This window comes from Streptomyces sp. NPDC087845 (assembly GCF_044742755.1).
Taxonomy (GTDB): domain Bacteria; phylum Actinomycetota; class Actinomycetes; order Streptomycetales; family Streptomycetaceae; genus Streptomyces.
The window spans coordinates 412914-639741 of the sequence record NZ_JBIUVC010000001.1; the positions used below are offsets into that span (position 1 = coordinate 412914).

The 226828-nt window shown below is 70.5% G+C and carries 200 protein-coding genes and 4 pseudogenes (1 of these 204 running past the window's edge); 76 read left to right on the forward strand and 128 right to left on the reverse strand.

What is annotated here, in order from left to right:
* A partial coding sequence (locus ACIOMQ_RS01880) for a tectonin domain-containing protein (protein WP_402187575.1) occupies window positions 1-374 on the reverse strand: 374 nt, incomplete at its 3' end.
* A 428-nt stretch (window positions 375-802) separates the two neighbouring features.
* On the opposite strand from ACIOMQ_RS01880, the pseudogene ACIOMQ_RS01885 reads away from it, so the two are divergent.
* A pseudogene (locus tag ACIOMQ_RS01885) lies at window positions 803-1788 on the forward strand (helix-turn-helix domain-containing protein).
* A gap of 84 nt (window positions 1789-1872) precedes the next feature.
* Here the strand turns inward: ACIOMQ_RS01885 and ACIOMQ_RS01890 are convergent.
* Window positions 1873-2826 carry a LysR family transcriptional regulator gene (locus tag ACIOMQ_RS01890; protein ID WP_401261529.1) on the reverse strand — a complete coding sequence of 318 codons (954 nt, stop codon included), beginning with the start codon at window positions 2824-2826 and terminating at the stop codon, window positions 1873-1875.
* Window positions 2827-2888: 62 nt separating this feature from the next.
* Between ACIOMQ_RS01890 and ACIOMQ_RS01895 the strand changes: the two genes are divergently transcribed.
* From ACIOMQ_RS01895 to ACIOMQ_RS01905, 3 genes are all read left to right on the forward strand, one after another.
* On the forward strand, window positions 2889-4196 hold the full coding sequence (locus ACIOMQ_RS01895) for an MFS transporter (protein ID WP_401261531.1): 1308 nt from the start codon (window positions 2889-2891) through the stop codon (window positions 4194-4196).
* Window positions 4197-4281: 85 nt separating this feature from the next.
* Window positions 4282-5001, forward strand: a complete 720-nt coding sequence (locus tag ACIOMQ_RS01900; protein ID WP_362209800.1) for a L,D-transpeptidase family protein — start codon at window positions 4282-4284, stop codon at window positions 4999-5001.
* Window positions 5002-5199: 198 nt separating this feature from the next.
* Window positions 5200-6195, forward strand: a complete 996-nt coding sequence (locus ACIOMQ_RS01905; RefSeq protein ID WP_402187577.1) for a sigma-70 family RNA polymerase sigma factor — start codon at window positions 5200-5202, stop codon at window positions 6193-6195.
* A 110-nt stretch (window positions 6196-6305) separates the two neighbouring features.
* On the opposite strand, the gene ACIOMQ_RS01910 is transcribed toward ACIOMQ_RS01905, so the two are convergent.
* On the reverse strand, window positions 6306-6698 hold the full coding sequence (locus ACIOMQ_RS01910) for an STAS domain-containing protein (protein ID WP_401261536.1): 393 nt from the start codon (window positions 6696-6698) through the stop codon (window positions 6306-6308).
* Window positions 6699-7016: 318 nt separating this feature from the next.
* Between ACIOMQ_RS01910 and ACIOMQ_RS01915 the strand changes: the two genes are divergently transcribed.
* The gene (locus ACIOMQ_RS01915; protein ID WP_402187921.1) at window positions 7017-10292 is read left to right on the forward strand and encodes a S8 family peptidase; all 3276 of its coding nucleotides are present in this window, start codon (window positions 7017-7019) and stop codon (window positions 10290-10292) included.
* Between the two features lie 140 nt (window positions 10293-10432).
* On the opposite strand, the gene ACIOMQ_RS01920 is transcribed toward ACIOMQ_RS01915, so the two are convergent.
* The 8 genes from ACIOMQ_RS01920 to ACIOMQ_RS01955 form a co-directional block, all read right to left on the reverse strand.
* Entirely contained in the window at window positions 10433-11710 is a 1278-nt protein-coding gene (locus tag ACIOMQ_RS01920) for a thymidine phosphorylase (RefSeq protein ID WP_362209809.1), read from the reverse strand.
* A 128-nt stretch (window positions 11711-11838) separates the two neighbouring features.
* Window positions 11839-12237, reverse strand: a complete 399-nt coding sequence (locus tag ACIOMQ_RS01925; protein ID WP_362209811.1) for a cytidine deaminase — start codon at window positions 12235-12237, stop codon at window positions 11839-11841.
* On the reverse strand, window positions 12234-13523 hold the full coding sequence (locus ACIOMQ_RS01930) for an ABC transporter permease (RefSeq protein WP_402187580.1): 1290 nt from the start codon (window positions 13521-13523) through the stop codon (window positions 12234-12236). The genes ACIOMQ_RS01925 and ACIOMQ_RS01930 overlap by 4 nt, the downstream gene beginning before the upstream one ends.
* Entirely contained in the window at window positions 13520-14635 is a 1116-nt protein-coding gene (locus ACIOMQ_RS01935) for an ABC transporter permease (RefSeq protein WP_362209817.1), read from the reverse strand. The genes ACIOMQ_RS01930 and ACIOMQ_RS01935 overlap by 4 nt, the downstream gene beginning before the upstream one ends.
* Window positions 14632-16248, reverse strand: coding sequence for an ABC transporter ATP-binding protein (locus tag ACIOMQ_RS01940; protein ID WP_362209820.1), 1617 nt, complete (start codon window positions 16246-16248; stop codon window positions 14632-14634). Before ACIOMQ_RS01940 ends, ACIOMQ_RS01935 begins: the two co-directional genes overlap by 4 nt.
* Before the next feature lie 278 nt (window positions 16249-16526).
* Window positions 16527-17567, reverse strand: coding sequence for a BMP family ABC transporter substrate-binding protein (locus ACIOMQ_RS01945; protein ID WP_362209823.1), 1041 nt, complete (start codon window positions 17565-17567; stop codon window positions 16527-16529).
* 138 nt (window positions 17568-17705) lie between these two features.
* Window positions 17706-18932: an amidohydrolase gene (locus ACIOMQ_RS01950; RefSeq protein ID WP_362209877.1), complete on the reverse strand. Its 1227-nt coding sequence runs from the start codon at window positions 18930-18932 to the stop codon at window positions 17706-17708.
* Between the two features lie 183 nt (window positions 18933-19115).
* On the reverse strand, window positions 19116-19688 hold the full coding sequence (locus ACIOMQ_RS01955; protein ID WP_401261544.1) for a hypothetical protein: 573 nt from the start codon (window positions 19686-19688) through the stop codon (window positions 19116-19118).
* A 283-nt stretch (window positions 19689-19971) separates the two neighbouring features.
* Between ACIOMQ_RS01955 and ACIOMQ_RS01960 the strand changes: the two are divergent.
* Window positions 19972-21032: pseudogene (locus ACIOMQ_RS01960) on the forward strand (tyrosine-type recombinase/integrase).
* 166 nt (window positions 21033-21198) lie between these two features.
* On the opposite strand, the gene ACIOMQ_RS01965 reads toward ACIOMQ_RS01960, so the two are convergent.
* Window positions 21199-21648 (reverse strand): hypothetical protein, encoded by a 450-nt coding sequence (locus ACIOMQ_RS01965; RefSeq protein ID WP_362209829.1) that lies wholly within the window; start codon window positions 21646-21648, stop codon window positions 21199-21201.
* Between the two features lie 292 nt (window positions 21649-21940).
* On the opposite strand from ACIOMQ_RS01965, the gene ACIOMQ_RS01970 reads away from it, so the two are divergent.
* Together ACIOMQ_RS01970 and ACIOMQ_RS01975 are read left to right on the forward strand one after the other, a co-directional pair.
* Entirely contained in the window at window positions 21941-22378 is a 438-nt protein-coding gene (locus ACIOMQ_RS01970; protein ID WP_402187583.1) for a hypothetical protein, read from the forward strand.
* A gap of 12 nt (window positions 22379-22390) precedes the next feature.
* Complete coding sequence (locus ACIOMQ_RS01975) at window positions 22391-23158, forward strand: IS5 family transposase (protein ID WP_362207660.1); 768 nt, start codon at window positions 22391-22393, stop codon at window positions 23156-23158.
* A 419-nt stretch (window positions 23159-23577) separates the two neighbouring features.
* Here ACIOMQ_RS01975 and ACIOMQ_RS01980 read toward each other — a convergent pair whose 3' ends face one another.
* The 5 genes from ACIOMQ_RS01980 to ACIOMQ_RS02000 all read right to left on the reverse strand — a co-directional run bounded on the left by ACIOMQ_RS01980 (window position 23578) and on the right by ACIOMQ_RS02000 (window position 33543).
* A complete protein-coding gene (locus ACIOMQ_RS01980) occupies window positions 23578-23871 on the reverse strand; it encodes a hypothetical protein (RefSeq protein WP_402187585.1) in 294 nt (97 codons plus the stop codon).
* Complete coding sequence (locus tag ACIOMQ_RS01985; protein WP_402187587.1) at window positions 23864-24232, reverse strand: hypothetical protein; 369 nt, start codon at window positions 24230-24232, stop codon at window positions 23864-23866. Before ACIOMQ_RS01985 ends, ACIOMQ_RS01980 begins: the two co-directional genes overlap by 8 nt.
* A 125-nt stretch (window positions 24233-24357) precedes the next feature.
* A complete protein-coding gene (locus tag ACIOMQ_RS01990; RefSeq protein WP_402187589.1) occupies window positions 24358-25605 on the reverse strand; it encodes a helix-turn-helix domain-containing protein in 1248 nt (415 codons plus the stop codon).
* 949 nt (window positions 25606-26554) lie between these two features.
* The gene (locus ACIOMQ_RS01995; protein WP_401937474.1) at window positions 26555-26965 is read right to left on the reverse strand and encodes a hypothetical protein; all 411 of its coding nucleotides are present in this window, start codon (window positions 26963-26965) and stop codon (window positions 26555-26557) included.
* A gap of 5 nt (window positions 26966-26970) precedes the next feature.
* The gene (locus ACIOMQ_RS02000; protein WP_402187591.1) at window positions 26971-33543 is read right to left on the reverse strand and encodes a polymorphic toxin-type HINT domain-containing protein; all 6573 of its coding nucleotides are present in this window, start codon (window positions 33541-33543) and stop codon (window positions 26971-26973) included.
* An 822-nt stretch (window positions 33544-34365) separates the two neighbouring features.
* Between ACIOMQ_RS02000 and ACIOMQ_RS02005 the strand changes: the two genes are divergently transcribed.
* The gene (locus ACIOMQ_RS02005) at window positions 34366-38445 is read left to right on the forward strand and encodes an FG-GAP-like repeat-containing protein (protein WP_402187594.1); all 4080 of its coding nucleotides are present in this window, start codon (window positions 34366-34368) and stop codon (window positions 38443-38445) included.
* A 584-nt stretch (window positions 38446-39029) separates the two neighbouring features.
* Here the strand turns inward: ACIOMQ_RS02005 and ACIOMQ_RS02010 are convergent.
* From ACIOMQ_RS02010 to ACIOMQ_RS02030, 5 genes are all read right to left on the reverse strand, one after another.
* Window positions 39030-39353 (reverse strand): hypothetical protein, encoded by a 324-nt coding sequence (locus ACIOMQ_RS02010; RefSeq protein ID WP_362208169.1) that lies wholly within the window; start codon window positions 39351-39353, stop codon window positions 39030-39032.
* A 695-nt stretch (window positions 39354-40048) separates the two neighbouring features.
* Window positions 40049-41104: a hypothetical protein gene (locus tag ACIOMQ_RS02015; RefSeq protein ID WP_362208166.1), complete on the reverse strand. Its 1056-nt coding sequence runs from the start codon at window positions 41102-41104 to the stop codon at window positions 40049-40051.
* A gap of 11 nt (window positions 41105-41115) precedes the next feature.
* Window positions 41116-42051: an N-acetylneuraminate synthase family protein gene (locus ACIOMQ_RS02020; protein ID WP_362208163.1), complete on the reverse strand. Its 936-nt coding sequence runs from the start codon at window positions 42049-42051 to the stop codon at window positions 41116-41118.
* A gap of 81 nt (window positions 42052-42132) precedes the next feature.
* Window positions 42133-43368 (reverse strand): cytidylyltransferase domain-containing protein, encoded by a 1236-nt coding sequence (locus ACIOMQ_RS02025; RefSeq protein ID WP_402187599.1) that lies wholly within the window; start codon window positions 43366-43368, stop codon window positions 42133-42135.
* Between the two features lie 20 nt (window positions 43369-43388).
* Window positions 43389-44738, reverse strand: coding sequence for a DUF6716 putative glycosyltransferase (locus tag ACIOMQ_RS02030; RefSeq protein WP_362208158.1), 1350 nt, complete (start codon window positions 44736-44738; stop codon window positions 43389-43391).
* A gap of 209 nt (window positions 44739-44947) precedes the next feature.
* Between ACIOMQ_RS02030 and ACIOMQ_RS02035 the strand changes: the two genes are divergently transcribed.
* The 3 genes from ACIOMQ_RS02035 (at window position 44948) to ACIOMQ_RS02045 (ending at window position 48623) form a co-directional block, all read left to right on the forward strand.
* Complete coding sequence (locus ACIOMQ_RS02035) at window positions 44948-45925, forward strand: glycosyltransferase family 2 protein (RefSeq protein WP_362208155.1); 978 nt, start codon at window positions 44948-44950, stop codon at window positions 45923-45925.
* Window positions 45925-47307, forward strand: coding sequence for a polysialyltransferase family glycosyltransferase (locus ACIOMQ_RS02040; RefSeq protein ID WP_362208153.1), 1383 nt, complete (start codon window positions 45925-45927; stop codon window positions 47305-47307). Before ACIOMQ_RS02035 ends, ACIOMQ_RS02040 begins: the two co-directional genes overlap by 1 nt.
* Window positions 47308-47696: 389 nt before the next feature.
* Window positions 47697-48623, forward strand: coding sequence for a class I SAM-dependent methyltransferase (locus tag ACIOMQ_RS02045; protein ID WP_401937460.1), 927 nt, complete (start codon window positions 47697-47699; stop codon window positions 48621-48623).
* 61 nt (window positions 48624-48684) lie between these two features.
* Here ACIOMQ_RS02045 and ACIOMQ_RS02050 read toward each other — a convergent pair whose 3' ends face one another.
* Window positions 48685-49329, reverse strand: coding sequence for a TetR/AcrR family transcriptional regulator C-terminal domain-containing protein (locus tag ACIOMQ_RS02050; RefSeq protein ID WP_362208145.1), 645 nt, complete (start codon window positions 49327-49329; stop codon window positions 48685-48687).
* A 38-nt stretch (window positions 49330-49367) separates the two neighbouring features.
* On the opposite strand from ACIOMQ_RS02050, the gene ACIOMQ_RS02055 reads away from it, so the two are divergent.
* Window positions 49368-50834, forward strand: a complete 1467-nt coding sequence (locus ACIOMQ_RS02055) for an FAD-dependent monooxygenase (protein ID WP_402187601.1) — start codon at window positions 49368-49370, stop codon at window positions 50832-50834.
* Here the strand turns inward: ACIOMQ_RS02055 and leuE are convergent.
* From leuE to ACIOMQ_RS02070, 3 genes and pseudogenes are all read right to left on the reverse strand, one after another.
* Window positions 50821-51486 (reverse strand): leucine efflux protein LeuE, encoded by a 666-nt coding sequence (leuE, locus tag ACIOMQ_RS02060; protein ID WP_362208139.1) that lies wholly within the window; start codon window positions 51484-51486, stop codon window positions 50821-50823. The genes ACIOMQ_RS02055 and leuE overlap by 14 nt on opposite strands.
* A 106-nt stretch (window positions 51487-51592) precedes the next feature.
* A pseudogene (locus ACIOMQ_RS02065) lies at window positions 51593-51958 on the reverse strand (Uma2 family endonuclease); the annotation flags it as partial.
* Entirely contained in the window at window positions 51909-53489 is a 1581-nt protein-coding gene (locus ACIOMQ_RS02070) for a methylmalonyl-CoA mutase (protein ID WP_401753488.1), read from the reverse strand. The pseudogene ACIOMQ_RS02065 and the gene ACIOMQ_RS02070, both read right to left, overlap by 50 nt.
* A 241-nt stretch (window positions 53490-53730) precedes the next feature.
* Between ACIOMQ_RS02070 and ACIOMQ_RS02075 the strand changes: the two genes are divergently transcribed.
* On the forward strand, window positions 53731-54657 hold the full coding sequence (locus ACIOMQ_RS02075) for a L,D-transpeptidase family protein (RefSeq protein WP_402187603.1): 927 nt from the start codon (window positions 53731-53733) through the stop codon (window positions 54655-54657).
* Between the two features lie 290 nt (window positions 54658-54947).
* Here ACIOMQ_RS02075 and ACIOMQ_RS02080 read toward each other — a convergent pair whose 3' ends face one another.
* From ACIOMQ_RS02080 to ACIOMQ_RS02090, 3 genes are all read right to left on the reverse strand, one after another.
* On the reverse strand, window positions 54948-56081 hold the full coding sequence (locus ACIOMQ_RS02080) for a hypothetical protein (protein ID WP_402187605.1): 1134 nt from the start codon (window positions 56079-56081) through the stop codon (window positions 54948-54950).
* Window positions 56081-56890 (reverse strand): RNA polymerase sigma factor, encoded by an 810-nt coding sequence (locus ACIOMQ_RS02085; protein WP_362208185.1) that lies wholly within the window; start codon window positions 56888-56890, stop codon window positions 56081-56083. Before ACIOMQ_RS02085 ends, ACIOMQ_RS02080 begins: the two co-directional genes overlap by 1 nt.
* Window positions 56891-57505: 615 nt before the next feature.
* The gene (locus tag ACIOMQ_RS02090; RefSeq protein ID WP_362208126.1) at window positions 57506-59110 is read right to left on the reverse strand and encodes a glycoside hydrolase family 20 protein; all 1605 of its coding nucleotides are present in this window, start codon (window positions 59108-59110) and stop codon (window positions 57506-57508) included.
* A gap of 401 nt (window positions 59111-59511) precedes the next feature.
* Here ACIOMQ_RS02090 and ACIOMQ_RS02095 point away from each other — a divergent pair, with 401 nt between their 5' ends.
* The 6 genes from ACIOMQ_RS02095 (at window position 59512) to ACIOMQ_RS02120 (ending at window position 64456) form a co-directional block, all read left to right on the forward strand.
* Window positions 59512-60042: a 2-oxo-4-hydroxy-4-carboxy-5-ureidoimidazoline decarboxylase gene (locus tag ACIOMQ_RS02095; RefSeq protein ID WP_362208182.1), complete on the forward strand. Its 531-nt coding sequence runs from the start codon at window positions 59512-59514 to the stop codon at window positions 60040-60042.
* 207 nt (window positions 60043-60249) lie between these two features.
* Window positions 60250-60630 (forward strand): succinate dehydrogenase, cytochrome b556 subunit, encoded by a 381-nt coding sequence (gene sdhC / locus ACIOMQ_RS02100; protein WP_093900148.1) that lies wholly within the window; start codon window positions 60250-60252, stop codon window positions 60628-60630.
* A gap of 5 nt (window positions 60631-60635) precedes the next feature.
* Window positions 60636-61112 (forward strand): succinate dehydrogenase hydrophobic membrane anchor subunit, encoded by a 477-nt coding sequence (locus tag ACIOMQ_RS02105; RefSeq protein WP_362208122.1) that lies wholly within the window; start codon window positions 60636-60638, stop codon window positions 61110-61112.
* A 29-nt stretch (window positions 61113-61141) separates the two neighbouring features.
* A complete protein-coding gene (gene sdhA, locus ACIOMQ_RS02110; protein ID WP_362208119.1) occupies window positions 61142-62896 on the forward strand; it encodes a succinate dehydrogenase flavoprotein subunit in 1755 nt (584 codons plus the stop codon).
* Window positions 62896-63663, forward strand: coding sequence for a succinate dehydrogenase iron-sulfur subunit (locus tag ACIOMQ_RS02115; RefSeq protein ID WP_362208116.1), 768 nt, complete (start codon window positions 62896-62898; stop codon window positions 63661-63663). The genes sdhA and ACIOMQ_RS02115 overlap by 1 nt, the downstream gene beginning before the upstream one ends.
* A gap of 190 nt (window positions 63664-63853) precedes the next feature.
* Window positions 63854-64456, forward strand: a complete 603-nt coding sequence (locus ACIOMQ_RS02120; protein WP_362208114.1) for a hypothetical protein — start codon at window positions 63854-63856, stop codon at window positions 64454-64456.
* Between the two features lie 320 nt (window positions 64457-64776).
* On the opposite strand, the gene ACIOMQ_RS02125 is transcribed toward ACIOMQ_RS02120, so the two are convergent.
* Window positions 64777-65286 (reverse strand): MarR family winged helix-turn-helix transcriptional regulator, encoded by a 510-nt coding sequence (locus ACIOMQ_RS02125; RefSeq protein ID WP_401263364.1) that lies wholly within the window; start codon window positions 65284-65286, stop codon window positions 64777-64779.
* Between the two features lie 87 nt (window positions 65287-65373).
* On the opposite strand from ACIOMQ_RS02125, the gene ACIOMQ_RS02130 reads away from it, so the two are divergent.
* The 4 genes from ACIOMQ_RS02130 to ACIOMQ_RS02145 all read left to right on the forward strand — a co-directional run bounded on the left by ACIOMQ_RS02130 (window position 65374) and on the right by ACIOMQ_RS02145 (window position 68275).
* On the forward strand, window positions 65374-66600 hold the full coding sequence (locus tag ACIOMQ_RS02130) for an MFS transporter (RefSeq protein ID WP_362208109.1): 1227 nt from the start codon (window positions 65374-65376) through the stop codon (window positions 66598-66600).
* A gap of 67 nt (window positions 66601-66667) precedes the next feature.
* The gene (locus tag ACIOMQ_RS02135) at window positions 66668-67099 is read left to right on the forward strand and encodes a hypothetical protein (protein WP_362208106.1); all 432 of its coding nucleotides are present in this window, start codon (window positions 66668-66670) and stop codon (window positions 67097-67099) included.
* A gap of 7 nt (window positions 67100-67106) precedes the next feature.
* Window positions 67107-67541 carry a thiol-disulfide oxidoreductase DCC family protein gene (locus tag ACIOMQ_RS02140; protein ID WP_402187609.1) on the forward strand — a complete coding sequence of 145 codons (435 nt, stop codon included), beginning with the start codon at window positions 67107-67109 and terminating at the stop codon, window positions 67539-67541.
* Between the two features lie 23 nt (window positions 67542-67564).
* Complete coding sequence (locus tag ACIOMQ_RS02145; RefSeq protein WP_402127510.1) at window positions 67565-68275, forward strand: TetR family transcriptional regulator; 711 nt, start codon at window positions 67565-67567, stop codon at window positions 68273-68275.
* 145 nt (window positions 68276-68420) lie between these two features.
* Here the strand turns inward: ACIOMQ_RS02145 and ACIOMQ_RS02150 are convergent, their stop codons facing one another.
* The 3 genes from ACIOMQ_RS02150 to ACIOMQ_RS02160 form a co-directional block, all read right to left on the reverse strand.
* Window positions 68421-69977, reverse strand: coding sequence for an ABC transporter substrate-binding protein (locus tag ACIOMQ_RS02150; RefSeq protein WP_401263359.1), 1557 nt, complete (start codon window positions 69975-69977; stop codon window positions 68421-68423).
* Window positions 69978-70163: 186 nt separating this feature from the next.
* Window positions 70164-71558 carry a metallophosphoesterase gene (locus tag ACIOMQ_RS02155; protein ID WP_402187612.1) on the reverse strand — a complete coding sequence of 465 codons (1395 nt, stop codon included), beginning with the start codon at window positions 71556-71558 and terminating at the stop codon, window positions 70164-70166.
* A 30-nt stretch (window positions 71559-71588) separates the two neighbouring features.
* A complete protein-coding gene (locus ACIOMQ_RS02160; RefSeq protein ID WP_093549020.1) occupies window positions 71589-71834 on the reverse strand; it encodes an SCO4848 family membrane protein in 246 nt (81 codons plus the stop codon).
* 121 nt (window positions 71835-71955) lie between these two features.
* Here ACIOMQ_RS02160 and ACIOMQ_RS02165 point away from each other — a divergent pair, with 121 nt between their 5' ends.
* Window positions 71956-73218, forward strand: coding sequence for a D-alanyl-D-alanine carboxypeptidase (locus ACIOMQ_RS02165; RefSeq protein WP_362208091.1), 1263 nt, complete (start codon window positions 71956-71958; stop codon window positions 73216-73218).
* On the opposite strand, the gene ACIOMQ_RS02170 is transcribed toward ACIOMQ_RS02165, so the two are convergent.
* Window positions 73166-74095, reverse strand: a complete 930-nt coding sequence (locus ACIOMQ_RS02170; protein ID WP_401263354.1) for a YihY/virulence factor BrkB family protein — start codon at window positions 74093-74095, stop codon at window positions 73166-73168. The two genes, ACIOMQ_RS02165 and ACIOMQ_RS02170, sit on opposite strands and share 53 nt — an antisense overlap.
* Before the next feature lie 140 nt (window positions 74096-74235).
* Between ACIOMQ_RS02170 and ACIOMQ_RS02175 the strand changes: the two genes are divergently transcribed.
* Both ACIOMQ_RS02175 and ACIOMQ_RS02180 read left to right on the forward strand, forming a co-directional pair.
* Window positions 74236-75585, forward strand: a complete 1350-nt coding sequence (locus ACIOMQ_RS02175) for an FAD-binding oxidoreductase (protein WP_362208086.1) — start codon at window positions 74236-74238, stop codon at window positions 75583-75585.
* Window positions 75586-75690: 105 nt separating this feature from the next.
* A complete protein-coding gene (locus ACIOMQ_RS02180) occupies window positions 75691-76524 on the forward strand; it encodes a decaprenylphospho-beta-D-erythro-pentofuranosid-2-ulose 2-reductase (protein WP_402187615.1) in 834 nt (277 codons plus the stop codon).
* A gap of 65 nt (window positions 76525-76589) precedes the next feature.
* On the opposite strand, the gene ACIOMQ_RS02185 is transcribed toward ACIOMQ_RS02180, so the two are convergent.
* Both ACIOMQ_RS02185 and trpS read right to left on the reverse strand, forming a co-directional pair.
* Window positions 76590-77180 carry a 2'-5' RNA ligase family protein gene (locus ACIOMQ_RS02185; RefSeq protein WP_362208081.1) on the reverse strand — a complete coding sequence of 197 codons (591 nt, stop codon included), beginning with the start codon at window positions 77178-77180 and terminating at the stop codon, window positions 76590-76592.
* A gap of 130 nt (window positions 77181-77310) precedes the next feature.
* Window positions 77311-78324, reverse strand: coding sequence for a tryptophan--tRNA ligase (gene trpS / locus ACIOMQ_RS02190; protein ID WP_401753505.1), 1014 nt, complete (start codon window positions 78322-78324; stop codon window positions 77311-77313).
* A 297-nt stretch (window positions 78325-78621) separates the two neighbouring features.
* Here trpS and rocD point away from each other — a divergent pair, with 297 nt between their 5' ends.
* Complete coding sequence (rocD, locus tag ACIOMQ_RS02195) at window positions 78622-79827, forward strand: ornithine--oxo-acid transaminase (RefSeq protein ID WP_362208074.1); 1206 nt, start codon at window positions 78622-78624, stop codon at window positions 79825-79827.
* Between the two features lie 32 nt (window positions 79828-79859).
* On the opposite strand, the pseudogene ACIOMQ_RS02200 reads toward rocD, so the two are convergent.
* Window positions 79860-79943 (reverse strand): annotated as a pseudogene (locus ACIOMQ_RS02200) (glutathionylspermidine synthase family protein); the annotation flags it as partial.
* Window positions 79944-80394: 451 nt separating this feature from the next.
* Here ACIOMQ_RS02200 and ACIOMQ_RS02205 point away from each other — a divergent pair.
* Entirely contained in the window at window positions 80395-81234 is an 840-nt protein-coding gene (locus ACIOMQ_RS02205) for a hypothetical protein (RefSeq protein ID WP_362208179.1), read from the forward strand.
* A gap of 257 nt (window positions 81235-81491) precedes the next feature.
* On the opposite strand, the gene ACIOMQ_RS02210 is transcribed toward ACIOMQ_RS02205, so the two are convergent.
* Genes ACIOMQ_RS02210 through ACIOMQ_RS02220 form a run of 3 tightly spaced genes read right to left on the reverse strand, consistent with a single transcriptional unit; the run spans window position 81492 to window position 84455 of the window.
* Complete coding sequence (locus ACIOMQ_RS02210; RefSeq protein ID WP_401263347.1) at window positions 81492-82937, reverse strand: MFS transporter; 1446 nt, start codon at window positions 82935-82937, stop codon at window positions 81492-81494.
* A complete protein-coding gene (locus ACIOMQ_RS02215; protein WP_402187617.1) occupies window positions 82927-83619 on the reverse strand; it encodes an SDR family oxidoreductase in 693 nt (230 codons plus the stop codon). Before ACIOMQ_RS02215 ends, ACIOMQ_RS02210 begins: the two co-directional genes overlap by 11 nt.
* Window positions 83616-84455, reverse strand: coding sequence for an acyl-CoA thioesterase (locus ACIOMQ_RS02220; protein WP_402187621.1), 840 nt, complete (start codon window positions 84453-84455; stop codon window positions 83616-83618). Before ACIOMQ_RS02220 ends, ACIOMQ_RS02215 begins: the two co-directional genes overlap by 4 nt.
* Window positions 84456-84891: 436 nt before the next feature.
* Here ACIOMQ_RS02220 and ACIOMQ_RS02225 point away from each other — a divergent pair, with 436 nt between their 5' ends.
* Complete coding sequence (locus ACIOMQ_RS02225; protein WP_401753513.1) at window positions 84892-85380, forward strand: winged helix-turn-helix transcriptional regulator; 489 nt, start codon at window positions 84892-84894, stop codon at window positions 85378-85380.
* 225 nt (window positions 85381-85605) lie between these two features.
* On the opposite strand, the gene ACIOMQ_RS02230 is transcribed toward ACIOMQ_RS02225, so the two are convergent.
* Window positions 85606-86814, reverse strand: coding sequence for a trans-sulfuration enzyme family protein (locus ACIOMQ_RS02230; protein WP_402187624.1), 1209 nt, complete (start codon window positions 86812-86814; stop codon window positions 85606-85608).
* A gap of 63 nt (window positions 86815-86877) precedes the next feature.
* On the opposite strand from ACIOMQ_RS02230, the gene ACIOMQ_RS02235 reads away from it, so the two are divergent.
* The gene (locus tag ACIOMQ_RS02235) at window positions 86878-88302 is read left to right on the forward strand and encodes a PLP-dependent aminotransferase family protein (RefSeq protein ID WP_401985815.1); all 1425 of its coding nucleotides are present in this window, start codon (window positions 86878-86880) and stop codon (window positions 88300-88302) included.
* Between the two features lie 196 nt (window positions 88303-88498).
* Here the strand turns inward: ACIOMQ_RS02235 and ACIOMQ_RS02240 are convergent, their stop codons facing one another.
* Together ACIOMQ_RS02240 and ACIOMQ_RS02245 are read right to left on the reverse strand one after the other, a co-directional pair.
* Entirely contained in the window at window positions 88499-88705 is a 207-nt protein-coding gene (locus ACIOMQ_RS02240) for a DUF397 domain-containing protein (protein WP_402187628.1), read from the reverse strand.
* On the reverse strand, window positions 88702-89541 hold the full coding sequence (locus ACIOMQ_RS02245; RefSeq protein WP_402187630.1) for a helix-turn-helix domain-containing protein: 840 nt from the start codon (window positions 89539-89541) through the stop codon (window positions 88702-88704). Before ACIOMQ_RS02245 ends, ACIOMQ_RS02240 begins: the two co-directional genes overlap by 4 nt.
* Before the next feature lie 105 nt (window positions 89542-89646).
* Between ACIOMQ_RS02245 and ACIOMQ_RS02250 the strand changes: the two genes are divergently transcribed.
* The 5 genes from ACIOMQ_RS02250 to ACIOMQ_RS02270 all read left to right on the forward strand — a co-directional run bounded on the left by ACIOMQ_RS02250 (window position 89647) and on the right by ACIOMQ_RS02270 (window position 92787).
* A complete protein-coding gene (locus tag ACIOMQ_RS02250; protein ID WP_362208053.1) occupies window positions 89647-89907 on the forward strand; it encodes a hypothetical protein in 261 nt (86 codons plus the stop codon).
* Window positions 89904-90317: a hypothetical protein gene (locus tag ACIOMQ_RS02255; RefSeq protein ID WP_401753521.1), complete on the forward strand. Its 414-nt coding sequence runs from the start codon at window positions 89904-89906 to the stop codon at window positions 90315-90317. Before ACIOMQ_RS02250 ends, ACIOMQ_RS02255 begins: the two co-directional genes overlap by 4 nt.
* 89 nt (window positions 90318-90406) lie before the next feature.
* Complete coding sequence (locus ACIOMQ_RS02260) at window positions 90407-91093, forward strand: hypothetical protein (RefSeq protein ID WP_402187633.1); 687 nt, start codon at window positions 90407-90409, stop codon at window positions 91091-91093.
* A gap of 293 nt (window positions 91094-91386) precedes the next feature.
* Complete coding sequence (locus ACIOMQ_RS02265; protein ID WP_362208046.1) at window positions 91387-91893, forward strand: SigE family RNA polymerase sigma factor; 507 nt, start codon at window positions 91387-91389, stop codon at window positions 91891-91893.
* Window positions 91894-91959: 66 nt separating this feature from the next.
* Entirely contained in the window at window positions 91960-92787 is an 828-nt protein-coding gene (locus ACIOMQ_RS02270; RefSeq protein WP_362208044.1) for a hypothetical protein, read from the forward strand.
* Between the two features lie 89 nt (window positions 92788-92876).
* Here the strand turns inward: ACIOMQ_RS02270 and ACIOMQ_RS02275 are convergent, their stop codons facing one another.
* Window positions 92877-94280 (reverse strand): PLP-dependent aminotransferase family protein, encoded by a 1404-nt coding sequence (locus tag ACIOMQ_RS02275; RefSeq protein ID WP_362208041.1) that lies wholly within the window; start codon window positions 94278-94280, stop codon window positions 92877-92879.
* Window positions 94281-94327: 47 nt separating this feature from the next.
* Here ACIOMQ_RS02275 and ACIOMQ_RS02280 point away from each other — a divergent pair, with 47 nt between their 5' ends.
* Window positions 94328-94843, forward strand: coding sequence for a carboxymuconolactone decarboxylase family protein (locus ACIOMQ_RS02280; RefSeq protein WP_362208037.1), 516 nt, complete (start codon window positions 94328-94330; stop codon window positions 94841-94843).
* 98 nt (window positions 94844-94941) lie between these two features.
* Window positions 94942-95676, forward strand: coding sequence for an isocitrate lyase/phosphoenolpyruvate mutase family protein (locus ACIOMQ_RS02285; RefSeq protein WP_362208034.1), 735 nt, complete (start codon window positions 94942-94944; stop codon window positions 95674-95676).
* Between the two features lie 215 nt (window positions 95677-95891).
* Here ACIOMQ_RS02285 and ACIOMQ_RS02290 read toward each other — a convergent pair whose 3' ends face one another.
* The 3 genes from ACIOMQ_RS02290 to ACIOMQ_RS02300 all read right to left on the reverse strand — a co-directional run bounded on the left by ACIOMQ_RS02290 (window position 95892) and on the right by ACIOMQ_RS02300 (window position 99538).
* Entirely contained in the window at window positions 95892-96881 is a 990-nt protein-coding gene (locus ACIOMQ_RS02290) for a malate dehydrogenase (RefSeq protein ID WP_362208031.1), read from the reverse strand.
* A gap of 1005 nt (window positions 96882-97886) precedes the next feature.
* A complete protein-coding gene (locus tag ACIOMQ_RS02295; RefSeq protein WP_402187635.1) occupies window positions 97887-98645 on the reverse strand; it encodes a DUF3017 domain-containing protein in 759 nt (252 codons plus the stop codon).
* A gap of 29 nt (window positions 98646-98674) precedes the next feature.
* On the reverse strand, window positions 98675-99538 hold the full coding sequence (locus ACIOMQ_RS02300; protein ID WP_402127495.1) for a bifunctional methylenetetrahydrofolate dehydrogenase/methenyltetrahydrofolate cyclohydrolase: 864 nt from the start codon (window positions 99536-99538) through the stop codon (window positions 98675-98677).
* 236 nt (window positions 99539-99774) lie between these two features.
* On the opposite strand from ACIOMQ_RS02300, the gene ACIOMQ_RS02305 reads away from it, so the two are divergent.
* Window positions 99775-100362 (forward strand): hypothetical protein, encoded by a 588-nt coding sequence (locus tag ACIOMQ_RS02305; RefSeq protein WP_401985806.1) that lies wholly within the window; start codon window positions 99775-99777, stop codon window positions 100360-100362.
* A 107-nt stretch (window positions 100363-100469) separates the two neighbouring features.
* Here the strand turns inward: ACIOMQ_RS02305 and purH are convergent, their stop codons facing one another.
* Window positions 100470-102023, reverse strand: coding sequence for a bifunctional phosphoribosylaminoimidazolecarboxamide formyltransferase/IMP cyclohydrolase (purH, locus tag ACIOMQ_RS02310; RefSeq protein ID WP_362208023.1), 1554 nt, complete (start codon window positions 102021-102023; stop codon window positions 100470-100472).
* A complete protein-coding gene (gene purN / locus ACIOMQ_RS02315) occupies window positions 102010-102666 on the reverse strand; it encodes a phosphoribosylglycinamide formyltransferase (RefSeq protein WP_362208020.1) in 657 nt (218 codons plus the stop codon). Before purN ends, purH begins: the two co-directional genes overlap by 14 nt.
* A 455-nt stretch (window positions 102667-103121) precedes the next feature.
* Between purN and ACIOMQ_RS02320 the strand changes: the two genes are divergently transcribed.
* Window positions 103122-104120 carry a hypothetical protein gene (locus ACIOMQ_RS02320; RefSeq protein WP_362208017.1) on the forward strand — a complete coding sequence of 333 codons (999 nt, stop codon included), beginning with the start codon at window positions 103122-103124 and terminating at the stop codon, window positions 104118-104120.
* A 4-nt stretch (window positions 104121-104124) separates the two neighbouring features.
* On the opposite strand, the gene ACIOMQ_RS02325 is transcribed toward ACIOMQ_RS02320, so the two are convergent.
* On the reverse strand, window positions 104125-105828 hold the full coding sequence (locus ACIOMQ_RS02325; protein WP_402187923.1) for a DUF6350 family protein: 1704 nt from the start codon (window positions 105826-105828) through the stop codon (window positions 104125-104127).
* A gap of 125 nt (window positions 105829-105953) precedes the next feature.
* On the opposite strand from ACIOMQ_RS02325, the gene ACIOMQ_RS02330 reads away from it, so the two are divergent.
* Window positions 105954-107414, forward strand: a complete 1461-nt coding sequence (locus ACIOMQ_RS02330) for a helix-turn-helix domain-containing protein (protein ID WP_402187638.1) — start codon at window positions 105954-105956, stop codon at window positions 107412-107414.
* Window positions 107415-107645: 231 nt separating this feature from the next.
* On the opposite strand, the gene sucD is transcribed toward ACIOMQ_RS02330, so the two are convergent.
* The 6 genes from sucD to ACIOMQ_RS02360 all read right to left on the reverse strand — a co-directional run bounded on the left by sucD (window position 107646) and on the right by ACIOMQ_RS02360 (window position 115655).
* Window positions 107646-108530 carry a succinate--CoA ligase subunit alpha gene (gene sucD / locus ACIOMQ_RS02335; protein WP_362207996.1) on the reverse strand — a complete coding sequence of 295 codons (885 nt, stop codon included), beginning with the start codon at window positions 108528-108530 and terminating at the stop codon, window positions 107646-107648.
* Window positions 108531-108551: 21 nt separating this feature from the next.
* The gene (gene sucC, locus ACIOMQ_RS02340; protein ID WP_362207993.1) at window positions 108552-109733 is read right to left on the reverse strand and encodes an ADP-forming succinate--CoA ligase subunit beta; all 1182 of its coding nucleotides are present in this window, start codon (window positions 109731-109733) and stop codon (window positions 108552-108554) included.
* A 329-nt stretch (window positions 109734-110062) separates the two neighbouring features.
* A complete protein-coding gene (locus ACIOMQ_RS02345) occupies window positions 110063-111385 on the reverse strand; it encodes a VWA domain-containing protein (protein ID WP_402187640.1) in 1323 nt (440 codons plus the stop codon).
* Window positions 111382-113979 (reverse strand): DUF5682 family protein, encoded by a 2598-nt coding sequence (locus tag ACIOMQ_RS02350; RefSeq protein ID WP_402187642.1) that lies wholly within the window; start codon window positions 113977-113979, stop codon window positions 111382-111384. The genes ACIOMQ_RS02345 and ACIOMQ_RS02350 overlap by 4 nt, the downstream gene beginning before the upstream one ends.
* The gene (locus tag ACIOMQ_RS02355) at window positions 113976-115088 is read right to left on the reverse strand and encodes an AAA family ATPase (RefSeq protein ID WP_362207987.1); all 1113 of its coding nucleotides are present in this window, start codon (window positions 115086-115088) and stop codon (window positions 113976-113978) included. Before ACIOMQ_RS02355 ends, ACIOMQ_RS02350 begins: the two co-directional genes overlap by 4 nt.
* A 111-nt stretch (window positions 115089-115199) precedes the next feature.
* Window positions 115200-115655, reverse strand: a complete 456-nt coding sequence (locus tag ACIOMQ_RS02360) for a hypothetical protein (protein WP_362207984.1) — start codon at window positions 115653-115655, stop codon at window positions 115200-115202.
* A gap of 133 nt (window positions 115656-115788) precedes the next feature.
* On the opposite strand from ACIOMQ_RS02360, the gene ACIOMQ_RS02365 reads away from it, so the two are divergent.
* A complete protein-coding gene (locus ACIOMQ_RS02365) occupies window positions 115789-117225 on the forward strand; it encodes an SWIM zinc finger family protein (protein WP_402187645.1) in 1437 nt (478 codons plus the stop codon).
* Window positions 117226-117299: 74 nt separating this feature from the next.
* Window positions 117300-118913, forward strand: a complete 1614-nt coding sequence (locus ACIOMQ_RS02370; protein WP_401753537.1) for a DUF5691 domain-containing protein — start codon at window positions 117300-117302, stop codon at window positions 118911-118913.
* Between the two features lie 476 nt (window positions 118914-119389).
* Here ACIOMQ_RS02370 and ACIOMQ_RS02375 read toward each other — a convergent pair whose 3' ends face one another.
* The gene (locus ACIOMQ_RS02375) at window positions 119390-119803 is read right to left on the reverse strand and encodes a cobalamin B12-binding domain-containing protein (protein ID WP_266415302.1); all 414 of its coding nucleotides are present in this window, start codon (window positions 119801-119803) and stop codon (window positions 119390-119392) included.
* 465 nt (window positions 119804-120268) lie between these two features.
* On the opposite strand from ACIOMQ_RS02375, the gene ACIOMQ_RS02380 reads away from it, so the two are divergent.
* Both ACIOMQ_RS02380 and ACIOMQ_RS02385 read left to right on the forward strand, forming a co-directional pair.
* On the forward strand, window positions 120269-121216 hold the full coding sequence (locus tag ACIOMQ_RS02380) for an esterase/lipase family protein (RefSeq protein WP_401263307.1): 948 nt from the start codon (window positions 120269-120271) through the stop codon (window positions 121214-121216).
* Window positions 121217-121543: 327 nt separating this feature from the next.
* Complete coding sequence (locus ACIOMQ_RS02385) at window positions 121544-123124, forward strand: M23 family metallopeptidase (RefSeq protein ID WP_402187648.1); 1581 nt, start codon at window positions 121544-121546, stop codon at window positions 123122-123124.
* A 270-nt stretch (window positions 123125-123394) separates the two neighbouring features.
* Here the strand turns inward: ACIOMQ_RS02385 and pcrA are convergent, their stop codons facing one another.
* A complete protein-coding gene (gene pcrA / locus ACIOMQ_RS02390) occupies window positions 123395-125839 on the reverse strand; it encodes a DNA helicase PcrA (RefSeq protein ID WP_401937350.1) in 2445 nt (814 codons plus the stop codon).
* A 654-nt stretch (window positions 125840-126493) separates the two neighbouring features.
* Between pcrA and ACIOMQ_RS02395 the strand changes: the two genes are divergently transcribed.
* Window positions 126494-127639: an NlpC/P60 family protein gene (locus ACIOMQ_RS02395; protein WP_401937348.1), complete on the forward strand. Its 1146-nt coding sequence runs from the start codon at window positions 126494-126496 to the stop codon at window positions 127637-127639.
* 193 nt (window positions 127640-127832) lie between these two features.
* Here the strand turns inward: ACIOMQ_RS02395 and ACIOMQ_RS02400 are convergent, their stop codons facing one another.
* A complete protein-coding gene (locus ACIOMQ_RS02400; RefSeq protein ID WP_362207966.1) occupies window positions 127833-128186 on the reverse strand; it encodes a hypothetical protein in 354 nt (117 codons plus the stop codon).
* Window positions 128187-128542: 356 nt separating this feature from the next.
* Between ACIOMQ_RS02400 and ACIOMQ_RS02405 the strand changes: the two genes are divergently transcribed.
* Both ACIOMQ_RS02405 and ACIOMQ_RS02410 read left to right on the forward strand, forming a co-directional pair.
* A complete protein-coding gene (locus ACIOMQ_RS02405) occupies window positions 128543-129589 on the forward strand; it encodes an NlpC/P60 family protein (RefSeq protein WP_401263301.1) in 1047 nt (348 codons plus the stop codon).
* A gap of 40 nt (window positions 129590-129629) precedes the next feature.
* Entirely contained in the window at window positions 129630-130406 is a 777-nt protein-coding gene (locus tag ACIOMQ_RS02410) for a GNAT family N-acetyltransferase (protein WP_402187650.1), read from the forward strand.
* Between the two features lies 1 nt (window position 130407).
* Here ACIOMQ_RS02410 and ACIOMQ_RS02415 read toward each other — a convergent pair whose 3' ends face one another.
* Together ACIOMQ_RS02415 and ACIOMQ_RS02420 are read right to left on the reverse strand one after the other, a co-directional pair.
* Window positions 130408-131103 (reverse strand): response regulator transcription factor, encoded by a 696-nt coding sequence (locus ACIOMQ_RS02415; RefSeq protein ID WP_328887513.1) that lies wholly within the window; start codon window positions 131101-131103, stop codon window positions 130408-130410.
* Window positions 131087-132457 carry a PspC domain-containing protein gene (locus ACIOMQ_RS02420; protein WP_402187652.1) on the reverse strand — a complete coding sequence of 457 codons (1371 nt, stop codon included), beginning with the start codon at window positions 132455-132457 and terminating at the stop codon, window positions 131087-131089. Before ACIOMQ_RS02420 ends, ACIOMQ_RS02415 begins: the two co-directional genes overlap by 17 nt.
* 180 nt (window positions 132458-132637) lie before the next feature.
* On the opposite strand from ACIOMQ_RS02420, the gene ACIOMQ_RS02425 reads away from it, so the two are divergent.
* Window positions 132638-133978: a PspC domain-containing protein gene (locus tag ACIOMQ_RS02425; RefSeq protein ID WP_401263296.1), complete on the forward strand. Its 1341-nt coding sequence runs from the start codon at window positions 132638-132640 to the stop codon at window positions 133976-133978.
* Window positions 133965-134228: a hypothetical protein gene (locus tag ACIOMQ_RS02430; protein ID WP_362207950.1), complete on the forward strand. Its 264-nt coding sequence runs from the start codon at window positions 133965-133967 to the stop codon at window positions 134226-134228. The genes ACIOMQ_RS02425 and ACIOMQ_RS02430 overlap by 14 nt, the downstream gene beginning before the upstream one ends.
* Here ACIOMQ_RS02430 and ACIOMQ_RS02435 read toward each other — a convergent pair.
* The 4 genes from ACIOMQ_RS02435 to guaA all read right to left on the reverse strand — a co-directional run bounded on the left by ACIOMQ_RS02435 (window position 134135) and on the right by guaA (window position 138744).
* Complete coding sequence (locus ACIOMQ_RS02435; protein ID WP_362208008.1) at window positions 134135-134644, reverse strand: DoxX family protein; 510 nt, start codon at window positions 134642-134644, stop codon at window positions 134135-134137. The genes ACIOMQ_RS02430 and ACIOMQ_RS02435 overlap by 94 nt on opposite strands.
* A 128-nt stretch (window positions 134645-134772) precedes the next feature.
* Window positions 134773-136041: a hypothetical protein gene (locus tag ACIOMQ_RS02440; protein ID WP_401937338.1), complete on the reverse strand. Its 1269-nt coding sequence runs from the start codon at window positions 136039-136041 to the stop codon at window positions 134773-134775.
* Between the two features lie 113 nt (window positions 136042-136154).
* Entirely contained in the window at window positions 136155-136955 is an 801-nt protein-coding gene (locus ACIOMQ_RS02445) for a class II aldolase/adducin family protein (protein WP_401937331.1), read from the reverse strand.
* Between the two features lie 193 nt (window positions 136956-137148).
* Entirely contained in the window at window positions 137149-138744 is a 1596-nt protein-coding gene (gene guaA, locus ACIOMQ_RS02450) for a glutamine-hydrolyzing GMP synthase (RefSeq protein ID WP_401263291.1), read from the reverse strand.
* Window positions 138745-139107: 363 nt separating this feature from the next.
* Here guaA and ACIOMQ_RS02455 point away from each other — a divergent pair, with 363 nt between their 5' ends.
* Window positions 139108-139440 carry a chorismate mutase gene (locus ACIOMQ_RS02455; RefSeq protein WP_362207940.1) on the forward strand — a complete coding sequence of 111 codons (333 nt, stop codon included), beginning with the start codon at window positions 139108-139110 and terminating at the stop codon, window positions 139438-139440.
* Window positions 139441-140229: 789 nt separating this feature from the next.
* On the opposite strand, the gene ACIOMQ_RS02460 is transcribed toward ACIOMQ_RS02455, so the two are convergent.
* The 5 genes from ACIOMQ_RS02460 to ACIOMQ_RS02480 all read right to left on the reverse strand — a co-directional run bounded on the left by ACIOMQ_RS02460 (window position 140230) and on the right by ACIOMQ_RS02480 (window position 150778).
* Window positions 140230-142059 (reverse strand): GMC family oxidoreductase, encoded by a 1830-nt coding sequence (locus ACIOMQ_RS02460; protein WP_362207938.1) that lies wholly within the window; start codon window positions 142057-142059, stop codon window positions 140230-140232.
* A 49-nt stretch (window positions 142060-142108) separates the two neighbouring features.
* Complete coding sequence (locus ACIOMQ_RS02465) at window positions 142109-143737, reverse strand: succinic semialdehyde dehydrogenase (RefSeq protein ID WP_362207935.1); 1629 nt, start codon at window positions 143735-143737, stop codon at window positions 142109-142111.
* Between the two features lie 141 nt (window positions 143738-143878).
* Entirely contained in the window at window positions 143879-145609 is a 1731-nt protein-coding gene (locus tag ACIOMQ_RS02470; RefSeq protein ID WP_401263288.1) for a serine/threonine-protein kinase, read from the reverse strand.
* Between the two features lie 130 nt (window positions 145610-145739).
* Window positions 145740-148607, reverse strand: coding sequence for a serine/threonine protein kinase (locus tag ACIOMQ_RS02475; RefSeq protein ID WP_402187654.1), 2868 nt, complete (start codon window positions 148605-148607; stop codon window positions 145740-145742).
* Between the two features lie 182 nt (window positions 148608-148789).
* Entirely contained in the window at window positions 148790-150778 is a 1989-nt protein-coding gene (locus ACIOMQ_RS02480) for a serine/threonine-protein kinase (RefSeq protein WP_402187656.1), read from the reverse strand.
* Window positions 150779-150898: 120 nt separating this feature from the next.
* On the opposite strand from ACIOMQ_RS02480, the gene ACIOMQ_RS02485 reads away from it, so the two are divergent.
* A complete protein-coding gene (locus ACIOMQ_RS02485; RefSeq protein WP_362207922.1) occupies window positions 150899-151981 on the forward strand; it encodes a serine hydrolase domain-containing protein in 1083 nt (360 codons plus the stop codon).
* Window positions 151982-152117: 136 nt separating this feature from the next.
* Here ACIOMQ_RS02485 and ACIOMQ_RS02490 read toward each other — a convergent pair whose 3' ends face one another.
* Window positions 152118-153824, reverse strand: coding sequence for a glycerol-3-phosphate dehydrogenase/oxidase (locus ACIOMQ_RS02490; RefSeq protein WP_362207919.1), 1707 nt, complete (start codon window positions 153822-153824; stop codon window positions 152118-152120).
* 301 nt (window positions 153825-154125) lie between these two features.
* Between ACIOMQ_RS02490 and ACIOMQ_RS02495 the strand changes: the two genes are divergently transcribed.
* Window positions 154126-155388 (forward strand): nucleotide sugar dehydrogenase, encoded by a 1263-nt coding sequence (locus ACIOMQ_RS02495; protein WP_362207916.1) that lies wholly within the window; start codon window positions 154126-154128, stop codon window positions 155386-155388.
* A gap of 130 nt (window positions 155389-155518) precedes the next feature.
* Window positions 155519-156112, forward strand: coding sequence for a hypothetical protein (locus ACIOMQ_RS02500; RefSeq protein ID WP_362207913.1), 594 nt, complete (start codon window positions 155519-155521; stop codon window positions 156110-156112).
* Window positions 156113-156197: 85 nt separating this feature from the next.
* Here ACIOMQ_RS02500 and ACIOMQ_RS02505 read toward each other — a convergent pair whose 3' ends face one another.
* The 4 genes from ACIOMQ_RS02505 to ACIOMQ_RS02520 all read right to left on the reverse strand — a co-directional run bounded on the left by ACIOMQ_RS02505 (window position 156198) and on the right by ACIOMQ_RS02520 (window position 160583).
* The gene (locus tag ACIOMQ_RS02505) at window positions 156198-157322 is read right to left on the reverse strand and encodes a GuaB3 family IMP dehydrogenase-related protein (RefSeq protein WP_362207909.1); all 1125 of its coding nucleotides are present in this window, start codon (window positions 157320-157322) and stop codon (window positions 156198-156200) included.
* 107 nt (window positions 157323-157429) lie between these two features.
* On the reverse strand, window positions 157430-158935 hold the full coding sequence (gene guaB / locus ACIOMQ_RS02510; RefSeq protein ID WP_402187658.1) for an IMP dehydrogenase: 1506 nt from the start codon (window positions 158933-158935) through the stop codon (window positions 157430-157432).
* Window positions 158936-159098: 163 nt separating this feature from the next.
* Complete coding sequence (locus ACIOMQ_RS02515) at window positions 159099-159674, reverse strand: sigma-70 family RNA polymerase sigma factor (RefSeq protein WP_072486721.1); 576 nt, start codon at window positions 159672-159674, stop codon at window positions 159099-159101.
* Window positions 159675-159971: 297 nt separating this feature from the next.
* Window positions 159972-160583, reverse strand: coding sequence for a response regulator transcription factor (locus ACIOMQ_RS02520; protein WP_003948568.1), 612 nt, complete (start codon window positions 160581-160583; stop codon window positions 159972-159974).
* Between the two features lie 411 nt (window positions 160584-160994).
* Here ACIOMQ_RS02520 and ACIOMQ_RS02525 point away from each other — a divergent pair, with 411 nt between their 5' ends.
* A complete protein-coding gene (locus tag ACIOMQ_RS02525; RefSeq protein ID WP_362207903.1) occupies window positions 160995-161330 on the forward strand; it encodes a WhiB family transcriptional regulator in 336 nt (111 codons plus the stop codon).
* Window positions 161331-161415: 85 nt separating this feature from the next.
* Here the strand turns inward: ACIOMQ_RS02525 and ACIOMQ_RS02530 are convergent, their stop codons facing one another.
* The gene (locus tag ACIOMQ_RS02530) at window positions 161416-162306 is read right to left on the reverse strand and encodes a LysR family transcriptional regulator (protein ID WP_362207900.1); all 891 of its coding nucleotides are present in this window, start codon (window positions 162304-162306) and stop codon (window positions 161416-161418) included.
* Between the two features lie 144 nt (window positions 162307-162450).
* On the opposite strand from ACIOMQ_RS02530, the gene ACIOMQ_RS02535 reads away from it, so the two are divergent.
* Both ACIOMQ_RS02535 and ACIOMQ_RS02540 read left to right on the forward strand, forming a co-directional pair.
* Entirely contained in the window at window positions 162451-163125 is a 675-nt protein-coding gene (locus ACIOMQ_RS02535) for an MOSC domain-containing protein (RefSeq protein ID WP_362208005.1), read from the forward strand.
* A gap of 69 nt (window positions 163126-163194) precedes the next feature.
* On the forward strand, window positions 163195-163968 hold the full coding sequence (locus tag ACIOMQ_RS02540) for an SDR family oxidoreductase (RefSeq protein WP_362207898.1): 774 nt from the start codon (window positions 163195-163197) through the stop codon (window positions 163966-163968).
* Window positions 163969-164006: 38 nt separating this feature from the next.
* On the opposite strand, the gene ACIOMQ_RS02545 is transcribed toward ACIOMQ_RS02540, so the two are convergent.
* On the reverse strand, window positions 164007-165539 hold the full coding sequence (locus ACIOMQ_RS02545) for a right-handed parallel beta-helix repeat-containing protein (RefSeq protein ID WP_402127488.1): 1533 nt from the start codon (window positions 165537-165539) through the stop codon (window positions 164007-164009).
* A 200-nt stretch (window positions 165540-165739) separates the two neighbouring features.
* Between ACIOMQ_RS02545 and ACIOMQ_RS02550 the strand changes: the two genes are divergently transcribed.
* The 5 genes from ACIOMQ_RS02550 (at window position 165740) to ACIOMQ_RS02570 (ending at window position 171141) form a co-directional block, all read left to right on the forward strand.
* Window positions 165740-166822 carry a substrate-binding domain-containing protein gene (locus tag ACIOMQ_RS02550; protein WP_362207893.1) on the forward strand — a complete coding sequence of 361 codons (1083 nt, stop codon included), beginning with the start codon at window positions 165740-165742 and terminating at the stop codon, window positions 166820-166822.
* Between the two features lie 182 nt (window positions 166823-167004).
* A complete protein-coding gene (locus tag ACIOMQ_RS02555) occupies window positions 167005-168333 on the forward strand; it encodes an ABC transporter substrate-binding protein (RefSeq protein ID WP_401263272.1) in 1329 nt (442 codons plus the stop codon).
* Window positions 168333-169226 carry a sugar ABC transporter permease gene (locus ACIOMQ_RS02560; protein ID WP_362207887.1) on the forward strand — a complete coding sequence of 298 codons (894 nt, stop codon included), beginning with the start codon at window positions 168333-168335 and terminating at the stop codon, window positions 169224-169226. The genes ACIOMQ_RS02555 and ACIOMQ_RS02560 overlap by 1 nt, the downstream gene beginning before the upstream one ends.
* Window positions 169223-170077 (forward strand): carbohydrate ABC transporter permease, encoded by an 855-nt coding sequence (locus tag ACIOMQ_RS02565; RefSeq protein WP_362207885.1) that lies wholly within the window; start codon window positions 169223-169225, stop codon window positions 170075-170077. The genes ACIOMQ_RS02560 and ACIOMQ_RS02565 overlap by 4 nt, the downstream gene beginning before the upstream one ends.
* Before the next feature lie 35 nt (window positions 170078-170112).
* A complete protein-coding gene (locus ACIOMQ_RS02570) occupies window positions 170113-171141 on the forward strand; it encodes a hydroxyacid dehydrogenase (RefSeq protein WP_362207882.1) in 1029 nt (342 codons plus the stop codon).
* 266 nt (window positions 171142-171407) lie between these two features.
* Here the strand turns inward: ACIOMQ_RS02570 and groL are convergent, their stop codons facing one another.
* Both groL and groES read right to left on the reverse strand, forming a co-directional pair.
* The gene (groL, locus tag ACIOMQ_RS02575) at window positions 171408-173033 is read right to left on the reverse strand and encodes a chaperonin GroEL (protein WP_362207879.1); all 1626 of its coding nucleotides are present in this window, start codon (window positions 173031-173033) and stop codon (window positions 171408-171410) included.
* A gap of 97 nt (window positions 173034-173130) precedes the next feature.
* Window positions 173131-173439, reverse strand: coding sequence for a co-chaperone GroES (groES, locus tag ACIOMQ_RS02580; protein ID WP_093540722.1), 309 nt, complete (start codon window positions 173437-173439; stop codon window positions 173131-173133).
* Window positions 173440-173748: 309 nt separating this feature from the next.
* Here groES and ACIOMQ_RS02585 point away from each other — a divergent pair, with 309 nt between their 5' ends.
* A complete protein-coding gene (locus ACIOMQ_RS02585; RefSeq protein WP_402187662.1) occupies window positions 173749-174234 on the forward strand; it encodes a DUF6234 family protein in 486 nt (161 codons plus the stop codon).
* A gap of 262 nt (window positions 174235-174496) precedes the next feature.
* Here ACIOMQ_RS02585 and ACIOMQ_RS02590 read toward each other — a convergent pair whose 3' ends face one another.
* Window positions 174497-175489: a polysaccharide deacetylase family protein gene (locus ACIOMQ_RS02590; protein ID WP_402187664.1), complete on the reverse strand. Its 993-nt coding sequence runs from the start codon at window positions 175487-175489 to the stop codon at window positions 174497-174499.
* Between the two features lie 115 nt (window positions 175490-175604).
* On the opposite strand from ACIOMQ_RS02590, the gene ACIOMQ_RS02595 reads away from it, so the two are divergent.
* The gene (locus ACIOMQ_RS02595) at window positions 175605-176900 is read left to right on the forward strand and encodes a methyltransferase domain-containing protein (RefSeq protein ID WP_401985867.1); all 1296 of its coding nucleotides are present in this window, start codon (window positions 175605-175607) and stop codon (window positions 176898-176900) included.
* On the opposite strand, the gene ACIOMQ_RS02600 is transcribed toward ACIOMQ_RS02595, so the two are convergent.
* Complete coding sequence (locus tag ACIOMQ_RS02600) at window positions 176897-177262, reverse strand: hypothetical protein (protein WP_362207871.1); 366 nt, start codon at window positions 177260-177262, stop codon at window positions 176897-176899. The two genes, ACIOMQ_RS02595 and ACIOMQ_RS02600, sit on opposite strands and share 4 nt — an antisense overlap.
* A gap of 53 nt (window positions 177263-177315) precedes the next feature.
* On the reverse strand, window positions 177316-177981 hold the full coding sequence (locus tag ACIOMQ_RS02605) for a hypothetical protein (RefSeq protein WP_401263265.1): 666 nt from the start codon (window positions 177979-177981) through the stop codon (window positions 177316-177318).
* Window positions 177982-178082: 101 nt separating this feature from the next.
* Here ACIOMQ_RS02605 and ACIOMQ_RS02610 point away from each other — a divergent pair, with 101 nt between their 5' ends.
* Window positions 178083-178703 (forward strand): methyltransferase domain-containing protein, encoded by a 621-nt coding sequence (locus tag ACIOMQ_RS02610; RefSeq protein WP_362207866.1) that lies wholly within the window; start codon window positions 178083-178085, stop codon window positions 178701-178703.
* Window positions 178704-178813: 110 nt separating this feature from the next.
* On the opposite strand, the gene ACIOMQ_RS02615 is transcribed toward ACIOMQ_RS02610, so the two are convergent.
* A complete protein-coding gene (locus ACIOMQ_RS02615; RefSeq protein ID WP_402187925.1) occupies window positions 178814-180184 on the reverse strand; it encodes an MFS transporter in 1371 nt (456 codons plus the stop codon).
* 151 nt (window positions 180185-180335) lie between these two features.
* Between ACIOMQ_RS02615 and ACIOMQ_RS02620 the strand changes: the two genes are divergently transcribed.
* Window positions 180336-181061, forward strand: coding sequence for a TetR/AcrR family transcriptional regulator (locus ACIOMQ_RS02620; RefSeq protein ID WP_401985772.1), 726 nt, complete (start codon window positions 180336-180338; stop codon window positions 181059-181061).
* A 71-nt stretch (window positions 181062-181132) separates the two neighbouring features.
* Here the strand turns inward: ACIOMQ_RS02620 and ACIOMQ_RS02625 are convergent, their stop codons facing one another.
* The 4 genes from ACIOMQ_RS02625 to tsaB are packed head-to-tail and all read right to left on the reverse strand — an operon-like array spanning window position 181133 to window position 183703.
* Window positions 181133-181417 (reverse strand): hypothetical protein, encoded by a 285-nt coding sequence (locus tag ACIOMQ_RS02625; RefSeq protein ID WP_401263263.1) that lies wholly within the window; start codon window positions 181415-181417, stop codon window positions 181133-181135.
* Window positions 181414-182550: a tRNA (adenosine(37)-N6)-threonylcarbamoyltransferase complex transferase subunit TsaD gene (gene tsaD / locus ACIOMQ_RS02630; protein WP_402187666.1), complete on the reverse strand. Its 1137-nt coding sequence runs from the start codon at window positions 182548-182550 to the stop codon at window positions 181414-181416. The genes ACIOMQ_RS02625 and tsaD overlap by 4 nt, the downstream gene beginning before the upstream one ends.
* Entirely contained in the window at window positions 182550-183053 is a 504-nt protein-coding gene (gene rimI, locus ACIOMQ_RS02635; protein ID WP_362207854.1) for a ribosomal protein S18-alanine N-acetyltransferase, read from the reverse strand. The genes tsaD and rimI overlap by 1 nt, the downstream gene beginning before the upstream one ends.
* Window positions 183050-183703 carry a tRNA (adenosine(37)-N6)-threonylcarbamoyltransferase complex dimerization subunit type 1 TsaB gene (tsaB, locus tag ACIOMQ_RS02640; protein ID WP_402187669.1) on the reverse strand — a complete coding sequence of 218 codons (654 nt, stop codon included), beginning with the start codon at window positions 183701-183703 and terminating at the stop codon, window positions 183050-183052. The genes rimI and tsaB overlap by 4 nt, the downstream gene beginning before the upstream one ends.
* Before the next feature lie 153 nt (window positions 183704-183856).
* On the opposite strand from tsaB, the gene ACIOMQ_RS02645 reads away from it, so the two are divergent.
* On the forward strand, window positions 183857-184423 hold the full coding sequence (locus ACIOMQ_RS02645) for a hypothetical protein (RefSeq protein WP_401263260.1): 567 nt from the start codon (window positions 183857-183859) through the stop codon (window positions 184421-184423).
* Between the two features lie 90 nt (window positions 184424-184513).
* Here ACIOMQ_RS02645 and ACIOMQ_RS02650 read toward each other — a convergent pair whose 3' ends face one another.
* The 10 genes from ACIOMQ_RS02650 to ACIOMQ_RS02695 form a co-directional block, all read right to left on the reverse strand.
* Window positions 184514-184681, reverse strand: coding sequence for a hypothetical protein (locus ACIOMQ_RS02650; RefSeq protein WP_401263259.1), 168 nt, complete (start codon window positions 184679-184681; stop codon window positions 184514-184516).
* 258 nt (window positions 184682-184939) lie between these two features.
* On the reverse strand, window positions 184940-185491 hold the full coding sequence (gene tsaE, locus ACIOMQ_RS02655; RefSeq protein ID WP_401263257.1) for a tRNA (adenosine(37)-N6)-threonylcarbamoyltransferase complex ATPase subunit type 1 TsaE: 552 nt from the start codon (window positions 185489-185491) through the stop codon (window positions 184940-184942).
* Complete coding sequence (locus ACIOMQ_RS02660; RefSeq protein WP_401263255.1) at window positions 185460-186737, reverse strand: alpha/beta fold hydrolase; 1278 nt, start codon at window positions 186735-186737, stop codon at window positions 185460-185462. Before ACIOMQ_RS02660 ends, tsaE begins: the two co-directional genes overlap by 32 nt.
* A 93-nt stretch (window positions 186738-186830) precedes the next feature.
* Window positions 186831-187985 carry an alanine racemase gene (alr, locus tag ACIOMQ_RS02665; RefSeq protein WP_402187671.1) on the reverse strand — a complete coding sequence of 385 codons (1155 nt, stop codon included), beginning with the start codon at window positions 187983-187985 and terminating at the stop codon, window positions 186831-186833.
* A 111-nt stretch (window positions 187986-188096) separates the two neighbouring features.
* On the reverse strand, window positions 188097-188495 hold the full coding sequence (locus tag ACIOMQ_RS02670; protein ID WP_362207833.1) for a DUF488 family protein: 399 nt from the start codon (window positions 188493-188495) through the stop codon (window positions 188097-188099).
* 162 nt (window positions 188496-188657) lie between these two features.
* Window positions 188658-190187, reverse strand: coding sequence for an NAD(P)H-hydrate dehydratase (locus ACIOMQ_RS02675; RefSeq protein ID WP_401263252.1), 1530 nt, complete (start codon window positions 190185-190187; stop codon window positions 188658-188660).
* Window positions 190188-190191: 4 nt separating this feature from the next.
* Complete coding sequence (locus ACIOMQ_RS02680; RefSeq protein ID WP_362207828.1) at window positions 190192-190560, reverse strand: holo-ACP synthase; 369 nt, start codon at window positions 190558-190560, stop codon at window positions 190192-190194.
* A 20-nt stretch (window positions 190561-190580) separates the two neighbouring features.
* The gene (gene glmS, locus ACIOMQ_RS02685) at window positions 190581-192428 is read right to left on the reverse strand and encodes a glutamine--fructose-6-phosphate transaminase (isomerizing) (protein WP_401937193.1); all 1848 of its coding nucleotides are present in this window, start codon (window positions 192426-192428) and stop codon (window positions 190581-190583) included.
* 69 nt (window positions 192429-192497) lie between these two features.
* Window positions 192498-193484, reverse strand: coding sequence for a GlxA family transcriptional regulator (locus tag ACIOMQ_RS02690; RefSeq protein WP_401263249.1), 987 nt, complete (start codon window positions 193482-193484; stop codon window positions 192498-192500).
* A gap of 178 nt (window positions 193485-193662) precedes the next feature.
* On the reverse strand, window positions 193663-194553 hold the full coding sequence (locus tag ACIOMQ_RS02695; protein ID WP_402187675.1) for a S1 family peptidase: 891 nt from the start codon (window positions 194551-194553) through the stop codon (window positions 193663-193665).
* A gap of 141 nt (window positions 194554-194694) precedes the next feature.
* Here ACIOMQ_RS02695 and ACIOMQ_RS02700 point away from each other — a divergent pair, with 141 nt between their 5' ends.
* Complete coding sequence (locus ACIOMQ_RS02700; protein WP_401753569.1) at window positions 194695-195696, forward strand: GlxA family transcriptional regulator; 1002 nt, start codon at window positions 194695-194697, stop codon at window positions 195694-195696.
* Between the two features lie 66 nt (window positions 195697-195762).
* Here ACIOMQ_RS02700 and ACIOMQ_RS02705 read toward each other — a convergent pair whose 3' ends face one another.
* The 5 genes from ACIOMQ_RS02705 to ACIOMQ_RS02725 all read right to left on the reverse strand — a co-directional run bounded on the left by ACIOMQ_RS02705 (window position 195763) and on the right by ACIOMQ_RS02725 (window position 199319).
* Window positions 195763-196590: an alpha/beta fold hydrolase gene (locus ACIOMQ_RS02705; RefSeq protein ID WP_401263243.1), complete on the reverse strand. Its 828-nt coding sequence runs from the start codon at window positions 196588-196590 to the stop codon at window positions 195763-195765.
* Window positions 196591-197129: 539 nt separating this feature from the next.
* Complete coding sequence (locus tag ACIOMQ_RS02710) at window positions 197130-197591, reverse strand: GNAT family N-acetyltransferase (protein WP_401753571.1); 462 nt, start codon at window positions 197589-197591, stop codon at window positions 197130-197132.
* A 378-nt stretch (window positions 197592-197969) separates the two neighbouring features.
* Window positions 197970-198170 carry a class I SAM-dependent methyltransferase gene (locus ACIOMQ_RS02715; protein ID WP_362196009.1) on the reverse strand — a complete coding sequence of 67 codons (201 nt, stop codon included), beginning with the start codon at window positions 198168-198170 and terminating at the stop codon, window positions 197970-197972.
* A 220-nt stretch (window positions 198171-198390) separates the two neighbouring features.
* Complete coding sequence (locus tag ACIOMQ_RS02720; protein WP_362196006.1) at window positions 198391-198753, reverse strand: hypothetical protein; 363 nt, start codon at window positions 198751-198753, stop codon at window positions 198391-198393.
* A 389-nt stretch (window positions 198754-199142) separates the two neighbouring features.
* Window positions 199143-199319, reverse strand: a complete 177-nt coding sequence (locus tag ACIOMQ_RS02725; RefSeq protein WP_401263480.1) for a DUF397 domain-containing protein — start codon at window positions 199317-199319, stop codon at window positions 199143-199145.
* On the opposite strand from ACIOMQ_RS02725, the gene ACIOMQ_RS02730 reads away from it, so the two are divergent.
* The 6 genes from ACIOMQ_RS02730 to ACIOMQ_RS02755 all read left to right on the forward strand — a co-directional run bounded on the left by ACIOMQ_RS02730 (window position 199300) and on the right by ACIOMQ_RS02755 (window position 206135).
* Window positions 199300-199704, forward strand: a complete 405-nt coding sequence (locus tag ACIOMQ_RS02730) for an ATP-binding protein (RefSeq protein WP_401753573.1) — start codon at window positions 199300-199302, stop codon at window positions 199702-199704. The two genes, ACIOMQ_RS02725 and ACIOMQ_RS02730, sit on opposite strands and share 20 nt — an antisense overlap.
* Before the next feature lie 302 nt (window positions 199705-200006).
* Window positions 200007-201029: a helix-turn-helix domain-containing protein gene (locus ACIOMQ_RS02735; protein WP_402187927.1), complete on the forward strand. Its 1023-nt coding sequence runs from the start codon at window positions 200007-200009 to the stop codon at window positions 201027-201029.
* Window positions 201030-201218: 189 nt separating this feature from the next.
* On the forward strand, window positions 201219-202166 hold the full coding sequence (locus tag ACIOMQ_RS02740; protein ID WP_362195994.1) for a hypothetical protein: 948 nt from the start codon (window positions 201219-201221) through the stop codon (window positions 202164-202166).
* Between the two features lie 4 nt (window positions 202167-202170).
* A complete protein-coding gene (locus ACIOMQ_RS02745) occupies window positions 202171-203919 on the forward strand; it encodes a M16 family metallopeptidase (protein WP_402187679.1) in 1749 nt (582 codons plus the stop codon).
* 233 nt (window positions 203920-204152) lie between these two features.
* Window positions 204153-205151, forward strand: a complete 999-nt coding sequence (coaA, locus tag ACIOMQ_RS02750; RefSeq protein ID WP_362195988.1) for a type I pantothenate kinase — start codon at window positions 204153-204155, stop codon at window positions 205149-205151.
* 27 nt (window positions 205152-205178) lie between these two features.
* Window positions 205179-206135 carry a DUF389 domain-containing protein gene (locus ACIOMQ_RS02755; protein ID WP_362195985.1) on the forward strand — a complete coding sequence of 319 codons (957 nt, stop codon included), beginning with the start codon at window positions 205179-205181 and terminating at the stop codon, window positions 206133-206135.
* Between the two features lie 188 nt (window positions 206136-206323).
* On the opposite strand, the gene glmM is transcribed toward ACIOMQ_RS02755, so the two are convergent.
* The 4 genes from glmM to ACIOMQ_RS02775 form a co-directional block, all read right to left on the reverse strand.
* Entirely contained in the window at window positions 206324-207682 is a 1359-nt protein-coding gene (gene glmM, locus ACIOMQ_RS02760; protein WP_362195982.1) for a phosphoglucosamine mutase, read from the reverse strand.
* Window positions 207683-207952: 270 nt separating this feature from the next.
* Complete coding sequence (gene rpsI, locus ACIOMQ_RS02765; protein WP_362195979.1) at window positions 207953-208480, reverse strand: 30S ribosomal protein S9; 528 nt, start codon at window positions 208478-208480, stop codon at window positions 207953-207955.
* 44 nt (window positions 208481-208524) lie between these two features.
* Window positions 208525-208968 carry a 50S ribosomal protein L13 gene (rplM, locus tag ACIOMQ_RS02770; RefSeq protein ID WP_072486702.1) on the reverse strand — a complete coding sequence of 148 codons (444 nt, stop codon included), beginning with the start codon at window positions 208966-208968 and terminating at the stop codon, window positions 208525-208527.
* Window positions 208969-209235: 267 nt separating this feature from the next.
* Window positions 209236-210864 carry an ABC-F family ATP-binding cassette domain-containing protein gene (locus ACIOMQ_RS02775; protein ID WP_401753753.1) on the reverse strand — a complete coding sequence of 543 codons (1629 nt, stop codon included), beginning with the start codon at window positions 210862-210864 and terminating at the stop codon, window positions 209236-209238.
* Window positions 210865-210945: 81 nt separating this feature from the next.
* Here ACIOMQ_RS02775 and ACIOMQ_RS02780 point away from each other — a divergent pair, with 81 nt between their 5' ends.
* On the forward strand, window positions 210946-211797 hold the full coding sequence (locus ACIOMQ_RS02780; protein ID WP_401263233.1) for a hypothetical protein: 852 nt from the start codon (window positions 210946-210948) through the stop codon (window positions 211795-211797).
* Between the two features lie 50 nt (window positions 211798-211847).
* The gene (locus ACIOMQ_RS02785; RefSeq protein ID WP_402187681.1) at window positions 211848-213767 is read left to right on the forward strand and encodes a hypothetical protein; all 1920 of its coding nucleotides are present in this window, start codon (window positions 211848-211850) and stop codon (window positions 213765-213767) included.
* Window positions 213768-213792: 25 nt separating this feature from the next.
* Here the strand turns inward: ACIOMQ_RS02785 and truA are convergent, their stop codons facing one another.
* The 22 genes from truA to rpsQ form a co-directional block, all read right to left on the reverse strand.
* On the reverse strand, window positions 213793-214647 hold the full coding sequence (truA, locus tag ACIOMQ_RS02790; RefSeq protein ID WP_362195970.1) for a tRNA pseudouridine(38-40) synthase TruA: 855 nt from the start codon (window positions 214645-214647) through the stop codon (window positions 213793-213795).
* Between the two features lie 87 nt (window positions 214648-214734).
* On the reverse strand, window positions 214735-215238 hold the full coding sequence (gene rplQ / locus ACIOMQ_RS02795; RefSeq protein ID WP_362195967.1) for a 50S ribosomal protein L17: 504 nt from the start codon (window positions 215236-215238) through the stop codon (window positions 214735-214737).
* Window positions 215239-215478: 240 nt separating this feature from the next.
* On the reverse strand, window positions 215479-216501 hold the full coding sequence (locus tag ACIOMQ_RS02800) for a DNA-directed RNA polymerase subunit alpha (RefSeq protein ID WP_003966937.1): 1023 nt from the start codon (window positions 216499-216501) through the stop codon (window positions 215479-215481).
* A gap of 106 nt (window positions 216502-216607) precedes the next feature.
* Window positions 216608-217234, reverse strand: coding sequence for a 30S ribosomal protein S4 (rpsD, locus tag ACIOMQ_RS02805; RefSeq protein WP_093897256.1), 627 nt, complete (start codon window positions 217232-217234; stop codon window positions 216608-216610).
* Window positions 217235-217264: 30 nt separating this feature from the next.
* Complete coding sequence (rpsK, locus tag ACIOMQ_RS02810) at window positions 217265-217669, reverse strand: 30S ribosomal protein S11 (protein WP_003956432.1); 405 nt, start codon at window positions 217667-217669, stop codon at window positions 217265-217267.
* A 105-nt stretch (window positions 217670-217774) separates the two neighbouring features.
* A complete protein-coding gene (gene rpsM / locus ACIOMQ_RS02815) occupies window positions 217775-218155 on the reverse strand; it encodes a 30S ribosomal protein S13 (RefSeq protein WP_018519286.1) in 381 nt (126 codons plus the stop codon).
* Between the two features lie 194 nt (window positions 218156-218349).
* Entirely contained in the window at window positions 218350-218463 is a 114-nt protein-coding gene (rpmJ, locus tag ACIOMQ_RS02820; RefSeq protein ID WP_003956441.1) for a 50S ribosomal protein L36, read from the reverse strand.
* Window positions 218464-218523: 60 nt separating this feature from the next.
* Window positions 218524-218745 (reverse strand): translation initiation factor IF-1, encoded by a 222-nt coding sequence (gene infA, locus ACIOMQ_RS02825; protein WP_003956442.1) that lies wholly within the window; start codon window positions 218743-218745, stop codon window positions 218524-218526.
* A 235-nt stretch (window positions 218746-218980) separates the two neighbouring features.
* Window positions 218981-219817 carry a type I methionyl aminopeptidase gene (gene map, locus ACIOMQ_RS02830; protein ID WP_362195962.1) on the reverse strand — a complete coding sequence of 279 codons (837 nt, stop codon included), beginning with the start codon at window positions 219815-219817 and terminating at the stop codon, window positions 218981-218983.
* Window positions 219818-219947: 130 nt separating this feature from the next.
* Window positions 219948-220604, reverse strand: coding sequence for an adenylate kinase (locus ACIOMQ_RS02835; RefSeq protein ID WP_362195959.1), 657 nt, complete (start codon window positions 220602-220604; stop codon window positions 219948-219950).
* Window positions 220604-221923 carry a preprotein translocase subunit SecY gene (secY, locus tag ACIOMQ_RS02840; protein ID WP_093540755.1) on the reverse strand — a complete coding sequence of 440 codons (1320 nt, stop codon included), beginning with the start codon at window positions 221921-221923 and terminating at the stop codon, window positions 220604-220606. The genes ACIOMQ_RS02835 and secY overlap by 1 nt, the downstream gene beginning before the upstream one ends.
* Before the next feature lie 215 nt (window positions 221924-222138).
* Complete coding sequence (gene rplO / locus ACIOMQ_RS02845) at window positions 222139-222594, reverse strand: 50S ribosomal protein L15 (RefSeq protein WP_018550610.1); 456 nt, start codon at window positions 222592-222594, stop codon at window positions 222139-222141.
* Between the two features lies 1 nt (window position 222595).
* Complete coding sequence (rpmD, locus tag ACIOMQ_RS02850) at window positions 222596-222778, reverse strand: 50S ribosomal protein L30 (RefSeq protein WP_018550611.1); 183 nt, start codon at window positions 222776-222778, stop codon at window positions 222596-222598.
* Window positions 222778-223383, reverse strand: a complete 606-nt coding sequence (rpsE, locus tag ACIOMQ_RS02855) for a 30S ribosomal protein S5 (protein WP_030914151.1) — start codon at window positions 223381-223383, stop codon at window positions 222778-222780. The genes rpmD and rpsE overlap by 1 nt, the downstream gene beginning before the upstream one ends.
* 47 nt (window positions 223384-223430) lie before the next feature.
* Window positions 223431-223814, reverse strand: coding sequence for a 50S ribosomal protein L18 (rplR, locus tag ACIOMQ_RS02860; protein ID WP_093540756.1), 384 nt, complete (start codon window positions 223812-223814; stop codon window positions 223431-223433).
* Window positions 223815-223816: 2 nt separating this feature from the next.
* A complete protein-coding gene (rplF, locus tag ACIOMQ_RS02865; RefSeq protein WP_030914145.1) occupies window positions 223817-224356 on the reverse strand; it encodes a 50S ribosomal protein L6 in 540 nt (179 codons plus the stop codon).
* 21 nt (window positions 224357-224377) lie between these two features.
* Window positions 224378-224776, reverse strand: coding sequence for a 30S ribosomal protein S8 (gene rpsH, locus ACIOMQ_RS02870; RefSeq protein ID WP_037688013.1), 399 nt, complete (start codon window positions 224774-224776; stop codon window positions 224378-224380).
* Window positions 224777-225000: 224 nt separating this feature from the next.
* Window positions 225001-225186 carry a type Z 30S ribosomal protein S14 gene (locus ACIOMQ_RS02875; RefSeq protein WP_003948630.1) on the reverse strand — a complete coding sequence of 62 codons (186 nt, stop codon included), beginning with the start codon at window positions 225184-225186 and terminating at the stop codon, window positions 225001-225003.
* 2 nt (window positions 225187-225188) lie between these two features.
* Window positions 225189-225746, reverse strand: a complete 558-nt coding sequence (gene rplE, locus ACIOMQ_RS02880) for a 50S ribosomal protein L5 (protein WP_037688009.1) — start codon at window positions 225744-225746, stop codon at window positions 225189-225191.
* The gene (gene rplX / locus ACIOMQ_RS02885; protein ID WP_003966949.1) at window positions 225746-226069 is read right to left on the reverse strand and encodes a 50S ribosomal protein L24; all 324 of its coding nucleotides are present in this window, start codon (window positions 226067-226069) and stop codon (window positions 225746-225748) included. Before rplX ends, rplE begins: the two co-directional genes overlap by 1 nt.
* Window positions 226070-226071: 2 nt before the next feature.
* Window positions 226072-226440 carry a 50S ribosomal protein L14 gene (gene rplN / locus ACIOMQ_RS02890; RefSeq protein ID WP_003966950.1) on the reverse strand — a complete coding sequence of 123 codons (369 nt, stop codon included), beginning with the start codon at window positions 226438-226440 and terminating at the stop codon, window positions 226072-226074.
* Window positions 226441-226547: 107 nt separating this feature from the next.
* Window positions 226548-226828, reverse strand: partial view of a 30S ribosomal protein S17 gene (gene rpsQ / locus ACIOMQ_RS02895; RefSeq protein ID WP_030977953.1) — the 3' portion only. The gene runs 4 nt beyond the window's last position; 281 of the gene's 285 nt are visible here — the last part of the coding sequence; its start codon lies beyond the right edge, outside the window — the gene reads right to left on this strand; it ends in the stop codon at window positions 226548-226550.

Sequence of the window (226828 nt, forward strand, 5' to 3'; positions counted from 1 at the left end):
GAACCGGGGATGTTCACCCACGGGTTCGCATCGTCATTGGTGTACCGGTAGATCCCACCACCGGAGTTGACACCCCACACGTTCGTCCTGGACCCGACCGAGATCCGGGACAGGCCACCCGCGATCTTCACCCAGCGCGTCGAACCCTGATCCCCGGTGTACCGGAAGATCTCACCCCCGGCATTGACACCCCACACAGTGCCGTCGGCCCCGGCGCCGATGTCACTCAGGGAACCGGGGATGTTCACCCACGGGTTCGCATCGTCATTGGTGTACCGGTAGATCCCACCACCGGAGTTGACACCCCACACGTTCGTCCTGGACCCGGCGGAGATCGCCTTGAGCGAACCGGAGATTTGCTTCCATCCAGCCATGTCGAATCCGTTCCTTCGTCGCGGACCTTGCAGCTGGGTAATCGGCGGGCGAGAGGCAACCCAAACAGCTCAATATCATGATTGATCGCTCACATCATCCAAAAAACGACGTTTGGCGTCTCTGGGCGCCTGTGCAGGCAGGGCGCGCGGGCCGGTGGCCCGGGAGGCACATGTCCGGAACGCCGTACCACCTGCGAGGGATCGACGGGAGAACCATCCTGTGCACCCATGCCGTCCGGCCGTGCCTACGCGTACGGGGCCGGAGTCGACGGCGTCCCCACGGATGCTCCTGGGACGAGGTGCTACCGGGGAATCCCTGGACCCGCCGCTGGGAGCAATGGTCAGCAACTCCGTGGCGTGGAACCATCAGCGGCAGTCATCCCCCGGTGAGCATTTGACCTGCGGTTTCAGGAACGGTGAAACGACAGTTGTTGGACGAGATGGTGTTCCGCAGCGAAGACGTGTCGGCGGCGGACCGGTTCAACTACTGGACCGAGCTCGTGGGCCGTACCCATGCGCCCATGGAGCTGCGCAGCGACCACACCGGCGACTTCCAGGCCTCCCAGCGCGTGCTGGACCTCGGTGCCGTCACCGTGTGGTCTGCCACGTTCCAGCCGCTGGTGTTCCGGCGCACACCGAAGCTGATCCGGCAGTCCGACCCCGAGGCGTACCACCTGTCACTCGTCGTGCGCGGGAGCGGGGCGGGCGTGTGGCGGCACCGGGAGACCGAGTACAAGCCGTACGACCTGTTCATCAACTCGTCGTCGCTGCCGAACGAGGTCTACAGCACCGGGGACCTGGTCCAGAACATGGCGCTGGAGGTTCCCAAGGCCCTGCTGCCACTGCCTCGCGACATGGCCGGCCGGATCGTCGGAGCGCCGGTGTCGGCCCGGGAAGGCATGGGTGCCCTGCTGGCACAGTTCCTCACCCGGTTGATCGCGGACCCGGCCGCGTACCAGCCCTCCGACCGGCCGCGTACCAGCCCTCCGACCGGTCGCGGCTGGCCTCCATCGCGACCCCGCTGGTCGCCGCGCTCTTCGCCCATCTGCTCGAAGCCGGCGACTGCCTGCCCCCGGAGACGCACCAGCGGGCCCTCACCTTTCGCATCCAGTCGTTCATCCGAGAGCACCTGCACGACCCGCATCTCACCCCGGGCACCATTGCCGCCGCGCACCACATCTCCACCAGCTACCTGCACCGCCTCTTCCAGGACGCGGACGCCACAGTCGCCGCGTGGATACGGCGCCTGCGCCTGGAAGCGGCCCGCCGCGACCTCACCGACCCCGCGCTCCGCACCACCCCCATCCACACCATCGCCGCCCGCCGGGGATTCCCCCGCGCAGCCGACTTCAGCCGCGCTTACCGCGCGGCCTACGGCACCACGCACATCTCCAGGACCGCCCCCAATGTGTGACCTGAACACGCGCCTCCGACGGCCCGCCGGGAAACCCGGCGGGCCGTCGCGTTCCCGGGGACGGTGTACAGCGCCCCGCCCCGTTCAGTCCGGCAGCAGATGGCCCCGCCTCGACAGCAGGAAGCGTTTGAAGGCGGCCACCGGCGGGGTGTCCGGGTGGCCGTCCAGCCAGGCGACGCCGATCTCGCGGGCCGCCCTCGGGGCCGTGACGGTGAGTTCGACGACGCCGGGGCGGGCCACGGCGGGCGGCGGCAGCAGGGCGACGCCGAGGCCGGCCGCGACCAGGCCGCGCAGGGTCTCCGCCTCCTCGCCCTCGAAGGCGACACGTGGCGCGAAGCCCGCCTCCGCGCACAGGTCGTCGGTGATCCGTCGCAGGCCGTACCCGGGTTCGAGGGTGACGAACTTCTCGTCGGCGGCCTCCGCCAGGCGGATGCGGCGGCGCGAGGCGAGGCGGTGGTCCTCGGGGACGACCAGGCGCAGCCGCTGTTCGTCGAGGCGGCGGGCGACCAGGTCGGGGGCGTCCGGGACGGGTGAGGTGAGGCAGAGGTCGAGGCCGCCGGCCCGGAGCCGTTCGATCATGGCCTCGCCGTAGTTCTGCACGAGCTGGAAGCGGACCCGGGGGTGGTCGGCGCGGAAGGCCCGGATCAGGGCGGGCACGGTCTCGGAGCCCATGGTGTGCAGGAAGCCGAAGGCGACCTTGCCGGTGGCGGGGTCGGCGTCGGCCCGAACCGAGTCGGCGGCCTTCTCGACCTCGGCGAGGGCCCGCTCGGCGGAGCCCAGGAAGGTGCGGCCCGCCGGGGTGAGGGTGAGGTTGCGGCCCTTGCGGGCGAACAGGGCGACGCCCAGGTCCTGTTCCAGCCTGACCATCGCCCGCGAGAGCGTCGACTGCGGGACGCCGAGCTCGTGCGCGGCACGGGTGACGTGCTCGTGGCGGGCCACCGCCTCGAAGTGGGCCAGTCGCGGCGCGAGGACGGCACGAATGTCTTCTTCGTAACTACTGGGTGACAGCCGGGGCTGTGAGCTGCGTTCATGCACCATGGGATTGATTATCGCCAGTTCGTGCATTGGACGCATGAAACCGGGGCGCCTACGTTCGAAGCATGCCTCCTGCCAGTACCGGGGCGTCCACCCTCACCGTGGCCGCCTCGCCCCAGCCGTCCCCCGTCGCCGCCGCTCCTGCCGAGCCGGACCGTCTCGAACCCGGCCGCCCCGGCTACCGCCGGATGAGTTTCGCGCTCTTCGCCGCCGGTGTCGCGACCTTCGCACTCCTCTACTCCACGCAGGCCCTGCTGCCCGCCGTCTCCGCCTCCCTCGGCGCCACGGCCGGACAGGCCAGCTGGACGGTCTCCGCCGCGACGGGCGCACTGGCGCTGTGCGTACTGCCGATGAGCGCGCTCTCCGAGCGGTTCGGGCGGCGGCAGATGATGACGGCGTCGCTGACGGTCGCCGTACTGGTCGGGCTGCTCGTGCCCTTCGCCCCCTCGCTGGGCTGGCTGATCGCGCTGCGCGCCGTCCAGGGCGCGGCGCTGGCCGGGCTGCCCGCCTCCGCGATGGCGTACCTGGCGGAGGAGGTGCGGCCGAAGGCGCTGGTCGCCGCGATCGGGCTGTTCGTGGCGGGCAACAGCATCGGCGGGATGAGCGGCCGTATCCTCACCGGCTGGATCGCTCAGCTGTGGGGCTGGCGGGCGGCGCTCGGCGCGGTCGGGCTGCTCGCCGCCGGCTGCGCGGTCGTCTTCCACTTCATGATCCCCAGGGCCCGGCACTTCACCCCCGGCTCGCTCAACCCGAAGGCCCTCGCCAAGACCGTGGGCGGGCACCTGGCCGATCCGCTGCTGCGCCGGCTGTACGCGATCGGCGCGCTGTTCATGACGGTGTTCGGCGCGGTCTACACCGTGATCGGCTACCGCCTGGTGGAGGCGCCGTTCAACCTCCCGCAGGGCATCGTCGGCTCGATCTTCCTGGTCTATCTCGTCGGTACGGTCTCCTCCGCCGCGGCCGGCCGGCTGGTCGCCCGGCTCGGCCGCCGGGGCGCGCTGTACCTGGCCGTCTCCACCACGGCCGCCGGTCTGCTGCTCTCGCTCGCCGACCAGCTGGCCGCCGTACTCCTCGGGCTGGTCCTGATCACGGCGGGCTTCTTCGCCGGGCATGCGGTCGCCTCCTCGTCCGTGAGCCGTACGGCGACGAAGGGCCGGGCCCAGGCGTCGGCGCTCTACCAGTCCGCGTACTACCTGGGCTCCAGCGCGGGCGGCACGCTCGGCGCGGTCGCCTTCCACGCCGGAGGCTGGGCCGGGACCGTGTCGCTGGGGCTGCTCGCGGTCCTCGGCGTGGTCTCGATCACGCTGTACGGCTCGCGGGCCGCACGCGCCGAGCGCCGCCGGCTGGTGCCGGTGGCGTCTGTACCGAACTGAGACATACGGCGCACAACCATCCACTCCCCGGCGCGCGTCTAGCAGGCGGAATCACCTCACGACGCGCGAAGGAGAGTTGGCGTACATGGGAATCGCAGGGAACATACGGGGGGTCCGGGCGCGGCGCGCGCTCGCGCTGTCCGCCGCCGCTCTGACGGCGGCGCCCGCCCTCGTCCTGGGCACCGGCGGATCCGCGCAGGCGGCGGCATCCTGCACGACATCCACCGGGCCGTACCAGAAGCAGGTCGAGAAGTACCTGCACCGGCCGGTCGACGGCAAGCAGTCGGCCGCCGACTGCAAGGCGATCCGGTCGTTCCAGCGCACCTACGGGGTCACCCCCGACGTCGGTTACGCGGGGCCGGTCACCTGGCGCACGATGAAGACGCTCACGGACCAGAAGGCGGCCGGCAAGAACCCGAACAAGGCCAAGAAGTGCCCCACCAACAAGGGGCGCATCGCATGCGTGGACCTGACCCGGCAGCTGAGCTGGATCCAGGACGGCAGCAAGCTGAAGTTCGGTCCGGTGCCGGTGCGGACCGGCCGGGACAAGTACGAGACCCGCACCGGGTCGAAGAAGATCTACATGCGGCACATCAACCACTGGTCGACGCTCTACCACGTGCAGATGCCGTACGCCCAGTTCTTCGACGGCGGGCAGGCGTTCCACTCGGTGGGCCTGAAGATGTGGAACCCGCCGGGGTCGCACGGTTGCGTCAACATGCGGCCCGGCGACGCGAAGTCCTACTGGAATCTGCTGAAGAACGGCGACGACGTCTACGTGTACGGGCGCAAGCCCGGAACGTGACCTGAAGGTGCGCCGCTCCGGCACTTCCCGCCGCCTGTGCTCCGCGGGCGTTCACGCGCAGCCGGACGCCCGGCGCAAGGCGCTGTGCCCGGGGGTTCGCTTCACCACCTGGCCGAAGAGTCCGATGCGCCGCGCATGGGCCTGGTAGCTTCCGAAGTGCTGAAGTGAGCGGCGTCACAGCGCAACAGGGGTGGAGCGATGAGTGATCTGACAGCGGCGGCGGACATCGACAGCCGTCTGGAGGGACACCGGGTCGAGCTGACCGGCTACTGCTACCGGATGCTCGGCTCGGCCTTCGAGGCGGAGGACGCGGTACAGGACACGCTGGTGCGTGCCTGGCGCAACTTCGAGAAGTTCGAGGGGCGTTCCTCGCTGCGGTCCTGGCTGTACCGCATCGCCACCAACGTCTGTCTGGACATGCTGAACGCGGGCAGGAAGCGGGCCCGTCCGGTCGATCTGACGGGCCCGACACCGCTCGCCCGGGCGGCGCTCAACCCACTGCCGGACAACACCTGGCTGGAGCCGATGCCCGACGGGCGGATCCTGCCCACCGCGGCCGACCCGGCGGAGGCCGCGGTGGCGCGGGAGTCGGTGCGGCTCGCGTTCGTGGCCGCGCTCCAGCACCTGCCGCCCAAGCAGCGGGCCGTGCTGATCCTGCGCGAAGTGCTGGCCTGGAAGGCGAGCGAGGTCGCCGAACTGCTCGACACCTCGGTCGCGTCGGTCAACAGCGCCCTCCAGCGGGCGCGGGCCACCCTCACGGAACACGAGGGCAAGGCCGTCGACACCGCGAACCCGCTCGACGAGGAGCAGCGCAAGCTCCTCGAACGGTACGTCGCGGCCTTCGAGGGGTACGACATGGCGGCGCTGACCGCGCTGCTCCATGAGGACGCCGTGATGACCATGCCGCCGTTCGACCTCTGGCTCCAGGGGCACGACGACATCACCGGCTTCATGCTCTCCATCGGCGCGAGCTGCGCGGGCTCCCGGCTGGTGGCCACCGCGGCGAACGGCACCCCCGCCTTCGCGCACTACAAGCCGAATCCGGACGGGCCGGGGTTCGTGCCGTGGGCGGTGCAGGTCATCGACATCTCGGAGGGTTCCATCACCGGTATGCACTGCTTCCTGGACACGCCGCGCTGGTTCCCGCTGTTCGGCCTGCCGGACCATCTCGACGCCGACACCGACGCGACGTGAGGCGCGGCGTGAGGCGCGGCGTGAAGCGCGACGTACGGAACGGGCTGGTGGTGGCGGGCTGACGGGGCGGTGGCCGGCGGGGGGCGGGTCGGCGGTGCGCGCAGGCGCCCTCAGCTCCCGCTTCCCCCGGCCTCGGCCTCCGCCCCGCTCCCGGGCCCGCAGCGCACGTCCACCACGTCGGCCAGCCCCACCAGGTCCAGCAGGCTCCGCAGCTCGGGCGGCACATTGCGCAGCCGTAGCCGGTTGCCGTCCGCCCGGCGTGCGACGAGCCCCAGCCGCGCTATCGCCTCGACCAGGGCCAGATCCGCGTGTACGACCCCGCCCACATCGCAGTCCACCCCGGCGTCCGGGGCGCGGGCGGCGCCCTCGGGGCCGTACAGCAGCGACTCCAGCTCGGCACAGAGCCCCGGCACCATGGCCCGCGTGACGCGGCCGGTGACGACGAGGACCTTCGGGGTCATGGATTCCACACCAGGAAGACCGGTTCGACGGCCGAAACTCATCGCTGACCGGTTCCGCGGTTTCCCGGTGCACGCCCCATCGCCCCCGCTGCACAGCGACCCCTCGGCCGCCACTGGCCCCGCCGGCCCACCGGTGAAACTCCTTCAACTCCGGCCATCTGTGCGTTTCTTGTGAACCCTCTCGCTCAATTCCCCCTCTAGGAACGTGAACCGGTCCGCACCGGCATCCCATCGGTGCCGACTGACCAGTGGCCCCTCAGCGGGCCGCCTGATTCTCCAGGGGGAGAGTTGCGCAGACACGTGAGAAGCGCGTGTGTTTCGACCATCGCCGCGGCGGCCGCCGTGGCGCTCGCAGCCGGGATGACCACGCCGGCCGTGGCACAGCCCGACGCCACCCACCCGGCGGACACCAAGTCCGTGACACAGCACCGGCTGACGCTCATCACGGGCGACCGCGTCTCGGTGGACGCCAAGGGCCGGGTCGTGCACTTCCAGCCCGCCAGGGGCCGCGAGCACATACCCGTGCAGCGGCAGATACGCGACGGCCACACCCTGCTCGTCCCGGCCGACGCACACCGGCTGATCAGCTCCGGAAAGCTCGACCGCCGACTGTTCGACGTCACCGAGCTGAACCGTGCGGAGAACCGCAGGGCCCAGAAGGCGGGCCTGAAGCTGATCGTCGCCTACCGGGGCACCCGGGCGGCGGCCGCGAAGGCGGAGGTCCGCGACGCGGGTGCCACCCGGGTCGACCGGGCCCTGAAGTCGCTGAACGCCGAGTCCGTGACCACGCCGGAACGCGACGCCCAGGACATCTGGCAGGCGCTCACCAGCAAGCCCTCGCACGGCGCCCAGCGCACCACGGCCGCCGGCATCGACCGGGTCTGGCTGGACGGCGTACGCAGGGTGAGCCTCGACAAGAGCGTGCCGCAGATCGGTGCGCCGACCGCCTGGAAGGCCGGGTACACCGGAAAGGGCGTCAAGATCGCCGTTCTGGACACCGGTGTGGACGCCACCCACCCGGACCTTCAGGGCCAGATCCTCACGTCCAAGAACTTCACCCCGTCGCCCGACACCCAGGACCGGGTCGGCCACGGCACGCACGTGTCCTCGATCGCGGCCGGTACCGGCGCCAAGTCGGGCGGGAAGTTCAAGGGCGTCGCGCCGGACGCCAAGCTGCTGGAAGGCAAGGTGCTCGACGACGACGGCTTCGGCGACGACTCCGGCATCCTGGCCGGCATGGAGTGGGCGGTCGCGCAGGGCGCCGACATCATCAACCTGAGCCTGGGCGGCGGCGACACCCCCGAGATCGACCCGCTCGAAGCGGCGGTCAACAAGCTGTCGGCCGACAAGGGCGTCCTGTTCGCCATCGCGGCGGGCAACGAGGGCGACGGCGCCGGCACGGTCGACTCCCCGGGCAGCGCGGACGCCGCGCTGACCGTCGGCGCGGTCGACGACAACGACAGGCTGGCCGAGTTCTCCAGCCGCGGCCCGCGCATCGGCGACGGCGCGATCAAGCCCGATGTGACCGCACCCGGTGTGGACATCACGGCGGCGGCCGCACCCGGCTCCGCCATCGACCAGGAGGTCGGCCAGAACCCGCCGGGCTACCTGTCGATCTCCGGTACGTCGATGGCGACCCCGCACGTCGCGGGTGCCGCGGCGCTCCTCAAGCAGCAGCACCCGCAGTGGCAGTACGCCGAACTCAAGGGCGCGCTCACGGCCTCGACGAAGCCGGGCGCGTACACCCCGTTCGAGCAGGGCTCCGGCCGGATCGCCGTCGACCGGGCGATCGCCCAGACCGTCGTCGCGGACCCGGTCTCGGTGAGCTTCGGTGTGCAGCAGTGGCCGCACACCGATGACACCCCGGTCACCAAGAAGGTGACGTACCGCAACCTCGGCACGGCGGACGTCACCCTCGACCTCGCGGTCACGGCCACCGGGCCGAAGGGCAAGCCCGTCCCGGCCGGCTTCTTCACCGTCGGCGCCGACAAGGTGACCGTCCCCGCGGGCGGCACCGCCGACGTGCCGCTGACCGTGAACACCAAGCTCGGCGGCACCGCCGACGGCTCCTACTCCGCGTACGTCGTCGCCACCGGCGGCGGCCAGACCGTCCGCACCGCGGCCGCGGTCGAGCGCGAGATCGAGTCGTACGACCTCACGGTCAAGACCGTCGGACGCGACGGCAGGCCCGCCGTGTTCTACGACTCCGCCCTCTACGGGCTGTCCGGCGCGGCGAGCGGCGTGTGGCTGACCCCGACGGGCCCCGACGGCACGGCGAAGGTCCGCGTTCCCAAGGGTGGTTACGCGCTGAACTCGGCCGTCTACGTGGATCCGGAGGACGGCTCGAAGGGCACCGACTGGCTCTCCCAGCCGAACCTGGACGTCACCAAGAACACCACCGTGACCTTCGACGCGCGCAAGGCGAAGCCGGTGGGCTTCACCCTGCCCGCCACCGGCACGAAGTCCCAACTGGCCTCGGCCGACCTCCAGTTCGACGGCAAGGACGGTGGCTACGGCTACGGCTGGATCCTCGACTCGTTCCAGGGGTTCCGCACCGCGCACATCGGCCCGAAGGTGACCGACGGCTCGCTCTCCCAGCACTGGCTCGGCAGCTGGACGAAGGGAGCCTCGACCCGCTACGACATCGCGGTCGGCGGCCCGGTGACCCAGGCCGCGACCGGCTACAGCCGGAAGTTCACCAGCGGTCAGATGGCCAAGGTCCGGACCACTCTCGGCTCGTCCGTCAAGGGCAAGACCGGTGGCTTCGCGGCCTGGGGCTCGCTCCCCGGTTCGTCCAGCGGCTGGACGGCCTGGTCCAGCCAGAAGCTCCCCGGTACCAACACCGCGTACGTCTCCACCGCCGACAAGGTGCAGTGGAACTTCGACTTCAGCCAGGAGGGCGCGCTCGACGAGGACGGCTACCCGGCGACCGACGCGCAGTACTCCCTCGGTGACCCGCAGACTCTCAAGGCGGGCAAGACCTACACGAAGAACGTCAACACCGCGGTGTTCGGCCCCGCGCTCGGCACCGGCTACGGGATCTTCCGCGACGGCGGCGACATCATCGGCTCACTGCCGCTCGTGGCCGACGGACGCGGCAACATGGGCTGGTCCACGTACAGCTCGGTCAAGACCGTCCTGTACCGCAACGGCGTCAGGCTCGCGCAGAACACCGACCCGCTGGAGGGCGGCACCCCCATCGCCGTGCCGTCCGCCGCCGCCGACTACAAGCTGACGACCTCGGTGCGGCGCAGCACCAAGGTCTCGGCCGTCTCCACCCGGATCGACGCGAGCTGGACCTTCCGGTCCAAGAAGAGCGCCGGTCCGACCCCGCTGCCGGTCTCCACGGTCCGCTTCACGCCCCATGTGACACCGGACGGCAGGGTGACGGCCGGCAGGACCGCTTCGGTGCCGGTGACGGTGCAGGGCGCGGCCGCGGGAAAGAACCTCAAGTCGCTGACGGTGTACGTCAGTTACGACGCCGGAAAGACCTGGAAGAAGTCCGCGGTCAAGTCGGGCAAGCTCTCCGTGAAGAACCCGGCCAGGGGGAAGTCACTCTCCTACAGGGCCGAGGTCACGGACAAGAAGGGCAACAAGTCCTCGGTGTCGATCTACAACGCGTACTTCGGCAAGTAGGCGAGCACGCAGGTGGGCGGGGAGTGAGCGCGTAGCCGCACCGCCCGCATGAGAGCGGCCCGTCGGAACGGATTCCTCCGCCCGACGGGCCGTTCGCGTACCCGTACCCGTGCTCGTGCTCGTCCCGTTCCCGGGAGGCGTTACGCGATGCGCTCGCGCACCACCGGCGTCGGGGTGAACTCCGTGCCCTGCGGGGCGATGTCGTACGAGGAGGGCAGGGCCTTCAGCGCGTAGTCGAACTTCTCCGGGGTGTCGGTGTGCAGCGTCAGCAGCGGCTGTCCGGCGGTGACCGTGTCGCCGGGCCTGGCGTGCAGTTCGACGCCCGCGCCCGCCTGCACCGGGTCCTCCTTCCGGGCCCGGCCCGCGCCGAGGCGCCAGGCGGCGACGCCGATGTCGTACGCGTCCAGGCGGGTCAGTACGCCGGTGGACGGGGCCGTCACGACGTGCTGCTCACGGGCGACCGGGAGCGCGGCGTCCGGGTCGCCGCCCTGGGCGGAGATCATCCGGCGCCAGACGTCCATCGCGGAGCCGTCGGCGAGGGCCTTCTCCGGGTCGGCGTCCTTGAGCCCGGCCGCGTCCAGCATCTCGCGGGCGAGGGCCAGGGTCAGGTCGACGACGTCCTTCGGGCCGCCGCCGGCGAGCACCTCGACCGACTCGCGCACCTCCAGGGCGTTGCCCGCTGTCAGGCCGAGCGGGGTGGCCATGTCGGTGAGCAGCGCGACCGTCCGCACTCCGCTGTCGGTGCCCAGCGCGACCATGGTGGAGGCCAGTTCGCGGGCGTCCTCGATGGTCTTCATGAAGGCGCCCGAGCCGACCTTGACGTCCAGGACGAGCGCGCCGGTGCCCTCGGCGATCTTCTTGGACATGATCGAGCTGGCGATCAGCGGGATGGCCTCGACGGTGCCGGTGACGTCGCGCAGCGCGTACAGCTTCTTGTCGGCGGGAGCGAGTCCGTCACCGGCGGCGCAGATCACCGCGCCGGTGGTGTCCAGGACGCTCAGCATCTCCTCGTTCGAGAGGTGGGCGCGCCAGCCGGGGATGGACTCCAGCTTGTCGAGCGTGCCGCCGGTGTGGCCGAGTCCCCGTCCGCTGAGCTGCGGCACGGCGGCGCCGCACGCGGCGACCAGCGGGGCGAGCGGCAGGGTGATCTTGTCGCCGACGCCGCCGGTGGAGTGCTTGTCGGTGGTGGGCCGGGAGAGCGACGCGAAGTCCATGCGCTCCCCGGAGGCGATCATCGCGGCGGTCCAGCGGGCGATCTCGGTGCGGTTCATGCCGTTCAGCAGGATCGCCATGGCCAGCGCGGACATCTGCTCGTCGGCGACCTCGCCGCGGGTGTACGCGTCGATGACCCAGTCGATCTGCTCGGGGGTCAGCTCGCCTCGGTCCCGCTTGGTGCGGATGACGGAGATGGCGTCCATGTCCTGGGAATCCTTCCGGCCGGTACGTACGCAAGAGTCCCGAATGACTCTACGCGCATAGAGGGTGGAGAGAGGGGTGGCCCTCCCGGCGGGCGGGAGGGCCACGGTGGTGCTGTCGCGGGTGATCGCTACTTCAGGTGGTCCGGTCCGAACGCCTGCGGCAGCATCTCGGCGAGCGTGCGCAGCCCGTCCGGCGTCTCCAGGACCAGCTCCGGCCCGCCGAACTCGTACAGCAACTGCCTGCACCTGCCGCACGGCACCAGGATCTCGCCCGCCCCGTCCACGCAGGTGAAGTGGGTCAGCCGCCCGCCGCCGGTGGCGTGGAGCTGGGAGACCAGACCGCACTCGGCGCACAGCCCGATGCCGTACGAGGCGTTCTCGACGTTGCAGCCGGACACCGTACGCCCGTCGTCGACGCGGGCCGCGGCGCCGACGGGGTAGTGCGAGTAGGGGACGTACGCACGCGTCATGACGGACCGTGCGGCGCTCCGCAGCGCCGCCCAGTCGACCTCTGCGGCGGCCGTCACTTGCCCTGGCCCTTCCGGTAGCGCATGCCGTCCGCCTTCGGCATCCGCAGCCGCTGGGCGGAGAGCGAGAGGACGAGCAGCGTGACGATGTACGGGGTCGCGCTGACGAACTCGGTGGGCACCGTGTCCGTACCGAGGTACCAGACCAGCACCGCGGCGGCGACGACCGCGCTGACCACGCCCTGGACGAAGCTCTTGCGGTAGAGCTTCCAGGCCGCGAGCACGGCCAGCACGACCACGAGCAGCAGGAGCAGCGCGTGGACGGACTCGCCGCCGTTGCGCAGCTGGAGCGCGTCGGCGAAGCCGAACAGGCCCGCGCCCATGGCGAGGCCGCCGGGACGCCAGTTGCCGAAGATCATCGCGGCGAGACCGATGTATCCGCGGCCACCGGTCTGGCCCTCGTTGTAGATGTGCGAGGTGACCAGGGAGAGGAAGGCACCGCCGAGGCCGGCCATGCCGCCGGAGACGATCACCGCGATGTACTTGTAGCGGTAGACGTTCACGCCGAGCGACTCGGCGGCGACCGGGTTCTCGCCGCAGGAGCGCAGCCGCAGTCCGAACGAGGTCTTCCACAGCACGAAGAACGTGAGGGCGAAGAGGACCACGGCCAGGATCGTCAGCAGCGACACGTTGGTGACCAGGCCGCCGATGACGCCTGCCAGGTCGGAGACGAAGAACCAGTGGTGCTTCTCGATGGAGTGCAGCCAGTCGGAGAGGCCCGGGACCGTCACCGAGGTGATGTCGTCGGCCGGCGGGGACTGCTTCGGGCTGCCGCCCTTGGCCGCCGCCTCGCCCGAGTTGAACCAGAGCTTGGCGAAGTAGGTGGTGAAGCCGAGCGCCAGGATGTTGATGGCGATACCGGAGATGATGTGGTCGACGCCGAAGGTGACGGTCGCGACGGCGTGCAGCAGCCCGCCGAGCATGCCGCCGACGACCCCGGCCAGTACGCCGAGCCAGGGGTTGGTCTGCCAGCCGGCCCAGGCGCCGAAGAACGTGCCCAGGATCATCATGCCTTCGAGGCCGATGTTGACCACACCGGCCCGCTCGGCCCAGAGGCCGCCGAGACCGGCGAGCCCGATCGGCACGGCCATCGCCAGCGCCGCGCTGATCTGTCCCGCCGAGGTGACGTCCTCGGCTCCGGTGATGGCGCGTACGGCGGACAGCGCGAGCAGCACGCCCGCGATGATCAGCAGGACGACGGGGAAGGAGAGGCGGGTGCGGCCGCCCTTGCCGCCGGCGACCTTGGGGGCCGCGGGGGGCGGGGTGGAAGTCGCCGTGACGGTCACGCCGACACCTCCTGCTGGTCGGAGTTACGGGCGGCCTGTGCGGCGAGTTCCGCGCCGACCTTGCTCTGCTGGCGCTTGAGTCCGTAGCGGCGGACGACTTCGTAGGCGATGACCACGCACAGGACGATGACGCCCTGGATCACGCCGACGATCTCCTTGTCGTACCCCTCGAATTCGAGCTTGCCGGTGCCGCGCTCCAGGAAGCCCCAGAGCAGCGCGCCGAGCGCGATGCCGACGGGGTGGTTGCGGCCGAGGAGGGCGATGGCGATGCCGGTGAAGCCGATGCCGACCGGGAAGTCGCCGCTGTACTCGAAGCTGTCGTTGAGGAGCGTCGGCATGCCGATCAGACCGGCCACGGCACCGGAGATCAGCATCGAGGTGACGATCATCTTCTTGACGTCGACACCGCTGGCCTCGGCCGCGGAGCCGGACTGGCCGACGGTGCGCAGGTCGAAGCCGAACCGGGTGCGCGAGAGCGTGAACCAGTAGGCGATGCCCGCGACGACCGCGACGACGATGAAGCCCCAGACGGGTGCCGGGGCGGTCGGGAACTCGAAGAAGTGCGAGGACTCCGGGAGCGGCTTGGTGGAGATCTTCGTGCCGGCCTTGTCGAGGTGGCCGAGGCGGCCCTGCTGGAGCAGGTAGCCGATGACCGCGGTCGCGATGGCGTTCAGCATGATCGTCGAGACGACCTCGCTGACACCCCGGGTGACCTTGAGGACACCGGCGATGCCGGCCCACATCGCGCCGACGATCATCGCGGTGAGGATGATCAGCGGGATCTGCAGGGCGCCGGGCAGGGTCAGCGCGCCGCCGACCGCGGCGGCGAAGAAGGCGGCGAGGCGGTACTGGCCGTCGACACCGATGTTGAAGAGGTTCATCCGGAAGCCGACGGCCACCGCGAGACCCGCGAGGTAGTACGTCGTCGCCTTGTTCAGGATGTAGACCTGGCTGTCCGACTTCAGCCCGTAGTCGAACATGATGCCGAAGGCGCTGAACGGCTCCTTGCCGGTGGCGGCCAGCACCAGTGCGGTCACCAGGAAGGCGACCACGATCGCGAGTACGGGGGCCGCGATCCCCAGGAGCAGCCGCTCCTTGTCGATCTTCTTCATCGGTCCTCTCCCCCGTTCCGGGGGTCGGTGTCGGTGCTTTCGGCACCCGAGTCGTCCGGTGCTTCACCTGAGTCGTCCGGCGCTTCGCCCGAGTCGTCCGGTGCTTCGAGGTGGCCGGTGGCCGCGCCCGTCATCGCCGAGCCGAGCTCCTCCGGGGTGATGGTGGCCGGGTCGGCGTCCGCGACCAGCCGGCCGCGGTACATGACGCGCAGGGTGTCGGAGAGCCCGATCAGCTCGTCCAGGTCGGCGGAGATCAGCAGCACCGCCAGTCCCTCGCGGCGTGCCTCGCGGATCTGGTCCCAGATCTGCGCCTGGGCGCCGACGTCCACGCCGCGGGTGGGGTGCGCGGCGATCAGGAGCTTGGGGGCGTGGCTCATCTCGCGGCCGACGATCAGCTTCTGCTGGTTGCCGCCGGAGAGGGAGGCCGCGGTCACCTCGATACCGGGGGTGCGGACGTCGTACTCGCGCACGATCCGCTCGGTGTCGGCGCGGGCGCCCTTGAGGTCGAGGAACGCACCCTTGCTGTTGGGGCTTTCGGTGACGTGCCCGAGGATGCGGTTCTCCCAGAGGGGGGCCTCCAGCAGCAGTCCGTGCCGGTGGCGGTCCTCGGGGATGACGCCCATGCCGTTCTCGCGGCGCTTGCGGGTCGGCGTCCGGGAGATGTCGGCGCCGTCCAGGGTGAGTACGCCGCCGTCGAGCTGGCGCATGCCCATGATGGCGTCGACCAGCTCGGACTGCCCGTTGCCCTCGACGCCCGCGATGCCGAGGACCTCGCCCTTGTGGATGGTGAAGCCGATGCCGTCGAGCACCGAGCGCACCACGCCGTCCGGGTCGGTGGCGCTCAGCCGCAGCCCCTCGACGGTCAGCATCGGGACGTCGGTGACGGTCGACTCGCGGGTCTCCGGAGAGGGGAGCTCGCTGCCGACCATCAGCTCGGCGAGCTGCTTGGTCGTGGTGTGCTTCGGGTCGGCGGTGCCCACCGTCGTACCGCGCCGGATGACGGTGATCTCGTCGGCGACCGACAGCACCTCGCCCAGCTTGTGCGAGATGAAGATGACGGTCAGGCCCTCGGCCTTGAGCTCGCGCAGGTTGTCGAAGAGCGCGTCGACCTCCTGCGGTACGAGGACGGCGGTGGGCTCGTCGAGGATCAGGGTGCGGGCGCCGCGGTAGAGGACCTTGAGGATCTCCACGCGCTGCCGGTCGGCGACTCCGAGGTCCTCGACCATGGCGTCCGGGCGGACACCGAGACCGTAGGCGTCGGAGATCTCCTTGATCTTGGCGCGGGCCCGGTCGCCGATCCCGTACAGCTTCTCGGAGCCGAGGACGACGTTCTCCAGGACGGTGAGGTAGTCGGCGAGCATGAAGTGCTGGTGCACCATGCCGATACCGCGGTCGATGGCGTCGCCGGGGTTGTGGAAGGAGACCTGCTCGCCGTCCACCGCGATGGTGCCCTCGTCCGGCTTCTGCATGCCGTACAGGATCTTCATCAGAGTGGACTTGCCGGCGCCGTTCTCGCCGACGAGAGCGTGGACGGTGCCGCGGCGCACGGTGATGTCGATGTCGTGGTTGGCCACGACCCCGGGGAACCGCTTGGTGATGCCGCGGAGCTCCACGGCATGAGGACTGCTGGACGCGTTGATGGCGCACTCTCCTTGGCAGGAGCGGAGGGCGGAGGCGGGGGGACGGAGGCGGTGGGACGGAGGCGGTGGAAGCGTGAAAGGTACCGTGCCCGATGGGCGCTACGCGCGTAGCGCCACCGAATCGTTGGCCACCTGATGAGCAGGTGGCGGACGGTGTGCGTACGGCTACGGCGAGAGCGGGGAAGCCGTACGTGAATCGGGGCCCGCGCCGAGCCGAAACGGCTCAGCCGGGCCCCGATCGACGGGCCTGATCAGGTCGTGGACTTGACCGTGATGGTGCCGTCGACGATCTTCTTCTTCGCCGCGTCGAGCTGGGTCTGGATGTCCTTGAGGTGGTCACCCGTGGTGGTCAGGCTGACGCCGCCCTTGGCCAGGGAGTACGTCTGCGTGCCGGCCAGCGGCTTGCCGTCCTTGACGGACTTGATCAGGTCGTAGACACCGCCGTCGACGTTCTTGACGACGGAGGTCATGATCGTGTCCTTGTACTTCGCCAGCGACGGGTCGAGGGCCTGGTCGGAGTCGACGCCGATGGACCAGGCGCCCTTCTTGCCCGCGACGGCCTCGATCGAACCGGCACCCGAGCCGCCCGCGGCGGCGAAGATGACGTCCGCGCCCTTGTCGAGCATGCCCTTGGCGGCGTACGCGCCCTTGTCGGGGCTGCCGAAGCCGGACAGGTCCGAACCGGTGGACAGGTACTGGATCTGCACCTTGGCCTTCGGCTTGGTGTCCAGGACACCCTGCTGGAAGCCCGCGGCGAACTTCTTGATCAGCGGAAGGTCCACGCCGCCGATGAAGCCGACCTGGCCGTTCTTCGACTTCGTCGCGGCCGCGACGCCGGCGAGGTAGGAGCCCTGCTCCTCGGTGAAGACGATGCTGTCGACGTTCTTCACGTCGGAGACCGAGTCGACCAGACCGAAGTTGACCTTCGGGTACTTGGCGGCGATCTTGTCGACCGCGTCCTTGTACGCGAAGCCGATCGCGACGACCGGGTTGTAGCCGCCCTCGGCGAGGGATTCGAGGCGCTGCTCGCGGTCGGCGGGGGTCTCACCGGTCTTGGCGGTGAGCTCCTTCGTCTCGGCACCGAGCTCGGACTTGGCCTTGTCCAGACCACGCGCGGCGGAGTCGTTGAACGAGTTGTCACCACGGCCGCCCACGTCGTAGGCCATGCCGATCTTCATCTTGCCCTTGTCGGAGCCGGAGCTCTCGGTGGACGACTCGCCACACGCGGTGGCGGTGAGCGCGAGGGCCGCGGTGACAGCACACGCAGCGGTGATCTTGGATACCCGGCGCAAGGGAAGGCTCCTTCAAACCTGACCGAAGCGCCTCTTCCGGCGCTGGTTTCGCGGCGATCGTAACGCGCGTAGATGTCAGATAAAGCCCTGTACGGAAGCCGTTATCGGATCGTCGCGAACCGGGGGTGACCTGTCCCGTTACGGATGGTTGCCATCGAGCAACGCGGAGGCGGTGAAGAGCTCCACCGCCACCGTGATCGCCTCCTCGTCGGCGTCGAAATCGCCACGGTGCAGGTCGAGCCGGGCGGTGTCACCGGGGGTGCGGACTCCGAGCCGGGCCATGGCTCCCGGGACGTGTTCCAAGTACCAGGAGAAGTCCTCGCCGCCGAGGCTCTGTTCGGTGTCCTCGATCGCGTACGAGCCGCGGCGTGCGGTCATCGCTCCGGCGAGCAGGTCGATCACGGCGGCGTCGTTCACGACGGGCGGGACACCCCGGACGTAGTCGATCACGGTCTTGGCGCCGTGCATCGCCGCCACCTCGTCGATCGCCGCGTGCACCAGGTCCGGCGCCTCCCGCCAGGCCGCCAGTTCCAGGCAGCGCACGGTGCCGGAGAGCTCGGCGTGCTGCGGAATCACGTTGCAGGCGTGCCCGGTCTCCAGCCGCCCCCAGGTGACGGCGAGCCCGGCCCGTGCGTCGATCCGGCGGGCCAGCAGTGCGGGCACCTCGGTGGCGACCTTGGCCGCGGCGGTGACGAGGTCGGTGGTCAGATGCGGCCGCGCGGTGTGCCCGCCGGGGCCGTCGAGGCTGACCTCCAGCCGGTCGCAGGCCGAGGTGATCGCCCCGACCCGCAGCCCGATCCGCCCCACGTCCACCTTCGGGTCGCAGTGCACCCCGATGATCCGCCCGACACCCTCCAGTGCCCCGGAAGCGATCGTGTCGGGCGCCCCGCCGGGCAGCACCTCCTCGGCCGGCTGGAAGATCAGCCGCACCGGCCGGGGCAGCAGCCCCTGCCGGTCCAGCTCGGCGAGCACGAGCCCGGCGCCGAGGACCGCGGTGGTGTGGATGTCGTGCCCGCAGGCATGTGCCCGGTCGGGAACGGTGGACCGGTACGGGACGCCGCTCTTGGTGTCCGGAATGGGCAGGGCGTCGATGTCCGCACGCAGGGCGAGCATGGGCCGTGCGTCGCCTTCCCGACGGCCCACGTCGCACAGGAGCCCGGTCCCGGTGTCGAGTACCCGTGGTTCGAGGCCCGCCTTCTCCAGCCGGGCCTTGATGGCCGCAGTGGTACGGAACTCCTGGTTGCCCAGCTCGGGATGCATGTGCAGATCGCGGCGGAAGGCGATCAGTTCGGCACGCAGGGCCTCGGGCAGGGTGCCGGGCAGCGCCTCGTCCCCGGACGGTCGGACATCGGAATCACGGGACATCAACTGGTTCACCTGGTGAAGGGTAAGGCCCTTCCCCCGTCAACTGACCATGAAACAAGAAAAGTTCAGCCACATAGACGAATAAATGACTGCGTCGTGGCGTGTGAGGCGATGGTGAGGTGGGTAAACTCGCCCATTTCGCGCCCACCACCACCCGCACGGCCTCCTCCCCGAGGGACTCCGTCAGCCGGGGAGCCCCCGGCGTACCGGAAACAGCGCCGACCCGATGCACAGGGCTCCGACCGGCAGCAGGTCCAGGCTCATGGCCATCAGCACGGTCCCGGCCAGCACGGCCACGGGGGCCCACGCCCGGACCAGGTCCCGGCGGAAGACCGCGAGCAGGGTGACCAGGCCCAGCAGCCCGACCCAGAACAGCATCGGCACCACTGTGTAGACCAACGGCATCACGCCCGGTACGTCCTGTACCCGCCCGAACATGTCGCTCATGGCCTGCTCGTCCGCGGCGACGAACCCGATCAGCAGGTCGATCACCGCCTGGACCGCCACCGCCGCCGCCCCGACCAGCCCCGCCCAGGCCGCCGCCTCGACGGCGACCCGCCTGCCGCCACGCACCGCGGCGGCCTTCCGCAGGTCCAGGAACACCCGCACGAAGACGAGCACCCCGGCCAGGAACAGCAGATGTGCCACCGACCACCACCCACCGGGCCCGTAGTCACCGACGGCCCGCCCGACCAGCCGAACCACCCCGTACCCGGCCATCAGAGCCGGTCCGGCGAGAAACACTGCCCCTGTCACCCTGGCTGTCCCGGCCGTTCCGGCTGTCCCGTCCATCCCGGCTGTCCTGTCTGTCCCGGCCGTCCCGGCTGCCTTGGCCGTCCTGGCTGTTCCGGCTGTTCCGGCTGTTCCGGCTGTTCCGGCTGTCTTGGCCGCCCCGGCTGTCTCGCCCTGTCGCTCCGTCGGCATCCGCATCGTCGTCATGCGCCGATGCTCGCGCCCGGCCGACCCTGCCCGCTATCGGGGCTTTCCCCCAACAAACCCTGTACGCAGGCCACTTCCGGCTCAGGGTGCCGCCCGGCGCATCGGAGTACGGCTCAACCGGACGCCGACTCCCCCATCCCCGCGCGGCCGGTCCTTCCGGCCGAACGGCCGGACATCGAACCTGAGCGACCTCGGTCGCAGGTTACGTCCTCACCCCGGCCACACCCGCAAGGAAGCCCTGGCCAAGCTCACCGAGAAGGTCGCAGCCAGCAACCGCGGCCTCCCGCGACCGGCCCCTCTGCCGCGCCGCCGGAAATGCTGCTCCAGACCACTCTCGCCACTGCCCCTGACCTACATGCACTCCGTGTTCAAGTCCGCCCTGGAGCACGCGGTGCGCGAAGAGGAGATCCCGCGCAACGTCGCCCGCCATGTCCGCACCGGCACACCGCGCCCCCGCCGGTTCGAACCCTCACTGCCACGGAAGCTCGCGAGTTCCTTGCCGCCGCCAGCGATCACCGGTTGCGGCCGTTATTCGAACTCGCTCTGCACACCTTGGGGGTGCTCTCCTCGGCCTGCGCCGGGAAGACCTCAACCTGGCTGGCGGAACTGCCAGCATCCGCCGCACCCTCCAGCGCACCAATTCCGGCGGCCGGACCGCTCTCCCGACCAAGGCCCAGAGTTCCGAACGGCGTATCGCCCTGCCAACGCCGCGCCTACGCCCCCTCGAACAGCACCACAACCAACAGCGCCAGGAACGCGAAGCAGCAGGCGAAAGCTGGCAGGACAGCGGATACATCTTCGCCCGGCCGAACGGCGCACCGATCGAAGGCGCTACCCTCACGCGACACTTCATCACCCTGCTCCATCAGGCCGGGCCCCGCCGCATCCGCTTCCACGACCTCAGGCACACAACCGCCACCCTCCTCCTGGAGCAGGGCGTCGAACTGGTCGTGATCAAGGAACTCCTCGGCCACGCCCACATCGGCGTCACCGCAACCGTCTACGCCCACGTCCGGCTCCGCCTCCAGCGCGACGCCATCGAACCTCCTCGGCCACGCCCTCCGCGACTCCGCCGGCCAACCCGGCGACCCTGACGACCCACCGCTCTGCGCACTCACCCCCCTGACGTCGCCGTCAACTACTGCCGTCAGACACCTCTGAAGCCCCATCAATCACAACCGATAGGGCTTCATATTTGCGCTTGGAAATTCATGCGGCTCGGATGGAGATCCCATTTCGATAGGACCGGGATGCCGGATCGCTCAGCAGGAGAATCTACCCACCCCCAGCAATCTGGCAGTGAATCCCTCGCATTGCAATCAGCAAATCACAAAATGGAGGAACTAATGATGCTCGACCAATAACTGCGAGCTGCCTCGACAATCGGATCATATTCGGCAGATGCCACGACGGCGACCAATGTAGGCCCCATCAACGATCCATCCTCGTCACCTCGCGCCACCACGACTACGTTCCCCTTGTATACGTATCCGTGGATCAACCAGTCGTCCAACGACTCGGCGATGGACAGGGTTGTGCGGTCGTGGAGCTCCTCCTCGGTCAGCAACGCTGAGAGTAGGGCATCCCTGTCCGAGGACAAGAGATTAAGTCGATCGTCATCCAGATGCGTCAGGCCTCCCAGCCTGGCCATGGCTGTGCCCAGAATGCACGGTTCGGTGTCACCGATCAATTGACTGTCGATGATGAGCTGGAACCGGAACATACCGCGGCCCTTCAACGGGGCGACAAGAAATCCGAATCGACCGTCGTCGGTCAAGAACCTCACGTCTAGCCTCTCTTGACCTGAATGGGAACACGACTCATCGGAATCGGAACCGGAGTGCCCGACTTCGTCACACCGCTGGTACTGCCACTCCAGTGCCACTTACCGTTGCCGTCATCGAAGTAGCGGTAATACTCGGCGCTCTTGCCGGAACCAACCTTGGTCCACCTAAGACTTGTCCCGTATGTGAAGGTCGAGGCAAGTGAGTCATGACCGGCCCGGAGTCCGCTGCGACGAAGGTCCAGTGGCAGGATGGCGGCTTCGACCATCTTGAGAGGCCATCCTCGTGCCCACGCCTGCCGATTACCTCGCACTGGCACGTGCCGAGAGAGACAGCTTGGTCCTGCAGCGTCTCGCGAAATGTCCGTACCCTTTTGTCTGGCAAGCCCTGGCCACCAATCTCCACACGCCGCCCGAAGCCCTCCAGGAACTGAGCGCGGCCCGCGACAGCGTCTGGAACGACAACAAGCTTCTTCGCCTGCTCGCAGACCATCCCAATGCGAACCCTGTCGTTCTTCGAGCTGTCCTCGAAGCCGTTGCAGCGAAGCTCGATGAGGGCGAGCGGCCCTACGCCGCCGTGCTCGCTCTCGCCGACCGGCTGGAGCTTGAGGTGGATGAGGTAAGGAAGCTCGGAACCCTTCGTGGTGCCTCTGCTCGTCTACGCCATCTGCTTAACCTGCGGCTGAGCATCCGCATCAGAGGCACCCCCTCTGGTCACGGGTGAGATGATCTTGTTGTGGCTGGTGTGATCACGGCGTCTGAGCTGTCCTGGATAGCCCCGTTCACCGGGCTGAGCCCGCGTTCATTCGGCAAGCTGGTGAACGCTCTGCGCCGTGAGGGTGCAGATCCGGTCCGCAAGGGCCGCCCGTGGTCTCTTCCCCTGGAGGACCGGGTGCTGCTCGTGGCGGCCTACTGGCGCACGAACTTGACGATGCGCCAACTCGCACCGCTCTTCGGCGTTTCGAAGTCCGCGGCCGACCGCATCATCGACCACCTCGGCCCGTCACTCGCGCTGCAGCCCCGCAAGCGGTTCGCCAAGGACGCCGTGCTAATCGTGGACGGCACCTTGGTGCCCACCCGCGACCACACCATCGCCGAGCAGTCCAAGAACTACCGATACTCCACCAACCACCAGGTCGTCATCGACGCCGACACCCGGCTCGTCGTGGTGGTCGGCCGGCCCCTGCCAGGCAACCGCAACGACTGCAAGGCATGGGAGGAGTCCGGCGCGAAGGCCGCCGTCGGCAAGACCGTGACCATCGCCGACGGCGGCTATCCGGGCACAGGACTCGTGATGCCCCACCGCCGCCGCAAAGGCGAAGAACTGCCCGACTGGAAACAGGCCCACAACACGTCCCACAAACAGGTCCGCGCCCGCGTCGAGCACGTCTTCGCCCGCATGAAGACCTGGAAGATCCTCCGCGACTGCCGCCTCAAAGGCGCCGGCGTCCACCACGCCATGCTCGGCATCGCCCGCCTCCACAACCTCAACCTCGCCGGATAGGCGAGCAGTCGGACTGGCCACCAACCACGTCCACACCCAGTCGAAGATCATTTACGGGACAGCCCTTAGTGCCGTCGACGAGGACGCTCCTGCCGAATTGCTCTCCAGCGTCACCCGGCAGCACCGCCTTCTTCGGAACATACGGGTTCGGACCACCCGTCGGATCATGGTGCCCCGGGTTCTCATACTTAGGGCATGTGCTGTTGTGAACGAGCACCGGAGTCGCGCCCGCCAGCACATAGTACGTGTGCTACGCGACCCCTCTCTATCTGCGTATTCGCAGATCAGCGGTGGTTTCGGGTTCCGCTGGCGTCCGTGGTTGTGCGGGGAAATCCGTGGGTGTTGCCGTCGCTACTGCCGTCAGCGGCTCGGGCCGCACGGGTCGCGTTGCCGCTGGCGTGCTGTCGGCGCGGGGGACTCTACTGCCACGCGCCAGGCTCGGCACGGACGAGGGCTCGGACGGTCTGCTCGTACATCTCGTGGCCGCTCTGGGCGCAGTGTTCGGCGATCCAGCGGGTCAGCTCGTCCGGGGTGTGCAGCGTGCCTGACGTGGCACCGCAGTTGCGCTCTTCGCCGGTGACGCAGACCGCCTCGACGCTCGGCAGCGCCAGGGGGTCGGGGACGGTGATCACGTGGTACTCACGGAAGCGATAGCGGCCCCGAGAGGCGTTGCGTACTGGTGCCGCGCCGCCGGCGGTTGGAGAGTCAGGCATCTTCGGTCACCTCTTCTTGATCCGGGATGCGCTGTCCGCGTGAGTCCGCGACCCTGAGCGCGTCCGCCAGGGCCTCTGTCAACCGGCGGGCCAGCCAGCGGTATTCGGTGGCCGACAGGGTTTTCGCGCCGGGCGCTGTGGCGTCGCGGGCGTACTCCAGCAGTTCCTGGCCCATGCTGAGCTGTACCGTCTCGATGTTGTCGGCGAGGGTGGAGAGGTAGCCGCGGCCGTCGGTGCTGAGGTAGCAGGGCTTTCCGTCGGGGGTGGTCCACGGCAGCAGGCGGGGGCCTGTCAGTCCTGCTGCCGCGTCATGGAGGTCCCTGCGGCGCATGCGGTCCGCGTCGCTCCTGGGCTGCTTCATCGGGTACCCCCGGACTGGGTCGCTGTTGGGACACAGAAACCGTAGGTACTGACTGCCCGTCACTCCACGTACAGCGCACGCCAGTTGGCCACTTAGGGTGCGGAAAGTGTTGCGCTGCGTGGTAGTTAGCCGACGACGCCCAGGTAGTCGGCCATCTCACGCATGTCGGTGGTGAGAGTGCGCTTGCGCTTCTTGAGGATCTCCTGCATGGTCTCGGCGGCCATGTTCTGGTGCCGCATCCACTGTGGGGCGGCCTTGCGGGCGCGGGTCAGTTCGTCCATGGCGGCTGACAGGTCGCCGGTGCGGGTGTGGGCGCGCGCCACGTCGAGAGTGAAGCGGTTGCCGTCGTTGGTACTGGGCTTGCCCAGGCGTTTCCAGGCGGTGGGTGCGAGTTCCTCTTGTTCGCCGGCCTTGCGTACGACCGCGCGGGCGTCGCCGATGACCATGGAGTCTTCGAGTGCTTTCATGGCGACGGTGACGGGTCCGAAGACGGACCAGTGCCGGGAGATGTTGCGGTGTGCGGTGCCGACGGCGGTTGCCGCGATCCGGGCTGCTCTGCGGTATTCCCTGGCCTCGTCAGGGCGGTTGTTCCTCGCGGCTGCCGCTGCGGCTTCCATGGCCAGTCCGCCCCATACCGCGTAGTGATCGGGTTCGGCTCCGGTGATCTTCGGTTCCACCGCGTCCATGCTCCGGGTGGCGATCTTCTCGGCCTCGTCCAGGCGGCCCTGACGCACCAGCAGCCAGCACATGCCGCCGACCCCTGACCCTGCGGTGAGCAGGTCTCCGGCCTGCCGGGCGTCGGTGATGGCGCCGCGCAGGGCGGTGTACGCGATGTCGTACTGGCGGACCTGGGTGAGGTAGGTCCCGGCCAGCCGCAGGGCCTCGGCACGGGCCAACAGGGCCTGGCGATGCTCGTCCCCGGTGTCGTAGTAGGCGACGGCTTGTGCGGCATCGCGCAGCAGGCCCGGGAGTTGGGCCGCGACGCTGGCGTAGCTGTCGGAGAAGTACAGCACCCGGGCATCTTGCAGGGTTCGCCGGAAGATGCGCAGGTTCGGCTCCTCCCCCAAGACCTCGGCGTCCGGGTCCGTGAGCCCGACGGCTGGAGTGAGGGCGGCGCGGAGCTGGATGAGGTTGACGCGGTTGGGCTCCTCGCTCCGCCCGACGGGCTCCGGGGCATCGGATGCCATCAGCGCGGCGGTCGTCACCCCCAGTGCGCGGGCGAGGGTGTGCAGGGTTTCCATGCGCAGGGTGCCGCCCTGCTCGGCCTTGCGTACGGTGCCCGGTGATACGCCTGCGGCGTGGGCCAGTTCCTCCTGGCTCATCCCCGCGCGGCGCCGGTACTTGCGGACGTTGTCGGCCAGCTCGGTCGTCATCAACTCACCACCTCCCGTTCCACGGTACGCCCGGCCGGCACCTCAGCCGGGGGTGATTCGGCAGACGTCCACCCACGGGCGGCAGTTGACCATGTGGCGGTCCGGCACCCCGACAGGATCGCGGCCTGAGCGGGAGGGGGTCCCTCGTCGGTCGGGCAGCTTCGCCGTGCCAGGGTTCCCCGGGGGCCGCCAAGGCTCACCCCGTGACGCGTGCGCTCGGCCTTGGCGGCCCCCGGGGGTTCCTGGTACGCCTCCGGTGACCGGGCGGCGAGGGACCCCCTCCCGCGACCCCGAACCCCACACCACGACGAAGCCGCACCCGACACACGCGCCCCCGCCCCTCGGAGGGAGGGCCGGGGTCTGGGGCGGAGCCCCTGGAAAGGTTCATCGTGCTGGCTGTTGCGCGCCCGGTCCGGCGGGGTCGTCGGCGAGCGGGGCGGAGACAGGAGCGGGCGGCGGCCCCGAGGGGCCGGGCGCGCGCGGGCCGCGACAGCGGGCCGCCTTGACCAAGTAAAGAAACTCTGAACAGCTCTCGGGGAGCCGTCCCCCTGTCGCCGCGCCGAGGCGTAGTCCGGGGTCAGCGTCAACCCGGCGTCATCCCACTCCCGCTCCTGGCGCAGGACGAGTTCGCCGTCACCAAGGGAGTCCTCGACCACGCCCACATTCGGTGACCCCGCCACCGTGTAAGCCCATGTCCGACTCCGCCTCCAGCGCATTGCCATCGGCCTTCTCGGCAACGCCCTCCGCAACCCCGCCCGGACCCGACAGCGGCGACCCACGACACTGTGCAGCCCCCGTCCGCCGACGTTGCCGTCAACTACTGCCGTCAGAGGCTTGCGCAGTCCCGTCAGGCACGTGCCTGACGGGACTGCAGTTCACCGGTGCGAACCAAAGATCTCTTCCTACCTCAAGTTCCATTTCCCCTTGAGTGACACATTTGATCAGCCCTCTATGAGTCGATGAAGTCCGGGCTGATACCCAGCTCAAGGACATCTCGCCGAATATCTGTAACGAACTCATTGATACACGCGGTGAGATTTTCCCATGAAACGGGCGAACTCTTCACCTCCGGCGTGAAAATTGATCCCACCGTCCAGCCTGACCCGCTGCCGAGAATTCGGATCGCACCCGGCTCTTCGAAGGATAGCGAAGCGAAGAGGAAGTCCGGAGCCTTCCTCTCACCCAGAGACACCCAACGGGCAAGATCGCGCGCCAACTCCGCCACGGGGAAATAAGGCTCCTTGTAGATCACGTCACACCCATCGACCACCTCAATAGAGGCCTCGATGTTCACGAGATAGTCCGCGATCGTCGACCCTCTCAGATCACTCGCATTGATCGCGTCATAGAGAATCCTCATCTAAATCATCCCACATTGAACGGGAAGGCATTGATCACTCTTCCGTCGTTGGCCACAATGATCCTGATTCCCGTCTGGCCTTTAGTTCCGATGGTGCGTTGCATGTCCACTTCCATCTTGAAGGTGCCATCAAGGCCGTTCGGCTTGAAGCTCGCACCTCTGGATCTGAGCCCTTCGGCGACCCATGATTGCGCTTCCGATGCATCAGCTGTATTGAACTTGGCGTAGCGCCCCTCAAAGGATGAGAGATGCTTGTTCTTGATAAAGATACCCGCAGGATTTTCGGCAGCCTTAAAAGCGGCTTCCGAGGCAGAGGGTATAGCGCAGTTGCTGTTGTGAACGAGTACCGGCGTCTCACCAGCGAGTACATAGTACGTGTGCAGGCCGTCCACCGTGAGGTTGTAAGTCCTGACGTGCTTGATGAACGGGCGGTTGGCCTTGATGAGCAGAGGCTTGCCACCGTCGGAGCGCAGCGTCATACCTGGTCTGAGCTGACCGGCTGCTACCCAGCGGTGCTCCGAGAGAGACCAGAAAGGGTGCTCGTGGGTGGCGGTCAGCTTCTTGTTGCCGTCCGGCGTTTCGATGGTGAGTTCATTGAAGTTCTTGTCACCGTCGGTCGTGATGAGGCGAGTTACCTTCCGCGCCCCCGTCTCACCCGTGACAGGATCGGTGGCAATGACCTTATCGCCAACACGGATTGACTCGATGCTCTTGTGCTTGCCGTCAGGCATGAGAACTTGCGTGCCAGCCAGAAAGCACTTGCAGGGGAGGCCATACTGCCTACGCAGGGAACGTATCCCTTTGCCAAGTTGCGCAGCAAACGGGATCCTTACGGCGCGGCCTCCCGATCCCGCGTACTGACTCATCCGCAGGAATTCGAGGCCGATAAGAAAATCACCCAGCTTTTTCGGGCAACTCTTCCCCGGACCGAAACAACTGTTGGCCGCTTCGGCTACGAGATCGTCTTCGGTGATTTCTCGACCGTGTGCCGCGTAGGCAGCGAGTTGAGCGTTGTACCGCGCCCGCCAAGTCGCATACCCTCTACCGTTCGTGAATTTTCTTGCAGCGTCGGTGATGGAGCTCCCGACGATATTTACGGGATTATTCCGTGCGCGATTGTCGTTGGATGTCGGGGTTGCCGTTCTGTTCGGCGCTCCTGGACCATGGGGCTGGTTGCCGTTCCGCGTCTCGGAATGGCCGGTGCCGTCATCGAGCCACAAGCCAGTGGGGTCGCTGGAGGCAACCGGATTGTTGTTGGCATAGGTGTAGCCGTTGATCTGCTGCGGATCCTGCAGGTCCATAACCGGGTCGACAGAGATGAAGCGGCCGGTGACGGGGTCGTATTCGCGGGCGCCGAGGTGCGTCAGATCTGTATCGGTGTCCTGGGTGCCGCCGACGAATCCCTTGTCGCCCGCCCATCCGGTGGGTGCCGTGCCGCGCGGGGCTCCGAAGATCGTGCTCTTGCGTCGGGTGACGGCCTGCGTGGCGTCCGCGCTGACCTGGGTGGTGCTCGTGCCGTGGTGATCGTTGATCAGGAAGGTCAGCTTCCCACCGGTGCGCAGTGCGGCGGTTTCACCGGCCGCGCTGTAGTAGCGGCTTCCGGTGACCTTCCCCGCCTTGTCCAGGTGGAGTTCGTTGCCGGCGGGAAGATAGAGCGTGGTGCCGGTGGAGTCACGGCGGACCAAGCGCTGGCCCGAGGTGTCGTAGAGGTAGCTGGTGGTATCGGTGACCTGGGTGACGGACGCCAGGTGGCCTTCGGGGTCCCAGGCGAGGTCCTGAAGGTCGCCGTTGCCGATCTTGCGGGTCTTGGTGTTGCCGGTCGCGTCGTAGGTGTAGCTCTCGTTGTGCGGGTCGGTGCCCGTCTGGGTGACGCCGGGCAGATTGTGGGTGCCGGGCTCGGGAGCCGTGTAGGTGCGGACCGTGTCGGTGGCGGGTCCGGAGGCGGTGGTGTGCCGGGTCTCCGTCTTGCGGTTGCCGACCGCGTCGTAGGCGTACGTGGTCCAGTAGGCGTCCGGGCCGCCGACGGTCGCGGCGGCGGGCTTGGCGGCGCAGCCGTCGGTGGCGGTCCAGGCGTCGGTGATGCGGCGCAGCGCGTCCGTGAGGAAGCACTGGGTGTCGCTCTGCGCCGTGGCGTCCTGCCCGGTCGTCGTCGCGATCCTGTTGATGTTGCCCGCGAGGTCGTACGTGTACCGCACGTCGTCGATGCGCTTGGGTGCTACCTCGCGGTCGGTGAAAGCACGCGTCAACTCGCCGGTGTGTTCGTCGTATTCGTAATTCTTCCCCAGGTGCTGGCCGAAAGCTCCGTACTCCTGCTGGCTCGGTCTGCCGTAGTGGTCGTAGGTGGCGGAGTAGAGGATGGTGTCGCTTCCGGCGGCGACACCCATCGGGAGACTGGAGCGGTAGGCGTAGCTGTTGATGACGCTCTCCGCCGGCAGGTCCCCCATGGCGGGCTGCCTCGTCTCCATGAGCTGGCCGGTATCGGCGTTGTAGATGTCCGTCCACTCGTACGTGCCGGCGAGCCCCGCTTCCGAGCCCGGGACGGTGAACCTGGTCACAATGGGCTGGTAGAAGGCGTTGTAGTTGACGACCGTGCTGACGTAGGCGTCGGCGCCCTCGTAGCGGGTGGTGCTCGAGAGCTGGCCGATCCCCTTCGTCGCCTTGTCGTACTCCCAGGCGGCCCGCTTGGTGGTGCCCTGGCTCAGTGCGGTCGGGCGGCCGAGTTCGTCGTAGTCGGTGTGCAGGACGATGCCGCGGGCGTCCTTGACATCGGTCGGCCGGTCGGCCTTGTCATAGGCCGTCGTGTCGACGGTGCCCTTGTCGGGGTCCTCCGTGTGGTTCTGGCGGCCGGCGACGTCGTATCCGTAGGTCCAGACCGCGTTCGACGGGTCGGTGACCTTCTCCAGTCGCCCGAGGTGGTTGTACGCGTAGGTGGTGGACTGGGACTTGGTCCTGTCGGCATCGGTGTACTGCTTCAGTTCCACGGTGCGACCGAGCGCGTCGGTCACCGTGGTGGTGGCGGTTCCGCCGGCCGGAGGGACGACCGTCGTCGTGTCGCCGGTGTACGAGGTGGTGACGGTGCGCTTGGTGTCATTGCCGAACTTCTTGGCGATCACCGCGGTCGGGCGGCCCGCTCCGTCGAAGACCGTTTCCGTGGACGACGGGTACTTGGTCTCCTGCCCGGTCACCAGGACCGGTTCGGCGGCACCGTCGGCGTAGTACGTACCGGAATCGCGCCACGCCTGGCCCCGGCTGTCGTACGCGATCTCGGTGACCAGCCGCCCCTTGCCGTCCGGGGCCTCCGCCTGGCTCTGGCGTTCGCGGAGCAGCCCGTCGTAGAACTGGTACGAGGTCTGGTACTCGGCGTTGTGATTGAGCACCTTGCTGGTGACCACGATCGGGCCGTCGTTGCGCACCTGGTAGCCGAACGTCCGACTCGGTTTGTCCGGGTCGGTGACGGCGGAGCGGGTCGGCAGCCAGACGTTGGTGACACGGCCCAGCGGGTCGTACGCCGTCGTCGTCACCCGGGCATTGGCGTCCGTCACCTTGACCGGCTGGCCACGCAGCGGATCGAGTTCGGTGGTGACCCGATGGCCGCGGGGGTTGGTCACCGATGTACCGGTCGGGGCCTCTCCCGTCGTGGGCGTGTAGACGGTCGAGGTCTTCTTCCCGTACGGGTCCGTGACAGCAAGGGCCCGGCCGTAGATGTCGATGTCCGCCACCGCGGTGGTGGCCACGGTGTCGTAGCCGTCACCCGCCCCGTTGATCTTCTCGATCTTTGTGACGTCGCCCCTGGTGGGCGTGGACGGCGTCGCCGTCGCACCGTCGTAGTACGTGCGCTCGTCGCTGATCACGTCACCGGGGCGCGACACCGTCGCGCCGCACAGCACCCCGACCACCTCGGTGCGGGCGACCTTGTTGAGCATCCACTTCGGGACGTTGGGGGCGTAGGAGCTGGTGGTGCACTGCTCGTCACCGGACTTTGCCGCGTCTCCCGTGTCCGAGACGGAGGTGATGAGGCCGTAGTCGTTGAAGCTCCGGGTCAGCACCTGCTTGCGTTCGCCGCCGGTGATCGCGGTGCGCACTTCCTCCTTGAGCGTGCCGGTGAGGTACGCCTCGAGGTCGGGCATGTCCGAGCGCGTGCGGCCGGCCGTCCGCGCGGATCGCCAGGGGGTGTACGAAGTCGCGGAGACGAGCTTGGCGGTGTTGTCGCCGTTGTAGGTGGCGCTCTCACGCGCCTGGCCGGCGAACTGCTCACGGTCGGTGACCGCGACGCCCGTGGAGTCCTTCACCGCGGCACCGTCCAGACCGCGGAAGTACCGGGTCTCGGTCAGAGTCCGCGGGTCCAGGCCGGCCCCTGTGCGGGTCTGCACCAGACCGTAGCCGCGAGCCGTCGAGTAGGTCCGGTCGTCCTTCTTCGTGAACTCGTCGGTGCTCTTGGCCCATGCGGCACCGTTGAGGTAGCTGTATTCGGTGGTGGTGTCCGGGGTGTCGGCCAGGTTGTCGCCCTCGACGACCTTGGTCACCACATACGAGTTGAACCAGTCCTGTTTGGCCGTCTCACCCTCATACGCCCACTTCACCGGATAGCAGCGTCTGTCATTCGTGCCATCGGCCGGCGGGAGGGTGGAGGCGGTGCAGTCCGGCTGCGAGTAGTACGCGCCGATGGTGCCGCCCGTCTCCGTGGTGATCTGGTAGAGCCGCAGCCGGATGAAGGGGGCCAGCCCGTCGCCCGTCTTGTCGACCCGGTTGGCCTTCTGTTCACCGGCGAAGGTGACCGCCGGCAGGGTCGCGCTGCCGCCGACCTTGCCCGTGTGCTGGATGGACTCCAGCCACATCGGTGTGGAGATTCCGTCCCCCGAGGCCGGGAAGCCCTGCTTGAGCGCCCAGGAGTCGACCTCCTTGTAGGCGCCTCCCGTCAGCACCTTGGTGGTGATCGTGCTCAGCTTCCTGCGTGACCAGAAGCTGGGCGAATACTGGTCCTTGCACTCGGTCGCACCGGGCTTGCAGTACAGGTCGTACGGGACGTCGGGCCAGTTCTTGGCGTTCGTCTGGTCGAACGTTCCGCAACCGCTCAGGCAGCGCTCGCCGGTCCCGAATTCGACGCGGCCCATGGCCTTGGCCGCATAGGCGCCACCGTCGCGCAGCCCGTAGTCGATGTGATCGAGGTAGCTGTCTCGGTCGTACGCCGTGACCGTCGCTTTGCCGGTGGCCTCCGAGACGTTGAGGCCGTAGTTGTTGGTATCGGTGTTCCAGTAGTACGCCATGGCGTTGTCGTGCGCGTCGACGACGTAGTCGAGCTGCCAGCGCCATGCCTGCTGGCACCAGGCCGAGGCGAAGGACGCGTTGTAGCAGGGCTCACCCGACTGGTTGCCGAACACCGGTACCGTGAGGGTCGAGTTGGTGACCGGATCGTCGTCGGTGGTCGCCTTGGTGCCGTGGTCGCTCCAGCCCGGCAATTTGTTCAGACCGAAGAAGTACTGCGTGCCGTCGGTCGTGGTGATCTTCCAGTGCTCACCGACGCCGTCGACACCGGCCGTCCCCTTGTCGTCGTTGGACGCGCCGGTCAGCTTTTCGACCTTCTCGCCCGAGTCCTGAGCCGGGTGCCACCCGCTTTTCGCGTCATGGACCAGTTCGGTGCTCTTGCCGCCGAGGGAGAGCGTCGCGTTGTCGTTGTACCAGCACAGGTCGCCGACCTTGGTGGTGTTGGTGCCGTTGTCCTTGTCGTCGTTGCAGGACTTGTACCGGCGCTCGATGTAGCCGGGCTCCCAGTTCCAGCCGTCGCCGATCCAGCTCGGCTGGTTGTTGGACGCGGCGGTCTGGCCGTCGACCCGCTGCGAGGAGTAGTTCAGGGAGACGCTCGGCTGCAGTTCACCCGGGACGGACGGAACGCCGATCTCGTAGGACCAGTTGAACGCTCCGGTCGAGCCGCCGGCGCTCCACGAGCCCGATGGCTGGAGCGGCGTCGCCTTGTACGAGCCCGAGGAGCCTGCCGCACCGGCTGTCGCGGCCAGCACGGTGGCGGCGGGAGCGGTCGAGGAGACCGCGGTGCGCGCCGCGGCGCGGGGGGCGGAGTCGGCGGCCTCGGTTTCGACCTCGGCCGCCAGTGTGCTCAGTTCGGTGTCGTTCGCCGATGCGAGCGGGGTGCTGATCCGGCACTCGGGCTTCTGCGGTGTCGTCAGCACACACGCCGGGAGCTCCACCAGCCGAAGCCGTGCCGCCCAGTCACCGCCGTAGGCGCCCCGGAAGCCGGAGTAGTCGACCTTCACCTGCACGGACTGCTTGTCGCGTCCGGAGTCCGTCCGGCTCATCGACAGCAGTACTCCGTCGACGCCTGCCTCGGCCGCGGCTGCCCTGTTCGCGACCGAGACCTTGAGCTTCGCGGGACGCGTTGCGGGACCACGCGTCCGCTTGCCTGCCGGGGAGACGGAAACAGGCAGTCCTCCCACGCGCGCGGACTTGGTTCCGGCTGCTTCCAGCTCCATCTCGGCGCTGGCCGCGGTCGGCCAGGTGGTCTTCGGCGCCCCTCGCCAGGCATGAGTCCTGGCATAGTCCTTGCGCTTGTTGCCGCCGAATTTCATGGGCGCCACCGGAACGGCCCTCGGCTGCTTCACCTGAGCACCCAGATGCTCCTGCGATATTCCGGAATCCGCTGAGACAGCGGATTCCGGCAGCATCCCAAACATAAGTGCAGCAGACAATGGCAATGCCATCAAGGACTTGCCGAACCAGCTCATTCCCCACCCCTCGCCCACCCCAAGAATGACCGTCGGAAGCTAACAGATCCTTCACAGAAAAGTCACTGGTTTATCGCTGCACACCCTGAGATCGCCCGTCCATGTAGGGATATGACACCACTCCTCCCTCCCCTCCCCCCACCGAACACCCACATCTGAAAATGTCCGAAACATTCACCTTTCGAGAAAATATCCATCATTGAGTCGTTTAATTTCACATTGGATGCATTCACCCTTGCCAGAGATGCCGCCCTGAAATCATGAGCCGCCCTGCACTTCATGAGGCCGAGCCGCCACCTATAGGGTCGGAGCGAAGATCCATGACTTCCTGGGGGGAGCAAAATGAATCGCTTTACCAAACGAACCGTTCAAAGAGACAGAACCCGGCTTCGAGCCATTTCTCTGGCACTGGCCACCGTCGTCGGATCGGCCGGAGCCCTGACACCGGTCGCCTCTGCGGCCGCGGTCGCATCCGCGCCGAGCAACGCTGCTACTGCCGCTGCCGACGACCCTGTGGACGACGGCTCGGTCAGCGAGGAGGACAGGGCACTGGAAACGGCCAAGTCCACCAACGCGCCGGCTGAGTTGGCATCTGCGCGTACAGAGACGTCGGACACCTGGGCGCTGCCTGATGGCTCCTTCTCGGTCAAGCGCTACGGATCTCCCGTGCGACTGTTCCTAAACGGCGCCTGGGTCGCGACGGACCCCAGCCTGGCATTCGCCGCCGATGGCACGGTCGTACCCCGGGCGACCACGGTGAACGTCGCCTTCTCCGGAGGCGGAACGGGACCGCTGCTGTCCGGCGTGAAGGACGGCCGTACGCTCACGCTGTCCTGGCCGACCGCTCTGCCCAAGCCGGTGCTCGCCGAGAACGTGGCCACGTACAGCGAGATCCTGCCCGGGGTGGATCTGCAACTGAAGGCCGAAATCGAGGGCTTCTCCCAGCTGCTGGTGGTCAAGACCGCCGAGGCCGCCAAGAACCCCGAACTGGCCACCCTGAAATTCAAGATGAAGACAGCGGGACTGACCGTCACGGCCGACCCCGACACCGGCAGCATCTCGGCCGGTGACCCGGCGGGCCAGACCGTCTTCACCAGCCCCTCGCCCCTGATGTGGGACTCGAAGACCGCCACGTCCGGTGCTGCCGCCAAAACCGCCTCCCCCACCGCTACCACCGGGACGACACCCTCGGACGCCTTCGAGCCCCCGCCCGGTGCCACCGACGCCCAGCTGCCGGCCACGGTGGTCGGCGACAGCATCGAGATCAAGCCTGACCAGGCCCTCCTGACCGGAGCCGACACCAGGTACCCCGTCTACATCGACCCGTCCTGGGCCTGGGGCAAGAAGGAGAACTGGACCCGGGTCTATAAGAAGTACCCCAACTCCTCCTTCTGGAATGCCAACGAGGTCGCCCGCGTGGGCTACGAGAACGAGACTCTCGGACTCTCCCGCTCCTTCTTCCAGGTCGATACGGACAACCTCAAGGGCGTACAGGTCAAGTCGTCGACGTTCAGGATCAAGAACGTCTGGTCCTGGTCCTGCCAGGCCAGGCCGGTCGAGATCTGGCAGACCAAAACCATCTCCAAGAAGACGACATGGAACAACCAGCCGGCCAAGGTCGGCAGCACACCGCTCAAGACCGTGAACGACTCCAAGGGATGGAGCAAGGACTGCGCCGCCGGCAACCTTGAGTTCGACGTCACCTCCAAGGTGCGCGACGCCGCCGCGGGCAACTGGTCGAGCCTCACGCTGGGGCTCTACGCGTCCAACGAGCAGGACACGTACGGCTGGAAGAAGTTCGACGCCAAGACCGCCGTCCTGGAGACCACGTACAACAACCCGCCCAAGACCCCGTACGACCTGGGCACCAACCCCAAGTCGTCCTGCTCCGCGGGCGGACTCATCGGCAACACCAGGGTCAGCGTGCACGCGACCGTGGACGACCCCGATGCCGGCAACCTCACCGCCCAGTTCCAGATCTTCAAGAGCGGCAGCACCACTCCAGTGGTCGACCAGTCCCTCTCCGCCCTGAAGAAGCGAGTGGTCACGCTTCCGGTCCCGGACGCTTCCCTCCCCACGGGGGACTACACCTGGAAGGTCCGTGCCAAGGACAGCGACGGCGCGACCTCCGGCTGGAGCTCGACGTGCGCGTTCTCGGTGGACCGCACACGGCCGAGCAGCCCGCCCCGGATCAGCTCCGCGTACTTCCCGGACGGCGAGAACGGTTGGCCGGAAACGACGGGCAAGGCCCGTACGCCGGGCTCGTTCACCCTTGAGGCGAACGGCGTCACGGATGTCGAGCAGTACGGCTGGTACACCGACTCGGACCCGGAAGTCAGCTACATCGCAGCCAGCGGTCAATCGGCTTCCGTGACCAGCACCCCGCCCGGTTACGGGGCGCATTTCCTCTACGCGTTCAGCGTCGACAGAGCGGGCAATCGTTCGGACACCGCCACCTACGTCTACTACGCGACGCGGTCGGCCGAGCGAGACGCCCCCGGTGACCTCAACGGTGATGGCATCAAGGACATCTGGAGCGTGGACTCGAACGGCACACTGCTCACCTACTCCGGGCAGCAGGGCGGTGTGTTCTCGTCGGCGACCAACGGAGGTCAGGCCTTCGAGGACGCCGACATCGCGTACCGGACGGACTGGGGCCAGGACGGGTACACCGACCTCGTCACGCTTGAGTACAACCCGGTCGCCAAGCGCAAGAACCTCTGGACCTACACCAACAACGGCCTGGGCATCGCCACCACCGACTACAAGGAGGGCAAGCAGCCGCTGACCGTCACGTGCCCGGTCGTCGACGAGGACTACGGCTGCGTGGGCGAGCCGGGATGGACCGGGAACGATCACTGGAGCAACGCCGAGCAGATCATCGCTCCCGGCGACCTGAACGCGGACGGCAAGCCCGACCTTCTCGTGAAGCAGGGCACATTGCTCTGGGCGTACTACGGAGACTTCAACAAGCGGCTGAGCTCCCCGGTGTTGGTGGGCACCAACGACTGGGACAAGTTCACCGTCCTCTGCCCCGGCGACCTGAACAACGACGGCCTCGCCGACCTGTGGCTCCGGAACAAGTCCACGGGGGAGATCTTCCGTGCCTACGGCAGCAAGGGGCCGGACGGGCTGCTGGACCCGACCGCCTGGGGCAATGCCTCGGCACGGGTGAAGGTCGGCGCCGGCTATCCCGCGAGTGAGTATCCGACCCTCGGCACCGTCGGTGACCTCACGGGTGACGGTGTGGCCGACCTGTGGGGCCGCAAGACCGACAACACCATGACCGGCTGGCCGGGCCAGGTCACCGACACGGTCTTCTCCTTCGGTACCGCGTTCCCGATCGACGGCACCGTCGGAGGTACGCGGATCCCGGCAGGTACGACGCTCGCTGCCGGTCAGTCCTATACCTCCCGTTCGGCGAAGCTCACCATGAAGGACGACGGCGACCTGGAGATCTCCTCCAACGCCGGCCGTCGCCTCTGGTCCACCGGGACCGCCGGGAACCCCGGAGCGAAAGCGGTCATGCAGGCCAAGGGCAACCTGGTGGTCTACAAGGCCGACGGCAGCACCGTGCTGTGGGATTCGAAGACCAGCGGTGCGGAAGGGTACGCGGTGCTGCAGGACCGGGGGAACCTGGTCGTTCACAACGTCAAGGGACAGTCTCTGTGGAGCAGTGGGACCGCTCTTCGGCACGACTACAACGGCGATGGGCGCAGTGATCTGGCCGACTGGTACGACCACGTCGATGGCTCGGACACCATTCACAGCTTCCTGACGAACTCCGACGGAACCTTCAGGACTCCGTTCGCCGGGTGGAACGTCCCGCCGGACTCGTGGGCGGCGGCTCATATGAAGCGCACCACGGGTGACTTCAACGGGGACGGGATCGGCGACGTCGCGGCTGTGTACGGGTATGCCGACGGCCGGGTGGCTCTGTGGACGTGGCTCGGCACCCAGAGCGGCAAGTTCGGAACGCCGTTCGCGTCGTGGAAGGTCGCTGCCGGCAATTGGGGCTTCGAACGAATGAATGTGCACAGCGGCGATTTCAATGGCGACGGACGGGACGATGTCGCCGTCTGGTACGACTACGTGGACGGACACGATGCGCTGTGGACCTTTACCGCAGACGTCCGGGGCGGCTTCAACACACCGTTCATGTCGTGGACCAGCCCGACGGGCAGCTGGTCGGCTTCACGCGACAAGCCGGTCACCGGTGACTTCAACGGTGATGGACGGGACGATCTCGCCGTCTTCCACGGATACGCCGACGGAAGCAACAAGATATTCACGTTCCTCACCTCGCCCACAGGCGCGTTCAAGTCCCCGGTCGGTTCCTGGACCAGTACGTCGTGGGGGAGTTGGGCAAGTACGACCGTTCACTCCGGCGACTTCGACGGGGACGGTCGGGACGACATCGCCGCCTGGTACGACTACGCCGATGGCCACGACAGCATCTACACCTTCCCCAGTAGCACGACGGGCACCTTCAGCGCTCTGTCCGAGGCCTGGACCACCCCGGCGGGCTCGATGTGGCGTGAGCACATGTCGATCGTCATCGGTGACTACAACGGGGATGGCTTGGACGACTTCGGAGCCCTGTACGGCTACGACGACGGCAGCATCAAGGCCTGGACATGGTCGGCCCGGTCGGATCGCACGTTCGCAAAGCCTGTGAGCAGTTGGGGAGTTGCCTCCGGCTACAGCTTCGCCCGCTCCTACGTGGTGGAGCGATACGGCAGCTGACAGCACAAGGGGCTGTGGCCGGGGTCACCATCGTGCCGGTCACAGCCCCCTGTTGACTGACGGGCGCGGCGCCGGGACTCGTGGGTAGCCGGTCACGCATGTCTATGACGCGTGAGGCACGAGGCCTGGCGTGCAGGTATCGGGAGTGCCCTGTGTCGAAGGTGTCTCGTCGGACAGCGTTGGGGGCATTCGGGGTCGGTACTGCCGCGATCACCGGATATCGCATGCTGGACGGATCGGGCTCGGCCACGCATGCCGGCGACAGCCCCGTGATGCGGGAGAACCGTGCGGCCGGATCGCGAGCGTGGTCCGGGGGCCGGGCAGGCACGAAGGGGGCGACGGACGAGCTGGTCCAGATTCAGGGCTACGCGTCGAAGACTTCGGTGAGTTGTGGCGAGTCGGTCGACTTCCACCTGTCGTCGCACGTCGCCCAGGAGCGCACGGTGGCGATCTACCGCATCGGCCATTACGGCGGATCGGGCGCCCGGCATCTGGTGACGAGCGATGGAGTGCACGTGCGGCCCCGGACCAAGCCCAGTGCTGCTGCCGTCCGCCATCTCCCCCGACACCCGCCCCCTCACCATCTACTGGTCGAAAACAAACAAGATGTGGTCGTCGTCCAAGTACTTGATATCGACCTCGCAGCCTTTCTGTACTTTCGACGAGTAGAAGGAAGAAATGGTGTCACTGCCTTCCACGCTCCTGGTCACACCGTCCTCATTCCATGAGAGCCGGTATTTTATGTTGACGCTCCCACCATCATTCGAACTGATGTAACGAACGTACTCCACCAGGGCACGAATATCGCGCCCGTGTGACCGGATTTCATGGTCGCGCTTGAAGAGATGGACGATATAGGCAAAACTGCCCACGACAATAACGACAGAAATAACGGCAGCAAAAATCATGGATGACCCCTCGCGTAAAAGCGCAGTCTAACGTCGCCCGCCAACGCTGTCACAGCAATATGGTCAAACCCACAGGTGGGTGATCGGGTGGGCGATCTGGTGGCTGCCCGGCCGCCGTCGACTCGGCCTCGCTGCGAGCACCACTCCTGCGACCGGTTTCCTCGTGCCAATTCTGCGCGAGTGGCGAGCAATTGAACCCACGAGTTTTCCGCGTTCCGCAAGTACTTCGGCTTTTTCGGGAGGAACAGGCGCGGCATGTGCCCGGTCATCCGGGCTTTGTCATCCCGCCCAAGGGAATGCTGCGTGGAGACACCTTGCGACGGCTGGTCCGCCATCCGTCAGTGGTGCGCACGATGGTGTCGCCGTAGGAAACGGAACCGCAGGAGCCGTCCGCTTCGATACCCAGGTCCTTGGACCGGACGTGCGCCCAGTTCGATGATGGCCGAGCGGTCTTCACGAGCGAGTGACACACGTGTCCTCTCCGGCCCGGCGCGGAAAGGCCAGACCAGACCAGACCAGACCAGACCAGACCGAGCTTCTCTTTTGTCGTCCTCGGCGAGGAGGGTGGCGATGACTTCTTCCGGAGAGGTCTCGCCCACCGGCGGGCCGGTGACCAACCACCTCGTCGCGCAGCGGTGCCGGGGCGACCGGGGCCAGGGGCGGCGCCCCGGTCGTGGGCCGGTGGGCGGGCGGGGCTACGCCTCCGTGATCGCTGTCGCCCGCCAGGGGGCCAGGCGCTGGACGTCGCGGGCCGTTTCCGTGACGCCGCTCAGGAAGCCCTGGGCGCGCGGGGACGCCGTGTCGCGGAGCCATTCCGGGGCGATGTCGCAGACCGCGACCTTGACGTCCGTGCCGGCCAGGGCCAGAGGGAGGGTGTGGACGACCGTGGAGGGGAAGCTCAGGACCGTGCGGCCGATGGGGCCCCGGCGGGCTATGAGTTCCAGGGGGAGATCGGGGCGGACGATCTCCAGGCCGGTGGCGGCTTCCAGGGCGTGGAGTTTCTCGGTGGACTCGCGGCGGTGGGCGAAGTAGCGAGTGGCCTGGTGGGTGCGGGCCAGGGCCGCGACGGCCTCCAGGTACTGGGCCCGGTCGAGGACTCCGGTCTCGACGAGCGAGGTGCCGACCAGGTCGGCGCCCTTGGTGAGCAGCGGCGGGCCGAAGCGGGCGCGGGTCCAGGCGAAGGTGTTGGAGGTGACGGTGACACCGGCCGGGGCCTCGACCGGCATGGCCGTGAAGACCTCGACCGTGCGGGTCGCGGACGGGGTGAAGCGGCTGCGGGCGCGGGCGGTGACCGGGGCCAGGACGAGGTCGCGCGGACCCGGGCTGCCCTTGCGGTGCCAGCGCACCAGCCGTTCGCCGCGCGCGAGTTGGGCGACGAACTCCATGGTGGCCGTGCCGTCGTCGACCACCGTGAGGCGGCGGGCGCGGACCAGGGTGAGCAGCAGCTGGACGTAGCGGGAGAACGGGTCGCCGATGACGATGCGGTCCGCTCCGCGCAGAAGTCCGGTCAGTGAGCGCAGGGTCTTCAGGGGCGCGCCCGTGCCGCCGCGCGCCTCCTGCCAGCGGACGTTGACGCCCTCGTCGCGGGCCAGCTCCGCCATCCGGCGCAGCTGGCCGCGCGACATCGGGTCGACCGGGGGAAGGACGACGACCGTGATGTCCGTGAGGACCTGGTCGTCGCCTCCCTCTGTGTAGGCCCACTCCAGGACGTTCAGGAGCTGGACCGGGCTCTCGACGAAGGCGAGGTTCACCGGTCGGCCCGTCAGACCGCGACCGGCTCGGCGGCCGGAGCCTCGTCGGCGTTCTCGGCGACGACGCCCGCGACCCGGCGGAGCTTCTTCATCGGGCCGAGCTCGGACTCGTACACCTTCTTGATGCCGTCGCCGAGCGAGGCCTCGATGGTGCGGATGTCTCGGACGAGACGGGTGAGGCCCTGCGGCTCGACGGAGGCGGCCTGGTCGGAGCCCCACATGGCGCGGTCCAGGGTGATGTGGCGCTCGACGAACGCGGCGCCGAGGGCGACGGCGGCGAGGGTCGTCTGGAGGCCGGTCTCGTGGCCGCTGTAGCCGATCGGGACGTTGGGGAACTCCTGCTGGAGGGTGTTGATGACCCGCAGGTTCAGCTCCTCGGCCTTGGCCGGGTAGGTCGAAGTGGCGTGGCAGAGCAGGATGTTGTCCGATCCCAGGACCTCCACGGCGTGGCGGATCTGGCGCGGGGTCGACATGCCGGTGGAGAGGATGACCGTGCGGCCGGTCGCCCTGAGGGCGCGCAGGAGTTCGTCGTCGGTGAGGGAGGCCGAGGCCACCTTGTGCGCGGGGACGTCGAACTTCTCCAGGAAGGCGACGGCCTCGGTGTCCCACGGGGAGGCGAACCAGTCGATGCCGCGCTTGGCGCAGTGCTCGGAGATGGCCAGGTACTCGGCCTCGCCGAACTCGACGCGGTGCCGGTAGTCGATGTACGTCATCCGGCCCCAGGGGGTGTCGCGCTCGATGTCCCACTGGTCGCGCGGGGTGCAGATCTCCGGGGTGCGCTTCTGGAACTTGACGGCGTCGCAGCCGGCTTCGGCCGCCACGTCGATCAGCGCGAGGGCGTTGCCGAGGTCGCCGTTGTGGTTGATGCCGATCTCGCCGGTGACGTAGACGGGGTGGCCCGGGCCCGCGGTGCGGGTGCCGAGGGTGCGCAGACGGGAGGTGTTCATGGGTGGTGTTCCTTAGCTTGGGGGTTGGGGGTTGGGGGCTTGGGGGGCCCGGGGGTTGCTCGGGGCTTGGGGGCCCCAGGGTTATTCGCGGGACTGAGCGGGAGTCGTGGTCGTGAGGGTGGGGCCCAGCAGCCAGGCCGCGATCTCGCGGATGGCGCCGAAGCCGCCGGGGGTCGTGGTGACGGCGCGCGCCGCGGCCCGTACCGAGTCGTGGGCGCTCGCGACCGCGACCGGCCAGCCGGCGAGTGCGAAGCACGGCAGGTCGTTGACGTCGTTGCCCACGTAGAGGACACGTTCCGGAGCGACGGACTGTTCGTCGCACCATTGCTTGAGGGCCAGGTCCTTGCGGTCGATGCCGTGCAGGACCGGGATGCGGAGCTTGTGGGCGCGGGCGGCGACGACCGGGTTCTGTTCCGTGGAGAGGATCAGCAGCGGCATTCCGGCCTTGCGCAGGGCCGCGATGCCCAGCCCGTCGCCGCGGTGGACGGCGACGGTCTCGCGTCCGTCGGCGTCGATGAGGACCCGGTCGTCGGTCTGTGTGCCGTCGAAGTCGAGGACGACCGCGTCGATGTCGTCGAGGGTGGGCAGCGGTGAGGGGTCCAGGAGCGGCGCGAGGGCGCGGGCGCGGGCCAGGTCGTGCGGGTCGTCGATCTCCAGGACCCGGGCGGCGTCGGTGCGCACCAGGGCGGTGTGGCCGAAGAAGCGGTGGCGGTGGGTGCGGAAGCCGGCGGCGTTCATGGCGTACGCGGTGCCGGTCTCCAGCAGGTCCTCGGGGCGGTCCTGCCGCATCTGCCGGACGGACTTGTCGTGGTTGACGCCGTGGTTGTCCTTCTCCGACACACCGCCGTCGCGCCAGAGGAAGCCGTGGAAGGGCGCGACCGTGACCGCCGTGTCGGCGCCGTCGCGGGCGACCGCCGCGGCGACGCCGTCGATGTCCTCCCGCACGACGAAGGGGCTGGTGCACTGGACCAGCAGCACCACGTCGGCCGTACGGGAGTGCATCGCCTCGTACGCGTCCAGGGCGTGCAGCACCGCGTCCTCGCTGCTCGACCTGTCCCCGGCGATGGCGGCGGGGCGCTGGACGATGTGCACCCGCTCCGGGGCGCCCAGCGTGTCGCCCGCGGCGCGGGCCGCGTCGGCGATGGCCGCGTCGTCGGTCGTCACGACGACGTCCGTGACCTCGCGGGAGGTCAGGCAGGCGCGTACGGCGCGGGCGACCAGCGGTACGCCGCCGACCTGGGCGAGGTTCTTGGCCGGGACGCCCTTGGATCCGCCGCGGGCGGGGATCACGGCGAGCACGGTCGGGGTCGGGGTCATCTCTGCTCCTGAGGTCGTGTTCACAGCTCGCCCATCCGTCGGATCACCGGGGCGACCCGCTGGACGCCCTGCCGGTACGCGCCCCGCGCCGCCTCCCGGACCGCGTCGCGCACCGCGCCGCGCACCCCGCCGGTCTCGCGCGGCCGGTCGGCGCCCGGCAGCGGACGGCCGTCGGGTGCCAGGTGGTGGCGGGCGAGGATGCCGGGGAGATAGCCGGGCGCGGTGGCGGGTGTGTAGTACGGGGCGAGGTCGGGCAGGCGGGCGGCGGCGAGCAGGGCGTCGACGCGGGCGCGGGCGTTGTCGTAGGCCGTGGCGTACGTGCCGTCGGCGGCGACTCCCTGGCCGGCCAGCCATTCCGGGTCGGGCTCCGGACGGAAGCCGCCGTCCAGGTGGTCCCAGGAGGTGAGCAGGCCGGAGCCGATGAAGTGGTGGTTGCCGAGGGTCTCGCGGACGCCGAGATCGGTGAGGATCGCGGTCGGGATGCGCCGGTGCAGGGACTCCAGCGCGGCGGTCGAGGAGACCGTGACCAGCAGATCGGCGCGGTCCAGGACCTCGCCCATGTGCCCGTACACCAGACGGAAGTTGGGCGGTGGCCCGCCGGGCAGCTTCTCCGCGAGCCGCTGGTACGGGAGTTCCTCGATGTGCGTGGTGTGCTCGCCGGGCTTGGAACGCAGCTTCAGCAGCACCTCGCGGTCCGGGTGCAGCCTGGCGTGCTCGACGAGCCTGCGCAGCAGGTACGTGCGGTCGGCGCGGGAGGCCGGTACGGAGGGCTGGGCGGCGAAGACGACCGTGTCGCGGCCCTCCTGCGGGCGGTGCGGTGCGCCGCCGAGGAACGGCAGGGCGGCCTCCGTGACGGCCGAGGCGTCGGCGCCCACCCCCTCGTACACGGCGCGGAAACGCTCCGCGTCGTGGCGGGAGTTGGCGAGGACGACGTCCGCGCCGTGCCGCAGCAGCAGTCCGTCGGCGAGCTTCTCGTAGACGACGCCGACGTAGCCGGTGACGACGACGGGCCTGGCCGGCAGGCGCAGCGCGGCGAGGCCGTGCAGCATCGCCTGAACGGCTCCCCCGACGAGGGCGAGGACGACGACGTCGTACCCCTCGTCCCGCACCGTGTGCAGGAATTCGACCGCCGTGACCTCGCGCACCCGGTCGGTGTCGACACCGACGTCGCCGACCTCGGCGAGCTGGCGCGGGGTCGGGGTGGCCCGGCCGCGCAGCAGGAGTCCGGTGATCTCTACGCGCTGCGCCGTTTCCCCGGACGCGCCGGTGGTGAGGCGGCGCGCGGTGAGCGCGCCCCATTTCCACCGGGTGTCGGAGTCGGCGAGTACGGCTACCCGGAGGGCGGTCGTCCTATCGGTACGTGGGGGCACGCCCCAGAACTTAGGAAGGCATTTCGATTCGCGGCCCAACGCGACGGCAACAGCTGGTTAACAGCCCGCCGACGATCGGCGAATCCGCCTCGCAAATGCCCCGCATTGAACAAGTAATCGATCCGGTTCATCATTTCGACATTCTTCGTTCACCTGTCGTCCTTTCCGGGGCCAAGGCAAATGACGGGCCCCCGCCTAGCGTGTGACTCGTGGTTAAGCTCTCCGTCATCGTGCCGTTCTACAACGTGCAGGCATATGCTCCCGACACCTTGCGAAGCCTGCGGGCCAATGCCCGCGAGGGCTTCGAATTCATCCTCGTCGACGACTGTTCGACCGATGGGACTCCGGAGATCCTCATGCGCGCCGAGCGCGAGATCCCCGGTGCCGTCCTGGTCAGACACGAGAAGAACGGAGGCCTGGCCACCGCACGCAACACGGGTATCGACGCGGCGCGCGGCGAGTACCTCACCTTCCTCGACGGCGACGACTGGGCGGCCCCCGGCTACTACGACCGGCTCCTCGCCGCCATCACGGATCTGGGCTGCGATTTCGTACGCACGGACCATGTGCAGTTCACGGACCGGGTGCGCACCGTCCACCAGGTCCCGCACGGACTGCGCGGCACCGTCATGCGGCCGCGCGACGTGATTCTGCCGTCCGACAAGTCGACGCCCGTGGACTACGCGTACGCCTGGGCCGGCGCCTACCACCGCCGGCTCGCGGAGTCGGGGCTGCTGCGCTTCCAGGACGGGCTGCGCACGGCCGAGGACCGGCCCTGGATCTGGCGTCTGCACCGCGAGGCCGAGTCCTTCGCCGTGGTCGGCCTGCTGGGGATCTTCTACCGGCGCGGCGTGGCGTCCTCGCTCACCCAGATCGGCGATGTGCGGCAACTCGACTTCATCCGGGCATTCGATCAAGTGCTTGAGGAAACGGCACAGGATCCCGAGGCGGAACGCCTGCTCCCGAAGGCGGTACGGACCTATTGCGCGGTCATGGCGCATCATCTGGAATCCATCGAAAGGTTCGAACCGGCAGTGGCACGGAAATTGCGCTCCCTGAGCGCGGCGTCCCTGCGGCGTATGCCCCAGGACATTCTCGCCGATACGCTGCATTCGCTGGGCGACCGCCGTGCGGCCCAGTTGCGCCGCGTACGGCGCCGCTCCGTGTCCCGGGAGGTCGCGGCCTGATGACTGGCACGTACACCGCGCCGGTCGGCCGGTCCACCACTCAGATCTTCTTCGCGTGCACGCAGTACTCCGTCGCCACGGTCGTCGCGGCGTTGCGCGCGGGCCAGTTCGGTCCGCGGTCCGGGCACCGGCGCATTCTCGTCGTGAGCGACACCTCGCCCTCCCCCGAGCTGGGCACTCCGCTCCACCGCAGGCCCGGATTCGAGAAATTGGCGTTCGAATTCGACACGGTGCATTCCTGGAACGACTTCATCGAGCCGTTCCATCCCGCGGGATGGTCGCCCCGGGAGCAGGACGCCTCGCTGTGGGAGCGCGCCGTGCGCAAGGCGTGGGACCTCGGGGACGAACCGGTCGAGATCGCCTGCGAGTCCATCCAGGCCAATCCCTCCCAGGCTCTCGCTCTGATCTTCGGCGAGAGCCCGGTGCACATCTACGCCGACGGCCTGATGAGCTACGGTCCGACCCGCAGCAAGATCGACCAGCTGATCGGCACCCGCATCCGCAGGCTGCTCCACCTGGACCTGGTGCCCGGCCTGCGGCCCCTGCTGCTGACCGAGTTCGGCGTCGAGTCCGAAGTCGTACCGACGGACGTCTTCCTGAAGGTGCTGGACGAGCTCGCCGGATCGGCGGGCGCCCATGGTCCTGCCGGCCCCGCACCGGCCCTGCTGCTCGGCCAGTACCTCTCCACGCTCGGCATCCTGACCTCTCAGGAGGAGGAGGAACTGCACGCACGGATGCTGCGCGGCGCCGTGGCGCTCGGCCACACCCGGATCGTCTTCAAGCCGCACCCCAGCGCGCCGGGCCACTGGGCACGGCTGCTGGAGCAGGAGGCGGAGCGGCTCGGCGCCGAACTCACCGTTCTCGACAGCCCCGTCCTCGCCGAGACGCTCTTCCGGAGCATGCGGCCGGCTCTGGTCATCGGCTGTTTCTCCACCGCGCTGCTCACCGCCGCTTCGTTCTACGGCCTCCCGGTCGCCCGCGTCGGCACCGACACCCTGCTGGAGCAGCTCGCCCCGTACCAGAACAGCAACCGCATCCCGCTGACCATCGTCGACGCGCTGCTGCCCGACCTGGAGGACCCGTCCGCCGTCACCGGCTGGTCGCTTCCCTCCGCGGAACAGGTCCGGGGTGAACCGACCGGCCTGATCAGCGCGGTCGGCTACGCCATGCAACCGCAGATCCAGGCCGGCCTGCGCCCCGACGCCGAGCGCTACCTCAGCGGCCGGCACAGCGACATCTGGCGCTATTTCAAACGGCGTCGGCTGACCGCACTGGGGCTGCCCGGCGCCCTCCCCGCGCAGCTCGCGTTCATCCCGCGCAACGCGACGGTGCGCCGCATCGCCCGCAGGGCCCGCACGTTGAAGCGGGCGGCGGCGGGCTGACGCGTTCTACGGCCATGTGAACGGGGCGGCGGACGCATCCGCGCTCTCCCGCACCCCCAGCCCTTCCGGCGGAACCCGATCCGGAAGGGCCGTCGCGTCAAGCGGCCGTCACAACCGCTCGACGAAGTGGTGGACGCGGTCCCGGTGGTCGGCGATCCATCCCTCTCCGGCCACCGCCCCGGTTTCTCCCCGATCACCCCAGATCGCCCCGGTGAGCCGGTCCGGGCCGACTGGACCGACTGGCCCGCCCGGATCGGACGCCGCCGCAATGTCCTCAACTCCCCCAAAAAATGGACACGTTCGCATTCCCGCGGCGACGCCGAGACTTCACCTGATCACCATCGCCACGTGGTGGGCCCCGCACATCGCGCCCGCGTACGTTCCCAGCCATGCCCTCCCTTCTGCGCAACCGCTTGACGAAGCGCGCCCTGCGCCCCGCCATCACCCTGGTCGACCGGCACATCCGGCTGCGCGTGGACCGCACCGCCGAACAACTGCGCAGCGAGCTCGACGTGCTGCGCAGGGACGCCGAGGACATGCGGCGGAGCCAGTACGCCCTCGGACTGCTGCTCGACGGCACGGGCCGGGGCGCGCACCGCATCCCGCCGGCCCGCGAGATGGATGAACTGGTCCGCCAGATAGCCGACTTGTGCGGCAACGAGGCGCATGCCCGGCGCAGCGCCGTCGTCGCCTACCGCACGGTCGTGGCGCTGGAGGCTCTCGGGGTGGGCAGGCTGGCCGGTTCCACGTCCAATGTGTGCGGGAAGCTGGCGACCGTCCCGCTGCTCTCCCCGCCCAACGGAAGCATTCTCGAAATCGGCACCCTGTACGGGCTGTTCGCCTCCGCACTGACGCGCATGGTGCACCGGGCGGGCATCGAACCGGACCTGACGATCGTCGACCCGCTGGCCGGCTTCCAGCTCCAGCCGGGCACCACGCAGCCCGCCGACCCCACGGGCACCCCGGTGCGCGCAGACGTGGTACGGGCCAACTTGGCACTCTGCGGCGGCGGTTCGGCGCGGGAGAGCCGGATCCGGCAGGGCTTCTCCTCGGATCCCGAGGTGCGGGACGCGGTCTCCGACCGGGCGTACGGTGTGGTCGTCGTGGACGGCGACCACTCCCTCGAAGGAGTGGCGGCCGACCTGGACTGGGTCGAGCGGATCGTCGCCCCGGGTGGCATCGTGGTGCTCGACGACTACGGCGACGCGTCGTGGCCCGGTGTCCGGGAGGCCCTGGACAAACATCTGGCGGACGGTTCGTCCCGGCTGCGGATGCTGGGCAGGGTGTCGACGTCGGCGTACCTGCGGGCGGTGTGAGCGACGGCCGTGGCGCGGGCCGCGCGCCGACGGGTCGGGGTCCGCGCCGGCCCCGGCCCCGTCAGCCCACCCCGTACCGCGCCTCGATGCCCGCGACGATCAGCCGCAGTCCGTCCTCGAAGCGTTCGTCGTAGCGGGCGAAGATCTCGGCACCGGCCGCCGCGGCGAGCGGATACGCGGCCATGCGGTCCGCGCGCTCGCCGATGTCGAAGCCGTCCCGCCGCTCGTCCGGCATCGGCTGGACGCCCTGCTCCTCGGTGACGAAGCCCATGGTGTACGCGTACGCGGTGGTGCCCGCCCGGACGGCCTGCCACAGCTCGAAACCGGCGGCGGCCATCGTGCGCAGATGGGACTCCAGCCCGTCGGCGTGGTCGGTACCGGTGAAGCGTGCGCCGCTGTAGACCTTCGCCCCGTCGCGGTAGCGCAGCAGGGCGGTGCGCAGTGCGCTGTTGTACGCGACGAGCTGGTCCTGCCAGCGCTCCGGGGCCGGCCCCGGCAGGTCCTCGTCGAGCATCCGGCGGTACATCACCGTGGCCATCTCGTCGAGGAGCGCCTGCTTGTCCTTGAAGTGCCAGTAGAGCGCGGGGGCCTTGACGTCCAGTTCCCTGGCGATGGCGCGCAGGGTGAGCCCGTCGAGGCCCACCTCGTTCAGCAGCCGCAGCCCGGTGTCGGCCACCCGCGCCCGGTCGATCTTCGTTGTGCCCACCTTGACAATTTAACAGCGTTAAGCGCAGACTCCGAATCATGGAGCTTAACAACGTTAAGGAAACTGGAGTCCTGATCGTCGGCGCGGGCCCCTGCGGCCTGGCCCTCGGCTGCGATCTGGCCCGGCGCGGCGTGCGCGCCCTGGTCGTCGAGCGGGCGCCCGCCCTCTTCCCCGGCTCACGCGGCAAGGGCATCCAGCCGCGTACCAGGGAGGTCCTCGACGACCTCGGGGTCGGCGACGCGGTGCGCGAGCACGGCGGCCCGGCCCCGGTGGGGATGGTCTGGCAGGACGGGGAGCGGCAGCGGGAGTACGACATGTTCCGCCGTGCGGCCCCGACGGACGCCGAGCCGTACGGGGCGCCGTGGCTGATGCCGCAGTGGCGCACCCAGGAGATCCTGCTGGCCCGGCTGCGCGAGCTGGGCGGCGAGGTCGCCTTCTCCACCGCGCTGACCGGACTCGACCAGGACGCGGACGGCGTCACCGCCCACCTGACCACGGGCCCGGTCCGGGCCTCGTTCCTGGTCGCGGCGGACGGCGGCCGCAGCACGGTCCGGCGCGCGCTGGGGATCGCGATGACCGGTGAGAAGGGTCTCCCCGGCTCGGACGGAGCCGAGGGTTCGGGGGTGGTGGACCCGGCGCCGATGCTGGTCGCCGACGTGCGGGTGGCCGAGGACGCGCTGGACCGGGACAACTGGCATGTGATGAGCGGCGAACGGGGCTTCCTCGCGCTCTGCCCGCTGCCCGGTACGGCGGACTTCCAGCTGGTCGCCCAGTTCAGGGAGGGCGAGCCCGACACGTCCCCGGAGGGGGTGCGCGCGCTGGTCGCCGCCCGCACCCATCTGGCGGCGCGGGACGTCACCGAGGTCCGCTGGTCCTCCGACTTCCGGCCGCGCGCGGCGCTGGCCGACCGGTTCCGCGACGGACGGGTCTTCCTGGCGGGCGACGCCGCGCACGTGCACTCCCCCGCGGGCGGCCAGGGCCTGAACACCAGCGTCCAGGACGCGTACAACCTGGGCTGGAAGCTCGGCCAGGTCCTGCGGTACGGGGCGCCGGCCGCCCTGCTCGACAGTTACGAACAGGAGCGCCGCCCGATCGCCGCCGACATGCTCGGCCTGTCCACCCGCATCCACCGCGGCGAGCAGGAACGCGGCGCGGCGGCCCAGCAGCTCGGCCTCGGCTACCGCGAGGGGCCGCTGTCGGCGGGCCGGGCCGGCGCCCTGCGCTCCGGCGACCGCGCCCCGGACGGCCCGACGGCCGGGGGCCGGCGCCTCTTCGACGTCTTCCGCGGCCCGCACTTCACCCTGCTGGCGGTCGGCACGGACACCGAACTCCCCTTGTCCGACGGCGAGACGGTCCGCGTCCACCGTACGGACGCCTACGAGGCGTACGGAAAGGGCCTGTTCCTGGTCCGCCCCGACGGCTACATCGGCTGGGCGGGCGAGGACGCCTCGGGGCTCGCCGGGTACCTGGCCCCGCTCGGCCTCGCCGCGGTCACACGCTGCTGAACGAGAGCTTCGCCGCGAACCCGAGGAACAGCAGACCGGCCGCCGAAGTGGCCCCCGCCGACAGCCGCTTGCGACGGCGGAACGCGGCGGACAGCCGGGTGCCGCCGAATATCAGCATCGACAGATAGAGGAAGCTGGCGATCTGCAGCAGGGTGCCCAGCACCAGGAAGGACAGCGCGGGGTAGGCGTAGCCGGGGTCGACGAACTGCACGAAGAACGAGATCAGGAACAGGATCGCCTTCGGGTTGAAGAGGCTGACCACCAGCGCCCGCCGGTACGGCCGTTCCATCGCCGTGGCGGCCTCGGGCCCGGCGCTCTCCCCGGTCAACTCGGCCACCCGCCGGTGCCGTTCGCGCCACGTGGCCACCGCGGCCCGCAGCATGCCGATCGCCAGCCAGGTCAGATAGCCCGCACCCGCGAACTTGACGACGGCGAACAGCACCGGCGTCGTCCGCAGCAGCGACGAGGCCCCGAGCGCGGACAGTGTCATCAGCACGGTGTCCCCGGTCCACACCCCGGCCGCGGCCACATAACCGGTCCGCACACCGCGCCGGGCGGCGACGGACAGCACGTACAACGAATTCGGCCCCGGCAGAAGAACGATCAGCAACAGGCCGGCGAGGTAGGTCGGAAGGTCGGTGACACCCAGCATGGAACGGAGTGTCGCACGCGGGTACGACACTCCGTTCCGGGGGTTCGGAGAAAGACCGGGGTCGGTCCTCGTCGCCGTCGAGGAGGCGGTCCACGGAGAGCTTCGTCTCGACACCGACCACGTCCGGCACGGTGAACGACGACCCGCGCTTGTGGGGCACCTTGTTCCTGTCCTCGCCGCTCCGTGGATCGCTGCAGAGCAGCACCTGGTCTTGCTTGCGATCGGCCACCACGTAGGCCGGAATGCCCGACTGGGCGCAGTCCTCGGCCTTGGGGCCGAGATCGTCCGCCCAGTTGGCGGACGTCACCTCCACCACCATGCGGAAGACGTGCGCGGCGTAGCAGTTCTTCATGACGTGGGCGTCCCCTTGACCGTGGCCGTGGGCATTCAGCGAGAGAGCGCCCCTGCGGGTGGACACCGCCTCAGAACGCGTCCGACGGCGCATACGTCCCCCACACGTCGCGCAGCGCATTGCAGACCTCGCCCACCGTCGCCCGCGCCTTGAGGGCGTCCTTCATCGGGTACAGGACGTTGTCCGTGCCCTCGGCGGCCTTCCGCAGCCGTGCCAGTGCGGCGTCCACCGCACCCTGGTCGCGTTCGGCGCGGAGTTTCGCCAGGCGGGCCGCCTGCTGGGCCTCGATCGCGGGGTCGACGCGCAGCGGCTCGTACGGCTCCTCCTCGTCGAGCTGGAAGCGGTTGACGCCGACCACGACGCGCTCCGCGCTGTCGGTCTCCAGGGCGATGCGGTACGCGCTGCGCTCGATCTCGTTCTTCTGGAAGCCGCGCTCGATCGCCTCGACCGCGCCGCCCATGTCCTCGACCTTGAGCATCAGCTCCAGAGCGGCGGCTTCGACGTCGTCCGTCATCCTCTCGACGACGTACGACCCCGCGAACGGGTCGACGGTCGCGGTGACGTCCGTCTCGTACGCCAGGACCTGCTGGGTGCGCAGGGCGAGGCGGGCGGACTTGTCGGTCGGGAGGGCGATCGCCTCGTCGAAGGAGTTGGTGTGCAGCGACTGCGTACCGCCGAGGACCGCGGCCAGCCCCTGGACGGCCACGCGCACCAGGTTGACCTCGGGCTGCTGGGCGGTGAGCTGGACGCCCGCGGTCTGGGTGTGGAAGCGCAGCATCAGCGACTTGGGGTTCTCCGCGCCGAACTCCTCCTTCATCACCCTCGCCCAGATCCGGCGGGCGGCACGGAACTTGGCGACCTCTTCGAGGATCGTCGTGCGGGCGACGAAGAAGAAGGAGAGACGCGGCGCGAACTCGTCGACGTCCATGCCGGCGGCGACGGCGGTACGGACGTACTCGATGCCGTCGGCGAGGGTGAACGCGATCTCCTGCGCGGGCGAGGCGCCGGCCTCCGCCATGTGGTAGCCGGAGATCGAGATGGTGTTCCACTTCGGGATCTCGGCCCGGCAGTACTGGAAGATGTCGGCGATCAGCCGGAGCGAGGGCGCCGGCGGGAAGATGTACGTGCCGCGCGCGATGTACTCCTTGAGCACATCGTTCTGGATGGTGCCGGTGAGCCGGTGAGCCGGGACGCCCTGCTCCTCGCCGACCAGCTGGTACAGCAGGAGGAGCAGCGCGGCCGGGGCGTTGATCGTCATGGACGTGGAGACCTCGTCCAGCGGAATCCCGTCGAACAGGACCCGCATGTCGTCGATCGAGTCGATCGCGACCCCGACCTTGCCCACCTCGCCGGACGCGATCGCCGCGTCGGAGTCGTGGCCCATCTGGGTGGGCAGGTCGAAGGCGACGGAGAGGCCCGTCGTGCCGTTGGCGATCAGCTGCTTGTAGCGGGCGTTGGATTCCGTCGCCGTACCGAAGCCCGCGTACTGGCGCATCGTCCACGGCCTGCCGGTGTACATCGTGGGGTAGACACCGCGCGTGAAGGGGTAGGCACCCGGCTCTCCCAGCTTGTCGTCGGGGTTCCACCCGTCGAGCGCGTCCGGCCCGTACACCGGCTCGATGGGCAGTCCCGACTCCGACTCGCGCGTCATGTGCTGTGCCTCCCGCTGAAGCCGCCCAATAAGGCTACTTACTGGTAACAAATGATTCCCGCGACGGACTGTAGCGGCGGGCACGAGACCGGTGGAGGGACACGGGCTGGGACCTTGCTCACAGCCCTCCGCCACGGACCCCGCCGCCGCTCTCCCCATCATGCGCGGGCTTTGGCAACCGGGCAGAGCGGGAATCCGTCCAAGGGAACACCGGAGCAACCCGGAGAAGCAGGGGGCCGAGATGACAGGCAGCACCACCGCAAGCACGTCACGACGCGGAGCACGGGACCGGCCGGGAAAGACGGCCGCGGCGACACTCGCCGTTCTCGCCATGACCGCCGCGACCGCCGGCTGCAAGGCGCAGCTTGCCGACGACGCGTCGGCGGCCCCGGCGGCACCGCCCAGGGCCTCGGCGACCGACGACGCCAAGCCGGCCGCCCGGCAGCCGTCCTCGCCGGACGCGCCGTCGCCGTCGCCGTCCTCGAAGGCCCCCGTGGCGAGGGAGACGCCCACCCCGAAGCCGCCGGACCCGCAGGGCACGACGCTGATGGCGAGCGGCTCCCAGGGCAAGCAGGTGCGGGAGCTGCAGGCCCGGCTGCGGCAGATCGGCCATTTCGACCGCTCCCCCACCGGCTACTACGGCACCCTCACGGCCGCCGCCGTCCGGTCCTTCCAGGGCAAGCGCGGCCTCTCCGCCACGGGCAGGACGGACACCGTGACCTGGCAGAAGCTGCTCGGCATGACGCGCGAGCCGACCGCGGCGGAGCTGAACCCGCCGACCACCGTGCCCGTGGCCAAGCCGGACAAGCGCTGCATGACGGGGCGGGTGCTCTGCATCAGCAAGAACAGCCGGACGCTGTCCTGGATGATCGACGGCCGCGTCGTCTCGTCGATGGACGTCCGCTTCGGCTCCCAGTACACGCCGACCCGCGAGGGCACCTTCTCCGTCTACTGGAAGTCCCGGCACCACGTGTCGACGATCTATCACACGGCCATGCCGTACGCGATGTTCTTCAGCGGCGGCCAGGCGGTGCACTACTCGGCGGACTTCGCGGCCCGCGGCTACAGCGGCGCCTCGCACGGCTGCGTCAACGTCCGGGACGAGGGAAAGATCGCCTCGCTCTTCGCCCAGGTGAAGACGGGCGACAAGGTCGTCGTCTACGGGTAGGGCCCGTCCGGCCGGAGGAAGCCGGAAGGGCCCGGAAGGCCCTGGAAGGAAACCAGAGGGAGCTGAAGGAAGCCGGAGAGAGCTGAAGGGAAAGGGGCGCGGACGGGACCGGGGGAACGTGTCCCGCCCGCGCCGATGCGCTGAGCCGAAGGTACGGGGGGAACCCCGGCTCTGTGCGCCGCCGATGACCAGTCGGCTCATTCTGTACTGCGCCGCGGCCTCGAAAAACGTCACACCCGGACGTCACACCCGCTGGTGAGCGGCGTACAGCAGGGCCGGCGCGCAGGCACTCAGCGGGATGAGCCCGTGGCTGCGCCGGCCGCCCGGTCCGCCGCCGGCGGGGCGGCGGGGGCGGAGTTCGAGGTCGACGGCGACGGGGTGGTGGTGAACCGGATCGGCGGGAGCGTGCCGGAGTTCCCTCCGCCGTCCCCGTTCGCATCGCCGTCGCCGCCCTGCTCGTCGTCGTTGCCGTTACCGTTGCCGCTGCCCTGGCCGCCCTTCCCTGCTCGGGCGATCACGCGGTCGCAGAACCGGTCCAGATTGCGGGCGCCCTTCGCCAGCGCTTCGAGCCTCCGCCTGCTGTTGTCGTCCAGATCGCCGCCGCGGTAGGCGCGGCAGGCCTTGAGCGCCCTGGTGTACCAGTCTCCGGCGGCGAGGCCCCCGGAGCCCCCGGGCGCCTTGCCGTTCCCGGTGCCCTTCGACGACCCGCCCGCGGCGCCGCCCGGCTTCCGGCCTTCGTCGCCGCCCTTGCGGTTCTGGCTCTTGCCGCTGTCCCGGTGGCCGCCGGGCGCGGAGGGGGCCGCCGGGGGCGCGGAGGGCTCCGTGTCCGGGGAGGCGGACCGCCGCGGAAGCGGGGTCTCGTCGGTGATGGTCCCCGAGCCGAGCTCCTCGGGCGTCGCCGCGGCCGAGACGGAGGTGGCCGGTACGGGGTCGTGCCCGCCGAACGGTCCGGGGAGCATCCCGGTGCCCGCGGCCACGGCCACCCCGCCGAGCGCGCAGCCCGCGAAGGAGGCGACCAGGCCGAAGCGGATGGGCCTGCTCCAGCGCGGGGGGCGGGTACGGCGGGGCCCCGCGGCCGAGGTGTTCGCCGCGGGGCCGCCAGAGGCGGGCCGGATGTGCACCGGTTCGAGTACGTCGGGCCGTGCCGGTCCGGACGTCTGCTCGGCATGCCCCTTCACCTGCGGGTGCGCCGCCCGGGTCCGCGCGCGTGCGGAGTGCGCGGCGGTGCGGAAGGCGGCCAGCGCCGCGGCCTCGCCCGGCAGTTCGCCGGTGGCCGGGCGGGCGGCACGCGCGGCGGCGTCCAGCGCTGCCGCGAGCATCTCCGCTTCCGTACACGCGTGGCCGCCGACGGGATCGACCGGCTCGCCGCGGAGCATTCTCTCCGCCGCGTCCTTGTCAAGCCATTCGTAGTGCTCGTCGGCCATCACATGTCCTTCTGCGTCGACAGACGCGAATGCGTCACACCGGCCGGCGCCGCCAGACCGTTGCGGGAAGGGCGCTGTGCGGGTACGGCGCCGAGTTCCGCCGTCCGGCCCGCCGCGCTCTCGCGAGAGGCGGACGAGTCCGCCGGACCGCCTGCGGGGGACCGGTCCGCGCCGCCCCCGGCACCGCCGTCCCGGCCCTCACCCCCGTCCTCGACAACGCTGTCGCTGTCGCCGCGGCGTCCGCCCGCACCACCCGGGCCGTCCGTACGCAGCAGCTCGGCAAGCCGCTTCAGCCCCCGGTGCGCCGCGGTGCGTACCGCCCCCGGTCGCTTGCCCAGCGTCTGCGCCGCGCTCTTCGCATCCAGTCCGACGACCACCCGCAGCACCACGGCCTCGGCCTGGTCCTGCGGCAGCTGGGCGATGAGCGACATCGTGCGGCCGGTGGCCAGGGCCTCCATCGCCTCGTCGGCGGTGTCCGACTCGGCCGGCCGGTCCGACAGCTCCGACTCGTCGCCGCCGGCAGCGGGGCGCCTGCCGCGCATCCGCAGATGGTCCAGGGCGCGGTTGCGGGCTATCCGCGCCGCCCAGCCACGGAAGCGGTCGGCATCACCGCTGAAGCGGTCGAGGTCGCGCGCTATCTGCAGCCACGACTCGGACGCCACGTCCTCGGCGTCCGGCTCCCCCACCAGCGTCCGTATGTAGCCCAGCAGCCGCGGCTGCACAGCGCGGTACACAGTACGGAAGGCGTCTTCGTCCCCGTCCTGCGCCGCGATCACCGCGGCAGTGAGCTCCGCGTCGTCCCCCAGCACTCCCTCAACCTGTCCTGCTGTCCTGAATCGCAGCTGGTCATCACTGCCGCGCCACCCTGCGCGACTCAGCACGCTACGTCCTTCGCGGGGGCCACGTCCATGACTTGTACAACCCGCAACATTCCGTCGGCACGGCGCGGTGTGACAGAAAACGCAGTGACGGCGCTGAGAAGAGTACGGGGTCGTCCTACGGCCCCGCGGAAGACGACCGGGGCCTCTCCTGTGGGGGGTGGCGGCCCCGGTCGTCGTTCCATTTCCCGGCTCTCTCCGTCCGGCCGCCTGCTCCGCGCCCGCGCCCGCGCGCCCGGCGCGAGGCAGCCGTGCGCAGCACCCGCCGGCCCTCGGCCGACACGTCGAGCTTCTGGCGCCCGCCGAGGCATCCGCGGTCTCCGCCAGACATCTCCAGGATCCGGATCTGCCGGCGCGACTCCCCGGCGAGCAGGGGGCCGACGCCCTTCTGATCGGCCTCGCGACAGCGCCGCACCGTCTCCTCCCCGGAGGAGAGCGCGCTCCCCGCAACGCGCGGCAGGCGAACGCGGCCCCGGCCCGCCGCGCCGCCCGCCGCCCGCCGCCCGCCGCGCCGCGACGCCCGCGGGGAGCCCCGCCCGCCCCCGCTCAGCCCACCCCGTCGATCTGCCCGGCCAGCGCCTGGAACCGGTCCCAGCTCAGCGCCGGCTTGCGCGGGTCCCACAGCTTCTGGGCGGTTGCCCGCAGCGGCATCCGGATGCCCTGCGCCACCTGCGCCGGGGTCTGCGCCTGCGGGAGGTCGCCCCAGACCGCGAACCGGCCGCCGAGGATCTGGCCGGAGTAGCTCGCCGGGACCGGCTGGGTGCCGCGCAGAACGAGCGGGGTCCACTGCTCGTAGATCCGCTTGCCCGTGGGATAGACGAAGTTGTTGGGCTGGCCGAGTACGTAATAGAGGAACTCGTCGTTGAGGTTCACCACGCGCCGCCCCTCGCGCAGATACTCCTCCGGCGGCCGGGCACCGTATTCCTTGCCCGTCCAGTACTCGACCTCGATGTCCTTGTCGGCGTGGACGACGCCGTCGCGGAAGAAGCCGTCGTTCCACGCCTTGGGCTGCTTGCCGTGCGGGCGCACCACCGCCGCGCGGTCGTTGAGCCAGCCGGTGGCGAGGTCCTTGATGCCGGCCTGCGGTCCGTATTTCTGCTGGGCGGCGCGTTGCAGCTGCGGGTACGAGGCGGCGGGGTCCCGTGCCATCAGCGCGAGGTACTCGTCGGCGCCGAGATGCCAGTAGCGGCCGCCGAACAGCTCGGTGAACTCGCCGAGGAGTTCGTCGACGAGCTTCGCCGCCCCCGGGTCGGAGATGTCGAGCGATCCGGGCGAGCGGACCCCCGACACATTGCGCAGCTGGAGGTCGGGGTGGGCCCGCAGGACCGCGCCCAGATGGCCGGGGGAGTCGATCTCGGGGACGACCTCGATGTGCAGCCGGCCGGCCAGGCCGAGGATCGAGCGCACCTCCGCCTTGGTGAGGTGCTGCGGCGACACCACCTCGGGGTGGGTGTCGGACTGGATGCGGAAGGCCTGGTCGTCGGAGAAGTGCAGGCCGAGCTGGTTGAGCTTCAGGTCGGCCATCTCGCGCAGCCGGTCCTCGATCCACGCGGCGGTGTAGTACTTGCGCGCGATGTCGAGGTTGAGGCCGCGCTGCGGCCGGTCGGGGCGGTCGCGCACCTCGCCCTCGGGCATGCCGCCGTCGGCGCGCACCGACTGCTTCAGCGTGCGGGTTCCGTAGAAGACACCGGCCTGGTCGGGTCCGCTGATCGTGACCCGTCCCCCCTGGGCCTTGAGGGTGTACGACTCGGGGGTGCCCCGGCCCGGGGTGAGGGCCAGTTCCACGTCGCCCGCGCGGGCGGGGACGTCGCCCCGGTACTGGATCCTCAGCTCCTGGGCGAGCAGCTTGCCCTCGTCCGCGAGCGTCCCGCTGCCGTGGGCGACGACGACCCCGGTGGACGGGCCGGGCCGCCAGCCGGGGCCGCGGGCGGCGATGTGCTCGCGCACGGCGGGGATGGTGCGGGGCGGGGTGGAGAGCGGGTAGCTCCGGGTCGGCGAGGGGGCGGCCGAGGAGCCCGAGGGGGTACGGGCCCCCGACTCCCCCGCGAGTCCGCTGTCGGAGCTCTCCGGCCAGACGACGACGGCGATCGTCGCGGCGGCCGCCGCGGTGAGCACCGCACCGGTCACAAGAGCGCCACGTGAGGGCGACATCGGTCAGAGACCTCCGATACGAGCAGAAAAATGGGCAGAAAGCTGGGCAGAAAACTGAGAATAAGCAAGACAAGAACAGCAGGACCGAAGGAGGCGAAAGAGGGAGTCAGCCGGGCATTCTCCTCGACCCACGGTCCCTCAGCCGTTCCGAAACTCTCCCGTCCGGGTGAAGTTCGCTCATCCGTCGGACGGCCGTTGCCCGGCCTCGCTACCTTTGAGGCACATTCGTCACTCCCTTCACCCTGCACATCTCCTTTCACTCTGTAAATCTCCCTTCACCCTGCATCCGCCCAGATCCAGCCGTCCCGCCCCACTCCGGGCTGCGGGCTCACGGATGCCGCTGATTCGAGGAGCCCACGCTGTCCAGGTCCAGCGAGTCCCACGCCGGCCTCCCGAAGCGGCTGCGGCCCCCGGCCCCCCGGACGGCCGCACCCGTCCGGAATTCCGGACCGGCGCAGGGCCGGACCGGCCTCCCGGGCCTCGACCGCTTCAACACCGCGCCGCCCGCCGAGGCCGAGGCCGCCCTGCTGGAGTGCTCCGGCAGCCGCCGCTGGGCGCAGCGGCTGGCCGCCCACCGCCCGTACCCCGACCTGGACGCGCTGCTGGCCGCCGCCGACGAGGCAGGCTACGACCTGCCCCCCGCGGACCTCGCCGAGGCGCTCGCCGCAGAGGTCTCCCCCGGGCTGCACCACGCCGCGCCGCACTCCGCCCATCTCGCGCTGCGGGCCGCGCACGCCGCTTACGAGTGCCGCTTCGGCCATGTCTTCGTGATCTGCCTGGACGGCTTCGAGCCCGCCGAGCAGCCGGACCAGGTGCTCGCCGGGATCCGGGCCAGACTGGGCCATGACCCCGACCAGGAGCGGGTGGTCGCGGCGGAGGAGATGCGGCGACTCGCCCGGGGCCGCATCATCGGGCTGATATCGGGTTCATAACGGAATGGGATCGGTCCGTGGTGTTCAGTGGCCCGTTCTAGTCCGTCCGTGGCTGTTTGATTGCCACTTTGATCACACCAGAGGCCCCCGCGCGAACGAACCGACAAAGCGTCGCTACGATGGCCGGGGCCGGTGGACCGTACCCGGCCGGGTCAGACCGACAGTCAAGCCGGCCGGCCCCAATCCCCGCTCCCGGAGGGTTCTTCCGTGCCGGCTGGAACGCTGTACCGCGGCCGGGAAGGCATGTGGTCCTGGGTGGCTCATCGAGTCACCGGTGTCCTCATTTTCTTCTTCCTGTTCGTACATGTCCTGGACACCGCTCTCGTCCGCGTTTCCCCCGAGGCGTACGACGATGTCGTGGCCACGTACAAGACGCCGATCGTCGCGCTCCTCGAATACGGCCTGGTGGCCGCCATTCTCTTCCACGCGCTGAACGGTCTTCGTATCGTCGCCGTGGACTTCTGGGCCAAGGGCCCGCGCTACCAGAAGCAGATGCTCTGGTCCGTCGTGGGTGTCTGGGTCGTGCTGATGGTCGGGGCCCTGTACCCCGTCCTCGGCCACGCCGTACGCGAAGTCTTCGGGAGCTGAGGCCAATGTCCACCGAGTCCTCCGCCGCGATCGGCTCCGTCGAGGGCGTAAGCCTCTACGACGTCGACCACCCGGCCCCGGTCATCGAGCCGCCGCGCAAGCGGACGGCCAAGACCCCCAAGGGTTCGCGCACCAATTTCGAGATGTACGCCTGGCTCTTCATGCGCCTGTCGGGCATCGTCCTGGTCGTCCTGGTCCTGGGCCACCTGCTGATCCAGCTCGTGCTGGACGGCGGCGTCTCCAAGATCGGCTTCGCCTTCGTGGCCGGCCGCTGGGCCTCGCCGTTCTGGCAGGTCTGGGACCTGGCGATGCTGTGGCTGGCCATGCTGCACGGCGCCAACGGCCTCCGTACGGTCATCAACGACTACGCCGAACGGGACAACACCCGCTTCTGGCTGAAGATGCTGCTGTACACCGCCACGGTGTTCACCGTCCTGCTGGGCACGCTGGTGATCTTCACCTTCGACCCGAACATCCGCTAGGCGCCGGGCCAGAGGGACCAGAGGAAATCATGCAGATCCACAAGTACGACACCGTCATCGTCGGCGCCGGCGGCGCCGGCATGCGCGCGGCCATCGAGTCCACGAAGCGCAGCCGTACCGCCGTGCTCACGAAGCTCTACCCGACCCGCTCCCACACGGGCGCCGCGCAGGGCGGCATGGCCGCCGCGCTCGCCAACGTGGAAGAGGACAACTGGGAGTGGCACACCTTCGACACGATCAAGGGCGGCGACTACCTGGTCGACCAGGACGCCGCCGAGATCCTGGCGAAGGAGGCCATCGACTCCGTCCTCGACCTGGAGAAGATGGGCCTGCCGTTCAACCGCACGCCCGAGGGCCGTATCGACCAGCGCCGCTTCGGCGGCCACAGCCGCAACCACGGCGAGGCCCCGGTCCGCCGGTCCTGCTACGCCTCGGACCGCACCGGCCACATGATCCTCCAGACGCTGTACCAGAACTGCGTCAAGGAGGGTGTGGAGTTCTTCAACGAGTTCTACGTCCTGGACCTGCTGCTCCAGGAGGTGGACGGGGTCAAGAAGTCCGCGGGCGTCGTCGCGTACGAGCTGGCGACCGGCGAGATCCACGTCTTCCAGGCGAAGGCGATCATCTTCGCCTCCGGCGGCACCGGCAAGTTCTTCAAGGTGACGTCGAACGCGCACACCCTGACCGGTGACGGCCAGGCCGCCGCGTACCGCCGCGGGCTGCCGCTGGAGGACATGGAGTTCTTCCAGTTCCACCCGACGGGCATCTGGCGCATGGGCATCCTGCTGACGGAGGGCGCCCGCGGTGAGGGCGGCATCCTCCGCAACAAGGACGGCGAGCGCTTCATGGAGAAGTACGCGCCCGTCATGAAGGACCTCGCCTCCCGCGACGTCGTCTCCCGCTCCATCTACACGGAGATCCGTGAGGGCCGCGGCTGCGGCCCCGAGGGCGACCACGTCTACCTCGACCTCACGCACCTGCCGCCGGAGCAGCTGGACGCCAAGCTCCCGGACATCACCGAGTTCGCGCGTACCTACCTCGGTATCGAGCCGTACACGGACCCGATCCCGATCCAGCCGACCGCGCACTACGCCATGGGCGGCATCCCGACCAACGTCGAGGGCGAGGTGCTGGCGGACAACACCACCGTCGTCCCGGGCCTGTACGCCGCCGGCGAGGTCGCGTGCGTCTCCGTGCACGGCGCCAACCGGCTGGGCACCAACTCGCTGCTCGACATCAACGTCTTCGGACGCCGGTCGGGCATCGCCGCCGCCGAGTACTCCGCGAAGCACGACTTCGTCGAGCTTCCCGAGAACCCGGCGCAGCTGGTCGTGGACCAGGTCGAGCGGCTGCGCAACTCGACGGGCACCGAGCGGGTCGCCACGCTCCGTCTGGAGCTGCAGGAGTGCATGGACGCCAACGTGATGGTGTTCCGTACCGAGCAGACCATCAAGACGGCCGTCGACAAGATCGCCGAGCTGCGCAAGCGCTACCTGAACGTGTCCATCCAGGACAAGGGCAAGCGGTTCAACACGGACCTTCTGGAGGCCATCGAGCTGGGCAACCTGCTCGACCTCGCCGAGGTCATGGCGACCTCCGCGCTGGCCCGCAAGGAGTCCCGCGGCGGTCACTACCGCGAGGACTACCCGAACCGCGACGACGTCAACTTCATGCGCCACACCATGGCGTACCGCGAGGTCGCGGCCGACGGCACCGAGTCGATCCGGCTCGACTACAAGCCGGTCGTCCAGACCCGCTACCAGCCGATGGAGCGTAAGTACTGATGGCTACCCCGACAATGGAGAAGGCCGGCCAGGCCGAGGCGGGCTTCGCCGACTCCCCGTACATCACGGCCACCTTCCGGATCCGCCGGTTCAACCCCGAGGTCTCCGACGAGGCCCAGTGGCAGGACTTCCAGATCTCGATCGACCCGAAGGAGCGTGTGCTCGACGCCCTTCACAAGATCAAGTGGGACATCGACGGAACGCTGACCTTCCGCCGCTCCTGCGCGCACGGCATCTGCGGCTCCGACGCGATGCGGATCAACGGCAAGAACAGGCTCGCCTGCAAGACGCTGATCAAGGACATCAACCCGGAGAAGCCGATCACGGTCGAGGCCATAAAGGGCCTCACGGTCCTCAAGGACCTCGTGGTCGACATGGACCCGTTCTTCCAGGCGTACCGCGATGTCATGCCCTTCCTCATCACCAAGGGGAACGAGCCGACCCGTGAGCGCCTGCAGTCCGCCGAGGACCGCGAGCGCTTCGACGACACCACCAAGTGCATCCTGTGTGCCGCGTGCACGTCCTCGTGCCCGGTGTTCTGGAACGACGGCCAGTACTTCGGCCCGGCGGCGATCGTCAACGCGCACCGTTTCATCTTCGACTCGCGCGACGAGGGCGGCGAGCAGCGCCTGGAGATCCTCAACGACCGCGACGGTGTGTGGCGTTGCCGCACCACCTTCAACTGCACGGACGCCTGCCCGCGTGGCATCGAGGTCACCAAGGCGATCCAGGAGGTCAAGCGGGCGCTGATCACGCGCCGCTTCTGACGCCCTCGCACACCGGTCGCGTCCGGTCGCGTCAAGAGGTCCCGTTTTCCGCACGAACCGTGCGGGAAGCGGGGCCTCTTGCTGCGCCGCCCGGGTGTTGACGGTACGGTCATGCGGAACCGGGCACCGGTTCGCCGCCTCCGGCGCAGCAAGGCGCGGGGCGCACAGGCTTGATCGAGAGCGGGGAACGTTGAGCGATCCGAATCCGTACGCGGACGACTCATACAAGTGGGGGCCTCCCCAGCAGCCGGGCCATCCGCCCACCGTCGCGGACGGCCAGGGGAACGGGCAGCCCGGTCCGGGCGCTCCGGCCTACGGCTACCCGCAGCAGCTGCCCGACTCCGCGGCCCAGCCCGGCCCCGGCTACGGCTACCCCCAGGAGCAGGCGGGGCAGCCGACGATGCCGGGTTACGGCTACCCGCAGCAGCCGGGCCCGCCGCCCGGCGGGGGCGCGCCGATGCTGGCGTTCGGTGACATCACCGTCATGAACGACCAGATCGTGACGCCGGCCGGCACGATGCCGCTCAAGGGTGCGGTGTGGACGGCCACGGACCTGTCGCGCACCGAGGAGAAGATCCCGACGGTCGCGATCGTGCTCGCGATCGTCTTCGCACTGCTCTGCCTGATCGGTCTGCTCTTCCTCCTGATGAAGGAGAAGAAGACGACCGGCTACATCCAGGTCTCGGTGACCAGCGGCGGCCGGCACCACTCGACGATGATCCCGGCGACCGGCCCGGAGACCTTCCCGATGGTGATGGCCCAGATCAACACGGCCCGCTCGATGAGCATCTGACGGCTCGCGGGGAAGGCCCGCCTCCGGCACACCGTCACGACCGTCGCGCCGGACCGCGACCGGCTCCACGCGTACGCCGGGTCGGTGGCTGCTCCGGCCGGTCGCCGCGTTCGCCCCGCTGCTCGCGGGTGTACCGCTGCGGCGCGGCTTCCGGGCCCCGGTGTGAGCAGGCGGCCGGGCGGTGGAACGAGACGCTCGGCAGCATCCGGGCGCAGGACCTGGACGGACTGCGGGCGGAGTCTGCCGATTACGCCGTCAGGGACCCCGGCGGCGTGACCGGTGGTGCCCGCGAGGCCGGCTGAGCGCCCGGCCCCCGCGTCTCAGTTCCACCCGGCACCGCCCCGGTCCTCCGCGACCACCATGATGCGCCGCAGCATGTCGTTGAGCAGCCCGCGTTCGTCGGCGTCGAGAACGCCGAGCAGCCGGTACTCCTCCTTGCCGACGATGTCCATCGCCCCGCGCCAGGTCGAGCGGCCGTCGTCGGTGAGTTCCACGTCGACGCGCCGGCGGTCGGTGGGGGACGGCGTACGGCGGACGAAGCCGCGCCGCTCCAGGGCGTCCAGCCGGCCGGTGACGGAGGCGGGCGCGAGGTCGAGGTCGGCGGCGAGTTCGGAGGGGGCCGCCTTCCCGCCGCGTCCGGCCAGCTTGTGGAGCGTGTCGAACTCCTGCCGGTCCAGGTCGAGGTCGACCAGTGACTGTTCGCGCACCCGGCGCAGGTGGACCGAGAGTTTGGTCATCCGGGTCACCGCGCCCTCGATGTCGGGATCGAGGTGGGGCAGGACGGGCTTCCAGCGCTCCACATGTCCGTCGGTCCAGTCGCGTCGCTCCATGGGGAAAGCGTACGCCCGACGACCAAAGATGTTTCGGTGCCGAATAATTCGTTGACGAATAATTCGGTACCGAAATAGATTGCGCGCATGCCGCATCCCCTGCGCACACGCGCCTTCCGCCTGCTCTTCATCGGGCGCTCCCTCTCCCTCCTCGGCGACGCCGCCATCCCCACCGCCCTCTCGCTGGCCGTCTACCTGGCCACCGGTTCCACCGGAGCACTCGCACTGGTCCTCGGCTGCGCGATGGTCCCCAAACTGCTCCTGCTGCCACTGGGCGGCGTCGCGGGCGACCGCTTCAACGCCCGTACGGTCGCGCTCACCACGGACCTCGTACGGTGCGCCACCCAGCTCTTCGTCGGCGCCGAACTGCTCGGCGGCTCCCCCGCGCTCTGGCAGATCGCGGTCGCCGAGGCGATCGGCGGCGCCGCCGGAGCGTTCGCGATGCCGACCGTCTCCCCGCTGATCCGCGGCACCGTGGCGGAGTCGGGGCTGCTGCGCGCCAACTCCCTGATGGCGGTGGTCAACAGTGCGACCCGGCTCGGCGGCCCGGCCCTCGCCGGGGCCCTGATCCTGACGGCGGGTCCGGGCTGGGCCTTCGTGCTGGACGGTGCGAGCTTCGCGGTGAGCGCGGCGCTGCTGTCCGCCGTGAAGGTCGGCCATGTGCCCATCCCCCGGCGCTCCCTGTTCACCGATCTCAAGGAGGGCTGGAGCGAGGTCAGGGGCCGCGACTGGTACTGGACGAGCCTGATCGCCCACGCGGTGTGGAACGGCGCGGCGGCCGTCCTGATGACCCTGGGTCCGGCGCTCTTCGTCCACGAACCGGGCGGCAAGGGCGTCTGGATCGCCCTGCTCCAGACCGGCGCGGCCGGCCTGCTCCTCGGCTCCCTGCTGGCCGGCCGGGCCCGCCCCCGCCGCCCGGTCCTGGTCGCCAACCTGGGCCTCGCCACGTACGCGCTCCCCCTCGGCCTCCTCGCCGCCCACGCGCCCGCCGCGCCGGCCATCGCCGCGTACGGCCTCGCCCAGGCGGGCCTCGGTTTCCTCAACCCGGTCTGGGAGACCTCGGTCCAGTCCGCCGTACCCGCGCACGCACTGGCCCGCGTGACCTCGTACGACTGGCTGCTCTCCCTCGGCGCGATGCCGCTCGGCTACGCCCTGGCCCCGCTCGCCGCCTCGGCCTGGGGCGCCGAAGTCCCGCTGGCCGCAGCCGCGGTGGCGGTCGGTGCCGCCTGCCTGGCGACGGCCGCGGTGCCGGGAGTACGGCGCTTCGGCGCCCCGGACAGGCAGCCGGAGCGAGCCGTCGGAGCAGTGGCTTGAACATGTTCAAAGTCGGGTCTACAGTCCACGACAACAGCTTTTGAACGCGTTCAAGGGAGGGTGGGACATGGATCTCACTGTGGTCGCGTACGTCATCTACCTGCTGATCAGCGTGGCGCTCACCATCTGGGTCGCGCGCACGCTCAGCCGCAACGGCAGGGTGTTCCTCGCCGATGTCCTGCACGGGAACGAGAAGCTCGCCGACGCCGTCAACCACCTCCTGGTGGTCGGCTTCTACCTGGTCAACCTGGGCTTCGTCACCCTCTACCTGAGGAACGACGACGGCGTCACCGACGCCCGCGGACTCTTCGAGGCGCTCTCGGTGAAGCTCGGCGTCGTCCTGCTCGTCCTCGGCGTGCTGCACCTCGGCAACGTCTATGTGCTGAACAAGATCCGCCGCCGCGGTCTGATGGAGCGTGAGCAGACCCCGCCCGTACCGCCGCAGGGGTGGACGGCACCGGGCACCGGCCCGTGGACCGCACCCGCCGCCAAGGCCTGAGCCCGCCATGGCGACCGGAACCGGCGGGCGGCACGCGTCCGTCGAACGGCTCACGGTGCTGTACGACGCGCAGTGCCCGCTCTGCTTCCATCTGCGCCAGTGGCTGGTGAAGCAGCGGCAGCTCGTCCCGCTCGACCTCGTCCCGGCCGCTTCCGAGGAGGCGCGCCGCCGCTTCCCCGGGCTCGACCACGCCGGGACGCTCGACGAGATCACGGTGATCGGCGACCGGGGGCAGATCTACCGCGGGACGTCCGCCTGGATCGTCTGCCTCTGGGCGCTGGCCGACCACCGGCCCAGGTCGCACTGGCTGACCACCCCGGCGGGCCGCCCGTTCGCCCGTGCCACCGTGCTCGCCGCCGCGAAGTACCGCTCGCTGACCGCAACGCCGTGCGGCGGCGGGGACGGGGACGGTGCCTGTACGGCCCCCGGATCCGGGGACTGACCGGGGCGGATACCCTCGGGACTGTGGTGAAGGAAGCGAAGGACGTGAAGGAAGCCAAGGCTCCCAAGAGCGAGCAGACCCGCACGCTCATCCTCGAAACCGCGCTCCGGCTCTTCCAGGAACGCGGCTACGACAAGACGACGATGCGGGCCATCGCCCAGGAGGCCGGCGTCTCCGTCGGGAACGCCTACTACTACTTCACGAACAAGGAACACCTCGTCCAGGGCTTCTACGACCGGCTCGCCGCCGAACACGAAGCGGCGGTGCAGCCGGTCCTGGACGGTGACAAGGACCTCGCGGTGCGGATGCGCGGGGTCCTGCTCACGTGGTTGGACGTGGCGGAGCCGTACCACCGCTTCGCCGCCCAGTTCTTCAAGAACGCCGCCGACCCGGAGAGCCCGCTCAGCCCGTTCTCGGCGGATTCGGTCGCGGCCCGCGAGGCGGCGATCTCCATCCACCGGCGCTGCCTGGCCGGCTCCGACACCAAGACCGACCCGGAACTGGCCGAATTGCTGCCGCAGTTGATGTGGCTGCTTCAGATGGGCCTGGTGCTCTACTGGGTGTACGACCGGACCGAGCACACCGAGCGCAGCCGCCGCCTCGTCGAGCGCGCCGCCCCGATCGGTGCCCGCTCCATCGCACTCTCCCGGTTCCGGGTGCTGCGACCGCTGGTGCGGCAGATCCACGAGGTGCTGGAGGAGTTCCTCCCCGGCGCCGCGAAGCGCCGGGCCTGAGAAGCCGGGGCCAGGACTGAGGGGCCGGGGCCAGGACTGAGAAGCCGGGCAGGTCGTCCCGGACGGAAGGGGCGGCCGTCCGGCAGTGCCGGGACGACCGCCCCCGAGATCCCGTCGTACGCGCCGGATCCGGCGCGGCGGTCCGTCAGATCCGCTTCAGCTCCCACAGCCGCCAGATTCCGGTGCCGTCCGAGAGGTACTGCGAACCGGAGACCTCGGTCGTGCTGAGGACGTAGTCCTTCTTCTGCCACAGCGGCACCAGCGGCACGTCCTCGCCGACGAGCGCCTGGAGCTCCTTGTAGTCCGCCGCGGTACGGCCGCGGTCGCTGTACTGGAGCGTGGACGCGATCAGGGAGTCCATCTTCTTGCTGGAGTAGCCGTTGTGGAGGCTGTTGTTGCTGCCGACCAGCGGCTGGCTGAAGGTGTCGGGGTCCGGGTAGTCGGGGAGCCAGCCGACGGTGTACGCGTCGTACTTGCCGGCCGCGTACTCCTTCTGGAACTTCTTCCAGTCGACGGCCTTGACCGAGACCTTGAACAGCCCGTTCGCCTCCAGCTGGTGGCGCAGCTCCGCGGACTCCTTGGCGTACGCCTCGTCGCCGCCGCGGTAGGCGAAGGTGATCGGCAGCGGCGTCTGCACGCCGGACTCCTCCATCAGCTTCTTGGCGCGGGCGGGGTCGGGCGAGGGGTAGGCGTCGAAGAACGGCGTGCTGTGCCCGATGAAGCCCTGCGGGATCAGCGAGTAGAGCGGTTCGACCGTCCCCTTGTAGATGTCGGTCACCAGCGGTCCGCGGTCGATGAGCGACGCGATGGCCTGCCGGACCTTCTTGTTGGCGAGGGGTTCGCCCTCCCGGACGTTGAAGACGAGGTTGCGGATCTCGGCGCTGTCGGCCTCGGTGACGCGCAGGTCGGGGTCGCCCGGGTTCAGCTCGCTGAGCGTGGCCGGCGGCAGCTGGCGGTGCGACACGTCGAGTTGTCCGGCCTCCCAGGCCGCGAGGAGCTGGTCCGACTCCTTGTAGTAGTGCACGGTGACCGGAACACCGGTCTTCGTCAGCGCGCCCTTGTACCGGGGGTTGGGGACGAACTCGGCGAGGGCGCCGGGCCGGTACGACTTCAGGATGTACGGACCCGAGCCGTCGACCGTGTTCCCGGTGCGGAGCTTCTTCGCGGGGTACGACTCGCGGTCGACGATCGAACCGGCTCCCGTGGCGAGCTTCTGCGGGAAGGTCGCGTCGCGCGAGGAGAGGTTGAAGGTGATGGTGCGGCCCTCGGTCACCACGTTCTTGAGGCTCGGGAACAGCACCCAGGGACCGACATCCGTCTTGATACTGATCATGCGCTCGATGGAGTACTTGACATCCGCGGCGGTGATCTTGCGGCCGTTGGAGAAGTACACGTCGTCGCGCAGCTTGCACTGGTACGTCTGGAGCTTCTGCCCGATGAACCCGCAGCTCTCCGCGGCGTCGGGTTCGGGGACGGTCGCTCCGGACTTGAACGTCAGAAGGGACTGGTAGATGTTGCTGTACATCGCCCAGGAACCGGCGTCGTAGGCACCGGCCGGATCGAGCGAGGTGACCTCGTCCGTCGTACCGACCGAGATCGGGTCACTCTTCACCTCGTCCGAGGGGAGCAGCTGCCAGGCGCCGACGCCTGCGATGACCAAAACCGCGAGAATCGCGAGAATCCGTAGTCGGATCGACCGCATTGCCGTGCTCTCCCTTACCAGCCCCACCTCGGCGTGGCGCACAGATACGCACATCACCGCATGCCCGGCTCAGCCAATCACACGATTTTCACATCTGGAAGAGCAAAACTAAGACTCATAGCCTTTTGTTGGGCACTTGAAACCTCGGGTCATCCGCAGGGTCTGTAACCGGCCATCGACGGAATGTCAGGCCTGCCGGGACGCGAGCTCCACGACGGTGATGTCGGAGGGTGCGCCGACCCGGACGGGCGGGCCCCAGGCGCCCGCGCCGCGCGAGACGTAGAGCTGGGTGTCGCCGTAGCGGTCGAGCCCGGCGACCGTGGGATTGGCGAGCTCGGCCACGAAGTTGCCCGGCCAGAGCTGACCTCCGTGGGTGTGGCCGGAGAGCTGGAGGTCCACGCCGTGGGCGACGGCGTCGTGGATGACGACGGGCTGGTGGGCGAGGAGGACGGCCGCGCGGGCACGGTCCCGGTCACCGAGCGCGCGGTCGAAGTCGGGCCCCTGCCCCTCGCTCTCCCCGGCGATGTCATTGACGCCCGCAAGATCGAATCCACCGATCTCGACCCGGTCGTTCTCCAGAGGGTGAAGCCCCAATTCCTTCACATGATCGACCCATTGGGCGGCACCGGAGTAATACTCGTGATTCCCGGTGACGAAGTAGCTGCCGTGGCGGGCGCTCAGCAGTGCGAGCGGCTCCGCGGCCGGCCCGAGGTCGGCGACCGTGCCGTCCACGAGATCCCCCACGACGGCGACCAGGTCCGGCTGGGTCCGGTTGATGGTGTCGACGATCCGCCGGGTGTGGGCGCGGCCGAGGATCGGGCCGAGGTGGATGTCGCTGACGACGGCGATCCGGAAGCCGTGCGCGGACCGGGGCAGCTTGGCGAGCGGCACGGTGATCCGCTTGACCCGCGGCCCGCGCAGCACGCCGTACGTGCCGTAGCCGACCGTGCCGAGCCCGGCGACGGCGGCGGCGCCCCCGACGGCCCGCGCGACGAAGAGACGGCGCGTGGGGGCAGCGGGGCCGTGCGCGGCGGGGGCGACGGCGAGGAGGGTGTCGGCGGCGGAGGTGTCCGCAGTGGCGGCGTCGGAGGCGGAAGTGGCGGTGCCAGTGGTGGTGGCAGCGGAGGCGCCCGTGGCAGTGGAGGCGTCGGAAGCGTCGGGGACGGTGGCGGCGGAGATGCCGGCGCCCACTGTCGCGGCCTGCGTTTGGGGGGCTTCTGTCGCTGAAGTGCCGTATGCCCGGTGCGGCTCCCACGCGCGGCGCGCGAGTGCCCGTCGCAGGATCGGCCGCACCACCTCGCCCACCAGCAGGGCCAGCGTCAGGTACAGCAGCGCGGCCAGCCACAGATAGCCCGGCCAGGCCAGCGCCCGCTGGAGCCAGAAGGGCGCACCCGTACGGCCGGAGACGAGGGCGCCGACGCTCAGCAGCGGCAGGAGGTACGCGGCCGCCGTGCCGGTTCTGCGCAGGGCGCTGCCCTCGGCCGTGGTGTCGCCGACGAAGCGGCGCCACAGATAGCGGTGCACGCCGACGAGCAGGGCGAGCACCACGACCGCCGTCAGTGCGAGACCGGCCACTGCCACGTACGACTCCTCCACCTGTCGTGCGGTCTGTCAGGCACGCTCTCGGCGCAGAGCCCTGACACCACGGAACCCGATCACACCAACGGCCGTCCCCAGAAGAAAGGACGTGATGGCGAGCAGCAGATGCACCCAGAAGTAGGCAGTCGGGTCACCCGCGTCGTCGAAGGCAAGTCCGCTGCCGTCCTTCCACAGGTTCTTGACGAAAGTGATCCAGATGAACCAGCTCCACACCCCGAAAGCGAGCAGGAACCAGGAGACGGGGCGGCTGAGCTTCATGGATTCAGTATCTCCGCCGCGCTCCGGCGGCGTCGCCCGGGGTGGGCTGTCCCGGGGGCATGCACGGCGGGTCAGGCCATCCGTGTCCCCAACCACATCTTCGCCCTGTACGTTTCCGACCGTGCCTGCTCTGAAAAAGATCGCATTGACGATCGCCTCGACTGCCTTTTTGTCCACTTTTGTCGTTACTCCGGCATCGGCGGTCGACAAGGACACCTCCGACAACCGGCCGAAGCCGCCCGCCGGCATGTCCCGGGTCGGTGGCGAACTGCTGGGCCGGACCGGCACACAGGTCAAGCTGGGGGCCGGCGCCCCGGTGCTGCCCGAGAAGCTCACGGGCAGGTCCTGGATCGTCGCGGACGCGGAGAGCGGCCAGGTCCTCGCCTCGCACAACGCGCACTGGCGGCTGCCCCCCGCCTCCACCCTGAAGATGCTCTTCGCGGACACCGTGATGCCCGGTCTCCAGCCGAAGACCCGGACGTACACGGTGCAGGACGAGGACCTCGCGGATCTCGGCGAGGGCAGCAGCCTGGTCGGCGTCAAGGAGCACCTCAGCTACACGGTCCACGACCTGTGGCTCGGGGTGTTCCTGCGTTCGGGCAATGACGCGGTGCATGTGCTGGCCTCGATGTACGGCGGCATCCCCAAGACCGTCGCCGACATGCAGGCGCACGCGGAGGAGTTGCAGGCGCTCGACACGAAGGTGGTGTCGCCCGACGGGTACGACGCGCCCGATCAGGTCTCCAGCGCGTACGACCTGACGCTGTTCGCCCGCAGCGGTCTGCAGAAGGCGGACTTCCGGGAGTACTGCTCGACGGCCGAGGCGGAGTTCCCCGGTGCGGAGAAGAAGAACGGGAAGCGCGAGACCTTCGGGATCCAGAACACCAACCGGCTGCTCACCGGCGCGGACGGCGTCGACCCGTACAAGGGCATCGCGGGCGTCAAGAACGGCTACACCACCCACGCGGGCAACACCTTCACCGGTGTCGCCGAACGCGACGGCAAGGTGCTGCTCGTCACCGTCATGAACCCCTCGTCCGGAGAGCCGCACGCCGTCTACAAGGAGGCCGCCAGCCTCCTCGACTGGGGCTTCGACGCGAGCGGCAAGGTGACCCCGGTCGGCGAGCTGGTGCCCCCGAGGTCCGCCGGTACCGGAACGGACAGCGGAAGCGGGAAGGGGCCGGCGGCGAACGGGAAGAGCGACGGCGGCAACGGCTCCTCGCCCACCGCCCGGACCGCCGCCGCGACCGGTGGGGGCGGCAGGGGCGTCGGGATCGCGCTGGGGATCGCCGGGGGCGTCCTGGTACTGCTGGCCGGCGGGGTGTTCCTGGTCAACCGGCGCTGGCCGCTGCCGGACCTGGTGCGCCGCCTCCCCCGTCGCTGACGGCCGCCGGTTCCTTCCCGGTGCCCCTGCCGCTCCGCGTCGCCGTCCAGGCGGCGCAGAACAGCAGCAGCTTCGCCGTGAAGTTGATCCACAGCAGCAGCGCGACCGGCACGCCGAAGGCGCCGTACATGCTCTTCGACGCGACGCTCCTCATGTAGCTGCCGAGCAGCAGCTTGAGCAGTTCGAAGCCGACCGCGCCGATCGCCCCGGCGACCAGCAGCCTGCGTCGCGGGGGCTCGACGCCGGGCAGCAGCGTCAGCAGGTAGAGCAGGAGCAGGAAGTCGGCGAGGGCCGCCACGACCAGGGCGGCCACCTGGAGCACCACACCGCCCGCCCCGCGGTCCGAGATGCCCAGCAGACCGGCGGTCCAGCCGACGGCGACGGAGCCGACCGAGGAGACGGCGAGAGTCGCGAGCGCCGCCCCGCCCAGGCCGAGCAGCAGCCCGACGTCCTTGAGCTTGCGGATGACGGGATTGCCCTGGTCCACGTCGTCCATGCCCCACACGGCGCGCAGGCACCCCCGCATCGCACCGATCCAGCCGACGCCGGTGAAGAGCAGCAGCGCACCGGCGACCACCCCGACCGTGCCCGCGTGGGCCACCAGATCACTGATGCCGAGCTGGTCGGAGATGCCCGGCACCTGCTCGGCGACCTTGCTCTCGATCTTGTGGAGCTGCTCCGTGGAGAGCAGCGTGGCACCGATCGCCGCACCGACCGCGATCAGCGGGAAGAGCGCCAGGAAGCTGATGAAGGTGATCGCGGCGGCGAGCCTGCTCCAGTGGACCCGTTCCAGCGTCTCGTACGAGCGCCAGGTGTGCGTCGCCATCAGCCGGGAGACGAGCGGCCCGATGACGGGGAGGTTTTTCAGCCAGTCCATGACGTACGACTACCCTCCCGGGCGCAGAAAACCGAATCCCGGTCACCGCCGTACGAGTTGACACTTCCTCAATCACCCATATCGGTGAGTGTTGTAACAAATGCCTCGAAAGGGTTTTCTCGGGCGATACGGTCACGATCATGTCTGTCGACACCGTGTCCCTGACCGGCTGGGGCCGTACCGCTCCGACGACCGCCGTGCGCTTCCGCCCCCATACCTACGAGGAGGCGGCGGCGACGGTACGCGGCTGCGGGCCCCGCGGCTCCATCGCCCGGGGCCTCGGCCGGGCCCACGGCGACGCCGCGCAGAACGCGGGCGGCTCCGTGCTCGACATGACCGCGCTGAACCGGATCCGCACCATCGACGCCGCGACCGGCCTGGTGGTCTGCGACGCCGGGGTCAGCCTGCACCGGCTGATGGAGGTCCTGCTGCCGCTCGGCTGGTTCGTTCCCGTCACGCCGGCCACCCGTCATGTCACCGTGGGCGGCGCGATCGGCGCCGACGTCCACGGCCGCAACCACCACTTCGCCGGCGCCTTCTCACGGCACGTCCAGGAACTGGAGCTGCTGACCGCCGACGGCGAGATCCGTACGGTCCGGCCCGGCACCGGGCTCTTCGACGCGACGACGGGCGGACTGGGGCTGACGGGCGTGATCCTCTCGGCCACGCTGCGGCTCCACCACGTCACCAGCTCATGGATGTCGGTCGACACCGAACGGACCGTGGACCTGGACGACCTGCTGGCCAGGCTCTCCGCCGGAGACCACCGCTACCGCTACTCCGCCGCCTGGGTCGACCTCCTCGCCCGCGGCCGGGCCACGGGGCGTTCCGTGCTCACCCGAGGGGAGCACGTACCCCGGTACCTGCTCCCCTCGCGCGCCCGGCGCACACCGCTGGCGTTCCGTCCGGGACAGCTGCCGTCCGCACCCGCCTTCGTACCGGAAGGGCTGCTCGGCCGCGCCTCCGTCGCCCTCCTCAACGAGCTCCGCTACCGCAGCGCTCCCGCGTACCGCATCGGCGAACTCCAGAAGCTCTCCACGTTCTTCCACCCCCTGGACGGCCTTCCGCACTGGAACCGGATGCACGGCCGCGGCGGATTCGTGCGGTACCAGTTCGTCGTCGGGCACGGTCAGGAGGAGGCGCTGCGCCGGATCGTGCGCCTGATCTCGCAGCGGCGCTGCCCGTCGTCCCTCGCCGTCCTCAAGCGGTTCGGCACGGGAGACCCGGGCTGGCTGTCGTTCCCGATGCCCGGCTGGACGCTCGCTCTCGACCTGCCCGCCGCCCTGCCGGGCCTGGCCGGGTTCCTGGACTCGCTGGACGAGGAGGTGGCGGGGGCCGGTGGCCGGGTCTGCCTGGCGAAGGACTCGCGGCTGCGGCCGGAGATGCTGGCCGTGATGTATCCGCGGCTGGCCGAGTTCCGGGCGCTGCGCGCCGAGCTGGACCCGAACGGGGCATTCCGCTCAGACCTGTCACGCCGCCTGTCCCTGTGACCTGTCACCTCCTGCCCGCCCCTCTCCTCTCCTCTCCTCTGCTCTCCTCCCCTCTCCTCTCCTCTCCTCTCCTCTCCTCTCCTCTCCTCTGCAAGGAGTGTTTCCGTGAAGGACGCCTTCGGTGCCCCGCAGTCCCTGCTCGTTCTCGGCGGCACGTCGGAGATCGCTCTCGCCACCGCACGCCGGCTGATCGCCCGCCGTACCCGTACGGTCTGGCTGGCGGGCCGCCCCTCCCCCGCGCTCGACTCGGCCGCCGCCGAACTGCGCACCCGCGGCGCCGACGTCCGTACGGTCGACTTCGACGCCCTGGACTCCGCGTCCCACGAGACCGCTCTGGGAAAGGTCTTCGCCGAGGGCGACATCGACGTGGTGCTCCTCGCCTTCGGCATCGCGGGCGACCAGGGGCGTGACGAGGAGGAGCCGCTCTCCGCGGTCCGGGTCGCCCAGACCAACTACACGGGCGCCGTCTCCGCCGGACTGGTGTGCGCCGGCGCGCTCCAGGCGCAGGGCCACGGCTCGCTGGTGGTGCTCTCCTCGGTGGCCGGCGAACGTGTCCGCCGCACGGACTTCATCTACGGGTCCAGCAAGGCGGGCCTGGACGCGTTCGCGCAGGGGCTGGGGGACGCGCTCCAGGGCACGGGGGTGCAGGTGATGGTCGTACGCCCCGGAGTCGTACGGCCCCGGAACCCGCGGCCGGAAACGGCGGCGGGGGCGGCGGCCGGGACCCCGCGCGCGAAGGCCCGGCTCTCCGCGGCCCGGTTCGCCGCGGCACCGCTGGAGGCGCCGCCGCTCACGACGACTCCGGACGAGGTCGCGGCAGCCGTCGTGACGGGGCTTCGGCGGGGTTCGGAGACGGTGTGGGTACCGGGGTCACTGCGGGTGGTGATGTCGGCACTGCGGCATGTGCCGCGCCCGTTGTTCCGGCGCCTGCCGGTCTGAGCCCGCGGGCCGGCGGGGCGCTCGGAGAGCGCGAGGGCGTCGGTCGAGGGCCGGGAGGGGTTCGTTCAGGGCTGCAGAGAGGGCTCGTCCACGGCGGAGCCACCCTGCGCGGGCACGGCGGGCGCACCGCCCCCGGCGCCGAACGGGAACTCGTTGATCTTGCGCCAGACGCTGTCCGGGCCCTGCTCGTACAGCGCGAAGGAACCGCAGGTCCAGGCGGCCTCGTAGTCGGAGAGCTCCTCGTACGCCCGGTCCATCGCCCGCTCGGGGATGCCGTGCGCCACGGTCACATGCGGGTGGTACGGGAACTGGAGCTCACGCACCAGCGGCCCGGAGCTGTCCCTGACCCGCTTCTGCAGCCAGGTGCAGGCCGAGGCCCCTTCGACGACCTGGACGAAGACGACCGGCGAGAGGGGGCGGAAGGTGCCCGTGCCGGAGAGCCGCATCGGGAAGGGGCGGCCGCCGGTCGCGATCTGGGCGAGATGCGCCTCGATCGCGGGCAGGTCGGCCGCCTCGGCCTCGGTCGGCGGGAGGAGGGTGACGTGGGTGGGAATGCCGTACGCGGCAGGATCCCCGAAGCTCGCGCGCCGCTCCTGGAGCAGGCTGCCGTAGGGCTCCGGGACCGCGATCGAAACGCCGAGCGTTACGGTCCCCACGTCGTTCTCCTCAATCCTCGATGATCGATGGTCCTCAGATGATCGATGGCCTGTTTTCGGCCATCCACCGGATCAACTTCCCGTCGCCAGTGTGACGCCTGCGGCCGCGAAACCGCCAGGGTCCTTGGACTCAGTGCTTCGCCGGCAGAAAGCCCATCCGGTCGTACGTCCGGGCCAGGGTCTCGGCCGCGACGGAGCGGGCCTTCTCCGCGCCCTTGGCCAGGATCGAGTCCAGGGTCTCCGGGTCGTCCAGGTACTCCTGCGTACGGGTGCGGAACGGTGTGACGAACTCGACCACGACCTCGGCGAGGTCCGTCTTGAGCGCACCGTAGCCCTTGCCCTCGTACTTCTGCTCCAGATCCGCGACACCGGTGCCGGTGAGCGTGGAGTAGATGCTGAGCAGGTTGCTGACGCCGGGCTTCTCGGCCCGGTCGAAGCGGATGACCGTGTCGGTGTCGGTGACCGCGCTCTTGACCTTCTTGGCGGTGGCCTTCGGCTCGTCGAGGAGGTTGATCAGGCCCTTCGGGGTGGCCGCCGACTTGCTCATCTTCGCCGACGGGTCCTGAAGGTCGTAGATCTTCGCCGTCTCCTTGAGGATGTACGGGTCGGGCACGGTGAACGTGTCGCCGTAGCTGCCGTTGAACCGCTCGGCGAGATTGCGGGTCAGCTCCAGGTGCTGGCGCTGGTCCTCGCCGACCGGGACCTGGTCGGCCTGGTACAGCAGGATGTCGGCGACCATCAGCATCGGGTAGGTGAAGAGGCCGACCGTGGTGCGGTCCGCGCCCTGCTTGGCGGACTTGTCCTTGAACTGCGTCATGCGGGACGCCTCGCCGAAGCCGGTGAGGCAGTTCATGACCCAGCCGAGCTGGGCGTGCTCGGGCACATGGCTCTGGACGAAGAGCGTGCAGCGCTCCGGGTCGAGACCGGCGGCGAGGAGCTGGGCGACGGCGAGCCTGGTGTTCGCGCGCAGCTCCGCGGGGTCCTGCGGAATGGTGATCGCATGCAGGTCCACGACCATGTAGAAGGCGTCGTGGGATTCCTGCAGCGCCACCCACTGGCGGACCGCACCGAGGTAGTTGCCGAGGTGGAACGAGCCTGCGGTGGGCTGGATTCCGGAGAGCACGCGGGGGCGTTCAGAGGCCATGAAACCCATTGTCTCAGGTACGGAACCCATCTCCGGCAGCTGGTGCGGAAGGGGCACGGGAGCAGCACGCAAGGCGGAGGGACTCGGGACACGCACCGTCGCGAATGAGACGAGCACCACAATCGGGAGACGCGGCGGGAGGCCGGCGGGAGGCACCGGAGGCACGACGGGAGACGCGGCCGGAACACGCGGCGGAACGGGCGCGCCGTGATTTGAAGGTTTCCTCGCCAGGGTTGCGACCGACGATACAAAGTGGGCACCACCCCCCGCCCACGCCGCACGACGAACGGAGATCCCGTGTCGACCACGGAAACTGCCATCGCCTCCGCCGAGGCGCACAGCGCGCACAACTACCATCCGCTGCCCGTCGTCGTCGCCTCGGCGGACGGAGCCTGGATGACCGATGTCGAGGGCCGGCGCTATCTCGACATGCTCGCCGGATATTCGGCGCTCAACTTCGGTCACGGCAACCGGCGCCTGCTCGACGCCGCCAGGGCGCAGCTGGAGCGGGTGACCCTCACCTCGCGCGCCTTCCACCACGACCGGTTCGCCGATTTCTGTACCCAGCTCGCCGATCTGTGCGGCATGGAGACGGTGCTGCCGATGAACACCGGAGCGGAGGCCGTGGAGACGGCGGTGAAGACCGCCCGCAAGTGGGGCTACCAGGTGAAGGGTGTCCCGGACGGCATGGCGAAGATCATCGTCGCCGCGAACAACTTCCACGGCCGTACGACGACGATCATCAGCTTCTCCACGGACCCGGAGGCGCGGGAGGGCTTCGGTCCGTACACGCCGGGGTTCGAGATCGTGCCGTACGGGGATCTGACCGCGCTCGCGGAGGCGATGACCGAGAACACCGTGGCGGTGCTGCTGGAGCCGATCCAGGGCGAGGCCGGGGTGCTGGTGCCGCCGCCCGGCTATCTCCCCCGGGTCCGTGAGCTCACCCGCGAGCGGAACGTGCTGTTCATCGCGGACGAGATCCAGTCGGGCCTGGGCCGGACCGGGAAGACCTTCGCCTGTGAGCACGAGGGTGTCGTGCCGGACATGTATGTACTCGGCAAGGCGCTGGGCGGTGGTGTGGTGCCGGTGTCGGCGGTCGTCTCCTCGCAGGACGTGCTCGGGGTGATCCGGCCCGGTGAGCACGGTTCGACGTTCGGCGGGAATCCTCTTGCCTGCGCGGTCGCGCTGGAGGTCATCGCGATGCTCCGCACCGGCGAATTCCAGCAGCGGGCGACCGAGTTGGGCGAACACCTCCACCAGGAGCTGGGGCTGCTGGCGAGCGGGGGCGCGGTGGAGGAGGTGCGGGGGCGCGGGCTGTGGGCGGGCGTCGACATCGCGCCGAGCCACGGCACCGGCCGGGAGATCTCCGAGAAGCTGATGGACCGCGGGGTGCTGGTCAAGGACACCCATGGCTCGACGATCCGGATCGCCCCGCCGCTGGTGATCAGCAAGGAGGACCTGGACTGGGGGCTGGAGCAGCTCCGCGGCGTCCTGCGCGGCTGAGCCCTGGGCCCGGGCCGCCGGGCCGGGATCCAGAGGAAGACGTGGGGCAGGAAGCGGGCGTACTCGTCCGTGACCAGCCCCGCCGATTCCCGGATGCCGAGCCCGGCCGCCTCGTCCCTGGACGGCCTCCATCCCGGTTCAGTCGCCGCCTGGTCTTCTTCGCCTCGGTGATGAACCGCTCCGACAGCTCCGCCGACTTCAAGAACCGCTCGCCCGCAGCGCGGGTCTCCCGCCGCGCCCGCAGGCAGTCGTTCCACACCACCCGCGCACAACCGAACGCCCGCGACAACGTCATGCGCTGCCCTTGTCGTCGGCTCCATACGGAAGGAATAGCGAAGCTGCACACATGTGACCGTACGACCGCCACTCGACGACACGTACGACAAGATCGGAACTGGCAGACATTGCCCCTTCGCGATCCACAGCCGCACGACTCCCGCGAATGATTTACGAATCAAGCCAACAAACCAATCTCTTGCTCCACTTATCAGACAAACGGCCGCAAGTTACGGCCGAAAGCGGGTCCACCGAACGTCCGCAAGTAGAGTCCTTGGTGTGCTCCTCGGGATGATCTGCGCACTCGGCGCCGCTGTTTGCTTCGGTACGGCCTCCGTCCTCCAGGCCGTCGCCTCGCGGGCCGCCGCCGAGCCGGGCTCGGACGCGGGAGTCGATCCGGCCCTGCTGCTGCGCGCCCTGCGGCAGTGGCGCTACCTCGCCGGACTCGCCCTCGACGGCTGCGGTTTCGTCCTCCAGATCGTCGCCCTGCGGTCCCTGCCGATCTACGCGGTGGGCGCCGCCCTGGCCGCGAGCCTCGCGGTGACGGCCGTGGTCGCCGCCCGGCTGCTCGGCGTGCGGCTGAGCGGCGTCGAGTGGACCGCGGTCGGGATCGTCTGCGCGGGGCTGGGCATGCTGGGGCTCGCCTCCGGCGGCGAGGGCCACGGGACCGGTTCGGCGACTCTGACCTGGTGGATGCTGGGGATCGCCCTCGGCATTCTGCTGATCGGCACGGTGGCCGGACGCCTCCCGGAGAAGCCGCGGGCTCTCGTCCTGGGGCTGGGCGCGGGGTGCGGTTTCGGGGTGGTCGAGGTCACCGTCCGGCTGATCGACGACCTGTCCCCGTCCGCGCTGCTCACCAACCCGGCCGTGTACGCGCTGCTGCTGGGCGGCGGTTCGGCGTTCCTGCTGCTCACCTCGGCGCTGCAGCGCGGTTCGGTGACGACGGCGACGGCCGGCATGGTGCTCGGCGAGACGATCGGCCCGGCGCTGGTGGGCGTCGTCTGGCTCGGGGACCGTACCCGTGAGGGCCTCGGCTGGCTGGCGGTCGCCGGTTTCGTGGTGGCGGTGGCCGGTGCGCTGGCCCTGGCCCGGTTCGGCGAGGCACCGCAGGACGCCCCCGAACCGGTCTGAGCCCGCCCGCACCGCCTGCACCGTCCGCACCGTCCGCAATCGGCGCGAACCGCGCCGGGCGGACGCCCGGGGAGCCGGGCGGGCCCGACGGGGGAGGCGCCGACCCCGACGGCCTCCCCTTCGGCGCGGTCGTTCCCTAGTTGTCCCAACTGAGGGGTGACCGGTGGTGCGTCAGGCTCTTCGACCGGGGTCGCGTTCGGCTCCCCCCAGTGCCTTGTTCGCCAGTGCCCCGTTCGCCAGTGCCCCGTTCGCCGCGGTCACCGGACGGTCGCCCTGCGGCGGGACCATACCGACAGCCCGAGTGCCACGGCCGTGCCGGCGAGGAGGACGGCAACCGCGATCCAGGTGGCGTAGCCGACCGCGTCGGTGAAGGCGGTGCGCGGGTCGCGGACGTGGGTGAGGCGGTCCTCGAAGCGTGTGGTGATCAGTGTGCCGAGGATGCTGGTGCCGAGGACCGCGCCGATCTGGCGGGCGGCGTTGACGGTGCCGCCCGCCTCGCCCTCGCGGCCGTGCGGGACGTGGCCGACGGCGAGTGCGGTGGACGGGGCGTTGGCGAGACCGCAGCCGAGGCCGAACAGGACGAAGGCGGCGGCGTATCCGGCGAAGACGGTGTCCGGTTCGACCCGCGCGAAGAGGGCGGCGCCGCCGGCGGCCAGCAGCAGGCCCGCCGTGATCAGGACGCGCGGACCGAGTCGGCGTACGAGTATTCCGGCCAGGACCGAGGCCGCGATGAACGCACCGAATTCCGCGAGGAGTTGCACGCCCACCTGCAGGGCGGTCAGCCCCCGCACCCGTTGCAGCCACAGCACCTGGAGGAGGGAGAGGCCGACGAAGCCGAACAGGACGGTCGCGGCCAGCAGCAGTGAGGCACCGTAGGACGGATCGCGCATCAGCCGCAGGTCGACCATGGGCGCCGCGCGGCGCAGTTCGACCACGGTGAAGGCGGCCAGCAGGAGGACCGCCGCCGCGGCGGCGGCCAGGGCCCGTGCCGAGCCGTAGCCGTGGTGGCCGCCGTCGATCAGCCAGAAGACCAGCAGCGCCAGACCGGCGATCGCGGTGAACTGGCCTGCCCAGTCGAGGCGTTGGGCGGGATTGCGGGACTCCGTGACCCGGCCGAGCGCGACCGCCGCCGCAAGACCTGCCACGACGAGGTTGAGCCAGAACGCCGTGTGCCAGGTCCACCAGCGCAGCGCGAGGCCCGCGACGAGGGGGCCGACGGCCAGGCCCAGCCCGGAGGTGGCCGCCCATGCGGCGATCGCCCCGGCGCGGCGGCGCGGGTCGCGGACGGCGTGGGTGATCAGCGCGAGCGAGCTGGGGGTGATCAGGGCGCCGCCCAGGCCGGCGATCGCCTGACCGGTGAGGACGGTGGCCAGGCTGTCGGAGAAGATCAGCGTCAGAGCGCCCGCGGCCATCGCCGCGGTCCCGGCCAGGAAGACGCGCCGCCGCCCCCACCGGTCGGCCAGGGCGCCGGCGCCGAGCACGCAGGACGCCACGACCAGGGTGTACATGCTGGGCACCCACACCATGTCGGCCGGGTCGAGGCGAAGGTCGGCCTGGACGGCGCCGAGCGTGCCGATGGTCTCGGTGGTCTGGAGGAACACCGTGAACAGCCCCAGGCAGGCGGCGACGAGGACCGGCCCGGGGCGGCTGCCGGCGGCGTTGCCGCGTTCCTCGGCTGCCGGGTCACGTAGGTCAGTGGTCATGGTTCGCTCCTGCGGACAGCATGGACTTGATCTGGCGGGTGATGGCGTCGGCGAGGACTTCCTCGCGGTCGGCCGCGACGGCGTCGAGGACCTGGTCGACCACGTCGGCAGGGCTGATCTTGGGCTGGTCGACGTGGCCGGCCATGTCGGTGTCGATGAACGCGGCGTGCACGGCGACCGTGAGGGTGCCCTGCGCGCGCAGCTCTTCGCGCACCGCGTTGGTCATCGACCAGGCCGCCGCCTTGGAGACGCCGTACGAGCCGATCTGGGGCAGCGCGTGCCAGGAGAGCGCGGAGAGCACGTTGACCAGGGCCCCGCCGCCGTTCCGGCCCAGAACGGGGGCGAAGGCGCGGCACATGGCGAGCGTGCCGAACAGGTTGGTCTCCAGCTCGGCGCGCGCCCCGTCGAGGGAGTCCGCGGTGAGCAGCGAACCACCGCGCAGGATGCCCGCGTTGTTGACCACGAGCGTGGTGTCCGCGCAGCGCTCGGCGGCCGCGGCCACGGAGGCCGGGTCGGTGATGTCGAGCGCGACGGGCGTCAGCCCGGGGTCGGCCACGGCCTGCGGGTCACGCGCTGCCGCGTACACGGTGTGCGCGCCGCGCGCCAGCAGGCCGCGGGCGAAAACGCGGCCCAGTCCGCGGTTGGCTCCGGTGACGAGCGCGACGGCTCCGTCGATGTTCACGAGGTCTCCTGCGGGGAGGCCGTGACCGAGGACAAGGACGCGCTCTGCGCGGGGGCGCCCTGGACGACGCGGGCCTGCCGGGCGAGGGCCAGCAGCCGGCCGTCGGCCGACCACACCTCGCTGTCGTCCACCACCCAGCCGCTGCCGGCCTGTTCGGTACGGATCCGGACCAGGGCCCAGCCCGCGAGTGCCCCGGCGTCCAGCGTGTCGGTGAAGTGGACGGTCAGTTCGGCGGTCGGCACCGGGCGCGGGGTGCGCCAGCATGCGAACAGGGCGGGCGGGAGGACATCGGTGAGGGTGACGACGGCGGCCTCGTCCAGGGCCCGCCCATCGGTGAACCGCACCCAGGCGACCAGCTCGGCCGACTCGCCCCCGGCGAGAGGCAGCGCCTCGGTCGCGGGACGCACCTCCACCTGCCGGGCGAAGGCCACGGACCCGGCTGACAAGTCGAGGGGCACGCAGTCGGCCGGACCCGGCACCTGGGGGAAGGTCCGCCCGTCGCAGCTGGGCCCCGGGCGGCCGGAGCCGAACAACGCCGACCCCGCGAGCACCGGGGCTCCGCCCTGATGACCCGTGAAGAGACAGGTCGAGGCCCGGCCCCCCACTCGGGGCCCGGCCAGGGACAGGTGGAGGGGACGGGTGTCGACGGGGGCGAGGAAGTGCGCGGTCAGGGCGCGGACCGGGCGGCCCTGCCCGGCGGCCCGTTCCCGCACGGCGATGAGCGCCGCCGCCGCGACATGGCCCCCGTGTGCACCCGCCCAGGACCGCCACAAGGGGTCGATCCGGGCCACCGCCTCATCGGTGGCACACGTGCTGCCGGGTAGTGAAGTCCTCATTCCGGTCTCCTCGTTCGATCGAGCCCGAAGTGATGCTCGAACCAGATAGTTGGAAAACAGGACTCACTATAAAGATGTTAGTTGGAAAAACAAACGCATCCCTCGGTGACCCGTCGGTCGCAGGCTCACTGGTGGGTCTATTTTTCCAACTCGCTGGTTTACACTGAGAGGGCAAGCGGCTCGGAAGGCAGATGATGGGTGACGCACCGCTGGGCGGCAGGTGAGCCCGGGGCTCCCGCCGAGACGTGCCGGGCACCCCTCGGTCCGGGCCGTACCGGCCCGCCACGAGACCGGTGAGGACGGGAGACCGGCAGACCGGCAGACCGGCAGACCGGCAGACCGCAGGCTCTGCCCCCGAAGCGGCGCCCGCCCGTGCCGTGCCCCGCCCATGCCGTGCCCCGCCCGCACTCCGCCAATTCCCCGGAGGTCCACGCCGATGACCGTCGCCCGCCCGCGCCCCTGCTCCATCGCGAACTCGCTCGCCGTCATCGGTGAACGCTGGAGTCTGCTCGCACTGCGGGAGGTGTTCCTCGGGGTGCGCCGCTTCGACCAGATCGCGGCGAACACCGGCGCCAGCCGGGACATCCTCACCGCCCGGCTGAAGAAGCTCGTGGAGCACGGCGTCCTGGCCAAGGAGCTCTACCAGGCCCACCCGCCGCGCTACGAGTACACGCTGACCGAGACCGGACTCGCGCTGCACCCGGTCCTGCTCGCCCTCAAGGAATGGGGCGACCTCTATGTGACCGAGGGAGAACCCCCGACGGTGTTCGGGCACGACTGCGGCGCGGAACTCCATCCGCGCACCGTCTGCGACGCCTGCAGTCGGCCCGTCCCTCTCGACAGCACCCACGCGATCCGCATCGGCGGCATCCCGCAGCACTCCGGGGCGGACGCCCCCGACGAGCCGTCGTCGACGAGCACGTGATCATTCCTTCGCCGCCCAGGACCGCCCCGTAAACGCGCCGTTCGTCGTGCGCCATGCGCCACACCTGCCGCCACCGTCACACCTGCCGCCACCGCCACGGCGTTCTCCCGACCGCCGCGGCGCTCTCCTGACCACCGCGCGTCCGGCCGCCACGCGAGGAACGCTCCCGAACGGCGTTCAGGCAGGCCGTGACCGCGGTGGCCGGGTGGCGTATGACGCGCTCGGTCAGTTCCCGGGCGTGGTCGAGCAGTTCGCCGACGAGGCCGACGAAGCGAGCCCCTGGCCGAGATCGGCGATCAGGTCTGCTTCGTGTTCGAGGCCGACCGCGAACCGGATCAGGCCGCCCGGGACTCCGGCCTCGGCGAGTTCCTCCTCGGTCAGTTCGTTCGACCACATCGCGGCGGGCCGCACCAGCGTCGAGCGGGTGCCGCCCAGGCTGGGGGAACGCACCGGAAGGCGCAGCGCCGAGATGAGCTGCTCGGCCGTGGCCCGGCCGCCGCGGAGCTCGAAGCTCAGCAGTCCACCGAAACCCCGCATCTGCCGCTTCGCGAGGTCGTGCTGGGGATGCCCCTGAAGCCCGGGGTAGTTCACCGTTCGTACCGCGGGGTGACCGGCCAGGTACTCCGCGACGGCCTGCGCGCACTGGTTCTGCCGCTCCGCCCGCAACGACAGTGTCCGCAAGCCGCGCAGCGCGAGCCAGGCATCGAACGGGCTGATCACCGAGCCCACCATGGTGTGTGCTCTCCAGAGCCGTTCGATCAGCTCGCCGCTCCCGAGCACGATCCCGGCCTGCACGTCCGCATGCCCTGATATGGCCTTGGTGACGCTGTGCATGACGAGGTCCACGCCCTGCTCCAGCGGCCTCTGGTTGAAGGGGGTCGCCACGGTGTTGTCGGCGAAGGTGAGGATGCCCCGGGCGCGGGCCGACGCGGTGACCGCTTCCACATCGGTCAGCCGGAGCAGCGGATTGCTGGGCGTCTCCAGCATGATCAGCTTGGTCTGCGGTGTGAGGGCCCGGACGAAGGCATCGGTGTCGGTCTGGTCCACGAAGGTCACCTCGACACCGAAGCGGGGTGCGACATCTCGCAGCAGACTCAGCGTGCCGCCGTACATGCTGTGCTGGGCGACGACATGGTCGCCCTGGGACAGCAGGGCGACCACGGCTGTGGTGATCGCCCCCATGCCGGATGCCGTGGCCAGGGCTGCCTCGGCACCCTCCACAGCCGCGACGACGCGCTCCAGCCGGGCCTGCGTCGGGTTGCCGTAGCGCCGGTAGTAGCGCAGGGGCTGGGACTGCTCGTTGAGTGCGTCGAAGTCCTCTGCCGTGGCGGCCGAATAGTTCACCGCCTGGTGGATGGGCGGCGCGACACCCAGTTCGTCCGGATCGGTATCGGCATGCGCAAGGAGAGTCTCAAAGGCCGGGAAAGAGTCCATGGCGCGAGCATGCGGGTTGATTGGCATTGTTTCCGATATCCAATCAGGGCAACATTGGACTGCATGGATGCCTCGACCCTGTCAGCTGGTCTCATCAGTGGCTCATCTGGACCGCTCTACCAACGACTGGCCGAGGGCCTCCGTGATGCCGTGCGCCGGGGTGAGGCCGGCGCCGGTTCCAAGCTGCCTTCCGAGCGCGACCTCGCACGGTTGCTGGGCGTCAGCCGGACCACCGTGATCGGCGCCTACCGGCTGCTGCGCGAGGAGGGCCTGCTGGAGAGCGCGCGCGGCAGCGGCACCCGGGTCGTCGCCTCCGGCCGCTGGATCGGTCCCGCGGTCCCCGCCGCGGCCCTGCCGTCGGGCAAGCTGCCGGGCGAGCCGGCGGCCGGCGTGGTGGACCTGTCCGGATCCGTCGTCGTCGGCCCCGACGTGGTACCCCGCCTGGCGTCGGACATCACCGACCTGCACGCACTGACCACCGACTTCGGTTACCAGCCGCTCGGCCTTCCCTCCCTGCGGGCCCAGATCGCCGCCCGCTACACCCGGCTCGGGCTGCCGACCACGGCCGAAGAAGTGCTCGTCACCAGCGGAGCACAGCAGGCGATCAGCCTGCTCTTCACGCTGTTCGGCCGCAACGGCGGCGTCATCGTCACCGAGAACCCCGGCTATGTCGGTGCCCTCGACGCCGCCCACGCCGCAGGGGCAACACTCCTCGCGCTGCCCACCGACGCCGAGGGCATCAAGGTAGGCCCGCTGCGCGAGACGCTCGCCCGCTGTCCCGTCTCGCTGTTGTACGTGATGACGACCTGTCAGAACCCCACCGGCGCGGTCATGAGCACCCAGCGGCGCACCGAGATCGCCCGGCTCGCCGAGCACGCCGGTGTCCCGGTCGTCGACGACACAACCCTCGCCGACCTGGTCTTCGAAGGACGCTGGCGCCCCCTGCCGACCGCCGCTTCCGGCGTCACCATCGGATCCCTGAGCAAGCTCTTCTGGCCCGGCCTGCGAATCGGCTGGCTGCGGGCGCCCCAAGCGCTGATGACCAGGCTCGCCCGCCTGAAGGTCGTGGCGGACCTCGGATCCTCACACGTCGGCCAGCAACTGGCCTCCCGTCTCCTGCCGGTGTCCGAGGACATGGCCACGGCACGGCGGGAGCAACTGACCGCGCGCCTCGACCTGCTGACCGAACTCCTGCGGACACGGTTGCCGACCTGGTCGTGGGCCCGCCCGTCGGGCGGCCCCTTCCTGTGGGTGCGGCTCCCGTTCGGCGAAGCGGAGACCTTCGCCCAACTCGCCCTCGGATACGGAGTCCAGGTACTCCCCGGCGCCAGAACCTCGCCCGACCGCGGCTTCGCCGATCACCTCCGCCTGTCGTTCGTGCACGAACCAGCAACCCTGCGGGTCGCGGTCGACCGGCTCGGCAAAGCCTGGGCCGCGTTCCAGTCCGGCCACGACGCGGGCCACCTCCGCCCCTTCGTCACGGCCTGACGAAGGCGCGGCACCCACCGCGCGGGCGCCGCCCGAGAGGCCCGAGCCAGACGCTGCGGGCCCGCAACTCGCCCACCCTGAGCCGGAGTTCGCGACGGTCACGGGAACCCAATGGGTGCGGCGGGGCCTTCGTCACGTCCGGGCAGCACGAAGCCCCGCCACGCCCGGCACGATGGGACGACGCCGAACCAGCCGGTCAGACGGTGCCGAACTCTCCAGCCCTGACACCCGCCACGAAGGACGCGAACGCCGCGACGGGAACGTCCAGAACGGGACCACCCGGGCTCTTCGAATCACGGACGGGAACCACGCCGCGCAAAGCGACGAGGTTGGCGGCGACCTCTACGCACTGGCCTCCGTTGCCGCTGTATGAGGACTTGTGCCAACGGGGGGATTCGGTCACGGGGTGCCCTTTCGTACCTGCTCGATCAAGGCCACGGATGCTGCTTGAGACAGTGCTTCGGCCTGTAGTTGATGGCAGGCCGTCAGTATGGGCAGCACGAAGCTTGTTTCGCGCTCCAAGTGCCCTCGCTGGGAGGACTCGGCGTATGACATGAGCGAGCGGTCCGGCAGAGTCAGCACCGTAATGGGCAGACTGAACGGCCGACGTGCCCCCATGCGGAACGGGGCGATTTGAAGCGTGGTGTTCGGCAACTCGGCGAACTCCAGCAACTGAGCGAACTGAGCGAACTGAGCATCCATGATCTCAGGATCGCCCATCGGCCGAAGGATGCACTCTTCATCAAGTACCGCGAAGATCAGGGGTGATGGGGAACGAGCAAGTGTGGCTTGCCGCTCCGCCACCAAAGCGACTCGCTCACTGGCTTGCTCAGGGGTGATTGCTTCCCGGCGTACGGCGTCCGCCTCCAGCGTCGCCGCGTACTCCGGCGTCTGGAGCAGTCCAGGGATGACACCGACTTCATAGAGCCTCATCTCTGCCGCGCGTGCCTCATGCCTGACGTACTCCGGGAAGCCTTCCAGCAGCGCCGTGTACCGAACGGCACGACTCTGGCGTTCGAGTCCGTCTCCGGTGCCGAACACCCTGTCAGCGCTTGCTGCAAAGCGTCTGGTTGGAGGGCGGCGACCAGTTTCCACGGCGGAAATATGCGTTCCGGTGCACCCCATGCGTGCACCCAGCTCGTCCTGTGTCCAGCCGCGCCCATCCCGTAACTGGCGTAAACGCTGCCCAAACTTTGCGCCCGGCGACTTTTCGGGGTCCAGTTCCTTACGGTTCACCATCTGCGCGTCCAACCCTTAGAGCAATCTGCGCAAGTTGAAGACAGTCCGACCCTAGGTCAATGCTGGGCCTCCCGGTAGCGGAATGACTACGGAGAGGAGTGGCTCATGATTGCGAAGAACGGCCTCCCGAACGGACAGGAATCCCTCCGCACTCCAACCCCCGGCACGCTCATGGCAGATGCGAGTCACGGTGGCCGCGTAGGAGAGTTCCGCGGGCTCGCCGGCCCGCACTGGTCCCTGCGGCCGCTCGGTGGCGGCACCGAGTGGGAGGCCGAGCCCGAGTGGGTCCGCGCGCTCACCCCCGCCGAGCGGCTGAGCGCCGAGAACGCGTTGCGGAACCTCAGGAGCAGGCGGGGTGGACTGTGAGCGCGAACCCCTGCGCGTCTCAGGATCAGTACCTTGCCGAGGCGTATGCGGGCGACGACCGGACGACCGTCTATCTCGGCGGAGTGCTCGTCGCGACTCCCCGGCTTGCGCTCCGGTGGCTCCGGGGACAGGCCGAACGGCTCGCGAGCGGCTTGGATCCGGACCCCGGCGCCCTGTGGATTCCCCGGTCCGTGTGCGAACGGGCACTCCGCTCCGCGGCTGACGCACCGGCCGAGCTGCGGGCCTGGGCGGTTGACGACGAGCGCCAGGGCGAGGCGTTGCAACGGCTCGCCATGGGCGCCGAGTTCGAGTTCATTGCCAAGGACGAGACGACCTGGTACGGGCTCACCGCCCGCGTCCTGCTCATACCGGAGTTCACCCCAAAGACGGACGCCCTGATCAGCACGTAGCCCACAAGAACCCCGCCCGGCCGCCCCCATGTCATAGGGGACGGTGGCAGTCGGGCGGCTCCATCCGCCAGAGGAGAGATCGGGAAGGCATGAGCACCCTCGTCGACAGTCAGTACGGCCACACGCGCCGAGCCAACGCAGAGGCAGCGCCGGAGACGGAAGAACCCCCGCCGTTCATGGTTCCCTACGTCACGTCGCGGAGCACTGATGTCGCCACCCGGCTGTCCGAACTGACCGTTGAGATCACCCCGGGCGGGCCCCGGCTCGCCTACACCGTCCCGACGCCCACGGACCGGGACAACCACGGGAATCTCCGGATTCGCATGTACGACGGGCCGGGCAGGGGGCGCCCCTTGTACGAGTGCATGCACGCGCACCGGCAACGCGCGTGCATGGAAGACATGCTGTGCCAGGTGTGCGCCGGGCCGGCCGACCGGAACAAACAGGGCTGGCTGTTCATCGACTGGCGGCGCGAGGACTCGCCCCCGACATGGCCCGAGCGGTCCATCACGTCCATGCCGCCCCTGTGCGCCCGGTGCGCCCGGGTCTCCGCGTGGTACTGCCCGTTCCTGCGCCGCACCGAGTACGCCGTTCTGCGTGTGCGGAAACCACAGCTCTACGGGGTGTCGGGAACCGCCTGCACCGTGACGGCCGACGGCCGGCGGGAGTCGGAAACCGACTTCCTTTCCGCTTACAGCAAGCCCCGGTTTCCCGGCATGCTCGCGTCCCGCCTCCACCGCGAGTTGCGTGGTGTGACCGTCGTGGATCTCCCGTAACCCCTCGCCCACAGCTTCCGTCGTCGGCGGGGACTTCCCAGGGCTCCGGACCCACTCACGCCCGGCAGCCCACCCGATGACGGCCGTTCGGCTCCGCGTGACGACACGGGGCGGAGCCGGGCAACCCCGAGCCCGACCGGGACGGGGACCAGCGAGAGAAGACACTGCTGACGCGGCAGCGGTGGAAAAGGTGGCAAAGAAGGTGCTCCTGCCGCGCGCGACATCCTGCCGTCTCACGTAGTCAAGAGGGGTATGCACGGGGATCACGGAACAAGAGAACAGGCGGGGGCCGAGTGAAATCAGCACAGGAGGATCAGTACCTGGAGTTCGTGGCCGCGAGGGCGAAGGCGCTGTACCGCTCGGCATACGTCCTCGCGGCCGGCGACACACATCTCGCCGAGGACCTGGTCCAGGAAACCCTCAGCCGGGTGTACGTGCACTGGAAGCGGGTGGCCAGAGCGGACAGCCCGGCGGCCTACGCCCAGACGGTTCTGATCCGCACCTCCCTCACCCTGCGGCGTCGGCGGAGCACCGGCGAGCGCCCCATCGGGAACATGCCCGACAGCGCGGCGGCCGGCCCGGACGCCGCACTGCGGCTCACCCTGCTGGACGCGCTCGGCCAACTGCCGCCCCGGGACCGGGCGGTGCTGCTGCTGCGCTACTGGGAGGACCGCAGCATCGAGGAGACCGCCCGGATGCTCAAGCTGAGCAGCAGCGCGGTCCGCTCCCAGGGCACCCGGGCACTCAACAGGGTGCGCGCGTTGCTCGGCGACAGCCTGTCCGACCTGGTTCCGCACTGAACACCGGTGCACACAGGTCGAACCCACCGCAAACTCCCCATCAGCGACAGAAAAGGTGACGCCAGCATGCCGTTCGAAGCAGACCTCGCACACGCCCTGGACCGCGCGACCGACTCCCTCGAACCCGATCTCACCACGCTCACGAGCGGAGCCGTCGAGCGCGGGCGGAGCCGCAGTCGACGTCGGCGCAGCGCGGGCGTCATCGCCGGGGTCGGCGCCTGCGCCGCGATCGCGGCAGCCGGCCTGGTGCTCCCCGGCGTGCTCGCCGGGACTCGCTCCGCAGGGTCCGACATGGAAACGGTGGCGCTGGCGATGCCCCGTTCGTCGATCACCGGCACCCAGATGATCGACGCTGTGAAGAAGACGTTCCCCGGGGGCCGGTTCGGGCAGGAGCACGGACAGAGCAACGACCCCTCGAATCCGTCCGGCGGGTGGGTCGCCAACGGCGCAGTGGACGTCAACGACGGGCACGGCGCCGCCAACGTCGGCGTTTCGGCCCTGCGGCTCAAGCTGCCGCTCAGGGACGGCGAAGGGCTGAACTGCGACCATACGGCCGGGCGTGCCGAGGTCGGCGACACCTGCAAGCTGAGCGAACTGCCGAGCAGTGCCGCGCTTCCCGGCGGAGCCCTGGTGATGTCGGAGAAGATCGCGGAAAGGCAGCCGATCGGTGCCGACCCCGTCCCCGACTCCGACATCGCTCACCGCTGGACGACGACGGTGACCCTGAAGTCGACCGGCGCCCAGCTTCAGATGGTGCAGTGGAACACCGCCGGCGACTTCGGTAGTGGAAACAGGCCGAAGCCGACCCGTGACGCTCCCCCGCTCTCCCAGAAGCAGGCGGTGGCCGCACTCACCGGTCCCACCTGGGCGCCGATCCTCGGTGCCGTCGGCTGACCCGTTGCCGCGCGCTCCTCAGCCCCGCGCGGTGAGGGGCACGAGCCCCGCCCGGACCGTTCCCGGGCGGGGCCTTCACGTTCCCGGTCTCAGGCAAGCACCCGGCACAGGGCTTCCAGCGCCCCCGCCCAGGCACTGTCGGTCGGCGCACCGTACCCGATGACCAGCGCGTCGCGCCCCGGCGGCGCCTGCGGGCACCGGAAGCGTGAGAGTCCCTCCAGCGCGAGCCCCTGCCACGCGGCCGCCCGCAGCGCCGCTGCCTCGGTGCCCTCCGGGAGTTCGAGGACGGCATGCAGACCGGCGGCGATACCGCTGACCCGGACATCGGGGGCCTGTTCCGCCAGTACCGCGACGAGTTGATCACGGCGGCGCCGATAGCGCAGCCGCATCGCCCGCACGTGGCGGTCGTACGCGCCCGACGTGATGAACTCCGCGAGCGTCAACTGCTCCAGCGCGCTCGACGACCAGTCGCTCAGCCCCTTCGCCTCGGTCACCTCCTGCACCAGGCTTCCTGGCAGCACCATCCACCCCAGCCGCAGCCCCGGCGCCAGGGATTTGCTGGTCGTCCCCAGGTGGACGACGCGTTCCGGGTCGAGCCCCTGGAGCGCGCCGACCGGCTGCCGGTCGTAGCGGAACTCGCCGTCGTAGTCGTCCTCCAGGATCAGCCCGCCCGTGCCGCGCGCCCAGTCGACCGCCGCGGCCCGCCGGTCGGGGTGGAGCGGCACCCCCGTCGGGAACTGGTGCGCGGGCGTCATCAGGACCGCGCCCACACCGCGCAGCCCGGCCAGTTCGCCGGTCCTGGCCCCGAGCCCGTCGACCGGCAGGCAGGGCATGCGCAGCCCGGCATCCGCGAGCAGTTGCCAGTGCACGTCGAGTCCGTACGACTCGATGGCCACCTCCCGCACCCGCCGCTTGCGCAGCACCGCCCCCATCAGCTTCAGCGCCTGCATGAAACCGGCGCAGATCACGATCCGCTCCGGATCCGCGTACACACCGCGGGCGCGGGCCAGATAGTCGGCGAGTACGGTGCGCAGCTCGACGCGCCCGCGCGGGTCTCCGTATCCGAAGGCGTCATTGGGCGCGGCGGTCAGGGCGCGGCGGGCCGCCTTGAGCCAGTCGGCGCGCGGGAACGTCGAGAGGTCGGGCGATCCCGACAGGAGGTTGTGGACGGGCCGGGAGTGCACCGGCCGGGCCCGCGCCGTCCTCCTGGCCGCCGGGCGCGGCTCGGCCCGCTGCGCCACCCTGGTCCCCGAACCCTGCCGGGCGGTGAGCCAGCCCTCGGCGACCAGCTCCGCGTACGCGTCGGCAACGGTGTTCCGGGCGATACCGAGGTCGACGGCGAGGCTGCGGGAGGACGGCAGCCGGGTGCCGGGCGCCAGCCGCCCCGTCCGTACGGCCTCGCGCAGGGCGTCCATGAGCCCGGCCCGCAGCCCTGCCGAACCCGTCGTCTCCAGATGCAGGTCGGCACCGAAAGCGGCCCAGGGATCTGTCATGGAAATGGACCATACAGTTGCGCCGCCCGCCGCGTAGCGTCATACCCATGACGACGCACGAGCACAGCCAACCGCCCTCCGAACTCAACCCCGAACACACTCCTCGTCTGCAGGAGTGGGCCGAGAAGGCCCCCGATGTCTTCAAAGCCATGGTCCGGCTGGACGCCGCGTCCTACAGGGGCCTCGACCCGGTCGTCGGGGAGCTGGTGAGGATCCGGTCCTCGCAGCTCAACCACTGCGCGTACTGCCTCGACATGCACTCCAAGGACGCGCTCGCGGCGGGCGAGTCCGTCGAGCGGATCGTCCAGCTCAGCGCGTGGAAGGAGTCGCAGCACTTCTACACGCCGAAGGAGATCGCGGCCATCGAGCTGACCGAGGCCGTGACCGTACTGACCGACGGTTTCGTGCCGGACGAGGTGTGGGAGAAGGCCGCCGAGCACTTCGACGAGACCGAGCTCGCCCATCTCGTCGCCGCGATCGCGGCGATCAACGCCTGGAACCGGTTCGCCGTGGCCACCCGCAAGGCCCCCGGCCACTACAAGCCGGGCGACATCAAGCACTGACCCGGCACGCCCGCCGCGTCCCGCACCCCGCCCGCCCCGCTGCCCGCCTCTCGCCCCTCTGCCCGCCCCTTCGTAGAACCGCCCCGGGAGCCTCCGCGATGACCGCATCCGTCCTCCGATCCCTGCACCACGACCGCGCGCCCGGCGACCCGCTGGTCCTGCCCGGCCCGTGGGACGCGGCAAGCGCCCGCGTCTTCGCCGAGGCGGGTTTCCCGGCGCTCGCCACACCCAGCGCCGGGGTCGCCGCCTCGCTCGGCTACGAGGACGGGGCGACGCCCGCCGCCGAGATGTTCGCGGCCGTGGCCAGGATCGTCCGTGCCGTCCCGGTCGCCGTGCCCGTCTCGGCAGACATCGAAGGGGGTTACGGGCTGGCACCGAAGGAGCTGGTGGAACGGCTCCTGGAGACCGGGGCCGTCGGCTGCAATCTGGAGGACTCGGTCGACGGCGCCCTCGTCGACGCGCAGCGGCAGGCGGACCGGCTGGCGGAGGTGCGGGCGGTCGCGGGCGACCGGCTCTTCGTCAACGCCCGCGTCGACACCTACGTCCACGGCGTCCCCGACGGAACGGACCAGGAGGCGGAGACGGTGCGCCGCGCCCTGTTGTACGTGGCGGCGGGCGCGGACTGCGTCTACCCGATCGCGGCCCCGCCCGAGGCCCTGCCCCGGCTGGCCGCCGCCGTCCCGGCCCCGCTCAACGCCCTCGGCCTGCCCGACGGGCCGGCCCCGGACGCGCTGGGACGGCTGGGCGCCACCCGGATCACGTTCGGCCCCGGGTTGCAGCGCCGGGCCATGGCGGCCGTGCGCGGGATCGCGGACGAGCTGCGGAAGGGGTAACCGCCCTGGGCCGCACGGTCACGCCTGTCCGCCATCGATGGCCGCCGGGGTCCGTTCCAGCAGGTCCGGCCGGAGAGCCCATACGCGCTCTGTCGGCAGTCCCCGGTCACGGCCGCGTATTACCGGCGCAAAAAACCCACAGCCCCCGGCAGCGACTGCTGCCGGGGGCTGTGGGGTGCGCCCCGAAGGGCGGGCGGATCAGATCAGCGCGCGGATCAGATCAGGCCGAGCTCGCGAACCGCGTCGCGCTCCTCGATGAGCTCCTGCACCGACGCGTCGATGCGCGTACGGGAGAACTCGTTGATGTCCAGGCCCTGGACGATCTTGTACGTGCCGTTCTCCGTGGTGACCGGGAAGGACGAGATGATGCCCTCGGGCACACCGTAGGAGCCGTCCGACGGGATGCCCATGGACGTCCAGTCACCGGCGGCGGTGCCGTTGACCCAGGTGTGGACGTGGTCGATGGCGGCGTTGGCGGCGGAGGCGGCCGAGGACGCGCCACGGGCCTCGATGATCGCGGCGCCGCGCTTGGCGACGGTCGGGATGAAGGTGTCGGCCAGCCACGCCTCGTCGTTGACGAGCTCGGCGGCGTTCTTGCCGGCGACCTCCGCGTGGAAGATGTCCGGGTACTGGGTCGCCGAGTGGTTGCCCCAGATCGTCAGCTTCTTGATCTCGGAGACGGCGGCACCGGTCTTGGCGGCCAGCTGCGAGATCGCGCGGTTGTGGTCGAGGCGGGTCATCGCGGTGAAGCGCTCGGCCGGTACGTCCGGGGCGGCGGCCTGCGCGATGAGCGCGTTGGTGTTGGCCGGGTTGCCGACGACGAGGACCTTGATGTCGTCCGCGGCGTTGTCGTTGATGGCCTTGCCCTGCGGCTTGAAGATGCCGCCGTTGGCGGAGAGCAGGTCGCCGCGCTCCATGCCCTTCGTACGCGGTCGGGCACCCACCAGCAGGGCGACGTTGGCACCGGCGAAACCGACATTGGCGTCGTCGGTGATCTCGATGTTGCGCAGCAGCGGGAAGGCGCAGTCGTCGAGCTCCATCGCGGTGCCTTCGGCAGCCTTGAGACCCTGCGGGATCTCCAGGAGACGCAGGTTGACCGGCACGTCCGGGCCGAGCAGGTGGCCGGAGGCGATGCGGAAGAGCAGCGCGTAGCCGATCTGGCCGGCTGCGCCGGTCACGGTGACATTCACGGGAGTGCGGGTCATGGCGATCTCCGTTAGACAGCTGGCGGTGGGGGCTCCTGGCCCCTGGTGCTGGACATCTCTGAATCTTGATGTGAAGAGATATCCAGCGATCAGGCTATCCGACCCGGAACCTCCGGTCGGCCCGGCCCCCTGTGGCACCGCACACAACTCGTCACACAGCGCTCACACGGCCGTATCGGTCCGCTGTCGACCTACTGCCGACCCGCCGCCGGCCCGCTGCCGACCCGCTTGGGAGGCGGCCGCCCGGCGGTGGGGCGTTCGCGTCGCGGTCGGTGGTGAGGGCGTCCTCGCAGCGGCCAGTGGTGGGGCGTTCGCGTCGCGGTCGGTGGTGAGGGCGTCCTCGCAGCGGCCAGTGGTGGGGCATTCGCGTCGCGGTCGGTGGTGAGGGTGTCCTCGTCGCCGGCCGGATGCCCAGCCCCCGCGGCCGACGAGCCCGCGCGGCCGACCGGCGAACTCCCCCACCTGCGGGTCGAGTTCGTCGGACAGCGCCTCCCGGCGAGGCACCGCCTCCCCTTGCCCGGATCCGGCTCTTCATTTCGCATTCGGTCAGGATTCCCGGCCGGATTCCGCCCCGTATTCCGGTCCGTATTCCGTTTCGGATTCCGTTTCGGACCGCCCAGGGGCCCTCACGAGCGCCGGACGAATGTTCTGGAGCCGGGGTGCACGGGGGTGTTCGGGTCCTCGCGCGCATCCACGCGCACCTCCGGCGCCACCGCGCGGACCCAAGGCGCCACCGTTGCGCGGTAATTGCGCCGTCGCGGGCCGATCACACCGTTGCGCGACGATCACACCGTGGCGGAATGGTCACTTCCGTGCCACAGGCCCCAGGGTTCCCTTGTACCGGCCCTCACCGTCCACAAGGCTGAACGCAGGACGGAGGCAAGGCCGCTCATGTCGCCACATTCCGGAGCGGCCGCGTTCCGGTGAGCCCGTCCTCAGGTGTCCGTCCCTCCTCGGGGGAGGGGACGGACACCGTCCGCGCGTGGCGCAGCCGCACGCGCGGCCTCAGCGGATCGTGAAGTGGACCGCGTCCTCCAGGAACGGAATGTCCAGCCACGGCTTGGGCTGCGCGACCAGCGCGAGCATCACGATGAGGAAGCCGAGCAGCCCGTACGTCACCAGGTCGGTGAAGCGGGAGCGGACCGCCAGCATGCCCACCGACGGGACGACGAGCCGCAGCACCGCGCCGCCGATGAGGGCCACGCCGATCAGCATCGTGCCGATCCTGAATGCCTCGGCGAACGGGTCGGTGGCCACGATCAGCAGCCCGATCCCGGCCGTGCAGAGCACGGCGAGCAGCGGCCACTGCCGGGCCGGGGCGGGCGCGTCCCCGGAGGCGGCCCGGCCACCGCCCTCGGGCCGAGCGGTGTCCCGGGTGACCGACGGAAACCTCCGCGTCGAACGGGCGACCGGAGCATCTGCCGGGGCGCCTCCGGAACCGGCGTCACCGGTGACGGCACCGGCAACCGCGCCGTCACCGGCCCCCGCTTCCGCTTCTGCTTCTGCTTCCGCTTCTGCCTCACCGCGGACCACCGCGGCCTCATCCGTCACGTCGGCGCCGGAACCGGCTTCCGCCTCGCCGCGGACCGGCGCCGGCGCGTCCGCCGCGTCGGCAGCGGCACCAGAACCGGCACCCGCGTCGGCACCCTCACCGGACACGCCCGCACCCGCCCCCGTCTCCGCGTCCGCGTCCGCGCCTGACGCCACCGGAGACGTCCGGTCCGCCTCGGCGGCCGGGTCGGCCGGACTCCTACCAGCACCCATGGGGTTCCTTCCGGATCGGGGCAGTCGGCTCAGACGGCGTCGGCCGCGTTGCGCTCGGCCGCCTCAACCACGTTGACGAGCAGCTGGGCGCGGGTCATCGGGCCGACGCCGCCCGGGTTCGGGGAGATCCAGGCGGCGACCTCCGCCACGCCCGGGTGGACGTCCCCGACGATCTTGCCGTTCTCGTCCCGGCTGACGCCGACATCGAGCACGGCCGCGCCCGGCTTCACGTCCTCGGGCTTGATGATGTACGGGACCCCGGCGGCGGCGACGATGATGTCGGCCTGCTTGAGCTGGGCGGAGAGGTCACGCGTACCGGTGTGGCACTGGGTGACGGTGGCATTCTCGGACTTGCGGGTCAGCAGCAGCGGGATCGAGCGGCCGATCGTGACCCCGCGGCCGACGACCACGACATGCGCGCCGTTGATCTCCACGTCGTGGTGGCGCAGCAGCTGGACGACACCCTGCGGGGTACAGGGCAGCGGGCCCGCCTCGTTGAGCACGAGCCGGCCGAGGTTCATCGGGTGGAGGCCGTCGGCGTCCTTGGCCGGATCCATCAGTTCCAGGACGCGGTTGGTGTCGATCCCCTTGGGGAGGGGAAGCTGCACGATGTAGCCCGTGCACTCGGGGTTGGCGTTGAGTTCCCGAACGACGTCCTCGATCTCCTCCTGGGTGGCGGTGTCGGGGAGCTCGCGCTGGATGGAGCCGATGCCGACCTGCGCGCAGTCACGGTGCTTGCCGTTCACGTACCACCGGCTGCCCGGGTCGTCCCCGACCAGCAGGGTTCCCAGGCCAGGGGTGATGCCCTGCGCCTTGAGGGCCGCCACGCGGACGGTGAGATCGGACTTGATCGCGGCTGCGGTGGCCTTGCCATCGAGAATCTGGGCAGTCATGTCTCCATACTCGCGGATGACCCCGCCCGCATACCAATTCCGGGTGCCGGTGGTGGCCGGCAGATTGCGCTTGCACAACACATTCGGCAATCGGCTGGACAAAAAGCCGATGTCAAGACCACGATGAGCCGCGCAGTACCGCGGACAGTGCCGGGGGGACAGACCGTACTCATTGCGCATGTTTCCTCCGCCCGGACCGCGTCGTCCCCGCACTTTTACAACGGAGGAATTTCGCCATGAGCTTCGGCGACCCGAACAACCCCTACGGCCAGCAGCAGGGCGGGCAGCCGGGGTACGGCTACCCGCAGCAGTCCCCGCAGGGCGTGCCGCAACAGGGCGGCTACCCCGCGGCTCCGCCCGTGCAGGGCGGATACGGCTTTCCCGGCGTACCCACCGAGATGCCGGGCGGCGTGAAGGCGGCCCGCGTCATGCTCTACGTGATCACCGGCCTGCAGGTCATCGGCGCGGTCATCTTCGCGATCGGCGCCGCGGCCGTGGGCGCTGCCAAGAACGACGCGACGCTCAAGGACGACGTCCAGTTCCAGCAGCTTGCCGACTACTCCGGCAACGCCCTGTGGGGCATCGTGGTCTTCGCGGTGCTGTGGGGTGCCTTCGCCGTGTTCCTGGCCGTGAAGTTCGGCAAGGGGACCAATGGCATCCGCGTCGCGGCGATCGTCTTCGGTGCGATCACCGCGATTCTCGGCATCTACCCGTTCGTCGTCTTCGGCCTCGTGCACACGGTTCTCGCCGTGCTGATCATCGTCTTCGTCGCGAGGGCCGACGGCAACGCCTGGTTCAACCGGCAGCAGCAGCCGCAGTTCTGAGACGTTCAGCCTGCTTGTTCCCCACGGGAACGAAGAAGGCCGTAAACCCGCACGCTCGCGGGTTTACGGCCTTCGGCCTTTCCGGACCGGATGTCAGTGGCCCGACGTCAGTGGAAGAAGTGCCGCGTACCCGTGAAGTACATCGTCACGCCCGCCTTCTTCGCGGCCTCCACAACCAGTTCGTCACGGACCGAACCGCCCGGCTGGGCCACGGCCTTGACGCCGGCCGCGGTCAGGATCTCCAGCCCGTCCGGGAACGGGAAGAACGCGTCCGAGGCGGCGTACGCGCCCCGCGCCCGCTCCTCGCCCGCCCGCTCGACGGCCAGCTTCGCGGAGTCGACCCGGTTGACCTGGCCCATGCCGACGCCGACCGAGGCGCCGCCCTTGGCGAGCAGGATCGCGTTGGACTTGACCGCGCGGCAGGCCTTCCACGCGAAGGCGAGCTCCTTCAGCTCGTCCTCGGAGAGGGCCTCACCGGTGGCGAGGGTCCAGTTGGCCGGGTTGTCACCGTCGGCCTGGAGGCGGTCGGTGACCTGGAGCAGCGCGCCGCCGTCGATCGGCTTGACCTCGACCGGGTCGGTCGGGGCGTCGGGGCAGCGCAGCACGCGGATGTTCTTCTTGCGGGCGAGGATCTCGACCGCGCCGTCCTCGTACGCCGGGGCGACGATGACCTCGGTGAAGATCTCCGCGACCTGCTCGGCCATGGCGACGGTCACCGGGCGGTTGACGGCGATGACACCGCCGAAGGCGGACAGCGGGTCGCAGGCGTGCGCGTTGCGGTGCGCCTCGGCGACGTCCTCGGCGATCGCGATGCCGCACGGGTTGGCGTGCTTGATGATGGCGACGCACGGCTCGTCGTGGTCGTACGCGGCCCTGCGCGCGGCGTCGGTGTCCGTGTAGTTGTTGTACGACATCTCCTTGCCGTGCAGCTGCTCCGCCTCGGCCAGACCACCGGCGCCCGAGGTGTAGAGCGCGGCGGGCTGGTGCGGGTTCTCGCCGTAGCGCAGGACGTTCTTGCGCGCGTACGTCGCACCGAAGAAGTCGGGGAAGCCCGAGTCGTCGGCGGCGGCGTAATCGTCCGCGAACCAGGAGGCCACCGCCACGTCGTACGCGGCGGTGTGCTGGAACGCCTCGGCGGCCAGACGCTTGCGGGCGGTCAGGTCGAAGCCGCCCGCCTTGACCGCGGCGAGGACGTCGGCGTACCGCGCGGGGCTGGTGACGACGGCCACGGACGGGTGGTTCTTGGCGGCGGCGCGCACCATGGACGGGCCGCCGATGTCGATCTGCTCCACGCACTCGTCGGCGGACGCGCCGGAGGCGACGGTCTCCTTGAACGGGTAGAGGTTCACGACCACCAGGTCGAACGGCTCCACGCCCAGCTCGGCGAGCTGCTCGCGGTGCGCGTCCAGGCGCAGGTCCGCGAGGATGCCGGCGTGGACGCGCGGGTGCAGCGTCTTCACGCGGCCGTCGAGGCACTCGGGGAAGCCGGTGAGCTCCTCGACCTTGGTGACCGGCACTCCGGCGGCGGCGATCCGTCCTGCGGTGGAGCCGGTGGAGACGAGCTCGACACCTGCCTCGTGCAGACCGCGGGCGAGGTCTTCGAGCCCCGTCTTGTCGTAGACACTGACCAGGGCGCGGCGGATGGGCTTATTCACCGACATGACCGAGATGAACCTTTCGTCCCTCAATGCGATAGCCGTCACGGGCGAGTCGCCCCACGGCCTCGACGAGCAGCTTGCGCTCGACTTCCTTGATGCGTTCGTGGAGAGCGGCTTCGCCCTCCGCCGTGTCCTCTTCGGCCACCTCGACCACGCCCTGCGCGATGATCGGACCGGTGTCGACGCCGTCGTCGACGAAGTGGACGGTGCACCCGGTGACCTTCACGCCGTACGCGAGTGCGTCACGCACCCCATGGGCACCGGGAAAGCTGGGGAGCAGGGCGGGGTGGGTGTTGATGAACCGGCCGCCGAACCGGGCGAGGAACTCCTTGCCCACGATCTTCATGAACCCCGCGGACACCACGAGGTCCGGGCGGTGCTCGGCCGTCGCGGCCGCGAGCGCCGCGTCCCACTCGTCGCGGTCGGCGTAGTCCTTGACCCTGCACACGAAGGTCGGCAGCCCGGCGCGCTCCGCCCGGTCCAGGCCGACGATGCCGGAGCGGTCGGCGCCGACCGCGACGACCTGGGCGCCGAAGCCCTCGGGGTCGTCACCGATGGCGTCGAGCAGGGCTTGAAGGTTCGTACCGGAGCCGGAGACCAGGACGACCAGTCGGGTCGGCGTGGCGGCGGGGGGCGGGGAGGCCACGGCTGGGCCCTTTCTCGCGTGGTGAAGCAGAGCGACGCTGATTTGTATGGTCGTACGAAAGAATCGAGCCCCTCGATACGGGGAACTCTACGAACGGGCCGACCGTCAGCAACGATACCGGCACCTCGGAAAACCCCCACGGGACGGGGGTGAGAGGCCCCGGACCGACTCCGGATCGACTGCGAGCAGTCTGATGATCGGCCTCTGATCGGCGGCTGGTTGGCCTCTGGTTGGCCTCTGGTTGGCCCTTTGATCGGCGGCTGATTAGCGGCTGATCGGCGGCTGATCGGCCATGGGACCGGCCGGGGGAAGGCGTGGGAATGTCCGGGGAGCGGTCATCGGCCGCACGGCGCAGCCGCTCCCAGCTTTCGGCCCCTCCTGGCCGGGAGGTAGCGTCAGGGGACAGGGAACCGTCCGCAGGGCGGAAATGACGAGATGGGGAAGACGTTCACCATATGCCGGACCGACGCCGCCGCACCGCCTTCCGCCACCCGCTGCCCGAGCGGACCTCGCTGCTGCTGCGAGAGCGCCAGTCCCCCACGGGCCCTTCTTCTTCCGGCTCCCCCGGTTCTTCCGGCACCTCCGGTGCTTCCTCCGGCTCCTCTCCTTCGGGTTCGCCGTCCGACGACAACCCGTTCGCCCCGCCGCCCGAGAACCGGCCCGACCAGCCCTGGCAGCCCCGCCACCCCTCGAACACCGGAAACGGCAACGGTGGCAACGGCGGGAACGGCCAGGGGCACGGGGGCCGGGGCAACGGCGACGGGTCGCCCGAAGGCGATTCCTCCGGCGACCGGCCGGTCTGGGGCGGCCAGTGGAGCAGCCGGCAGCCCGGCCGCCAGAGCGGCGGCTTCGGTGGCCGTCCCGGAGGCCAGGGCGGGCCGAACAGCCAGGGCGGCCCCGAGGGCAACCGGGGCGGCCTGCGCTGGGATCCGACCGATCCCGCCCAGCGCCGTGCCCGCTACGCGCTGCTCTGCGGCATGTGGGCCTTCTTCTTCGCGCTCTTCGACTTCCCGGAGATCGCCCTGCTGCTCGGCGCACTCGCCGTGTACTGGTCGATCAGCTCGCTTCGGGCGAAGCCGAGGGACGCGTCCGCACCGGGCGCCGCCGCCCGGGTCCCCGGAGCGGGCGCGGTGTCCGGTACGCCGGCTCCCGGCCCCCTTCAGGGTTCCGGTTCCGGTCATGTCCCCGGGTCCGCGACCGGGCCCGGCGGTGCGCCCGGGTCCGCGCCCGGCGCTCCCGCCCCGGGCTACGGCAGGCAGCAGACCACCGCCGCGGTCAGCGGGTTGGTGACGGCTCTGCTCGCGCTCTCGATCGTCGCCACGACGTTCACGGTGCAGCTGGTCTACCGCGACTACTACACCTGTGTGAACGACGCCCTGACCAAGTCCGGCCAGCTGGCCTGCAACGACCTGCTGCCGAAGCCGCTGGAACCCTTCTTCGGCGTCAAGAGCTGACACCTCACGCACTGCCGGACGGCCCGGCCTCCTCGGGAGGCCGGGCCGCCGTCGGTTCGTGCCAGGGTTCGGTCGGCAGGAAGTCGTACGGCTCCGCGTTCCCGCCCTCACTGCCCGCACCACCCGTCGCGGACGCCGCCCTGACACCGCTCGCCGTGGCGGATACCCGGGGCCCGGAGGCGCGTACGGGTACGGGCACCGTTCCGGATGGGGACGCCGTTCCGGACGCGGGCACCGTTCCGGACGCGGGCACCGTTCCGGACGCGGGCACCGTTCCGGACGCGGGCACCGGCTCGGTCCGCTCGCCCGTGTCCCGGCGCCCGGACCGCGTCCACCACCTCCGGCCACCGCCCCCCGGTTCCTGAGGCAGCTGCTCGGGGGCCTCCCCGGGCCCCCGGACCGCGGGTGCCCCTTCCGCCTCCGCCGTCTCCCGCGCCGGACCCCGGCCGCCGCCCCGCAGCCGCCAGGCCCGCACCAGGAGCGCTCCGGGAACACCGAGCAACACCGTCCACGCCAGTGCCGCCGCACCGGTCAGCCACCACGACGGACCGAACTCCGCCAACGCCCGGGTGCCGAGCGGTCCTCCCGCGGCGGCGGCCAGCACCGCCGTACCCACCCCGCACCCCAGCGCCCCCAGCCCGGCCGTCAGCGCGGTCTCCCACGGGCTCCACGCCTCGTCCCGTCCGGCGTGGACGGGCGCGGCCCGCCGTACCGTGAACCAGGCGACCGTCACCCCGGCCGCGACCGGCACCGCCGCGGCCGCCCAGTTCAGGACCGTCCCCGGACCCTGGTCCGGGACCGCGGCGAGCAACGGGAAGACGGGCAGCGCCGGGCGCCCCGAGAACGCGAGCGGGGTGGCCGTGGACGCCGTACCGAGCGCGAAACCCGGCCCCATTCCGTAGGCGGCGCCCCACACCGCCGCGTTCGGCACCAGCACCAGCGCGAGCAGCAGCACCGAGACCCGGCCCGCCCAGTCGCCCGAGAGGTGGACGAACGACTGCTGCGCCGCCGACGCGTGCCACACCAGCCCCACCGCGACGAGCAGCACCCCACCGCCGAGCAGCGCCGCCACACCGGCCGCGGCCGACCGGCAGGCCGTGTCGGCGCGCTCCCTGAACCGGGAACGCGCCAGCTCCTCGTGCAGGCGCACCGGCGCCCAGGACGGCGGCGGCCCGATCGGGTGCCCGGATGCCGTCCAGACCCCGGCCCCCGCCGCGGCCGCCACCACAAGGGCTGCGGGGAAGAGCAGCGACGGGATCTGCACGGACAGCGAACCGCCCCGCGCGTAGAGCGCGACGGCGCCACCGATCAGCAGATATCCGCCGGTGACCAGGGCGAACGCACTCGCCGCCGAGGGCGCCGAACGTCCCTCGTCCGCCTCCAGGGCATCCCGGGACGCGCGGTGCACCAGCCACACCGGCACGACGGTGAGCAGCAGCGGAACGAGGCCGACCGGGGCGGGTGTTCCGCCGAGCGTGTCGGTCCTGATCAGCTCGGCACCATGGGCGAGCAGCCAGAGCCCGGCCGCCGTATGGAGGGCCCCGCCGGGGCCGTTGTCGGGGGCCGGAGAGCTGATCCACAACACCATGACGAGCACGGTGAGCGCACTCAGCCCCAGTCCGGCCGCGAGAGCCCCGCGCAAGAAGGTGAACGCCAGCCCGGCGGACCTGGCCCGCTCTGCCGACAACGAAGGGGTGCCTTCGGTCACTTGGGTCACACCGCCATGCTCCCAACGACACGCGCTTATTCCGTGTAACGGGCGAACAGCCGTTGTGTCGCTCAATATGCGTTTATGTACTTTTTTGCTCAGCGCAGGTCCACGGGGGTTCGTTCATGACGCAGAGCTCGACCGATGCGGCCGCCGCCCTTCCGCTCCCCTCCCCCACGGAACGACGCAGGCTGCGTGAGGCGAAGTCGCTGAGTGAAGAGCAGGTCGCGATGGCGGTGGGCGTCACCCCGGCCACAGTCCGGTCCTGGGAGACGGGCCGCGCCACGCCCCGGGGGCGACAGGGCGAGGTGTATGCCAGGCTGATCAGCGGCAGCCGGACGGGCCCGCAGGCCACGCCTCCGAACATCCGGACCAAGTCCACCGCCCCGAACACGCGGCCCAAGGCCGCCGCCAAGCGGGCGGCCCGCCCGGCGACGCCGACGACGGTCGCGAGGTGGTCCAAGCCGGTGACGTCCACGAAACCGCCGTCCCATACGCCGACCCGTATGCCGACCCCCGTCGAAGCCACCGGGAGCGCCGCCATGGCCCCGACCGAGCCCGGCACCACCCCAGATCTGCCCGGCACATCCGGCACACGTGAAGCATCTGATGCCCGTGAAGCAACCCTGGCACCGGAGTCACGGAAGTCACGGAAGTCACGGGAGTCCCGGGAGTCACGGGAGTCACGGGAGTCACGGGAGTCACCCGGGTCACCGAAGACACCGGAAGCACCGGAAGCGGCAGAGGCAGCAGCCGAAGCAGCAGCCGAGGCGGCGGTCGCGGCCTTCGATGCCTTGTACAAGCACTACGCCGCCACCCTTTTCCGCCAGACGTTCCTGCTGACCGGGCGCCGGGGCCTCTCCCACGAGTCCGTCGCGCGGGCCTTCGCGCTGGCCTGGGAGCGCTGGCCCGAGGTCGCGGTGGACCGGGATCCGGTGGGCTGGGTACGGGCCGCCGCGTACGAGTACGCGATGTCGCCCTGGCACCGGCTGCGCCGCACGCACCGCCGGCTCGACCCGCCCCCCGCTGAACCCGGTGCGCGCGCCCTGCTCGGCGCGCTGCTCGACCTGCCGCCCTCGTACCGTCGCACCCTGCTGCTCTACGACGGTGTCGGCCTGGACCTGCCAGAGACCGCGGCGGAAACGGAGGCCAGCACTCCGGCGGCGGCGAGCCGACTGATGAACGCACGTGCCGCGGTCGCCGAGCGGCTGCCCGAGCTGGCGGAACCGTCGTCCCCCGCGGAGCAGTCGGCGCTCCTGCATCAACAGCTCGGCGCACTCGCGGGGGCCCAGACTCCCGCCTCGCTCCCCTCGCCCGACGCGATCCGTACGGACAGCGAGCGCAGGGCGCAGCTGTGGACGAGGGCGGTCATCTCCTTCACCCTGCTGCTCATCGGGCTGACGCTGTTCACCCTGGCGACGGCTCCGACGCGCTACGAGACCCCGGAGTCACCCGCTCGGCAGGTCGAGGGGGTGCCGCCACGAGGCGGCCCGCAGAAACTGACGCCTCAGGACCTGAACCTGCAGAGGCAGCTGCACGGCGAGCTCGTACAGGGCCCGGCCCGGCTGCTCCCCGAGCCCGGCTGAACACGAACGAGGGCCGACCGACGGACAGACCCCGGACAACGACACGGCCGAAGACACAGCCGGAAACGCGGCCTGGGCCACGGCCACGCGGAGAGAAACGGAATCGCCGCGCGGCGAGGCGCGGCGAGAGACGGCGCGGGCCCGTACCCCTGACCGGGGTACGGGCCCGCGCCGTCTGTGCGGTGACGCGATACTGCGGTGCTGCTCCGACGCGGTGAAGCGATCAGGCGATCAGGCGCCGAGGATCTCGCGCGCCAGCTTGGCGGTCTCGGTCGGCGTCTTGCCGACCTTGACGCCGGCGGCCTCCAGGGCCTCCTTCTTCGCCTGCGCGGTGCCGGAGGAGCCGGAGACGATGGCGCCGGCGTGGCCCATGGTCTTGCCTTCGGGGGCGGTGAAGCCCGCGACGTAACCGACGACCGGCTTGGTGACGTTCTTCGCGATGAAGTCGGCCGCACGCTCCTCGGCGTCGCCGCCGATCTCGCCGATCATCACGATCAGGTCGGTCTCGGGGTCGGCCTCGAACGCCGCGAGGGCGTCGATGTGCGTCGTACCGATGACCGGGTCGCCACCGATGCCGACGGCGGAGGAGAAGCCGATGTCACGGAGCTCGTACATCATCTGGTAGGTCAGCGTGCCGGACTTGGACACGAGACCGATACGGCCGGGCTTGGTGATGTCGCCCGGGATGATGCCGGCGTTGGACTGACCCGGGGTGATCAGACCGGGGCAGTTCGGGCCGATGATCCGGGTCTTGTTGCCCTTCGAGCCCGCGTACGCCCAGAAGGCGGCGGAGTCGTGGACGGCGATGCCCTCGGTGATCACGACGGCGAGGGGGATCTCGGCGTCGATCGCCTCGACGACCGCGGCCTTGGCGAAGGCCGGCGGCACGAAGAGAACCGACACGTTCGCGCCGGTCTTCTCCATCGCCTCGGCGACGGTCCCGAACACGGGAACCTCGGTGCCGTCGAAGTCGACGGACGTGCCGGCCTTGCGCGGGTTCACGCCGCCGACGATGTTGGTGCCGTCGGCGAGCATGAGCTTGGTGTGCTTCATGCCGGTGGCACCGGTCATCCCCTGGACGATGACCTTGCTGTCCTTGGTGAGGAAGATTGCCATGGTGTTGGAGTCCCTCGTCCCTTACTTCGCAGCCGCGGCGAGCTCGGCGGCCTTGTCGGCCGCGCCGTCCATGGTGTCCACGCGCTGAACGAGCGGGTGGTTGGCGTCGGAAAGGATCTTGCGACCCAGCTCCGCGTTGTTGCCGTCGAGGCGCACGACCAGCGGCTTGGTGACTTCCTCGCCCTTGGACTTGAGCAGCGCAAGCGCCTGGACGATGCCGTTGGCGACCTCGTCGCACGCGGTGATGCCACCGAAGACGTTGACGAAGACGGACTTGACGTCCGGGTCGCCGAGGATGATCTCCAGGCCGTTCGCCATGACCTCGGCGGAGGCACCGCCACCGATGTCGAGGAAGTTGGCGGGCTTCACGTTGCCGTGGTTCTCACCGGCGTACGCGACGACGTCCAGCGTCGACATGACCAGACCGGCACCGTTACCGATGATGCCGACCTCGCCGTCGAGCTTGACGTAGTTGAGGTTCTTGGCCTTGGCGGCGGCCTCGAGCGGGTTGGCCGCGGCCTTGTCCTCAAGCGCCTCGTGCTCGGGCTGACGGAAGTCGGCGTTCTCGTCGAGAGACACCTTGCCGTCCAGCGCGAGGATGTCACCGGAGGCGACCTTGGCGAGCGGGTTGACCTCGACGAGGAGCGCGTCCTCGGCGACGAAGGTCTTCCACAGCGTCACCATGACCTCGGCGACCTTCTCGGCGACCTCGGCCGGGAACTTCGCCTGGGCGACGATCTCACGGGCCTTCTCGATCGTGACTCCGGAGTTGGAGTCGACCGGGACCTTCGCGAGGGCCTCGGGGGTCTTCTCCGCGACCTCCTCGATGTCCATGCCGCCCTGCACCGAAGCCATGGCCAGGAAGGTGCGGTTGGTGCGGTCGAGGAGGTACGAGACGTAGTACTCCTCAAGAATCTCCGGCGCGGTCTCGGCGATCATCACCTTGTGGACCGTGTGGCCCTTGATGTCCATGCCGAGGATGTCGGTCGCGCGGGCGACCGCCTCGTCGGGAGTGGCGGCCAGCTTGACGCCGCCGGCCTTGCCGCGGCCGCCGACCTTCACCTGCGCCTTGACGACCGACTTGCCGCCCAGCCGCTCGGTCGCCTCGCGGGCTGCCTCAGGCGTGTCGATGACTTCACCGGCCAGCACCGGTACACCGTGCTTGGCGAAGAGGTCCCTCGCCTGGTACTCGAACAGGTCCACGCGCGTCCGTCCCTTAATCAATGGTCTCGCGGTTCGTTTTCTGCGTGGGCGTGCCGCGAGGGGCAATGTGACTGCTCTGTCACTAGGAAGGCGCACAGGGTGACCCGGGGTACGCGGCATGTCCATCTCGCAGGTTATCCCCGCGCTCCGCAGGACCCTAAATCGCAGATCCCACCTGAGCGGTGATTACGGTCACAGACCCCGCCGAGGGCCGGGGAGCGGTGGACAACACAGCACCGCGCGGTGCCCGGGGACGGGCCCCGGACGGGCGAGGAGCGAGCCCCCTTCACCAGCGGCGCGAGCCCCGTTCCTCGATTCCCCGACGGGCCTCACCGAGGGGTCTCCTTGTCCGGTACGGGAAGCGGCCTTTTCTCGATCGCCGCCGCCATCACTTCCGGGAAGAGGTCCGGCGTGCATGCGAACGCCGGGGCGCCCAGAGCCCCGAGGGCCGCCGCGTGGTCGCGGTCATAGGCGGGAGCGCCCTCGTCGGACAGTGCGAGCAGCGTCACGAACTGCACGCCGGACGCCTTCATCGCGGCGACCCGCTTCAGCATCTCGTTGCGTATGCCGCCCTCGTACAGGTCGCTGATGAGTACGACGACGGTGTCGGCGGGCCGGGTGATCCTCGACTGGCAGTAGGCGAGCGCGCGGTTGATGTCGGTGCCGCCGCCGAGTTGGGTGCCGAAGAGTACGTCGACGGGGTCGTCGAGTTGGTCGGTGAGGTCGACCACGGCCGTGTCGAAGACGACGAGTCTGGTCCGCAGGGTGCGCATGGAGGCGAGCACCGCGCCGAAGACGGAGGCGTAGACGACGGAGGCGGCCATCGATCCCGACTGGTCGATGCAGAGGATGACGTCCTTCTTCACCGACTGCGCGGCCCGCCCGTAGCCGATGAGCCGCTCGGGAACGACGGTGCCGTACTCCGGGAGGTAGTTCTTGAGGTTGGCCCGGATGGTGCGGTTCCAGTCGATGTCGTGGTGGCGGGGCCGGTTGATCTTCGCCGAGCGGTCCAGCGCGCCGGTGAGTGTGGCCCGGGTGCGGGTGGCGAGCCGCTTCTCCAGGTCGTCGACGACCTTGCGCACGACCGCTCTGGCGGTCTCCTTCGTCGTCTCGGGCATGGCCTTGTTGAGCGAGAGGAGCGTTCCGACGAGATGGACGTCCGCCTCGACGGCCTCCAGCATCTCCGGTTCGAGGAGCAGGGCGGAGAGGCCGAGCCGGTCGATCGCGTCACGCTGCATGACCTGGACGACGGAGCTGGGGAAGTACGTGCGGATGTCGCCGAGCCAGCGGGCCACGGAGGGGGCGGAGGCCCCGAGTCCGGCCGAGCGGTTGGTCCCGCCCCGGCCTCCGGATCTGCCTCCGCCGCCGTAGAGCGCGGTCAGTGCGCCGTCCATCGCGGCGTCGCGGCCGGTGAGGGTGCAGCCGGTGCTCTCGGCGCTGTCGCCGCCCAGGACCAGACGCCACCGTCGCAGCCGTTCGTCGTCGGCGGGTCCGGGGCGCGCGCGGCCGGGGCGCACCGGGTGGTCCGCCGGGCCGGGCGCCGAGCCGTGAGCCCGGTGCGGTGCGGTGTCGGCCGTGTTCGTGATCACCCCGTGGCCGTTCGTGATCACCTCTTGGTCGTTCGCGGTCGTCTCGTCGCTGTTCATGGTCATCCCGTCGCCCCCAGCGGTTCCTCGACGATCCCGGCTCTCTCGTCCGTGCCTGCGCCAGTGTCGGTGCCGATGTCGGCGTTGGCGTCGGCGTTGGTTTCGGCGTTGGTTTCGGTTTCGGTGGAGGTGTCCAGGCCGAGCAGGAGGCGCAGGACCGGGACCACCGCGTCGGCTCGGGCTCCGTCGAGTCCGGGGCCGAAGCCGGGTGCCGCCGCCACGGTGCCGTCGGTTCCGGCCGCCGGGCCCCCGGTGGCCGGACCGCGCCGTACGAGCTCGCCCAGCGTGCGCCGCACGCCCGCTTCGTACACCGAGAAGGTGCGGCGCAGCAAGGGCAGCACGTCGGCGAAGGTGTCGGCGGGAACCCCGGTGAGCCAGGCGTCGACCAGGCCGAGCAGTCGCTCGTCGTGGACGAGGAGCATGCCTCCCCCGGCGGCTCCGCCGACGAACCCCTCGACCCAGGCCGCGGCGTCGGCCGGAGGTGTGCCGGGCGAGAGGGCCAGGCCCATCAGCCGTGCCGCGTCGTCCTCAGCGAGCCGCCCCTCGTCGAGCAGCAGGCGGGCCGCGCGGCCCCGGATGACGCCCGCGACCGTGTCCCGGGTGGCGAGCTTGTGCAGTACGGCGGTCCAGCGTTCGCGCAGCCCGTCCCCGTCGGTGTCCGTTCTGACGGCCCCGGTGAGCAGGCCGATCGCGGTGTGGACCCCGTCCACCTGGCGGCGCAGTCCGGCGGCGCCGTCGGCGTCGAGTCCGGTGCAGGCGGGCGGCAGTCCGACACAGATCCGCTCGGCGAGCCCGGCCGCGACCTCGCCGAGCGCCGCGGTGTCCGTGGACCGCACGTCGCCGTAGCGCAGGGTGCGGGCCAGCGCGGGCAGGGCATCGGCGAGATGCCCGACGTCGGCGTCGAGCGCGGCACGGTCGGCGAGGGCCCGCATCACCACGGGCAGCGCGTCGGGCAGGTCCGCGAGGAGGCAGTGCTCGGCCAGCGCGGTGACGTCGGCGAGGCCGGTCGCCGAGGTCGCCTGGAACCCGGCCTTGGCGGTCGCCGCGGAGAGCACGGTGGTGCCCCAGGTCCCGGCCTCCGCGACCTGTACGTACAGCTCGGGTTCCCAGCGCAGCCGCCAGCTCTCCCGGAAGGTGCCGGTGCCGGCCCGGCCGGTCGTGGGCTCGCCCCAGCCGACGGCGAGGATCCGCAGCCGGTGGAGCAGCCGGCTGCGGGCCGCGTCGGTGTCCTTGCGCAGATCGAGCTCCAACTCCCGCTCAAGCGCCTCCGGTTTGAGCCGGAGCGTGCGCTGAAGCCGGGTGAGGTCACGCTGCAGGGGTACGGCAGGGGCGGCCTCCGGTACTTCGCCGAGCGTCTCGCCGACGATCAGCCGGTCCTGTACGAGCGCGAGCGGCACGTCGGACCCCTCGCACATCACGGCCCTGATCGCATCGGTGGTCTCGCTCAGCCCGGCGAGCGGCCGGCCGCGCATGGCGGCGAGGGTCTCGGCGAGCCGGACAGCCTCGATGACATGGGCGGACGAGACGAACCGGTCCTCGTCGCGCAGGAGGCCGGCGACCTTGGTCATCCACCGCTCGATCGGGCGGTCGGTCGCGTCGAAGAGGTGTCCGTACCAGCCGGGCGAGTCGATGCCCGCCCCGTAACCGCTGTGCCGGGCGAGCCGGCGGTGCGACCAGGGCACCCAGGTCAACTCGGTCTTGACCTTGGGCAGCCCCTTGAGCAGGGCTCGGTCGGCGGCGAGTGTGGTCCTCGTGCCGAGAGCGGGCACATGCCAGGCGCCGCAGACCACGGCGAGGTCGTCGCCGAACTCCTTCACGGCCTTGCGCAGTTGGATGCGCATGTACGCCTCGCGCACGGCGTCCCGAGGATGGCCGCCGTCGCCGTACACCTCGCGCAGGGCCGTCATCGCCTCGGCGAGCACGGCGAACGGTGCCGGCGGGTCGGCGGCCGCACCGTCCTGGGTGCGGTGTTCGACGACGTCCTCCCACCAGCGCTCCGGGTCGTCGTAACCCGCCGTTTCGGCCAGTACGCCGATGGGGTCGACCGGGACACGCGCAGGCGAGTCGCCGACAGGCATCCCCCCGCCCACGTCCCCTGCTCCGTCCCCGTTCCGGTCTTTGTCCCTGCCCCGGTCTCCGTCCCCGTTCCGGCCCCTGCCCCTTTCCCCGTCCCCGTTCCGGTCCCTGCCCCTCTCCCCGTCCCTGTCCCCGTTCTCGTCGACACCCCCGTCCTGGCCGTCCCGGCGTTCCGCTGCCTGTGTCATGGCCAGCGAATGCGCCGCGGGCAGGTCGATGAAGCGGACCGGCACGTCGTGCGCCAGCGCCCAGCGGATCGCGACCCATTCGGGCGAGAAAGCGGCCAGTGGCCAGAACGCCGCCTGCCCCGGATCGTCCACGGCGTGGGCGAGCAGCGCGACCGGCGGCCGCATCTGCTCGTCGGCGGCCAGCGGAAGGAGCGCGTCACCCTCCGGGGGCCCCTCGATGAGCACGGCCTGCGGGCGGGCGGCGTCCAGGGCGGCACGGACGGCACGGGCCGAGCCCGGTCCGTGGTGCCGCACCCCCAGCAGCAGCGGTCCGCCGGGCCGCGCGGCCCGGGTCATGCGGATACCTCGCGGCAGGCACGGTAGAAGTCCTTCCACCCGTCCCGCTCCCGGACGACGGTCTCCAGATACTCCTGCCAGACCACCCGGTCGGCCGCGGGGTCTCGGACGACCGCGCCGAGGATGCCCGCCGCCACATCACCGGGGCGCAGTACTCCGTCGCCGAAGTGTGCGGCCAGTGCCAGGCCGTTGGTGACGACGGAGATCGCCTCGGCCGTCGACAGCGTCCCCGAGGGGGACTTGAGTTTGGTGCGTCCGTCGGCGGTGACACCGTCGCGCAGCTCGCGGAAGACGGTGACGACGCGTCGGATCTCGGCCAGGCCGTCGGGCGCGGCCGGGAGGTCGAGCGAGCGTCCGATCTGGTCGACGCGCCGGGAGACGATGTCGACCTCGGCATCGGGGGTCTCCGGCAGCGGCAGCACGACGGTGTTGAACCGGCGGCGCAGCGCGCTGGACAGCTCGTTGACCCCGCGGTCGCGGTCGTTGGCCGTGGCGATGACGTTGAAGCCGCGAACCGCCTGGACCTCCTGGCCCAGTTCGGGAACGGGGAGCGTCTTCTCCGACAGGATCGTGATGAGCGAGTCCTGTACATCGGCGGGGATACGGGTGAGTTCCTCGATCCGCGCCGTCATGCCATCGGACATGGCACGCATGAGCGGGCTGGGCACCAGGGCGTCGCGGCTGGGGCCGTGCGCGAGCAGTTGTGCGTAGTTCCAGCCGTAGCGGACGGCTTCCTCCGGGGTGCCCGCCGTGCCCTGGACGAGCAGTGTCGAGTCGCCGCTGACGGCGGCCGCGAGGTGCTCGGACACCCAGGTCTTGGCGGTGCCGGGAACGCCGAGGAGCAGCAGGGCCCGGTCGGTGGCGAGTGTGGTCACGGCGACTTCGACGAGGCGGCGCGGGCCGACGTACTTGGGCGTGATCACCGTGCCGTCCGGGAGTGCGCCACCGAGCAGATAGGTGGCGACGGCCCACGGGGAAAGCTGCCAACGGGCGGGCCGCGGGCGGTCGTCGGCCGCGGCAAGGGCCTTCAGCTCGTGGGCGAAGGCGTCCTCGGCATGCGGTCGCAGGGCCTGTACGCCGTCGGTGGCGGTGGTTTCGGACACGGTCATGGATCCCCCTCCAGATCGGTCGACCTGATGTGGTTCCCACCGTGCACCATGGCACTGACAATCGGCCCCGACCGCAGGTCAGGGCCGATTCGGCCGCTACGGGCGGAGAGTTCAGCCCGCTACCGGCGAGACCGCGACGCAGCCGCCCGCGGCGATGAGCCCCTCGCCCTCGGCCTCCTTGATGACCTTGCCCTTGTGCGTGATCGAGCAGGCGACGTCGGCCCCGCCCTCGTCCAGGGCGATCGGCGTGACGGCGGGCGGCATGATCCCGCGCAGTGTGACGGTCTTGCGCCACGGCAGGGTGGGTGACTCGACGGTCTCGACCTTCGGTTCCATGGCCTTGCCCCCGCCCCCGTGGAACTGGATCTCGTCGACGCCCGTGCCGGTGACCTCGTAGGTGACCTCGTACGTCTCGTCCACGGCCTTGTCCACCTGGTCGACGGCCTCGGAGCAGGCACCGAGGCCCAGGGCGAGGCCGAGGGCGACCGCTGCGCAGAGGACGGTGCGCGCGGTGCGGACGGTACGGAAGTTGTGATTGGTGCGGACGTTGCGAACGGTGTGGCTCATCGGTTGATCCCCCCGGATCCAGAGGTCGGAAGCTCGCAGCGAATCGCAAAGCAAAGGTAAAGTCAAACTCTGCGCGGGACGACGAATCAGCAGGTCAGATTGATTGTCAGTGGTGGGCTCTACCGTCGTTCCCATGCTGCTATCTCACGGGGGAGAACCCTTGCGCACCGCCGGACCGGTGGCGCGCTGGACGGTGGAGCAGGTCCTGGCACTGGCTCCTGACGACGCATCACGCAAGGCGGGGAGCAAGCTCGGTTCGGCCGGTCCGTGGTCGGGCGGCGGGTGTGACGGTCCGGGTGCGGTGTGGGGGCTGTGCAAGGGGAGCGGGAGCAAGCCGTATCAAACGGTGGTCGACACCACCGGCCCCGCGTACAAGTGCAGTTGCCCCAGCCGGAAGTTCCCCTGCAAGCACGCGCTGGGACTGCTGCTGGTCTGGGCGTCCGGCGAATCGGCCCTGCCTGCGGGCGAAGTCCCGGACTGGGCCGGTGAGTGGCTGACGGGCCGTCGTGAGCGTGCGGCACAGAAGGGGGAGCAGGGCGGGCCGGCGGCGGGCGGCGCCTCGGTCGCGGGCCCGGCCGACCCGGAGGCGGCCCGGCGGCGGGCCGAGCGCCGGGCCGGGCGGATCACCGGTGGAGCGCAGGAGCTTGAGCAGCGGCTGGCGGACCTGCTGCGCGGCGGTCTGGCGGCGGCCGATCAGTCGGGATACGGGCTCTGGGAGGAGACGGCGGCCCGCATGGTCGACGCCCAGGCGCCCGGACTGGCCGCCCGGGTACGGGAGTTGGGCTCCATCCCGGCTTCCGGTCCGGGCTGGCCGGTACGGCTGCTGGAGGAGTGCGCGCTGCTGCATCTGCTGGACAGCGCCTGGCTGGGAATCAGCCGGCTGCCGGAACCACTGGCGGCCACGGTGCGTACCCGTGTGGGGTTGACCGCTCCCGCCGAGGGGCCACCGATCCGCGACCACTGGCTGGTCCTCGCGCAGTACGACACCCCGGACAGCAGGATCGTCACGCGCCGGATCTGGCTCTACGGGAGGGAGTCGGGCCGTACGGCGCTGCTGCTCTCCTTCGGGGCGGCCGGGCGCTCCCCCGGGCTGGCCCTGCCGGTGGGGGTGACGATCGACGCCGAGATCACGCTCCATCCGGGCGCGGGCCGGCTGCGGGCGGAGCTGGGGCGGCAGTTCGGTGTCCCGTACCCGGCCGCCACACCGCCTCCGGGCGGCACGGCGGCGACCGCGATCGGCGCGTACGGAGACGCCCTGCGGGACGACCCCTGGCTGGACGCCTGGCCGGTGACGCTGCGCGAGGTCATACCCGTGCCGTCCGGGGACGGCTGGCAACTGGTCGACGCGACGGGCGAGGCCGCCCTGCCCCTCGCTCCGTCGGCGTTGTCCCGGCCCGGGCTGTGGAAGCTCGTCGCGCTCTCCGGCGGCTCCCCGGTCACGGTCTTCGGTGAATGCGGCCACCGCGGCTTCGACCCGTTCGCGGCCTGGTCCGCGGACGCGGACGGCGCCGCGGGAGGGGCCGGGATCGGCGGCGCCGACACGACGTCCGAAACGGTGCCGCTCATCTGACGCCGCATGCGAAGGACGCGAAGGATTTGAAGGGCTCGAAAGGTCCGAAAGGCTCGAAGTCCGAAGGGGGACCAATGCCTCGTACCACCACACCCGCGCCATGGGAAGACCTCGTCACCTCGGCGCTTCTCGGCACCGACCGCCGCCCGGCCGAGGGGGACGGCGGACCGGCCGGACTGCTGGATGCGGCAGCGCTCCACACCGTGCGGCGCAGAGCAGGGCTGCTGCCCGCCTCCGCCGCCCCTCGGCCCGAGCCCGCGCCCGCCGACCCGAGGCCACCGCTGCCCTCCGCCGCGCGACGCAGGCTGGCCCAACTGCTCGCGGACCGGTCGGCGGCGGGCGGCTCGGGCGGTCGGCGCGGTGCGGCTCCCGATCTCACGGAGCTGATCCCGCAGTGGCTGGCCACCGCCAACCAGCACGGCTTCCGAGCCCCGGCCGCACTGCTCCCGCCCCTGCTCGACGCGGCCAGGTCCCGTACCGATCTACGGCCTCAGGCCCTGGCCTTCGCCGGGCCGCGCGGACTGTGGCTGGCCGGGCTGAACCCCGAGTGGAAGTTCGCGCTGCGCGGCTCGTCCGGCGGCTCGTCGCTGCCCGACGTCACGGAGCAGGAAGCGGTCACCCGGCTGTGGGAGGAGGGTCTGTTCGCCGAGCGGGTCGCCCTGCTCGGGGCCGTACGGGCACATGATCCCCGCGCAGCGCTCGCGCTGCTCGCCACCACGTGGCCCACCGAGCGCGCCGAGGACCGGCTGATGTTCCTCGATTCGCTGCGCACGGGTCTGTCCACCGTGGACGAGGCATTCCTGGAACAAGCCCTCTCCGACCGGAGCCGCAATGTGCGCTCGACGGCTGCCGAACTGCTGTCCGCGCTGCCGGAGTCGGCGTTCGCCGGACGGATGGCCGCCCGTGCGACGTCCTGCGTGGGCCCGGACCTCTCGGGTGACAAGGCATCCGTCGCCGTGGAGGCCCCGCACGAATGCGACGCCGCGATGGAGCGCGACGGCGTGGTGGCGGTGCCGCCGTCCGGGCGGGGCGAACGGTCCTGGTGGTTCGGCCAGTTGGTGGAGGCGACCCCGCTCGCCACCTGGCCTGCGCGGTTCGGCGGCCGCACCGCGCAGGAGGTCGTCACCCTGCCGGTGGCCGACGGCTGGGCCGAAGAGCTGCACGCGGCCTGGTGCCGGGCAGCGCTGCGGCAGCGGGATCCGGAGTGGGCCCGCGCGTTGCTCGGCGCCCCGTCCGTCCCACCGTCGAGCGGCCCCGGCACGGCGTCGCTCGCCGAGCGGTCGAAGCTCCTCGCCATACTTCCCGCGGCCGAACGGGGCGGATGGGTCGCCGACTTCATCGCGGCACACGGGCTGTCGGAGGCGTTCCAGCTGCTCGGGGTCTGCCCGACGCCCTGGTCCGAGCCACTCGGCCGCTCGGTCGTCGACGCGCTGGACATCGCCCGGGACGCGGGCAGCTATCCCTGGAGCTTCAGCGGCGTGATGGGCCTGGCCGAACGCTGCCTGAACCCGGCCGAAGCAGACCGCCTGGAAGTCCTCACCACCACCCCGGACGAACCGGAGGACGCCTCACCGGGCGCGAACGGTTACTGGTCGGAGGCCTTCCAACGACTGGTCTCCACGCTGCGGCTGCGCGCGACGATGGAGCGGGAGCTGACACCGGCATGGGAGGAACCGATACCGGCCTGAAACGAATCACCGGACTTCCACCGGGGGAGAACAGACGCGCCCCGGCTGAGCGCGCCCCCGGCTGAGACAGATCCGCGGACGCCGGACACGGGACACGGGACGCCGGACGCCTGGGCACGGGGCCAGCCGTCGAGGCGCCTGGGCAGGAGGCACGGGCGAGCCGGGCAGCCGGTCCCGGGCGAGTTGCTCCGAGCCTGTCAGCCGGGGGCGGCGGCCCGGCCCGGAGCAACCGGCCCTGGGCGGTCGGACCGGGGGGCGGACCGGGCCGGCCGACCGAGGGGTGGCTGGCCCAGGGTGGACCGGGCGGCCCTGGCCCCGGAGGGGCGCCCCAGGGTGGCCGGCTCAGGGCGGCTGGCCCAGGGTGGCCGGACCGGACAGCCCTGACCTCGGGGGGCCGACCCAGGGGGCCAGCCCAGGGCGGTCGGACCGGCGGGCCGGGTGGACCGTTGCCTGGGGGTGCCTCGGGGTGGTGGGGGTCAGGCTTCGGCGGGGTGACGGACGTTCGCGTTGACCCAGTCGACGATCGACGCCGTCGTCGCGCCCGGGGTGAAGATCTCCGCGACGCCCTGGTCCTTCAGCGGCGCGATGTCCGCCTCCGGAATGATGCCGCCGCCGAAGACCTTGATGTCCTCCGCCTCGCGCTCCTTCAACAGCTCGATCACCTTGGCGAAGAGCGTGTTGTGCGCACCGGAGAGGATCGAGAGGCCGATCGCGTCGGCGTCCTCCTGGATCGCGGTGTCCACGATCTGCTCGGGCGTCTGGTGGAGCCCGGTGTAGATGACCTCCATACCGGCGTCTCGCAGCGCCCGCGCGATCACCTTGGCCCCACGATCATGGCCGTCCAGGCCCGGCTTGGCCACCACCACACGAATCGGACCGGTCACACCCATCACTGCCTCCACATGCGTCTCCCGTGCCTGTAGGGCCGGGGATGTGAACGAACGTTATCTACAGCATCCCGCAACCCGCCGTTTCACGGTGGACGGGGAGGGGGAAATCACACGTGGGACATGTTCACCGGGCGCCGTTCCCGTTTGACGCGGCTCACCTGCCGTGCGGGACCGGCCGCCAGGGGAGCCGCTGCGAGGTCGCCGTACCACCGCGCCGCCAGCCGCGCGGCACGGTGGTACGGCCCGTCGGGCCCATGGGCATCGGGTCCGGCGGCCAGCCGTCCGTCGGTCGCCCGCCTGCCGCCCGCTTGCTGTCAGCCGGTCACCGCCGGCGAGCAGGGGGCCGGTCATCAGGACCGGACGCCGGTCGGACGGGCAGGCCGCCCGTACCTCCGCAACGGCACCCCACGAGGGCATACGGGGACCGGAGTCGCCTCCCCCGCTTGCCGAAGCAGGAGGTCGGCCATGCAGGTCCTGCCTTTCCTACCGCTACTGCCGCACCGGCCGTGTCTGTGCCGCACCCAGCTGTCATCCGCCCTGCTCAAGGCCACCGCACTCGAACTGGTGGTCCTCGCCGGGCATGTGCTCCTCTACCCCACCGGCATCGCCGGGGAGCGGCGGCCCGCGCCCTGCCCGGCCGAGGCGCCCACCGGCACCGCACCCGCCGAGGCGTCCACACTCCGTACCGAGGGCGGCGAACAGCCGCCCGTCGTGCTCCTGCACGGCTTCATCGACAACCGTTCGGTCTTCCTCCTGCTGCGCCGCTCCCTCGCCCGGCACGGCCGACGCCATCTGGAGTCGCTCAACTACTCGCCGCTTACCTGCGACATCCGTTCGGCGGCCGAGTTGCTCGGCCGGCACGTCGAGGAAATCTGCGCCCGCACCGGACACCATGAGGTCGACATCGTCGGGCACAGTCTCGGCGGCCTGATCGCCCGCTACTACGTACAGCGGCTGGGCGGTGACCAGCGGGTCCGCACCCTGGTCACCCTCGGCACGCCGCACGGGGGCACGGCCGTCGCCCCGCTGGCCAGCGCTCACCCCATCGTGCGCCAGATGCGTACGGACTCCGCGCCGATCGAGGAACTGCGCAGGCCGGCGCCCGGCTGCCGCACCCGGTTCGTGAGCTTCTGGAGCGAGCTGGACCAGGTGATCGTCCCCGCCGAGGCGGCCTGCATCGACCATCCGGATCTCGACGCGCTGAACGTACGCGTCAGCGGGATCGGCCATCTCGCGCTCCCCGTGCATCCGACCGTCGCCACAGCGGTCCGGCAGGCGCTGGAATCCCGCGAAGCGATGACCGGGACCGCGGGAACCGCAGGAACCGCCAGGGCGACCGGGCCTGCCGGGACCACTGGGACCGCCGGGACTGAAGGAACAGCCGAGACCGAGGGGTCAGCGGGGGCTGCCTGAGCCGGGCGGGCAGGACAAGCAGGCCCTGCCCGGCCTCAGCCACCGCTTCCCTCCCACCGCTTCCCACCGTCTCGCACCGCTTCCCACCACCTCCTGGCCCTCACCGGACCACGCAAATAGAACGCGTTTCGAACATAGGGCCAAGGCTCTGTGGACAGGCCGTCGAAAGGCGGCCGATTGCCCGTTTCCTGAGCCGCCCGAAGCCGCCGAAGATTGTCGACGCCGCATACCGCCGGGTACAGTCGCGGCCACTGCTCCCCCTGGGATTCGGATTCCCCCACCGGACCCCAGACCACAGGTCCTGCTGCCGAGGCGAGAGAGAAGTTGGTGAACGACCAGCACCCCCACGCCGGGTACGCCGGATACGACAGCCAGGCCACCGGCAGCTTCGACAGCGACCCGCTCTTCGGTTCCCTCCCGGGTGGCTACGACGGCTCGTACGACGGCGGCTACGGCGCCGGGCAGACCGGATACAGCGGTCAGTACGACTCCGCACAGTGGGACACGGGCGCGCACCCGACCACCTCGTACGACACCTACGCCCCGTACGCGACACAGCCCGAGCAGCAGCCGTACGCCGCAGGCTCGCCCTACGGCGCCACGGCCACCTGGACACCCGCCACCGCCGCCACCGCCGCCTTCGCCGACCTTCCGGAGCAGGCCGGCACCCCCGACGCCACGGGCCAGTGGGAGACCAACGGCTGGCACCAGACCGGCCAGTGGGCGACGACCCACACAGCCGCCTACGACACCGGCGCGTACGACGCCACCGCCTGGAACACCGGCGCCACACCCGAACGCGAAGAGCAAACCGCGCAAACTACGCAAACCGCACAGGTGTTGGACGAGGCAACGGCGACACACGGAGCACACGGAGCACAACAGCCGTACGAGCCGCACGACCCGTACGAGCCGCACGACACCGCACAGTTCAGCACCACCGAGTTCAGCACCGCCCAGTTCAACACCGCCGAATTCAGCCTCCCCGAGAAGGACTTCGACGCCGACCGGCACGAAACCGGCTCCGCCGCGACCGGCGACAACGTGACCGGCGACATGACCGCGGACGCAACCGGTGACCCGACCGGTGACCCGGCCGACGCCGTGCCGGATGTCCGCCGTCCTCTCAGCCGCCCCGCCACCCGCGGCGGTGGCGGCAGCAGTCGCAGTCGGCGGCGTTCCCCCGCGAAGCGTTCCGCGCTCCTCACCGTCGCCGTTCCCTCCGCCTGTGTGATGAGCGTGGCCGGTATCGCCGCGGCCTCTGTCGGCGGACTGGGCGGCGAGGACAAGAAGGACGACAGCACGACCACGATGGCGGCCGCCGATCCCGGCTCCGTCAAGCCGGTCGCCGCCAACAACAAGCTGGACACCCAGCTCGCCAACCTCAGCGCCGATGCCGAGAACTTCGCGGACCGCGCCAGCCGCACCCAGGAGCGCATCGATCTGCGGGAGCGGCAGGCCGCCGAGAAGAAGAAGCGCGAGGAAGAGGCCGCGCGCAAGGAGGCGTTGCGCCCCAAGTACGTCATTCCGGTCGCGCGGCACGGCCTCAGCGCGTACTTCGGGCAGGCGGGTGTCAACTGGATGTCCGTGCACACGGGCATCGACTTCCCCGTCTCGTACGGCACGCCCGTGATGGCCGCGACCGACGGCACCGTACGCACGCAGTGGAACAACGCCTACGGGAACATGGCCATCGTCACCATGGCCGACGGGACCGAGACCTGGTACTGCCACCTCAGCAGCACCAAGATCCGCTCGGGCCCGGTCAAGGCCGGTGACGTCATCGCGTACTCCGGCGACTCCGGGAACTCGACCGGTCCGCACATGCACTTCGAGGTACGGCCCAGTGGCGGTGCGGCGATCGACCCGCTCCCCTGGCTCCGCAGCCACGGCGTCAACCCGACCTGAGCCACCCCAGCGGACGGCCGGACCCTACGGCCGTCACCCGGTGGCCTACGGCCGGCACCCGGCAACGTGACCCACGGCCCTCACCCCGCGCCCGGCGCGGCATGCCCAAAGACCGGCGCAAAGCGCCCGGCGCCCGGTGCGCGACATGCCCGGCGGCCGGGCGACGCACCCGATGCCCGGCGCGCAACATGCCCGGCGGCCGGGCGACGCACCAGGCGGCCGGAGCAACTGTCCCGGTCGCCTGCGCGCCTGCCCGGCCGCCGCGCCCGCCTACAGCTTCTCGACCGGCGCGTACCGCAGCAGCAGCTTCTTCGGCCGCTCGTCCCCGAAGTCGACCGTGGCCTTCGCCTGGTCGCCGACGCCCTCGACCGCCGTCACCGTGCCGAGGCCGAACTGATCGTGTGTGACCCGGTCCCCGACGGCCAGCGTGACCGTCGGCTTGTCCGTGGTCCGCCGGGTCGCGAAGCCCGAGGGGCCGGAGCGCGCACGCGACGAGGACAGCGACGAGGTGATCCCCGACGTGGGCCCGGCCGGAGCCGCCATCGGCCCGGTCCGCTTCCACTCCAGGTGCTGGTCCGGGATCTCCTCCAGGAACCGCGACGGCGGGTTGTACGAGGGCTGGCCCCACGCGCTGCGCATCGCCGCCCGGGTCAGATAGAGCCGCTCGCGTGCCCGGGTGATGCCGACGTACGCGAGCCGCCGCTCCTCCTCCAGCTCCTTGACCTGGCCGAGCGCCCGCATGTGCGGGAAGACGCCGTCCTCCATGCCGGTCAGGAAGACCACCGGGAATTCGAGGCCCTTCGCGGTGTGCAGCGTCATCAGCGTGATGACGCCGGAGCCGTCCTCGTCCTCGTCGGGGATCTGGTCGGAGTCGGCGACGAGCGCGACCCGCTCCAGGAACTCGGCCAGGGTGCCCCTGCCCTCCTCGCCGGACTCCCCGCGCTCCTGCTCGAATTCGAGAGCGACGGCGGCGAGCTCCTGGAGGTTCTCGATGCGGGTCTCGTCCTGCGGGTCGGTGGACGCCTGGAGCTCCGCGAGATAGCCGGTCCGCTCCAGGACGGCCTCCAGGACCACCGCCGGGCCCGCGCCGGACTCGACGATCGTGCGCAGCTCCTCCATCAGCGTGTTGAAACGCTTGACGGCGTTGGCCGACCGGGCCGCCATGCCGTACGCCTCGTCGACCCGGCGCAGCGCCTGCGGGAAGGTGATCCTCTCGCGCATGGACAGCGCGTCGATCATCGCCTCGGCGCGGTCGCCGATGCCGCGCTTGGGCACGTTGAGGATGCGGCGCAGCGGGACGGTGTCCTCGGGGTTGGCGAGGACCCGGAGGTAGGCCAGGACGTCCCGGACCTCCTTGCGCTCGTAGAAGCGCACGCCGCCGACGACCTTGTACGGCAGGCCGACGCGGATGAAGATCTCTTCGAAGACCCGGGACTGCGCGTTCGTACGGTAGAAGATCGCGACGTCGCCCGCCTTGGCATCGCCCGCGTCGGTCAGCCGGTCGATCTCGTCGGCGACGAACTGCGCCTCGTCGTGCTCGGTGTCGGCGACGTAGCCGGTGATCCGGGCGCCGGTGCCGGCGTTCGTCCAGAGGTTCTTGGGACGGCGGCTCTCGTTGCGCTCGATGACCGCGTTGGCGGCGGACAGGATCGTCTGCGTGGAGCGGTAGTTCTGCTCCAGCAGGATCGTGGTCGCGTCCGGGTAGTCCTCCTCGAACTGGAGGATGTTGCGGATGGTCGCGCCGCGGAAGGCGTAGATCGACTGGTCCGCGTCACCGACGACGCACAGCTCGGCGGGGGCGTCGCCCTCGCCGGCCGGGCCGACCAGTTCGCGCACGAGGGTGTACTGGGCGTGGTTGGTGTCCTGGTACTCGTCGACCAGGACGTGCCGGAAGCGGCGGCGGTAGTGCTCGGCGACGTCGGGGAACGCCTGGAGGAGGTGGACCGTCGTCATGATGATGTCGTCGAAGTCCAGCGCGTTGGCCTCGCGCAGCCGGGACTGGTACATCGCGTAGGCCTGGGCGAGGGTCTTCTCGAAGCCGTCCGCGGCCTGGCCGGCGAAGGTCTCCTCGTCGATCAGTTCGTTCTTCAGGTTGGAGACCTTCGCCGTGAACGACTTCGGCGGGAAGCGCTTCGGGTCGAGGTCGAGATCGCGGCAGACCAGGGCCATCAACCGCTTGGAGTCGGCGGCGTCGTAGATCGAGAACGACGAGGTGAAGCCGAGCTTCTTCGATTCGCGGCGCAGGATGCGTACGCACGCGCTGTGGAAGGTCATGACCCACATGGCGTTGGCGCGCGGCCCGACGAGCTGCTCGACGCGCTCCTTCATCTCGCCCGCGGCCTTGTTGGTGAAGGTGATCGCCAGGATCTGCCCGGGGTGCACCCCGCGCTCGGCGAGGAGGTGGGCGATCCGGTGGGTCAGTACCCGGGTCTTGCCCGAGCCCGCCCCGGCGACGATGAGCAGGGGGGAGCCCGCGTGGACGACGGCGGCGCGCTGCTCGGTGTTCAGCCCGTCGAGGAGCGCCGCGGGGTCGATGACGGGGCGGGGGGCGCCGTCGCGGTAGTACGCGTCCCTGGGCGGCGGGGGCCCGTCGAACACGCCCGCGAAGAGGTCCTCCGGCACCGCTTCGGGTGCGGAGTCCTCGGGGGGCGGCGGGGGCTCTTCCTCCGAGTGCTGGAGGCCGGCCAGGAAGCTGTCGTCAAAGAGGCTGCTCATCGCTTGCCGAGTCTAGGCCGCCGGACCGACACACGGCGGCCGCATGCCGAACCGCACCCCAACCGCATGACGAACCCCACTCCGCGGCCGGGCACGCAAAGAGAGCGGACACCCACTGCGGGTGAGAAGAACAGGGCCCTCGTCCGCCCCTGCCGCCCCACTTCACGAAGGTCACGAACATGTATCGGGCATATCGAACATCAACCTTCACAGCGGCATCGTGGGTTGGCTAGCGTGCTCGACCGGGCGGCCCGTCCCCCCTGAGGCGAACCACGCCGAGCGGGCGCCCGCGCCGAATCCGGGCTGCCCTCGCGGGCGTTCGGAGCCGGGGACCCACACGCAGCACCGGGGTGAATCGGTCCTTGTCCCCCACTCGGACCGTAGGGCAGCCTTCCCTTCCGCCCGAACCCGGCAGCCAGGGTCTTCCGTTCGGATCAGGCCGGATCAGGAAGCGGGGTCCGGTGCGTGCGATCGCAAGGCGGAGGAGGGAGTCGGATGGGGCCTCCCCCGATCGAGCGGAGCCGAGAGCTCGGGGAAGGAGCGTCGGCGACCGACGACAACGCGGCGAGCGTGCGTGCCGGACCCCGCGAGCCCGGCGTGATCCAAACGAGAGGCCCTGACCCGGCAGGCGGTCCACGGAAGGAGATGCCGGCCTTGGCGTCGCATCGCAAACCGCGCACCCGGGTGCGCACCACCACTCCGGCCGTCGGGCTCACGACGGCGGCACTGGCGTCCGTGACCCTGCTCTCCACCCAGAGCGCCACGGCCGCCCCCGCGCCGAAGCCCGGAATCGAGGACGTCCAGAAGAAGGTCGACGGCCTCTACCGGCAGGCGGGCACCGCGACCCAGCAGTACAACCGGGCGAAGGAGGCCGCCACCGCCCAGCGCACCGAGGTCGACGCCCTGCTGAAGGACGTCGCCGAGCGCGCGGACAAGCTCAACGACGCCCGCAGGACGCTGGGCAGCTACGCGGCCGCCCAGTACCGCGGCGGCACCGTCACGCCGAGCGCCACCTTCTTCCTGGCCGACGACCCGCAGTCGTACTTCGACCAGAACCAGCTGATGGACCGGATGACCAGTCGTCAGCAGAAGGCGATCACGGACTTCCGTACGCAGCAGGCCGCGGCGGCGACGAGGCGTGCCGAAGCGGTGCGGAGCCTGGAGACGCTGACCACGACGCAGGCCACGCTGCGCACCAGCAAGCAGAACGTCCAGAAGAAGCTGGGCGAGGCGCGCGCGTTGCTGTCGGAGCTGACCGCGCAGGAGAAGGCGCGGCTCGCGGCGCTGGAGCGGAAGAAGGAGGCGGAGGCCCGGCGCAAGGCGGAGGAACTGGCCAAGAAGCAGGCCGCCGCCAAGGCGGAGGCGGACCGCGAGGCCGCGAAGAAGGCGGGGTCCGGCGGCGGTACGGGAACGGGCACCGGGACCGGGACCGGCTCGGACAGCAGCGCCTCCACCAAGGCGGAGAAGGTTCTGGCCTTCGCCCGGGCCCAGATCGGAAAGCCGTACGTCTGGGGCGCGACGGGTCCGTCGTCGTACGACTGCTCCGGGCTCACCCAGGCGGCGTGGAAGGCCGCGGGCGTCGACATCCCGCGCACCACCTGGGACCAGGTGAAGGTGGGCACCCGGGTCGCCACGGCCGACCTGCGCCCCGGCGACCTCGTCTTCTTCTACGACGACATCAGCCACGTCGGCATCTACAAGGGCGGCGGAATGATGATCCACGCACCGAAGCCGGGGGCGAACGTGCGCGAGGAGTCGATCTACTACATGCCGATCTACGGCAGCGTGCGCCCGGCGTAGCGATTGGCCTCGCCGTCGCCCGAGGCGTGAGCCGGCCGTGCCGCCCAGCGGACCGGTCGGGTCATGCCCCCGGGCCGAGTCACGCCCCCCGGGGCTGGCTCACCCCCGAAGCCGGGTCACCTCCCGGAGCCGGGCCGCCTCCCCGGCAGGCTCAGGTCTCGGCCCTCGGGGCGGCGGTCTCCGGCCTCGGTTCTCAGGTCCAGAGCGTGGCGATGAAGATGTTGGCGAGCGTCAGCCCGCCCACGGCCGCGAAGGCGCCCTTGTCGACCTTCTCCTCGTCCCGCTTGATGTAGACGAGCGCCAGGATGACGACCAGGAACAGCAGCTTGACCCCGATCTTGATGTTGTTCACCTGGCCGCCGTCGGCCTGGTTGAGCCCGACCAGCGCGACCCCGGTGACCAGCATCGTCAGCGCGCCGTGCAGCATCGCCGGGACGAACCGGGCCGTGCCCGCGCCCATCGCCTTCATCTGGGTCAGGAAACCGCCCAGCAACGAGGCGATACCGATGATGTGCAGGGCGACGAAGACATGAATGAGTACGTCCATGAGGCCGCAGCCTAGCCCCGCCCATATCACCACTCCGCAGCCAGGTGCGGCTTCCTGGCGCTTCACTCGCGTCTGCACCAATTGCCTGACTCTGTTGTCATTCTTCCGATCAGATAGCGACAATGTCGCGCCAAATTCGGGCAATAGGCTTCATTACGACTCTTCCCCGTGCCCCGGGTTTAGCGTCCCTGACCAGGTGACCGGCTTCACCGCCGCTCCGCACCCGGACGGCACGCCGGTCACCCCGCCGAGAGTTCGTCGGCGGGCCGCTCCCCCGTTGGCGGCCCGCCGACGGGCCTCGGACGGGCCCGCCGGTAGTCCCCGCCGGGCAGTCGCCAGGAAGGACGCACGCCCCCGTGGCAGCGCACCGGAAACCCAAGCAGCGCCCGTACACCGGCTCTGCTGCCCGCACCGCGGCGACTCTCGCCTTCGCCGGGGCCGCCACCGCTGCCGTACTGCCGGGCCCGGCGCACGCCGATCCCCAGCGAAGCCCCGCCCAGGTCAGGGCCGAGGTGGACCGGCTCTACCATGAGGCGGAGGTCGCCACCGAGCAGTACAACGGCGCGAAGGAGAAGGCGACCGCCGCCGCGGATGCCGTCGACACCCTGCGCGACGAGGCCGCCCGCAGGACCGAGCGCCTCAACGCCTCGCGCGACGCACTGGGTTCGTTCGCCGCCGCGCAGTACCGCACGGGCGGCCTCGACCCGTCCGTACAGCTGGCGCTCTCCTCCGACCCCGACCAGTACCTGGAGCGCGCGTCGTACGTGGACCGGATGGGCGACCGGCGGGCCGCCGAGGTCGACGAGGTGGAGCGGCAGGTCGCCGGGATCGCCCAGCTGCGCGCGCAGGCCAAGGGCAGGCTGGCGGCGCTGGCGGCGCGCCAGGCCGAGCTGGAGAAGCACAAGGCGACGATCAAAACCAAACTGGCCGACGCGCAACGGCTCCTCGCCACCCTCTCCCCGGCCGAGCGCGCCGCCTACGAGGGTTCGGACGGCGCGCGTTCCGCCGGCCGGGCCGACCGCGGCACCGGGCGCGGCCCCGCCCTCGCCCCCGACGCCCGCGCCGCCGAGGCCGTCGCGTTCGCGTACGGGGCGCTCGGCAAGCCGTACGTCTGGGGCGCGACCGGCCCGTCCTCGTTCGACTGCTCCGGGCTCACCCAGGCCGCCTGGCGCTCCGCCGGTGTCGCGCTGCCCCGGACCACGTACACCCAGATCAACGCCGGACAGCACATCTCGCGTTCCGAACTGGCCCCGGGCGACCTGGTGTTCTTCTACTCGGGCATCAGCCATGTCGGGCTCTACATCGGCAACGGCCAGATGATCCACGCCCCGCGCCCGGGGGCGCCGGTCCGGATCGCGCCCATCGATCAGATGCCCTTCGCCGGAGCGACCCGGGTGGCGTAGGCTCCCGGCTTCCGGTCGATCGGCTAGAGGACACCCACACATGCCCATGGACGTCGAGGTCCAGATCCACGCCCGTACGCTCGCGCTGCGCTCCCCCGGCCATCTCCGGGTCGGCCCCTTCACCGTGCGGTACAACCCCGACTGGTCGACCAAGTACGCCAATTACGCGATACCCGATCAGGACGCCGAGCCGACGGCCGAGGAGATCGACGCGCTGATCGCGGCGTTCCGCGAACACGACCGGCTGCCCCGGCTGGAGTTCCTGCCCGGCTGGGCGCCCGCGGTCGAACCGGCCCTGCTCGCCGCCGGGTTCACCATCGAGAACCGGGCCCCGGTCCTGGCCTGTGACCCGGGCGCTCTGCTGCCGCCGAAGCCGGTGGACGCACTCACGATCACCGAGCCGGTGGCCGACGCGGAGTTCGACGCCGCCGCGCTCGTCCAGCACCTCGGATACGGCGGTACGGGCGAGCCCGAGGGCGGCGAGGCGGCCTGGCTGCGCGAGGCGGCCGGGGGCGGCGGGGTCGCGGCCCTCGCCGCGGTCGACGGCGTCCCGGCGGGCGCGGGCGGCTGCTCGATCCCGGTCGACGGCCTCAGCGAACTGGTCGGCCTCGCCGTCGCCGGCACCTTCCGCCGCCGCGGCATCGGCGCCGCGCTCAGCGCCCACCTGACGGCGACCGCCTTCGAGCGGGGCTGCCGGGTGGTGTGGCTGGAGCCGGGCGACGCCGATGTGGAGCGGATCTACGCGGGGATCGGCTACCGCAGGGTCGGCGAGAAGCTGAACATCTCGCTCGACCCCCACTCCACGTCCGTCGGCTGACTCAGACCAGCCGTCGCGCCGTCGCCCACCGGGTCAGCTCGTGCCGGTTCGACAGCTGGAGCTTGCGCAGCACCGCCGAGACGTGCGACTCGACCGTCTTCACCGAGATGAACAGCTGCTTGGCGATCTCCTTGTACGCGTAGCCGCGGGCGATCAGCCGCAGCACCTCGCGCTCGCGCTGCGTCAGCCGGTCCAGGTCCTCGTCGACCGGCGGCGCGTCCGTCGAGGCGAAGGCGTCGAGGACGAAGCCGGCCAGCCGGGGCGAGAACACCGCGTCGCCGTCCTGGACCCGGAAGACCGAGTCGACCAGGTCGGTGCCGGTGATCGTCTTGGTGACGTAGCCTCGGGCGCCGCCGCGGATGACGCCGATGACGTCCTCGGCGGCGTCCGAGACGGACAGCGCCAGGAACCGCACCGGGTTCTCCACGGCGCCCATCAGCGGGGCGCAGCGGCGCAGCACCTCGACGCCGCCGCCGCCCGGCAGGTGGACGTCGAGGAGGACGACCTCGGGGCGGGTCGCCGTGATGACGGTGACCGCCTGGTCGACGTCGGCGGCCTCGCCGACCACCTCGACGCCCGTCTCCTCGGTGCGGCCGATCTCGGCCTGGACACCGGTGCGGAACATCCGGTGGTCGTCGACGAGCACGACCCGTACCCGGCGCTCCGGGCCCCCGGCCGCCTCAGTGGTCTCCGTCATCGCTCGCCCTCTCCATCTCCAGCTCGACTTCCGTGCCCCCGTCGGGCACCGAACGCAGTCGCGCCGTACCACCGTTGCGCTGCATCCGGCCGATGATTGATTCTCGTACGCCCATTCTGTCCCCCGGTACGGAATCCAGATCGAATCCCGGGCCCCGGTCGCGCACCGAGACGAAGACCGTACGGCCCTCGACCTCGGCGTAGACCTGCACGGCGCCGCCCTCGCCACCGTACTTGGCGGCGTTGACCATCGCCTCGCGCGCGGCCTGCATCTGCGCGGCCAGCTTCTCGTCCAGCGGGCAGTCGCCGACGACGACGACCTCCAGCGGGACGCCGTGCTTGTCCTCGACCTCGGCGGCGGCGCGTCTGACCGCCTCGGCGAGGGTCTCGGGTTCGTCGTCCTCGTCCTTGCCGGTGCCCTCGGGGTTGTAGAGCCAGTTGCGCAGTTCGCGTTCCTGGGCGCGGGCCAGTCTGCGGACCTCGCCCGCGTCCTCCGCATTGCGCTGGATCAGGGTGAGGGTGTGCAGCACCGAGTCGTGGACGTGGGCGGCGACCTCGGCGCGTTCCTGGGCCCTGATCCGCATCGTGCGTTCCTCGGAGAGGTCCTGGGTCATGCGTACGAGGTAGGGGCCGGCCAGCAGCGCGATGCCGGTGAGGACGGCGATCGCGGCGGTCAGGACGTTGCCGAGCTGGGCCGCGGAGCCGCGTACCACCATGAAGACGGCCAGGCCCAGGCCGACCAGGGCGACCCCGGCCAGTCCCCGGGCCAGGTGGAGGACCCGGCGGCGGTTGCCGACCTCCATCCAGCGGGCGCGCCGGGCGTTGTCGGCCTGCCGCCACACCAGTACGGAACCGGCGCCGATCAGCAGCGTGGGCCAGATGTAGCGGTCGGCCTTGCTGCCCATGTCGACATTGCCGACGAAGATCATGGCGCCGATGAACAGCGCGATGAGGGCGAAGACCTGGCCCCTGTCGGGTGTGCGGAGCCGGCGGCTGCCGTCCGGGGCGGTTGCGAAGAGGGAGCGCGGTGCCTCGACGCCGCCGACGCCGAGGCGGAGCCGGCGGCTGCCGTCCGGGGCGGTTGCGAAGAGGGAGCGCGGTGCCTCGACGCCGCCGACGCCGAGCGGGACGACGATCCAGAACACGGCGTAGAGCAGCGCGCCGAGGCCGTCCGCGAAGAACAGGCCGAGGAAGACGAACCGCACCCAGGCGACGGGCAGCCCGAGATGCCCGGCGAGACCGCGCGCGACGCCGCCGAGCAGCCGTCCGTCGGCGCTGCGGTACAGCTTGCGCAGCGGTGGCTCCTCCGGGTCGGCGTTGAGGGAGCTTGTGGCTCGGGGGGTGGCGGCAGGCATGCACCGATCGTCACATGTCCGTACGGGTGCAGGCATCAGGGTCCGCCCCGGACTCGACCCTGAGAGCCCGTCCCGGAGGTGCGCGGCCGCGCCGCCCCGGGGACCCGTGGGGGCAATATCAGGGATCGGCCAGGGTCGGCGCGGGTCCCGGACGGGCGCTCGGCCCGTCACCATGGAGCCATGACCGTTCCCCAGGACGCCTCCCCCGGTGTCGCACCGCCCTCCGGACCAGGACCGCAGCTGCGGCGCAGCCCGCGCCACAAGGTCGTGGCCGGGGTGTGCGGCGGGCTCGGCCGGTACTGCGGCGTCGATCCGGTGATCTTCCGGATCGTGCTCGGTGTGCTGTCCGTGACCGGCGGCGTCGGGCTGATCTTCTACGGCTTCGCGTGGCTGCTGATCCCCCTGGACGGGGAGGACGAGAACGAGGCGCGCCGGCTGCTGTCCGGCCGCGTCGAGGGTGCGTCGCTGATCGCGGCGCTGCTCGCGCTGATCGGCTGCGGGCTGTTCCTCTCCATGCTGGGCAACGGCGGCACGCTGGCGTTCTCCGCGATGCTGTCGCTCGCGGTCGTCGGCTTCGCCGTCTGGACGCAGAACCGCAGGACGGCGGCGCCCGAGGACCCGCTGCATCCGGCGACCGCGCAGGCGGTGGCGGATGCGCCGCCCGAGGTGAAGGCGCCGCCGTCGCCGGGCAGCCCGTCGTGGTGGCGGGATCCGATCATCAAGGACGGCACCTCCGGGCCGGTGGGCCCCGGCTATCTGTGGGGTCCGGCCGACGCGGCGCCGGACGACCGGAAGGTGCGCCCCCGGGGGGCGACGCCGGAGAACCCGTTCCGCGCGCCCCGGCGGGAGTCCGGCACCACGGGCCCGGCCTCCATCGGCGGTCTCGTGTTTCTGCTCGCGCTGATCGCGGGCTGGCTGGGCTCGGGGCTGAGCTGGGAGTCCCATCCCCTCGGCACGAGTCTGCAGATCGGTCTGGCCGCGGCGCTCGCGGTGTTCGGGCTGGGGATGCTGGTCAGCGCGTTCTTCGGAAGGACCGGGTTCGGCACGGTCATGCTGTCGATGGTCACGGCGGCCCTGCTGGCGGGCGCCTCCGCGCTGCCCAAGGACATCTCCACCCAGTGGGTGCGCGAGGGGTGGCGGCCGGCCTCGGTGGCGGCGGTCCAACCGCACTACGAACTGGAGTCCGGGGTGGCGCGGCTGGATCTCACGGAGATCGCGGTCCCTCCGGGCGGCACCGTCCGGACGGAGGTCAAGGTCGGGGCGGGCCGCGCGGTCGTCGTCGTACCGAAGGCGGTGACGGTGAAGGTGGACGCCAGGGCGGCCCTCGGCGACATCACGCTGCCGCTCAGCCGGCCGAGCGACGCACCGGCCGAGCTGATGGGGGCCGAGGTGGACATCAACCCGTCGCAGAACGAGCACAGAACGCTTCCGCCGCCCCCGGGCAGCAAACCGGCCGGCACGGTGGAGCTCACTCTCGAAGTCGGCATCGGACAGGTGGAGGTCACCCGTGCTGCGTCATGAGATCCGCCCGGGGCGGGCGGTTGCGGGCGTGGCCATGCTCGCTCTGGCAGCGGGATACGCGGCGGACGCGGCGGGGGTCTGGGACGCCCCGTGGGTCTTCTTCTTCCCGCTGTTCTTCGGCGGCCTCTGGCTGGCCGCCACCGCGACCTGGGTCAACTACCGGATCCGTCGCCGCCGGGACGCGAGGAAGGCGTCGGCGGAGAACGCCGCCGCCCCGCCGAGCAGCAGCGGCAGCCAGGCCATGAAGTAGGCCAGGTCGTTGCCGAAGTAGTACGGCTTGACCTGCCAGCTGACCGTCAGCCACAGGCTCAGCGAGATCAGCGCCCCGCCGAGCGCGGCGAGCCGTGCCCGGAACCCGATCAGGGTGCCGATGCCGACGAGGAGTTCACCGATGGCGATGGCGTACCCGAAGGCCCCCGGGCTCTTCAGCGCGAGGTCGACGAGGGCCGGGATCGCCGCAGAGTCGCGTACCCCGTGCATGGTCTCGCCGATGGAGCCGGCGCCGCTCGCGCGGAAGAAGGAACTGTCCGTCAGTTTGTCGAGCGCCGCGTAGATGAAGGTGATGCCGAGGAAGATCCGCAGGGGCAGCAGGGCGTGTTCCCGTGCCAGCTCCTTGAGCCCCCTCGACTCGCCCAGACCGCGTACGTTCGTGCCGTAGCCCCGCATGTGGCTGCCCGCCTTCCGTAGATCCGTCACCAGACCATACGTATGCACTGAACGCCCTGTTCACCCGGCAGGTCCCCCGATCGGACGGTGGGCTCGTGTCCGCCGCCCGGCCGGGCCCCTCCCGCCGGTCAGTCCGTCACATCGATCTCGACCCGGTTCGTCTCCACCCCGGCGGCGGTCACGACCTGCACCTCCACCAGCCCCGGTTCCACCTCCACCGGTACCGGCACGGTGAGCACGCCGTCGGTCGGATTGGCGAAGCCGCCGGGGACCGGGATCAGCGGCACGTGCACATGGACCCGGCCGATCCGGACGACCATGCGGGCCAGCCGGTCGGGCGTCCCGGCACCGGGCGGCACGAAGCCCGCCCCGCGGATCTCGATGTCATCGCCGGTACGGATCGGCGCGTCCAGGTCCCCGGCCTCCCGGGTCCGGACCACCGAGAGCACCACCGGGCGCCCGCCCTCCGCGTATTTCCCGGCGAAGTACGCGAACGCCGAGACGGTGACCAGCAGGGCGAGGCCCCAGGGCAGGTCGGGCAGCTGCTCCGGCCTGCGGGCCAGCCGGACCGCGGCGAACAGCACGGCGACGGTGCTCACCAGCACGTACTGGACGTCCGTGAAGCTGCCCCGTCCGGAGTCGTCGGTGAGGAGATCGGCGGCGCGCGGCCGGTCGGCCCGCAGCTTCTGCAGCCGCCCGGACAGCGCGCGTACGGTCACCACCCGGCGTACGACGACGGCGACGGCGCACACCAGCGCCAGCACGGTCACCACCCCGGCGCCCCGGGACAGCTCCAGCCCCTCGATCAGTTCGTCGCGCTCGGTGTGGTCGGAGGCACCGGCCAGCTGGAGCGCCAGCACCAGGACGGAGAAGACGGCGAGCAGCACCCAGGACGCGGCGACCGCCCGGGAAGTGGAGAGCCGGTTGTCCTCGCCGATCACCGGGGCGAGGAGGCCGCCGCGGGCCCGGTGGAGGTGGGCGGCGCCGCTCAGCAGGCCCGCGGTGACGAGTCCGGCGACGAGCCCCGCCGTACGGGCGTTGGTCCAGCCCGCGCCGATGGCGGTGGCGGTCTCGGCGACGACCAGTACGGCAACGCTCCCCCACACCGCGATCAGGGTGCGCCGCCACACCCGGTACAGCCAGGCGTCGCCCGCCTCCCGGCCCCGTTCGGCGACGGTCCTGGCCGACTGGGTCAGCTCGTCCGAGACCCACTGGCGGGTCGCGGAGGCGGACCGGGCGACCCCGGGCGGCAGCCCCTGGCCCGCGGCCAGTTCGTCCCGTTTGGCCAGGAAGGCGGCCACCGCACGCCGGTGGCCCTCGCGTGCCCCGTGCGGGCAGTCGCCGCACGTACAGCCGCCGCCGTGCGTGCTGCTCGCCCTCGCCTCGTCCAACGCCACGGAGAACGCCGCCCTTTCAAGCCCCGGTACAGCCAACTCGGCTGTGATTGCTGCGAATTGTGCCGTACCGCAGGGCTCCGGACCGCATCGGGGCGGCCCGTCGGCGCGTATCGTCAGAATGTGCGACTGATCCGGCGCCACAGTGGCTGGTAGTTGATCCAGGCCACCAGGTCGCTGCCGAGCTGCTCGCGGCTGGCGACAGCGTCCCGGTGCTCGATCAGCACCGGCTTTCCGGCCGCCCGCGCGGCCAGTTGCACCTGGCAGGAGCGCTCCAGCGCGATGAACCACCAGGCGGCCGCGTCCACCGAGCCGCCGACGGTCAGCAGCCCGTGGTTGCGCAGCACGATCGCCTTGTGCCCGCCGAGCGCGGCGGCGATCCGGCGCCCTTCCTCCTCGTCGACCACGACGCCGGTGTACGCGTCGTACAGCACATGGTCCTCGTAGAAGGCGCAGGATTCCTGGGTGATCGGTTCGATGAGCTCGCCGAGCGCGGACAGGGCCCGCCCGTGCACGGAGTGGGTGTGCGCGACGGCGACGACGTCCGGACGCGCCCGGTGCACCTGCGCGTGGACGGCGAACGCCGCCTGATTGACGTGGTACCGCCCCTCGACGACCTGCCCCTCCCCGTTGACCAGGATCAGCTCGTCCGGGGCGAGCCCGTCGAAGGGGGCCCCGAAGGGGTTGACCCAGAAGCAGTCGGTGAACTCCGGGTCGCGCGCGGTGATGTGACCGGAGACGCCGTCCTCGTACCCGTACTCCCCGAACAGCCTGAGCGCGCCGGCCAGCCGCGCCTTGCGGTACGCGCGCTCCTCCCGCGCCGACGTGTGGACGGGCGGCATCGCGAAGTGGAGCTGGTCCACAGGCAGGGGACCGGGGGCGGGCACGGTTGCGGGTACGGGTGCGGGCTCGGGCATGGCGGCTCCTCCGGACTCCCAGGACGTACGGGATCGGAAGTTACCGCCGGTTGCCGCAGGTGACCAGAGGCATCGGGGATCGATTCGGGCACGGGCAGCCGTCCCGCGTCCCGAACGCGCCGATGCCGCCGTCCAGGTGGTGGAGCGGCGGCATCGGCGTCGACCGGATGTCAGGCAGGGCCCGTCGGGAAGGTCACTCCCACTCGATGGTGCCCGGGGGCTTGCTCGTCACGTCGAGCACGACGCGATTGACGTCGGCGACCTCGTTGGTGATGCGGGTCGAGATCTTGGCGAGCGTCTCGTACGGCAGACGTGACCAGTCGGCCGTCATCGCGTCCTCGGAGGAGACCGGGCGCAGGACGATCGGGTGGCCGTAGGTGCGGCCGTCGCCCTGGACGCCGACCGAGCGGACGTCGGCGAGCAGGACCACGGGGCACTGCCAGATGTCGCGGTCCAGGCCGGCCGCGGTCAGCTCCTCGCGGGCGATGGCGTCGGCCTCGCGGAGCAGGTCGAGCCGCTCCTTGGTGACCTCGCCGACGATACGGATGCCGAGCCCCGGGCCGGGGAACGGCTGGCGCTGGACGATCTCGTCGGGCAGACCGAGCTCCTGGCCGACCATCCGGACCTCGTCCTTGAACAGCTGGCGCAGCGGCTCGACGAGCTGGAACTCGATGTCGTCGGGGAGACCGCCGACGTTGTGGTGGGACTTGATGTTGGCGGTGCCGGTGCCGCCGCCGGACTCGACGACGTCCGGGTAGAGCGTGCCCTGGACGAGGAACGCGACGTCCTCGCCGGCCGCGCCCGCCTCGGCGACGAGTTCGGCCTGGGCCTGCTCGAAGACGCGGATGAACTCGCGGCCGATGATCTTCCGCTTCTGCTCGGGATCGGAGACCCCGGCCAGCGCGTTCAGGAACCGCTCCTCGGCGTCGACCACCTTCAGCTGGACGCCGGTGGCGGCCACGAAGTCCTTCTCGACCTGCTCGGTCTCGCCCTTGCGCATCAGGCCGTGGTCGACGTACACACAGGTCAGCTGGGAGCCGATGGCCTTCTGTACGAGGGCGGCGGCGACCGCGGAGTCGACTCCGCCGGACAGACCGCAGATGGCGCGCTTGGTGCCGACCTGCTCACGGATCAGCGCGATCTGCTCGTCGACCACATTGGTCGTGGTCCAGGTCGGCTCGATGCCGGCGCCGCGGTAGAGGAAGTGCTCCAGAACCTGCTGGCCGTGCGTGGAGTGCAGGACCTCGGGGTGGTACTGGACGCCGTAGAGCTTCTTCTCGTCGTTCTCGAAGGCGGCGACGGGCACGACGTCGGTGGACGCGGTGACGGTGAAGCCCTCGGGGGCGGCGGAGCAGGCGTCGCCGTGCGACATCCAGACCGACTGCTCGGCGGGCGTGCCCTCGAAGAGCGTGGAGCCGGTCTTGGAGACGGTGAGCGGGGTGCGGCCGTACTCACGGGCGCCGTTGTCGTCGACGGTGCCGCCGAGCGTGGTGGCCATGAGCTGGAAGCCGTAGCACATGCCGAAGACCGGGACCCCGGCCTCGAAGATCGCACGGTCGAGGGAGGGCGCGCCCTCCGCGTACACCGAGGAGGGGCCGCCGGACAGGATGATCGCCCGGGGGTTCTTGGCCAGCATCTCGGCCACCGGCATCGTGGACGGGACGATCTCGCTGTAGACCCGGGCCTCACGGACGCGTCGGGCGATGAGCTGGGCGTACTGCGCCCCGAAGTCGACAACGAGGACCACATCGGTGGCGATGTCGGGGGCGGCGAGGGGTGCTGCTGGCACGGGCGGCCTTCCGGCGGTGAAAGTGGGGTCGGTTTTGTCGATTCTACCGGGGTTGCGAAGCAAGCCGTCGTCCCGCCCGCGACGCGGGTGCGGGAAGCGCGGGCTGCGGACCGGGGCCGGGCGGTGTCTCAGCATCCGGGCCCCGTGTTGGCCCGCCCGTGCGTGCGGGGCCATACTGGATGACATGCGACAGCACACGACCTTCGTCTTTACCTATGGCATCCGGCCCGCCGGCTGCCATGGTCGTGCTGCTTGATCCACTGACAAGCAACGTTCCAGGCGCCCCGGGCCGAAAGGCCCGGGGCGTTCTGGCGTTCCGGACCGGTCGGCTTCGGGGGCCGCACCCCACGAGGAGTCCTCACCATGACCAGCACCGCCCCCGCGAAGACCGTGACCGAAAAGACCGTGCCGGCGAAGACCGCCGCCGAGAAGACCGGTGCGCAGACCGATGAGGCCGCCGCGCTGATCGACACCGCGAGGTCCCGCATCGACGCCCTCGACGACCGGATCATCGGACTCGTCCAGGAGCGGATGGCCGTCTCGGCGGTGATCCAGGAGGCCCGGATCACCTCCGGCGGCCGCCGGATCAACCTCTCCCGCGAGATGGAGATCCTCGGCCAGTACCGGGACGCGCTCGGCAAGCCCGGCACCTCCCTCGCCATGACGCTGCTGGAACTCTGCCGCGGCCGGGCCTGACGCCCCGCGTGCCTGACGCCCCGCGGCCGGGTGCCCGGGGTGCGGGCGTATCCCAGTTCGGGCCTGCTCTCACCCGTACGGCGCGTGACCGGGTCCGCCGCGGCTTCGTTGGTCCCGGTGTCCGTGCCAGCCAGGGGCGGCTGTGGAAAGAACCACGCGTGGCTCCGTTGGAGCGTGTGGCGTACTGCAGGTACGCCGTGGGACCGCGCCCCAGCGTGCGTGACCGGTCGGCAGGGGACAGCAGCCCGGTCACCCGAAGAACGGCCGGCTCCGGGGACGCCCGGAGCCGGCCGTATCCGGTCGGAGCGGTTTCCGGCCCGGCGTACCCGGTCGGAACGACTTCCGGCCCGGTCGAAACGGTTTGTGCGGGTCGCAACCGTCCGGTTCGGCGCCGAGGCCGCCTCCTGGTGCTGAATCGCGCAGGGCCCGGTGGGCCGATTCCCGGACCAACGGGCCCTTGCTCATCCCCTCCCGGTGCGTCGGCGGCGTCCCGCCGCGCACAGCACGCCGCCCGATACGAGTTCGCCCGCGTGGCCCTCTGAACAGTTGCGCAGCCGTGGATCACGGATTGGGCAGGGAGGGAGACGTGAGGGGTGTCACACACATGTTCGGTGAGCATCGGGACAACCATTGCGGCGGACCGCAGGTCAACCATGCGGAACCACGAGCGCGTCGAGCGTCTCGTCACCACAGGCACGAAGGGGCTGCACTCGGAGGGGGGTGCAGCCCCTTCTGCTGTTCCGACCCGATACGTCAGGGGCCCTGAACCACCAGGAGTCCCGCCGGCTCCTACGCCTTCTTCTTCGGCGGAACCGTGGGCAGCCCGAGGAACGGCAGCCTCAGCGCGCCGAACGCCTCCTTCGGTACGGCCGGTGCCTGCGGCTCGACGGCGGCCAGCCGTTCGTACGCCTCGCCCTGCGCCGGACGCGGGTCCGCCTCGCCCTTGTTGGGCCAGAACGACATCGCGCGCTCGGCCTGCGCGGTGATGGTGAGCGAGGGGTTGACACCGAGGTTCGCGGAGACCGCCGAGCCGTCGACCACCGAGATGCCGGGGTGTCCGTAGAGCCGGTGGTACGGGTCGATCACCCCTTCCTCGGCGCTCGCGCCTATGGGGCAGCCGCCGAGGAAGTGCGCGGTGAGCGGGGTGCCCATCAGCTCACCGATGTTCGAACCGGCGAAGCCGTTGATCTCGTCGGCGAGCAGCGAGGCGCTGCGCGTCGCCTCCTCGATCTGGGTCGGGTTGGGTGCGCCGTGCCCCTGCCGGGCGGTGAGCAGGCCCTTCCCGATGCCGGCCGGTTTGCGGTACGTCGTCAGGGAGTTGTCCAGTGACTGCATGACGAGCCCGATGATGGTCCGCTCCGACCAGCGGCGGTTGGAGAGCGACCGCAGGGCGAGCGTCGGGTGCTTGGCCATGTTGCCGAGCCAGCCCAGCACCCGGTGGCCGCCGTACGGCACCTGGAGGACGGACAGCGCGCCCATCGCGTTGGAGCCCTTGCCGTAGCGGACCGGCTCGATGTGGGTGTTCTCGTCGGGGTGGATCGAGGAGGTGATCGCGACGCCCCGGGTGAAGTCGGCCTTCGCGGTGCCGTGCTTCCTGCGGTAGCGCCGGTCGCTGGTCTGCGAGCCGACGAGTGCCTCGGAGTTGGTACGGGTCAGCTCGCCGAGCCGGGCCGAGAGCCGGGGCAGCAGACCGCGGTCCTTCATGGTGTGCAGCAGGGTCTGCGTTCCGTACGTGCCCGCCGCGACGACCACCTTGCGGGCGCGCAGCCGCGCGGGCTTCGCCTTCCCGCGCCGGTCGGTGGGAACGGTGGTGACGCGGTACCCGCCCTCCGGGTGGTCCGCGATCGCGACCACGGAGGTCATCGGGTGGATGACGGCTCCGGCCTTCTCGGCGAGGTGGAGGTAGTTCTCGTTGAGGGTGTTCTTCGCGCCGTGGCGGCAGCCCGTCATGCATTCGCCGCATTCGGTGCAGGCCCTGCGGGCGGGGCCCGCGCCGCCGAAGTACGGGTCGGCCACCGTGCCGCCGGGCTTCGCCCTGGCCGTGCCGTCGGCGTCCTCGCCGTCGCCGAAGAAGACGCCGACCGGGGCGGGATGGAAGGTGTCGCCGACGCCCATGGCCTGGGCGGCCGCCTTCAGATGGACGTCGGAGGGGGTCGTCGTCGGGTTGAGCCGGACCCCGAGCATCCGCTTGGCCTGGTCGTAGTACGGCTTCAGCTCGTCCTGCCAGTCGGTGATGGACGCCCACTGCCGGTCCTCGAAGAACGGCGCCGGGGGGACGTACAGCGTGTTGGCGTAGTTGAGCGAGCCGCCGCCGACGCCCGCGCCGGCCAGCACCATCACATGGCCGAGCAGATGGACGCGCTGGATGCCGTAGAACCCGAGTGCGGGGGCCCACAGGTAGTTCTTGATGTCCCAGGAGTTCTTGGGAAGGGTGCCGGGGCCGAAGCGGCGGCCCGCCTCCAGGACGCCGACCCGGTATCCCTTCTCGGTCAGCCGCAGGGCCGACACCGCGCCGCCGAAGCCCGAGCCGACGACCAGGACGTCGTAGTCGTACGCGGTGTCGTCGTCGGCCCCTTCCGCGGAGACGGACCGATTCTGGGCAGGGCTGTCCTGGGGCATGGCTCTCCTCGGCACGGAAAGGGCAGAAGGTACGGCGGTGCTACGGGCGTCAGCGCAGGCGGAACGCCTTCATCGCCTTCAGGCTGCGGGTCATGAACGCCGCGTACTTCTCGTCGTCCATGCCGAACACCGGGGCGAGCGGAATCAGCCGCTGCTGCGCGACGGTCTGCGCCTCGGTGAACTTGAGGATGCCCTCGGAGCCGTGCCGCCGGCCGAGACCGGAGTCCTTCATGCCGCCCATCGGGGACTGCACGCTGCCGTACGCGGGGGCGTACCCCTCGTTGATGTTGACCGTGCCGGTCCGCAGCCGGGCGGCGACCTGGTGGCCGCGCTTGGCGTCCTTGGTCCAGACGCTCGAATTCAGTCCGTACGGGGTGGCGTTGGCGAGGGCGACGACCTCGTCCTCGTCGGTGAACCGGTAGAGGGAGACGACCGGGCCGAAGGTCTCCTCATTGCAGACGGACATCGGCGCCTCGACGCCGTCGAGGATGGTCGGCTCGTAGAAGAGCGGGCCGATGTCCGGGCGGGCCACCCCGCCCGCGACGAGCCTGGCGCCCTTCTCGACGGCCTCCGCGACATGCCGGGTGACGGTCTCCAGCTGGCGCTCGCCGACCAGGGAGCCCATGTCGGCACCGTAGGCGAGGGAGTTGCCGAGCCGCATGGCCTTCGTACGGGCGGCGAAGCGGGCCACGAAGTCGTCGGCGACCGACTCGTGGACGTACAGCCGCTCGATGGAGACGCAGAGCTGGCCGGCCGAGGAGAAGCAGGCGCGGACGGCGCCCGCGGCGGCCTTCTCCACGTCGGCGTCCTTCAGGACCAGCATGGCGTTCTTGCCGCCGAGCTCCAGCGAGACCCCGACGAGCCGGGCCGCCGCGCCCTGCGCGACCTCGCGGCCGGTGCGGGTGGAACCGGTGAACGAGACGTAGTCGGCGTGCTTGACGACCTCGGGGCCGACGACCGGTCCGTCACCGAGGACCACCTGGAACACCTCGGCGGGCAGCCCGGCCTCGATCAGCAGGTCCCGGGCCCACAGCGCGGTCAGCGCGGTCTCCGTGTCGGGCTTCATCACAACGGCGTTGCCGGAGGCGAACGCGGGCAGCGCGTCGCCGACCGACAGCTCGAACGGGTAGTTCCACGGCGCGATCTGACCGACGACGCCGCGCGGCTGGCGCAGTTCGGTGACCTTGGTGAGGGTCGGCACGACTCCGGTGTGCCGCTTCGGCTTCAGGTACGCGGTGGCCCTGCGTCCGTAGTGGCGGGCCGCGACGGCGACGGCCTGCACCTCCTCGTGGGCGTGCAGCCGGGCCTTGCCGGTCTCCAGCTGGATGAGGTCGAGCACCTCGGCCTGGCGGTCCAGCACGAGATCGTGGAAGCGGAGCAGGACGGCCGCCCTGGCCCGGACGGGGGTCGCGGCCCAGGCCGGCTGGGCGGCACGGGCGCGCTCGAAGGCCGTCGCCACGTCCTCGGGGGTGGACTCGGGCAGATCGGCCAGCTTCTCCCCGGTGAAGGGGGTGTGGTTGGCCGTGCGGCCCGAGCCGGCCACACCACGGGTCAGCCGGGCGACCACCTCGGGTGTCACCACATCGGCGGCGGTACGCGCGCCTGCGGGGGCGGCGGCCACGGGGTTGGTGCCGACCGGGGCTGCGGGGGTGGACGTGGAGACCTGCGAGTCCGTCATGAGGGCGAGAGTACGTCCAGCCGCACGCTTTGGGTACCCGTGAGTAACGGGTTTTCACACTCCCCACAAACCAGCCAGTGATCACTGGCAACAAAGCCCCTGATCAGGACCCCTGTGGTCGTCGGCCCGGTCCGGCGGGCCTCAGTCGGTGCTGCCGGGCGCCCGCCATCCGCGCAATATCGTGTCGAACTGCGTCCGGGTCGTGTCCCAGTCCGAGGCCGGCCCCGTCATGTACATCGCATACTCCGGGCCGCCGTCCTCCCCGTAGTACATCTGGTCGATCGCATGACGCGGGCCCGGGTGGTCCTTGGTCTCGGTCCAGGTGAACTCCCAGAGCGAACCGGGCCGGTCCCGGTACGTGTTGGAGTGCAGGGTCTCGCGCTGGTATCCGGGAAGCCGCTTGGCGAGCTGCTTCTCCAGGCTCAGCATGTGCATGTACGGGTTCTCGAAGTCGGGCGCCGGGTCGATGCTGATCCGGATGTAGTGCACGCCGTTGTCCGGGGTGTAGTCGATCTGGTTGCCGTCCGCCCGTCGCACCCAGCCGTCGGGCACGCTCAGGCTGAAGCCCGCGGGGTCGTCCACCCGGTTCCAGCCCTTGGGTGTGCCCTTCTCCGGGGTGTCGGGCTTCGGCGCGCGCGACGTGGCGGGCTTCGAGGGGGCGGGGGTCGTGCGGGCCTCCGTGCCGCTGTGCTCGACGGTGTTGTCCGCGCGGTCCCCGTATTTCATCGCGGCGAGCCCCGCGCCGCCGCCGACCAGCGCGGCCGCGGCGATGACCAGGACCGTCGTACGCCATCGGACCCGGCTGCGCCGGGTCACCGGGGCCGACACCGCGCCGGACGACACCGGGTCGGCGGCCGGATGGGGAAGCGGGGCCGTACCGGCGGTGCCGGCCGTACCGGGAGCACCCGCTGCATCCGGTACGGCCGCTGCGGCCGCACCGGTCTCGCCCGCTCCCGGCGTGCCGTCCGGGCCCAGCGTGCGCAGGACCTCGTCGGGAACGCGCTGCGTCGGTACGTACGCCTGCGCGGCCCGGGGCTCGCGGCCCTCCATGGCCTCCAGCAGCATCCGTTCCGCCTCGGTGGCCGACGGCCGGTCCTCGGGTTCCTTGCGGAGCAGCGCGGTGATCACGGGGGCCAGCGGACCCGCCCGCTCCGGCGGCGGCGGCTCCTCGGTGACGACGGCCTGCATGGTGGAGATCGGGGACGTGCGGCGGAACGGCGAGCGTCCCTCGACGGCGGTGTAGAGCGTGGCGCCGAGGGACCACAGGTCGGACGCGGGGCCGGGATCGCCGCCGCGTACCCGCTCCGGTGCCAGATAGTCGATGGAGCCGACCAGTTCACCGGTCCTGGTGATGGTCGAGTCGCCTTCTATCGCCGCGATCCCGAAGTCGGTGAGCAGCACCTGGCCGTCCTTGGCCAGGAGTACGTTGCCGGGCTTCACGTCCCGGTGCAGGACCCCCGCGCCGTGTGCGGCGCGCAGGGCGCCCAGCACGTGGAGGCCGATCCTGGCGGCCTCGCGGGGTGCGATCTCGCCGGACTCCTTGGCCGCGTCGGCGAGTGACGGGCCGTCGACGTACTGCATGACGATCCAGGGCCGGTTGTCGTACTCGATCACGTCGTGGACGGTGACCACGCCCGGGTGAGTGATCCGGGCGGCCGCACGGGCCTCCTTCTGGGTCCGCGCGTGCAGCACGATCCGGTCGGCCTCGGCCACGTACAGCCCGGCGGTCAGCTCCTTGACCGCGACCGTGCGGTGCAGCACCTCGTCGTGAGCGCGCCAGACCTTGCCCATGCCGCCGCGCCCGAGGACTTCACCGAGCCGGTACCTTCCGGCCAGCACCAGTCCCGCGTCCGTGCCTTGTGATCGATCCACGTATTCCGCCCCGTTCCCTCGGAGGCCAGATTACGGAGGGGGCGTACGGCCACGGAACCTCGCCTCCCCCAAGAGACCGCACTGTGATGCTTGTCGCTCTGCCACCGCGCGGGTGACGCCCCGCCACACTTCAGGGCGTCACGCGGTAGGAAGCGATGGCTTGTTCGTAGATGTCCGAAACCTTGTCGCGCCGGTTCTCCGGGCCGATGACCTGGAGAATGTGGTAGCGGCCGTCGACGATCATCGCAAGATTTCGGACATACACCTCGCGTCCGGCGGCGTCCTGCCAGGTGAACTGGCCCTCGGCCATGGCCTGTCGGCCGACGTCGATCCGGCGCAGCCCGCTCGACCCCGACCAGCTGGAGTCGCGGAACGGCTGCAACTCCAGCTCCTTGTCGGCCTGGTACGCCAGCGGGTCGGCGCCCTTGGCCTTGACGGTGTCGCGTCCGGGGACGATCAGCAGACTGAAGCCGTCGCTGCCGTACCGGATCTGCCGGTCCGCGTTGGCCGGGCTGCGCTGCCAGCCCTTGGGCGCACCGATCTCGAAGCCCTCCGGGTCCTTGCGCAGGGCGTAGCCGGGGGCGAGCGCGACGGCGGAGCGGCTGGTCTGCGGCTGCTGCGCGCCGGAGGGCTGCGAGGACGGCTGCCCGCCGGAGGCACCGCCGCCGGGCTCCGGCGAACCGGACGCCGCCGGGCCCGAGGAACGGGTACCGGAGTCGCTGCCCGCCTTGGGCAGGAACATCACGGCGTACGCGATGGCCGCGACCAGGGCCAGCAGGATCAGCACCAGAAGCAGCCGTCCCAGCCGTCGCGGCGCCCGCCCCTCGCCCTGCTGGGGGCGGGGCGGCGGAGTACGCAGCGCCTTGGGGCCCTTGGGCTCGCGCGGCGCCCTGGGCGCCTTCTCCGCCCGGGGTCTGTCGTGCCGGTCGGTCTTCTCCTTCGTATGGCGGTGGCGGCCGTGGCCCGCGCCCTGGCCGCGGCGCCTGCGGACCAGCTCGCCCCGGCGGCGTACGACGGGGAGCCGGGCGCTGTCGGCGGACGGCAGCGGTACGACGTCCAGACCGGCCTCGGGCTCGGGCGCCGAGCGCACGAGGGAGCGCAGCCAGCCGCTCAGCTCCTCGAAGTCCGGCCGCTCGGTGGGGTCCTGGCGCAGCAGCGACTCGACGACGGGACGCAGCGGACCGCATTCCTCGGCGAAGGCGGGCGGCTCGGCGCACACCATCTGGACGAGCTCGGCCGCGTCCTCCTCCGGGTACGGGGCGTGGCCCTGGACGGCGCGGTAGAGCAGCGCGCCGAGCGCCCAGAGGTCGGTGACGGGGCCGATCGGCGGCGCCAGCTGCCAGTTCTCGTGGACGGGTCCGGCCTGCTCGGGCGCCCAGCGCTCGGTGACCGCGCCGACGACGGCGATCCGGGCCTGCCGGGCGCGCTCGGTCGCGAGGGTGGTGGCGGGGCCGCGGTAGACGGGGCCCGTACGGCCGCTCGCCGCGAGGTCGTCCCAGCGGGCCGGCTGCTGCTCGGGCCGGTGCGCGGGCAGTGCCGGGGAGTTGCCGTGGCGCCGGGCATCGGCACGCAGGGCGTCCTCGCCCGAGCCTCCGGCGGGGACCGGACGCCCGGATCCGGGCCCGTCGCTCCAGGTGCCGGTGAGATGCAGCCGTCGACCGGACGGTGCCCGGCCGTCGCCCCCGTACCCGTCGTCGTCCTCGTCGTCGTGGGGGGTGTCCTCGTACGGGACGCGTTCGTGCGGGCCCTCGGCGTGCGGGCGTTCGGCGGCTCGGCTCCAGGGGGAGACCGGCTGCGGTCGGTCGTGGTCCGGGTCGGCCGGTCGCATGCCTTCCGGCGGTACAGGACGCTGGACGGGGAGGTTTCCGGTGTCCTCCGCCTCGTCCGCTCCGTCCCGGCGCCGGTCCTCGCCGGCCCGGGCGGCGGCGCGGGCGCCCGCGCGGTAGGCGGCGATGGCTCCGGCACGCTCGGCCCGCGACTGCGCCGCGCTTCCCGTTCCGGGGGCGGGTGCCGGGAGGGCGGGGTTCACCGACCGCGGTACGGCCTCCAGCTCGACCGTGGGCTCGCCCTGCACGTCGCCGCGCGGGGCGTCACCGTGCGGAATCTCCGCGTCGGACGGATCGTCGCCGTCCTCGTCGTACGGAGCGTCGTCATCGTACGGAATCTCCGCGTCGGACGGATCGTCGGCGGCATCGTCGTACGGAATCTCCGTGTCGTACGGAGCGTCGGCGGCATCATCGTACGGAGCGCCGGTCGCCCGGCCCGTCTCGATCGCCGCCGGGCCGCGCGAGGCCGGCACCTCGGCCGGCGGGGCGGACGGCACGGGCGGTACCCGGGGGACGGGAGGCGCGAACGGCCCGGACGGGCCCGTCCGGGCCACCGGGCGGCCGAAGGCGATCTCGTCCTCGTCGTCGGGCTGCGGCGTTGCGACGTATCCGCAGAGCGCCTCCTCCGCGGCCCCGGCCGCCAGGCCGGTGAGTACGACGCGGCCGTCGTCGCAGATCAGCACCGTACGGACGGTGATGTTCCGGTGCGTCCAGCCATGGGCGTGCAGCACCCGCAACGCGGTCAGCACGTCGGAGCCGATCTCGGCGGCCCGGAAGGGATCGAGCGGGCGATCCGTCAGCAGGGCCGCGAGCGGGCGGGCCATGACGAGTTCGCTCACGATCCAGAGCGAGCCGGCCTCGGCGAACACGTCGAAAACCTGGTCGAGCCTGGGGTGGTCGGGGACCTGGGCCGCGGCCTGCGCCGCCTCGATGGCGCGCCGCACCACCGGATCCGCGGGCCGCCGCACGGCACGCCCGGTGATCTGCCGGGCCGGGCCGTCGGCGTCGAGCACCTCGGCGTCCACCACTTCGGGCAACGGCACCTGCCGGACCAGGACCTCCTGCCCGCTGTAGGTGTCGAACGCCCGGATCTCGACCGGTTCGTACTCATCGGACGGAGGCAGCGGAAGGCGGTAGCGGTCGGCAAGCACCCGACCCGCGTAGTCGTCCACGACGCCTCCCCAGAGCGCGCTGTCCCCCCGGCCACGATGACCGCACGAACCATCAATTGCGGTCACTTACCGTGCAATTGACCCGCCGTTCCGGCTGCGTACGGCTTTCAGGCTCTCACGATACGTGGCAAGTGACGGCCACGCGCCAGGGTCGGCGCATCCCGGCCCTTTTCACCCGCGGATCAGTCGGCGGGCCCGAACGTGTCGAACGCGGTCTTGCGCAGCGTCCGGCACTCCTCGCTGTCCCATTCGCTCGCCTTGCAGCTGATCATGATCGCGTAGCCGTGGGTGGCGTCGACCTTGAAGCCGCGGTTCAGCACCCGGACCCGCTGGCCCTGCTGGGTGCGCTCGAACTGCCAGTCGGCGACGGTCGGGTATCCGTTGTACTGGACCTTGCCGATGCCGAGGTGGTGGTAGCCGTTGCTGCTGGCCGCGACGGCACTCTTCGCGGAGTTCCAGGCCGCGGCGGCGTCACCGCCGGGCGAGTCGGTGTAGTCGACCTGGACGCGCGGGAAGCCGCCGTCGACGTTGTAGATGGCACCCGAGTTGTTGCCCGCCGTCTTGTCGAACCGGAATTTCTCGGGCAGCGCCATCGTGAAGTGGAAGTCCTTGCTCGTGACCTTCCGGTACCCGGCGGGCGGGGCGTCCTGCGGCTTGTCGCCCCCGGAACCGTCCGAGCCCTTGTCCGAGCTGTCGCCCTTGCCCTGGTCCTTGCCCTGATCGCCGCCCTGGGCCTTGCCGCTGCCGTTGCCACTGTCGGTGTCGGCGGAGCTCCCGGCCGTCGTCGAGGCCCCGGCGGAGGTGGACTTGTCGTCCTTGCCGCTGCCGCCGTCCGCGTCGGCCTTGTCGCCTCCGTCGAGTGTGAGCGCGAGGACCGTGCCGATGACGGCGAGCACGATCACGGCCGCGATGATCGCCAGGGTGCGACGCGGCACCACGTCCGTGAGGGACGCACGGGGCGGGGTGGTCGGCGACGTGGCCTGGCGCGGGGGCGGTACGGCGGCGGAGGCCGTAGCAGGCTTTGCCGGGGCCGCGGTCCGGGCGGGCTTCGACATGTTCGCCGCACCACCGGCCGACGGGGCGGCCGCCGGAGGCGTCGAGGGCGGGGGCGGTGCGGTGGCCGGGGCCGCAGCCGCGGCGGCCGGGGGCGTCTTCGCGTTCCGGACGGAGCGCAGCGCGCCCCGCAGCCGGTCCCGCGCCCCCTCGCCCGACTCCCCGGGCTTCGACGCCGCCTTGGCACTGGAATCGGCGGTCTTCCCCGGCAGCGCCATGATCTGGGTGGCGTCGGCGGGCGGGGGCACCACCGGGTCCGGCTTCTCGGGGGCGTGGATCACGTCATTGAGCAGGGCGCGCGCGCCCGCTTCGTCGAGCCGCTGATCGGGGTCCTTGGCGAGCAGGCCGTAGATGACCTCCTTCAGCGGACCGGCGTTCTTCGGCGGGTCGAGCGGCTCGGTCATCACCGCGGTCAGGGTGGCGATGGCCGACCCCTTGTCGTACGGCGGGGAGCCTTCGACGCTGGCGTAGAGCAGTCCGCCGAGCGACCACAGGTCGGCGGGCGGTCCCGGCTTGTGTCCGCGGGCGCGCTCCGGGGAGATGTACGAGGGTGCGCCGACGAGCATGCCGGTGGAGGTGACCGACGGGTCGCCCTCGACCTGTGCGATGCCGAAGTCGGTCAGCACGACCCGGCCGTCCTCGGCGATCAGCACATTGGACGGCTTCACGTCACGGTGCAGAATGCCCTCGCGGTGCGCCGAACGCAGCACGTCGAGGATGGCGAGGCCGACCTCGGCGGCGCGCTTCGGCGTCAGCACCCCGTCCTCGCGGATGGCCTCGGCGAGGGACTTGCCCTCGATCAGCTCCATCACGATCCACGGCCGGTCGTCCTCGTCGACCACGTCGAAGACCGTCACCGCGCCGTTGTTGCGGATCCTGGCGATCGCCTTCGCCTCGCGCAGCGTGCGCGTGATGAGGCGTCGCTTCTCGTCCTCGTCGATGGCCGAGGGGAACCGCAGCTCCTTGACCGCGACCGTGCGGCCCAGCGTCTCGTCGACGGCGCGCCAGACCGTGCCCATACCGCCCCGGCCGAGCACCTCCCCGAGCCGGTACCGCCCCGCAAGGAGACGCCCGTCCTTGTCCCGTTGGGGCTCCCGTGCCTGCTCCGCCTCCGACATGCGTCCCCTCTGCGATCAACCCGCCCTGGCAGAGCGTTCATTGTCCCTCACCCCGGGACCGGTCATGGTGCCGGGTCCGCGGGCCCGCCATCATGTGGCCGGAGGAAGGGAATCCCTGCCGTGCCGAAACTCAGGGCGCTGTTCGCCACCCCGCTGCTACTGGCGCTGTTCTGCCTGGGAACAGCGACCCTGCCCAGCGAACCACACCTCACGCCCGCAGCCACCTACCTTCCGCGGCTCGTCGCCGGGGGCGGTCCTCCCACGGCAGCGCTGCTGGCCCATCACGCCTCCCCCGCACCGTACGACACCTACCGTTCGACGGGCCCAGGTATCCACAGGGCGGACCGGTTCCGGGCCGGGAGCATCACCAAGACCTTCGTCGCCACCGTCGTGCTCCAACTCGCCGGGGAGGGAAGGCTGCGGCTGTCGGACACGGTCGACCGGCTGCTGCCCGGCCTGATCCACGGCAACGGAAACGACGGCCGCCGCATCACCCTGCGTGCCCTGCTCGGCCACACCAGCGGCCTCTACGACTACACCGCCGACACCTCCGCCCACCCCGTCTCCGCCACCGCGGCGGTCCGCCTCGCCCTGGCCCACCGTCCGACGAACGCCCCGGGCCGCTACTCCTACTCCAACACCAATTACGTCGTCCTGGGGCTCATCGTCCGACGCGTCACCGGACACGGCTACGCCACCGAGATCCGCCACCGCATCATCACCCCCCTCCATCTCACCGGCACCTCTCTGCCCGGCGCCCGCACCACGCTGCCCTCGCCGCACGGCCGTGGCTTCACCCGCGACCCGGCCGACGGCAGCCTGCGCGACGTCACCGTGCTCGACCCGCGCACGGCGGGCGCGGCCGGGGAACTGATCTCCACGCTCGCCGACCTGAACCGCTTCTACGCGGCCCTGCTGGGTGGGCGCCTCCTCCCGCCCGCCCAGTTGGCGGCCCTGCTGAACACCGGTGCCACGCACGGCGTCTACGGCCTGGGCATCTATCCTCAGCGACTCTCCTGCGGCATCACCGTCTGGGGCCACAACGGCCACATAGCGGGCAGTTACGTCCGTACCGCCGCCACGCGCGACGGCCGGCACACCCTGACCTACCGCGTCGACACGGACACGCTGACCGATACGGAGACGCTCGAATCGGCGCTGCTCGACGCGGAGTTCTGCGGCCGCGCTTCCCACGCCCGGTGAGCGCCGCCCGAACGAAGGACCCCGCGCCCGAAGAGGCCGGGCCCGAGCAAAGGACTCTGCCCCGGAGAGACCGGGCCCGAGCAAAGGACCCCGCGCCCGGAGAGACCGGGCCCGAACGAAGGTCCCTGCCCCGGCCCTAGAGCGGCACGATGTCCGGCGCGCCGAGCCGCGCCGCGTCCGCCGTGAGGTCGTCCGGCTGCCGCTGCGACTCCCGCTCCGCCTGCACCCGCTTCTCGTAGTGCTCGACCTCCCGGTCGATCTGCCCCTCGTCCCAGCCCAGTACCGGCGCCATCAGCTCCGCGCAGATCCTGGCGCTGCGCGTGCCCCGGTCGAAGGTCTCTATGGAGATCCGGGTGCGGCGGGTCAGTACGTCGTCGAGATGGCGGGCCCCCTCGTGCGAGGCGGCGTAGACGATCTCGGCCTTCAGATAGTCGTCCGCCGACGGGAGCGGTTCGCCCAGTGCCGGATCGCCGGCGATCAGTTCAAGGAGCTCCTCGGTCATGGAGCCGTAGCGGTTGAGCAGGTGCTCCACCCGGGCGACATGGAGCCCCGTCCGGGCCGCGATCCTCGCCCGGGAGTTCCACAGCGCCCGGTAGCCCTCTGCCCCCAGCAGCGGGATGTCCTCGGTGACGCAGTCCGCCACGCGCTGGTCGAGGCCGTGCACCGCCTCGTCCACGGCGTCCTTCGCCATCACCCGGTACGTCGTGTACTTGCCGCCCGCCACGACCACGAGACCGGGCAGCGGATGCGCGACCGTGTGCTCGCGCGAGAGCTTGCTCGTCGCATCCGACTCGCCGGCCAGCAGCGGCCGGAGCCCCGCGTAGACGCCCTGGACGTCGTCCCTGGTCAGAGGGGTGGCAAGGACCGAGTTGACGTGTTCGAGGAGATAGTCGATGTCGGCGCTGGACGCCGCGGGGTGCGCCTTGTCCAGGTCCCAGTCGGTGTCCGTCGTCCCGACGATCCAGTGCCGTCCCCACGGAATGACGAAGAGGACGGACTTCTCGGTCCGCAGGATCAGGCCGGTCGAGGAGTGGATGCGGTCCTTCGGGACGACCAGGTGGATGCCCTTGGAGGCCCGGACGTGGAACAGCCCGCGCTCGCCGATCAGCGCCTGGGTGTCATCCGTCCAGACCCCGGTCGCGTTGACCACCTGTGTGGCCCTGACCTCGTACTCACCACCCGCCTCGACGTCCTCCACACGGGCGCCGACGACCCGCTCGCCCTCGCGGAGGAAGCCGGTCACCCGTGCCCGGTTCGCCACATGGGCGCCGTAACCGGCGGCGGTGCGCACCAGGGTCGCCACATAGCGGGCGTCGTCCATCTGCGCGTCGTAGTACTGCAACGCCCCGACCAGGGCGTCCTTCCTCAGCGCCGGGGCGACCCGCAGGGCTTGGCGGCGGGACAGGTGCCGGTGGACGGGCAGACCGCGGCCGTGCCCCGACGACACCGACATCGCGTCGTAGAGCGCCACTCCGGAACCGGCGTAGAGCCGCTCCCAGCCCTTGTGCTGCAACGGGTAGAGGAACGGCACCGGCTTCACCAGATGCGGGGCCAGCCGCTCCAGGAGCAGACCACGCTCCTTCAGCGCCTCGCGGACGAGCGCGAAGTCGAGCATCTCCAGATATCTCAGCCCGCCGTGGATCAGCTTGCTCGACCTGCTCGATGTGCCCGAGGCCCAGTCACGCGCCTCGACCAGGCCCGTCGAGAGCCCTCTCGTCGCCGCGTCCAACGCCGTACCGGCGCCGACCACACCCGCCCCCACGACCAGCACGTCCAGTTCGCGCTCGGCCATCGCGGCGAGCGCCTCGGCGCGCTCCGCGGGTCCCAGTGTCGCTGTCCTCACCGCTGCCTCCCGGGTAGATCGGGGTGGTCCGGCCCGGGACGCGACCCGACCGAGCGGTCGGACGCCCCGTGCCCACCTCTCGATTCTGTCCGGCGTCCACGACTTCGGCCACCGCCTGTGGACAACACCAGGACGACGACAGCCACGCAATGCGGCATATAGGTCATATTTACGCCTAGTCTGACATTGCGCTGTCCCCAGCGGTTGCGCTTTCTGCTCTCATGGTCTTGGGACCGACCGGCAAACAGAGGGTGGCGCCCTCCATCTGCCGGTCGGTCCAAGGGAAGGACGGCCCATCCACATGCCCGCAGACCTCGCAGTCATCGGACTCGGCCATCTCGGCCTGCCCCTCGCCCAAGCCGCCGTCGCCGCCGGTGTCCAGACCGTCGGCTACGACATCGACCCGCGCGCCTACGCGGAACTCTCCGCGGGCCGCACCCCCGTCGAGGGATCGCTCACCGCCTCGGACATCCGCCGGATGCTCTCGGGGGGTTTCCGGCCCACCACCAACCCGGCCGAACTGGGCCGGGTCCGTACCGCGGTGATCTGCGCGCCCACCCCGCTCGGCGCCGACCGCACCCTCGACCTCACCGCCGTCGGCGACGCGGCCCGCGCGCTGGCCGCCCGGCTGCGTCCGCACACCACCGTGCTGCTGGAATCGGCCGTACAGCCCGGCACCACCGAGAGCTATGTGCTGCCCCTCCTCGAAGAGGGCTCGGGGCTCCGCGCCGGCCGCGACTTCCACCTCGCCTACTCCCCCAGCCGCCTCGACCCCGGCAACCGGACCCACGTCTACGCCAACACCCCCAAGGTCATCGGCGGTCTCACCCCCGCCTGCACCGAGTCCGCCGCCGCCTTCTACGGCCGCCTCACCGACAAGGTCGTCCGCGCCCGCGGGCCGCGCGAGGCCGAGATGACGAAGGTCCTGGAGACGAACTTCCGGCACGTCAACATCGCCCTGGTCAACGAGATGGCGGTGCTCTGCCACGATCTCGGCGTCGACCTGTGGGACGTCATCCGGTGCGCCGAGACCAAGCCCTTCGGCTTCCAGCCGTTCCGTCCGGGCCCCGGCGTCGGCGGTCACGGCGCCCCCGTCGACCCGGGATACCTTCCGTACAACAGCCGCACCCCCGGCCACCCCCTGCGGATGGTCTCGCTCGCCCAGGAGATCAACGACCGGATGCCCCAGTACGTGATCCAGCGCTGCGCCACTCTCCTGAACGAACACGGCAAGTCCGTACGCGGCGCCCGGGTGCTGCTCCTCGGGGTCACCTACAAGCCGGACCTCGCCGACCAGGAGGCGTCCCCCGCCCGGGAGGTCGCGACCCGGCTGATGGACATGGGCGCCCAGATCGGCTACCACGACCCGCACGTCCTGGACTGGCGGATCCGCGAACTCCCCGTCCCGCGCGCCGACTCGCTGTACGAGGCGGCGTCGAGCGCCGACCTCACGGTGCTGCTCCAGCACCACCGCACGTACGACCTCCAGGGCCTCGCGGTGAAGGCCCAGCTCCTCCTGGACACCCGGGGCGCGACCCCCGCGGGGGCAGCGCACCGGCTGTGAGAAGAAAGGGTTCCCCGAGGATTCAAAAGGGTTCGCCAAGGATTTCGGTGGGCGATGTCGTAGGTGGCTGCTAGCCTGCGGCGTCGCTTCTCGCACAATCGTGCGCTTCCGTCCCAGGGGGGATCCCACCATGAGCCAGCCCGTGCCACCGCCGAACCAGCCGCAGCAGCCGTACGACGCACAGCCCGGCGGCGGCAACCCGTTCGCAGGCCAGCAGCCGGGACAGCCCGGCGCGCCGACCGGCAACCCGTTCGCCGGGCAGCAGCCCGGCCAGCCCGGCGTCCCGTTCGGCGGCGCGCCGTTCGCCCCGCCGGCCCCGGCCCGCAACAACATCGGCCTCGGCCTGGCCGCCGCCGTCGTCGCGGTCGTCGTCGCCGCGGGCATCTACGGCGCGATCATCGGCGCCACCAAGCACGAGATCGGCTACGCGGCCGTGGGTGTCGGCGCCATCGTCGGCTTCGCCGCGGGCAAGCTCGGCGGCCGCAACCCCGTCCTGCCGGTCATCAGCGCCGTCCTCGCCCTGATCGGTGTCTACTTCGGCCAGCTGCTCGGTGAGGCCATCATCATCAGCAAGCAGCTCCCTCTCTCGGTCAGCGAGATCTTCTTCGACCACTTCAGCGACCTGAACAAGGTGTGGAAGGAAGACGCCGACCCGCTGACGTTCGTCTTCATCGTGATCGCCGGAGTCGTCGCCTTCTCGGCCGCCCGCAAGGCGTCCGACTGATCGCCGCCGGCTGATCGCGACATACGGGAGGGCCCGGACCGCACACGCGGTCCGGGCCCTCCCGTATGTCACAGCCCTCGCAGGGTCAGCGGCTGTGCTGGGAGTCCGCCACCGTCACCTCGACGCGCTGGAACTCCTTGAGGTCGCTGTATCCCGTCGTCGCCATCGCCCGGCGCAGCGCACCGAAGATGTTCATCGAGCCGTCGGGGGTGTGCGAAGGACCGGTGAGGACCTCCTCGGTCGTGCCGACGGAGCCCAGGTCCACCAGCTTGCCGCGCGGCACGTCCTCGTGGACGGCCTCCATGCCCCAGTGGCGGCCGCGGCCCGGCGCGTCCGTCGCACGGGCCAGCGGGGAGCCCATCATCACGGCGTCCGCGCCGCAGGCGACGGCCTTGGGCAGGTCGCCGGACCAGCCGACGCCGCCGTCCGCGATGACGTGCACGTACCGGCCGCCGGACTCGTCCATGTAGTCGCGGCGGGCCCCGGCCACGTCGGCCACCGCGGTCGCCATGGGGACCTGGATGCCGAAGACGTTGCGCGTGGTGTGCGCGGCGCCGCCGCCGAAGCCGACGAGGACACCGGCCGCGCCGGTGCGCATCAGGTGCAGGGCGGCGGTGTACGTGGCGCAGCCGCCGACGATCACCGGAACGTCCAGCTCGTAGATGAACTGCTTGAGGTTGAGCGGCTCGGCCGCACCCGACACGTGCTCCGCGGAGACCGTCGTACCGCGGATGACGAAGATGTCCACGCCCGCGTCGACGACGGCCTTGGAGAACTGCGCGGTGCGCTGCGGGGAGAGCGCGGCGGCGGTGACGACGCCGGAGTCGCGCACCTCCTTGATGCGCTGCCCGATCAGCTCTTCCTGGATCGGCGCGGAGTAGATCTCCTGGAGGCGGCGGGTCGCCGACTCGACGGGCATCTCGGCGATCTCGTCGAGCAGCGGCTGCGGGTCGGCGTGCCGGGTCCACAGGCCCTCTAGGTTGAGGACACCGAGGCCGCCGAGCTCACCGATCCGGATCGCGGTCTGCGGGGAGACCACGGAGTCCATGGGAGCCGCCAGGAACGGAAGCTCGAAACGGTAGGCGTCGATCTGCCAGGCGATCGAGACCTCCTTCGGGTCGCGGGTACGGCGGCTCGGAACGACGGCGATGTCGTCGAATGCGTACGCCCGGCGGCCGCGCTTGCCGCGCCCGATCTCGATCTCAGTCACGATGGTGTGGCCTTTCCCTCTATGTCTGCGCTGTCCAGTATCCCCGACACACGGCTGAGGGGCGGTCCCGGGAACCCCCGGGCCGCCCCTCGGCTGCGCTGGACGCGTTACTTCCTGCTGTAGTTCGGTGCTTCGACCGTCATCTGGATGTCGTGCGGGTGGCTCTCCTTGAGACCCGCCGACGTGATCCGGACGAACCGGCCGTTGGCCTGGAGCTCCGGGACGGTGCGGCCGCCGACGTAGAACATCGACTGGCGCAGGCCGCCGGTGAGCTGGTGGACGACCGCGGAGAGCGGGCCGCGGTAGGGGACCTGGCCCTCGATGCCCTCGGGGACCAGCTTCTCGTCGGAGGCGACGCCCTCCTGGAAGTAGCGGTCCTTGGAGAACGACTTGCGGTCGCCACGGGTCTGCATCGCGGCGAGCGAACCCATGCCGCGGTACGACTTGAACTGCTTGCCGTTGATGAAGAGCAGCTCGCCCGGGGACTCCTCGCAGCCCGCGAGCAGCGAGCCGAGCATCACGGTGTCCGCGCCGGCCACCAGGGCCTTGGCGATGTCGCCGGAGTACTGCAGGCCGCCGTCGCCGATGACCGGGACACCGGCCTCCTTGGCGGCGAGCGAGGCCTCGTAGATCGCGGTGACCTGCGGGACGCCGATGCCGGCGACGACGCGGGTGGTGCAGATGGAGCCGGGGCCGACGCCGACCTTGATGCCGTCCACGCCGGCGTCGATCAGCGCCTGGGCGCCGTCACGCGTGGCGATGTTGCCGCCGATGACGTCGACGCCGGAGGCATTCGACTTGATCTTGGCGACCATGTCGCCGACCAGCCGGGAGTGGCCGTGGGCGGTGTCGACGACGATGAAGTCGGCACCCGCCTCGATCAGCGCCTGGGCCCGCTCGAAGGCGTCGCCCGCGACACCGACGGCGGCGCCGACCAGCAGCCGGCCTTCCTTGTCCTTGGCGGCGTTCGGGTACTTCTCGGCCTTGACGAAGTCCTTGACGGTGATGAGGCCCTTGAGGACCCCCGCGTCGTCGACCAGCGGAAGCTTCTCGATCTTGTGGCGGCGCAGCAGCTCCATGGCGTCCACGCCGGAGATGCCGACCTTGCCGGTGACCAACGGCATCGGCGTCATGACCTCGCGCACCTGGCGCGTGCGGTCCGACTCGAACGCCATGTCGCGGTTGGTGACGATGCCGAGCAGCCTGCCCGCGGCGTCGGTGACCGGGACACCGCTGATGCGGAACTTGGCGCACAGCTCGTCGGCGTCGCGCAGCGTCGCGTCCGGGTGCACCGTGATCGGGTCGGTGACCATGCCGGACTCGGAGCGCTTCACCAGGTCGACCTGGTTGGCCTGGTCGGCGATGGAGAGGTTGCGGTGCAGCACACCGGCGCCGCCCTGCCGGGCCATGGCGATCGCCATGCGGGCCTCGGTGACCTTGTCCATCGCGGCGGAGAGCAGCGGGATGTTCACCCGCACGTTCTTGGAGATGTACGAGGAGGTATCGATCTGATCGGGCGCCATGTCCGACGCGCCGGGCAGCAGCAGCACGTCGTCGTATGTCAGCCCGAGCGTCGCGAATTTCTCGGGCACTCCGTCGACGTTTGCAGTCATGACACCTTCCCCAAATGGCCTTGATCGGTGCGGATGTCCATGCTAACGGCCTTCGGAGGTATCTCATTCCACGAACAAGATCAACCAGAGGTTCTGTAGTTTCGTACGGACCCGGGCGGGCAGCCGGCACGGCTCCGGACAGGCGGCCCCGCGCGGGTCCGGCTCACTGCTCCGCGAGGGCCCGCAGCCTGCTCAGCGCCCGGTGCTGGGCGACCCGGACCGCGCCCGGCGACATGCCCAGCATCTGTCCGGTCTCCTCCGCGGTCAGACCGACCGCGACCCGCAGGACCAGCAGCTCACGCTGATTGTCCGGAAGGTTGGCGAGAAGTTTCTTGGCCCAGGCGGCATCGCTGCTGAGCAGCGCGCGCTCCTCGGGCCCGAGCGAATCGTCCGGCCGCTCGGGCATCTCGTCGGAGGGCACGGCCGTCGATCCCGGGTGCCGCATGGCGGCCCGCTGGAGATCGGCGACCTTGTGGCCCGCGATGGCGAAGACGAAGGCTTCGAAGGGCCTGCCGGTGTCCTTGTAGCGCGGCAGCGCCATCAGCACCGCGACGCACACCTCCTGCGCCAGGTCCTCCACGAAGTGGCGGGCATCACCGGGCAGCCGGTTCAGCCGGGACCTGCAATAGCGCAGCGCGAGGGGGTGGACGTGGGCCAGCAGATCATGGGTGGCCTGCGCGTCTCCCTCGACGGCACGGTGCACCAGTGCACCGATTCCCGTCGTCTCGTCGTCGCGCATCGGACCATGGTGCCTCGGAGCCGCGTCTTCTGCCCCGCCGCGTCCGTAGTTGTGCACCGAAGCGTTATGAGCGGGTGCGCCGGAAGTCATGTCCTGCGCCCTCCCCTTCCGCTCGACCGAATCGTCCCCGAGGAACTCCACATCTCAAGGATGCGGCATCGGCCGGGAAGCGTCACATGCCGCCGGGGCGGAAGACGCCGCCGGCGGACCGGAGCCCGCCCCGCGCTCCCCGGTCGCATCGCCCCGTCCGCCGGTGTGCGGACGGGGAATCGATCGGCTGCCGGCCATGGCCGGTCCTCAGCGGACCAGGCCCCAGCGGAAGCCGAGCGCCACGGCGTGCGCCCGGTCCGAGGCGCCGAGTTTCTTGAACAGACGCCTGGCGTGCGTCTTCACCGTGTCCTCGGAGAGGAACAGCTCACGGCCGATCTCGGCGTTCGAGCGGCCGTGGCTCATTCCTTCGAGCACCTGGATCTCACGCGCGGTGAGCGTTGGCGCGGCACCCATCTCGGCCGACCGCAGCCGACGCGGGGCGAGCCGCCACGTCGGATCGGCCAGCGCCTGGGTGACGGTGGCCCGCAGCTCCGCGCGGGAGGCGTCCTTGTGCAGATAGCCGCGGGCACCGGCGGCGACCGCGAGCGCGACGCCGTCCAGGTCCTCGGCGACGGTCAGCATGATGATCCTGGCGCCGGGGTCGGCGGAGAGCAGCCGCCGGACCGTCTCCACACCTCCCAGACCGGGCATGCGTACGTCCATCAGAATCAGATCCGAACGGTCGGCGCCCCAGCGGCGGAGGACTTCCTCGCCGTTGGCCGCCGTCGTCACACGCTCGACGCCGGGCACGGTCGCGACCGCGCGACGGAGCGCTTCTCGGGCAAGCGGGGAGTCGTCGCAGACGAGGACGGATGTCATGACCGTCCTCCGCAGCTGATGCGCGTCACCTTGAGCCTCCAGGCTGTTACAAGTCGTCACCTGAGCGGTTGACGCTCTCGGACATCTGCCCGATCGCCATTTCTGTCAACCGCCTCCGCCCTCTCAACGATGGTCACTCGAAAGAGTTACGGGTCGGACCACGGGGTTCGGCACTCTACGTGAGGGCCCGTGCACGGAGGAGAGCGGCACGGATCATCCAACCGTCAACCAAAACTTCCTATAAACACATGCCCCATTTAGCGGGTTTTCTTCCCTTTTGCTGGTGTCTGTGGATAGATTCGCAATCAGTCATATTTACATCTACTTACACCGTAGATGTAGTGTCATGGGCACGGTCAAATATGGATGACAACGACGATTCCGACTCAGCATGGTTTGAGGGGACAAGCAATGGCAGATTTCTCCCGCCTTCCCGGACCCAACGCCGATCTGTGGGACTGGCAACTGCTGGCGGCCTGCCGCGGGGTCGACAGCTCGCTGTTCTTCCACCCGGAGGGTGAACGCGGGGCGGCACGGAGCGCCCGCGAGAACTCGGCAAAAGAGGTCTGCATGCGATGCCCGGTGCGTGCCGAGTGCGCGGCGCACGCGCTGGCCGTACGAGAGCCCTACGGAGTGTGGGGCGGACTGACCGAGGACGAACGCGAGGAGCTCATGGGACGGGCCCGCAATCGCCTGATCGCGGCAGGGGCGCCGTCGGGCGTTCCGTCCCCGGCGGGGCACGGCTGAACCCGCCTCGCCCGCACAGCAAATACAAAAACGTTTCTGCACTTCACCCGGCCACCGAGGGGGCCGGGTTACAGGCAGGCCCTCTTCAGCGGGCAGCCGTCAGGGACAGCCGGTCCAGGGTGGCTGCCACCGCCGGCACCTGGGCCAGGTCGGGCAGGGTCAGGGCGACGATCTCGCGCTCGATGGCCGGTTCCACCGTGACGGTGCGGGCCCGCTTGGGGCGTACCGACTCGATCGCCAGCTCCGGCAGTACGGCCACGCCCAGCCCCGCGCCGACCAGGCCGACGACGGCCGGGTAGTCGTCGGTGGCGAAGTCGATCCGGGGGGTGAAGCCGGACTCCTCGCAGACCTCGACCAGCTGGCGGCGGCAGCGGGGGCAGCCCGCGATCCACGACTCGTCGGCCAGCTCGGCGATGGAGACCGCGGCCGAACCCGCCAGCCGGTGCCCCTCGGGGACCAGGCCGATCAGCCGGTCGGTGAGCAGCGGGCGGACGACCAGGTCGTCCCACTCGGCGCCGGAGGCGCCGTAGCGGAACGCCAGCGCGATGTCGCAGTCGCCCTCGCGCAGCATCTCGACCGAACGCGGCGGCTCGGCCTCGACCAGGGAGACCCGGGTGCCGGGGTGGGCCGCGCGCAGCGCCGCGAGGGCGCCGGGGACGAGGGTGGAGCTGCCGCTGGGGAACGAGACGAGCCGGACCCGGCCGGCCCGCAGACCGGCGATCGCGGCGACCTCCTCCTCGGCGGCGGTGAGCCCGGCGAGGATGCCGGAGGCATGCCGGACGAGCGCCTCGCCCGCCTGCGTGAGCCGCATCTCGCGCCCCGTACGGATCAGGAGCGTGGTCCCCGCGGAGGCTTCCAGGGCCTTCATCTGCTGGCTGACCGCGGGCTGGGTGCAGCCCAGCTCGCGGGCCGCGGCGGAGAACGAGCCGGTGGCGGCCACGGCGCGCAGGACACGGAGATGACGGGCTTCGATCACCCTTCAACCATAAGCGACTCTTGGGCCTGGCGCGCATAATCGGCATGCATCTTTGACGGGACAGCCCTTAGCGTGCTCCGCATGAAGCCCATGGAGCAGACGAGCCCGGCGGAGTCGGTGGGGCGGACGACACCGACCGGGCCGATGAAAGTGCTGACCGTGAACGCGGGGCGGCCCGAGGCAATCGGCCACACCGACGCCGCCGGCGGTGTGACCGGGATCGGCAAGCAGCCGGTCGACGGCCCCGTACGGGTCACCGACCCCGGCCCCAAGGGCACCGGCGGCAGCGGCCTCGCCGGGGACGCGGTGTGCGATCTGCGTCATCACGGCGGCTCCGACCAGGCCGTGTACGCCTTCGCCCGCGAGGACCTCGACGGCTGGGAGCGGGTGCTCGGACGCCCGCTGGCCAATGGCGCGTTCGGCGAGAACCTGACGACCAGCGGGCTCGACGTGAACGGCGCGAGGATCGGCGAGCGCTGGCGGATCGGCCCCGATCTGGTGCTGGAGGTCACGTCGAGCCGGATTCCGTGCCGTACGTTCGCCGGTCGTCTCGGCGAGAAGGGCTGGGTCAAGCGGTTCACGCAGGCGGGCGCCCCGGGTGCCTATCTGCGGGTGGTCGAGCCGGGTGAGATCCGCTCCGGGGATCCGGTCGAGATCGTGCACCGGCCCGGCCACGAGGTCACCGTGCGACTGGACTTCGCGGCGTCGACGACGCGACGGGAGCTGCTCCCGCAGTTGCTGGCGGCCGGCGACGCGCTGCATCCCGAGACGCTGCGTGCCGCCCTGGAGTACGTGGAGAAGGAGGCCGCGCGCGAGTGATCGCGGTGGTCGGCGGGGCAAGAGCGCCCGTCGGCCGTGTCACGCCGGTCAGGCACTAACGTGCCGCGTATGACGACTGCACTGATTACGGGCGCGACCGCGGGGATCGGAGCCGCCTTCGCGCGGCGGCTGGCGGCCGACGGGCACAACCTCGTGCTGGTGGCGCGCGACACCGAGCGGCTGCGCGAACAGGCGACCGAACTGCACGACCGGCACGGCATCGAGGCCGAGGTGCTGACGGCCGATCTGTCCGAGGACAAAGGGATCGCCGCGGTCGAGGACCGGTTGACCGACCGTCAGCAGCCGGTCGACCTCCTGGTCAACAACGCCGGGTTCGGCAATAAGGGGCACTACCTGGAGGTGCCCATGGCCGATGAGCTGAACATGCTGAAGGTGCACTGCGAGGCCGTACTGCGGCTGACCTCGGCGGCCGCGGCCGGGATGCGGGAGCGGGGGCGGGGCGGCGTCGTCAACGTGGCCTCGGTGGCGGCGTTCGTGCCGCGCGGGACGTACGGCGCGTCCAAGGCGTGGGTCGTGCAGTTCACCCAGGGCGCGGCGAAGGACCTGGCCGGTTCGGGGGTGCGGCTGATGGCGCTGTGCCCCGGCTTCGTCCGGACGGAGTTCCACCAGCGGGCGGGGATGGGCACCGGCAACATTCCGGGCTGGATGTGGCTCGACGCGGACAAGCTGGTGGCGGCGGCCCTGGCGGACCTGGCACGCGGCAAGTCCCTTTCCGTCCCGGACCCGCGGTACAAGGCGCTGATGGGGCTCGTGAAGGTGACGCCGCGCGGCCTGCTCGGAGGGGTCACCTCCAAGACAGGCCGCAAGTACGGTCCTCAGTGAGCGGTCGGTTAGCGGGTGCGCATCCGCCTGACGGGCGGTCAGCGCACTCCGCGGCCCGCGTAGGCGCCGATGTTGGGGGCGCCCGGCTTCAGCTTGTTGCCGAAGTAGTCCTTGCCGCCGTTGTTCTCGATGACGGCTCCGGCGGCGAGGGCGGGCGAGCCGGCGCCGAGCCGGAAGTCGGTGCGGAGCTTCGGGTCGGCCGTGATGCCACCGGGGTCGGGGCGGGTCATGTCGATGCCGTAGAAGGCGTTGTGGTCGAAGGAGAGTCCCGGCGTCGGGTTCTTGAAGGCGTAGCCGCCGGTGCCCTCGCTCACGAAGACGTTGTTCCGGATGGACAGTTCGTGCTGGGTGGTGGCGGGGCTGCCGGCGTCGTCCTGGACGAGGTGACCGGGGATCTGCTCCTTGTTGTGGAAGGTGTTGTTGTAGATCTCCGTGCCGAGGATCGGGCCCCAGCAGTTCTGGATCAGGCGGGCGCCGTCGTTGCGGCTGACGTTGTAGCGGGCCACCGTGCCGATCGTCTTGGCGCCGCTGTACGGGCAGATGAGCAGGAAGCCGCCCTTGTTGTCGTGGCTGTAGTTGTACTGGAAGACCGTGTTCTGCGAGGCGCCGTCGGCGTCGAAGGACATCCCGTCGTGGGTGTTGCCGCCGCCCGAGACCTCGTTGTACTCGACGGTCGTGTCGTCGGTGTTGAAGGTCCAGATGCCCGCGTTGGCGGAGGGCGAGCGGAGCTGGAAGCCGTCGACCCGGTTGTGGTCGACGCGGGCGCCGCTGGTGGTGTCGAGCTTCATGCCGTCGCCGGCCAGCGACTTCAGCGTGTTGTGGTGGATGCGGACCCCGGTGCTGGGCGTCCACTCGCCCGGGTAGACGTTCGGGTCCTGCTGCTGGCCGACCAGATCGCGCTTGGAGAAGGTCGACTTGAAGTAGATGCCTTCGCGGTCGACGTCCTCGATGCGGTTGTGCCCGATGTCCAGGCCGTCGTACCGGCTGGCCTTCGCCGTGCCCTCGACCGCGATGTGGATCGCGCTGGAGCCGGACACCGTCTTGTAGTCGCCGCCGCGCACGTCGTGGATGTAGAGGCCGGAGAGGTCGAAGCCGCGCGCGACTCCGTAGTCGGTGAGGCGCAGGCGGACGCCGTTGCGCTCGCTGCCCGGGTTGTCGGCGTTGGTGATCTCCAGCGCCTTGAGGTGCACGTACTGCGTGTCGGAGAGCAGGACGACATCGTGGGCGCCCGCGCCGTCGAGCCTGGCACGGGCCGGGCCGCTGCCGTAGTCGGCGATGGTGAACGGGGCGAGGGCGGAGCCGGTGCCGGTGGGGGCGAGGGTTCCGGTGCACGTGGCGCCGCGTTTGAAGAGCAGTCGGTCACCGGGGCCGTAGGTGTGCGCGTTGGCCTCGGCGAGCGTGGTCCAGGGGTGCTTCCTGCTCCCGGTGGCGCCGGCCGGGTCGGCTGCGCAGTCGACGTGGAAGGCACGGCCGGCGGGTGCCGCGGCCTGCGCCGCGCTCTGGCCGGTTGCGGTCAGGCCGGCGACGGCCGTCAGGGCCACGAGCGTCGCAGCGGTGACGCGATGTCTCACAATTCCTCCGTACGAACAGTCAGGGACGGGACGAGTCGGCATCGCCGGAATCCTGGACTCGGATTGATCGAACGTCAATGGATTGCGTTTGAATGATCGAAACTCCCATCGTTCGATCACGGTGGTCTAGGGTCGGACAACGGCCCCGACACCGGCCGGACCGGGGGGCCGGGCCACACACTTGCGAGGGGACTGCTGCCGTGCGCGAAAGTGCTGCTGAACGTCATGACCGCCTGCTGGGGCTGGTGCGGGAGCGGGGTTCGGCCCGGGTCTCGGAGCTGGCCTCGCAGCTGGGGGTCTCACCTGTCACGGTGCGCCGCGACGTGGAGGAGCTGGCCGGCCGGGGCCTGCTCGACCGGGTCCACGGCTCGGTCTCCTGGCCGCAGGACGCCGCCGCCGGTGCGGGGCCCGGCGGCGGCAGCGGCCTGGTCCTCGGCATGCTCGCGCCCTCGTCGACGTACTACTTCTCCGAGGTCATCCGGGGGGCCCACGAGGCCGCGGCGGGGGCGGGCGCCCGGCTGATCCTGCGGATCTCCGACTACCGGCCGCAGGAGGACCAGGCCCGCACCGAGGGGCTGCTCTCCGCGGGCGCCGAGGGGCTGCTGGTCGCACCGGGCTGGCAGCACCCCGGCGACCCCGCCGCGTTCGGCGACTGGATCGCCTCGCTGCCCGTGCCGACCGTCCTGCTGGAGCGCAGGCCCACCGTCGGATCCCCGCTGGACGGCCTGGACCGGGTCTGCTCGGACCACGCGCACGGGGTCCTGCTCGCCGTCCGCCACCTGGTGAATCTCGGGCACGGGGCACCGCTGCTGATGGCCCGTGCGGACTCGCCGACCGCCCTCGCGGTGCGGTCCGGATACGAGGAGGCCCTGGCCGTGCTCCGGCTGCGCACCCCGCAGGACGTGATCGATTCCGTACCGGCCGAACTCGCCCCGGACGCGTTCGAGCAGGCCGTGCAGGCACTGCGCGAGGCAGTCCACTCGGGCGTGGCGACGGCGGCGCTGATCCACAATGACGTCGACGCGATCCAGGTGGTGCAGCGCCTGGCCGAGCTGGGCGTACGGGTGCCGGACGATCTGGCGCTGATCGCCTACGACGACGAGGTGGCGGCCCTCGCGGACACCCCGCTCACCGCGGTGGCACCGCCCAAGCGCGACGTGGGCCGCCATGCGACGGAACTGCTGGTGGAGCGGCTCGGCCAGGGCGTGGGCGCGCCCCGGCGGCATCTGACGCTGCTGCCGCAGCTGCGGGTCAGGGACTCCTGCGGAGCATCCCTGTCGTAGACAGGGGCGGCGGGCGTTCCCAGGGGCCCGTGCACCCTTCACGAAGAGCGTCCCACAGTGGTTCCGTACGTAACTTATCTGATCTTTTTTCGATCAATCGCTCTTTCGCTCTTGACTTCGGTCACGGCTGGTCCAAGGATCACGGCCAACGCCAATGTCGTCGCCTGTTCAGGAGCCTCGCTGTGAGCCGCAGTTCGAGCAGAACGTCCCTCGCCGTAGTCGGCGCCGCCACCGCCCTCGCCGTTCTCACGGCCTGTGGCGGCAGCGGCGACGACACAACCGCCGCCGGAAGCGACGGCAAGCCCGTCAGCATCACCTTCTGGGGCTGGGCCAAGGGGTCCAAGGAGGTCGTTGACGCGTTCAACGCCTCGCACAAGGACATCAAGGTGGTGTACGAGGAGATCCCGTCCGGCAACGCGGGCGGCTACGCGAAGATCTCCAACGCGGTGAAGGCGGGCAACGCCCCCGACCTGGTCTCCATCGAGTACCCGCAGCTTCCGGAGTACGTCAGTCAGGGCGCGCTCCAGGACATCGGCCAGTACTTCACCGACGACATCAAGAAGAAGCTGCTGCCGCAGGCGGTCGAACTGACGACGCTCGGCGGCAAGAGCTGGGCCGTCCCGTTCGACGCCTCGCCGCAGTCGTTCTTCTACCGCAAGGACCTGTTCGAGAAGTACGGCGTCGAGGTCCCCAAGACCTGGGACGAGTTCCGCAAGGCCGCCGAGAAGGTCAAGAAGGCCGACAAGAAGGCCCGCATCGGCACCTTCTTCCCCGACGACCCGAGCACGTTCCAGGCGATGTCCTGGCAGGCCGGCGCCCAGTGGTACAAGCCCGAGGGCGACACCTGGAAGGTCGAAACGGCCGACGCGGCCACCAACAAGGTCGCCGACTACTGGCAGGGTCTGCTCGACGACGACCTGATCCGCTCCAACGCCTCGTTCAGCCCCGAGTGGACCAACTCCCTCAAGAACGGCGGCACCGTCGGCTACCTCGGCGCCGCCTGGGGCGCGGGCGTTCTCAAGGCCACGCTGCCCGAGCAGAGCGGCAAGTGGGGCGTCGCCCCGATGCCCAGCTGGGACGGCAAGGCGGCCAGCGGCATGCTCGGCGGCTCCACCTTCGCGGTGACGAAGACCAGCAAGAAGGCCGCGGCCGCGGTCGAGTTCGCCACCTGGATGTCGACCACCGAGGAAGGCATCAAGGCCCGCATCGAGTCCGGCACGTCGAGCGCCTTCCCGGCCGCGGCGGCGCTGCGCCCGGTGGCGAAGAAGTCCTTCGACGCCGGCTTCTACGGCGGCGAGGACATCTACCAGGTGTTCGAGGGCGCCGCGACGTCCATCGGCCCGAACTGGACCTGGGGCCCGACGACCGGCACCACGAACATCACCATGAAGGACCAGTTCGGCAAGGTCGCGAGCGGCGGCACCACCATCAAGGACGCCGTGAAGGCCGGGCACGACGCCACGGTCGCCGAGCTGAAGAGGCGCGGTCTGAAGGTCGAGGACGCAGGCTGATGAGACGCGCCCGGACGACCAGAGCCGCCGCCATCCTGCTGGGGCCCTTCTTCGTACTGTTCACCGTGGCCATGGTGCTGCCGATCGGATACGCGGTCTGGCTCAGCCTGTTCACCGAGAAGCAGTCCGGTCTGGGCTTCGGCGGCACCGAGACCGTCTTCAGCGGACTCGACAACTACACGGCGGCCCTGGGCGACCGGGCGTTCCGCGAGGGCTTCGGCGTACTCCTCGGATACTGCCTGTTCTACATTCCGCTGCTGCTCATCGGGGCCCTCGCCCTCGCCCTGCTGCTGGACTCCGCACTGGCCCGCGCCCGCCGGTTCTTCCAGCTCGCGCTCTTCCTGCCGCACGCCGTGCCCGGCATCATCGCCGCGCTGATCTGGGTCTACCTCTACACACCCCAGCTCAGCCCGGTGGTCAACGCCATGGAGTCCGGCGGCATCGGATTCGACTTCTTCTCGCCCGAAGGCGCCCTCCCCTCCATCGTCAACATCGCCCTGTGGGAGTGGCTCGGCTACAACATGGTGATCTTCTATGCCGCGTTGCAGGCCATCGACCGCTCCGTACTCGAAGCGGCCACGGTCGACGGGGCCGGTGCCTGGCGCGTCGCACTCAGCATCAAGGTCCCGTTGATCCGCGCGTCGGTCGTGATGGTCGCGCTGTTCACGGTCATCGGCTCGCTCCAGTTGTTCACCGAACCGCTGATCCTCAACAAGGGGACCGGTTCCGCCGTCTCCTCCACCTGGACGCCGAACATGTACGCGTACACCGCGGCCTTCGAGCGCAACGACTACGGCCTCGCCGCGGCCTCCTCCATCCTGCTGGCGCTCACGGCCGCGCTGCTGTCCTTCGTCGTCACCCGCTTCACCGGCCGGAAGGGCAAGAAAGCATGAACTCCCCCGCCTCCCGCGGCCGCTGGATGTCGAAGACCGCGGTCAACGGCTTCCTCCTGCTCGCCGTCGTCTACATGCTCTTCCCCCTCGTCTGGCTGGTCACCGCCGCCACGAAGGACACCGGCGGACTGCTCGCGGGCAACGCGTTCTCCTTCGAGGGCTTCAACCTCGGCGAGAACCTGTCGAACCTGGCCTCCTACGGCGACGGCATCTACTTCCGCTGGTACCTCAACAGCCTCTTCTACGCGGGCGGCGGGGCGATTGTCTGCTCGCTGATCTGCGTCGCCGCGGGATATGCCTTCGACAAGTACGAATTCCGGGGCAAGGAGAAGCTGTTCGCCCTTGTGCTGATGGGCGTGCTCGTCCCCACGACGGCGCTCGCCCTGCCGATGTATCTCCTGGCCTCCAAGACCGGCCTGGTCAACACCTACTGGTCCGTGCTGATCCCGGTGCTCGTCAACCCGTTCGGCGTGTATCTCGCCCGGGTGTTCAGCACCGGCTACATACCGAACGAGGCCCTGGAGGCCGCCCGTATCGACGGAGCGGGCGAGCTGCGCGTCTTCTGGTCCATCGGGCTGCGCATGGTCATGCCGGGCTTCGTGACCGTCTTCCTCTTCCAGTTCACCGCGATCTGGAACAACTTCTTCCTCCCCCTCGTGATGCTCTCGGACCGCAAGCTCTTCCCGCTGAGCCTCGGTCTGTACTCCTGGAACACCAACACCCACGGCGAGCCGAGCTTCTATCCGCTCGTCGTCACCGGCTCCCTCCTCGCCGTCATCCCCCTGATCGTCGCCTTCGTCTCGCTCCAACGGCACTGGAAGGCCGGTCTGACCGCCGGCAGCGTCAAGTGACTCTCGCGCGAGCCCTGAGGAGTACGAGTTCCACCATGCCCCACGCCACTGACAACCGGCCGACCGCCCTGCTCGCGATGGCCCCCGGCATCGACGCGCGCCTCCTCGCCGACCGCCACCGCACCCGGCTGGCCGCCCTCACCCGCACCGACCCGCACCTCGTCGCCCACGACCTCGCCGACCCGACACCCGAGGTGGCCGCCGCGCTCGCCGATGCCGAGGTGCTGTTCACCTGCTGGGGCGCGACGCCGCTCACCACCGAGGTGCTGGCGGCCGCGCCCCGGCTGCGGGCCGTGGTCCACGCGGCCGGCTCCGTGAAGCACCACATCACGGACGCCTGCTGGGAGCGCGGGATCGCCGTCACCTCGGCGGCCGGCGCCAACGCGCTGCCGGTCGCCGAATTCACGCTCGCCGCGATCCTGTTCGCGAACAAGCGCGTCCTGCACTCCGCCGACCGCTACCGCGCGCTGCGCACCGAGCACGACTGGCTCGCGGAGCTCGACGGCTCCGGCAACTACCGGCGCACGGTCGGCGTCGTCGGCGCCTCGCGCATCGGCCGCCGGGTGATCGAGCTGCTACGCCCCTTCGATCTGGACGTCCTGCTGTACGACCCGTACGTGGACGGTCCGGAGGCAGCGCGGCTCGGTGTCCGGCTCACCTCGCTCGACGAGCTGTGCGCGAGCAGCTCGGTCGTCTCGGTGCACGCGCCGCAGCTCCCGGAGACGCACCATCTGATCGGGGCGGCGCAGCTGTCTGCCATGGCGACCGGGGCGACCCTGATCAACACGGCGCGGGGTTCGCTGGTCGACGAGGACGCGCTGCTGCCCGAGCTGACGAGCGGGCGGCTGCACGCGGTGCTGGATGTGACGGAGCCCGAACTCCCGCCTGCGCACTCGCCGTTGTACGACCTGCCGAATGTGCTGCTCACTCCGCATGTCGCGGGCTCGCTGGGCGATGAGCTGCACCGGATGGCCGACGAGGCGCTGGATGAGCTGGAGCGGTACGTGCAGGGGCGGCCGTTCGCGGATCCGGTCGTGGCGGGAGTGCTGCCGCACTCGGCGTGACGCCGGGCGGGCTGAAGGATCCCGCGGTCGCCGGGGCGAGCCCGACACGGTCCCGACGCCCCCTGGCGAGCCCGGCGCGGCCCCTCGGGCGGGCCCAACGCCGTTCCCCGGGCGGGCCCGGTGCCGCCCCCCGGGCAGTCCCGACGCTGCCCTCCCCCGGGCGGACCCGGTACAGCCCCCCATCGAGCCCGATACGGGCCGCACGTGCCGAGGCCCGGTACCCCGCGACGGGGTACCGGGCCTCAGTGGCTGGGTGGAGCTGTGCGTCAGTGCGAGTGACCGTGGCCGCCGTGACCGGCCTCGGCCTCTTCCTCGGCCGGCTTCTCGACGACCAGCGTCTCGGTCGTGAGCAGCAGCGACGCGATGGACGCGGCGTTCTCCAGCGCGGAGCGGGTGACCTTGACCGGGTCGATGACGCCGGCCTTCACCAGGTCGCCGTACTCGCCGGTCGCGGCGTTGAAGCCCTGGCCCTTGTCGAGCTCGGAGACCTTCGAGGTGATGACGTAGCCCTCAAGGCCGGCGTTCTCGGCGATCCAGCGCAGCGGCTCGACGGCGGCGCGGCGCACGACCGCGACACCGGTGGCCTCGTCGCCGGTCTTGTCGAGGTTGCCCTCCAGGACCTTGACGGCGTGGACCAGAGCGGAGCCACCACCGGAGACGATGCCCTCCTCGACCGCGGCGCGGGTCGCGGAGATGGCGTCCTCCAGACGGTGCTTCTTCTCCTTGAGCTCCACCTCGGTGGCGGCACCGACACGGATCACGCACACGCCGCCGGCCAGCTTCGCGAGGCGCTCCTGGAGCTTCTCGCGGTCCCAGTCGGAGTCCGTGGCCTCGATCTCGGCCTTGATCTGGTTGACCCGGCCCTTGACGTCGCCGGGCTCGCCGCCGCCGTCCACGATCGTCGTGTCGTCCTTGGAGACCGTGACGCGGCGGGCGGTGCCCAGCACGTCCAGACCGGCCTGGTCGAGCTTGAGGCCGACCTCCTCGGCGATGACGGTCGCACCGGTGAGGGTGGCGAGGTCGCCGAGCATGGCCTTGCGGCGGTCACCGAAGCCCGGGGCCTTCACCGCGACGGCGTTGAAGGTGCCACGGATCTTGTTGACGACCAGGGTCGACAGGGCCTCGCCCTCGACGTCCTCGGCGATGATCAGCAGCGGCTTGGAGCCACCGGCCTGGATGACCTTCTCCAGCAGCGGGAGCAGCTCCTGGATCGAACCGATCTTGCCCTGGTGGATCAGGATGTACGGGTCGTCGAGGACGGCCTCCATACGCTCCTGGTCGGTGACCATGTACGGGGACAGGTAGCCCTTGTCGAAGGCCATGCCCTCGGTGAAGTCGAGGTCCAGACCGAAGGTGTTGGACTCCTCGACGGTGATGACGCCGTCCTTGCCGACCTTGTCCATCGCCTCGGCGATGAGCTCGCCGACCTGCGGGTCCTGCGCGGAGAGCGCGGCCACGGCGGCGATGTCGGTCTTGTCGTCGATCGGGCGGGCGGTCGCGAGGAGCTCCTCGGACACGGCCTTGACCGCGGCGTCGATGCCCTTCTTCAGGGCGGCCGGGGACGCACCCGCGGCGACGTTGCGCAGACCCTCGCGGACGAGCGCCTGGGCCAGCACGGTGGCAGTGGTCGTACCGTCACCCGCGACGTCGTTGGTCTTGGTCGCCACCTCCTTCACCAGCTGGGCACCGAGGTTCTCGTACGGGTCGTCGAGCTCGACCTCGCGCGCGATGGTGACACCGTCGTTGGTGATGGTGGGAGCGCCGAACTTCTTGTCGATGACGACGTTGCGGCCCTTGGGGCCGATCGTCACCTTGACCGTGTCGGCAAGCTTGTTGACGCCGCGCTCAAGGGCGCGACGGGCGTCCTCGTCGAACTTCAGGATCTTCGCCATGGGAGCTGAGCTTTCCTCTCGAACGAACTGCGCCCCCGACCGCCCGGCTGGTTAGTTCGCAGGGGGCCAGGGGCGCAGAACAGAAAACGTGGGTGAATTACTTCTCGATGATCGCGAGCACGTCGCGAGCCGAGAGGACGAGGTACTCCTCGCCGTTGTACTTCACCTCGGTGCCGCCGTACTTGCTGTAGAGCACGACGTCGCCGGTCTTGACGTCGAGCGGAAGGCGCTCGCCGTTCTCGAAGCGGCCCGGGCCCACGGCCAGGACGACGCCCTCCTGGGGCTTCTCCTTGGCGGTGTCCGGAATGACCAGGCCGGAGGCCGTGGTCTGCTCGGCGTCGAGCGGCTGGACCACAATGCGGTCCTCGAGCGGCTTGATCGCAACCTTGGTGCTGGCGGTCGACACGATCCGGTCTCCCCCTTCGGAGATCTCACGGGGTAACAGTCTTGGGGTGGCGACCAGGTGGATCCGTCGTCGCGGGTGCCGGACCTGCCAGTCGCACAGTACTGCTGGCACTCTCCAGTGGTGAGTGCCAGCACCGAGACTATGACCGCGATTAGCACTCGGTCAAGCGGAGTGCCAATCCAGCCAGTCGTGGCGTCGGGAAATCCCCGTCGGCGCGCGGTGTCGGCGGGGGCCGGCCGCAGGCAACGGTCCGGACACCATGGGGACAACGCGGGGACGGACCGCACCGTTCCGTACGACCGTGGGTTCATGCTCGAACCTCCGTACCCACCGCCGCCGGGCTCTCCCTCGCCGCGCCCCTCGGCCGCACGGGACTCCCCGCCCGCGGCGAGCGGCTGCCTCGACGTGCTGCTGGGTCTGCTGCTGGTGGTTCTGGAGGGGCTGGTCTGCGCGGCCGCCGCCTACTGCCTGGCCTTCGCGCGGTGGGACCCCGGCGGACAGGAGCCGGCGGGGCCGCCGCCGATGGACTGGACGCCCGTCCTCGTCTTCGGCGGGATCGCCGCGGCGGTCTGCCTGATCGCCGCGGCACTGATCCGCGCGGGCCTGCCGCGGGCGGGGGCGATCCAGATCCTGGTGGCTCTGCTGCTGTGCGCGGTGACGGTGCTGACCGGGCACGAGGACTACCGCCGCTCGCACCCGGCGCCGGCCTCCACCCCTTCGGACGGTCCCGGCCGGTCCGGCCACCAGTGCCTCAGCGGCGGCGACAACCACGAGTGCCTGGACTCCGGCGGCTGATCGCAGGCGATGACGACCAGCGACCCCGGCGCCCCGTGATCACCGTGATCACCACGCTCACCGTGATCACCACGCTCACCGTGCGGACGCGCCTGCGAACGCGCCTGCGGGCCCGCCGCAGGGGTCGGCCGGGGGTGGGCCACCCTCTGTGCGGCCTTGCGGCCCAGCCGTTCGATCGGGTCCACCGACTGCGCGCACCCGGCGATGGCGGTCAGGAGCGCACCGGCCGCCAGCAGTCCGGCGAGCGCCCGGTACGCCCTTCTCATACGTAGTCCTCCAGCCGGGCCACGGCGTACCCCTTGTCCGTGACGGTCTTCATGACCGCGCGGACCAGGTCGGCCATGCCGGCACCCCATTCCTTCGGGCCCCGGAAGTGCGTGAGGATGATGTCGCCGGGGTGCAGGTCCTGGTCCTCCTCGCGCCACTCCATGTGGTCCGGAAACGCCTCCGCGTTCCAGAGCGGCACGGCCTTGATGCCGCAGGACTTGGCGATCCGGAGCGTGTCGCCGTTGTAGTTGCCGTACGGCGGCCGGAAGAGGGTGGGGCGCTTCCCGAACTGCTTCTCGATGATGGCCTGCTGGTCGCAGATCTCGCGCTTCTGCTCGCGGTGGGAGAGACCGGGCAGGTAGGGGTGGTTGAGCGTGTGGTTGTTGAGACCGGTGCCCAGCCGCTGCGCCTCCCCGAAGTATCCGTAGTTGTCGCGCACCTCGTAGTCGCTGAGGAAGGCGCTGTACGGGATGTCCAGCTCGTCCATCATCTGGAGCAGTTCGGGGTCCTTCTCGGCGCCGTCGTCCATCGTCAGGAAGACGACCCGGTCCTTGGTGGGGACGGTGGTGAAGACCGGCGGCAGGGAGTCGTCGCCGCCCTTCACCTCGAAACCCTTCCGGGTGGTGAGGTGCGGTTTGACGGCGGGCGGCGGGGGCGCGATCAGCGGGGGCCGGGCCAGCCGCCATTTCTTGGCGAGGGCCGCGCGTACGGCCGGGCGGAGTTTCGCGTTCTCGTAGGACCCGACGGGCGCGCGGCCCGGCCCGCCCGGCCGCCCGGGGCCCGCCATCTGCCCGGGACCGCCCGGATGTCCGGCGGAGGGCCGGACCCGGTGTTCGATGTCGGCGTCGGCCCGGCCGCCGGCCCCGGAGGCGCAGCCGGAGCCGACGGCGGCGATCAGGAGCGCGGCCAGGACCGCGCGGGCCGGCCGGTACCCGCCGGGGCCCCGTCCGCACCCGGGTCCCCACGCACCCGATTCGCCGTAATACATGACCAATTCTTCCTTTTGTCGTACAAGTTGCATGGAGTCGCATCCTGCCAGCACCGGCGAGGCGCTCCGGCCCGACACCGCGGCCGGGTCCACCGGTCAACCCGGCTGGCTCACAATGGGACGGGTGAACGCTCTCGCCCCGAACACTCCGCACGGCCCGAACGACCCGTCGGGCACCCACGGCCGGCCGGCCGGCACCGACAGCCCCCTGGCCGCCTTCATGGCCCTGCGCACCCCCGAGGGCGCGGCGCTCCTGGACGAGCTGCGGTCGTACGACCCCGCCCAGGAGCTCGCCACCGCCACCCGGCTGCGCCGCACCCACCCGGCCTCCCTGGTCTCGGCGGCGCTGGGGCAGGCGCGGCTGCGGCAGCGGGCGGTGGCGAAGTTCGGCGCCGAGGACGCGTACCGGATGTTCTTCACGCCGAACGGCGTCGAGCAGGCGACCCGTACGTCGGTGGCCACCCATCGCGCGCAGCGGTTCGTGGCGGCCGGCGGGGTGCGGAGCGTCGCCGACCTCTGCTGCGGGATCGGCGGCGACGCGATCGCGCTGGCGCGGGCGGGCATCTCCGTCCTCGCCGTGGACCGCGACCCGCTGACCGCCGAGGTGGCCCGCGCCAACGCCGCCGCGCTCGGGCTGGACGGCCTGATCGAGGTGCGGTGCGCCGATGTCACCGAGATCGACACCTCGCCGTACGACGCGGTCTTCGTCGACCCCGCCCGGCGCGGCGGCAGGGGCAGGATCTTCGACCCCGAGGCGTACTCGCCGCCGCTCTCCTGGGCGACCGGCGCCGCGCTCGCCGCCCCCCGCGCCGCGCTGAAGATCGCCCCCGGCATCCCGCACGAGGCGATCCCGGCGCAGGCGGAGGCCGAGTGGATCTCGGACGGCGGCGATGTGAAGGAGGCGGTGCTCTGGTTCGGCGAGGGCTTCACGCCCGGTTCGTACCGTGCCACCGTGCTCCCGGCCGGCGCCGCCCTCCGGTCCGCGGCCCCGCTGCCCGCCCCGCCCGTAGGGCCGGTCGGCCGCTATCTGTACGAGCCGGACGGCGCCGTCATCCGCGCCCACCTGGTCGCCGACATCGTGGCGCGGTGCGAGGGCCGGCTGATCGACGAGACCATCGCGTACGTCACGAGCGACGAGCCGTACGACTCCCCGTACACCGCCGCCTACGAGATCACCGACCGGCTGCCGTTCAACATGAAGAGGCTGAAGGCGCTGCTCCGGGAGCGAAAGGTCGGCGTCCTGACGGTGAAGAAGCGCGGCTCGGCCGTCGAGCCGGAGGAGCTGCGCCGCAGGATGAAGCTCCAGGGGCCGAACTCCGCGACAGTCTTCCTGACCCGGGTGGCCGGAGCCCCGACCATGCTGATCGGCCACCCGGTGACCGCCCGGCCCACGCGGCCGAAGACGCCTTAGGCCAGGTCGGTCAGGTCCTCGGCGTACACCTGCGAGAGCGGCTGAGGACCCACGTACTGCTGGCAGTTGCACCGGCCCGACTCGAAGCGGACCGGCTTCTTGGACTCGTCCCAGGCCGTCGGCAACTCGACCCGCTCATGGCACTTGCCCTGCTTGTCGTGCTTGGCGAGATGGTGCGTGCAGCCGCAGACCGGCTCCGGCGGCCGGTGGGCCGCTTCGACGGCCAGCCGCTCCTGCTTGGACGCCTCCAGCAGCTCCAGCTTGCGGGTGTGCCGGTTGCGCAGCGCGGTACGGACGTTGTCGACGGCCCATCCGAAGCCGCCCGTCCAGAAGATGATGAGCACCCACCAGTACCACTCCATGTGACACTCCTCCCCCTGTGTGACTCATGTATCCGGTCAGGATAGGTCCGGGCTCAGCGGTGCGCGCCGCCCCCGACGGAGAACAGCGGCTCCGGAGCGCGCGCCCCGATCAGTACCCGCAGCACCCAACGGCGGTGGGCGAACGCCTTGGTGATGCCGATCAGTCCGACGATCCAGCCGGTCATCCCGAGTCCCATGATCAGGGCGACCAGGCCGAAACTTTCCTGGGCCGCCTCGGCGGTCGCCGGGACGGCGATGCACGCGTACAGCCCGAGTGCGCACAGCGCGAAGGACATCAGCAGCCAGACGAGGCTGACGCCCGGCATCCGCAGGCGCGCGTCGCGCTCCGGATCGCGGTCCAACTCGCCCCAGGCGACGAGCAGTTTGCGGATGTCGAGGTCGCGGCGCACACCGACGGCGACGAAGACGATCGCGGGCACCGTGCAGCAGGCGCCCATGCCGACGAGGATCACGCCGATCAGGACGCTGAAGAGGTCGTACGTCTCCTCCAGCATGATGAGCGCCGCGCCCACCAGCGACCAGCCGATCGCACCGAGCACTCCCCACAGCCACAGCGCCACCAGCCGCCCCGGTGAGACATGCCTCTTCACCAACTCCCCGAGCACCGCGGCGCGGTCGGTGAGCAGCGCCTCGCGGTCGGGCCAGGAACGTATCTCCACGGGCGGTGGCGGCGGCGGCAGTTGTGTGGGGTGAAACATGGGCCCGACCCTACCGACCGCGCACCGTGCCCCTCGCGGGCGGCACGGTGCGCCGGGGCCGTCGCGGTGCCATGCTGGAAGGGGACACACGGAGGTTCGCGATGGGGTTCTATGTCGAACGGATCGTGCCCCGGATCGCCGATGCCGTCGGCGGGATGAAGTCGGTCGAACCGCTGCGGCGCCGGGTCTGCGAGGGGCTGTACGGCGAGATCATCGAGATCGGGTTCGGTTCCGGGCACAACGTCCCGTTCTACCCGGCTGCCGTCACCGACGTGGCCGCGGTCGAGCCGTCCGATCTCGGCTGGAAGCTGGCCCGCGACCGCATCGACGCGGGGCACACGCCGGTACGGCGCGCCTGTCTGGACAGCCAGTACCTGCCGTTCGAGGACGACACCTTCGACGGTGCCCTGTCGACGTGGGCGCTGTGCACCATCCCCGACGCCGACGCGGCGCTCCGCGAGGTACGCCGGGTCCTCAAACCCGGTGCGACCCTGCACTTCCTGGAGCACGGTCTGGCGCCGGAGGAGGACGAGAACGTACGCCGCTGGCAACACCGCCTCGACCCGCTGGAGCGGCGGCTCTTCGCCGGGTGCCGGCTGACCCGGCCGGTCGCCGAGATGCTGACGGCCGCGGGGTTCACGATCGTCGATCTGGATGTGTTCTACGTGGAGGGCGCACCGAAGGCGATGGCCGCCGACTCGATGGGCGTCGCCGTGCCCTGAGGGGGCGAGCGGCTGCTCAGTCGGCCACCGGAGCGGTCGCCGGTCGGTCGCCGGTCGGTTGCCGGGTCGGCCACCGGAGCGGGCGCCGGGTCCGCCGCCGGAGCGGGCGCCTAGTCGGTCACCGGAGTGGCTGACGCGCTCACCGCGGCGGCGGTCCGCGTGCGTGCCGGGAGCAGCACCAGGGCCGCCAGCGCCGCCACCGCGAGCAGGCCGGCGCAGACCCAGAACGCCGCCGAGTACCCCGCCGCGAGATCCGCCGGCCGGCCCCCGTCCCCGGTGACCTGGGCGGCGACGGTGACCAGGACCGCGAGCCCCAGCGAGCCGCCCACCTGGCGGGCGCTGTTCAGCAGCCCGGAGGCCATCCCCGTCTCGTCGGGCGCGACGTCGGTCGTGGCCGCGGTGCCCAGCGGTACGAAGCACATCCCTATGCCGAGGCTGCAGACCAGGGACGGGCCGAGGATCGAGTACAGGAAGCCGCCGTCCGCCTGCGCCGTCGCCGCGAACCCGGCCAGGCCGAGCGCGGCGAGGCCGCCGCCCACCGCCAGCAGCCGCCGGGTACCGAGCGCTGCGACCGTGCGGGTGGCGACGATCGAGCCCGCGACGACACCCGCCGAGAACGGCAGGAAGGCGGCACCGGCTGCGGTCGGCCCGTAACCGAGCACCTGCTGCATGTAGAGCGAGACGAAGTAGAACGCGGCGAACTGCCCCGAGCTCAGCAGCAGGCAGAAGAGGTTCGCGGTCAGGACCGGCCTCCCCTTCAGCAGACCGAGGCGCAGCAGCGGAGTCCCGGCCCGCAGCTCGACGGCGGCGAACGCGATCAGCAGGAGCACGGCGGCACCGAGCGTGCACAGCGTCTGGGCCGACCCCCAGGGGTGGGTCGAGGTGCGTACGAGGCCGAGGACCAGCAGGGTCGTACCGGCGGTGGCGAGCAGTGCTCCGGCCGCATCGAGCCGGGCACGGGTCCGGGCGGAGCGGCTGTCCAGCCCAGAGCGTACGGCCCCCACCAGCGCGAACACCACGATCGGCACATTCACCAGCATCACCGCGCGCCAGCCCGCCGCATCGGTGAGCAGCCCGCCGGCGAGCACGCCGACCGCGCCGCCCGCCGCACCCGCCATGCCCCACAGCCCGAGGGCACGGGAGCGGGCGGGCCCGGCCGGGAAGGCGATGGCGATCAGGGCGAAGGCGACCGGGGCGAGCGCGGCCGCGCCGATCCCCTGCACCGCCCGTGCGGCGATCAGCCCGCCGGGCGACCACGCGAGCCCCCCGGCCAGGCTCGCGACGCCGAACAGCGTCAGGCCCGCCGCCAGGACCCGGCGGCTGCCGAGCAGGTCGGCGAGCCGCCCGCCGAGCATCAGCAGCCCGCCGAACGCCAGCGCGTAGGCGTTCACGACCCAGAGGAGCCCCTCCGCGGTGAAGTCGAGATCGCGGCGCATGTCCGGCAACGCGACGTTCACCACGGACATGTCCAGCGCCACCATGAACTGCACGGTGAGAGCCACCACCAGCAGCCAACGCACCTGCCGTGACTGGTCGTTCACGGCTTCTCCTTCCCTCGCGGTCACTCGGTACAGCCATTACTATACGTGTATAGAAATTAATCGCGTCAACGGAACGGGGGACAATGCCCGGATGCCAGGGACAGAGGAGACGCCCAGAACGGCGAAGGCGTCAGGAACAACGAAGAAGCGGACCGCGGCGAAACGGTCCGTGGGGCGGCCCCGCAGGCTCGACCCGGACGCGATGGTGGCCACCGCGCGCCGCATCATCGAGGAAGAGGGCCTGGACGCCCTGAGCATGCGGCGGGTGGCGAAGGAGCTCGGCTCGACGCCGATGGCGCTCTACCACTACGTGCAGGACAAGGACGAGCTGCTCATGCTCACCCTGTCGGGCACCGCGGCCGGCTCCCCGCGCCCCGAGCTGCCCGAGGACCCGCGCGAGCGGCTGCTAGCGGTGGCGGTGCACATGCACGGCCTGCTGGCGCGCATCCCCTGGGTGCTGGACATCCTGGCGCTGGGCGAGCTGACCGACAAGAACGCGCTGTGGATGGTCGAGGAGATCATCGACTCGGCGCTCGCCTGCGGCCTCTCCCCCGCCCAGGCGGTACGCGCGTACCGGACGATCTGGAGTTACGTCTACGGCGACCTGGTCTTCCGCCGGTCGGCCGAACGCCGCGCACAGAACCCGCCCAGCAGGCGCTACTTTCCCGAGATGGTCACCGAGGAGGACGCGGCCGCGCTGCCCCGGCTGACAGAGGTCAAGGACCGCTGGCGCGAGTACGCCGCCGACTACGAGGTGGCGGAGGAACTCGACGCGATCATCGCGGGACTGATCAGCCGGGGGACTTCCCGGGGCTGAGCGGCTTCCCGGGGCCGGGGATCCGCCCTGGGCCGGGAAACTCCCCGGGCCGAGCCGCTCCCCGAGGCCGATCAGCCGGGGAACTCGACGGCCCCCAGGGACTCGAAGCGCCAGCGGTGCACCGGGCGGGTGATCAACTCGGCGTCCGGCTCGGGGAGTTCGGGCAGCTCGTCACCGTACGCCCCTTCCCACCAGGTGATGACCAGGACCCGGTCCAGCGGGGCGCGCAGCAGCTCGCGCCGCAACGGCTCGCGGGCCAGTCCGGCCGACCGGGCGCGTGCCCACTCCAGGAGTTCGGAGCCCCTGCCGGCGGCGGCGCGGGCCTCCCACATCAACGCGACGGTCGTACCGCTCATGAGTAGAGGTTGTCCTTGCTGATCTCGTGGACGTGATCGTGGTCGTGCGCATGGCTGTGGCCGTGCGTGTGGCTGTGGCTGTGCGTGTCGGCACCGGGGACGTGGGTGTCGGTCACCGGCAGCGACGAGTCCGCGGACAGCCCCAGGTCCGAGGCCGCCCTGCCCCGGGCCACCATCTCCGCGCCCAGCGCCGCGACCATCGCCCCGTTGTCCGTGCACAGCCCCGGCCTCGGCACCCGCAGCCGGATGCCGGCCCGCTCGCACCGCTCCTCGGCCAGCGCCCGCAGCCGCGAATTGGCCGCGACACCGCCGCCGATCATCAGGTGGTCGACGCCCTCGTCCTTGCAGGCCCGGACGGCCTTGCGGGTGAGCACGTCCACCACGGCCTCCTGGAAGGACGCCGCCACGTCCCGTACCGGCACCTCCTCGCCCGCCGCCCGCTTGGCCTCGATCCAGCGGGCCACGGAGGTCTTCAGGCCGGAGAAGGAGAAGTCGTACGCGGGATCGCGCGAACCGCTCAGTCCGCGCGGGAACGCGATCGCCCCCGGGTCGCCCTCCTTCGCCAGCCGGTCGATGACCGGGCCGCCGGGGAAGCCGAGGTTCAGCACCCGGGCGATCTTGTCGAAGGCCTCGCCCGCCGCGTCGTCGATGGTCGCGCCCAGCGGCCGTACGTCGTTGGTGATGTCCGGCGCGAGCAGCAGCGAGGAGTGGCCGCCGCTGACCAGCAGCGCCATGGTCGGCTCGGGCAGCGGGCCGTGCTCCAGCTGGTCGACGCAGATGTGCGAGGCCAGGTGGTTCACCCCGTAGAGCGGCTTGTTCAGCGCGTACGCGTACGCCTTCGCCGCGGAGACGCCGACGAGCAGCGCGCCCGCCAGTCCGGGACCGGCCGTGACGGAGATGCCGTCGAGGTCGCGGGCGCTGATCCCGGCCTCCTTCAGGGCGCGCTCGATGGTGGGGACCATCGCCTCCAGGTGCGCGCGGGAGGCGATCTCCGGGACGACGCCGCCGAAGCGGGCGTGCGTGTCGACGCTGGACGCGACGGCGTCGGCGAGCAGCGTCGTACCGCGGACGATGCCGACGCCGGTCTCGTCGCAGGAGGTCTCGATGCCGAGTACGAGCGGTTCGTCAGCCATCAGTCAGTCTCTGTTTCTTGTACGTGTTCGTGTACGTGGAGGCGCATGACGAGTGCGTCGACGTTGCCCGGCTGGTAGTAGCCGCGGCGGAAGCCGATGGGTTCGAAGCCGAAGCGTTCGTACAGCTTCTGCGCCCGGGTGTTGTCGACGCGGACTTCGAGGAGCACCTCGGCGCACTCGAAGGCCGTGGCGTGCTTCAGCAGATCGGTGAGGAGCTCGGAGCCGAGGCCGCCGCCCCAGTGGTCGCGGGTGACACCGATCGTCTGCACGTCGGCGAGGTCACCGGCCGCGGCGAGACCGGCGTAGCCGACGATCCGGCCGCTGGCGGGGTCCTCGGCGACGACGTAGCGACGGGTGGCCCGCGGGCCGCGGGAGTGCGCCAGCTCGGACCAGAACATTCCGGCCGACCAGGCGTCGTCCGGGAACAGCTCGTGTTCGAGCTCCAGCACCGGATCGATGTCCCACCAGCGCATCTCGCGCAGTACGGCAGTCGTGCTCGTCACTTCGGGGTGACCACCTTGTAGTTCTTCGGGACCTGGGCGTCGGGCCTGCGGAGGTAGAGCGGCTGCGGCGGCAGCAGTTCCGCGCCCGCGGCGAGCCGCTCGGCGGCGAGGGCGGCCAGCGCACCGGCGCCGACGTGCTCGGGGCCTCGGGCGTCCCCGAACGCCTCGGGGTAGAGCACCGCGCCCGCCCCGACGACGGGGAGTCCGGCGAGCCGTTCGGCGATGTCGGCGGGCCGGTCGACGGCGGGCTCCGTGACGCGCGTACGGAAGTCCTCGTAGCGCGCCCAGTAGACCTCCTTGCGGCGGGCGTCCGTCGCGACGGCGAACGGGCCCTCCAGACCGGCGGCGTACGCGAGACCGTCCAGGGTGCACACCCCGTGCACGGGGACGGAGAGGGCGGAGCCGAAGGTCGCGGCCGTGACCAGGCCGACCCGCAGGCCGGTGTACGGGCCGGGGCCGACGCCCACGACCACGTCCGTCACGGCGTCGAGTCTCACCCCGGCCTCGGCGAGGACCCGGTCGACGGCGGGCAGCAGCAGCTCCCCGTGCTTTCGGGCGTCGACCTGACCCGACTCGGCGACGACGGAGGTCCCGTCGTGCAGGGCGACGGTGACGGCGGGGGTGGCGGTATCCACGGCGAGCAAGAGCACGCAAACAGCCTACGGCTCCTCCGACGGGGGCACGGCGCCCCGTACGGCGTCCCGGTACGACTGGTTCCGGCTGCTACCGTCACCGTGTACACGCGGGTACGACGTAATCGCTAACCGCTTGTACGACATACGGAAGCGAAAGGGGCGCGCACGGTGGCAAGGGGCAGCTCGGGAATCGTGGCCGGGCTCACCACGGCGGCTCTCGCCGCGGTCGGCTTCCTGGCCTACCAGGCATCGGCGAACGCGCCCGACTCCGTCGCCGCCCCCAGGCCGACGGTGTCCGCCAGCGCACCCGCCACCGGCCACGACAAGCCGAAGGACAAGAAGCCGCCGGCCGTGCTTCCGGTCGGCTCCGGCACCGGGAAGCGCGTCGTGTACGCCTTGAAGGACCGCCAGGTGTGGCTCGTCGACGAAGCCGGCAAGGCGGTCAGGACCTTCGAGGTCATGCCGAGCGCGCTGAGCCCGAAGCCCGGGACGTACCAGGTGGGTACGCCGCGGCAGGGGCCGCCCACCAAGGGCTCGGACGGCGTGATGATCGAGCACGTGGTGCGGTTCACGATGGTGGAGGGCGTGTCCGTCGGATTCAGCGCGGCGGTGGACGGCTCGATGGAGAGCCCGGACCCGACACTGAAGACGGGCGGCGTGCGGATGTCCCGGGCCGACGGGGACGCGGTGTGGGAGTTCGCTACCGTCCGCACGAAGGTGGTCGTCGTCCCGTAACGGGGCCCGCCCACGGGTGCTGCCGCGTCGCGTCCTACGCCGCGTCGCGTCCTACACCGCGCCGCACCGCTCCCCGTGCCGCGTCGCGTCCTATGCAGCGTCGCGCCGGGACGGCAGCCCTTCCGTCTCCTCCGCGGCCGGCTCGGCCGGTGGTGTGGACACCGCCGCGGCGGCGGCGCACGAGGCCAGCAGATCCTTCATCGACAGGGCGGACGGCGCCTGCGGCTGCGGCTGCGGGTCGCGCTCGGACGTCGGCATGGATGCCTCCTGGAACTCCGGTGGAGGTCGTGGTTAGGCAGACCTAACCAGGTCTCCCATCCATGTGACCACGACCGCCACTCCCTGCGCAACAATTTACCGACGGCTTGTCGGAAAGAGTGCGGGACGGCCGGATCAGCACACGAACGAGCGCGCGGAACATCTCCCGCCACCAGGTGTCACCGGGACCTGCCAGGTCACCGCGCGCCGGACGGGCCCACCCCGCCGAGCACGCGCCGCGGCCCCCTGCCGGGCCGCCTACCCCGGCCGTTCGGTGGCCATCTCCTCGCGCAGTCCCGCCCAGCGCGTCCCGACGCCGATCAGCGTCACCGTGCGCCGTTCGTCGTCCGTGTCGCCGACCGCCCGGTGGATCACCACGTGCAGCCGGTCCTCGGACAGTTCCTCGACCTTGCCGTCGCCCCACTCCACGACCACCACCGACTCCGGCAGCGACACGTCGAGGTCCAGGTCCTCCATCTCGTCGAGTCCGCCGCCCAGGCGGTACGCGTCGACATGGACCAGCGCGGGACCGCCGGTCAGCGAGGGGTGGACGCGGGCGATCACGAAGGTGGGGGACGTGACGGCGCCCCGCACCCCGAGGCCCTCGCCCAGCCCCCGGGTCAGTGTCGTCTTTCCGGCGCCGAGCTCGCCGGTGAGCATCACGAGGTCACCGGGGCGCAGGACGGCGGCGATCCGGCGGCCGAGGGCCTGCATCTGTTCGGGGGATCCGACGGCCAGGCCCACGGTGACGGTGCCCGTCGCGGCGCCCTCGCCGGCCTCAGTCGCCAGGCTGTTGTGCGGTGCTTCCATGCCCGCCAACGTTAGCCGCTGCCGGCACCGCCCCGGCGCGTACCAGCAGGTCCGCCAGCCGGTCGGTCACCGTCTCCGGGTGTTCCAGCATCACCAGATGCCCGGCGTCCGGGACGATGACCAGCTCCGCGTCCGGGAGGTGGTCCGCGATGGCCTCGCTGTGCGAGCTGGGCGTCACCAGGTCCTTGTCGCCCGCCAGGATCAGCACCGGGAGGTCGCGGAACGCGGGCACCGCGGCGCTCTTGTCGTGTTCGGTGAAGGCCGGGTAGAACTCGGCGACCACGTCGATCGGGGTGGATTCGATGAGCCGCTCGGCGAACCGCTCGACCGCTGGATCCACGTCCCGCGAACCGAACGAGTACCGCTTGATCAGCCCGGCGAAGAGATCGGCGGTCGCGCGCCGGCCCCGTTCCACCAGCTCGGCCTGGGAACCGAGCGCCCTGAGCACGCCGGGCAGCACCCGCCGCACCGCGTTCACGCCCGCGATCGGCAGCCCGAAATTGACCTCGCCGAGCTTCCCGCTCGATGTGCCGACGAAGGCGACGGCGGCGACCCGGTCCCGGATGAGCTGGGGGTACTGGTCGGCGAGCGCCATCATCGTCATGCCGCCCATCGAGTGCCCGACCAGCACCAGTCGGCCCTCCGGGGCGGCCGCGTCGATGACCGCCTTCAGATCACGGCCCAGCTGGTCGATGCCGACCGTCACCCCGTCCGCCTGGGCCCGGCCCCGTTCGGAGCGGCCGTGGCTGCGCTGGTCCCAGTGGACGGTGCGGACCAGCCCGCGCAGCGCCGCCCGCTGGAAGTGCCAGGAGTCCTGGCTGAGGCAGTAGCCGTGGCTGAAGACGACGGTGACGGGCGCGGGCGCCTTGCGGCCGAAGAGCCTGCGGCGGCGCGTACCGGCCGCCCCCGTGGCGGCGCCGGTGCCGCTTCCGCCGCTCTCCGCGGTCCCCGCGGTGCCGGTGCCGCCGTCCGGTTCGACCTCGTCCACCTCGTAGTACAGCTCGGTGCCGTCGTCGGCCGCGGCCCGGCCCGGCAGTCCCCGCAGCGAGCCGTACGGCCCCGAGGCGTCCAGCGCCAGCCTGGCCCGCCTGCGCATGCCGCGGCCCACGGTCAGCCGCTCGACGGCGACCCCGGCGGCCGCGCCTGCCGCGATCACGCCTATGGCGGCTCCGGCGATCCCCGCCCGGCGCCAGCCGACCGCCGTGGCGGCCGTCGTCACCGCGTCCCCCGCGCTGGTCTCACTCACCGTGCCGCGCTCCTCGTCGGTCGTGTCCGTCAGGTCAGGGCCGGTCAGTTCCGGTCGTGCTCAGATCGTGCCTGGTCAGGGGCGCTTGATCGGTCAGGACTCGGCCGGGGTGCCATGCAGATGGACGCGCGGCACCCGGGCACCGATCCGGGTGACGATCTCGTAGGCGATCGTGTCGGCGGCCCGTGCCCAGTCCTCGGCGCTCGGCTCGCCGCGGTCCCCCGGGCCGAAGAGCACCGCCTCGCTGCCCACCTCGACCTCGTCCCCGTGGAGGTCGACGACGAACTGGTCCATGGCCACCCGGCCCGCGATCCGCCGCCGCACCCCGCCGACGAGGACGGGGGCCCGGCCGGAGGCATGGCGCGGGATGCCGTCCGCGTAGCCGACCGGCACCAGGCCGAGGGTGGTCTCGGCGGAGGTCGTGTAGTGGTGTCCGTAACTGATCCCGTGACCGGCCGGCACCTGCTTGACCAGGGCGATCGACGCGACGAGCGTCATGACGGGGCGCAGCCCGAAGTCGGCCGGGGTGCCCAGCTCGGGGCTGGGCGAGATGCCGTACATCGCGATCCCGGTCCGTACGAGGTCGAAGTGCGCCTCGGGGATCGTCAGCGTCGCCGGGGAGTTCGCCATGTGGCGCACCTCGGGGTCGACGCCCTCCTTCTCCGCGTACGCGACCATGTCGCGGAAGGCGTTCAGCTGGGCGGCGATGGAGGGGTGGCCGGGTTCGTCGGCGCAGGCGAAGTGGGACCAGAGGCCGGTGATCCTGACGGTGCCCGCGTCCTCGGCGGCGCGGGCGGCGGCGACCAGTTCGGGCCAGTCGGCGGGCTGGCAGCCGTTGCGCCCGAGGCCGGTGTCGGCCTTGAGCTGGACACGGGCCGGAATGCCGGCCTCCATGGCCGCGGCGACGACCTCGCGCAGGGCCCACATCCCGCTCACCGACACATCGATGTCGGCCTCGATCGCCTCGCGCCAGGGCCCGCCCGGCGTCCACAGCCAGCACATCACCCGGCCGCCGAGCCCGGCCGCCCGCAGGGCGAGGGCCTCCTGCGGCGTCGCGGTGCCCAGCCAGGTCGCCCCGGCCTCCAGCGCGGCGCGGGCGCAGGGCACCGCTCCGTGCCCGTACGCATCGGATTTGACGACGGCCATGAGTTGCGCGCCGCTCGCCCGTGCGCGCAGCACGCGCACGTTGGCGCGCAATGCGGCGAGGTCGATCTCGGCACGGGCTCTCAAGGACGCTGTCTCGTTCATCGCGCCCAGTCTCTCAGAGGCGTACGGCAGACCCTTCGGGCGGCGGGCCGGGAGGGGCCGGCCCGCCGGGGTTGCCGGCCGGGCCGCGCGCGTACACCTCACGCGTACACCTCAGGGGTGGCGCAGCTCGTGTTCCAGATGGTCCACGAGGACCGGGACATGGCTGTGGGGTACGTCCTTGACCGCCGTGACCAGGGTCACCGGGCCGCCCTCGCGGACCAGTTCCACCAGTTCGCCGACGGCCGCCGTGTGGACGGGGTCGGCCAGTTCGGCGCGGTAGCGGTCGACGAAGTCGTCGTAGCGGGCGCCGGTGCGGTCCTCGTGGTACCAGGAGCGGAGCTCCTTCGACGGGGTGACGTCCTTGAGCCATTTGTCGATCCCGGCCCGGTCCTTGGCCACGCCGCGCGGCCAGAGCCGGTCGACGAGGACGCGGGTGCCGTCGCCGTCCTCCTGCGGGTCGTAGACCCGGCGTACGCGCACATCGGTGCCGCTGCCCTTGCTGGTGCCCACGATCGGCCCTCCTGTCGGCGTCCGCCTGCCGTTGCCCGGCGCTGCCTGCCGGGGCCTGCCGGTGCCTGCCGCGGCTGTCGTCGGCGCCTGCCGCTGTCTGCCGCCGCTTGCCGGCCTGCCCGCTGCTTGCCGCTGCTTGCCGCCGCTTGCGCCCAGGATCACTCAGGCCCGTACGTCCCGCCACGCCGCCGGGATCGCCTCCGCGACGTCCTGCGCGGCGACCGGGGCCCCGTCCGAGGCGTGCCGGGCGGCCAGGCCGTGCAGATACGCACCGGCCGACGCGGCGTCGCGCGGGGCCAGGCCCGCCGCCAGCAGGGAGCCGGTCAGGCCGGAGAGGACGTCGCCGCTTCCGGCCGTCGCCAGCCAGGAGGTGCCGGTCGGGTTGACCCGTACGGGGGTGGGTCCGGCGTCGGTGGCGACCAGGGTCGTCGACCCCTTGAGCAGGACCGTGGCGCGGAAGCGGGCGGCCAGTTCCCGTACGGCGGCGAGCCGCCCCGCCTCGACCTCCTCACGCGGGACGCCGAGCAGGGCCGCGGCCTCACCGGCGTGCGGGGTGAGGAGGGTCGGGGCGATGCGCGCGCGTACGGCGGCGGCGTCGAGCAGCCGCAGCCCGTCCGCGTCCACGAGCACCGGAACGTCCGCCTCCAGCACGTCGTGGACCGCCTCCACGGCCTCCGTACCGTCCCCGAGCCCCGGCCCGACGACCCATGCCTGCACCTGCCCGGCCTTGGCGGGCGGCCCCGCGTGGACCAGCGTCTCCGGATGACGGGCGATCACCGCGTCGGCGCCCGGCCCCACGTACCGCACCGCTCCGGCACCGCCCCGCAGCGCCCCGGAGACGGCCAGCACCGCCGCCCCCGGATACCGCGCCGACCCGGCGACGACGCCCACGACACCGCGCCGGTACTTGTCGCTCTCGCTGCCGGGTACCGGCAGGAGCGCGGCGAGGTCCGCGTACTGCAACGCCTCCAGGTCGGGCACATCGGGCAGCTCCGGGCCGAGCCCGATGTCGACGAGGTGCAGCGCGCCCGCCAGTTCGGCGGCCGGGTCGATGAGCAGGCCGGGCTTGTACGTGCCGAAGGTGACGGTCGCGTCGGCCCGCACCGCGTCGCCGAGCACCTCGCCGGTGTCCGCCTCGACGCCGCTGGGCAGATCGACGGCGACGAAGGCCGCACCGGTCGCCTCGAAGGCCCGCACCAGCGCGGCGGCGTCCGGGCGCAGTCCGCCGCGCCCGCCGATGCCGGTGATCCCGTCCACGACGAGATCGACATGCCCGCCCCAGGCGCCCGCCACCACGTCCCGCGCCGCGCCTCCGGCCGCGTCCCGCGCCGCACCCCGGTCCGCGCCCCCTGCCGCGCCTTCGTCCGCGCTCCCCGCCACGCTTCCGCCCGCCGCGAGCAGCGCCCCGAGCCCGCCCCGGTGGGCGCGCCCCGGCGAGGTGAGCACGGCGCGCACGCCCGCACCGCGGCGGGCCAGCCGGGCGCCCGCGTACAGCGCGTCGCCCCCGTTGTCGCCGCTGCCGACGAGCAGGACGACCCGCGCCCCGTACACCCGTCCGCGCCGCCGCAGCACATCGGCGCAGGCCGCCGCGAGTCCCGCCGCGGCGCGCTGCATCAGGGCGCCCTCCGGCAACCGGGCCATCAGGGCGCGTTCGGCGGCCCGTACGGTCTGAACGCTGTAGGCGGTACGCATGTACTCAACCCTCCGCGATCACCACGGCCGACGCCACCCCCGCGTCGTGGCTGAGCGACACATGCCAGTGCCGTACGCCCAGCTCGGCCGCGCGCGCGGCGACCGTGCCGCGGACCCGCAGCCGGGGCTGCCCGCTGTCCTCGACGCACACCTCGGCATCCGTCCACAGCAGGCCGCCCGGCGCGCCGAGCGCCTTCGCGAGGGCCTCCTTGGCGGCGAACCGGGCGGCGAGCGAGGCGACCCCCCGCCGCTCGCCGCTGGGCAGCAGCAACTCGCTCTCCAGGAAGAGCCGGTCGGCCAGATGCGGCGTACGCTCCAGCGCCGCGTCGAACCGTTCGATCTCGGCCACATCGATCCCGACCCCGATGATCACGCGTATTCCCTCAACTCTCGCTACTCCACGGTCACGGACTTCGCCAGATTGCGCGGCTGGTCCACGTCGTTGCCGCGGGCCGTCGCCAGTTCGCAGGCGAAGACCTGCAACGGCACGGTCGACACCAGCGGCTGAAGCAGCGTAGGCGTAACGGGGATCCTGATCAGGTGGTCGGCGTACGGGACGACCGCCTCGTCGCCCTCCTCGGCGATGACGATGGTGCGCGCGCCACGGGCCCGGATCTCCTGGATGTTCGACACGATCTTGTCGTGCAGCACCGACCGGCCGCGCGGTGAGGGCACGACGACGACGACCGGCATGTCGTCCTCGATGAGCGCGATCGGCCCGTGCTTGAGCTCGCCCGCGGCGAAGCCCTCGGCGTGCATGTACGCGAGTTCCTTGAGCTTGAGCGCGCCTTCCAGGGCCACGGGGTAGCCGACGTGGCGGCCCACGAAGAGCACGGTGTCGTGGCCGGCGAGGGAGCGGGCCAGCGCGCGTACGGGTTCCATGGTCTCCAGGACCCGTCCGACCTGCCCGGAGATCTCGGCGAGCTGGCGGATGACGGTCCGGATCTCGTCGCCCCACTTCGTCCCGCGGATCTGTCCGAGATACAGGGCGACGAGGTAGCAGGCGACCAGCTGGGTGAGGAACGCCTTGGTGGAGGCGACGGCGACCTCGGGCCCGGCGTGCGTGTAGAGCACGGCGTCGGACTCGCGGGGGATGGTGGAGCCGTTCGTGTTGCAGATGGCCAGGACCTTCGCCCCCTGTTCGCGGGCGTGCCGCAGGGCCATCAGGGTGTCCATCGTCTCGCCGGACTGCGAGATCGCGACGACGAGGGTGCGGTGGTCGAGGATCGGGTCGCGGTAGCGGAACTCGCTGGCCAGCTCGGTCTCGCAGGGGATCCGGGTCCAGTGCTCGATGGCGTACTTGGCGATCATCCCGGCGTGGAACGCGGTGCCGCAGGCGACGATGACGACCTTGTCGACCTCACGGAGTTCGTGGGGCGGCATCCGTACCTCGTCGAGGTGGAGCGTGCCCGCGCCGTCGATCCGCCCGAGGAGCGTGTCGGCGACGGCCTTGGGCTGGTCCTCGATCTCCTTGAGCATGAAGGAGGCGTGGCCGCCCTTCTCGGCGGCGGAGACGTCCCAGTCCACGTGGTACTCGCGGACGTCGGCGGGCCGCCCGTCGAAGCCGGTGACGGTGACGCCTTCCCGGCGCAGCGCCACCACCTGGTCCTGGCCCAGCTCGATCGCCGAGCGGGTGTGCGCGATGAACGCGGCCACGTCGGAGGCCAGGAACGACTCGCCCTCCCCCACCCCCACCACGAGCGGTGAGTTGCGCCGGGCCCCGACCACCGTGCCGGGGTCGTCCGCGTGCAGGGCGACGAGGGTGAAGGCGCCCTCCAGCCGCCGGCAGACCTGCCGCATCGCCTCCGCCAGGTCCGCGCAGGACGAGAACGCCTCGGCGAGGAGGTGGGCGACGACCTCGGTGTCGGTCTCGGAGGCCAGATCGTGGCCGCGCTCGGCCAGTTCGGCGCGCAGGACGGCGAAGTTCTCGATGATCCCGTTGTGCACGACGGCGACGCGGCCCGCGTTGTCGAGGTGCGGGTGGGCGTTGGCATCGGTGGGGGCGCCGTGGGTGGCCCAGCGGGTGTGCCCGATCCCGGTGGTCCCGGCCGCGAGCGGGGCCTCGGCCAGCGCCTTCTCCAGGTTGACGAGTTTCCCGGCCTTCTTCGCGGCGGCCAGCCCGCCGTCCGCGAGGACGGCGATGCCCGCCGAGTCGTAGCCCCGGTATTCGAGGCGCTTGAGACCCGCGACGACGACGTCCTGCGCCGACTGCCCACCGACGTATCCGACGATTCCGCACATACCGTTCCCTTCCTGATCGTCCACCCCATTTCTTCGCATCGTCGCAGAAGGCGAACAGGGCGGCAGAAATCAGGCGGGGTGCGGTGGCTCCGGGGCGCGGCGCGTCCCGCCCGAGGCGAGGTGGGTCCGGCGGTAGGCGCGGGGGGTGGTGCCGGTGAGTGCGCGGAAGTGGTGGCGCAGGGCGGCCGGTGAGGTGAATCCCGTGCGGGCCGCGACGGCCTCGACGGGGGTGCCCGTCTCCCTCAGCAGACGCTGAGCCTCCTGGAGGCGCACGCGGAGCAGGTACTGGAGCGGGCTGAGGCCGGTGCGGGCACGGAAGCGGCGGGTGACGCTGCTGGTGCTGGTCTGCGCGTGGGTGGCGATGTCGGGGAGGGTGAGGGGGAGGTGGAGGCGGGTCTCCATCCACCGCAGGGTGGGTTCGAGGCCCGTGCTTTCCGCGATCTCCCGGCCGATGGTCCTCTGGACGCTGTCCGCGTGGAGGTGCAGGGGCGCGAGGAGTTCCCGGGAGGTCCCGTCGGCCACCCGTGGGCCGTGGTCGCGGCCCAGCAGGCGCAGACAGACGTCGATGCCCCCGAAGACGCCCGCCGCCGTGAGGAACGGCCCGTCCTCGACCACGGTGCCGAGCGGGTCGACGTCGATACGGGGATGGAGCCGCGCCAGCTCCTCGATGTACCGCCGGCCGGTCGTGGCCCGCCGCCCGTCGAGGAGCCCGGTCGCCGCGAGGGTGAACGTCCCGGTGCCGACGGCGGCGATACGGCTCCCCCGGTCCGCCGCGGCGCGGAGCGCGGCGAGGACACCCGTCGGCGGTTCGTCACGGTGGCTGCCGCTCGCGGGGACCAGCACGGTGTCCGCGTCCGCGAGGCCGTCGAGGCCGAAGGGCGTGCTGATGGCCAGCGGGGCCGGGGCCCCGGTCGCCCGCAGGCCGGGGGCCGCGCAGAGCCTGACCTCGTAGACCACGTCACGGTATTCACGGCAGGCGGTCCCGAACACCAGCCCGGGGGCGGTGAGTTGTTGCCCCGGCACCCCGTCGGGGGCGAGGACGGCGATCACTGGCATGTCTGGAATCTAGAGCCTCTCGCCGGGATCCGTCCGAGGCGGCGCCGGGGGCGCTTCCGCGGGGTGACGGCTGAGGGGGGACCGGTGGGGGGGACCGGTCGCCCCGTACCGGCGGCCCGGAGCCGGACCTGCGGTACGGGGCCGGACCCGACGGCCCAGGGCGTGCTTCCCTTCCCCGTCAGCCGTTCTTGTGGATGGTCTTCCGGATCCAGCCGGAGAACGCGGGCACCTTGCTGTAGAGCCCCGGCCCGGTCGCGCACTTCGGGTCCCAGTCGCCGTCACCCGAAGTGGTCCCGACGAGCTCCCAGTGGCCGTTCCTCCCGCGCTGGATCTGCGGGCCGCCGGAGTCCCCGACACACGCCATGGCTCCCGGCCTGGGACTGACCGTGCACAGCCGGGTGTCTCCCTCGCGGCCGAAGCACTCGGCCGCGGAGCCCCTGCGGGTGTCCAGTTGCTGGAGCCGCTCGGGGAACACCACCTTGTCGAGATCGCTCGTGTCGACGACGGTCCCGAAGCCGAGAATCCGGGTGGGCGTACCGGCCGGTCCCGCCTCCTTGGCCATGCGGATGGGCTTCTCGGCGACAGGGCGGTTCAGTCGTACCAGAGCGAGGTCGTTCTGGTTGGGGGTGCCGTTCCTGCCGGGTTCGGCGCTCTCCCCGCCCTGCTGGTAGCGGGGGTGGATCACCACCTTGTCGATGGCGCGGACGGTGCCCCCGGACTTGCGGTGCTCACTGCCGATGCGCACCTTCCCGGTCCGGTGGATGGGCAACTCGGGGTCGACGCAGTGAGCCGCCGTGAGCACCCACTGCCGGTCGATCAGCGTCGCCCCGCACTGGGCGTCGGCCTCCACCATGGGGATGGTCGCCATGAACGGGTAGCGCTGCGTCGAGTCGTTCCCGTTGACGACGGCCCCGGCGCTGCCGGTCATCGCCGTGGCACCGAGGACGGCGGCCGCGCCGACCGCCGCGGCCGCTCTGGCGAGCAGGCGGCGCCCCCGTCGCGGAGAGCGGGCGCCGGGGCCGTCGGAGGCGTCGGAGACCGGGCGGGAGTGGGGGTTCGGACGGTGCATGTGGTGGCCTTTCGAGGATGGTGGTTCAGCGGTGCGCGGGCCGGGCGTCCCCTCGCTTCCGTCCCTCATCGCTGTTCATCCTCCGTGCCGGGTCCGGCCCGAAACAGCCGCCTGAATGTCACCCTCGGCTAAATTCTGGACATGTCAGTGATCGCCGTCCTCGCCCTCGACGGGGTCCCCGGCCACCAGCTCACCACGCCCGCGCTCGCGTTCGCCACGGCCGCCCGGCACCACCCCCCGGTCGCCTACGACCTGCGGATCTGCGCCGCCCCGGGGTTCGCGGGGACGAGCGGCCCCGGCGCTTTCCGCATCGAGACCCCCTGGGGCCTGGAGGGGCTCGACGGTGCCGGCACGGTGCTGGTGCCGGGGCACGAGGGCTTCCGCGACGCACCTGCGCCCGAGGTCGTCGAGGCCCTCCGCGCGGCTGCCGCGCGCGGCAGCCGCATCGGCGCCGTCGGCACCGGAACGTTCACCCTCGCGGCCACCGGTCTCCTCGACGGCCGCCGCGCCTCCACCAGTCGTCGGCACACGGAGGAACTCGCCCGCCTCCACCCCCGTGTCGAGGTCGACCCCGAGGGCACGGCCGTCGGCGACGGCCCCTGCCACAGCGCCGCGGGGGTCCTCGGAGGTCTCGATCTCTGCCTCCGTCTGATCACCCTGGACCACGGCGAAACCGTGGCCATCGAGACCGAGCGGCAGGTGTTCATGCAGTTCCACGCACCGGCCGACGACGCCGATACCGATACGGGGTACAACGCCGTCACCCCGCCCGGCAGCGGCATCGAGCCGACCACCCGGTGGATGGAGGCCAACCTGCACCACCCGCTGGCCCTCACCGACATCGCCGCCCACGCGGGGCTCGGCGTCCGCAGCCTCACCCGCCGTTTCCGCGCCGAGACCGGCCTCACCCCGCTCCAGTACCTGCTCCGCACCCGTATCCAGCGGGCACAACGGCTCCTCGAACGCACCGACGAACCGGTGGAGCGCATCGCGGCGCAGACCGGCCTCGGCACACCCGCCAACCTGCGCCACCACTTCCAGCGGCTGACGGGCACCAGTCCCAGCACCTACCGCACGGCCTTCCGCGCCCTCGTCACCGACCTCACCCGGCCGGAGCGGGAAGGAGCCGGGCCACCGCCCTGAGACCGGGCCGTCGTCCTGAAGCCGGACCACCGCCCTGAACGGCCCGGCTCCCGGCGCACCGGTGGTTCACCGCTTGAGGAACTCCAGGAGGTCCTTGTTGAACTTCTCCTTGTAGCCCGGTACGAGGGCGAGGCCGTGGGAGCCGCCCTCGTAGACCTTGAGGGTCGCGCCCCGGATGAGTTCGGCGGACTTGCGGCCCGTGGCGTCGATGGGGACGACCTGGTCGTCGTCACCGTGGACGACGAGCGTCGGGATGTCGAACTTCTTCAGGTCCTCGTGAAAGTCCGTGGAAGCGAAGGCGTCGACACAGGCGACACCGCCCTCGATGGTCTCGGCCATGGCCATGTACCAGAAGGCGTCCTTGTTGCCCTGGGTGACCTTGTTGCCGTCGCGGTTCGCGCCGAAGAAGCCGACGGCGGTGTCCTTCCAGAACTGCGAGCGCTCGGCGAGGATGCCCTTCTTGATGTCGTCGAAGACCGACTGCGGTACGCCCTCGGGGTTGTCGGGGCCCTGGAGCATCAGCGGAGTAATCGCCGAGAGCAGGACGGCCGACCTGATCCGGTCGGTGCCGTGGCGGCCGATGTAGCGGGCGAGTTCGCCGCCGCCCATCGAGTGCGCGACCAGCGTGACGTCCCGCAGGTCCAGTTGGGTGATCAGGTCGTTCAGGTCGTCCGCGAAGGTGTCGAAGTCGTAGCCGTCCCAGACCGGGGTCGAGCGCCCGTGCCCGCGCCGGTCGTGCGCGATGCCCCGGAACCCGTGGTCCGCGACCGCCTTGAGCTGGTCCTGCCAGGCGTCCCCGTTGAGGGGCCAGCCATGGAGGAAGACGACGGGGCGGCCGCGGCCCCAGTCCTTGTAGAAGATCTCGACACCGTCACGCGTGGTCACCTCGGGCATACGTGTGGTCCTCTCGGGTGTGCTGCCGGGCCCCCCGATCCAGCGTGCGGCCGGACGTCCGGGCCGCAAATCGGAATCGTGGGGACCGGCGGGCCGCGCACGTCGTTCCGGGCGCGGCACCACGCCGCCTCGGGCAGGGCCGAGCCTCGCGCTCCTGTCGGCGCAGTCGGCTCAGCGCGACGTGGACCGCCACCAGTCGACAGGCGTCGTCGATCCGCCCTGCGATCTCCTGCGCGAAATCGACCACCGCGGGCGGGTCCGGCGTCGGACGCCACCGCCCCCACACGACCGGAGTGATCGTGCGGGGCATCGGACCGCCCAGGCCGAACCAGGCACCCGAAGGCGTGACGGAGACCGCCGACCCGCAACGGACCACGCCCCGGAGACATGCCGCCGAACGGGACGAGAAAGCGGCAGCCCAGCGCATCCAAAACCGTTCGGGATGCGCCCAGAACGCAACAGTGGGTCCAGGACTCACTCATACACGCTGGTTGGGAACGGTTCCCGTGACCTGTGACACGCCCCGCCGGTGACCGGCCTCAGTGCGCGGCGGGCCGCGTCAGGTCCTTCGTCATGAACACACGGCTCGTACCGGGCGGGTCGCAGGGGATCTCACCGAACACCTCCCAGCCGTGCTTCTTGTAGAAGCCGGGCGCTTGGAAGCTGATGGTGTAGAGCACGGCGGACCGGCACCCCCGGCTCCGCCCCTCGGCCTCCGCCAGCCGCAGGACCTCACTGCCGATCCCGGTACCGCGAAGCTCCTCCGGCAGATGGAACAGATCCACGAAGAGCATGCCCAGCGACGTCCTGCCGGTCAGGCCCCCGACGACGCGCCGTGTCAGAGGATCCCGGACGAGCACGGCGAGCGGACGGCGATCGTCGGTGCCCGTCTCCCGCACGTTGAACATGTCAAGAGCGTCCGACACCAGCGCGGCATCCGCCGCGTCCGGCGCGTCGGTGACGAGGATTTCCGGGGGCCGGTTCGACAGTCGTTCGCTCATGGGCCGAACGTACAGGCGGGGTCTGACACCGGGCCGTGAAGCAGGAACGGCACATACTTTGAACCGCTCCTGCTTCACGGATGCCGACGACCCTCACCGGACGGTGCTTCCAGCCTCTTTACCGAGGAACGTGGGCACGCACCATGAGCGTGCCCACGTCTTCGGGGTTCGGTGCCGCCAGGACTTGGGCGTCGGCCTCGGCGAAACCGTGACGCTTGAACAGATCCGTCCACCATTGCGGGCTGTAGGACCAGCGCAGCAAGGTCAGCTTGCGACCGGAGAGGCCGTTTCCGTACGTGGGCAGGGGGCCTTAAAAGCCCTCGATCGGTTCGGCCTGGGAGAAGGCGAGCACGCCGCCGGGGTTGAGGCGTGCGGCGATCAGCGGGATGAGGACCTCGGGATCGGTGAACCAGATCGCCCCCAGATGGAGAACACCGCGTCGTACGTCGCCTCGGTGTGGGTGAGGTGGTCGACGGCCTCCGCCTGGACGAAGGTCAGGTTCGGTTCCTCTCCCCACCATCGGCGGGCCCGCGCGATCTGAGCGGCGGAGAAGTCCAGGGCGTAGGTGTCCCAGTACACGGGGAGGGTGGACGAACTCCGCCCAGGCGCGCGGCGCAAAGCCGAGGTGCGGGCCGGGGACGCCGCGCCTTCGGACGCCGCCCGGACGTTCCCTCCATGAGATGGATCGACCCGCGAGACGACGACCGATGCCGGGAAGGCGGGACCGCGTGGGTTGTCCGCTGACGGGCCGGCGCCGGTGCCCCGGCCTGGGTGTGGGCCGGGGCACCGGCGGGGCCTGTCAGGTCCCCAGGTATTCGAGGAGCCAGCTGATCGGCACGTCGTCCGCCGAGTCTCCACCGTCCCTCTTCATGCGCCCGATGACGACCTTCTGGGTTCCGGCGGGGAGCCTCTCGCCGAGGCGATTGCCGTTGTCCGGGACGGTTCGGGGCGTGACGCCGCCCCAGCTGCTGCCGGTGTAGATGCTCACGCCGAGCTTGGTGTCCGCCCAGGCGCAGCCGAAGCTGAGCCACGAGTCGCCCCACGGGCCGGCGTTGGGCGGCGGCACGGTCAGGATGATGGTGTACTTGTAGTGAATGAGACCGCCGGTCTCGGTGAACGCGAAGCCGTGCGGGATCTCACCGAGTTGAAAGCTGTTAGCCACAGGTACTCCTTGCTCAGCAGGGGCACGACACGTCACACGGTAGGAACGCGAAAGCCCTCTTTGCCGCCTTCTGGCGCCAAACCACTGGTCTGAGCGGCCCTGAAGCAGACTCGACGGCCCCTCTTGCGCCCGCACACCTCTCTTGCGCCCAGTCTCGCGTTCGGAAAGGGCCCCGGTGGGGTTACGAAAAGCGATGTCCTATCGGAGGTAGGCGCGCTGCCACTCGGCGATGGGCATCGTCTGTGCAAGTCTTGTCTCCCTGGAGCTCGCCTCGGGTTTTCACGAGAGGTGCTGTCCGGTAGCTGATCAAGGCGACGCTTCAGGAACGGAGGCCCGCCCCGCTCCCCTGACAACCGGGAACAGGGCGGGCACGGGTGTGGGCGCGGTGGTCAGTTGCCGGAGGCGTACGTGACGAACTCCGCCCAGGCGCGCCGCGCGAAGCCGAGGTGCGGGCCGGGGACGTTCTTGGAGTCGCGTACGTGGACGGTACGCGCGGCTGCCGCCACCTCGACGCAATCAGGGCCGTCGTTGGTGCTGTAGCTGCTCTTGAACCATTGTGCCCGCAGCGGGCAGTTCGCCGTGCAGCTCTCCGCCACCCGTCGGGGTGCCCGACTCGCCAGGCTTCTCGCGACCGAGCAACTCCGGTCCTGGGGGCTGCCGCTGGACGACGCCGGGCACGTCATCGCCGAGCTGGCGTCCAACGCCGCGCTGCACGGGTACGTGCCGGGGCGGGACTTCCGCATCATGCTGAGCGTCACCGGCGACACGCTCCGTATCGAGGTCGCCGATGCTCGCGGGGACGTGCTGCCCCGCGTCCCGGAGCGGAACGACGACTCCGAGGCGGGGCGCGGGCTCATGCTCGTCGAGGCGATCGCCATCCGGTGGGGCGTGCAGGTCGGCCCCTTCCCCCGCAAAACCGTCTGGGCAGAGGTAGCCCTCACCGGATCGTGACAGTCACGACCCGGTATGTCACGTCCCGGTGAACCGCGACCCGGCGGGCCCCGACGTAAAAGGCTTTTAAGGCTTTGGAGAGAAGGAACTTCCCCAACCCAACCCCAACCCCCACCCCGGCCTCACGTAGAGGCACATACAGGAGCCCGTCACTCACACGAGTGAGGATCACCAACTCAGCTGGATTTCTGCTCGGTTGGCAGGCATATGCTCGCCCCACAACCCCAGACATGCGTCGGCCCCCGGCCGGGACTGCAATCCCGATCGAGGGCCTGACCAACGAGGAAGAGAACACCTTCCCGATGGATACCCAGCAGATTAGCGCGCCCCCGCGCACCCCGTCTCCCGTTCCTGGGGACGCCACGCCGCAGTCCGGCGTCATGCACATCAACTCCCGTCACACCACCCGCTTCACCGTGGTCGGCAACCACCTCGCCCAGCACCGTGAGCTCTCCCTCCTCGCGATCGGCCTCGCCACCCACATCCAGTCGCTGCCCACCGGAGCGAAGGCCGGGATCAAAACCCTCACCGAACGCTTCCCGGAGAGCGAAGCCCGCATCGCCGCCGCACTACGCGAGCTGGAAGCCCACGGCTACCTGAAGCGCACCCGCGAACGCCTCCCCAACGGCCGCTTCATCACCCGCACCTGCTCCTACAACCAGCCGGGCTCCACGAACGCCCACCCCGCCCCCGCACCCAAACGCCGCCCCAGGCCCAGCCACCCGGCCCCGTCCCCGTCCCTGGTGGCCCCGCCCCCGGTCGCCCCGTCCCCATCCCCGGTCGCCCCGCCCCCGGTCGCCCCGTCCCCATCCCCGGTCGCCCCGTCCCCGATCACCCAGTCCCCGTCCCCGGCCCCGGTGGCCCCGACCCCCGTACCCCCGCCACCCGAACAGCCGCCCCACGTCCCCGCCCGCACCGCACCCAAGCCCCCACCCCCGCCGCTCCCCCGACCCGACAACCCGCTCCCCCAACGCCACCACGCCGCCATCGCCCTCCTCACCGACCTCCACCGCAACACACCCCACCTCACCCTCACCGAACGCGACATCCACCTCCTCGCCCCCGCCGTCGCCACCTGGTACGAACGCGGCGCCACCCCCACCGCCATCCGCCACACCCTCACCCACGACCTTCCCCGCCCCCTCAAACACCCCGCCAAACTCCTCCGCCACCGCCTCACCCACCTCCTGCCACCCCCACGCACCCCGCTCCACCAGCCCACCCCGCTCCAGAACTGCAACCGCTGCGACCGCGCCTTCCGCTCGCCCGCCCCCGGCAACTGCCGCGACTGCGCGAGCGGGCTACCGCTCACGGGGCAGCCATGAGCGGTCCGGCCCCGGCCCACGGAAGTCGCTGTCTCGCTGTCAGTACAGGCTGCTAACCTGCGTTTTCTTCGCGTGCACCCCACGCACACGCGTTCGTCCGACCGCCTTTTCCGTCCCACCTGCACGCCCATGCGCGCTCGGAACACCGAGCCCGTGCGGCAGCCGGTCGCGTCCGCTCCAAGGACTGTCATGTCTCCCACCGCTCCCCCGATACGCGCGGAGTTCGATCCGTGCGTCAACATCCCCTCGCTCGCCGAACTCCGGAACGCCGTGCGCAACGACGACTGGGCGTCCACCGAGGCGTATTTCGGCTTCCTCGACCACGAGGACGACCGGGCGATCGCCGCGGGCCTCTTCCACGACCTCAGCTCCTCCGAGCGCTTCCTGGAGCGCGTCGTCGCCGAGCACCCCGATTCCGCCCTCGCCCGGACTCTGCTCGCCATCCGGTACATCGGCGTCGGCTGGGAGATCCGCAGCTCCTACCGCGCCGAACACGTCTCGCACGACCAGTTCCGGCAGTTCCACACGTGGTTGCGGCGCGCGGAGAAGCTGCTCATCGACGTGTGCGCCGAGCACCCCGCGTACGCGCTCGCCTGGGCAACCCGTCTGACCACCGCACGAGGGCTCGAACTCGGGCAGAGCGAGGCGCGGCGGCGTTACGACCGGCTGGCCGAGCACCACCCGCACCACATCCACGGGCAGACCCTGCTGCTCCAGCAGCTGTGCCCCAAGTGGGGCGGCAGCTGGGAGGAGGCGCACGGGTTCGCCCGCGCCTGCCTGGAAGCGGCGCCCCCAGGCGGCCACGCGGGCCGGCTCATCGCCGAACTGCACCTGGAGCGCTGGCTCGACGACGCCGAGAACGGCCACAGCGACTACCTGCGCTCGACCGAGGTCCGGGACGAGATCCTGGCCGCCGCCGCCCACTCCGTGCAGCACCCCGGCTACCGGCCCGGATTCCACTGGGTCGGCGACCACAACGACTTCGCCGGGGCGCTGAGTCTGGGCGGCCACCACCGCGAGGCCGCACCGTTCTTCCGCACCCTCGGCGACAAGGCCACCACGACGCCCTGGGGCTACTTCGGCGGCAAAGAGGCCCAGTTCCTCAAGCACCGCAAGACCGCACTGTCGAAGGGCTGAGCCGATGACCCAGGAAACCTCCGCGCACAGACCCGCCACGGCCCCCGACCCGGGCATCCGTGAGACCGAGGTCGACGGCATCCGTACGGTGCTCGCCGCAGCCCCCGGCCCGGTCACCGCGGGCCTCTTCTTCCGCGTCGGAGTCGCCGACGAGACCCTCGCCACCGCGGGCGTCACCCATCTCGTCGAACACCTCGCGCTGCACCGCCACGGCGTGTCCGACCTGCACTACAACGGCGCCACCGCCGCCACGTACACGCTCTTCCACGTCACCGGCACGCCGGAGGAGGTCACCACCTACCTCAACGGTGTCTGCGCGGCCCTGCGCGATCTGCCGATGGAGCGGCTGGAGACCGAACGCGAGATCCTGCGCACCGAGGCGGCGAGCCGCCGCGTCGGCCCCGACCACCAGCTGCCGCTGTGGCGTTACGGCGCCCAGGGCTACGGGCTCAGCAGCTACGACGAGCTCGGCCTCTGGCACCTGACCGCCGAGGACGTACGCGACTGGGCGCGCACCCGCTTCACCCGTGACAACGCCATCCTGTGGATCACCGCCGACACCGTGCCGGACGGCCTCGACCTCGCCCTCCCGGCAGGCACGCCGCAGCCGCTGCCCGCCCCGACGTCGGCGCTCCCCGTCACCCCCGCGTACCTCACGGGCCGCAGCGGCGGCGTCGTCCTGGACGGCATCGTCCGGCGTTCGACGGCGGCGACGCTCTTCACCGAGGTCCTCAGCCGCGCGCTCTTCACGGACCTGCGCCAGAAGGGCGGTTACTCGTACACCGCCGAGGCCGGATACAGCCCCCGGGACAGCGACTTCGCGACCGTCACCGCCTTCGCCGACGCGCTCCCGAAGAAGCACGGCGCGGTGGTCGGCGGCTTCGTCGACGCGCTGGCCCGCCTGCGGGCCGGCACCATCGAGCAGTCCGAACTCGACTCGGCCCGTGCCAAGTTCCTCAAGCAGTTCGACGCCCCGGACGCCGGCGCGTCCCGGCTGCCCTCGTACGCCCTGAACCTGCTGACCGGGCACCGCAACCTCACCCCGGACGAGCACCGGGCCGAACTCGCCGCCGTCACCCTAGACGACCTGCGCGAGGTCGCCCGCGAGCTGCACGCCACGGCACTGCTCCAGGTCCCCGGCCGGGGCGCCGACTGGGCCGGCTTCACCGAGGCCCCCCAGTGGTCCACCTGGACCGTGACGAGCGCGGGCAGCCGGCACCGGTCGCTGGAGGACGACTCCGTCCTGCTGACGGTGTCCCGTGAAGCCGTGTCCCTGACCACCGCCTCCGGCACGATCGTCGTCCGGTACGACGCGTGCGCGGCGATGCTCGTCCACCCGGACGGCGGCCGCCACCTCACGGGGCTCGACGGCTTCCAGATCCGGGTCGAGCCCACGCTCTACAAGGACCTCACACCGAACCGCCTGGCCGTGATCGACGCGGGCGTGCCGTCCTCCGCGGTGATCCCCGTGCCGACCCGCGACCCGGACCGCATCCCCCGCCCCGAGCGGCACGACGGCCGTCCGGGCGGCACAGCGCGGTCCAAGGGCGCACGGCTGGCCCGGACCGTCCTCGTCTGGCTGTCCGGCATCACGACGGTGGTCTGGGGCCTGATCGCCACCGTGGCCATGCTGATGGAACTGGAAGAACCGCACCCGGACCCCGTCACGATCACCCTGATCTGGCTGCTCATCGTGCCGCCGCTGGCCCTGCTCATCGCCCTGCGCAGGGGGCGCGACAAGCGGGGCGGCTGACCCCGCGGCTCACGGCGAGCGGGCGGCGAGCGGGGCGGCGGGCCCCGCGGCTGTACGGCATCGCCGCGAATCTCATCGGCAAGCAGCGGCGCAGCGAGGAGAGTGGCTGCGGGCCCTGGCCCGCGAACCGGGGCCGGTGCCCGCCGCAGGGGTGCGGACACCGGCTCCCACCGGTGTCCGCACGTGACCGAGCCCACCCCCCGCTCCGTCAAAACTCCCGCAACAATGAACATGTGATCACTTCGCCGCCACGAAGCAGCACCCCCCGACGCGCCGAGCACGCGGCGACGCCGTACGTCGATCTGTCGCGCGCCGAGTGGAGCGCCCTGCGCGACAAGACGCCGTTGCCGCTGACCGCCGACGAGGTGGAGCAGCTGCGCGGGCTCGGGGACGTCATCGACCTCGACGAGGTACGGGACGTCTACCTGCCGCTCTCCCGGCTGCTCAACCTCTACGTCCAGGCCACCTCGGGTCTGCGCGGCGCCCTGAACACCTTTCTCGGAGACGCGGGCAACGGGCACGGGGCGCAGCGCGGCACCCCGTTCGTCATAGGGGTCGCGGGCAGCGTCGCGGTCGGCAAGTCCACCAGCGCCCGCATCCTCCAGGCGCTGCTGGCCCGCTGGCCCGAGCACCCCCGTGTCGAACTCGTCACCACGGACGGGTTCCTGCTGCCGATGAAGGAGCTCCGGGCGCGCGGGCTGATGTCGCGCAAGGGGTTCCCCGAGTCGTACGACCGGCGGGCTCTGACCCGTTTCGTCGCCGACATCAAGGCCGGCAAGGACGAGGTGACGGCGCCCGTCTACTCGCATCTGATCTACGACATCGTGCCGGGCGAGCGGCTCACCGTACGGCGCCCCGACATCCTGATCGTCGAGGGGCTGAACGTGCTGCAGCCCGCGTTGCCCGGCAAGGACGGGCGGACCAGGGTCGGGCTCGCCGACTACTTCGACTTCAGTGTGTACGTGGACGCGCGGACCGAGGACATCGAGACCTGGTATCTCAACCGGTTCCGGAAACTGCGCGAGACGGCGTTCCAGAACCCGTTCTCGTACTTCCGCAAGTACACCCAGGTCTCCGAGGAGGAGGCCATGGAGTACGCGGCGACGATGTGGCGGACCATCAACAAGCCCAACCTGGTGGAGAATGTCGCGCCCACCCGGGGGCGTGCCACTCTGGTGCTGCGCAAGGGGCCGGATCACAAGGTCCAGCGGCTGTCCCTGCGCAAACTCTGAGATTTCGAGCCCTTCAGGAGTGTCCGCGTGCTGCATCTGCGCCTGATCGTCCCCGCCGACCGTACGGACGAGGTGGTGCACCTGCTGGAGAACACCGTCGGTACAACGCATCTCGTGGTGATGCCCGGGGTCGCCCGCGACCCGGCGGGTGACATGGTGCTGTGCGATGTGGCCCGGGAGGCGGGCGACGAGCTGATCTCCGCGCTGCGCGGGCTCGGCATCGACAAGTCCGGTTCGATAACCGTCGAGAACATGGACCTGACGCTCTCCGCGCACGCCGACAGGGCGGAGGAGGAGGCGCCGGGCGAGGGCGCGGACGCGGTGCTGTGGGAGGAGCTGACGGAGGCGACCCACGAGGAGTCGACGTTCAGCGTCACCTATGTGTCGTTCCTCGCGGTCGCGACGATGCTCGCCGCCTGCGGTGTGATGCTCGACAACGCGATCCTGATCGTGGGCGCGATGGCGGTCGGCCCGGAGTTCGGGCCGCTGGCCGGGATCTCCACGGCCCTGGTGCAGCGAGCCCCGCGGCTGGTGTGGCGGTCGCTGGTGGCGCTGATCGGCGGCTTCGCCGTCGCGATGACATTGACGGTCGGGTTCGCCTGGCTGATGGACGGCTTCGGGCTGTTCACCCATGCGATGGTCGAGGCGGACCGGCCCAATACGTCATTCATCTGGAAGCCGGACCCACTGTCGTTCGTGGTGGCGTTCCTGGCCGGGATCGCCGGGACGCTCTCGCTGACCTCGGCGAAGTCCGGGGCGCTGATCGGGGTCGCGATCTCCGTGACGACCGTACCGGCGGCAGCCAACGCGGCGGTGGCGTTCAGCTACAGCGACTACGGCCAGATGTGGGGCTCGGCGGCCCAACTGCTGGCGAACCTCGGTGGAATCGTGGTCGCGGGGACGCTGACGTTGCTGCTCCAGAAGGCCCTGTGGGCAGCGCACCGCCGCCGGACGGGCCCCGTCACGAGTCCGTCGGGCGAATAGCGCGTGCGGCTCGGTCGGTGAACCGACCGAGCCGAGCCCAGGTCAGGTCAGGTCAGGTCAGGTCAAGGGCAGGTCAGGGACAGGTCGGCTGACTGCGAACCAGCTGGCTCCGGATCAGCCGGTACGGACCGGTCGAGCCGGAAGCAGCCGCCCCCGGACCGACCGCCCCCGCACACCCGACCACCCGACTAGCCGAGTGCCGACTTCACCACGTCGGCCAGCCGCTCCGCGACCGCCCGTGCCTGCTCGATGTCGGCCGCCTCGACCATGACCCGTACCAGCGGCTCCGTACCCGACTGGCGCAGCAGTACGCGCCCGGTGGTGCCCAGCTCGCGCTCGGCCTCCGCGACCGCCTCGGCCAGCTCCGGGGAGGTGCCGACCCGGGACTTGTCGACATCGCGGACGTTGATCAGCAGCTGCGGCAGCCGCTGCATGACCCCGGCCAGCTCGGCGAGCGAGCGGCCGGTGGCGGCGATCCGGGCCGCCAGCAGCAGGCCGGTCAGCGTGCCGTCACCGGTCGTGGCATGGTCCAGGACGATGACATGGCCGGACTGCTCGCCCCCCAGGGCGTACCCCTCGGCCTTCATCGACTCCAGGACGTAACGGTCGCCGACAGCCGTCTGGACGAGCTGGATGCCCTCCCGCTCCATCGCGATCTTGAAGCCGAGGTTGGACATGACCGTGCCGACCACGGTGTCCTTGCGCAGCTGTCCGGCCTCGCGCATGGCGAGGGCGAGCACGGCCAGGATCTGGTCGCCGTCGACCTCCTCGCCCCTGGCGTCCACGGCGAGGCAGCGGTCGGCGTCGCCGTCGTGCGCGATGCCGAAGTCGGCGCCGTGCTCGACGACGGCGGCCTTCAGCAGCCCCAGGTGGGTGGAGCCGCAGCCGTCGTTGATGTTCAGGCCGTCCGGGTCGGCGCCGATCGTGATCACGTCCGCGCCGGCCCGCGCGAAGGCCTCGGGAGAGACCCGGGAGGCCGCGCCGTGCGCCTCGTCGAGGACGACCTTCAGCCCGTCGAGCCGGTTCGGGAGGACGGAGATCAGGTGGGCGACGTACCGGTCGAGGCCCTCGGTGTAGTCCGTGACCCGGCCCACTCCCGCGCCCGTCGGACGCGCCCAGGGCTCACCGGTGCGGTGCTGCTCGTAGACCGTCTCGATCCGGTCCTCCAGCTCGTCGGCGAGCTTGTGACCGCCGCGGGCGAAGAACTTGACACCGTTGTCCGGCATGGCGTTGTGGCTGGCGGAGAGCATCACCCCGAGGTCGGCGCCCAGCGCGCCGGTGAGGTGCGCCACCGCGGGGGTGGGCAGCACACCGACCCGCAGGACGTCCACGCCCGCGCTGGCGAGACCGGCCACGACCGCGGCCTCCAGGAACTCTCCGGACGCACGTGGGTCCCGTCCCACCACGGCGGTCGGCCGATGCCCCTCGAAGGTGCCCGCCTCGGCAAGCACATGCGCCGCAGCGACCGACAGACCGAGCGCGAGCTCGGCCGTCAGATCCGCGTTGGCGACACCGCGCACACCGTCCGTGCCGAAGAGTCGTCCCACTGGTGTCCTCCGAAGATGCTCCGAAACCGCAAACCGAACAAACCGAGCCGAGCCAGGCCGAACCAGGCCAAGCTGAACCGAACCGGGCCAAGCCGAACCAAAGCAAAGCAATGCAAAGCGAAAGAAAAGCAAAGCAGCACCGCAACGCCACGCAAGTAAGCGTATGAACGTCTTATGCCGTTATACGCCCGAGGGTGCCGATAGACGAACGCCCCGGCAAGCACGAGGTGTGCCGCCGGGGCGAACGTGTAATGCAGACGAGCAGGCGGTTTAGCGCTTGCTGTACTGCGGAGCCTTACGGGCCTTCTTGAGACCGGCCTTCTTGCGCTCGACCGCACGGTCGTCGCGGGAGAGGAAGCCGGCCTTCTTCAGCGGGGCGCGGTTGTTGTCCACGTCCGCCTCGTTCAGCGCGCGGGCGACACCGAGGCGCAGGGCGCCGGCCTGACCCGAGACGCCGCCACCCGAGATGCGGGCGATGACGTCGTAGCGGTTGTCGAGCTCAAGCACCTTGAAGGGCTCGTTGACTTCCTGCTGGTGCACCTTGTTGGGGAAGTAGTCCTCAAGGGTGCGACCGTTGATCTTCCACTTGCCGGTGCCCGGGACGATCCGGACGCGGGCGATGGCGTTCTTCCGGCGGCCAAGGCCGGCGGCGGGCTGCGGGTCGCCGAAGCGGGACGCCAGCGACTCGCTGGTGTACTCGCCCTCGACGGGAACCTCGGACTCGAAGGTGGTCACCTCGGCGAAAACCTCTTCGCCCTCGACGCCCTCGACGGGGTTCTCAACAGTGGTCTCGGCCACGATTCTCCTCAGATCTTTCTTTTGGTCTTAGGGGGAGGCCGGAACTACTGCGCGACCTGGGTGATCTCGAACGGGACCGGCTGCTGCGCAGCGTGCGGGTGCTGGTCGCCCGCGTAGACCTTGAGCTTCGAGAGCATCTGACGGCCCAGGCTGTTCTTGGGGATCATGCCCTTGATGGCCTTCTCGACGGCCTTCTCGGGGCTCTTGGCGAGCAGCTCGTCGTAACGGACGGAGCGGAGACCACCCGGGAACCCGGAGTGGCGGTACGCCATCTTCTGGGTCTTCTTGTTGCCGGAGAGGTGAACCTTCTCGGCGTTGATGATGATGACGAAGTCGCCCATGTCCATGTGGGGGGCGTAGATCGCCTTGTGCTTGCCGCGGAGGAGGTTCGCAGCCGTGGTGGCCAGACGACCCAGGACGATGTCCTGCGCGTCAATGATGTGCCACTGGCGCGTCACATCGCCGGGCTTGGGGCTGTACGTACGCACGGTCGTAGCCTTCGCTTCTTCAGTGAGTGGGTCCTGACAAGGCCACCCGGACGATCACACCAGCCTTGGCGGCGCTACGGGGACGCAACCCGAGTGCCTGCCGCTGGTCATCGGCCCGGTGGACCGGCGTAAGGGCCCCTCGCGTGAGAACGACCAAGCCAATACGCATAACGAACCAGAAGAATACCGCCGCTCCCCCGTGCGGGTCAAAACAGCCCTCGAACCCCGCCCCCGCACCTGCTCGGACACCGCGCCCCCAGCGGAGCGTCACCGTGCCCGTTGCACCCTCCGCTCGTCCCACACCGGCTCCGCCGTCTCCCGTACGACGCCGTCCGAGCCGAACACCAGGTACCGGTCGAAGGACTTCGCGAACCACCGGTCGTGTGTGACGGCCAGCACCGTCCCGTCGTACGCCTCAAGACCGTCCTGCAGGGCCTCCGCCGACTCCAGGTCCAGGTTGTCCGTCGGCTCGTCCAGCAGCAGCGCCGTCGTGCCCGCCAGCTCCAGGAGCAGGATCTGGAACCGCGCCTGCTGCCCGCCCGACAGCTTCTCGAACGGCTGGTCGCCCTGCCGCTCCAGCTCGTACCGCCGCAGTACGGACATCGCTCCGCCCCGGTCCTTGGCGTGCTCGGTCCACAGGATCTCGACGAGCGTGTGGCCCAGCAGCTCCGGATGGGCGTGCGTCTGCGCGAAGTGCCCCGGTACGACGCGCGCCCCGAGCTTCCACTCCCCCGCGTGCGCCACCGGCTCACCCGCGAGCAGCCGCAGGAAGTGCGACTTCCCCGAACCGTTCGAGCCGAGGACGGCGACCCGCTCCCCGTAGAAGATCTCCAGGTCGAACGGTTTCATCAGCCCGGTCAGCTCCAGCCCCGTGCAGGTCACCGCCCGTACGCCGGTCCGCCCGCCGCGCAGCCGCATCCTGATGTCCTGCTCGCGCGGCGGCTCCGGCGGCGGTCCCGCGTCCTCGAACTTCTTGAAGCGGGTCTGCATCGCCCGGTAGCGGGACGCCATGTCGGGGCTGATCGCCGCCTGCTGCCGCAGCCGGTGGACCAGCGCCTTCAGCCGGGCGTGCTCCTCCTCCCAGCGCCGCAGCAGCTCCTCGAACCGGGCGAACCGGTCCTTGCGGGCCTGGTGGTACGTGTCGAAACCGGCACCGTGCACCCACACGTCGCTGCCCGCCGGACTCGGCTCCACGCTGACGATCTTCTCGGCGGCCCTGGACAGCAGCTCCCGGTCGTGGGAGACGAAGAGGACCGTCTTACGGGTCTCCTTCAGCTTCTCCTCCAGCCACCGCTTCCCGGGGACGTCGAGATAGTTGTCCGGCTCGTCGAGCAGCAGCACCTCGTCCGGCCCGCGCAGCAGCGCCTCCAGCACCAGCCGCTTCTGCTCACCGCCGGACAGCGTGCGCACCTCGCGCCACTGCGCCTTCTCGTACGGGACACCGAGCGCGGCCATCGTGCACATGTCCCACACCGTCTCGGCCTCGTACCCGCGGGCCTCCGCCCAGTCGCTCAGGGCCTGCGCGTACTTCATCTGCGCGGCCTCGTCGTCGACGGTGAGGATCAGCTCCTCCGCCTTGTCGACCGCCAGAGCCGCTTCCCGGATACGGGGCTGGGCGACGGAGACCAGCAGATCCCGGACCGTACGGTCGTCCCGCACGGAACCCACGAACTGCTGCATCACGCCGAGCCCGCCGCTCACGGACACGGAGCCGCCGTGCGGCTGCAGCTCCCCGGCGAGCAGCCTCAGCAAGGTGGTCTTCCCGGCGCCGTTCGCCCCCACGAGGGCGACCACGGCCCCGTCCGCGACCCGGAACGAAGCATCGCCGAGCAGCACCCGCCCGTCCGGTAGGTAGTACTCCAGATGGCCTGCTTCAAGATGTCCCATGCACAGCATTGTCACGGGCCGCGAAGCCCTGGCCCAACCGGTTTACGTGCCCGGACCCAACCGGTTGGGGTTCCGTCTAGGATTCGCCGCATGAGCTTTGGGCAAGGGGGGCCCTCGTGGGGGCCCGGGGGCAATCAGACCCCGGACTGGGCAGCGCTGGCCGACGAGTCCGCCGCGCGCAACCGCCGCAAGAAGTGGCTGCTGATCGGCGGGGGCGTACTCGCCACCGCGGCCGTCGGCGCGATCGTGGCGACGGCGGTCATCTCGGCCGGCGACAAGGGCTCCACCGGCACCGGCAAGAACGCGCGCGAACTCCCGGCACCGACCGACCTGCCGAACGAAACCGCCGAGCCCGAGCCGTCCTTCTCCTCGGTGGCCCCGCCGCCCCCGCCGGACCCGAAGGACTACATATCCGACGCCAAGAAGGACAGGGCGCCGATCACCGTCGACGCGTTCTTCCCCGGCAAGAAGCTGACGACGGGCGACCGCGTCTACCTCAAGGGCGCGACCCAGCAGACGAAGAACTGCGCCGCGACCACCAAGGGCGCGCTCGGCTCGATCCTCGTCAGCAACGGCTGCGACCAGGTCATCCGGGCCACGTACAGCAGGGACGGAATCGCCGTCACCGTCGGCCTCGCGGTCTTCACGACGGAAGCGCAGGCCAAGAAGGCCGCCCAGCAGTCCAGCGGCAGCATCGCCACCCTGAGCGGCTCGGGCGTGCCGGCCTTCTGCCCCGCCGGATCGGTGTGCCGCCGCACCTCCAACTCCTACGGCCGCTACGCCTACTTCGCCATCACCGGGTACACCAGCGGCAAGGACGTCACCAAGACCGACAAGAAGGCCTACGCCACCGGTGACGACCTGACGAACTTCACGTTCCGTCAGATCCGCCACCGCGGCGAGCTCCAGGCCTCCGCCGCGGCCACCGCACCCGCCGGCTGACCCGCCCGGGGAATCGCGTGCGCCTTCCGTTCCTCCTCACCCTCCCCCGCGTGCTGCGCCACAGCGCGGCCGTCGGCGCCGACCTCCCGCCGGACGAGGCCGTCGTCCTCGACGCCCCGGACGCCGCGCTGCGCACCGCCCTGACCTCGGCCGCCGAGGGCGACCACGGCCCCGCCCGCGAGCTGCTCGCCGCGACGCGTGAGCACACCCAGTGGGAGCTGCGGGACGGCTACGTGTCCCGCCTCGCCGAAGCCGCCCTGCACAACCCCGGCTGGCTGGACGCCTGGCTTGCCGAATCCCCCGAGGACCCGGACGCGGCTCTGGTCCGGGCGGACCTCTGCATCGACCGGGCCTGGGAGATACGTACGGCGGAACGCGCCAGGCATGTCTCGCGCGACCAGTTCCAGGCATTCTTCGCGCTGCTGGAGGACGCGGCCCCGGTGATCGGCAGGGCGGCCGACCTCAACCCCGCCGACCCGGTGCCGTGGCGCATCGCCCTGGTCCACGCGGTCGGCAGCCAGGCCCCGCGCGAGGTCTTCGACGGCTACTGGGCCCGCGCCCTGGCGTGCGACCCGCACCACTACGGATGCCATGCCGCGGCCCTTCAGTACCGGTGCGCGAAGTGGCACGGCTCGCACGAGGAGATGTTCGACTTCGCCGAGAGCGCGGCCGCCACGGCCCCGCCCGGTTCGAAACTGCACGCACTGCCCCTGCTCGCGGCGCTGGAGTACGCCGTCCTGTCCCCCTCCCCCGGCGCCCCGGCCGGCCCCGACCCGTACGCGCCGCGCGTCGAGGCGGCGGTCGCCCGCGCCCTGGACCTGTCCGCCGCGTACGGACCGGGCAGCCACGAGGCGGCCGGCTTCCGCAACCACCTGGCCCTGATGCTGCTGCGCTCGGAGCGCTGGGACGAGGGGCTGGAAGCCTTCCGCAGCATCGGCGTCCATGCCACCAAGTACCCGTGGGCGTACTTCGGCGACGACCCGCGCCAGGAGTTCCTGGACACCCGCTCGGGCATCCGTATCCACGTGGCCACCCTGACCCCGTTCTTCGGCCGCCCCCCGCAGCCCCGCACGGCCCCCGCCGCCCCCGCCTGGACGCCGGGCGCTCCCTGCGCGGTCGCGATCGCGGCGGCCCGCCCGGCGGACGTGGCGCAGGCGGCCCTGATGTGCGGCGTCTCGCTCCGCACCGCTCCGGCGACGGCCACGCACACCTACGTCGAGGCCGTCCCGGAGGCCCGGCCCGCCAAGCGCTCGGTCCTGTCCACGGAGGACCCGCTGACCACGGCGGCGGACAACTTCACCACGGGCGAGAAATGGCCCACGCTGGTCCTGCGCCGCACGCCCGAACGCTGCGGGTTCACCCTGTTCCTCAAGGGCAGGCCACTGGCCGCCCACGAGTGGAACGCCACCTCCCCGGCCCCCGACCACACCACGGTCGCCGCCACGGCCGAAGCCCTGTCCCGCGCCTTCGCGCGCACGGACCCCCGCCCGCTGATCCACATCCTCCGGTCCACGGGCAACCCGCCCCGCCACCAGTCGGACCTCCTGGCGGCTCTCTCCCTGCCCCCACTGCCCCCGGGCTTCGGTGACCGCCCCGAAGTCCTCGACACCCTCCCCGACGCCCGGCTCCTCACCCGCCGCGGCCTGCTGGCCGGCATGCGCTCCACCATGACCACCCAGGACGGCGAGCACCCACCGGCCCCGGACGGCCACAAGCCCCGCTCACCGCGGTGGTGGCTGCTCCGCGTCCTGGCCCTGCTGCTGTTCACGGCGTCCGCGGTCCGCGGCTGGTCCGGCCCCGACATCAGCCCGGTCGGCGCGACGGTGGTCACGGTCTCGGCCCTGTACGTGGCGACCCGGCTGACGGGCGCCTGGCGACAGCGGCGCCGGGCCGGCAGAGCACCGGCACCGGCGCCGGCACCGGCCCCGTCCCCGTCCCCGTCCCCGTCCCCGTCCCCGTCCCCGGAGTGAGCGAAGCCCCTCTCGCGCGGAGGGCTCAGCAGCAGCCGTCCCCGGGGAGCGTGCGCACGTTGCGCGCCTCCTTGGCACGGGCGGCCAGCGAATCGGCGGCCGGGTAGGCCACTTCCTCCAGCGTCAGCCCATGGGGACGCACCACGTGCACGCCGGGATCCCGCACCCGCGCCGCCAGCACCCGCGCGGGCCACTCGGCCGGCCGGCGCCCGTCCCCGACGAACAGCGCCGCCCCGATCAGCGCCCGCACCATGTTGTGGCAGAACGCGTCGGCCTGCACGGTCGCCGTCATGATCCCGGACGCCTCGTCCCGTACCCAGCTCAGCTTCTGCAGCGTACGGATGGTCGTCGCGCCCTCGCGCTTCTTGCAATACGCGGCGAAGTCGTGCTCCCCGACCATCCGGGCCGCCGCCTCGTTCATCGCGTCGATGTCCAACGCCCGGTCGTGCCAGAGCACATGACCGCGCAGCAGCGGATCCACCCCACCGGGACGATCGGCGACGCGGTACGCGTAACGGCGCCACAGCGCCGAGAACCGGGCGTTGAACCCGGCCGGCGCCTCGGCGATCCGCCAGATCCGCACATCGGGCGCCATCCGCCCGGCCATCCGCCGCAGCAGCTTGTCCGCGTGCTCGGCCCACACCTCGGCCGGCAGATCGACATGGGCGACCTGGCCCCGGGCGTGCACCCCGGCGTCCGTGCGCCCGGCGACGGTCAGGTCGTACGTCCGCGAGGACCGCGTCACGGTCCTCAGCGCGTCCTCGATCTCCCCCTGGACCGTCCGCCTGCCGGTCTGTTTGGCCCAGCCGGAGAAGTCCTTGCCGTCGTATGCCAGGTCCAGCCGCACCCGCACAAAGCCGGGCTCCACTTCGTCACTCACCGAAGGATCCTTTTCTGCCAGTACATACGGAACGGGCCCGCACCGCCCCGAAGGGTGATGCGGGCCCGTCCAGTGGTCTCAGAACGCTCAGGCGTCCTTGGACTCGGCGTCGGCCTCGGCCGGCTTGGCGTCCTCGACGACCTCGGCCGCAGCCGCGTCCTCCTTGAGGGCGTCTTCCTTGACCGCACGCTTCGTGGCGGCCTCGGCCTCACCGGTGGCCTGCTGGGCCACGGTCAGCGCCTCGACCAGCTCGATGACGGCCATCGGGGCGTTGTCGCCGCGACGGTTGCCGATCTTGGTGATGCGGGTGTAACCACCGGGGCGGTTCTCGTACCGCGGGGCGATCTCGGTGAAGAGCGTGTGCACGATGCCCTTGTCCGTGATCGACTGCAGCACCAGGCGACGGTTGTGGATGTCGCCCTTCTTCGCCTTGGTGATGAAACGCTCGGCGACCGGACGCAGGCGACGGGCCTTGGCCTCGGTCGTGGTGATGCGGCCGTGCTCGAACAGCGACTTCGCGAGGTTGTTGAGAAGAAGCTTCTCGTGCGCAGCGCTGCCGCCCAGACGGGCGCCCTTGGCGGGCTTCGGCATGGTTTTTCTCCTTGTGTGCTGCACCGGCCGTATCAGGTACCGGTGTCAGTTCCCGTGCGGCGGGCGCCACACGGAAGGTCAAGAGCCGATCGGGCCACCGATCAAAATCGAGCCCGTCCGGCGATTGAGGACGACGCCCTCACGCCCGAGCCCAGAATCAAGCCCGTCCGGCGATTGAGGACAAGGCCTCACCCCGGCCCGGGGCACCCGAAGAACCAGGGCACCCCGGCCGGAGGCGAATCAGTACTGCTCGGTCTCCACGAAACCGGCGTCCGCGTCGTCATCGGCGCCGAACGCGTCGGCCGCGGCCGTCGGGTCGAATCCGGGCGGGCTGTCCTTGAGCGCGAGACCCATGCCGGCCAGCTTCGCCTTGACCTCGTCGATCGACTTCGCACCGAAGTTGCGGATGTCGAGCAGGTCGGCCTCGGAACGAGCCACGAGCTCACCCACGGAGTGGATGCCCTCGCGCTTGAGGCAGTTGTACGAGCGGACCGTGAGCTCCAGCTCCTCGATCGGCAGCGCCAGATCGGCGGCGAGCGCGGCGTCCGTCGGCGACGGGCCCATGTCGATGCCCTCGGCGTCGATGTTGAGCTCGCGCGCCAGACCGAACAGCTCGACCAGGGTCTTGCCGGCCGAAGCCATGGCGTCACGCGGACGCATGGCCTGCTTGGTCTCGACGTCGACGATCAGCTTGTCGAAGTCGGTGCGCTGCTCGACACGGGTCGCCTCGACCTTGTACGTGACCTTGAGCACCGGCGAGTAGATGGAGTCGACCGGGATACGGCCGATCTCCTGGCCCACCTGCTTGTTCTGGACCGCGGAGACGTAGCCGCGACCGCGCTCGACGGTCAGCTCCATCTCCAGCTTGCCCTTGCCGTTCAGCGTGGCCAGGACCAGGTCCGGGTTGTGGACCTCGACACCGGCCGGCGGGGCGATGTCAGCAGCGGTGACCAGGCCGGGGCCCTGCTTGCGCAGGTACATCACGACCGGCTCGTCGTGCTCCGAGGAGACGACCAGCTGCTTGATGTTGAGGATGAGGTCGGTGACGTCCTCCTTGACGCCCGGCACGGTGGTGAACTCGTGCAGGACACCGTCGATCCGGATGCTGGTGACAGCGGCGCCCGGGATCGAGGAGAGGAGCGTGCGGCGGAGAGAGTTGCCGAGGGTGTAGCCGAAGCCCGGCTCCAGCGGCTCGATGACGAACCGGGAGCGGAACTCGTCAACGACCTCTTCGGTCAGCGACGGACGCTGAGCGATAAGCATGTTGGTTCCTTCAGTCGTGGGCGCCCACTATTTGACGCCCCCAGATACTGACAAGGGTACGGGCGGCACGACCCGAAAGGGCCGTACCGCCCGGACCCACGAGCTCCTACTTGGAGTAGAGCTCGACGATCAGCTGCTCCTGCACCTGGGTGTCGATCACCTGGCGCTCGGGCAGGGAGTGCACGAGGATCCGCATCGTCGACGGCACGGCTTCGAGCCATGCCGGTACGGTGCGCTCGCCGGCCTCGGCCTGGGCCACCTGGAAGGGGGTCAGGGCCTTGGACTTCTGACGAACCTCGATCACGTCGTTCACGGCGACGCGGGCCGACGGAATGTCGGTCTTCGTGCCGTTCACTGCGATGTGTCCGTGACGCACCAGCTGACGGGCGTGGTCGCGGGACTTGGCGAAGCCTGCCCGGTAGACCACGTTGTCGAGGCGGGTCTCAAGGATGCGCAGAAGGTTCTCACCGGTCTTGCCGGTCTTCTGGTTCGCTTCCTTGTAGTAGTTCACGAACTGTCGTTCGAGGACACCGTAGATACGCGAGCACTTCTGCTTCTCACGAAGCTGAAGGAGGTACTCGCTGTCCTTGGTGCGCCCGCGTCCGTGCTCACCCGGGGGGTAAGGACGGATCTCGATCGGGCACTTCGCGCTCTCGCACTTGCTGCCCTTGAGGAACAGCTTCTGCTTCTCCCGACGGCAACGCTTGCAGTCGGCCCCGGTGTATCGCGCCATTTTCCAGTTGTCTCCGTTGCTTCAGACGGATCAGACGCGGCGGCGCTTGGGCGGCCGGCATCCGTTGTGCGGAGTGGGGGTGACGTCCTGGATCGAGCCGACCTCCAGGCCGGTGGCCTGGAGCGAACGGATCGCGGTCTCGCGGCCGGAGCCCGGACCCTTGACGAAGACGTCAACCTTGCGCATGCCGTGCTCCTGCGCGCGGCGGGCGGCCGACTCGGCGGCCATCTGCGCGGCGAAGGGGGTGGACTTGCGCGAGCCCTTGAAGCCGACGTGGCCGGCGGAGGCCCAGGAGATCACGTTGCCCGAGGGGTCCGTGATCGAGACGATGGTGTTGTTGAACGTGCTCTTGATGTGCGCGTGGCCGTGAGCGACGTTCTTCTTTTCCTTGCGACGCACCTTCTTGGCTGCGCCCTGACGACCCTTGGGGGGCATGTCTTGACTCCAGATGGAGAGGGGAGGTGATCGGTCCTACAGCGAAGACCGCTGGTTGCTGCGGACGGCCGGTGATCCGGGCGACCGCAGTGCGTCCGCTGAGGACTACTTCTTGCCCGGCTTCTTCTTACCGGCGATCGCGCGACGCGGGCCCTTGCGGGTACGAGCGTTCGTGCTGGTGCGCTGGCCGTGGACCGGCAGACCGCGGCGGTGACGCAGGCCCTGGTAGCAGCCGATCTCGACCTTGCGGCGGATGTCGGCCTGGATCTCGCGACGAAGGTCACCCTCGGTGCGGAGGTTGGCGTCCACGTACTCGCGGATCTTGACCAGGTCCTCTTCGGCCAGGTCACGAACGCGGGTGTTGGGGTTCACGCCAGTGGTGGCGAGAATCTCCTTGGACCGGGTGCGCCCGATACCGAAGACGTAGGTGAGGGCAACCTCCACGCGCTTTTCGCGCGGGATGTCAACACCTGAAACGCGTGCCATTCAATGGCTCCAGTTGTTCATTCGGGGGTCTTCCGCAGCGCCACTCCCGACCGCCGACCTCTCATGACGAGAGGTGGTACGCCCAGGTCCCCGGCCCCCGCCGGAGGTGTCGTCAGCCGAAGCTTGGACGGACTCTGCGTATGTACGTATTACGTGCGTCGCGCGAAGTACTGCGAGATGCAGGGGGTCGTGCGTCAGCCCTGGCGCTGCTTGTGGCGCAGGTTGTCGCAGATGACCATGACCCGACCGTGGCGGCGGATCACCTTGCACTTGTCGCAGATCTTCTTGACGCTCGGCTTGACCTTCATGGGATGTCAGGTTCTCCGGGTCAGTGCCGTCACCACGCCGAAACGGGGTGGAGGCAAGATCTACTTGTAGCGGTAGACGATCCGGCCACGCGTCAGGTCGTACGGGGAGAGCTCCACGACGACCCGGTCATCCGGAAGGATTCGGATGTAGTGCATCCGCATCTTGCCGCTGATGTGCGCGAGGACCTTGTGACCGTTCTGGAGTTCCACCTTGAACATGGCGTTCGGGAGGGACTCGATCACGGTGCCCTCAATTTCGATGGCACCTTGCTTCTTGGCCACGCTTCGCCTTTCGAATCGGCTACCTTGATCGGCTTTCGACATCGCATGTGGACACACGGATGCACGAGAGCCGACGAGTCAGTCTACGTCAGCGGACCCCAAAAGACGAATCCGTCAAGTTTGCCCACCCGGGGAGATCCTTAGACCTCCACAAGGGGGTCAAATCGACCGGTGAGAGGCTCCCTCTGATCCTTGAGACCCCGGGGCAGGGCCCCGGTACCGCCTCGACGAGTGATCAGCCCAACGGGTCCGGAGCCGCCTCGATGCCGTACTGGGCCAGCTTCGCCTTGCCGCAGTCGGGGGCGGTCAGGACCAGGGGGCCCTGTTCCGTGAGGGCGATCGAGTGCTCCCAGTGGGAGGACCAGGTGCCGTCCGTCGTGATCACGGTCCAGTCGTCCTGGAGCACCTCGGTCTGCGGCGTACCCAGGGAGACCATCGGCTCGATCGCCAGGCAGACGCCCGGGACGAGCTTGATGCCCTTGCCGCGCTTGCGGGCGACGTAGTTCAGCAGGTGCGGGTCCATGTGCATCTCGGTGCCGATGCCGTGGCCGCCGTAGTCCTCGATGATCCCGTACTTGCCGGTGGCGGGGCGGGGCTGGCGACGGATGTAGGACTCGATCGCCTTCGAGATGTCGACGAGGCGGTTGTTCACCTTCATCGCGGCGATACCGGCCCACATGGACTCCTCGGTCACCCGGGAGAGCTCGACCAGCTCCGGAGCGTGACCGGTGCCGACGAAGGCCGTGTACGCGGCGTCGCCGTGCCAGCCGTCGACGATCGCGCCGGCGTCGATGGAGATGATGTCGCCGTCCTTCAGGACGGTCTTGTCGTCCGGGATGCCGTGGACGACGACCTCGTTGACCGAGGTGCAGATGGTCGCGGGGAACCCGCCGTACCCGAGGAAGTTCGACTTCGCGCCGTGGTCGGCGATCACCTTGCGGGCGACCCGGTCCAGGTCCAGCGTGGTGGCACCGGGGACCGCCGCCTCGCGGGTGGCCGCGTGAATGGCAGCGACCACCAGCCCCGCCTCACGCATCTTCGCGATCTGCTCGGGGGTCTTGATCTGCACCATTGCGCGGCGCCTCTCTGCATCGGACTGCATCGAACGGTGACTGCGGCGTACTCAACGATACGGCGCAAACAGTCGGGCGCGGCGCCCATGGACGCCGCGGCCGACTGGAGGAGTACTGCGGGAGTTGCGCTCAGCCCTTGTCGGACTTGAGGGCTTCCATCGCCCGCTCGGTCACATCGGTGACCTTGCCGAGCGCCGAGATGGTGACCACCAGGTTCTGGGCCCTGTAGTAGTCGATGATCGGCTCGGTCTGCGTGTGGTAGACCTCCAGCCGGGTACGAACCGTGTCCTCGGTGTCGTCGTCACGCTGGAACAGCTCGCCGCCGCAGGTGTCGCAGACGCCCTCGGTCTTCGGCGGGTTGTACGTCACGTGGAAGACGTGCGATCCGTCGTTCCGGCAGATCCGGCGGCCCGCGATGCGCTTGACCACCTCGTCCTCGGGGACCTCCAGGTCCAGGACGGCGTCCAGCTTGGTGCCCTCGTCCTTGAGCATGGCGTCAAGGGCCTCGGCCTGCCCCACGTTGCGGGGGAAGCCGTCCAGCAGGAAGCCGTTCTCGGCGTCGGGCTGGGACATGCGGTCCTTGGCCATCCCGATGGTGACCTCGTCCGGTACCAACTGCCCCGCGTCCATGTAGGCGCGGGCCTGCTTGCCAAGTTCGGTGCCCTGGCTGATGTTGGCGCGGAAGAGATCGCCCGTGGAGATCTGCGGAATCGACAGGTTCTTGGCAAGGTACGCAGCCTGCGTTCCCTTGCCGGCACCGGGCGGCCCGACGAGGACGATTCGCATCAGCGGAGGAACCCTTCGTAATTGCGCTGCTGGAGCTGACTCTCGATCTGCTTCACGGTCTCCAGCCCCACACCCACGATGATCAGGATGCTCGTCCCGCCGAACGGGAAGTTGGCGTTCGCACCACCGAAGCCGGCCAACGCCATCGTCGGCACAAGAGCGATCAGACCCAAGTACAGCGAGCCCGGCCAAGTGATCCTGTTGAGCACGTAGCTCAGGTACTCGGCAGTAGGTCGACCAGCCCGGATACCCGGGATGAAGCCACCATACTTCTTCATGTTGTCGGCGACTTCCTCGGGGTTGAACGAAATCGCCACATAGAAGAAGGCGAAGAAGACGATCAACAGGAAGTACGCGGTGATGTAGTACGGGTGGTCGCCCTTGACGAAGTTGTCCTTGATCCAGGTGGCCCAGCCCGCGGTGGAGTTGGAGAACTGGACGATCAGGGCCGGAATGTAGAGCAGCGAAGAAGCGAAGATGACGGGAATCACACCCGCCTGATTCACCTTCAGCGGAATGTACGTCGAGGTTCCGCCGTACGACCTGCGGCCGATCATGCGCTTCGCGTACTGCACCGGGATACGGCGCTGGGCCTGCTCGACGAAGACGACGAGGCCCACCATCACGAAGCCGATCAGGATGACGGTGCCGAATTCGATCCAGCCGTCGGCCAGCTTGCCGCTGGTCTTGATGGCCCACAGGGCACCGGGGAAGCTGGCGGCGATCGAGATGAACATCAGGATCGACATGCCGTTGCCGATGCCGCGGTCGGTGATGAGCTCACCGAGCCACATGACGGCCGCGGTGCCCGCGGTCATCGTGATCACCATGACGATGGTCGTGAAGATCGACTGGTTCGGCACGATCTGGTCGGCGACCGGGCAGCCGCTGAAGAGCGCGCCACTGGTGGCGGTGGCCACCAGGCCGGTGCCCTGGAGGATGGCGAGCGCGACGGTCAGATAACGCGTGTACTGCGTGATCTTGGCCTGGCCGGACTGCCCCTCCTTCTTGAGCGCCTCGAGTCGGGGAATCACCACGGTCAGCAGCTGGAGAATGATGCTGGCCGTGATGTACGGCATGATGCCGAGCGCGAAGATCGTGATCTGCAGCAGTGCACCACCGCTGAACATGTTCACCAGGCCGAAGAGGCTGTTGTTGCCCTTGCTGGCCTGATCAACACAGGTCTGGACGTTCTCGTAGCTCACTCCCGGTACCGGGATGTGCGCCCCGAGCCGGTAGAGCACGATGATGCCGAGCGTGAAGAGCAGCTTCTTGCGCAGGTCGGGCGTCTTGAACGCCCGGGCGAACGCGGTGAGCACGGTGCCTCCTGCGACCCCCGCGCAATGCGTAGAGGTGACGGTCTTGAGGATCGACGAATACGTAACAGTCAAAGGTCCCCGGGCGGGTGCCCAGGGGGATACCACACAACAACGCACGCCACCTTACCGGCGACCATGCCCCCCTAGGAACGACCAACCGGGGATGCCCCATATGAGAGGCATCCCCGGTCGGATGTTCAGGCCATCGAGTTGTCTCAGACGAGCTCGGTGACGGTGCCGCCGGCGGCGGCAATCTTCTCCTTGGCGGAGCCGGAGACGGCGTCAACCGAAACCTGCAGCGCCACGGAGATCTCGCCCTGTCCGAGGACCTTGACGAGGTGGTTGTTGCGCACCGCACCCTTGGCGACCAGGTCGGCCACGGTGACCTCTCCACCCTCGGGGTAGAGCGTCGCGAGCTTGTCCAGGTTCACGACCTGGTACTCGGTGCGGAACGGGTTCTTGAAGCCCTTGAGCTTCGGGAGACGCATGTGGAGGGGCATCTGCCCACCCTCGAAGCGCTCCGGAACCTGGTAACGGGCCTTGGTGCCCTTGGTGCCACGACCGGCGGTCTTACCCTTGGACGCCTCACCACGACCCACACGGGTCTTGGCGGTCTTGGCGCCCGGGGCGGGCCGGAGGTCATGGGCCTTCAGCGGCTTGTTCTCAGCCATGTCAGTCGACCTCCTCAACCGTCACGAGGTGGCGGACGGTGTGCACCATTCCGCGGAACTCGGGGCGGTCCTCCTTGACAACCACGTCGTGCAGGCGCTTGAGCCCGAGCGAACGCAGCGTGTCGCGGTGGTTCTGCTTGCTGCCGATGTACGACTTCGTCTGCGTGATCTTGAGGCGAGCCATTACGCACCCGCTCCCGCACGTGCACGGAGCAGAGCCGCGGGGGCGACGTCCTCAAGGGGCAGACCACGGCGCGCCGCGATCTCCTCGGGACGCTGCAGGCCCTTGAGGGCCGCCACGGTCGCGTGCACGATGTTGATCGCGTTGTCGGAGCCGAGCGACTTCGACAGGATGTCGTGAACGCCGGCGCACTCCAGAACGGCGCGCACCGGGCCACCGGCGATAACACCGGTACCGGGGGAAGCAGGCTTCAGCAGGACGACGCCCGCGGCCTTCTCGCCCTGGATCGGGTGAGGAATGGTGCCCTGGATGCGCGGAACCTTGAAGAAGTTCTTCTTGGCTTCTTCCACGCCCTTGGCGATGGCCGCGGGAACTTCCTTGGCCTTGCCGTAACCGACACCGACGGTGCCGTCACCATCGCCCACCACGACCAGCGCGGTGAAGCTGAAGCGACGACCACCCTTCACAACCTTGGCGACGCGGTTGATCGCGACAACGCGCTCAACGTACGCGGTCTTCTCGGCGGCAGCTGCGCCGCCGTCACGGCCCTTCCGGTCCCGCCGCTCGCCGCCACCGGCACCGCTTCCGCGGCGCTGGGGTCCAGCCATTGGATTTACCTCTCTCTGTTACGTCCGCTGTGCGTAGGAACCGGGGCTTAGAACTTCAGCCCGGCTTCACGGGCGGCGTCAGCCAGAGCGGCAATCCGCCCGGCGTACTGGTTACCACCGCGGTCAAACACGACGGCCTCGACGCCTGCGGCCTTGGCACGCTCAGCGACCAGGGCGCCGACCTGCTTGGCCTGGGTGCTCTTGTCGCCCTCGCCACCACGGATGGAGACGTCCAGGGTCGACGCCGACGCGAGCGTGTGGCCCGCGATGTCGTCGATGACCTGAGCGACCATGTGGCGGTTGGACCGCGTCACGACCAAGCGCGGACGCTCCGGCGAACCGGAGATGTGCTTGCGGACGCGGATGTGGCGACGCTTGAGGGCGGCACGCTTGTAGGCGTCGCCCTTGGCGATCTTCACGCCGTATGCCATGGCTACTTACCAGCCTTTCCGACCTTGCGGCGGATGACCTCGCCGGCGTACTTGACGCCCTTGGCCTTGTACGGGTCAGGCTTCCGCAGCTTGCGGATCTTGGCCGCGGTCTCGCCGACCTTCTGCTTGTCGATGCCCTCGACCGAGAACTTCGTGGGGGACTCCACCTTGAAGGTGATGCCCTCCGGAGCCTCGATCAGGATCGGGTGGCTGTAGCCCAGGGCGAACTCCAGGTTGGAGCCCTTCGCCTGGACGCGGTAACCGACACCACTGATCTCGAGCGCCTTGGTGTATCCCTGGGTCACACCGGTGATCATGTTCGCCACCAGCGTGCGGGACAGGCCGTGAAGGGCCTTGTTCTGACGCTCGTCGTTCGGGCGGACGACGTTCAGGACGCCGTCCTCACCCTTGGTGACCTCGATCGGCGACGCAACGGTGTGCGAGAGGGTGCCCTTGGGGCCCTTCACCGCGACCGTGCGGCCATCGATGGTGACGTCCACACCGGCGGGAACCTGGATGGGGAGCTTGCCGATTCGCGACATGAGCTATTCCTCCGTTCCCGACTACCAGACGTAGGCGAGGACTTCCCCACCTACGCCCTTCTTGCTGGCCTGCTGGCCGGTCAGGAGACCGTGGGACGTGGAGATGATCGCCACGCCCAGGCCGCCGAGGACCTTCGGCAGGTTGGTGGACTTTGCGTATACACGCAGACCCGGCTTCGAGATTCGCTTGATGCCGGCGATCGAGCGCTCGCGGTTCGGGCCGAACTTCAGCTCGAGGACGAGGTTCTTGCCGACCTCGGCGTCCTCGACCTTCCAGCCCGTGATGAAGCCCTCCTGCTGGAGGATCTCCGCGATGTGCGACTTGATCTTGCTGTGCGGCATCACGACGGAGTCGTGGTACGCCGAGTTCGCGTTACGCAGACGCGTGAGCATGTCTGCGATGGGATCAGTCATGGTCATGAATTGGCCTTCGGCCTCTCTCGCCGGGGTTTCCTGTATGCGCCATCCCTCTCCCCACTCAGTGGCGGGACGGGTGCGGTGCGGGGACCTACGGCGTAGTAAGTCGGTCTTGGACGGCAGGCGCCCAACCCCACAAGCCTACGGCATGTGAGGGCGGGCTCCTGCCGACCAGATGCTTACCGAGAGCTTCCGTCAATTCCCAACGCCCGGAGGGCGAAGGAGAATTACCAGGAGCTCTTGGTCACGCCCGGCAGCTCGCCACGGTGAGCCATCTCACGAAGGCACACGCGGCACAGGCCGAACTTGCGGTAGACGGAGTGGGGCCGGCCGCAGCGCTGGCAGCGGGTGTACCCGCGAACGCCGAACTTCGGCTTACGGGCGGCCTTAGCGATCAGAGCCTTCTTCGCCACGGTCAGTTCTCCTTGAACGGGAAGCCGAGGTGACGAAGGAGGGCACGACCCTCGTCGTCATTGGTCGCCGTGGTGACCACGGTGATGTCCATGCCCCGGACCCGGTCGATCTTGTCCTGGTCGATCTCGTGGAACATGACCTGCTCCGTGAGACCGAAGGTGTAGTTGCCACGGCCGTCGAACTGCTTCGGCGACAGACCACGGAAGTCACGGATACGCGGCAGCGCGAGCGACAGCGTACGGTCCAGGAACTCCCACATCCGGTCACCACGAAGGGTGACGTGGCAGCCGATCGGCTGGCCCTCGCGCAGCTTGAACTGCGCGATGGACTTGCGGGCCTTGGTGACGGCCGGCTTCTGGCCGGTGATCGTGGTGAGGTCGCGCACGGCGCCGTCGATCAGCTTGGAGTCGCGGGCGGCGTCGCCCACACCCATGTTGACCACGATCTTGACCAGGCCGGGAATCTGCATGACGTTCTCGTACGAGAACTCCTCACGCAGCTTGCCGGCGATTTCCTCGCGGTAGCGCGTCTTGAGACGCGGCGCAGTGGTGGCAGTCATCAGATGTCCTCACCGGTCCGCTTGGCAACGCGGATCTTGTTGCCCTCGTCGTCAAAGCGGTAGCCGACGCGGGTGACGACCTTGTTGCCGTCCTTCTCCACGACCAGCTGAACGTTGCTGACGTGAATCGGGGCCTCGGTGGTGACAATGCCACCCGTCTGCGAGCCGCGAGCCGTCTGACCGGCCTTGGTGTGCTTCTTGACCCGGTTGACACCCTCGACGAGGACGCGGTCCTGAGCGGGGTAGGCCACGATGACCTTGCCCTGCTTGCCCTTGTCCTTACCGGTGATGACCTGAACCAGGTCGCCCTTCTTGATCTTCATGCTTACAGCACCTCCGGCGCGAGCGAGATGATCTTCATGAACTTCTTCTCGCGCAGCTCACGGCCCACCGGGCCGAAGATACGGGTGCCGCGGGGGTCGCCGTCGTTCTTCAGAATGACGGCGGCGTTCTCGTCGAAGCGGATGTACGAGCCATCCTGACGACGACGCTCCTTGACGGTGCGAACGATGACGGCCTTGACGACGTCACCCTTCTTCACGTTGCCACCGGGGATCGCGTCCTTGACGGTGGCGACGATGACGTCACCGATGCCCGCGTAGCGGCGACCCGAACCACCGAGAACACGGATGGTGAGGATTTCCTTCGCACCCGTGTTGTCGGCGACGCGAAGTCGCGACTCCTGCTGGATCACGTCTATCTCCTGATCGTCTGCCGGTTCCCGGCGGGGGCCACTCCGTCACCGGAGCGGACCCCCACCGAGCCTGGCGGAACTTGCCTGAGGGGAATGCCCCTCAGGAATTACTTGGCCTTCTCGAGGATCTCGACGACGCGCCACCGCTTCGTGGCGGACAGCGGCCGGGTCTCCATCAGGAGGACGCGGTCGCCGACGCCTGCGGCGTTCTGCTCGTCGTGCGCCTTGAGCTTGTTGGTACGGCGGATGACCTTGCCGTACAGCGCGTGCTTGACACGGTCCTCGACAGCGACGACGACGGTCTTGTCCATCTTGTCGCTGACGACCAGACCCTCACGGGTCTTGCGGAAACCGCGGTCGGTGTTCGTCTCAGTCACAGTCTTCTCGC

Bases quoted from the DNA above. Each gene is read 5' to 3' on its own strand.
- rpsM (WP_018519286.1), bottom strand. From the start codon at position 218,155: ATGGCACGCGTTTCAGGTGTTGACATCCCGCGCGAAAAGCGCGTGGAG.
- ACIOMQ_RS01890 (WP_401261529.1), bottom strand. From the start codon at position 2,826: ATGGTGCATGAACGCAGCTCACAGCCCCGGCTGTCACCCAGTAGTTAC.
- ACIOMQ_RS02615 (WP_402187925.1), bottom strand. From the start codon at position 180,184: ATGGTGGCGCTGGACATGTCCGTGGTGAACGTCGCGTTGCCGGACATG.
- ACIOMQ_RS02565 (WP_362207885.1), top strand. From the start codon at position 169,223: ATGAACTCCCCCGCCTCCCGCGGCCGCTGGATGTCGAAGACCGCGGTC.
- ACIOMQ_RS02535 (WP_362208005.1), top strand. From the start codon at position 162,451: ATGAAAGTGCTGACCGTGAACGCGGGGCGGCCCGAGGCAATCGGCCAC.
- rpmJ (WP_003956441.1), bottom strand. From the start codon at position 218,463: ATGAAGGTCAAGCCGAGCGTCAAGAAGATCTGCGACAAGTGCAAGGTG.
- ACIOMQ_RS01995 (WP_401937474.1), bottom strand. From the start codon at position 26,965: ATGAGGATTCTCTATGACGCGATCAATGCGAGTGATCTGAGAGGGTCG.
- glmS (WP_401937193.1), bottom strand. From the start codon at position 192,428: ATGTGCGGAATCGTCGGATACGTCGGTGGGCAGTCGGCGCAGGACGTC.
- ACIOMQ_RS02220 (WP_402187621.1), bottom strand. From the start codon at position 84,455: ATGAGGACTTCACTACCCGGCAGCACGTGTGCCACCGATGAGGCGGTG.
- tsaE (WP_401263257.1), bottom strand. From the start codon at position 185,491: ATGGAAGCACCGCACAACAGCCTGGCGACTGAGGCCGGCGAGGGCGCC.
- pcrA (WP_401937350.1), bottom strand. From the start codon at position 125,839: ATGAGCAGCCTCTTTGACGACAGCTTCCTGGCCGGCCTCCAGCACTCG.
- ACIOMQ_RS01920 (WP_362209809.1), bottom strand. From the start codon at position 11,710: ATGGACGCCATCTCCGTCATCCGCACCAAGCGGGACCGAGGCGAGCTG.
- ACIOMQ_RS02605 (WP_401263265.1), bottom strand. From the start codon at position 177,981: ATGTTTCACCCCACACAACTGCCGCCGCCGCCACCGCCCGTGGAGATA.
- ACIOMQ_RS02380 (WP_401263307.1), top strand. From the start codon at position 120,269: ATGCAGGTCCTGCCTTTCCTACCGCTACTGCCGCACCGGCCGTGTCTG.
- ACIOMQ_RS02140 (WP_402187609.1), top strand. From the start codon at position 67,107: ATGGCGACCGGAACCGGCGGGCGGCACGCGTCCGTCGAACGGCTCACG.
- ACIOMQ_RS02690 (WP_401263249.1), bottom strand. From the start codon at position 193,484: ATGCCAGTGATCGCCGTCCTCGCCCCCGACGGGGTGCCGGGGCAACAA.
- ACIOMQ_RS02835 (WP_362195959.1), bottom strand. From the start codon at position 220,604: ATGCGAATCGTCCTCGTCGGGCCGCCCGGTGCCGGCAAGGGAACGCAG.
- rpsK (WP_003956432.1), bottom strand. From the start codon at position 217,669: ATGCCCCCCAAGGGTCGTCAGGGCGCAGCCAAGAAGGTGCGTCGCAAG.
- ACIOMQ_RS02205 (WP_362208179.1), top strand. From the start codon at position 80,395: ATGATCTGCGCACTCGGCGCCGCTGTTTGCTTCGGTACGGCCTCCGTC.
- ACIOMQ_RS02275 (WP_362208041.1), bottom strand. From the start codon at position 94,280: ATGACAGATCCCTGGGCCGCTTTCGGTGCCGACCTGCATCTGGAGACG.
- rplE (WP_037688009.1), bottom strand. From the start codon at position 225,746: ATGACTGCCACCACTGCGCCGCGTCTCAAGACGCGCTACCGCGAGGAA.
- ACIOMQ_RS02600 (WP_362207871.1), bottom strand. From the start codon at position 177,262: ATGGAGTGGTACTGGTGGGTGCTCATCATCTTCTGGACGGGCGGCTTC.
- ACIOMQ_RS02620 (WP_401985772.1), top strand. From the start codon at position 180,336: ATGCCAGGGACAGAGGAGACGCCCAGAACGGCGAAGGCGTCAGGAACA.
- ACIOMQ_RS02590 (WP_402187664.1), bottom strand. From the start codon at position 175,489: ATGTATTACGGCGAATCGGGTGCGTGGGGACCCGGGTGCGGACGGGGC.
- ACIOMQ_RS02125 (WP_401263364.1), bottom strand. From the start codon at position 65,286: ATGGAGCGACGCGACTGGACCGACGGACATGTGGAGCGCTGGAAGCCC.
- ACIOMQ_RS02040 (WP_362208153.1), top strand. From the start codon at position 45,925: ATGACTGGCACGTACACCGCGCCGGTCGGCCGGTCCACCACTCAGATC.
- ACIOMQ_RS02780 (WP_401263233.1), top strand. From the start codon at position 210,946: ATGAGCTTTGGGCAAGGGGGGCCCTCGTGGGGGCCCGGGGGCAATCAG.
- ACIOMQ_RS01980 (WP_402187585.1), bottom strand. From the start codon at position 23,871: ATGCCTGACTCTCCAACCGCCGGCGGCGCGGCACCAGTACGCAACGCC.
- ACIOMQ_RS02010 (WP_362208169.1), bottom strand. From the start codon at position 39,353: ATGATTTTTGCTGCCGTTATTTCTGTCGTTATTGTCGTGGGCAGTTTT.
- rplX (WP_003966949.1), bottom strand. From the start codon at position 226,069: ATGAAGATCAAGAAGGGCGACCTGGTTCAGGTCATCACCGGTAAGGAC.
- ACIOMQ_RS02410 (WP_402187650.1), top strand. From the start codon at position 129,630: ATGCCCATGGACGTCGAGGTCCAGATCCACGCCCGTACGCTCGCGCTG.
- ACIOMQ_RS02625 (WP_401263263.1), bottom strand. From the start codon at position 181,417: ATGAGCGGTACGACCGTCGCGTTGATGTGGGAGGCCCGCGCCGCCGCC.
- ACIOMQ_RS02210 (WP_401263347.1), bottom strand. From the start codon at position 82,937: ATGACCACTGACCTACGTGACCCGGCAGCCGAGGAACGCGGCAACGCC.
- ACIOMQ_RS02285 (WP_362208034.1), top strand. From the start codon at position 94,942: ATGACCGCATCCGTCCTCCGATCCCTGCACCACGACCGCGCGCCCGGC.
- ACIOMQ_RS02135 (WP_362208106.1), top strand. From the start codon at position 66,668: ATGGATCTCACTGTGGTCGCGTACGTCATCTACCTGCTGATCAGCGTG.
- ACIOMQ_RS02280 (WP_362208037.1), top strand. From the start codon at position 94,328: ATGACGACGCACGAGCACAGCCAACCGCCCTCCGAACTCAACCCCGAA.
- ACIOMQ_RS02295 (WP_402187635.1), bottom strand. From the start codon at position 98,645: ATGGGTGCTGGTAGGAGTCCGGCCGACCCGGCCGCCGAGGCGGACCGG.
- trpS (WP_401753505.1), bottom strand. From the start codon at position 78,324: ATGGCCTCTGAACGCCCCCGCGTGCTCTCCGGAATCCAGCCCACCGCA.
- ACIOMQ_RS01990 (WP_402187589.1), bottom strand. From the start codon at position 25,605: ATGACGACCGAGCTGGCCGACAACGTCCGCAAGTACCGGCGCCGCGCG.
- ACIOMQ_RS02370 (WP_401753537.1), top strand. From the start codon at position 117,300: ATGCCTCGTACCACCACACCCGCGCCATGGGAAGACCTCGTCACCTCG.
- ACIOMQ_RS01895 (WP_401261531.1), top strand. From the start codon at position 2,889: ATGCCTCCTGCCAGTACCGGGGCGTCCACCCTCACCGTGGCCGCCTCG.
- ACIOMQ_RS02055 (WP_402187601.1), top strand. From the start codon at position 49,368: ATGGAGCTTAACAACGTTAAGGAAACTGGAGTCCTGATCGTCGGCGCG.
- ACIOMQ_RS02260 (WP_402187633.1), top strand. From the start codon at position 90,407: ATGAGCACCCTCGTCGACAGTCAGTACGGCCACACGCGCCGAGCCAAC.
- ACIOMQ_RS02130 (WP_362208109.1), top strand. From the start codon at position 65,374: ATGCCGCATCCCCTGCGCACACGCGCCTTCCGCCTGCTCTTCATCGGG.
- ACIOMQ_RS02300 (WP_402127495.1), bottom strand. From the start codon at position 99,538: ATGACTGCCCAGATTCTCGATGGCAAGGCCACCGCAGCCGCGATCAAG.
- tsaD (WP_402187666.1), bottom strand. From the start codon at position 182,550: ATGGCTGACGAACCGCTCGTACTCGGCATCGAGACCTCCTGCGACGAG.
- ACIOMQ_RS02460 (WP_362207938.1), bottom strand. From the start codon at position 142,059: ATGCCCCAGGACAGCCCTGCCCAGAATCGGTCCGTCTCCGCGGAAGGG.
- ACIOMQ_RS02800 (WP_003966937.1), bottom strand. From the start codon at position 216,501: ATGCTTATCGCTCAGCGTCCGTCGCTGACCGAAGAGGTCGTTGACGAG.
- rplR (WP_093540756.1), bottom strand. From the start codon at position 223,814: ATGGCATACGGCGTGAAGATCGCCAAGGGCGACGCCTACAAGCGTGCC.
- ACIOMQ_RS02170 (WP_401263354.1), bottom strand. From the start codon at position 74,095: ATGGACTGGCTGAAAAACCTCCCCGTCATCGGGCCGCTCGTCTCCCGG.
- ACIOMQ_RS02070 (WP_401753488.1), bottom strand. From the start codon at position 53,489: ATGACGCGCGAGTCGGAGTCGGGACTGCCCATCGAGCCGGTGTACGGG.
- ACIOMQ_RS02235 (WP_401985815.1), top strand. From the start codon at position 86,878: ATGGATGCCTCGACCCTGTCAGCTGGTCTCATCAGTGGCTCATCTGGA.
- ACIOMQ_RS02570 (WP_362207882.1), top strand. From the start codon at position 170,113: ATGCCCCACGCCACTGACAACCGGCCGACCGCCCTGCTCGCGATGGCC.
- ACIOMQ_RS02360 (WP_362207984.1), bottom strand. From the start codon at position 115,655: ATGAGCCACACCGTTCGCAACGTCCGCACCAATCACAACTTCCGTACC.
- ACIOMQ_RS02345 (WP_402187640.1), bottom strand. From the start codon at position 111,385: ATGACCATGAACAGCGACGAGACGACCGCGAACGACCAAGAGGTGATC.
- ACIOMQ_RS02710 (WP_401753571.1), bottom strand. From the start codon at position 197,591: ATGAGCGAACGACTGTCGAACCGGCCCCCGGAAATCCTCGTCACCGAC.
- ACIOMQ_RS01950 (WP_362209877.1), bottom strand. From the start codon at position 18,932: ATGTCCCGTGATTCCGATGTCCGACCGTCCGGGGACGAGGCGCTGCCC.
- rplO (WP_018550610.1), bottom strand. From the start codon at position 222,594: ATGGCTGAGAACAAGCCGCTGAAGGCCCATGACCTCCGGCCCGCCCCG.
- ACIOMQ_RS01915 (WP_402187921.1), top strand. From the start codon at position 7,017: ATGACCACGCCGGCCGTGGCACAGCCCGACGCCACCCACCCGGCGGAC.
- ACIOMQ_RS02175 (WP_362208086.1), top strand. From the start codon at position 74,236: ATGTCTGTCGACACCGTGTCCCTGACCGGCTGGGGCCGTACCGCTCCG.
- ACIOMQ_RS02425 (WP_401263296.1), top strand. From the start codon at position 132,638: ATGACCGTTCCCCAGGACGCCTCCCCCGGTGTCGCACCGCCCTCCGGA.
- ACIOMQ_RS02540 (WP_362207898.1), top strand. From the start codon at position 163,195: ATGACGACTGCACTGATTACGGGCGCGACCGCGGGGATCGGAGCCGCC.
- ACIOMQ_RS02400 (WP_362207966.1), bottom strand. From the start codon at position 128,186: ATGGACGTACTCATTCATGTCTTCGTCGCCCTGCACATCATCGGTATC.
- ACIOMQ_RS02350 (WP_402187642.1), bottom strand. From the start codon at position 113,979: ATGACCCGGGCCGCGCGGCCCGGCGGACCGCTGCTGCTGGGGGTGCGG.
- ACIOMQ_RS02520 (WP_003948568.1), bottom strand. From the start codon at position 160,583: ATGACATCCGTCCTCGTCTGCGACGACTCCCCGCTTGCCCGAGAAGCG.
- ACIOMQ_RS01900 (WP_362209800.1), top strand. From the start codon at position 4,282: ATGGGAATCGCAGGGAACATACGGGGGGTCCGGGCGCGGCGCGCGCTC.
- ACIOMQ_RS02375 (WP_266415302.1), bottom strand. From the start codon at position 119,803: ATGGGTGTGACCGGTCCGATTCGTGTGGTGGTGGCCAAGCCGGGCCTG.
- ACIOMQ_RS02525 (WP_362207903.1), top strand. From the start codon at position 160,995: ATGGCAGATTTCTCCCGCCTTCCCGGACCCAACGCCGATCTGTGGGAC.
- ACIOMQ_RS02090 (WP_362208126.1), bottom strand. From the start codon at position 59,110: ATGTCGCCCTCACGTGGCGCTCTTGTGACCGGTGCGGTGCTCACCGCG.
- ACIOMQ_RS02480 (WP_402187656.1), bottom strand. From the start codon at position 150,778: ATGTCGGAGGCGGAGCAGGCACGGGAGCCCCAACGGGACAAGGACGGG.
- groL (WP_362207879.1), bottom strand. From the start codon at position 173,033: ATGGCGAAGATCCTGAAGTTCGACGAGGACGCCCGTCGCGCCCTTGAG.
- ACIOMQ_RS02270 (WP_362208044.1), top strand. From the start codon at position 91,960: ATGCCGTTCGAAGCAGACCTCGCACACGCCCTGGACCGCGCGACCGAC.
- ACIOMQ_RS02465 (WP_362207935.1), bottom strand. From the start codon at position 143,737: ATGACGGACTCGCAGGTCTCCACGTCCACCCCCGCAGCCCCGGTCGGC.
- rpsD (WP_093897256.1), bottom strand. From the start codon at position 217,234: ATGGCGCGATACACCGGGGCCGACTGCAAGCGTTGCCGTCGGGAGAAG.
- sdhA (WP_362208119.1), top strand. From the start codon at position 61,142: ATGCAGATCCACAAGTACGACACCGTCATCGTCGGCGCCGGCGGCGCC.
- ACIOMQ_RS02305 (WP_401985806.1), top strand. From the start codon at position 99,775: ATGAGCTTCGGCGACCCGAACAACCCCTACGGCCAGCAGCAGGGCGGG.
- ACIOMQ_RS02355 (WP_362207987.1), bottom strand. From the start codon at position 115,088: ATGACCGTGTCCGAAACCACCGCCACCGACGGCGTACAGGCCCTGCGA.
- ACIOMQ_RS02515 (WP_072486721.1), bottom strand. From the start codon at position 159,674: ATGCGCGACGACGAGACGACGGGAATCGGTGCACTGGTGCACCGTGCC.
- rpsH (WP_037688013.1), bottom strand. From the start codon at position 224,776: ATGACCATGACTGATCCCATCGCAGACATGCTCACGCGTCTGCGTAAC.
- ACIOMQ_RS02080 (WP_402187605.1), bottom strand. From the start codon at position 56,081: ATGGCCGACGAGCACTACGAATGGCTTGACAAGGACGCGGCGGAGAGA.
- ACIOMQ_RS01985 (WP_402187587.1), bottom strand. From the start codon at position 24,232: ATGAAGCAGCCCAGGAGCGACGCGGACCGCATGCGCCGCAGGGACCTC.
- ACIOMQ_RS02775 (WP_401753753.1), bottom strand. From the start codon at position 210,864: ATGCTGTGCATGGGACATCTTGAAGCAGGCCATCTGGAGTACTACCTA.
- alr (WP_402187671.1), bottom strand. From the start codon at position 187,985: ATGAACGAGACAGCGTCCTTGAGAGCCCGTGCCGAGATCGACCTCGCC.
- rpsE (WP_030914151.1), bottom strand. From the start codon at position 223,383: ATGGCTGGACCCCAGCGCCGCGGAAGCGGTGCCGGTGGCGGCGAGCGG.
- rpmD (WP_018550611.1), bottom strand. From the start codon at position 222,778: ATGGCTCGCCTCAAGATCACGCAGACGAAGTCGTACATCGGCAGCAAG.
- ACIOMQ_RS02595 (WP_401985867.1), top strand. From the start codon at position 175,605: ATGGGACGGGTGAACGCTCTCGCCCCGAACACTCCGCACGGCCCGAAC.
- ACIOMQ_RS02610 (WP_362207866.1), top strand. From the start codon at position 178,083: ATGGGGTTCTATGTCGAACGGATCGTGCCCCGGATCGCCGATGCCGTC.
- ACIOMQ_RS02740 (WP_362195994.1), top strand. From the start codon at position 201,219: ATGTCTCCCACCGCTCCCCCGATACGCGCGGAGTTCGATCCGTGCGTC.
- ACIOMQ_RS02115 (WP_362208116.1), top strand. From the start codon at position 62,896: ATGGCTACCCCGACAATGGAGAAGGCCGGCCAGGCCGAGGCGGGCTTC.
- ACIOMQ_RS02415 (WP_328887513.1), bottom strand. From the start codon at position 131,103: ATGACGGAGACCACTGAGGCGGCCGGGGGCCCGGAGCGCCGGGTACGG.
- ACIOMQ_RS02225 (WP_401753513.1), top strand. From the start codon at position 84,892: ATGACCGTCGCCCGCCCGCGCCCCTGCTCCATCGCGAACTCGCTCGCC.
- ACIOMQ_RS02435 (WP_362208008.1), bottom strand. From the start codon at position 134,644: ATGCGGGGCTACGGCACGAACGTACGCGGTCTGGGCGAGTCGAGGGGG.
- rplF (WP_030914145.1), bottom strand. From the start codon at position 224,356: ATGTCGCGAATCGGCAAGCTCCCCATCCAGGTTCCCGCCGGTGTGGAC.
- ACIOMQ_RS02560 (WP_362207887.1), top strand. From the start codon at position 168,333: ATGAGACGCGCCCGGACGACCAGAGCCGCCGCCATCCTGCTGGGGCCC.
- guaB (WP_402187658.1), bottom strand. From the start codon at position 158,935: ATGACTGCAAACGTCGACGGAGTGCCCGAGAAATTCGCGACGCTCGGG.
- ACIOMQ_RS02705 (WP_401263243.1), bottom strand. From the start codon at position 196,590: ATGCCCGAGGTGACCACGCGTGACGGTGTCGAGATCTTCTACAAGGAC.
- ACIOMQ_RS02075 (WP_402187603.1), top strand. From the start codon at position 53,731: ATGACAGGCAGCACCACCGCAAGCACGTCACGACGCGGAGCACGGGAC.
- ACIOMQ_RS02700 (WP_401753569.1), top strand. From the start codon at position 194,695: ATGTCAGTGATCGCCGTCCTCGCCCTCGACGGGGTCCCCGGCCACCAG.
- ACIOMQ_RS02650 (WP_401263259.1), bottom strand. From the start codon at position 184,681: ATGCCGACGTCCGAGCGCGACCCGCAGCCGCAGCCGCAGGCGCCGTCC.
- ACIOMQ_RS02585 (WP_402187662.1), top strand. From the start codon at position 173,749: ATGCTCGAACCTCCGTACCCACCGCCGCCGGGCTCTCCCTCGCCGCGC.
- ACIOMQ_RS02365 (WP_402187645.1), top strand. From the start codon at position 115,789: ATGCTGCTATCTCACGGGGGAGAACCCTTGCGCACCGCCGGACCGGTG.
- ACIOMQ_RS02020 (WP_362208163.1), bottom strand. From the start codon at position 42,051: ATGAACACCTCCCGTCTGCGCACCCTCGGCACCCGCACCGCGGGCCCG.
- ACIOMQ_RS02230 (WP_402187624.1), bottom strand. From the start codon at position 86,814: ATGGACTCTTTCCCGGCCTTTGAGACTCTCCTTGCGCATGCCGATACC.
- leuE (WP_362208139.1), bottom strand. From the start codon at position 51,486: ATGCTGGGTGTCACCGACCTTCCGACCTACCTCGCCGGCCTGTTGCTG.
- ACIOMQ_RS02025 (WP_402187599.1), bottom strand. From the start codon at position 43,368: ATGACCCCGACCCCGACCGTGCTCGCCGTGATCCCCGCCCGCGGCGGA.
- map (WP_362195962.1), bottom strand. From the start codon at position 219,817: ATGGTGCAGATCAAGACCCCCGAGCAGATCGCGAAGATGCGTGAGGCG.
- ACIOMQ_RS02290 (WP_362208031.1), bottom strand. From the start codon at position 96,881: ATGACCCGCACTCCCGTGAATGTCACCGTGACCGGCGCAGCCGGCCAG.
- ACIOMQ_RS02495 (WP_362207916.1), top strand. From the start codon at position 154,126: ATGCCCGCAGACCTCGCAGTCATCGGACTCGGCCATCTCGGCCTGCCC.
- ACIOMQ_RS01910 (WP_401261536.1), bottom strand. From the start codon at position 6,698: ATGAGTTTCGGCCGTCGAACCGGTCTTCCTGGTGTGGAATCCATGACC.
- purH (WP_362208023.1), bottom strand. From the start codon at position 102,023: ATGTCGGTGAATAAGCCCATCCGCCGCGCCCTGGTCAGTGTCTACGAC.
- ACIOMQ_RS01935 (WP_362209817.1), bottom strand. From the start codon at position 14,635: ATGAAGAAGATCGACAAGGAGCGGCTGCTCCTGGGGATCGCGGCCCCC.
- ACIOMQ_RS02330 (WP_402187638.1), top strand. From the start codon at position 105,954: ATGACGCAGAGCTCGACCGATGCGGCCGCCGCCCTTCCGCTCCCCTCC.
- ACIOMQ_RS02105 (WP_362208122.1), top strand. From the start codon at position 60,636: ATGTCCACCGAGTCCTCCGCCGCGATCGGCTCCGTCGAGGGCGTAAGC.
- ACIOMQ_RS01905 (WP_402187577.1), top strand. From the start codon at position 5,200: ATGAGTGATCTGACAGCGGCGGCGGACATCGACAGCCGTCTGGAGGGA.
- sucD (WP_362207996.1), bottom strand. From the start codon at position 108,530: ATGGCAATCTTCCTCACCAAGGACAGCAAGGTCATCGTCCAGGGGATG.
- ACIOMQ_RS02675 (WP_401263252.1), bottom strand. From the start codon at position 190,187: ATGCGTACCGCCTACAGCGTTCAGACCGTACGGGCCGCCGAACGCGCC.
- ACIOMQ_RS02735 (WP_402187927.1), top strand. From the start codon at position 200,007: ATGGATACCCAGCAGATTAGCGCGCCCCCGCGCACCCCGTCTCCCGTT.
- ACIOMQ_RS02250 (WP_362208053.1), top strand. From the start codon at position 89,647: ATGATTGCGAAGAACGGCCTCCCGAACGGACAGGAATCCCTCCGCACT.
- rplQ (WP_362195967.1), bottom strand. From the start codon at position 215,238: ATGCCGAAGCCCGCCAAGGGCGCCCGTCTGGGCGGCAGCGCTGCGCAC.
- ACIOMQ_RS02500 (WP_362207913.1), top strand. From the start codon at position 155,519: ATGAGCCAGCCCGTGCCACCGCCGAACCAGCCGCAGCAGCCGTACGAC.
- ACIOMQ_RS02445 (WP_401937331.1), bottom strand. From the start codon at position 136,955: ATGCCCGAGCCCGCACCCGTACCCGCAACCGTGCCCGCCCCCGGTCCC.
- ACIOMQ_RS02320 (WP_362208017.1), top strand. From the start codon at position 103,122: ATGCCGGACCGACGCCGCCGCACCGCCTTCCGCCACCCGCTGCCCGAG.
- ACIOMQ_RS02745 (WP_402187679.1), top strand. From the start codon at position 202,171: ATGACCCAGGAAACCTCCGCGCACAGACCCGCCACGGCCCCCGACCCG.
- ACIOMQ_RS02150 (WP_401263359.1), bottom strand. From the start codon at position 69,977: ATGCGGTCGATCCGACTACGGATTCTCGCGATTCTCGCGGTTTTGGTC.
- ACIOMQ_RS02000 (WP_402187591.1), bottom strand. From the start codon at position 33,543: ATGAAATTCGGCGGCAACAAGCGCAAGGACTATGCCAGGACTCATGCC.
- ACIOMQ_RS02455 (WP_362207940.1), top strand. From the start codon at position 139,108: ATGACCAGCACCGCCCCCGCGAAGACCGTGACCGAAAAGACCGTGCCG.
- ACIOMQ_RS02160 (WP_093549020.1), bottom strand. From the start codon at position 71,834: ATGAAGCTCAGCCGCCCCGTCTCCTGGTTCCTGCTCGCTTTCGGGGTG.
- ACIOMQ_RS02245 (WP_402187630.1), bottom strand. From the start codon at position 89,541: ATGGTGAACCGTAAGGAACTGGACCCCGAAAAGTCGCCGGGCGCAAAG.
- ACIOMQ_RS02695 (WP_402187675.1), bottom strand. From the start codon at position 194,553: ATGCACCGTCCGAACCCCCACTCCCGCCCGGTCTCCGACGCCTCCGAC.
- ACIOMQ_RS02420 (WP_402187652.1), bottom strand. From the start codon at position 132,457: ATGCCTGCCGCCACCCCCCGAGCCACAAGCTCCCTCAACGCCGACCCG.
- ACIOMQ_RS02045 (WP_401937460.1), top strand. From the start codon at position 47,697: ATGCCCTCCCTTCTGCGCAACCGCTTGACGAAGCGCGCCCTGCGCCCC.